The organism is Streptomyces sp. NPDC026538, from assembly GCF_055567535.1.
Genome location: NZ_JBVHQG010000014.1, coordinates 1 through 230686, shown reverse-complemented (window position 1 = coordinate 230686; position 230686 = coordinate 1). Strand labels below are relative to the sequence as shown.

At 71.2% G+C, this 230686-nt stretch carries 189 protein-coding genes, 3 tRNA genes, 2 pseudogenes and 1 riboswitch (1 of these 195 cut by a window edge); of the genes and pseudogenes, 75 read left to right on the top strand and 119 right to left on the bottom strand.

Annotation, left to right across the window (positions count from 1 at the left end):
• Both ACZ4N4_RS40595 and ACZ4N4_RS40590 read left to right on the top strand, forming a co-directional pair.
• Positions 1-342 carry the final stretch of an RNA polymerase sigma factor SigF gene (locus ACZ4N4_RS40595; RefSeq protein ID WP_467598547.1) on the top strand. 552 nt of this gene lie to the left of the window's left edge, so 342 of the gene's 894 nt are visible here — the last part of the coding sequence; its start codon lies beyond the left edge, outside the window; its stop codon occupies positions 340-342.
• 240 nt (positions 343-582) lie between these two features.
• Positions 583-2085 carry a ricin-type beta-trefoil lectin domain protein gene (locus ACZ4N4_RS40590; RefSeq protein WP_467598544.1) on the top strand — a complete coding sequence of 501 codons (1503 nt, stop codon included), beginning with the start codon at positions 583-585 and terminating at the stop codon, positions 2083-2085.
• A 1-nt stretch (position 2086) separates the two neighbouring features.
• Here the strand turns inward: ACZ4N4_RS40590 and hutI are convergent, their stop codons facing one another.
• From hutI to hutU, 4 genes are all read right to left on the bottom strand, one after another.
• Complete coding sequence (gene hutI, locus ACZ4N4_RS40585; RefSeq protein WP_467598541.1) at positions 2087-3265, bottom strand: imidazolonepropionase; 1179 nt, start codon at positions 3263-3265, stop codon at positions 2087-2089.
• 47 nt (positions 3266-3312) lie between these two features.
• The gene (locus tag ACZ4N4_RS40580; protein WP_467598660.1) at positions 3313-4659 is read right to left on the bottom strand and encodes a formimidoylglutamate deiminase; all 1347 of its coding nucleotides are present in this window, start codon (positions 4657-4659) and stop codon (positions 3313-3315) included.
• The gene (locus ACZ4N4_RS40575) at positions 4650-5852 is read right to left on the bottom strand and encodes an allantoate amidohydrolase (protein WP_467598538.1); all 1203 of its coding nucleotides are present in this window, start codon (positions 5850-5852) and stop codon (positions 4650-4652) included. Before ACZ4N4_RS40575 ends, ACZ4N4_RS40580 begins: the two co-directional genes overlap by 10 nt.
• Before the next feature lie 233 nt (positions 5853-6085).
• Positions 6086-7750, bottom strand: coding sequence for a urocanate hydratase (gene hutU, locus ACZ4N4_RS40570; RefSeq protein ID WP_467598536.1), 1665 nt, complete (start codon positions 7748-7750; stop codon positions 6086-6088).
• 137 nt (positions 7751-7887) lie between these two features.
• Between hutU and ACZ4N4_RS40565 the strand changes: the two genes are divergently transcribed.
• From ACZ4N4_RS40565 to ACZ4N4_RS40545, 5 genes are all read left to right on the top strand, one after another.
• Positions 7888-9345, top strand: a complete 1458-nt coding sequence (locus ACZ4N4_RS40565) for a type III PLP-dependent enzyme domain-containing protein (RefSeq protein ID WP_467598533.1) — start codon at positions 7888-7890, stop codon at positions 9343-9345.
• Positions 9346-9516: 171 nt separating this feature from the next.
• A complete protein-coding gene (locus ACZ4N4_RS40560) occupies positions 9517-9906 on the top strand; it encodes a hypothetical protein (RefSeq protein WP_360495101.1) in 390 nt (129 codons plus the stop codon).
• The gene (locus ACZ4N4_RS40555; protein ID WP_467598530.1) at positions 9903-10694 is read left to right on the top strand and encodes a transcriptional regulator; all 792 of its coding nucleotides are present in this window, start codon (positions 9903-9905) and stop codon (positions 10692-10694) included. Before ACZ4N4_RS40560 ends, ACZ4N4_RS40555 begins: the two co-directional genes overlap by 4 nt.
• Before the next feature lie 31 nt (positions 10695-10725).
• The gene (locus tag ACZ4N4_RS40550; RefSeq protein WP_467598527.1) at positions 10726-11232 is read left to right on the top strand and encodes a roadblock/LC7 domain-containing protein; all 507 of its coding nucleotides are present in this window, start codon (positions 10726-10728) and stop codon (positions 11230-11232) included.
• Between the two features lie 21 nt (positions 11233-11253).
• Positions 11254-11628: a roadblock/LC7 domain-containing protein gene (locus tag ACZ4N4_RS40545; RefSeq protein WP_360495092.1), complete on the top strand. Its 375-nt coding sequence runs from the start codon at positions 11254-11256 to the stop codon at positions 11626-11628.
• Between the two features lie 15 nt (positions 11629-11643).
• On the opposite strand, the gene ACZ4N4_RS40540 is transcribed toward ACZ4N4_RS40545, so the two are convergent.
• The 3 genes from ACZ4N4_RS40540 to ACZ4N4_RS40530 form a co-directional block, all read right to left on the bottom strand.
• A complete protein-coding gene (locus ACZ4N4_RS40540) occupies positions 11644-12246 on the bottom strand; it encodes a hypothetical protein (RefSeq protein WP_453564668.1) in 603 nt (200 codons plus the stop codon).
• Positions 12247-12429: 183 nt separating this feature from the next.
• A complete protein-coding gene (locus tag ACZ4N4_RS40535; RefSeq protein ID WP_453564670.1) occupies positions 12430-13272 on the bottom strand; it encodes a MurR/RpiR family transcriptional regulator in 843 nt (280 codons plus the stop codon).
• Positions 13269-14777 carry an aromatic amino acid ammonia-lyase gene (locus ACZ4N4_RS40530; RefSeq protein WP_467598658.1) on the bottom strand — a complete coding sequence of 503 codons (1509 nt, stop codon included), beginning with the start codon at positions 14775-14777 and terminating at the stop codon, positions 13269-13271. Before ACZ4N4_RS40530 ends, ACZ4N4_RS40535 begins: the two co-directional genes overlap by 4 nt.
• 141 nt (positions 14778-14918) lie before the next feature.
• Here ACZ4N4_RS40530 and ACZ4N4_RS40525 point away from each other — a divergent pair, with 141 nt between their 5' ends.
• The 6 genes from ACZ4N4_RS40525 (at position 14919) to ACZ4N4_RS40500 (ending at position 19505) form a co-directional block, all read left to right on the top strand.
• Entirely contained in the window at positions 14919-15953 is a 1035-nt protein-coding gene (locus ACZ4N4_RS40525) for an ABC transporter ATP-binding protein (protein ID WP_467598522.1), read from the top strand.
• Entirely contained in the window at positions 15950-16591 is a 642-nt protein-coding gene (locus ACZ4N4_RS40520; RefSeq protein ID WP_467598519.1) for an ABC transporter permease, read from the top strand. The genes ACZ4N4_RS40525 and ACZ4N4_RS40520 overlap by 4 nt, the downstream gene beginning before the upstream one ends.
• Position 16592: 1 nt before the next feature.
• The gene (locus ACZ4N4_RS40515; RefSeq protein ID WP_467598516.1) at positions 16593-17255 is read left to right on the top strand and encodes an ABC transporter permease; all 663 of its coding nucleotides are present in this window, start codon (positions 16593-16595) and stop codon (positions 17253-17255) included.
• A 9-nt stretch (positions 17256-17264) separates the two neighbouring features.
• Positions 17265-18194 (top strand): ABC transporter substrate-binding protein, encoded by a 930-nt coding sequence (locus tag ACZ4N4_RS40510; protein ID WP_467598513.1) that lies wholly within the window; start codon positions 17265-17267, stop codon positions 18192-18194.
• 147 nt (positions 18195-18341) lie between these two features.
• Positions 18342-19028 (top strand): carbonic anhydrase, encoded by a 687-nt coding sequence (locus tag ACZ4N4_RS40505; protein ID WP_467598510.1) that lies wholly within the window; start codon positions 18342-18344, stop codon positions 19026-19028.
• A gap of 72 nt (positions 19029-19100) precedes the next feature.
• Positions 19101-19505, top strand: coding sequence for a hypothetical protein (locus ACZ4N4_RS40500; protein WP_467598507.1), 405 nt, complete (start codon positions 19101-19103; stop codon positions 19503-19505).
• 16 nt (positions 19506-19521) lie between these two features.
• On the opposite strand, the gene ACZ4N4_RS40495 is transcribed toward ACZ4N4_RS40500, so the two are convergent.
• On the bottom strand, positions 19522-20283 hold the full coding sequence (locus ACZ4N4_RS40495) for an SDR family oxidoreductase (protein ID WP_467598504.1): 762 nt from the start codon (positions 20281-20283) through the stop codon (positions 19522-19524).
• A gap of 147 nt (positions 20284-20430) precedes the next feature.
• Between ACZ4N4_RS40495 and ACZ4N4_RS40490 the strand changes: the two genes are divergently transcribed.
• Positions 20431-21282, top strand: coding sequence for a helix-turn-helix transcriptional regulator (locus ACZ4N4_RS40490; protein ID WP_467598502.1), 852 nt, complete (start codon positions 20431-20433; stop codon positions 21280-21282).
• 352 nt (positions 21283-21634) lie between these two features.
• Here the strand turns inward: ACZ4N4_RS40490 and ACZ4N4_RS40485 are convergent, their stop codons facing one another.
• Positions 21635-23026: a cystathionine beta-synthase gene (locus ACZ4N4_RS40485; protein WP_450765611.1), complete on the bottom strand. Its 1392-nt coding sequence runs from the start codon at positions 23024-23026 to the stop codon at positions 21635-21637.
• Between the two features lie 150 nt (positions 23027-23176).
• Here ACZ4N4_RS40485 and ACZ4N4_RS40480 point away from each other — a divergent pair, with 150 nt between their 5' ends.
• The 3 genes from ACZ4N4_RS40480 (at position 23177) to ACZ4N4_RS40470 (ending at position 26826) form a co-directional block, all read left to right on the top strand.
• Positions 23177-24235 carry an SGNH/GDSL hydrolase family protein gene (locus ACZ4N4_RS40480; protein ID WP_467598499.1) on the top strand — a complete coding sequence of 353 codons (1059 nt, stop codon included), beginning with the start codon at positions 23177-23179 and terminating at the stop codon, positions 24233-24235.
• A gap of 258 nt (positions 24236-24493) precedes the next feature.
• A complete protein-coding gene (locus ACZ4N4_RS40475) occupies positions 24494-25714 on the top strand; it encodes an acetyl-CoA C-acetyltransferase (protein ID WP_453564690.1) in 1221 nt (406 codons plus the stop codon).
• A 317-nt stretch (positions 25715-26031) separates the two neighbouring features.
• A complete protein-coding gene (locus ACZ4N4_RS40470; protein ID WP_467598495.1) occupies positions 26032-26826 on the top strand; it encodes a hypothetical protein in 795 nt (264 codons plus the stop codon).
• Positions 26827-26990: 164 nt separating this feature from the next.
• On the opposite strand, the gene ACZ4N4_RS40465 is transcribed toward ACZ4N4_RS40470, so the two are convergent.
• Positions 26991-27302, bottom strand: a complete 312-nt coding sequence (locus tag ACZ4N4_RS40465; protein ID WP_453564695.1) for a hypothetical protein — start codon at positions 27300-27302, stop codon at positions 26991-26993.
• A 118-nt stretch (positions 27303-27420) separates the two neighbouring features.
• Here ACZ4N4_RS40465 and ACZ4N4_RS40460 point away from each other — a divergent pair, with 118 nt between their 5' ends.
• On the top strand, positions 27421-27651 hold the full coding sequence (locus ACZ4N4_RS40460; RefSeq protein ID WP_351706537.1) for a DUF4287 domain-containing protein: 231 nt from the start codon (positions 27421-27423) through the stop codon (positions 27649-27651).
• Between the two features lie 72 nt (positions 27652-27723).
• Here ACZ4N4_RS40460 and ACZ4N4_RS40455 read toward each other — a convergent pair whose 3' ends face one another.
• The 6 genes from ACZ4N4_RS40455 to ACZ4N4_RS40430 form a co-directional block, all read right to left on the bottom strand.
• Complete coding sequence (locus ACZ4N4_RS40455) at positions 27724-28584, bottom strand: Bax inhibitor-1/YccA family protein (RefSeq protein ID WP_365802263.1); 861 nt, start codon at positions 28582-28584, stop codon at positions 27724-27726.
• A gap of 195 nt (positions 28585-28779) precedes the next feature.
• The gene (locus ACZ4N4_RS40450; protein WP_467598490.1) at positions 28780-29958 is read right to left on the bottom strand and encodes a 4-hydroxybenzoate 3-monooxygenase; all 1179 of its coding nucleotides are present in this window, start codon (positions 29956-29958) and stop codon (positions 28780-28782) included.
• Positions 29959-30193: 235 nt separating this feature from the next.
• A complete protein-coding gene (locus ACZ4N4_RS40445; RefSeq protein WP_453564703.1) occupies positions 30194-30868 on the bottom strand; it encodes a hypothetical protein in 675 nt (224 codons plus the stop codon).
• Between the two features lie 115 nt (positions 30869-30983).
• Positions 30984-32900: a zinc metalloprotease gene (locus tag ACZ4N4_RS40440; RefSeq protein WP_467598487.1), complete on the bottom strand. Its 1917-nt coding sequence runs from the start codon at positions 32898-32900 to the stop codon at positions 30984-30986.
• Positions 32901-33004: 104 nt separating this feature from the next.
• Entirely contained in the window at positions 33005-33223 is a 219-nt protein-coding gene (locus ACZ4N4_RS40435; RefSeq protein WP_453564708.1) for a hypothetical protein, read from the bottom strand.
• Positions 33224-33292: 69 nt separating this feature from the next.
• Positions 33293-33508: a hypothetical protein gene (locus tag ACZ4N4_RS40430; protein ID WP_207921928.1), complete on the bottom strand. Its 216-nt coding sequence runs from the start codon at positions 33506-33508 to the stop codon at positions 33293-33295.
• A gap of 227 nt (positions 33509-33735) precedes the next feature.
• Between ACZ4N4_RS40430 and ACZ4N4_RS40425 the strand changes: the two genes are divergently transcribed.
• The 3 genes from ACZ4N4_RS40425 (at position 33736) to ACZ4N4_RS40415 (ending at position 37844) form a co-directional block, all read left to right on the top strand.
• Positions 33736-34134, top strand: coding sequence for a helix-turn-helix transcriptional regulator (locus tag ACZ4N4_RS40425; RefSeq protein ID WP_450765595.1), 399 nt, complete (start codon positions 33736-33738; stop codon positions 34132-34134).
• Positions 34135-34297: 163 nt separating this feature from the next.
• Positions 34298-34549 carry a hypothetical protein gene (locus ACZ4N4_RS40420; protein ID WP_453564711.1) on the top strand — a complete coding sequence of 84 codons (252 nt, stop codon included), beginning with the start codon at positions 34298-34300 and terminating at the stop codon, positions 34547-34549.
• A 139-nt stretch (positions 34550-34688) separates the two neighbouring features.
• Positions 34689-37844 (top strand): amidohydrolase family protein, encoded by a 3156-nt coding sequence (locus tag ACZ4N4_RS40415; RefSeq protein ID WP_467598482.1) that lies wholly within the window; start codon positions 34689-34691, stop codon positions 37842-37844.
• 154 nt (positions 37845-37998) lie between these two features.
• Here the strand turns inward: ACZ4N4_RS40415 and ACZ4N4_RS40410 are convergent, their stop codons facing one another.
• Genes ACZ4N4_RS40410 through ACZ4N4_RS40395 form a run of 4 tightly spaced genes read right to left on the bottom strand, consistent with a single transcriptional unit; the run spans position 37999 to position 48329 of the window.
• The gene (locus ACZ4N4_RS40410; protein ID WP_467598479.1) at positions 37999-39570 is read right to left on the bottom strand and encodes a fatty acid--CoA ligase; all 1572 of its coding nucleotides are present in this window, start codon (positions 39568-39570) and stop codon (positions 37999-38001) included.
• Between the two features lie 23 nt (positions 39571-39593).
• Complete coding sequence (locus ACZ4N4_RS40405) at positions 39594-41426, bottom strand: polyketide synthase (protein WP_467598476.1); 1833 nt, start codon at positions 41424-41426, stop codon at positions 39594-39596.
• 16 nt (positions 41427-41442) lie between these two features.
• Positions 41443-47928 (bottom strand): type I polyketide synthase, encoded by a 6486-nt coding sequence (locus tag ACZ4N4_RS40400; RefSeq protein WP_467598473.1) that lies wholly within the window; start codon positions 47926-47928, stop codon positions 41443-41445.
• Positions 47925-48329, bottom strand: a complete 405-nt coding sequence (locus ACZ4N4_RS40395) for an acyl carrier protein (RefSeq protein ID WP_467598470.1) — start codon at positions 48327-48329, stop codon at positions 47925-47927. Before ACZ4N4_RS40395 ends, ACZ4N4_RS40400 begins: the two co-directional genes overlap by 4 nt.
• Positions 48330-48472: 143 nt before the next feature.
• Between ACZ4N4_RS40395 and paaI the strand changes: the two genes are divergently transcribed.
• Positions 48473-48835: a hydroxyphenylacetyl-CoA thioesterase PaaI gene (paaI, locus tag ACZ4N4_RS40390; protein ID WP_467598655.1), complete on the top strand. Its 363-nt coding sequence runs from the start codon at positions 48473-48475 to the stop codon at positions 48833-48835.
• Positions 48836-48840: 5 nt separating this feature from the next.
• Here paaI and ACZ4N4_RS40385 read toward each other — a convergent pair whose 3' ends face one another.
• From ACZ4N4_RS40385 to ACZ4N4_RS40350, 8 genes are all read right to left on the bottom strand, one after another.
• The gene (locus ACZ4N4_RS40385) at positions 48841-49446 is read right to left on the bottom strand and encodes a TIGR03086 family metal-binding protein (protein ID WP_453564728.1); all 606 of its coding nucleotides are present in this window, start codon (positions 49444-49446) and stop codon (positions 48841-48843) included.
• Positions 49447-49448: 2 nt separating this feature from the next.
• The gene (locus ACZ4N4_RS40380; RefSeq protein ID WP_453564730.1) at positions 49449-50849 is read right to left on the bottom strand and encodes a KamA family radical SAM protein; all 1401 of its coding nucleotides are present in this window, start codon (positions 50847-50849) and stop codon (positions 49449-49451) included.
• A gap of 1 nt (position 50850) precedes the next feature.
• A complete protein-coding gene (locus ACZ4N4_RS40375; RefSeq protein ID WP_453564732.1) occupies positions 50851-52284 on the bottom strand; it encodes a lyase family protein in 1434 nt (477 codons plus the stop codon).
• 2 nt (positions 52285-52286) lie between these two features.
• On the bottom strand, positions 52287-54269 hold the full coding sequence (locus ACZ4N4_RS40370) for an FAD/NAD(P)-binding protein (RefSeq protein ID WP_467598466.1): 1983 nt from the start codon (positions 54267-54269) through the stop codon (positions 52287-52289).
• A gap of 60 nt (positions 54270-54329) precedes the next feature.
• On the bottom strand, positions 54330-56060 hold the full coding sequence (locus tag ACZ4N4_RS40365; RefSeq protein WP_467598464.1) for a class I adenylate-forming enzyme family protein: 1731 nt from the start codon (positions 56058-56060) through the stop codon (positions 54330-54332).
• Positions 56057-57409 (bottom strand): flavin monoamine oxidase family protein, encoded by a 1353-nt coding sequence (locus tag ACZ4N4_RS40360; protein ID WP_467598461.1) that lies wholly within the window; start codon positions 57407-57409, stop codon positions 56057-56059. The genes ACZ4N4_RS40365 and ACZ4N4_RS40360 overlap by 4 nt, the downstream gene beginning before the upstream one ends.
• Positions 57406-57627, bottom strand: coding sequence for an acyl carrier protein (locus tag ACZ4N4_RS40355; protein WP_453564740.1), 222 nt, complete (start codon positions 57625-57627; stop codon positions 57406-57408). Before ACZ4N4_RS40355 ends, ACZ4N4_RS40360 begins: the two co-directional genes overlap by 4 nt.
• A 331-nt stretch (positions 57628-57958) precedes the next feature.
• Entirely contained in the window at positions 57959-59464 is a 1506-nt protein-coding gene (locus ACZ4N4_RS40350) for an amino acid adenylation domain-containing protein (protein ID WP_467598458.1), read from the bottom strand.
• 330 nt (positions 59465-59794) lie between these two features.
• Here ACZ4N4_RS40350 and ACZ4N4_RS40345 point away from each other — a divergent pair, with 330 nt between their 5' ends.
• Positions 59795-60217 carry an acyl-CoA thioesterase gene (locus ACZ4N4_RS40345; protein ID WP_453564745.1) on the top strand — a complete coding sequence of 141 codons (423 nt, stop codon included), beginning with the start codon at positions 59795-59797 and terminating at the stop codon, positions 60215-60217.
• A gap of 31 nt (positions 60218-60248) precedes the next feature.
• Here ACZ4N4_RS40345 and ACZ4N4_RS40340 read toward each other — a convergent pair whose 3' ends face one another.
• From ACZ4N4_RS40340 to ACZ4N4_RS40290, 11 genes are all read right to left on the bottom strand, one after another.
• On the bottom strand, positions 60249-60572 hold the full coding sequence (locus tag ACZ4N4_RS40340; protein WP_467598455.1) for a chorismate mutase family protein: 324 nt from the start codon (positions 60570-60572) through the stop codon (positions 60249-60251).
• A gap of 158 nt (positions 60573-60730) precedes the next feature.
• Complete coding sequence (locus ACZ4N4_RS40335) at positions 60731-62014, bottom strand: ATP-grasp domain-containing protein (protein WP_467598452.1); 1284 nt, start codon at positions 62012-62014, stop codon at positions 60731-60733.
• Positions 62015-62034: 20 nt separating this feature from the next.
• On the bottom strand, positions 62035-63303 hold the full coding sequence (locus ACZ4N4_RS40330) for an ATP-grasp domain-containing protein (protein WP_467598449.1): 1269 nt from the start codon (positions 63301-63303) through the stop codon (positions 62035-62037).
• Positions 63304-63348: 45 nt separating this feature from the next.
• Positions 63349-64617, bottom strand: a complete 1269-nt coding sequence (locus tag ACZ4N4_RS40325) for an MFS transporter (RefSeq protein WP_453564753.1) — start codon at positions 64615-64617, stop codon at positions 63349-63351.
• A 57-nt stretch (positions 64618-64674) separates the two neighbouring features.
• Entirely contained in the window at positions 64675-65922 is a 1248-nt protein-coding gene (locus ACZ4N4_RS40320; protein WP_467598446.1) for an aminotransferase class I/II-fold pyridoxal phosphate-dependent enzyme, read from the bottom strand.
• Positions 65919-66863 (bottom strand): prephenate dehydrogenase/arogenate dehydrogenase family protein, encoded by a 945-nt coding sequence (locus tag ACZ4N4_RS40315; RefSeq protein ID WP_467598444.1) that lies wholly within the window; start codon positions 66861-66863, stop codon positions 65919-65921. The genes ACZ4N4_RS40320 and ACZ4N4_RS40315 overlap by 4 nt, the downstream gene beginning before the upstream one ends.
• Entirely contained in the window at positions 66860-68932 is a 2073-nt protein-coding gene (pabB, locus tag ACZ4N4_RS40310) for an aminodeoxychorismate synthase component I (protein WP_467598441.1), read from the bottom strand. The genes ACZ4N4_RS40315 and pabB overlap by 4 nt, the downstream gene beginning before the upstream one ends.
• A complete protein-coding gene (locus ACZ4N4_RS40305) occupies positions 68929-70176 on the bottom strand; it encodes a HemK family protein methyltransferase (protein ID WP_467598438.1) in 1248 nt (415 codons plus the stop codon). Before ACZ4N4_RS40305 ends, pabB begins: the two co-directional genes overlap by 4 nt.
• A 29-nt stretch (positions 70177-70205) precedes the next feature.
• On the bottom strand, positions 70206-71660 hold the full coding sequence (locus ACZ4N4_RS40300) for an NAD(P)/FAD-dependent oxidoreductase (protein ID WP_467598435.1): 1455 nt from the start codon (positions 71658-71660) through the stop codon (positions 70206-70208).
• A 275-nt stretch (positions 71661-71935) separates the two neighbouring features.
• Entirely contained in the window at positions 71936-72958 is a 1023-nt protein-coding gene (locus ACZ4N4_RS40295) for an ArsR/SmtB family transcription factor (protein ID WP_467598432.1), read from the bottom strand.
• 597 nt (positions 72959-73555) lie between these two features.
• Positions 73556-73638 (bottom strand) — tRNA-Leu (locus ACZ4N4_RS40290).
• Positions 73639-74185: 547 nt separating this feature from the next.
• On the opposite strand from ACZ4N4_RS40290, the gene ACZ4N4_RS40285 reads away from it, so the two are divergent.
• Both ACZ4N4_RS40285 and ACZ4N4_RS40280 read left to right on the top strand, forming a co-directional pair.
• The gene (locus ACZ4N4_RS40285) at positions 74186-74959 is read left to right on the top strand and encodes an ABC transporter ATP-binding protein (RefSeq protein WP_467598429.1); all 774 of its coding nucleotides are present in this window, start codon (positions 74186-74188) and stop codon (positions 74957-74959) included.
• On the top strand, positions 74959-77487 hold the full coding sequence (locus tag ACZ4N4_RS40280; RefSeq protein ID WP_467598426.1) for an ABC transporter permease: 2529 nt from the start codon (positions 74959-74961) through the stop codon (positions 77485-77487). Before ACZ4N4_RS40285 ends, ACZ4N4_RS40280 begins: the two co-directional genes overlap by 1 nt.
• Before the next feature lie 61 nt (positions 77488-77548).
• Here ACZ4N4_RS40280 and ACZ4N4_RS40275 read toward each other — a convergent pair whose 3' ends face one another.
• The 18 genes from ACZ4N4_RS40275 to ACZ4N4_RS40190 all read right to left on the bottom strand — a co-directional run bounded on the left by ACZ4N4_RS40275 (position 77549) and on the right by ACZ4N4_RS40190 (position 103238).
• Positions 77549-78838, bottom strand: a complete 1290-nt coding sequence (locus ACZ4N4_RS40275) for a class I SAM-dependent methyltransferase (protein WP_453564773.1) — start codon at positions 78836-78838, stop codon at positions 77549-77551.
• A 268-nt stretch (positions 78839-79106) separates the two neighbouring features.
• On the bottom strand, positions 79107-80486 hold the full coding sequence (locus ACZ4N4_RS40270) for an NAD(P)/FAD-dependent oxidoreductase (RefSeq protein WP_467598423.1): 1380 nt from the start codon (positions 80484-80486) through the stop codon (positions 79107-79109).
• Between the two features lie 475 nt (positions 80487-80961).
• A complete protein-coding gene (locus ACZ4N4_RS40265) occupies positions 80962-81903 on the bottom strand; it encodes a Ppx/GppA phosphatase family protein (protein ID WP_467598420.1) in 942 nt (313 codons plus the stop codon).
• Between the two features lie 145 nt (positions 81904-82048).
• Positions 82049-82567, bottom strand: a complete 519-nt coding sequence (locus ACZ4N4_RS40260) for a DUF501 domain-containing protein (protein WP_453564780.1) — start codon at positions 82565-82567, stop codon at positions 82049-82051.
• Positions 82568-82596: 29 nt separating this feature from the next.
• Positions 82597-83073: an FtsB family cell division protein gene (locus ACZ4N4_RS40255; protein ID WP_467598417.1), complete on the bottom strand. Its 477-nt coding sequence runs from the start codon at positions 83071-83073 to the stop codon at positions 82597-82599.
• Positions 83074-83208: 135 nt separating this feature from the next.
• Entirely contained in the window at positions 83209-84495 is a 1287-nt protein-coding gene (eno, locus tag ACZ4N4_RS40250) for a phosphopyruvate hydratase (RefSeq protein WP_450765575.1), read from the bottom strand.
• 531 nt (positions 84496-85026) lie between these two features.
• Positions 85027-85728 (bottom strand): transglycosylase family protein, encoded by a 702-nt coding sequence (locus ACZ4N4_RS40245; protein ID WP_467598414.1) that lies wholly within the window; start codon positions 85726-85728, stop codon positions 85027-85029.
• Positions 85729-85731: 3 nt separating this feature from the next.
• Positions 85732-85903: riboswitch (cyclic di-AMP (ydaO/yuaA leader) on the bottom strand.
• Positions 85904-86102: 199 nt separating this feature from the next.
• Positions 86103-87119, bottom strand: coding sequence for a transglycosylase family protein (locus ACZ4N4_RS40240; RefSeq protein ID WP_467598411.1), 1017 nt, complete (start codon positions 87117-87119; stop codon positions 86103-86105).
• Between the two features lie 454 nt (positions 87120-87573).
• Positions 87574-89013 carry a cytochrome P450 family protein gene (locus tag ACZ4N4_RS40235; RefSeq protein ID WP_467598408.1) on the bottom strand — a complete coding sequence of 480 codons (1440 nt, stop codon included), beginning with the start codon at positions 89011-89013 and terminating at the stop codon, positions 87574-87576.
• Positions 89014-89241: 228 nt separating this feature from the next.
• Positions 89242-90237: a nucleoside triphosphate pyrophosphohydrolase gene (locus tag ACZ4N4_RS40230; protein ID WP_467598405.1), complete on the bottom strand. Its 996-nt coding sequence runs from the start codon at positions 90235-90237 to the stop codon at positions 89242-89244.
• Between the two features lie 173 nt (positions 90238-90410).
• Positions 90411-91058, bottom strand: coding sequence for a SurA N-terminal domain-containing protein (locus tag ACZ4N4_RS40225; RefSeq protein WP_453564799.1), 648 nt, complete (start codon positions 91056-91058; stop codon positions 90411-90413).
• 230 nt (positions 91059-91288) lie between these two features.
• On the bottom strand, positions 91289-92116 hold the full coding sequence (locus tag ACZ4N4_RS40220) for a glycoside hydrolase domain-containing protein (protein WP_450765565.1): 828 nt from the start codon (positions 92114-92116) through the stop codon (positions 91289-91291).
• A gap of 83 nt (positions 92117-92199) precedes the next feature.
• A complete protein-coding gene (locus tag ACZ4N4_RS40215) occupies positions 92200-93687 on the bottom strand; it encodes a protein kinase domain-containing protein (protein ID WP_467598652.1) in 1488 nt (495 codons plus the stop codon).
• Between the two features lie 38 nt (positions 93688-93725).
• Complete coding sequence (locus ACZ4N4_RS40210; protein ID WP_467598401.1) at positions 93726-94361, bottom strand: hypothetical protein; 636 nt, start codon at positions 94359-94361, stop codon at positions 93726-93728.
• A gap of 439 nt (positions 94362-94800) precedes the next feature.
• Entirely contained in the window at positions 94801-95517 is a 717-nt protein-coding gene (locus ACZ4N4_RS40205) for an HNH endonuclease family protein (protein ID WP_467598398.1), read from the bottom strand.
• A 493-nt stretch (positions 95518-96010) separates the two neighbouring features.
• A complete protein-coding gene (gene mfd / locus ACZ4N4_RS40200) occupies positions 96011-99544 on the bottom strand; it encodes a transcription-repair coupling factor (protein ID WP_453564806.1) in 3534 nt (1177 codons plus the stop codon).
• A gap of 329 nt (positions 99545-99873) precedes the next feature.
• Positions 99874-102453 (bottom strand): ABC transporter permease, encoded by a 2580-nt coding sequence (locus ACZ4N4_RS40195; protein WP_467598395.1) that lies wholly within the window; start codon positions 102451-102453, stop codon positions 99874-99876.
• Entirely contained in the window at positions 102450-103238 is a 789-nt protein-coding gene (locus ACZ4N4_RS40190; protein ID WP_360489974.1) for an ABC transporter ATP-binding protein, read from the bottom strand. Before ACZ4N4_RS40190 ends, ACZ4N4_RS40195 begins: the two co-directional genes overlap by 4 nt.
• Before the next feature lie 446 nt (positions 103239-103684).
• On the opposite strand from ACZ4N4_RS40190, the gene ACZ4N4_RS40185 reads away from it, so the two are divergent.
• The 3 genes from ACZ4N4_RS40185 to ACZ4N4_RS40175 all read left to right on the top strand — a co-directional run bounded on the left by ACZ4N4_RS40185 (position 103685) and on the right by ACZ4N4_RS40175 (position 107423).
• Positions 103685-105178 carry an MFS transporter gene (locus ACZ4N4_RS40185; protein ID WP_467598391.1) on the top strand — a complete coding sequence of 498 codons (1494 nt, stop codon included), beginning with the start codon at positions 103685-103687 and terminating at the stop codon, positions 105176-105178.
• A gap of 227 nt (positions 105179-105405) precedes the next feature.
• Positions 105406-105816, top strand: a complete 411-nt coding sequence (locus tag ACZ4N4_RS40180; RefSeq protein ID WP_467598388.1) for a DUF485 domain-containing protein — start codon at positions 105406-105408, stop codon at positions 105814-105816.
• Positions 105813-107423, top strand: coding sequence for a sodium/solute symporter (locus ACZ4N4_RS40175; protein ID WP_467598385.1), 1611 nt, complete (start codon positions 105813-105815; stop codon positions 107421-107423). Before ACZ4N4_RS40180 ends, ACZ4N4_RS40175 begins: the two co-directional genes overlap by 4 nt.
• 48 nt (positions 107424-107471) lie before the next feature.
• Here ACZ4N4_RS40175 and ACZ4N4_RS40170 read toward each other — a convergent pair whose 3' ends face one another.
• The 3 genes from ACZ4N4_RS40170 to ACZ4N4_RS40160 form a co-directional block, all read right to left on the bottom strand.
• Entirely contained in the window at positions 107472-108359 is an 888-nt protein-coding gene (locus ACZ4N4_RS40170) for a coiled-coil domain-containing protein (protein WP_453564818.1), read from the bottom strand.
• A 297-nt stretch (positions 108360-108656) separates the two neighbouring features.
• A complete protein-coding gene (locus tag ACZ4N4_RS40165) occupies positions 108657-111719 on the bottom strand; it encodes an SUKH-4 family immunity protein (RefSeq protein ID WP_467598382.1) in 3063 nt (1020 codons plus the stop codon).
• A gap of 8 nt (positions 111720-111727) precedes the next feature.
• Complete coding sequence (locus ACZ4N4_RS40160) at positions 111728-112744, bottom strand: SMI1/KNR4 family protein (RefSeq protein ID WP_453564823.1); 1017 nt, start codon at positions 112742-112744, stop codon at positions 111728-111730.
• A 298-nt stretch (positions 112745-113042) separates the two neighbouring features.
• On the opposite strand from ACZ4N4_RS40160, the gene ACZ4N4_RS40155 reads away from it, so the two are divergent.
• Together ACZ4N4_RS40155 and ACZ4N4_RS40150 are read left to right on the top strand one after the other, a co-directional pair.
• Positions 113043-113582: a YwqJ-related putative deaminase gene (locus ACZ4N4_RS40155; protein ID WP_467598379.1), complete on the top strand. Its 540-nt coding sequence runs from the start codon at positions 113043-113045 to the stop codon at positions 113580-113582.
• 129 nt (positions 113583-113711) lie between these two features.
• Complete coding sequence (locus ACZ4N4_RS40150; RefSeq protein ID WP_450765541.1) at positions 113712-114209, top strand: SUKH-3 domain-containing protein; 498 nt, start codon at positions 113712-113714, stop codon at positions 114207-114209.
• A gap of 155 nt (positions 114210-114364) precedes the next feature.
• Here ACZ4N4_RS40150 and ACZ4N4_RS40145 read toward each other — a convergent pair whose 3' ends face one another.
• On the bottom strand, positions 114365-115678 hold the full coding sequence (locus ACZ4N4_RS40145) for a sensor histidine kinase (protein ID WP_467598376.1): 1314 nt from the start codon (positions 115676-115678) through the stop codon (positions 114365-114367).
• A 166-nt stretch (positions 115679-115844) separates the two neighbouring features.
• Here ACZ4N4_RS40145 and ACZ4N4_RS40140 point away from each other — a divergent pair, with 166 nt between their 5' ends.
• The 7 genes from ACZ4N4_RS40140 (at position 115845) to ACZ4N4_RS40110 (ending at position 121176) form a co-directional block, all read left to right on the top strand.
• The gene (locus tag ACZ4N4_RS40140; protein WP_467598373.1) at positions 115845-116315 is read left to right on the top strand and encodes a hypothetical protein; all 471 of its coding nucleotides are present in this window, start codon (positions 115845-115847) and stop codon (positions 116313-116315) included.
• A gap of 22 nt (positions 116316-116337) precedes the next feature.
• A tRNA-Gln gene (locus tag ACZ4N4_RS40135) sits at positions 116338-116412 on the top strand.
• 119 nt (positions 116413-116531) lie between these two features.
• Positions 116532-117980 (top strand): bifunctional UDP-N-acetylglucosamine diphosphorylase/glucosamine-1-phosphate N-acetyltransferase GlmU, encoded by a 1449-nt coding sequence (glmU, locus tag ACZ4N4_RS40130; protein ID WP_453564833.1) that lies wholly within the window; start codon positions 116532-116534, stop codon positions 117978-117980.
• 144 nt (positions 117981-118124) lie between these two features.
• Positions 118125-119105 (top strand): ribose-phosphate diphosphokinase, encoded by a 981-nt coding sequence (locus tag ACZ4N4_RS40125; protein WP_351710648.1) that lies wholly within the window; start codon positions 118125-118127, stop codon positions 119103-119105.
• Positions 119106-119341: 236 nt separating this feature from the next.
• Positions 119342-119941 (top strand): 50S ribosomal protein L25/general stress protein Ctc, encoded by a 600-nt coding sequence (locus ACZ4N4_RS40120; RefSeq protein WP_467598369.1) that lies wholly within the window; start codon positions 119342-119344, stop codon positions 119939-119941.
• 74 nt (positions 119942-120015) lie between these two features.
• Positions 120016-120624 carry an aminoacyl-tRNA hydrolase gene (pth, locus tag ACZ4N4_RS40115; protein WP_450765531.1) on the top strand — a complete coding sequence of 203 codons (609 nt, stop codon included), beginning with the start codon at positions 120016-120018 and terminating at the stop codon, positions 120622-120624.
• Positions 120625-120666: 42 nt separating this feature from the next.
• On the top strand, positions 120667-121176 hold the full coding sequence (locus ACZ4N4_RS40110) for a hypothetical protein (RefSeq protein WP_467598366.1): 510 nt from the start codon (positions 120667-120669) through the stop codon (positions 121174-121176).
• A 150-nt stretch (positions 121177-121326) separates the two neighbouring features.
• On the opposite strand, the gene ppc is transcribed toward ACZ4N4_RS40110, so the two are convergent.
• Positions 121327-124059 carry a phosphoenolpyruvate carboxylase gene (gene ppc, locus ACZ4N4_RS40105; protein ID WP_453564839.1) on the bottom strand — a complete coding sequence of 911 codons (2733 nt, stop codon included), beginning with the start codon at positions 124057-124059 and terminating at the stop codon, positions 121327-121329.
• 308 nt (positions 124060-124367) lie between these two features.
• Between ppc and ACZ4N4_RS40100 the strand changes: the two genes are divergently transcribed.
• Both ACZ4N4_RS40100 and ACZ4N4_RS40095 read left to right on the top strand, forming a co-directional pair.
• A complete protein-coding gene (locus ACZ4N4_RS40100) occupies positions 124368-125378 on the top strand; it encodes an acyl-CoA desaturase (protein ID WP_467598363.1) in 1011 nt (336 codons plus the stop codon).
• Positions 125375-126049, top strand: a complete 675-nt coding sequence (locus tag ACZ4N4_RS40095; RefSeq protein ID WP_360489942.1) for a TetR/AcrR family transcriptional regulator — start codon at positions 125375-125377, stop codon at positions 126047-126049. Before ACZ4N4_RS40100 ends, ACZ4N4_RS40095 begins: the two co-directional genes overlap by 4 nt.
• Before the next feature lie 60 nt (positions 126050-126109).
• On the opposite strand, the gene ACZ4N4_RS40090 is transcribed toward ACZ4N4_RS40095, so the two are convergent.
• Complete coding sequence (locus ACZ4N4_RS40090; protein ID WP_453564845.1) at positions 126110-126472, bottom strand: VOC family protein; 363 nt, start codon at positions 126470-126472, stop codon at positions 126110-126112.
• Positions 126472-127287 (bottom strand): trans-aconitate 2-methyltransferase, encoded by an 816-nt coding sequence (locus ACZ4N4_RS40085; RefSeq protein ID WP_467598360.1) that lies wholly within the window; start codon positions 127285-127287, stop codon positions 126472-126474. Before ACZ4N4_RS40085 ends, ACZ4N4_RS40090 begins: the two co-directional genes overlap by 1 nt.
• 89 nt (positions 127288-127376) lie before the next feature.
• Between ACZ4N4_RS40085 and tamR the strand changes: the two genes are divergently transcribed.
• Complete coding sequence (gene tamR / locus ACZ4N4_RS40080; RefSeq protein WP_467598357.1) at positions 127377-127874, top strand: MarR family transcriptional regulator TamR; 498 nt, start codon at positions 127377-127379, stop codon at positions 127872-127874.
• Here tamR and ACZ4N4_RS40075 read toward each other — a convergent pair.
• Positions 127833-128600 carry a LuxR C-terminal-related transcriptional regulator gene (locus ACZ4N4_RS40075; RefSeq protein ID WP_450765515.1) on the bottom strand — a complete coding sequence of 256 codons (768 nt, stop codon included), beginning with the start codon at positions 128598-128600 and terminating at the stop codon, positions 127833-127835. The genes tamR and ACZ4N4_RS40075 overlap by 42 nt on opposite strands.
• Positions 128601-128871: 271 nt before the next feature.
• Between ACZ4N4_RS40075 and ACZ4N4_RS40070 the strand changes: the two genes are divergently transcribed.
• Positions 128872-129318: a GNAT family N-acetyltransferase gene (locus ACZ4N4_RS40070; RefSeq protein WP_453564850.1), complete on the top strand. Its 447-nt coding sequence runs from the start codon at positions 128872-128874 to the stop codon at positions 129316-129318.
• A 3-nt stretch (positions 129319-129321) separates the two neighbouring features.
• On the opposite strand, the gene galK is transcribed toward ACZ4N4_RS40070, so the two are convergent.
• The 3 genes from galK to galT are packed head-to-tail and all read right to left on the bottom strand — an operon-like array spanning position 129322 to position 132496.
• Complete coding sequence (gene galK / locus ACZ4N4_RS40065) at positions 129322-130476, bottom strand: galactokinase (protein WP_453564853.1); 1155 nt, start codon at positions 130474-130476, stop codon at positions 129322-129324.
• A complete protein-coding gene (gene galE / locus ACZ4N4_RS40060; RefSeq protein WP_453564856.1) occupies positions 130476-131438 on the bottom strand; it encodes a UDP-glucose 4-epimerase GalE in 963 nt (320 codons plus the stop codon). Before galE ends, galK begins: the two co-directional genes overlap by 1 nt.
• Complete coding sequence (gene galT / locus ACZ4N4_RS40055; RefSeq protein ID WP_467598352.1) at positions 131438-132496, bottom strand: galactose-1-phosphate uridylyltransferase; 1059 nt, start codon at positions 132494-132496, stop codon at positions 131438-131440. Before galT ends, galE begins: the two co-directional genes overlap by 1 nt.
• A 136-nt stretch (positions 132497-132632) precedes the next feature.
• On the opposite strand from galT, the gene ACZ4N4_RS40050 reads away from it, so the two are divergent.
• Both ACZ4N4_RS40050 and ACZ4N4_RS40045 read left to right on the top strand, forming a co-directional pair.
• Positions 132633-134345 carry a sodium:solute symporter family protein gene (locus ACZ4N4_RS40050; protein WP_467598350.1) on the top strand — a complete coding sequence of 571 codons (1713 nt, stop codon included), beginning with the start codon at positions 132633-132635 and terminating at the stop codon, positions 134343-134345.
• A gap of 27 nt (positions 134346-134372) precedes the next feature.
• The gene (locus ACZ4N4_RS40045; protein ID WP_453564865.1) at positions 134373-134699 is read left to right on the top strand and encodes a hypothetical protein; all 327 of its coding nucleotides are present in this window, start codon (positions 134373-134375) and stop codon (positions 134697-134699) included.
• Positions 134700-134899: 200 nt separating this feature from the next.
• Here ACZ4N4_RS40045 and ACZ4N4_RS40040 read toward each other — a convergent pair whose 3' ends face one another.
• From ACZ4N4_RS40040 to rsmI, 10 genes are all read right to left on the bottom strand, one after another.
• The gene (locus tag ACZ4N4_RS40040; RefSeq protein WP_467598347.1) at positions 134900-135607 is read right to left on the bottom strand and encodes a helix-turn-helix transcriptional regulator; all 708 of its coding nucleotides are present in this window, start codon (positions 135605-135607) and stop codon (positions 134900-134902) included.
• Positions 135608-135900: 293 nt separating this feature from the next.
• On the bottom strand, positions 135901-137652 hold the full coding sequence (locus ACZ4N4_RS40035; protein WP_467598344.1) for an outer membrane protein assembly factor BamB family protein: 1752 nt from the start codon (positions 137650-137652) through the stop codon (positions 135901-135903).
• Between the two features lie 74 nt (positions 137653-137726).
• Positions 137727-139511 carry an outer membrane protein assembly factor BamB family protein gene (locus ACZ4N4_RS40030; RefSeq protein WP_467598341.1) on the bottom strand — a complete coding sequence of 595 codons (1785 nt, stop codon included), beginning with the start codon at positions 139509-139511 and terminating at the stop codon, positions 137727-137729.
• Between the two features lie 517 nt (positions 139512-140028).
• A complete protein-coding gene (locus ACZ4N4_RS40025; protein WP_453564876.1) occupies positions 140029-141831 on the bottom strand; it encodes an ABC-F family ATP-binding cassette domain-containing protein in 1803 nt (600 codons plus the stop codon).
• Positions 141832-142199: 368 nt separating this feature from the next.
• Positions 142200-143129, bottom strand: coding sequence for a 4-(cytidine 5'-diphospho)-2-C-methyl-D-erythritol kinase (locus tag ACZ4N4_RS40020; protein ID WP_467598338.1), 930 nt, complete (start codon positions 143127-143129; stop codon positions 142200-142202).
• On the bottom strand, positions 143126-144055 hold the full coding sequence (gene rsmA / locus ACZ4N4_RS40015) for a 16S rRNA (adenine(1518)-N(6)/adenine(1519)-N(6))-dimethyltransferase RsmA (protein WP_467598335.1): 930 nt from the start codon (positions 144053-144055) through the stop codon (positions 143126-143128). The genes ACZ4N4_RS40020 and rsmA overlap by 4 nt, the downstream gene beginning before the upstream one ends.
• 38 nt (positions 144056-144093) lie before the next feature.
• The gene (locus ACZ4N4_RS40010; protein WP_467598332.1) at positions 144094-145578 is read right to left on the bottom strand and encodes a ubiquitin-like domain-containing protein; all 1485 of its coding nucleotides are present in this window, start codon (positions 145576-145578) and stop codon (positions 144094-144096) included.
• A 157-nt stretch (positions 145579-145735) separates the two neighbouring features.
• Positions 145736-146638, bottom strand: coding sequence for a TatD family hydrolase (locus ACZ4N4_RS40005; protein ID WP_467598329.1), 903 nt, complete (start codon positions 146636-146638; stop codon positions 145736-145738).
• 47 nt (positions 146639-146685) lie between these two features.
• A complete protein-coding gene (locus tag ACZ4N4_RS40000) occupies positions 146686-147123 on the bottom strand; it encodes a hypothetical protein (protein ID WP_467598326.1) in 438 nt (145 codons plus the stop codon).
• Positions 147124-147577: 454 nt separating this feature from the next.
• Positions 147578-148426 (bottom strand): 16S rRNA (cytidine(1402)-2'-O)-methyltransferase, encoded by an 849-nt coding sequence (gene rsmI, locus ACZ4N4_RS39995; RefSeq protein ID WP_450765487.1) that lies wholly within the window; start codon positions 148424-148426, stop codon positions 147578-147580.
• Positions 148427-148552: 126 nt separating this feature from the next.
• Here rsmI and ACZ4N4_RS39990 point away from each other — a divergent pair, with 126 nt between their 5' ends.
• The 3 genes from ACZ4N4_RS39990 (at position 148553) to ACZ4N4_RS39980 (ending at position 153871) form a co-directional block, all read left to right on the top strand.
• Positions 148553-150343, top strand: coding sequence for a dolichyl-phosphate-mannose--protein mannosyltransferase (locus ACZ4N4_RS39990; protein ID WP_467598323.1), 1791 nt, complete (start codon positions 148553-148555; stop codon positions 150341-150343).
• A 143-nt stretch (positions 150344-150486) separates the two neighbouring features.
• A complete protein-coding gene (locus ACZ4N4_RS39985; protein WP_467598320.1) occupies positions 150487-152103 on the top strand; it encodes a penicillin-binding transpeptidase domain-containing protein in 1617 nt (538 codons plus the stop codon).
• Between the two features lie 103 nt (positions 152104-152206).
• The gene (locus ACZ4N4_RS39980) at positions 152207-153871 is read left to right on the top strand and encodes a penicillin-binding transpeptidase domain-containing protein (RefSeq protein ID WP_467598317.1); all 1665 of its coding nucleotides are present in this window, start codon (positions 152207-152209) and stop codon (positions 153869-153871) included.
• A gap of 6 nt (positions 153872-153877) precedes the next feature.
• On the opposite strand, the gene ACZ4N4_RS39975 is transcribed toward ACZ4N4_RS39980, so the two are convergent.
• A complete protein-coding gene (locus ACZ4N4_RS39975) occupies positions 153878-154225 on the bottom strand; it encodes an SsgA family sporulation/cell division regulator (RefSeq protein ID WP_467598315.1) in 348 nt (115 codons plus the stop codon).
• Positions 154226-154436: 211 nt separating this feature from the next.
• Between ACZ4N4_RS39975 and ACZ4N4_RS39970 the strand changes: the two genes are divergently transcribed.
• From ACZ4N4_RS39970 to ACZ4N4_RS39945, 6 genes are all read left to right on the top strand, one after another.
• Positions 154437-155486: an energy-coupling factor ABC transporter permease gene (locus tag ACZ4N4_RS39970; protein WP_467598312.1), complete on the top strand. Its 1050-nt coding sequence runs from the start codon at positions 154437-154439 to the stop codon at positions 155484-155486.
• 1 nt (position 155487) lies between these two features.
• A complete protein-coding gene (gene cbiQ, locus ACZ4N4_RS39965) occupies positions 155488-156249 on the top strand; it encodes a cobalt ECF transporter T component CbiQ (protein ID WP_467598309.1) in 762 nt (253 codons plus the stop codon).
• Positions 156237-157004: an energy-coupling factor ABC transporter ATP-binding protein gene (locus ACZ4N4_RS39960; protein ID WP_453564906.1), complete on the top strand. Its 768-nt coding sequence runs from the start codon at positions 156237-156239 to the stop codon at positions 157002-157004. Before cbiQ ends, ACZ4N4_RS39960 begins: the two co-directional genes overlap by 13 nt.
• A gap of 53 nt (positions 157005-157057) precedes the next feature.
• A complete protein-coding gene (locus ACZ4N4_RS39955; protein WP_467598306.1) occupies positions 157058-157519 on the top strand; it encodes a MarR family winged helix-turn-helix transcriptional regulator in 462 nt (153 codons plus the stop codon).
• 234 nt (positions 157520-157753) lie between these two features.
• Positions 157754-158158, top strand: a complete 405-nt coding sequence (locus ACZ4N4_RS39950; RefSeq protein ID WP_393842790.1) for an organic hydroperoxide resistance protein — start codon at positions 157754-157756, stop codon at positions 158156-158158.
• 148 nt (positions 158159-158306) lie between these two features.
• Positions 158307-159476 (top strand): serine hydrolase domain-containing protein, encoded by a 1170-nt coding sequence (locus ACZ4N4_RS39945; protein ID WP_467598303.1) that lies wholly within the window; start codon positions 158307-158309, stop codon positions 159474-159476.
• Between the two features lie 211 nt (positions 159477-159687).
• On the opposite strand, the gene ACZ4N4_RS39940 is transcribed toward ACZ4N4_RS39945, so the two are convergent.
• From ACZ4N4_RS39940 to ACZ4N4_RS39910, 7 genes are all read right to left on the bottom strand, one after another.
• Positions 159688-159963 carry a DUF1876 domain-containing protein gene (locus tag ACZ4N4_RS39940; protein WP_450765465.1) on the bottom strand — a complete coding sequence of 92 codons (276 nt, stop codon included), beginning with the start codon at positions 159961-159963 and terminating at the stop codon, positions 159688-159690.
• A gap of 90 nt (positions 159964-160053) precedes the next feature.
• Positions 160054-160935, bottom strand: a complete 882-nt coding sequence (locus tag ACZ4N4_RS39935; RefSeq protein ID WP_467598300.1) for an NAD(P)-dependent oxidoreductase — start codon at positions 160933-160935, stop codon at positions 160054-160056.
• A 141-nt stretch (positions 160936-161076) separates the two neighbouring features.
• Positions 161077-163830, bottom strand: a complete 2754-nt coding sequence (locus ACZ4N4_RS39930) for a bifunctional YncE family protein/alkaline phosphatase family protein (protein ID WP_467598297.1) — start codon at positions 163828-163830, stop codon at positions 161077-161079.
• 13 nt (positions 163831-163843) lie between these two features.
• A complete protein-coding gene (locus ACZ4N4_RS39925) occupies positions 163844-165193 on the bottom strand; it encodes an ABC transporter permease (protein ID WP_467598294.1) in 1350 nt (449 codons plus the stop codon).
• Entirely contained in the window at positions 165190-166131 is a 942-nt protein-coding gene (locus ACZ4N4_RS39920; protein ID WP_467598291.1) for an ABC transporter ATP-binding protein, read from the bottom strand. The genes ACZ4N4_RS39925 and ACZ4N4_RS39920 overlap by 4 nt, the downstream gene beginning before the upstream one ends.
• Positions 166132-166256: 125 nt before the next feature.
• Positions 166257-166394: a hypothetical protein gene (locus ACZ4N4_RS39915; protein ID WP_467598668.1), complete on the bottom strand. Its 138-nt coding sequence runs from the start codon at positions 166392-166394 to the stop codon at positions 166257-166259.
• A 1286-nt stretch (positions 166395-167680) separates the two neighbouring features.
• A protein-coding gene (locus ACZ4N4_RS39910; RefSeq protein ID WP_211294726.1) for an IS5 family transposase occupies positions 167681-168489 on the bottom strand; the annotation gives its coding sequence in 2 pieces (ribosomal slippage) (positions 167681-168139 and positions 168142-168489; 807 coding nt in all).
• A 110-nt stretch (positions 168490-168599) separates the two neighbouring features.
• On the opposite strand from ACZ4N4_RS39910, the gene ACZ4N4_RS39905 reads away from it, so the two are divergent.
• Positions 168600-168908 (top strand): hypothetical protein, encoded by a 309-nt coding sequence (locus tag ACZ4N4_RS39905; protein WP_467598288.1) that lies wholly within the window; start codon positions 168600-168602, stop codon positions 168906-168908.
• Positions 168909-169431: 523 nt separating this feature from the next.
• Here ACZ4N4_RS39905 and ACZ4N4_RS39900 read toward each other — a convergent pair.
• From ACZ4N4_RS39900 to ACZ4N4_RS39890, 3 genes are all read right to left on the bottom strand, one after another.
• Positions 169432-170196, bottom strand: a complete 765-nt coding sequence (locus ACZ4N4_RS39900; RefSeq protein WP_467598285.1) for a DnaB-like helicase N-terminal domain-containing protein — start codon at positions 170194-170196, stop codon at positions 169432-169434.
• 863 nt (positions 170197-171059) lie between these two features.
• Positions 171060-171875, bottom strand: a complete 816-nt coding sequence (locus ACZ4N4_RS39895; RefSeq protein WP_467598282.1) for a S1 RNA-binding domain-containing protein — start codon at positions 171873-171875, stop codon at positions 171060-171062.
• A 213-nt stretch (positions 171876-172088) separates the two neighbouring features.
• Positions 172089-172295 (bottom strand): hypothetical protein, encoded by a 207-nt coding sequence (locus tag ACZ4N4_RS39890; protein WP_467598665.1) that lies wholly within the window; start codon positions 172293-172295, stop codon positions 172089-172091.
• A 139-nt stretch (positions 172296-172434) separates the two neighbouring features.
• Between ACZ4N4_RS39890 and ACZ4N4_RS39885 the strand changes: the two genes are divergently transcribed.
• From ACZ4N4_RS39885 to ACZ4N4_RS39875, 3 genes are all read left to right on the top strand, one after another.
• Entirely contained in the window at positions 172435-173709 is a 1275-nt protein-coding gene (locus tag ACZ4N4_RS39885) for a transcriptional regulator (RefSeq protein WP_467598280.1), read from the top strand.
• A 927-nt stretch (positions 173710-174636) separates the two neighbouring features.
• Positions 174637-175362: a DUF4839 domain-containing protein gene (locus tag ACZ4N4_RS39880; RefSeq protein WP_467598277.1), complete on the top strand. Its 726-nt coding sequence runs from the start codon at positions 174637-174639 to the stop codon at positions 175360-175362.
• A 314-nt stretch (positions 175363-175676) separates the two neighbouring features.
• Entirely contained in the window at positions 175677-176474 is a 798-nt protein-coding gene (locus ACZ4N4_RS39875; RefSeq protein ID WP_467598274.1) for a hypothetical protein, read from the top strand.
• 286 nt (positions 176475-176760) lie between these two features.
• On the opposite strand, the gene ACZ4N4_RS39870 is transcribed toward ACZ4N4_RS39875, so the two are convergent.
• The 4 genes from ACZ4N4_RS39870 to ACZ4N4_RS39855 all read right to left on the bottom strand — a co-directional run bounded on the left by ACZ4N4_RS39870 (position 176761) and on the right by ACZ4N4_RS39855 (position 181373).
• Entirely contained in the window at positions 176761-177504 is a 744-nt protein-coding gene (locus tag ACZ4N4_RS39870) for an EamA family transporter (protein ID WP_467598271.1), read from the bottom strand.
• A complete protein-coding gene (locus ACZ4N4_RS39865) occupies positions 177501-178016 on the bottom strand; it encodes a YbaK/EbsC family protein (RefSeq protein ID WP_467598269.1) in 516 nt (171 codons plus the stop codon). Before ACZ4N4_RS39865 ends, ACZ4N4_RS39870 begins: the two co-directional genes overlap by 4 nt.
• Positions 178017-178405: 389 nt before the next feature.
• A complete protein-coding gene (locus ACZ4N4_RS39860; protein WP_467598266.1) occupies positions 178406-180640 on the bottom strand; it encodes an MMPL family transporter in 2235 nt (744 codons plus the stop codon).
• Between the two features lie 124 nt (positions 180641-180764).
• Positions 180765-181373 (bottom strand): TetR/AcrR family transcriptional regulator, encoded by a 609-nt coding sequence (locus ACZ4N4_RS39855; protein WP_450765451.1) that lies wholly within the window; start codon positions 181371-181373, stop codon positions 180765-180767.
• A 188-nt stretch (positions 181374-181561) separates the two neighbouring features.
• Here ACZ4N4_RS39855 and ACZ4N4_RS39850 point away from each other — a divergent pair, with 188 nt between their 5' ends.
• Positions 181562-184900, top strand: coding sequence for a S41 family peptidase (locus tag ACZ4N4_RS39850; RefSeq protein ID WP_467598262.1), 3339 nt, complete (start codon positions 181562-181564; stop codon positions 184898-184900).
• Positions 184901-185055: 155 nt separating this feature from the next.
• On the opposite strand, the gene ACZ4N4_RS39845 is transcribed toward ACZ4N4_RS39850, so the two are convergent.
• The 4 genes from ACZ4N4_RS39845 to ACZ4N4_RS39830 form a co-directional block, all read right to left on the bottom strand.
• A complete protein-coding gene (locus tag ACZ4N4_RS39845; RefSeq protein ID WP_467598259.1) occupies positions 185056-185334 on the bottom strand; it encodes a hypothetical protein in 279 nt (92 codons plus the stop codon).
• 88 nt (positions 185335-185422) lie between these two features.
• Entirely contained in the window at positions 185423-186307 is an 885-nt protein-coding gene (locus ACZ4N4_RS39840; protein ID WP_467598256.1) for an SDR family oxidoreductase, read from the bottom strand.
• Complete coding sequence (locus ACZ4N4_RS39835; RefSeq protein WP_467598253.1) at positions 186304-187260, bottom strand: alpha/beta fold hydrolase; 957 nt, start codon at positions 187258-187260, stop codon at positions 186304-186306. Before ACZ4N4_RS39835 ends, ACZ4N4_RS39840 begins: the two co-directional genes overlap by 4 nt.
• The gene (locus ACZ4N4_RS39830) at positions 187257-188786 is read right to left on the bottom strand and encodes a flavin-containing monooxygenase (RefSeq protein ID WP_467598250.1); all 1530 of its coding nucleotides are present in this window, start codon (positions 188784-188786) and stop codon (positions 187257-187259) included. Before ACZ4N4_RS39830 ends, ACZ4N4_RS39835 begins: the two co-directional genes overlap by 4 nt.
• Before the next feature lie 176 nt (positions 188787-188962).
• On the opposite strand from ACZ4N4_RS39830, the gene ACZ4N4_RS39825 reads away from it, so the two are divergent.
• Positions 188963-189592 (top strand): MerR family transcriptional regulator, encoded by a 630-nt coding sequence (locus tag ACZ4N4_RS39825; protein ID WP_467598649.1) that lies wholly within the window; start codon positions 188963-188965, stop codon positions 189590-189592.
• 347 nt (positions 189593-189939) lie between these two features.
• On the opposite strand, the gene ACZ4N4_RS39820 is transcribed toward ACZ4N4_RS39825, so the two are convergent.
• A complete protein-coding gene (locus ACZ4N4_RS39820) occupies positions 189940-190764 on the bottom strand; it encodes an exodeoxyribonuclease III (protein ID WP_467598247.1) in 825 nt (274 codons plus the stop codon).
• 57 nt (positions 190765-190821) lie between these two features.
• Here ACZ4N4_RS39820 and ACZ4N4_RS39815 point away from each other — a divergent pair, with 57 nt between their 5' ends.
• A complete protein-coding gene (locus ACZ4N4_RS39815; protein WP_450765437.1) occupies positions 190822-191310 on the top strand; it encodes a GNAT family N-acetyltransferase in 489 nt (162 codons plus the stop codon).
• Positions 191311-191431: 121 nt separating this feature from the next.
• Here the strand turns inward: ACZ4N4_RS39815 and ACZ4N4_RS39810 are convergent.
• The 7 genes from ACZ4N4_RS39810 to galU all read right to left on the bottom strand — a co-directional run bounded on the left by ACZ4N4_RS39810 (position 191432) and on the right by galU (position 197142).
• Positions 191432-191505, bottom strand: a tRNA-Ala gene (locus tag ACZ4N4_RS39810).
• 103 nt (positions 191506-191608) lie between these two features.
• Positions 191609-192838 (bottom strand): divisome protein SepX/GlpR, encoded by a 1230-nt coding sequence (sepX, locus tag ACZ4N4_RS39805; RefSeq protein ID WP_467598243.1) that lies wholly within the window; start codon positions 192836-192838, stop codon positions 191609-191611.
• 184 nt (positions 192839-193022) lie between these two features.
• Positions 193023-193694 (bottom strand): GNAT family N-acetyltransferase, encoded by a 672-nt coding sequence (locus tag ACZ4N4_RS39800; RefSeq protein WP_453564949.1) that lies wholly within the window; start codon positions 193692-193694, stop codon positions 193023-193025.
• A gap of 20 nt (positions 193695-193714) precedes the next feature.
• A complete protein-coding gene (locus ACZ4N4_RS39795; RefSeq protein WP_467598239.1) occupies positions 193715-194251 on the bottom strand; it encodes a MogA/MoaB family molybdenum cofactor biosynthesis protein in 537 nt (178 codons plus the stop codon).
• The gene (gene moaC / locus ACZ4N4_RS39790; protein WP_450765430.1) at positions 194248-194760 is read right to left on the bottom strand and encodes a cyclic pyranopterin monophosphate synthase MoaC; all 513 of its coding nucleotides are present in this window, start codon (positions 194758-194760) and stop codon (positions 194248-194250) included. The genes ACZ4N4_RS39795 and moaC overlap by 4 nt, the downstream gene beginning before the upstream one ends.
• 127 nt (positions 194761-194887) lie before the next feature.
• A complete protein-coding gene (gene glp / locus ACZ4N4_RS39785; RefSeq protein WP_450765428.1) occupies positions 194888-196210 on the bottom strand; it encodes a molybdotransferase-like divisome protein Glp in 1323 nt (440 codons plus the stop codon).
• Positions 196207-197142, bottom strand: a complete 936-nt coding sequence (gene galU, locus ACZ4N4_RS39780) for a UTP--glucose-1-phosphate uridylyltransferase GalU (protein WP_453564953.1) — start codon at positions 197140-197142, stop codon at positions 196207-196209. The genes glp and galU overlap by 4 nt, the downstream gene beginning before the upstream one ends.
• A gap of 79 nt (positions 197143-197221) precedes the next feature.
• Between galU and ACZ4N4_RS39775 the strand changes: the two genes are divergently transcribed.
• On the top strand, positions 197222-197857 hold the full coding sequence (locus ACZ4N4_RS39775) for a 5-formyltetrahydrofolate cyclo-ligase (RefSeq protein WP_467598234.1): 636 nt from the start codon (positions 197222-197224) through the stop codon (positions 197855-197857).
• A 97-nt stretch (positions 197858-197954) separates the two neighbouring features.
• Here the strand turns inward: ACZ4N4_RS39775 and ACZ4N4_RS39770 are convergent, their stop codons facing one another.
• On the bottom strand, positions 197955-200714 hold the full coding sequence (locus ACZ4N4_RS39770) for a penicillin acylase family protein (RefSeq protein ID WP_467598231.1): 2760 nt from the start codon (positions 200712-200714) through the stop codon (positions 197955-197957).
• A 175-nt stretch (positions 200715-200889) separates the two neighbouring features.
• Here ACZ4N4_RS39770 and ACZ4N4_RS39765 point away from each other — a divergent pair, with 175 nt between their 5' ends.
• From ACZ4N4_RS39765 to mscL, 6 genes are all read left to right on the top strand, one after another.
• Positions 200890-202506: a potassium/proton antiporter gene (locus ACZ4N4_RS39765; protein ID WP_467598229.1), complete on the top strand. Its 1617-nt coding sequence runs from the start codon at positions 200890-200892 to the stop codon at positions 202504-202506.
• A 345-nt stretch (positions 202507-202851) separates the two neighbouring features.
• Positions 202852-204144 (top strand): MFS transporter, encoded by a 1293-nt coding sequence (locus ACZ4N4_RS39760; protein WP_467598226.1) that lies wholly within the window; start codon positions 202852-202854, stop codon positions 204142-204144.
• Positions 204145-204211: 67 nt separating this feature from the next.
• The gene (locus ACZ4N4_RS39755) at positions 204212-204529 is read left to right on the top strand and encodes an FmdB family zinc ribbon protein (RefSeq protein ID WP_450765416.1); all 318 of its coding nucleotides are present in this window, start codon (positions 204212-204214) and stop codon (positions 204527-204529) included.
• Positions 204530-204631: 102 nt separating this feature from the next.
• Positions 204632-205465 carry an S-methyl-5'-thioadenosine phosphorylase gene (locus ACZ4N4_RS39750; RefSeq protein WP_467598223.1) on the top strand — a complete coding sequence of 278 codons (834 nt, stop codon included), beginning with the start codon at positions 204632-204634 and terminating at the stop codon, positions 205463-205465.
• A gap of 177 nt (positions 205466-205642) precedes the next feature.
• Entirely contained in the window at positions 205643-206218 is a 576-nt protein-coding gene (locus ACZ4N4_RS39745) for a hypothetical protein (RefSeq protein ID WP_467598220.1), read from the top strand.
• A 138-nt stretch (positions 206219-206356) separates the two neighbouring features.
• Complete coding sequence (gene mscL / locus ACZ4N4_RS39740) at positions 206357-206833, top strand: large conductance mechanosensitive channel protein MscL (protein WP_453564969.1); 477 nt, start codon at positions 206357-206359, stop codon at positions 206831-206833.
• A 76-nt stretch (positions 206834-206909) separates the two neighbouring features.
• Here mscL and ACZ4N4_RS39735 read toward each other — a convergent pair whose 3' ends face one another.
• Complete coding sequence (locus ACZ4N4_RS39735; RefSeq protein ID WP_453564972.1) at positions 206910-207089, bottom strand: hypothetical protein; 180 nt, start codon at positions 207087-207089, stop codon at positions 206910-206912.
• Positions 207090-207586: 497 nt separating this feature from the next.
• On the opposite strand from ACZ4N4_RS39735, the gene ACZ4N4_RS39730 reads away from it, so the two are divergent.
• The 4 genes from ACZ4N4_RS39730 (at position 207587) to ACZ4N4_RS39715 (ending at position 212183) form a co-directional block, all read left to right on the top strand.
• Complete coding sequence (locus ACZ4N4_RS39730) at positions 207587-208825, top strand: low temperature requirement protein A (protein WP_467598216.1); 1239 nt, start codon at positions 207587-207589, stop codon at positions 208823-208825.
• Between the two features lie 39 nt (positions 208826-208864).
• Positions 208865-209890, top strand: a complete 1026-nt coding sequence (locus tag ACZ4N4_RS39725; protein WP_467598213.1) for a P1 family peptidase — start codon at positions 208865-208867, stop codon at positions 209888-209890.
• A 165-nt stretch (positions 209891-210055) separates the two neighbouring features.
• Complete coding sequence (locus tag ACZ4N4_RS39720) at positions 210056-211279, top strand: L,D-transpeptidase (protein WP_467598211.1); 1224 nt, start codon at positions 210056-210058, stop codon at positions 211277-211279.
• Between the two features lie 157 nt (positions 211280-211436).
• Positions 211437-212183, top strand: coding sequence for a DUF6227 family protein (locus ACZ4N4_RS39715; protein ID WP_467598208.1), 747 nt, complete (start codon positions 211437-211439; stop codon positions 212181-212183).
• A gap of 25 nt (positions 212184-212208) precedes the next feature.
• Here ACZ4N4_RS39715 and ACZ4N4_RS39710 read toward each other — a convergent pair whose 3' ends face one another.
• The 5 genes from ACZ4N4_RS39710 to ACZ4N4_RS39690 form a co-directional block, all read right to left on the bottom strand.
• Positions 212209-212460 (bottom strand): hypothetical protein, encoded by a 252-nt coding sequence (locus tag ACZ4N4_RS39710; RefSeq protein WP_360489816.1) that lies wholly within the window; start codon positions 212458-212460, stop codon positions 212209-212211.
• A gap of 109 nt (positions 212461-212569) precedes the next feature.
• Complete coding sequence (locus ACZ4N4_RS39705) at positions 212570-214714, bottom strand: PTS fructose transporter subunit IIABC (protein WP_467598205.1); 2145 nt, start codon at positions 214712-214714, stop codon at positions 212570-212572.
• Positions 214715-214964: 250 nt separating this feature from the next.
• The gene (gene pfkB / locus ACZ4N4_RS39700; RefSeq protein WP_453565580.1) at positions 214965-215912 is read right to left on the bottom strand and encodes a 1-phosphofructokinase; all 948 of its coding nucleotides are present in this window, start codon (positions 215910-215912) and stop codon (positions 214965-214967) included.
• Positions 215913-215959: 47 nt separating this feature from the next.
• Entirely contained in the window at positions 215960-216721 is a 762-nt protein-coding gene (locus ACZ4N4_RS39695; protein WP_351739087.1) for a DeoR/GlpR family DNA-binding transcription regulator, read from the bottom strand.
• A 277-nt stretch (positions 216722-216998) separates the two neighbouring features.
• The gene (locus ACZ4N4_RS39690) at positions 216999-218600 is read right to left on the bottom strand and encodes an MFS transporter (protein ID WP_467598202.1); all 1602 of its coding nucleotides are present in this window, start codon (positions 218598-218600) and stop codon (positions 216999-217001) included.
• Positions 218601-218662: 62 nt separating this feature from the next.
• Between ACZ4N4_RS39690 and ACZ4N4_RS39685 the strand changes: the two genes are divergently transcribed.
• A complete protein-coding gene (locus ACZ4N4_RS39685; RefSeq protein ID WP_467598199.1) occupies positions 218663-219631 on the top strand; it encodes a helix-turn-helix transcriptional regulator in 969 nt (322 codons plus the stop codon).
• Between the two features lie 190 nt (positions 219632-219821).
• Here ACZ4N4_RS39685 and ACZ4N4_RS39680 read toward each other — a convergent pair whose 3' ends face one another.
• On the bottom strand, positions 219822-220418 hold the full coding sequence (locus ACZ4N4_RS39680) for a TetR/AcrR family transcriptional regulator (RefSeq protein ID WP_467598645.1): 597 nt from the start codon (positions 220416-220418) through the stop codon (positions 219822-219824).
• Positions 220419-221160: 742 nt separating this feature from the next.
• A complete protein-coding gene (locus tag ACZ4N4_RS39675; RefSeq protein ID WP_450765391.1) occupies positions 221161-222162 on the bottom strand; it encodes a sigma-70 family RNA polymerase sigma factor in 1002 nt (333 codons plus the stop codon).
• A 236-nt stretch (positions 222163-222398) separates the two neighbouring features.
• Between ACZ4N4_RS39675 and ACZ4N4_RS39670 the strand changes: the two genes are divergently transcribed.
• Complete coding sequence (locus tag ACZ4N4_RS39670) at positions 222399-222917, top strand: GNAT family N-acetyltransferase (RefSeq protein WP_453564992.1); 519 nt, start codon at positions 222399-222401, stop codon at positions 222915-222917.
• A 137-nt stretch (positions 222918-223054) separates the two neighbouring features.
• Here ACZ4N4_RS39670 and ACZ4N4_RS39665 read toward each other — a convergent pair whose 3' ends face one another.
• On the bottom strand, positions 223055-223867 hold the full coding sequence (locus tag ACZ4N4_RS39665) for a dioxygenase family protein (RefSeq protein ID WP_450765388.1): 813 nt from the start codon (positions 223865-223867) through the stop codon (positions 223055-223057).
• Positions 223868-223991: 124 nt separating this feature from the next.
• Here ACZ4N4_RS39665 and ACZ4N4_RS39660 point away from each other — a divergent pair, with 124 nt between their 5' ends.
• Positions 223992-224504, top strand: a complete 513-nt coding sequence (locus tag ACZ4N4_RS39660; protein WP_467598195.1) for a MarR family winged helix-turn-helix transcriptional regulator — start codon at positions 223992-223994, stop codon at positions 224502-224504.
• 57 nt (positions 224505-224561) lie between these two features.
• On the opposite strand, the gene ACZ4N4_RS39655 is transcribed toward ACZ4N4_RS39660, so the two are convergent.
• Together ACZ4N4_RS39655 and ACZ4N4_RS39650 are read right to left on the bottom strand one after the other, a co-directional pair.
• Positions 224562-226100, bottom strand: coding sequence for an MFS transporter (locus ACZ4N4_RS39655; RefSeq protein WP_453564996.1), 1539 nt, complete (start codon positions 226098-226100; stop codon positions 224562-224564).
• Positions 226101-226324: 224 nt separating this feature from the next.
• Positions 226325-226975 carry a TetR/AcrR family transcriptional regulator gene (locus ACZ4N4_RS39650; protein ID WP_467598192.1) on the bottom strand — a complete coding sequence of 217 codons (651 nt, stop codon included), beginning with the start codon at positions 226973-226975 and terminating at the stop codon, positions 226325-226327.
• A gap of 493 nt (positions 226976-227468) precedes the next feature.
• Here ACZ4N4_RS39650 and ACZ4N4_RS39645 point away from each other — a divergent pair, with 493 nt between their 5' ends.
• The gene (locus ACZ4N4_RS39645) at positions 227469-228695 is read left to right on the top strand and encodes a M6 family metalloprotease domain-containing protein (RefSeq protein ID WP_467598189.1); all 1227 of its coding nucleotides are present in this window, start codon (positions 227469-227471) and stop codon (positions 228693-228695) included.
• A gap of 143 nt (positions 228696-228838) precedes the next feature.
• A complete protein-coding gene (locus tag ACZ4N4_RS39640; protein WP_467598186.1) occupies positions 228839-230413 on the top strand; it encodes an IclR family transcriptional regulator domain-containing protein in 1575 nt (524 codons plus the stop codon).
• A gap of 75 nt (positions 230414-230488) precedes the next feature.
• Here ACZ4N4_RS39640 and ACZ4N4_RS39635 read toward each other — a convergent pair.
• Positions 230489-230613, bottom strand: a pseudogene (locus tag ACZ4N4_RS39635) (3-dehydroquinate synthase); the annotation flags it as partial.
• Positions 230593-230679, bottom strand: a pseudogene (locus ACZ4N4_RS39630) (shikimate kinase); the annotation flags it as partial. The pseudogenes ACZ4N4_RS39635 and ACZ4N4_RS39630, both read right to left, overlap by 21 nt.
• Positions 230680-230686 lie beyond the last annotated feature (7 nt).

The window sequence follows — 230686 nt, the reverse complement described above, 5'->3', positions numbered from 1 at the left end:
GGCCTCTCGAACGAGGAGGTCGTCGAGGGCATGGCCGCCTCCAACGCCTATACGGCCTCCTCCCTGGACGCACAGCCGGACGAGGACGAGTCCGAGGGCGCCCTGGCGGACCGCATCGGCTACGAGGACCACGGTCTCGAAGGCGTCGAGTACATCGAGTCCCTGAAGCCGCTGATCGCCGAACTCCCGTCCAGGGACCGGAAGATCCTCTCGCTGCGCTTCGTCGCCGGCCTGACCCAGTCGGAGATCGGCGAGGAACTGGGCATCTCGCAGATGCACGTGTCCCGGCTGCTGTCCCGCACGCTGGTGCGGCTGCGGAAGGCACTGACGCTCGACGAGTGACCGCAGCGGTGACCGGGGTCGTCGTACGGCTGCGGGCGCGTGGGGACCGGTCGTCCCACGCGCCCGCAGCCGTATGCCGGACACGCGGCCCCTCCCTGTGCTGCCCCTGTGCCCCCTGGAGGGGCGATTCCCGGCCGCCTCTTTTCGCCAAAGGCCTCCCTCGCGCCCCACGCACACCCCAAACTGGCCGGTACGTCAGCAAGGACAGGCCCATGGCAGGCCGGCGCGAAGGGGTGCACCATGTTCCAGGACAACCCACCCCCGGACGCACGCCTGACCGAACTCCTGCGCACGCCCGCCGCCACCGCCTACCCGGCCCTCCAGGAACTGCGCGCCCGCCACCACCCCGCGGTCCTCGGCTACGCCCGGCTCTGCACGGCCGGCGACGCGGCGGCCCGCCGGCTCGCCGCGCAGACCTTCACCACCGTCGCCCGGGACATCGCGCGCGGTGCCGAACCGGTCGTCCCCCTGCGCCACCACCTGCTCCTGCTGACCGCGCGCCTGGCCGCCGAGTGGTCGCACGACGAACGCTCCGCCGCCCTGGACCCCACCCTCCTCCTGATCCTCAACTCGACGGGCGCACCCGAGCCGCCCGCCCCACCGCTGCTCGCGGCGTTCCAGTCCCTGCCGTCCCGCACCCAGGGCCTGCTCTGGTACGGCGTACTGGACCAGGAACCCCCGGCCCGGACCGCCACCCACCTCGGCCTGACCCCCGAGGACGTCCGGTACGACACCCCGCCCGCGCTCCAGTCGCTGGCACAGGCCTGTCTGCGCAGCCGCCTGGCCGCATCCGACGACCCGCGCTGTGCGGACTTCCGCCGGCTGATCGAGGAGTCGGTACGCCCGGACAACCCCCGGCACAGCGCCGACCTGCACGCGCACATGGCCCACTGCCCGCACTGCACGGCCGCGTTCGAGGACCTGACCGCGCTCCGGGACGACCCGCGCACGGCCCTGGCAGAGGGCCTGCTGCCCTGGGGCGGAACGGGGTACGTACGGCGGGAGACCCCGGCCGAGGCGGCCGCCGAGCCTGGCCCGGCGCGCGGACGCCGGTCCCCGTCCCGCCGCGTCCTGCTGACCTCCACGGCGCTGGGCGTGGCCCTCGTACCGCTGCTGCTGGTGCTCCTGAACCGCCCGGCCGGGCACACCCGGACCCCGGCGGCCGCGACCCCGGCACCGCCCGTCACCCCCCAGGTGACCGTGACGGCGACGGCGACCGTCGCCCCGTCGTCCTCCCCCACGAAGCCGTCGCACAGCCCGACCCCGACACACTCCGCGTCGCCCGCCCCGGCCCCGACGCACTCCGCGTCGCCGACCCCGTCGCCCGCCCCGAAGCCGCCGGGCGCCGGCTACGCCCAGGTCGTGAACGCCGCCACCGGCCGCTGCCTCGACGTCAGGGACGGCGACTTCGACAACGGCACCGACGTGGTCACGGCCGCCTGCTCCGGCTCCGCCACCCAGCGCTGGCGGGTCGACGCGGACCGGGGCGTGCTGCAGTCCGCCGCGGACCCCGACTTCTGCCTGGACAGCCGGGGTTCGGTCGACAAGGGCGTCGGCATCTGGGAGTGCTCGTCGGTGGACGGCGACCACGGCGCCAACCTGCGCTTCACGGTCGTCTCCGACGGCGAGATCCGCCCGGAGATCGCCATCGAGACGGCCCTCACCCCGAACGGCGACGACCAGCTCTCCCTGGACCCGGTGGACGACGGTACGGCCCAGCTCTGGCGGGCCGGGGCGAGCTGACTCAGCCGACGGCCCGGACGCCCCTGCGCCACACCCCGGCGACCAGCGGGACGCCCGGCCGGTAGGCCAGATGGACGTGGCTGGGGGCGTCCAGCAGGGTCAGGTCGGCGTAGGCGCCCGGGGTGAGCCGGCCGATGTCGTCCCTGCGCAGGGCCTTCGCGCCGCCCGCCGTCGCCGACCACACCGCCTCGTCGGGGGTCATCCGCATGTCCCGGACGGCCAGGGCGATGCAGAAGGGGACGGAGGAGGTGAAGGAGGAGCCCGGGTTGCAGTCCGTGGACAGGGCCACGGTCACGCCCGCCTCGAGGAGCCGGCGGGCGTCCGGCCACTCGGCGCGGGTGGAGAACTCGGCGCCCGGCAGGAGGGTGGCGACCGTCGCGCTGTTCGCGAGCGCGTCCACGTCGGCGTCCGTGAGGTGGGTGCAGTGGTCGGCGCTCGCCGCGTCGAGTTCCACGGCCAGCTGGACACCGGGGCCGTAGGAGAGCTGGTTGGCGTGGATGCGCGGGGTCAGGCCCTTGGCCTTGCCCGCGGTGAGGATCGCGCGGGCCTGGTCGCCGTCGAAGGCGCCCTTCTCGCAGAAGACGTCGACCCAGCGGGCGTACGGGGCACAGGCGTCGAGCATCTCGCCGGTGACCAGGGAGACGTAGGCGGCCGGATCGTCGGCGTAGTCGGGGGAGACGATGTGGGCACCGAGGTAGGTCACCTCGTCGGTGTGGGCGGCGGCGATACGCAGGGCCCGGGCCTCGTCCTCGACCGTCAGGCCGTAGCCCGACTTCGTCTCGAAGGTGGTGGTGCCCTGGCGGAGGGCCTCGGCGAGGTAGTGCGTGAGGTTCGCCTCCAGCTCCGCGTCGGTCGCGGCGCGGGTGGCGGCGACGGTGGTGCGGATGCCGCCCGCGGTGTACGACCGGCCGGACATCCGGGCGTTGAACTCCTGGGTGCGGTCGCCCGCGAAGACCAGGTGGGAGTGGGAGTCCACGAAGCCCGGCAGCACCGCCCGGCCGCCCGCGTCGACGCGGTTGTCAGTGGCGGGTGCTTTGCTGGATTCACCGGTCCACACGACCCGGTCGCCGTCGATGACGACGGCCGCGTCCTGGATCAGACCGAGAGGGGAGTTGTCACCGAGGGAGGGGTCGTTGGTGACCAGCGTGGCGATGTTGGTGATGACGGTGCTGCTGCTCATGGTGTCCTCGTGGGTGGTCGTCAGGCGCGGGGTGCTTCGACGGCCCGTCAGGCGCGAAGGGCTTCCACGGCCCGTGCGAGGGCCTGTGGCACATCGGGGACGAGGGCGTGCGCACCGTCTCGTACGACGTGCCGTCCGCCCACGACCGTGTGCCGTACGTCCGCTGCCGTCGCGGCGAATACGGCCGTCTCGGCGCCCAGCCGGGGCAGCGGCCCCGCCGTTCTGACCGAGTCCAGCGCGATCGTCGTCAGGTCGGCGAGCATGCCGGTCTCGATGGTGCCGGCGTCCTCCCAGCCGAGCGCGGCGTGGCCGTCGGCGGAGGCGGCGCGCAGCAGGGCGGCGGCCGTCCAGTGGCCCCGGGTGCGGGTGCGCAGCCGCTCGTTCAGCTCCATCGCGCGCGCCTCCTCGAGCAGGTCGATGACGGCGTGGCTGTCGGAGCCGAGGGAGAGCGGCGAGCCCGCCCGCTGGAGGGCGACGGCCGGTCCGATGCCGTCGGCCAGGTCCCGCTCGGTGGTCGGGCACATGCAGGTGCCCGTGCCGGTGCCGCCTAGCAGGGCGATGTCCTCGTCCGTGAGGTGGGTGTTGTGGACGCCCGTGGTGCGCGGGCCGAGGACACCGTGGTCGGCCAGCAGGCGGGTGGGGGTGCAGCCGTGGGCGGCCAGGCAGGCGTCGTTCTCCGCCGTCTGCTCGGACAGGTGCACATGGAGCGGGGCCCGCCGCTCCTCGGCCCAGCGGGCCACGGTCGCCAACTGGCCGGCGGGCACGGCCCGTACGGAGTGGACGGCCGCGCCGATCCGCGCGTGATCCCGTTCCTTGAGAACTGAACAGCGTTCGGCCCAGGCCTCCGCGCTGCCGTCGGAGAAGCGCTTCTGGTGGGCGTTGGGCGGCTCCCCGAAGCCTGCGGAGAGGTAGGCGGTGTCGAGGAGGGTGATGCGGACACCGGCGTCGGCGGCGGCCGCGATCAGCGCCTCGCCCATGGCGTTGGGGTCGGCGTACGGGGTGCCGCCGGGGGCGTGGTGGACGTAGTGGAACTCTCCGACGCAGGCGATGCCCGCGAGCGCCATCTCGGCGTACACCGCGCGGGCGAGCGCGTGATACGTCTCCGGGGTCAGCCGGTCGGCGAAGGAGTACATCAGCTCGCGCCAGGTCCAGAAGGTCCCGGAGCCTACCTGGACCGTGCCGCGCAGGGCGCGGTGGAAGGCGTGCGAGTGGGCGTTGGCCAGGCCGGGGAGGGTGAGACCGCGCAGGATCTCGGCCCCGGGCGGCGGGGTGGGGGTCTCCGTGCGGACGGCGGTGATCCGGCCGTCCGCCACCTCCACGGCGACACCGGGCTCGACGTACGTGTCCAGCCAGGCGTGCTCCAACCAGTACGTCGTCCGTGTCGTCACCCGCAGGCCAGCCCTTCCAGTACGTCGGCGAGCGCGCTCACCCCGGCCACGCAGTCGTCCTCGGCCGCGAACTCGGCCGGGGAGTGCGAGACACCGGTGGGGTTGCGCACGAACAGCATGGCGGTCGGGATGCTCCCGGAGAGGATCCCGGCGTCGTGTCCGGCCCCGGTGCCCAGGACGGGCACGGTGAGACCGGTGTCCCGGCCGAGGATGCGGCCGAGTTCGTCCCGCAGGGCGTGGTCGAACTCGACGACCGGGGTGAAGGACTCCCGGACCACGTCCAGGTCGATGCCGTGCGCCTGCGCGTACTCCCGGGCCGCCTTCTCGATTCCGCCGACGACGGTGTCGAGGGTGGCCTGGTCGGCGGCGCGCGAGTCGAGCCAGCCGCGCACCAGGGAGGGGATGGCGTTGACGCCGTTCGGCTCGACGGCGATCTTGCCGAAGGTGGCGACCGCGCCGGCGAGTTCGGCCTCGCGGCGGGCGGCGAGCACGGTCTCGGCGTACGACAGCATGGGGTCGCGGCGGTCGGCCAGCCGGGTCGTGCCGGCGTGGTTGGCCTCACCCCGGAAGTCGAACCGCCAGCGGCCGTGCGGCCAGATGGCACTGGCGACGCCGACCCGGTCACCGGACAGATCCAGCGCCCGGCCCTGTTCGACGTGCAGCTCGACGAAGGCACCGATACGGGCGAGCCGCTCGGGGTCGGCGCCGATGGCGTCGGGGTCGTAGCCGGCGGCCTCCATGGCCCGGGGCAGGGTGACCCCGTCCCCGTCGGTCAGCCGGTGCGCCTGCTCGACGGTGAGCTGCCCGGCGGTGAGCCGTGACCCGACGCAGGCGAGCCCGAACCGGGCACCCTCCTCGTCACCGAAGTTGACGAGGGCGAGGGGCCTGGTGAACTCCGCTCCCCTGCGGCGCAGTTCGTCGAGCGCGGCGAAGGAGGACACGACACCGAGGGGGCCGTCGAAGGCCCCGCCGTCCGGGACGGAGTCCAGATGCGACCCGGTGACGACGGCGTCCCCGGCGGCGGGGTCGCCGAGCCAGGCCCACTGGTTCCCGTTCCGGTCGACCTCGTACGTCAGCCCACGGCCCTCGGCCTGCTCCTTGAACCAGGCGCGGCACTCGGCATCGGCCCCGGTCCAGGCGAAGCGCCGGTAACCGCGGGACTCGGGGTGGCGGCCGACGGGAAGCAGTTCCCGCCACATCTCGTGGAAGGAGCCGCCTCCGCCGACCGGCCGCCCGGGCTGCGCCGGTACGGCCTGGGCCGCTCCAGGCCCTGCCGCTCCAGGCTGTGGGCAGTCGTTCCGCAGGGCGATGGGGGTCCCCCCGCTCGAACGAAGTTGAGAATGGGGGAGGGTGGGCACAGCCGCACCCGCGCTCGGCGACGAGGCTTCGGCCCCCACCGGAGCGCTGCCGCCACGTCCACCCTCATGAGGATTCACGCGTCGTCGCCCTCACGCATCGGCACTCGCACGCCCCGCTCGTCGGCGACCGACTCCGCGATGTCGTACCCGGCGTCCACGTGCCGGATGACACCCATGCCGGGGTCGTTGGTCAGTACCCGGCGGATCTTCTCGCCGGCGAGCTTCGTACCGTCGGCCACCGTCACCTGCCCCGCGTGGATGGACCGCCCCATCCCCACCCCGCCGCCGTGGTGGATGGAGACCCAGGACGCGCCCGACGCCACGTTCACCATGGCGTTCAGCAGCGGCCAGTCGGCGATCGCGTCGGACCCGTCCAGCATGGCCTCCGTCTCGCGGTAGGGCGAGGCGACGGAGCCGCAGTCGAGGTGGTCGCGGCCGATCGCCAGCGGAGCCGCCAGCTCGCCGCTCGCCACCATGTCGTTGAACCGCTCGCCGGCCTTGTCCCGCTCGCCGTAGCCGAGCCAGCAGATGCGCGCCGGCAGGCCCTGGAAGTGGACCCGCTCACCGGCCAGCTTGATCCAGCGGTGCAGGGACTCGTTCTCCGGGAACAGGTCGAGGATCGCCTTGTCGGTCTTGGCGATGTCGGAGGCCTCCCCGGACAGGGCCGCCCACCGGAAGGGGCCCTTGCCCTCGGAGAAGAGGGGGCGGATGTAGGCGGGGACGAAGCCGGGGAAGGCGAACGCCCGCTCGTAGCCCGCCAGCTGCGCCTCGCCGCGGATGGAGTTGCCGTAGTCGAAGACCTCGGCACCGGCGTCCATGAAGCCGACCATGGCCTCGACGTGCTTGGCCATCGACTCCCGGGCGCGGGTCGTGAAGCCCGCCGGGTCCTTGGCCGCCGCGTCCGCCATGTCCTCGAAGGCAACGCCCACCGGCAGGTAGGCCAGCGGGTCGTGCGCCGAGGTCTGGTCGGTGACGATGTCGATGGGCCCGTTCATCGCGAGCAGCTGCGGGACCAGTTCGGCCGCGTTGCCGAGGACGCCGACGGAGAGCGGGCGGCGGGCGTCGCGGGCCTCGGTGGCCAGCTGGAGCGCGTGGTCGAGCGAGTCGGCCTTCACGTCCAGGTACCGGTGCTCGATGCGGCGCTCGATGGCGCGCGGGTCGACGTCGATGCAGATCGCGACGCCGTCGTTCATGGTGACGGCGAGCGGCTGGGCGCCGCCCATGCCGCCGAGGCCGGCGGTGAGGGTGATGGTCCCGGCGAGGGTGCCGTTGAACTTCTTCGCGGCGACGGCGGCGAAGGTCTCGTAGGTGCCCTGGAGGATGCCCTGGGTGCCGATGTAGATCCAGGATCCTGCGGTCATCTGGCCGTACATGGTCAGGCCGAGCGCCTCCAGGCGGCGGAACTCCTCCCAGTTGGCCCAGTCGCCGACCAGGTTGGAGTTGGCGATGAGGACACGCGGGGCCCACTCGTGGGTCTGCATGACGCCGACCGGGCGGCCGGACTGGACCAGCATGGTCTCGTCCTGCTTGAGGGTGCGCAGGGTGCGGACCATGGCGTCGAAGGAGCGCCAGTCGCGGGCGGCCTTGCCGGTGCCGCCGTAGACGACGAGCTTGTCGGGGTGCTCGGCGACCTCGGGGTCGAGGTTGTTCTGCAGCATCCGCAGGGCGGCTTCCTGCTGCCATCCCAGGGCGCTCAGTTCCGTACCGCGCGGGGCTCGTACGGGGCGGGGTCCTGACATGGGCTGCCTCCTAGCGAATGACGGCCAGTGAAGTGTTCCTGCGGTTATTCGGTTATTCACATCCTGGCCCGCTGAATAGAACTAGTCAATACATCGGTCCGCCCGCGCGACCGCGTTCTGGATGTTTGGCTGGACTTATGGGCCTTAACGGTGCGGACGACGACATGTCGGGGGACGACGTGGCGGACGGCAGGACGGGCAGCGAAGCGGGCAGGGAAGTCTGCGTGGACGACAGTGAGCGGGTGGTGCGGCGGGACGACGCCGTGCGGGCGGCGGTGGAGCAGGGACTGCTGGGGCCGGACGCGCCGATCGTAGGCCTGCTGGACGTGACCGGCATCCGCGCCTCGGCGGCGGCGCTGCGCCGGGCGTTCGAGGCGGTCGCGGCGCCCGGCACCCCGACACTGCACGCCTTCGCGGTGAAGGCGAACCCGCTGGTGCCGGTGGTGCGGCTGCTGGCCGGGGAGGGCATCGGCGCCGAGGTGGCGAGCGCGGGCGAGCTGGCCCTGGCGCGGGCGGCCGGGGTACCGGTGGAGCGGACGGTGTTCGACGCGCCCGCCAAGACCGAGGCGGAACTGCGCGAGGCGCTGGCGCTGGGCGTCGCCGTGAACGCGGACAACCCGCAGGAGCTGACCAGGATCGACGCCCTGGTGACCGGCGGCGCACCCGCCGGCGACCTCCCCCGCTCACCCCTCGGGATCCGGGTGAACCCGCAGATCGGGGCCGGGAGCATCGGCGCCACCTCCACCGCCACGGCGACCTCGAAGTTCGGGGTGGGGCTGCGGGACGAGGGGGCGCGCGAGTGGGTCGCGCGGGCGTTCGCCGAGCGGCCGTGGCTGACGCGGCTGCACGCGCACATCGGTTCGCAGGGGATCTCGCTGTCGCTGCTGGCGCGGGGCGTGGCGGAGACCTACGCGCTGGCCGAGGAGATCAACGCGCGGATCGGGCGGCGGCAGATCGACACCCTCGACATCGGCGGCGGACTGCCGGTCAACCTCGCGTCGGAGGCCACGGAGCCGACGTACGCGCAGTACGCGCGGCTGCTCGCGGAGGCGGTGCCGGGGCTGTTCGACGGGCGGTACGGGCTGGTGACGGAGTTCGGGCGGTCGCTGCTGGCCCGGCACGGCACGGTGGTGGCCCGGGTGGAGTACGCCAAGAGCTCCGGCGGACGGCGGATCGCGGTGACGCACGCGGGCGTACAGGTGGCGGCCCGGACGGTGTACGTGCCGGGGACGTGGCCGCTCAGGATCGCCGGGTACGACGGCAAGGGGCGGCCCAAGGAGGGGCCGCCGGTGGTGCAGGACGTGGCGGGGCCGGCCTGCTTCTCGGGCGATCTGCTCGCCGAGGGGCGCGCGCTGCCGGCGCTGGAGCAGGGGGACTACGCGGCCGCGCTGGACACCGGCGCGTACTACTTCGGCAGCCACTACTCCTACAACTCCCTTGTCCGGCCCGGGGTTTACGGCTTCGCTCCGAACGGCTCCGGAGGCGTGGCGTTCGCCGTCGTACGGCGGCCGCAGACGGTCGCGGAGATCGTGGCCGATTCCGGAGGGGCGCACGCTGACGCGCTCACCACCCTGCACGCAACCGGAAGCCGTTGAGAGACCCGGGACAGAGGGATCAACTGGTGCGAAAAGCAGCTCAGTTGACCAACACTAGCCTGCCGTAAGCATGTTCCACTGGAAAATGCCAAACGCATCCCTCCCGTCGCACACGTTGCGTAGTGTCTGCGTCACTCAACCGGAGAGCCAGGCGGTGGGAGGGGAGCCACGGTGCCCGGAATCGACGAGTGCTTACTGGAAGCGATGCGACTGCCCGGTGCCCGGGGGGCCGCGTTGGTCGACTGGACGAGCGGACTGGCCCTGGGCACGGTCGGGGAGGCGCCCGGCGGTGACCACGAGACCACCGCCGCGGAGGCCGCCGAACTGGCCCGGCTGGCCGCCGAGCACGGGGCGTTCAGCACGGAGGACGACACCGAGGTGAACCCTCCGGTGGAGGACCTGATCGTCAGCAACCGGGACAGCTACCACCTGCTGCGGTTCGTGGTCACGTCCTTCGACGCCACGGTGTTCCTGCATCTGTGGCTGGCCCGCGAGGACGGCAATCTCGCCCTCGCCCGGATCCGGCTCGGCGAGATGGCCGAGCGGCTGGTGCTGGGATGACCGTGGTCGACATACCTCCGCCGCTGCCGGTCCGGGACCGGGCTGCCCCGTACGACGGGGCGGCCGGCGCGCTCTCACCGATGCTGATACGTCTCGCCGAGGAGCGGGCCACCGGTGTCCTGGTCCGCGAGCACGGCACCCTGCACCTGGCCGAGGGCCGCGTGGTGCACGCCGAGAGCCCGCTCGCCCCTGGCCTCGACGTGCTCCTCACGGCCCACGGCACGCTCGACGCGGCGGTCTGGCCCTGGACCGACGACATACCCGCCGCGGTGCACCGGCTGCTCGACGCCGGTCTGCTGCCGAAGGGGGCCCTGGAACTGTGCCGCCTCGGCGCGCTGTACGACGCCGGGTTCTTCGCGCTCGCGCCGAGCAGCACCCCGGGCCGGTTCCGGTACGGCACCCCGGCCGCCGTCGGCCCGTTCCCGGCGGTCCCCGTCGCCGCTCTGGAGCGGGAGACCGTGCGCCGCCGCGAGCTGCTGTACCGGATCTGGCCCGACCCGTCGACGGACGGCGCCCCGCTGATCCGTGCCGATCCGGTCGCGGCACCGCCGGTCACCCAGCGCCAGCGGGCGGTCCTGGGCCGGGTGGACGGCGTCCGCACGGCCCAGGAGATCGCGCGGGAGCTGGGCCGGCCGGCCTTCCACACGCTGGTGGACATACGGCGGCTGGCGGCGGCCGGGCTCCTCGCCCCGAGGAGCAGCACGGCCGCACCGCCCCGGCTCCCCCCGGTCACCGACCCCGACATCGCGCTGCTGAAGAGGCTCAGGGATGCGCTGGAGGCCCTTTGAACGGCACCGCCCCGCCGAGAGGAGACAGCTGATGGCGGCAGAACCCGGCAGCTCCGGCAGAGAGGCCGTCCTCGACGAACTGCGCCGGTTACGCACCCGGATGCCCCAGCTCACCGGCGCCCTCGCGGCCGGCGTCGACGGCCTGGTCGTCGCGCACGACTGCCCGGGCGTAGACCCGGAGGGCCTCGCCGCCCTCACCGCGGCCGAACTCGGCGTCGCCGTGCGGGTCTCCGACGCCACCGGCAAGGGCGAGCTCAGGGAGCTGCTGGTACGCGGCGAGGACGGCTATGTCGCCACCTACGCGGCCGGCCGCAGCGCCGTGCTCACCCTGCTCGCCGAGGACCGGGTGAACGTCGGCCGGCTCCACCTGGAGGGCCGCCGGGCCGCCGCCCGGATCGGCGAGCTGGTCGACACCGCCGAGGCCGCCGCCAAGGCCCTGCGCCCCGCCCGCAGCACAGCAGCCACACGGACCAGAACCACGCGCACGCCACGTACCAGCACCACTACCGACGCGCGCACCGCAGCAACCGACAGTTGAGTTGAAAGGAAACAGAGAGTCATGGCGAACACCGAAACCGCGCTGAAAGAGGCCCTCACCTCCATCGAGGGTGCCACCGGCGTCGCGCTCGTCGACTACACCACCGGCATGGCGCTGGGCACGATGGGCGGCAGCAAGACCTTCGACCTCAACGTGGCCGCCGCCGGCAACACGGACGTGATCCGGGCCAAGATGCGCACCATGGAGCACCTGGGGCTCAAGGGCGAGATCGAGGACATCCTGATCACCCTCTCCTCCCAGTACCACCTGATCCGGCTGCTCAAGGGCCGGGGCGGCAACGGCCTCTTCCTCTACCTGGTGCTGGACATCTCCCGGTCCAACCTGGCGATGGCCCGGCACCAGCTGAGGAAGATCGAGGAGGACCTGGAGGTCTGACCCCCGGTCCCGGAGTCACACCAGCGCCGCGGTGCGGCGGCGGGCCCCGCCCGGGGCCGCGTCGCCCGCCGCGATGCCGGTACCGCGGTACGCCTTGACGGCCTTGCCGGCCGGGCGTCCGCCGCGCCCGTCGAGCCAGTCGACGCGCAGCCACACCAGTTGCTCCTCGGCCCGCTCCCGGCGGCCCAGCCAGGCCGCCTTCAGCCGCAGCCCGGTGCCGGTCCCGGCGAGCAGCATGCCGCCGGCGGCCGGCACCGCGAAGGCGCTGCCGAGCGCGACGGCCCAGGCCAGCAGCAGCCACCAGCGGTGCCCGCGGCGCCAGTTCCGCACGGTCACCGCCCGGTCCTGGAGTACGTCGTGCTTGCCGGCCCGGGCGGCTCCGCGCAGCAGTGCGGTGTACCGCTTGCGGCGGGTGAGCGCCACGACGGCGGCGCCGACGATGAACAGCGCGGCCCCGGCGATGACGCCGATCCGGCGTCCGGTGATCCCCTCGGGCAGCACGCCGATCCCGGCCGCGAACACCCCGAACCACCACAGCGGGGCGGCCCCGGCCCGTACGACCACGGCCACCCGGGCCAAACCCTGCCCGCCCCGTGTCCCTCGTACCGCACGCGCCATGTCCGCAGCCTCCTCGCCCGTATCGGCCCAGTCAGTCCGTAGGGCGGGACGCTAGCCAGTCAACGTGAGACGAGTCTTAAAGCCGTCCGGTCGACGACCCGGTCGTTCGACGAGCCGCCCGCTCCACAAGCCGCCCGCGCGACGAACCGGTCGCTCGACAAGCCGCCTGTCCGACCAGGCGGGCTATTCGACGAACAACCCCCGGGTCGCCGCCCGCGCGTCGAACTCCTCCAGGCGGGCCTGCGCGTCCGGCAGGTCGTCGGCCATGGCCTCCAGGAGCACCCGGCCCAGCAGCATCGGCGCGCACGCCGTGTCGAAGGCGAGCCCGGTGCCGACGGCGGCCGGCAGCAGCAGGTCGGAAACCTTGGCCACGGGCGCGAAGGCGGAGTCGGCGACGGTCACGACGGTCAGCCCGGCCGTCTTCGCATAGCCGAGGGTGTCCACGACCTCGCGCGGATGCCGGGGCAGCGCGAAGCACAGCAGCGCCGTCGCGCCCGCCCGGACGGCGGCGTCGATTCGGTCGTGGATCATCGTGCCGCCCTCGTTGAGCAGCCGGACGTCCGGGTGCACCTTGGCGGCGAAGTAGGCGAAGCCGTAGGCCTGCGAGGCGGCGGCGCGCAGCCCGAGGACCGGCAGCGGCCGGGACGCGGCCAGCATCCGGCCGGCCTGCTGCACCGGGCGCGGGTCGGCGAGCACCTCGGCGAGGTGCCGCAGGTTCTCGATCTCGGCCTCGACGGCCTGCTGGTACTCGTTGTACGACCCGTTGCCCGCCGCCTGTTCGGCGGGCACCACCTCGCGCAGGTGCTTGCGCAGCGCCGGGTAGCCGTCGAAGCCCAGGGCGACCGCGAACCGGGTCACGGACGGCTGGCTGACCCCGGCCAGTTCGGCCAGCTCCACGCTGGACAGGAAGGGCACGTCGGCGGCGCGCCGCACCATGCTGTGCGCGATGCGCCGCTGGGTCGGCGTGAGCCGGTGCCCCTCGAAGAGCGCCTGCAACCGTGTCGCAGGGCTGTCGGTCACGTTCATGACGTGCTCCCCCTCCAGATGTCCGTGAACCGGTCGAGCAGCCCGGCCGCCGCCGTGACGTCGTCCGTGAGCGGCCGGTCGGCCGGGTCCGCCTCAAGGACCGCCTCGGCGAGCTCCAGCGCCAGCCCCACCCCCAGCCCGGGTTCGGGCCGGAGCTCGCGCTGGCGCAGCGCCCGTACGGCGGCGACGAGTTCGCAGCCGACCACCAGACGGTACGCACGACAGGCGCGCAGCGTTTGACGGGCGGCGAGCGAGGCGAAACTGGCCTGCTCCTCGACGCCTCGGGAGAGTACAGCGTGCCCGAGGGAGGCGGGCGCGGAGAAGGCGCGCAGATCGCCGAGGGCGGCGCCGGCGGCGTACTCCAGGATCATCACGCCGGAGGAGGCGGGCTCCGGGTCGGCGAGGAAGGGGCGCAGGCGGGTGAAGGCGGGCTCGTTGAGGGAGGAGAGCCGGGAGGTGGACAGGCGCGCGACCTGGGTGACGGCGAGCCGGAAGTGGTCGAGCGCGAGGGCGAGTTGGGCCTGGTAGAAGCCGCCGTGGTGGTAGGCCGCGAGGTCCTCGGACGAGATGAGGGGGTTCTCGGCGGCCGCGTTGATCTCGATCGCGAGGACCTGTTCCAGGGCATCGGCGGCGTCATGGGCCGGGCCGTGGATCTGGGGCAGGCAGCGGAAGCCGTAGGGGTCCTGGATACGGCCCAGCGGCGGGGTGGGCCGGTCGGCGGCGCCGATCAACTCCCGCATCCGGCGGGCGACTTCGACACTGCCCCGGTGCGGGCGCGCCGCGTGCACCGGGGCCGCGTAGGCCTCGTGCGAGCCGTCGACGGCGAGCAGCGAGAGGGCCGCCACCACCTGGGTGGCCTCGATCAGCCCGCGCAACTCGTGCAGGGCGAGCGCCGACTGGCCGAGGGTGAGGGCGTTGCTGCTGATCAGGGCGAGGGCGTCGTTGTTGTCCAGCGGCTGGGGAGCCGGGGCCCGCTCGCCCCGCCAGGGGTGTTCCCCGGCCAGCGCCAGCCCCACCTGGGCCAGCGCGGCGATGTCCCCGGTACCGACCGAGCCGAACTCGTTGACGACCGGGTAGGCCCCCGCCTCCAGCGCCTCGCACAGGGCGGTGACGACGCTCGGCCGCAGTCCCGCGCCGCCCGCCAGCAGCTGGTTGGCCCGCACCGCGAGCATCGCGCGCACCTGCCGGGCGGGCAGTTCCTCGCCGATCGCCCCGGCGTGGCTGCGCAGCAGCCGCAGTCCGTGTCCGGCGGCGGCCTCGGTGGGCACGTCCTCGTTCCGGTTGGCGCCGACGCCGGTCGAACGGCCGTAGACGCGGCCGGTCGCGGCGATCTGCCGGGCGGCGTTCCAGGACTCCTCCGCACGGCGCATCCCGTCCGTGCCGGGCACCGGCCGGGCGGCGCCGTCGGCGAGTCGTACGACATCCTCGACGCCCATTCCGATGCCGTCGAGGATCACCAGGCCGGAATGTTCTGTTCCGGGTGCGTCCACGATGCGAGACGACAACACGCCCAAACTCCCCTCAATCCGGACACCCGATCTTGCGTTTCGGTCATCCGTTACCTCGGATTAACGCCAGACCGTTGACAAGCTATTCATCTACGAAGAACTCTGCATGACGTTATACAGCCGGGCAAGGGACATCTCATGATCCAGTTCGACGCGGTCCACAAGCGCTTCCCCAACGGCACGACAGCAGTCCACGATCTCGCCCTGGAGATGCCGGAGGGCGGGGTGACCGTCCTGGTCGGCTCCTCCGGCTGCGGCAAGACCACCACCCTGCGGATGATCAACCGGATGGTCGACCCGACCTCCGGCACCATCCGGGTCGGCGGCAGGGACATCCTCGAACAGGACGCGGCCGAACTGCGCCGCTCCATCGGGTACGTCATCCAGCAGGCCGGGCTCTTCCCGCACCGCACGGTGCTCGACAACATCGCCACCGTGCCGCTGCTGCTCGGCTGGAACCGGAAGAAGGCCCGCGCCCGCGCCGCCGAACTCCTTCAGACCGTGGGCCTCGCCGCCGACTCCGGCAAGCGGTACCCGCACCAGCTCTCCGGCGGCCAGCAGCAGCGCGTCGGCGTCGCCCGCGCCCTCGCCGCCGACCCGCCGGTGCTGCTGATGGACGAGCCGTTCGGCGCGGTCGACCCGGTGGTCCGCGCCCAGCTGCAGGACGAACTGCTCCGGCTCCAGAAGGAGTTGAACAAGACCATCGTCTTCGTCACGCACGACATCGACGAGGCGGTCCGGCTCGGCGACCGGATCGCCGTCTTCCGCACCGGCGGCCATCTCGTCCAGTGCGCGCCGCCCGCCGAGCTGCTGGCCCGCCCTGCTGACGACTTCGTCGCCGACTTCCTGGGCGCGGAAAGGGGACTGAAGCTGCTGTCCCTCAAGACCCTCGCCGACGTCCCGCAGGGTCCGGCGCCCCAGGGCGACTGGACCCTCGCGCTCGATCCGGCGGGCAAGCCCCTGCACTGGCGGTCCGAGGACGCCGAACTCCCGCTGCGCCCCCTCAAGGACGGCGACTCCCTGCTGGCGGCGCTCGACGAGTCGATCGCCTCCCCCACCGGGCTCGTGGCCAGGGTCGACGCGGACGGCGTCCTCACCGGCGTCTCGTCCCGCGACGACATCCACGCGCACGCCGGCCAGGCGCACACCGAGGCCCGGGTGGTGGCGGCATGACCATCGACTGGTCGTGGATAGGCGACCACACCGACGACCTCACCAGCCTCACGTTCTCCCATCTCCAGGCGGCGATGACCGCGGTCCTCCTCGGCCTGCTGATCTCGCTCCCGCTCGCGGTCCTCGCCCACCGGGTCCGCCCGCTGCGCGGCTTCCTGCTCGGCATGTCCAACGTGCTCTTCACGATCCCCTCGATCGCGATCTTCGTCCTGCTGCTGCCGGTCAGCGGCCTGACCCGCACCACCACGGTCATCGGCCTCACCGTCTACACGCTGGTCGTGCTGTTGCGGAACACCGTCGAGGGCCTGGACTCGGTCCCCGCGAAGACCAAGGAGGCGGCCAAGGCGATGGGCACCCGCCCGCTGCGGACCCTCCTCACGGTCGAGTTCCCGCTGGCCCTCCCGGTGATCATGGCGGGCGTCCGGATCGCCACGGTCATGTCCATCTCGCTGGTGAGCGTCGCCACCTACATCGGCGACGGCGGCCTCGGCCAGCTCTTCACCGACGGCTTCCAGCGCGACTTCCCGACCCCGGTGATCGCGGGCGTGGTGCTCACGATCCTGCTCGCGGTGGTCGCCGACGCCCTGCTGGTGGCCCTCCAGTACGTCCTCACCCCGTGGCGAAGGAGGCGAGCCTGAGATGTTCGAGCTGTTCAAGAACCTAGGCACCTGGCTGACCAGCGGCTCCCAGTGGGCCGGCCCGGACGGCATCGGCCATCGGCTCGCCGAGCACCTCCAGTACTCGCTCCTCGCGACCCTGATCGCGGCCGCGATCGGCCTCCCGGTCGGCCTGCTGATCGGTCACACCGGCAAGGGCGCGTTCGTCGCCATCAACCTGGCGTCCTTCGGCCGCGCGCTGCCCACCGTCGGCCTGGTCGTCCTGGTCTTCCTGGCCGGCGGCCTGTCGATGCTGCCGGTGTACGTGGCGCTGGTCGCCCTCGCCGTACCGGCGATCGTCACCAACACCTACGCCGGGATGACGGCCGTCGACCCGGACGTCCGCGATGCCGCCCGCGGCCAGGGCATGCGCGGCCACCAGGTCCTCTTCCACGTCGAGCTGCCGCTGGCACTTCCGCTGATCATGACGGGCCTGCGCCTCGCGCTCATCCAGGTCGTGGCCACGGCGACCATCGCCGCCTACGTCTCCTTCGGCGGCCTCGGCCGCTACGTCTTCGACGGACTCGCCCAGCGCGACCTCGTCCAGGTGCTCGGCGGCGCGGTCCTGGTCGCCGTCGTCGCCATCGCCCTCGACCTGCTCCTCAGCAGCCTCCAGCGCTTCCTCTTCCGCCACCGCACTGCCTAGGGACCCTCGATGAACCGACGTACGCTCCTCGGCGGCCTCCTCGCGGCGGCCTCCGTCCCCGCCCTCTCCGCCTGCTCCAGCGGTATCACCTCCCTGAACGAGAGCAGCGGTTCGGCCGCCGGCGGCGGCTCCAGCAAGAGCGGGATCACCATCGGCACCGCCAACTTCACCGAGAACCAGGTGCTCGGCTACCTCTACGCGGCCGCCCTCAAGGCCGCCGGCGTGAAGGTGAAGGTCCGCCCCAACCTCGGCACCCGGGAGATCGTGATCCCCGCGCTCAAGGCCGGCGACATCGACCTGCTGCCCGAGTACCAGGGCGCCCTTCTCAACTACCTGGCCCCGAAGGACACCTCGGCGGACCCGGGCACCATGCAGAACGCGCTGGCCATCGCCCTGCCCAGCGGCCTCCAGGTGCTCCCCTACGGGCAGGCGGCCGACTCCGACTGCTTCGTCGTCACCCGGGCGACCGCGCAGAAGTACGGCCTGACCTCGCTGGCCGACCTGGCCAAGCAGAACGGCAGGCTGGTCATCGGCGCGGCGCCCGAGGTGAAGAAGCGGCGGGTGGGCGCGGTCGGACTGCAGGACGTGTACGGCGTCCAGTTCAAGGAGTTCAAGTCGCTGGACTCGGACGGACCGCTGGTCAAGGGCGCCCTGAAGAAGGGCGACGTGGACGTGGCGAACCTCTTCACCACCGACACCGACATCGTCGCCAACGACTGGGTGGTGCTGACCGACCCGAAGAACCTGATCCCCAGCCAGCACATCGTCCCGCTGATCGCCGACCGCAAGGCCGACTCCACGGTCCGCAAGGCCCTCGCCCGGCTCGGCAACCTCCTCACCACCGAACAGCTCACCCAGCTCAACAGCCAGGTGGACAACGACAAGAAGGACCCGGAGGACGTGGCGGACGCCTACGCCGAGCAGCACGGGCTGACCTGATCACGAAGCCGTATCGCAAGATCGATGACCTGACGACGGAAGTACCAAATGTCCGCAAACAGGCACGCGGAGTGACCGCGCGTGTGCTTACGGTGAGGAGGTGTCAACAGCACCGCACCGGAACTCTGTGAACTCTGAGGAAGCGTCATGGCCTCGAACCGCAGGGCCTTTCTGACCGCCACCGCCACCGCGACCGCCGTCGGCGCCCTGACCGTCGCCCCCACCCCGGCGACGACCGGCACCGGCCGACCGCACTCCCCGGCGCCCGCCACCGCCGGCGCCGCACTGGACGAACTCCTCGCCGGCAACCGGCGGTACGCGGCCGGCCGGCCGCGCCACCCGCACGACATCGCCGGCCACCACCGGCTGCCGGCCGGCGGGCAGCACCCGTTCGCCGTCGTCCTCGGCTGCGTCGACTCCCGGGTCGTCCCCGAACTGGTCTTCGACCAGGGGCTCGGCGACCTGCTGTGCATAAGGACGGCCGGTCAGGTGCTGGACGAGGCCGTGCTCGGCTCGATCCAGTACGGCGTGGAGGAACTGCGCGTCCCGCTGGTCGTGGTGCTCGGCCACGAGCGCTGCGGGGCCGTCGCCGCCACCCTCGGCCGGCTGCGCACCGGCGCGCCCGTCCCCGGCCACCTGGAACTGCTCGTCGAGGAGATCTCCCCGGCCGCCCGCCGCACCAGGGCGCTGCCCGGCGACTGGGCCGAGCACACCATGCGGGCGCACACCGCCTGGGTGCGGGACGCGATCCGGGCGGACCCCGCTTTCGGCGGGGCATCGGTGGTGGCGGCCCGGTTCGACCTGGACAGCGGGCTGGTGTCGCTGCTGCCCTGAGGGCGGGCCCCCGGAGAATTGCGGGGGCTTACCCCAGTGCGGCGGGCGTCCCGGCTCCCTACCGTGGGCTCCATGACGGACGCGCATGACACCGACCTGAAGAAGGAACTCGACGCCACCCTGCACGCCCGCAGGGAACTGGGGCCCGAGTACGAGTCGGAGCTGGCCGACTCCTTCATGGAGAAGATCGACCAGCGCATCGACGGCGCCGTGGAGCGCCGGCTGCGCAGGACCCTGGCCGAGCAGCAGCTCCAGGCGGCCCGGAGCACGCGGCGCGGCAAGGGCACCGACTCCTGGGGAGAGCGGTTCGGTTTCGCGATCGTCTCGCTGGTGCTGGCGGTCCCGCTGTCGGCGCTCGGCGGCACGTTCGGCGGCACGACCGGCCTGATCGCCACCTGGCTCGGCATCGTCGGCGTGAACATGGCCCAGGCGGTCCGCGTCAACCCGGGCATGTTCCACCGCTCCGACCGCGACTGACCCGCGACCCCGCAGATCACACCTGCCGGGTCGGCAGCACCATGACCTGGCGCAGGTTGACGTGGCGGGGCCGGCTCGTCACATAGCCCACCAGGTCGGCGACGTCCTCGGCGGCCAGCGAGCCCATTCCCTCGAGCATGCCGCCCAGTTGCTCCCGCAGTTCGGCCGACCCGATGTGGTCGGCCAGTTCGGTCTCCGTCAACCCCGGCTCGACATTGGTGACCCGCACGTCACGCGGCCCGAACTCGGTGCGCAGCAGCTGCGAGAGGTGGGTGACGGCGGCCTTGGTGGCGCCGTACACCGCGTAGGTGGGGAAGACGGCGTGCGCGCCGATGGACGACACGTTGACGAGATCGGCGGTACGGCCCTGCGCCGCGGCTTCCACCAGGTCCCCGGTGAAGGCCCGCAGCACCCGCAGCACACCGGTCACATTGGTGTCGATCATGCGCTGCCACTCGTCGAGCCGGCCGTCGTCGATCGGGTGGGGCAGCATCACACCGGCGTTGTTGACGACGAGGTCGACGGTCCCGAAGGCCTCGTGCACGGCGTCCGCCGCCGCCTGTACGGACGCGTCGTCGGTGACGTCCGCGGTGACGGCGAGGGCCTGACCGCCGTTCGCCCGGATCTTCGCCACGACCGTCTCCAGCCGGTCCGCGCGCCGGGCCAGCAGGGCCACCCGGGCGCCCGACTCGGCGAGCCGCAGGGCGACGGCCGCCCCGATCCCGCTGGCGGCTCCGGTGACGACGGCGGTACGGCCGGACAGGTTGTCGTACGACATGAGGTACTCCCTGGGCAAGTGCCGCCGGGCCGGTCCCGGTGGCGTGTCTCCACCCTCGCCGGGTCCGGGCGCCCTACCCAGGGATGCGTTTTTCCTGGGTCTGGCAGAACCAGGCTGGAAGACCACCGCTCCCCTACGATCGAACCCATGGACGGGGACCTCGGAGACTTTCTGCGCTCGCGCCGCGCCCGGATCCGGCCCGAGGAGGTGGGGCTGCCCTCGCACGGACGGCGCCGGGTGCCGGGCCTGCGCCGCGAGGAAGTGGCACAGCTGGCGGGTGTGAGCGTCGACTACTACATCCGGCTGGAACAGGGCAGAGGGCCTGGGGGGCCGTCCCGGACGAAGTCGGGGGGAGTTTCCGACGCGGTGCTGGACGCGATCGCCCGCGTCCTGCGTCTGGACGAGACCGAACACGCCTACCTGCGGACGGTGGCCCGCCCCCTCCGCACGGGCACCGCGCGCCCGGCCGGCCCGCGCGTGCGCCCCGGTGTGCAGCTGCTGCTCGACGGCATGGACCGGACGGCCGCTTTCGTGCTGGGCCGCCGGATGGACGTGCTCGCCTGGAACGCCCTCGGCGACGCGGTGAATGGCTTCAGCGCGCTGGCTCCGGCCGAGCGCAACATGCCGCGCCAGGTCTTCCTGGACCCGGCGGCCGAGGACTTCTACCCCGACTGGGCCGCCGTCGCGGCCCAGACCGTCGCGAACCTGCGCATCGCCGCGGGCCGCCACCCCGACGACCCCCGCATGGCCGCGCTGATCGGCGAACTGTCCCTGAAGAGCGCGGACTTCCGGCGACTGTGGGCGGACCACGAGGTCAAGGAGTGCGCGTACGGCGTGAAGCGCATCCAGCACCCGGTGGCCGGACTACTCACCCTCCCCTACGAGACCCTCACGGTTCCGACGGACCCGGACCAGACCCTCGTCGCGTACACCCCGGAACCGGGTTCGGAGACGGCGGAGCGGCTTGCGCTGCTGGGGAGCTGGGCGACGACCGGCTGAGCCGGGACGCGCCGGGACGCGCCGGGAAAAAGTAATGCGCGGGGACCGCCGCACCCCCGTTACCGGGGGGCGGGACGACGGCGGTCCCCGCGAGGGACATGGACCGGGTCAGGGCCGGGTCTCACGTCCAAGCGTCCATGGAGGTCCGGGAGCCGCTCCGGAGGTCCTTGGACGTTCGGTGTCGGCCGAGGCGGGGAGCCGCTCCCGCCCTGCCGACACCCACTAATGTGCCGGACCCGTGTTAAGCGTGTGCTGCGTGGACGTGACACGCTCGTACCACTTCCGCGAAGTCCACCGCTTGGACAGAGGGCAGCAAGTTCCCCGGTGTCACGGCCGGTTCACCGGACGTTCGCTAGTGCTTGCCGCCCTTGGCGAGAAACGCCAGCAGGTCCTGCCGGCTGACGACGCCCTTGGGCTTGCCCTCGACGAGGACGATCGCCGCGTCCGCCGCGCCCAGCACCGACATCAGGTCGCCGACCGGCTCACCGGAGCCGACCTGCGGGAGCGGCGCGCTCATGTGCTTCTCCAGCGGGTCCTGCAGGGAGGCCCGCTTGCTGAACAGCGCGTCGAGCAGCTCGCGTTCGACGACCGAGCCGACGACCTCGGCGGCCATCACGTCCGGGTGCCCGGCGCCCGGCTTGACGACCGGCATCTGCGAGACGCCATACTCGCGCAGCACCTCGATGGCCTCCCCGACGGTCTCCTCCGGGTGCATGTGGACGAGGGAGGGGATGGAGCCGCCGGCCTTGTCGCTCAGCACGTCGGCGACGCGGGCGCTGGGGCCCTCGTCCTCCAGGAAGCCGTAGTCGGCCATCCACTCGTCGTTGAAGATCTTGCTGAGGTAGCCGCGACCGCTGTCCGGCAGCAGGACGACGACGACGTCGTCCGGGCCGAGCCGCTCGGCCACCCGCAGCGCGGCCACGACCGCCATGCCGCAGGAGCCGCCGACCAGGAGGCCCTCCTCCTTGGCCAGCCGCCGGGTCATCTGGAAGGAGTCCTTGTCGGACACCGCGACGATCTCGTCGGCGACGGTCCGGTCGTAGGCGGTCGGCCAGAAGTCCTCACCGACGCCCTCGACGAGGTACGGCCGCCCGGACCCGCCGGAGTACACGGAGCCCTCCGGGTCCGCGCCGATCACCTGGACCCGCCCGTCGCTGGCGTCCTTCAGGTAGCGGCCGGTGCCGGAGATGGTGCCGCCGGTGCCCACGCCCGCCACGAAATGGGTGATCTTCCCCTCCGTCTGCTCCCACAGCTCGGGGCCGGTCGAGTGATAGTGCGAAAGGGGGTTGTTCGGGTTGGAGTACTGGTCCGGCTTCCAGGCGCCGGGGGTCTCCCGGACGAGCCGGTCGGAGACGTTGTAGTACGAGTCAGGGTGCTCGGGGTCGACGGCGGTGGGGCAGACGACCACCTCGGCGCCGTACGCCCGCAGCACGTTGATCTTGTCGGTGCTGACCTTGTCGGGGCACACGAAGATGCACTTGTACCCCTTCTGCTGGGCCACGATCGCCAGCCCCACCCCGGTGTTTCCGCTGGTCGGCTCGACGATGGTGCCGCCGGGCTGGAGCTCCCCGCTCTTCTCGGCGGCCTCGATCATCCGCAGGGCGATGCGGTCCTTCACGGAACCGCCCGGGTTGAAGTACTCGACCTTGGCGAGCACGGTGGCCTGGATGCCCTGGGTGACGCTGTTGAGCCTCAGCAGCGGGGTGTTGCCGACGAGGCTGATCATCGAGTCGTGGAATCGCACCGTTGTCTCCGGTTGCTTTCAAAAGAAGTGGTCCTGGTGGTGCCGCCAGCCTAAGGCCCGCTCCACAGGTTCACTCACCGTTGAGATTGGCGGACGGCCGGTACGGGGCAAGGAGTGGATGTACGGGCAACGAGGAGGTGGCGGCTACGTATGTCGAGCATGTCTAGGGCACGGGTGGCCCGGCGGATCGCGGCCGGGGCGGCGTACGGCGGAGGCGGGATCGGGCTGGTCGGCGCGGCCGCGGTGGGCCTGGTGCTGGCCGAGGTCCGGATGGCCAGGACCCGGGTGGGCAACGGCACCAGCGGCGGCCGGGTACCGGCGGCGGACGGCCGCTACGGCGACGCGTACGGCACCGGTGAGCCCCCGCTGCGCCTGACGATGCTCGGCGACTCCACGGCGGCGGGGCAGGGTGTGCACCGGGCCGCGCAGACGCCGGGCGCGCTGCTGGCGTCGGGCCTCGCGGCAGTGGCCGAACGCCCGGTCGAGTTCACCAACGTGGCCCTGCCCGGCGCCCAGTCCGACGACCTGGACCGCCAGGTGGCGCTGGTCCTGGGCTCGGCCTCGCTGGCCCCCGACGTCTGCGTGATCATGATCGGCGCCAACGACGTCACCCGCCGCATGCCGCCGACCCGCTCGGTGCGTCATCTCTCGGCGGCGGTACGACGGCTGCGGACCGCGGGCGCGGAGGTGGTGGTCGGCACCTGTCCCGACCTGGGCACGATCGAGCCGGTACGACAGCCGTTGCGCTGGCTGGCCCGGCGGGCGTCGCGCCAGCTGGCGGCGGCCCAGACGATCGGCACGGTGGAGCAGGGCGGCCGCACGGTGTCGCTGGGCGACCTGCTGGGCCCCGAGTTCGCCGCGAACCCCCGCGAGCTCTTCGGCCCCGACAACTACCACCCCTCGGCGGAGGGCTACGCCACGGCGGCGATGGCGGTGCTCCCCACGGTCTGCGCGGCCCTCGGCCTGTGGCCGGCGGAGGAGGAGCGCCCCGACGTCACCCGCCGCGAGGGTTTCCTCCCGGTCGCCCGTGCGGCGGCGGAGGCCGCGGCGGAGCCCGGCACGGAGGTCACGGCGGCGATGCCGACGGGGCCGCGGGGACCGTGGGCCCTGCTGAAACGCCGTCGGCGCCACCAGGTCGACGAGCCGCCCACCCTCCCGACCGACCCGGATTCCGAGGAGGCGAGGTCGAGGGCCGCCAGAACCGACTAGGACAGTCCGACGGCGAGTTGAGCGTGGGGAGCGCGGGGATCTGTCACGAGCCTCCGCATGAAGCGCCCCGCAAGGGGCGCGGGGAACTGCGCGAACGGCCACGGCGGCGCCGCGGACGAAGACCGGCACGCCGGCACGAAAAAGCAAGCGCTTAGAAAGTGCGGCAAGTGTCACACCCCAGCACCGGTGACCGATGACATACGTGCGGGTAACTTCCCAAGCAGCCCTGCCAATCCCCCGCGTCACTGGAGCCGTGAGATGCCCGAAGCCGTCATCGTCTCGACCGCCCGTTCCCCGATCGGCCGTGCCGTCAAGGGCTCCCTGAAGGACCTGCGCCCCGACGACCTCACCGCGACGATCATCCAGGCCGCCCTCGCCAAGGTCCCCGAGCTGGACCCCAGGGACATCGACGACCTGATGCTCGGCTGCGGCCTCCCCGGCGGCGAGCAGGGCTACAACCTCGGCCGGATCGTCGCCGTGCAGATGGGCATGGACCACCTCCCCGGCTGCACGATCACCCGTTACTGTTCCTCGTCCCTCCAGACCAGCCGCATGGCGCTGCACGCCATCAAGGCCGGCGAGGGCGACGTGTTCATCTCTGCCGGTGTCGAGACGGTCTCCCGGTTCGTCAAGGGCAGCTCCGACGGCCTCCCGGACACCACCAACCCGATCTTCGCCGAGGCCCAGGCCCGTACCGCCGCCACCGCCGAGTCCACCGGCTCCACCTGGCACGACCCGCGCGAGGACGGCCTGGTCCCCGACCCGTACATCGCGATGGGCCAGACCGCCGAGAACCTGGCCCGCGTCAAGGGCGTCACCCGCCAGGACATGGACGAGTTCGGCGTCCGCTCCCAGAACCTCGCCGAGGAAGCCATCAAGAACGGCTTCTGGGAGCGCGAGATCACCCCGGTGACCCTCCCCGACGGCACGGTCGTCAGCAAGGACGACGGCCCGCGCGCCGGCGTCACCATGGAGGGCGTGGCCGGCCTGAAGCCGGTCTTCCGCCCCGACGGCCTGGTCACGGCCGGCAACTGCTGCCCGCTGAACGACGGCGCCGCCGCCGTGATCATCATGTCCGACACCAAGGCCCGCGAGCTCGGCCTGACCCCGCTCGCCCGGATCGTCTCGACCGGCGTCACCGGCCTCTCCCCGGAGATCATGGGCCTCGGCCCGGTGGAGGCCTCGCAGCAGGCCCTGCGCCGCGCCGGCCTGACCGTCGACGACATCGACCTGTTCGAGATCAACGAGGCGTTCGCCGCCCAGGTGATCCCCTCCTACCGCGACCTGAACATCCCGCTGGAGAAGCTGAACGTGAACGGCGGCGCCATCGCCGTCGGCCACCCCTTCGGTATGACCGGCGCCCGGATCACCGGCACGCTCATCAACTCCCTCCAGTTCCACGACAAGCAGTTCGGCCTGGAGACGATGTGCGTCGGCGGCGGCCAGGGTATGGCGATGGTCATCGAGCGCCTGAGCTGAGCCACCGCGGGCCCTCCGGGTGAACCCCGAGTGAACCCCTGCGTGATCCCTGAGTGACCGTCACGGGACCCACCGTGACGCCACGGCCCGGTGTTCGAGAAAACTCCGAACACCGGGCCGATTTGTGATCCAATCTCCCCCAGGATGTGACCTATCTCCCTCTGCGGGTATATCGCCGCAGGTCAGCTGGGTCGCCCCAGTAAACCCGAGGGTCAAAGTCCTGTCCCTTTCGTGACGTTACGCACTGACAGCTTGATAGTCCGCCCTTCAAGCTGATGTAGGAAGTCGGGGGTCGACTTTGAACCGGGAGTACGTCAGTGAGCGCCATGCCGATCGCCTTGCTGCTCACCACGGCCGCCACGGGCGCCGTGGGCGTCGCTGTCCTGCGCAGTGTTCTGAAGCTGCGCCGTCAGGTCGCCGAGCTGCACACCCAGCTTGCCCAGAACCAGGCCGCCGCGATGCGCGCGCTGCTGCCGGCCGCCCGCAGCCATGCGGACGCCGAGCAGATACGGGCCGCCGTGGCCGAGGCGCTGGCCGAGGAGCGGGAGCGGGAGCTGGCCGAGGCGCGGGCCTTCTGGGCCGCGCAGGAGGTGCGTGACGCCTCCGACGCGCCTTCGCTGCTGGGCCTGGCGGACGGTGAGCCGTTCCTGCCCCGGCACAGCGACTTCGTGGGTCTGGAGCCGGTCGCCGAGCAGGGGACGGAGGCCGACGACTTCGCCGGGGGCGCCGCCACCGAGTCGCCGGAACTGGCCGCGGCCCGCCGCCGGCACCCGTCCCACCCGGATTTCGTGCCCGTGCAGTCGCCGGTGGTGAACGACCATGAGCGCACGGTCGCGACGCTGGAGCAGCTGGCCGAGTCCCAGGTCGAGCTCTCCGACGTGCGCCCCGGGCCGCTGGGGACGCTGGACGTCTATGTCTTCGCCGACGGCACGACGCTGTGCATGACGCCGGGGCACCGGGAGACGGCGGAACGGCTGGCCGCGGCGCTGAGCGCGGGCGAGACGCCGTACCTGCTGGGCGGGTCCGGGATCTCCGGCGCCTACACGCTGACGTTCGCGTGCGGCGAGGAGAACGTGTACATCCTGGCGGACCGGGTCATAGCGTCGCTGTGAGCCGTTGAGGGTGCGTGGTCGGGTGCCGGTGAGCGGGGGTTGCTCGCACAGTTCGCAGCGCCCCTGAAAGCAAAGAAGGGGCGCCGCAGTGCGCCCCTTCAGGGGCGCGGGGAACTGCGCGACCAGCCAGATCGCACCCGCACCCGACCATGCACCCCCGGCCCTCACACCCCCGCCCTCTTCTGGGCCTCCTCCACCAGGCGCACCGCGTCCCCCACCTCGGCGTCGCTCCTCAGCACCACCGCCAAGTCGTTCCCGGCCACCGTGATTTGGTCGGCGACCGCGAACATCCCCGCGTCCGGCATCTCCCGGGCCTCGCCGCCCGGCTCCTCGACGTCCTGCGCCCAGTCGGCCAACTGCCTGGCCAGCGCAAGCGCCTCCGCGGCCGCCCCCCTCTGCAGCCGACTCTGCGGCGCAGCCCTCAACTTGTCGGCGAAATGCTCCACGGCACGGGTAAGAGGCGTCGTATCAACCACGCCGTGAGCGTAACGCCTGACGTCGGCTGTCCTGTCCTGACTGTTGCCAACACGCCAACACTCAGGCACGGTGACGTGAAGGACCGGCTACAACCCCCTTTGCGCACCGGAGGCGCCGATGTCCCAAGTCTTCTCCGAGGAGACCCATCGCAACATGCTCGCCCGCATCCCCCACTGCACCGGTCGTGAAGTGTCCGACTGGCTGCGTACCGTGGCCGAAGGCCCGTCCCTCTTCCGCTTCGAGGAGAAGGTCAGCTGGCTCCGCCACGAGCACAACCTCGCGTACGGCCACGCGAAGGCGTTGATCCACGAGTACGACCTGAGGAGGGCCGCGCGCAAACTTCTCTAGGCGCGCACAGACGAGGAAGGGCCCCGGGGAGTCCCCGGGGCCCTTCTCGGTTCGCTTGCCTCTGTACGGGCGCTAGTCGTTGCTGCTGAAGATCGCCACCAGGCGCAGCATCTCGACGTAGATCCACACCAGGGTCAGGGTGAGGCCGAACGCGGCCAGCCAGGCCTCGTTCTTCGGGGCGCCGTACGCGATACCGTCCTCGATCTGCTTGAAGTCGAGGGTCAGGAAGAACGCGCCGAGCAGGATCGCGATGATGCCGACGATCGCACCGAGCGGACCGAAGCTGCGCAGTCCGCCGTTCTCGGCGACGCCGAACGCGACCAGCAGCAGGTTGACCGCCATCACCAGCACGAAGGCGATGGCGATGGCCATGCCGACGCGGGCGTAGCGGGCGGTGACGCGGATCCAGCCGGCCTTGTAGACCAGCAGGGTCGCGGCCGTGACCGCCATGGTGCCGAGCACCGCCTGGAACGGGGCGCCGCTCCACTGGCTGTTGTACATCTCGCTGATCACGCCGAGGAAGACGCCCTCGAAGGCGGCGTATCCCAGGATCAACGCGGGCACCGGGGTGCGCTTGAAGCTCTGGATCAGGGCCAGGACCATCGCCACGATCGCGGAGCCGAAGGCCAGGCCGTAGCTGGTGCTGGAGACCGGCAGCAGGGCCCAGGCGAGGGCCGCGCCGACGGCGACCGTGCCCAGCGTCATCGCCGAGCGCAGGACCACGTCGTCCATGGTCATCCGGCCGGTGGTGGCCGGGGCCTGCGGCGGGGCGCCCTGCTGGACGTCCTGCTGGGCGTAGGGGTTGTTCGCGTACGGGTTCTGCGCGTAGGGGTTCCCCTGTGCGTACCCGGCCTGCGGCGCGGTGTTGAAGCCCGCGTAGCCGTTGTCGCGGCTGAACCCCCGTCGCGAGAAGACCGGGTTACTGCTCCTCATTTCGCTCCTCCATGGCCACGGTGCGCGGCCTTGGCGTCAAGAGTAATGGATTGGCAAAAGAACGACCCTCGTACTTGGGGAGGATCTTTCCCTCGTGGTGCTGCGCAACACGCTACGCGGACCCCTCATTCCCGGCCATGGAGGGCTTCATTCCATGACCGGGTCGCTACACGGCCGGAACCGGCCGGAGATGCCTCAGGCGTCCAGCGGGAAGCCCGTGTACGCCTCCGCCAGGTCGGTCTCGGCCGCCCGGCAGGAGGCGATCCGGCCGAGCCGGGCTAGCTGGAGCCGGGCGTCGAAGGGGGTGTCCCCGGGGCCGCGGTGCAGCAGGGCCGTCATGTCGTACGAGAACCGCTCGGCCTGCCAGACCCGGCGCAGGCAGGTCGCCGAGTAGGTCTCCAGGAGCTCGGGCGAGCCCGTCTCCTTTTCGTGGGCGAGGGCGCGGGCGAGGGTGACGACGTCACCGACGGCGAGGTTCAGCCCCTTGGCACCGGTCGGCGGCACGATGTGGGCGGCGTCCCCGGCGAGGAAGACCCGGCCGTGCCGCATGGGCTCGTGGACGTACGACCGCATGGGTGTGACCGACTTCTGGGTGATCGGCCCGCGCGCGAGGCGCCAGTCGTCGTCGGTCTCCAGGCGCCGTTCCAGCTCGTCCCAGATCGCCTCGTCGGTCCAGTCCTCGGCGTCCGTGTCGGCCGGGACCTGGAGGTAGAGGCGGGAGACGGACGGGGAGCGCATCGACAGGAGGGCGAAGCCGCGGTCGTGGCGGGCGTAGACCAGTTCGTCGTGGGATGGGGCGACATCGGCGAGAATGCCCAGCCAGGCGTAGGGGTAGGTGCGCTCGAAGACCCGGGAGAGGGACTCGGGGAACGCGTCGCGGGCCACCCCCCAGAAGCCGTCGCAGCCGACGACGTACGTGCACTCCAGCACGTCCTCGCGCCCCTCGTGCCGGAACCGCACCCGCGGCCGCGCGCTGTCGGCGCCCTCCACGGCCAGCGCCTCCGCCTCGAAGAGCAGCGGGCCGCCCTCCTTGAGCTGGAGGGCGATGAGGTCCTTGCAGACCTCGGTCTGGGCGTAGACCGTCACGGACCGCCCGCCGGTGAGCCCGGGGAAGTCCACGCGGTGGCGCTGTCCGGCGAACCGCAGCTCGATGCCGTCGTGGCGCAGGCCCTCGCGGTCCATCCGCTCCCCGGCGCCGGCCGCGCGCAGCACGTCCACCGTGCCCTGCTCCAGGATCCCGGCGCGCTGGCGGTGTTCCACGTAGCCGCGGTCGCGGCCCTCCAGGACGACCGAGTCGATGCCGGCGTTGTGCAGCAGCCGGGCGAGCAGGAGCCCGGCGGGTCCGGCTCCGATGATGCCGACGGTGGTGCGCATCGGTCGTTCCTTCCGTGGACGGGGCGTCGTCGCCCGTTGCGGAGACTGCGGCGTTCACCTGGTTCGCCTGTTCGTCTGGTGAAATTTCCTTCACCTGGTTTACCCGAGTCTCCGTCCGCGCCTACCCCCTGTCAATGGACGCGCCCGAGCTCCGGCGGCGCGCGCGGCCGGCCGCCCGGTCCGCCGGAGGCGGTGGTGGGCCGGGCGGCCGGTGCGCGGAGCGGTGGGGCGTGGGTCAGCGGCCCGGCCAGCCGTCCAGGTGGCGGTGCAGGGTGACATCGGTGCGCGGGTCGCCCTTCGGGGCGTTCGCGACCGCGTCGTGCAGGACGGTGGTGACCTCGGCGGCCAGCCCGTCGGCCTGCGTGCGCAGCTCGTCGGCGGGCAGCGTGGAGCGGCTCAGCTCGTCGAGCCGGCGGTGGATGTCGGCGAGCTTGCCCCGCGCGGTGGCGTCGAGCAGCAGCGGGTTGGGCGTGGCGACCACGAACTGGTAGGCGCCGGCCAGGGTCTGGCAGCCCGTGCACTCCTTGTTGGCGGCGTCGCTGAGGTTCACCGCGTTCAGCCGCGTGTGCTCCCCGGCGACCGTGACGATCTGGAAGGACAGCGCGACCGAACGGCAGTGGTCGTCCGCCGAGCAGCCGGCCGAGACGGCGTTGGCCTGGTTGCGTACGGCGGCGGCGTTGACCTTGCCGAACTGACGGACCGTGAACGAGTCCCGGACCTGGGTGTGGTGGCCGCGGTCGGCGTGGCTGAAGACGTGGTCGGAGGCGACCGCGGCGTGCGGCACGGCGGTGGCCGCCTGTGCGGGCAGGGCGGTGGCCGCGCCGGCGACCCCGGCGGCGAACAGGCCGATCCGGACGGCCCGCCGGGTGAGCGGACCTGAGGTGGTGCGTGGTTTTCGGTGACTGCTCATGGATGCTCCTGTGCTTCTGCGGTAGGTGGTTCGGTGGCCGTGCGCCGGCCGGCCGCGTGGTGGTGGCCGGCGGACCGGCCCGCGCGGTGGCCGTACGACGGCCCGGGGCCGCTCGTCAGGACGTGGCCGGGGCCGGGGAGCTGGGCGGGTCGCTGGCCGGCGGCGGGGACGGGCTGGGCGGCGGGGACACCGGGACGCTCTCCGACGGCGTGGGCGACGGCTCGGGCTCCGTCGTGCCGGGCCCGTCGGACGGCGAGGGCACCGGATCGGCGACCGTTCCCCCGCTGGACGGCACCGGCGACCTGGAGCCACCGTCGCCGGGACCGCCGGGTACCGAGGCGGACGGCGACGCCGAGGCGGACGCCTGGCGCGAGGACTCCGTCGGCGAGGGCCCGGCGCCCGCCCCGGCCGAGGCGGCCGGGGCACCGGCCGCCGGGTCCGACGGGCTGCCGGATCCCGTCGGGCGGTCCGGGGTCGTGGCCTGCCGGGCCGGCGGTGCCTCGGTCGGCACCCCCGGCTGCAGGATCGGCGCGATCGGCGGCTGCTTGGGCAGCGGCTTCGGCGTCACCCCGGAGACCCAGGCGTAGCTGAGACCGGTGAGCCCGGCGAGGGCGAGGGCGCAGACCGCGAGCCTGAGCCCCGGCCGGCCCGCCGTGGTGCGTTTCGCGGCCCGGATGATCCGCCCGCCGATCTTCACGGACAGATAGACGACACCGGCCATCGGGCACAGCAGCATCACGCTGCCGATGGTTCCGACCAGCCCCTCGACGATCTTCCCGTCCACGAACGCCGAGCCGGTGCCGACGAGCTGCTCGGTCAGGGAGCGGGTCATGGTGGTGAGGATCCGCGGCAGGTTCCACAGCGCGTACCCGAGTTCGCCGATGATCAGCGGGACCATCGTCAGCACCCAGGTGGCGACGATGGCGCGCGCCGACTTCTTGAGCCCGGCGACCTCCTCGCGGGCCTTGTCCCCCCGCGGCCCCGGCACCAGGGCCAGCAGGATCGGCTTGATCTTGCCGTACAGGTCCGGGACCCCGGCCAGGTCGCCGAGGATGTAGTAGCCGTCCAGCCGTACGGCCGGCATCAGCTGTTCCAGGATCTCGAAGTGCCCGAGGTAGACCGTGGCCAGGAAGAACTGCGCCCCGGTGGCGAAGTAGGCGCCGGCCATGGCCAGCATGAAGACGATGTTGAAGTAGACGCCGCCGAGGTCGGTGCGGAGCCGGCCGGCCCGGCCGATCCGGTAGACGTCGGTGACGTCGGTGTACATCGAGGGCCAGATGAGGAAGAGCCCGCACCCGATACAGCCGGGGCGGGCTCCGCCGTACCTGCACGCGGAGGCGTGGCCGAACTCGTGGAAGACGAGGGAGGCCACGGTGAGCGCGAAGACGACGAGGATCAGGACGGGCTGGTCGAGCACCTCCAGGACGGGTTCTATCGCCCCGAAGAACCCGAACAGCCAGACGTCCATGCCGACCACCGCGGCCAGCACCAGTGCCACCACCACCGGTCGGTGCAGCCAGGCCAGCGAACGGGCGATCTTCGCCGTACGCCGCTCGTCGAAGATCACCCGGTGGCCCTTGAGGGCGAGCAGCAGGTCGGAGCGCGGGGCGTCGACCTCGTCGTCCTCCTGGCCCTCCGGGACCGTCACTCCCAGCGGTTCGAGCTTCTTCTCGACGAGGTAGCGGATGTTCTCCCCGCTGACCTCGCGGCCGAAGCGGGCGCTGACCCGGTGGGCGATGGCCTCGGCATCGCGGACGCCGTCGACCGACGACGCCACCAGGTACAGCAGCCGGGACAACTGCACGACCTGCCCGTCCCCCCGACGGGCGATGTACTTGGGCTCGGTGAATCCCGACCCCTGGTACTCGCCGTGCAACCGCAGTCCCGCGCTCAGCCTCGGGATCGGCGACGGTGGGTCGACCACCGGCAGGTTGCCCGTCGCGACCTGCTCGTAGGTGACCGGCCAGCCGCCGGGTCCGGGCACCGGGCCCGTGTCGTACAGTGCGGCGGTCCCGTCTCCGAGCACCGTCATGTGTGGTCTCCCCCCGGATCCCGCATGCAGTTCCCCCCTTGGCGCCGGTCCGACGCCGGCCGCGAGCGCCACCGCCGGGGCGACGGCGGTGGCGCTCCCGGGGACTACTGGGTGACGCTGATCGTCTGCGCGGCCTGCGAGCTGGCGGACGACCACGAGGAGTGGTCGTTCAGGGCGGCGGACTGGTTGGACGCGTCGATGTTGGCGATGTGCTTGGTGACGTTGACGGTCTTGCCGAAGCTGAACTTCAGGCGGCCGAGGGCCTCACGGCCCGGCAGCAGCTCGGCGGACTCGTTCTCCAGCTCGTTCATGTCCATGCTCATGACGGATGTCCTTTCGTTTCGTGTGCGATGAGGTCGAGGTGGGCGCCGGCGCCGTGCGCCGGCGCGGTGTTACTGGGTGACGCTGATGGTCTGGGCGGCGCCGGAGTCGGCCACCGACCACGACGAGTGGTCGTTCAGGGCGGCGGACTCGTTGTGGGCGCTGATGTTCGCGACGTGCTTGGTGACGTTGACCGTCTTGCCGAAGCCGAACTTCAGCCGGCCCAGGGCCTCACGACCCGGCAGCAGCTCCGCGGACTCGGCCTCGAGCTCATGGGCGTCCATCATGATCGCTTCCCCCTCAGGGATAGACATTTCCGATCGGACCGAGTCAGGTTCCCCCCGGACTCTGTCCAATCTGGTCGGACGAGCTGTCCAACGAGATTGGACACTAGGGCCTCGGAGACCCCTCGCGCAACCCGTTCGGGAAATCACCCTCTCGGCCGATCGCGGTGGCGACCGTAGAATCGGCGCGACATGGCGGACTCCGCAGGCGGCGAGCAGGAAGTGACTCAGTGGCCAACGCACTGCAGCAGTTGATCCGTGAGCACCTCGACCGCAAGGGCTGGTCCTACGGTGACGTGGCGCGGCGCGGTGGTGTCCCCCGCTCCACGGTCCACCACCTGGCCACCACCGAGCGGGTGGTCCGCATGCCCCAGACGGCGACCCTGGAGGGCCTGGCCAAGGGCCTGGAGCTCCCGCTGGAGAGCGTGCGCCGGGCCGCCGCCGAGGCGTGCGGGATCCACGTGTACGACACCTCGCCGGACGCCGGCGCGACCGGCGGCGCCGCCGACCCCGAGGTCGCGCTGCTCATCGCGAGCGTCCAGAAGCTGTCGGCGGACGACCGCCGCCATGTCACCGCGCTGGTCGAGTCCCTGCTGGACCGTTCCTCCGGGCCCGCCAAGGAGAAGTGACCGCCACCGGACGGCTCCTCGAACGCTCTCGGACGGTCTTTCGCCAAGTCGGAAAAAGAATCCGACTCCGCACGAAACCGTGAAGATCCAGGACTAGTCTCTCGTTCTGCCCGGGACGCGAGAGCCGCACGACCACGGGCTCTCAGGGGGAAATGTGTTGTTCGTGCACGGCGGAACCGCGACGGCCGTGGTCCGGGGACCCGACGGCGAGTCGGTCGTCCTGCTGTCCGGGGAACTGCCCGAGGTGCTCACCGACGCCTCGGTCACCGAGCTCCTGGACCTGGCCGCCGCCATCCTGGACGCCGGTGAACTCGCCCTCTTCGAGGAATGCCTGCACGCATTGCGCAGCAACGGCATGCGGGCGGGCCGCCGCATCGAGGTCGACGGCGCGGTCCTGACCGTCTACGAGGGGTGAGCCGACCCGGTGTCCGGGCAATGCCGCCATTCGGTTTTCCGGTCGTGTCGAACCCGTCCACGGATTCGGGATAATCACCCCTCGGTCGCAACGCCCCCGGTATAAGGTTCTGGCGCCGAATCACGACAGGGGGAACTCCGTGACATCGAACAGCTGGGATCCGAATTCCTCACACCAGGAGAAAACCGGACGGATTTCACGGCGCACGTTACTGAGAAGCGGCGGTGTCGCGGGACTCGGGGTATTCATACCGGTCGCCGGAAACGCGGACCCCGCCGCCGCCGCGCCCGCACCTCACGTCGTCGCCCGCGAAAGCGCCAATCTCGCCGTCTCTCTCTCACCCGACGGCCGCACCATCGCCCTCGACGCGCTCAACGCGATCTGGCTGCTCCCCGCGGCCGGCGGCACGGCCCGCCGGCTCACCGAGGACGGGCTGGACGCCACCCAGCCGCACTGGGCGCCCGATGGGCAGACCCTGGTGTTCCAGTCGTTCCGCAAAGGGGCCTACGACCTGTGGCGGATCGGCGCCGACGGATCGGGACTGCGGCGGCTGACCGACGGGGCGGGGTACGACCAGGAGCCGAAGTTCTCGCCGGACGGCCGGCTGGTGGCCTTCGCCTCCGACCGCGGCAACGCCGGGCGCATCTGGCTGCTGGACACCGGGACCGGTGGTCTGCGCCCGCTGACGCAGGGCGACCGCAACGTCTCCATGCCCGCCTGGTCACCCGACGGAAGGCGGGTGGCCTACATCGCCGACGGCGGGGTGGTCGAGGCCGTCGACATCCTCTCGGGAGCGGTCGAGACCCTGGTCACCGGGCCCGCGGACGCGGCCCTGTACGCGCCGTCGTTCAGCCCCGACGGACGGCACGTGACCCATGTGCGGGTGACCGGGCCGCGCGCCGACCTCATGCTGGACGACCGGGCCCTGACCGACGGGGAGGACGTGTTCCCGCTGGCAGCCTGCTGGCTCAGCGCCGACGAACTCCTCTACACCGCCGACGGACACATCCGCCGCCGCACCCTGGACGGCACGCGGACCGACATTCCGTTCCGCGCCGAGGTGAGCCTCGCGCGGCCGGCCCCGTACCGGCGCCGCAGCCCGGACATCACCTCCACCCGCCCGCAGGACGTCCTCGGCGTCGCCGACCCGGTGCTGTCACCCGACGGGCACGACATCGCCTTCCGGGCGCTCAACGCCCTGTGGCTGCTGCGCGACGGCGAGCGGCCGCGACGGATCGTGGGCGACGGTTACTGGAACGCCTCCCCCGACTGGTCTCCCGACGGCCGTTCCCTGGTCTACGTGAGCGACCGCGCCGGTACCGCGAACCTCTGGCGCCACGACCTCGCCGCCGGTACCCGCGAGCGGCTCACCGACCTGCCGAACGCCCAGCTCTCGCCGCGCTGGTCACCCGACGGAACCCGGATCGCGTACCAGGACGAAGGCGGCGCCACCTGGGTGCTGACCCTCGCCGACGGCTCGGTGACCAAGGTGGTGGGCGAGCTCTACCAGCCCGGTCCCCCCGCCTGGTCGCCGGACGGCAGGCTGATCGCGCTGGCCGCGGTCGCCCCGTACTCCCGCCGCAGCAGCAACGGACACAACCAGCTCCTCACCGTCGACCTGGACACCCACGAGGTGCGCTACCAGGCCCCCGCGCCGGGGCGCTCCCTGTCCACCCGCAGCGGCGACGGCCCGCTGTGGACGCCGGACGGCCGGCATCTGGTCGTGGGTATGGAGAGCCTCGCCTGGCGGGTACCGGTGGATGCCGACGGGCGGATCACGGGCGAGCCCGAGCCGCTGACCGACGAGACCACGGACTCCTTGTCGATCGACGCCCGCGGCACCACCTTGCTGTACCTGTCCGACGGGCGGCTGCGCGCCCACGGCCTCGACGGCTCCGGCACGCGCACCGTCCCCACGCGGCTGACCTGGAGCCGCCGCCCCGCCCCCGCGGGGCGCACCGTCGTACGGGCCGGGGCCCTGTGGGACGGCACCGGCGGCGAGCTCCGTCACGACGTGGACATCGCCGTCGAGGACGGACGGATCACCGAGGTGGCGCGCCGCGGCACCGTCCGTGGCGGCCGGACCGTCGACGCGTCCGCGCTGACCGTCCTGCCCGGACTGATCGACACCCACAACCACTGGCACTGGCGCGGCCCCCAGTGGGGCGACCGGCAGGGCCGGGCCTGGCTGGCGTACGGCGTGACCACCAGCCGGACCCCGGGGGACCCCGCGTACCAGATGGTGGAGAACCGGGAGGCGCTGGCGGCGGGTGCCCGGGTGGGGCCGCGGTACTTCGGTTCCGGAGAGGGGTTCGAGGGGACCCGCGGCCGGCACCGGGTGATGCGTCCGGTCTTCTCGCGCGCCCAGCTCGACCGCGACCTGCAGCGGGCCTTCGCGCTCCGCTACGACCTGCTGAAGTCGTACATCCGGCTGCCGCTCGACCTGGAACGCGAGGTGGTGGAGCGCGGCCACGCGGCCGGTGTGCCGGTCACCTCGCACTACCTCTACCCGGCGGCCCGCACGGGTCTGGACGGGATGGAGCACACCGGCGGAGGTAACCGGCTCGGCTACTCGCGCACGCTGAGCTTCGCCGCCGGCCGGACCTTCCAGGACTCCGTGGACCTGCTCGCCGCGAGCGGCATGTGGATCTCCACGACCACGCTGTTCGCGACGGAACTGCTCGCCGACGACCGGTCGCTGGTCGAGGACGAACGCACCCGGATCCTGTTCCCGGACTGGGAGTACGAGCGGCTGCGGCAGAAGGCCGACAGCGCCGGATCGGGCCCGGACGCCGAGCTCAACCATGCCTGGACGGTGGGCGACTGCGACATGCTGCTGCGGGTGCACCGGGCCGGCGGGCTGGTCGTGGCGGGCACGGACGCGGCGCTGGACGACATCGGCATCAGCATCCACCAGAACCTCCGGGCCCTGGTCAAGTACGGGTTCGCGCCCTGGGAGGCGCTCATCACCGCGACCGGGAACGCCGCCCGCTGCCTGGGCCTGGCCGACCGGCTGGGCGCCGTCGCCCCCGGTCTGCTCGCCGACCTGGTGTTCGTGGCGGGCGATCCGCTGCGCGACATCGCCGCCGCCGCGGCCGTACGGCAGGTGATGTCCGGGGGCAGGATGCACACCGTGCCGGAGCTGCTGGAACCGTTCCGCAGGCCCGCGGCGGCCACGGAGACCGTCGCGCACCCCCACCACGTGCGGACCGCGGCGGCCTCCGCCCTGCGCGACGCGGACCACTACTGGCACGAGGCCGAGTGGCGGCACCAGGGGTGCTGCCGTCAGCGGTGACCCCTGCCGTCACCAAGGGTCCGGGCGGGGTTCACCCCGCCCGGACTCCTGAAGAGCACGCCTTGTTCTCTGCCCGTGATTCCCGGCCCGTGGTTATCTGCCAGTGATTCCCCTGCCCGTGGTTTCTCTGCCTGTGATTCCCTGCCGCGCCGAATCAGTTGACCTGACGCTCCCGGCCCGCCCAGAACCGCTCGCGTAATTCCCTTCGAAGGATTTTTCCGCTGGGATTCCGGGGCACCCGCTCGATGAATTCGTAGCCGCTCGGGGATTTGAAATCGGCGATGTGATCCCGGAGGAAGAGTTTCAGTTCCCGTGGTTTCACCGTTGTTCCGGAGCGCAGGACGACGAAAGCGCGCACGGCCTCGCCCCAGCGTTCGTCCGGTACGCCGATCACCGCCGCCTCGGCCACCGCCGGATGGCCGCACAGGGCGTTCTCCACCTCGGCCGGATAGACGTTCTCACCGGCCACGATGACGGTGTCCTTGATGCGGTCGCAGATGTGCACGTAACCGTCCTGGTCGAGGTAGCCGGCGTCGCCGGTGCGCAGCCAGCCGTCGACGAGGCTCTCGCCGGTCGCCTCCTTCAGGCCCCAGTACTCCAGCATCACCGCGGGCGTGCGCAGCCGGATCTCCCCGACCTCGCCGGTCGCCAGGGCGGTGCCGTCCTCGCCGGTCACCGCCACCTCGACACCGGGGTAGGGCCGGCCCGCCGCGCGCAGTCGGGGGCTGCCCGGCACATGGTCCGCGGGCGGCAGACACAGCGCGGTGTTGCCGCTCTCGGTGAGCCCGTACAACTGCGCCAGATCGCAGCGCAGGGTCTCGATGCACTGCAGCAGCAGCGTCTCGGAGATCGGGGAGCCGCCGTAGGTGACCTTGCGCAGGGAGACGAAGTCCTGCGGGCCGACGCCGGGCTCGGCCAGCATCATCTGCAGCATCGCGGGCACGGCGAGGGTCGTGGTGACACCGAGCTCGCGGACCAGCCGTACGGCGTCGTGGGCGGAGAACATCCGCATGGCCACGTTCTTCACGCCGGCGTTGAAGCCCTGCATGGCCCACCAGATGCCGGCGACGTGGAAGCCGGGGATGCTGATGAGGCTGACGTCCCCCGGGTGCCAGTCGATCCAGTCGAGGCCGTGTTCGGCCAGCAGGTCACGGATGGCGAAGAAGCTGCGGTGGGCGAGGACGACACCTTTCGGCAGGCCTGTCGTGCCGCTGGTGTAGAGCTGGACCACCGGGTCGTCGGGGGCAGCCTCGACCGCGAGGTCGTCCTGCGGGAACTCCGCCCGCCACTCCTGGAAGCCGAGGCCGCTGCCCTGGCATCCGTCCACGCCCACCACCACGGGCCGGGACGGCAGCCGCGCACGGGACCGCTCGGCCACGTCGGTGTACTCCCGCTCCGCAAAGATCAGTTCGGCCTCGGAGTCGCCCAGGATGTGGTCGACCTCGCCCGGGGTGAGACGCCAGTTGACCGGGACGAGAACGGCGCCCGTCTTGGCGCAGGCGAAGAAGATCTCGTAGTAGTGCTCCGACTCCTTGCCGAGGTAGGCGACGCGCGAGCCCCGGCCGATCCCCGCGGCGGCCAGGGCGCGGGCCGAGCGGTTGCTGTCGCGGTGCAGCCGCTCGTAGGTGACCTCCCGGCCCTCGCACACCAGGGCCACCTGCTGGGGCTGCCGCGCCGCGTGGAACGCCACGGTGTCGACGGCGGTCCGGAGATTCGGATAGTGCATTCGGGCGTCCAATCCGTAGACGGTCAGGTCCAGTCGTGGTGGTCGGGCCAGAAGCGCCGGCCGGTCAGCGCGGGCCCCGGCAGCCTCAGCAGCGGGGGGCGCGGACCGTCCTCGGGCCACAGCGCCGGGAGGTCGGGCGGGCCCCCCGCGATGTGCCGTTGCGCGAGCCGGGACAGCAGCAGGGTGCGTTCCGTGCCGTCCGGGGGTGTCGGCGCGGCGGTCCGGGCCCCGTCCGCCACCCGGGCCAGTTCCCGCAGCAGACCGGCCCGGTCGTGCACCACCGACGCGTACCGCACCGCCAGATGGTCCCGTGCCTCGGCGAGCGTGCGGCTGACCGCGGCCGGGCTCCAGTCCGTGCTCTCGCGCAGGCGGTGGAGCATCCGCCGGGCCGTGGCCGCGAGGGCCAGGTCGTTGTGGCCGGACAGCAGAAGCAGCCACGGCCCGGGGAAGTCCGGTTCCCCGGCGTCGCGCTCGGGAGCACTCTCCAGGACGACATGCGCGTTGGTCCCGCAGAAGCCGAAGCCGCTCACCCCGGCGCGCCGGACGTCCTGGGCGGGCCAGGGCAGGGGCGCGGCGGCGAGTCTCAGCCCGGTGCGGCGCCAGGGGATGTCAGGGTCCAGGTCGTCCGCGCCGGGCTGCGGCGGCAGTTCGGCGTGTGCGAGGGCGAGCGCCGTCTTCATCAGCCCCGGGCCGCCGGAGGCGGTTTCCAGATAGCCGATGTTCGCCTTGACGGACCCGATGTGCAGCGGCGGCGCGTCCGGGGAGAACCGCTCGTAGGCCTCGGCGATCGACTCGGCCTCGATCTGACCGCCCAGTCGGGAGCCGTTCGCCTGGGCCTCGACGTACTGCACGTCGGCGGGTGACACCCCGGCGTCGCGCAGCGCGCGTTCGATCACCGCCTTCTGGCCGCGGGCCGAGGCGACGGACATGCTCGGCCGGTCGCCCTGCGCGTGCACCGCGCTGCCCCGCACCAGCGCGTACGGCAGACGGCCCGCGGAGACGGTGTCGGCGTACCGCTCGAGGACGACGACGCCGCATCCCTCTGCGCGCACATGCCCGTCGGCCCGGCGGGTGAAGGGCCGGCTGCGGCCGCTGGGCGACAGCATGCCGGCCCGGTCGAGGATGCCTGTGCTGAACGGCGACAGCAGCAGGTTGGCGATGCCCACCAGCGCGATGTCGCACTCCCGCCGTCGCAGGGCCTGTACGGCCAGGTGCACCGCGGTCAGCATCGACGAGGAGGCCGTGTCGACGGTGATCGCCGGACCGGCCACCCCCAGTGCCAGGGCGATCCGGCCGGAGAAGGCGCTGGGGGAACTGCCGGTGCTCATGTGCGGGGACAGCGCGCCGTCCGGGAGCCCGCCGCGCAGCCAGGCGTACGGGTACTCCACCGGCCCGGCGCCGGCGAAGACGCCGACGCTCGAGCGGCGCAGCCGCTCCCGGGAGAGGCCCGCGTCCGCCAGGGCCTGCACGGTGACCTCCAGCAGCAGCCGCTGCTGCGGGTCCATGTGCAGCGCTTCCTGCTCCGGAATGCCGAAGTAGGAGGCGTCGAACAGGTCCACGTCCGCCAGGTACGCGCCCTGGCGCAGCCGGTCGGCCAGTGGCGCCAGGTCGGGTGCGGCGAGGTTCCAGCGCGGCCGGCCAAGGCTGTCGGACGGCACACCGGCGGCCTCGGTCGCCAGCACCCGCCCCTCGCGCAGGGCGGTCCCCAGGGACCGGGCGTCGTCCAGGCCGCCGGGGAGGCGGCAGCCCATGCCGACGACGGCGATCCCCTGGGACTGCTCCTGGCGCTGCCGGGCGAGCATCACCATGAGCTGCTTCTTGGACAGCGATTCCAGATAGTCGATGTAGCTCGTCACGTTCCCTCGCACCGTCCTACAGCAGGCTCTCGCGCAGTGCGGCCAGTTCCTCGTCCGCCTCCGCCTCGGACAGGTCCTCCACGTCGCCGGCCCCGCCCGGCGTCTGTTCCTCGGCCGGCTCCGGCGTGTCCGGAACGAGCCGGCCGTCGATGAAGGCCGCCAGGGGCCGTACGGCCGGGTGGTCGAAGAGGGTGGAGGCGGGCAACGGGATGCGGAACACCGCCTCCAGGGCGTTCTTCAACTCGACCGAGGCGAGGGAGTCCAGGCCGAGGCTCACGAACGGGGTGTCGGGATCGACGTCCTGTGGGCCGTCGTACCGCAGCACCTCCGCGACCTTGGCGCGCAGCAGCTCCCGCAGCGCGGCCTCGCGCTCCGGTTTCGGCCGGGACAGCACGGCGTCCAGGTCGACCTCGGGCGCACGCGTGCCACGGTCGCCCGACAGCAGGTCCTTGAACAACGCGTTGGCGAACGGCTGGGAGGCGGTGTACGCGTCCCAGTCGAACGCTCCGACGACCGCCTGGGCGTGCGGCCGGGCGAGCGCCGTGAACAGGGCGCGCAGCGCGGCGCCGGGCTTCACGAACTTCAGTCCCCGGTCCTCGATCCCCTTGATCTGCTGGGCGGTGAGCGAGGCGGCCATGCCGATCTCCGCCCACGGCCCCCAGTTGACGCTCAGGCCCGGCAGTCCGGCGGCGGCCCGCCGCTGCATGAGGACGTCCATGTAGGCGTTGCCCGCGGCGTAGTTGGCCTGCCCGGCGGCGCCCAGGACGGCGGCGATCGAGGAGTAGCCGACGAAGAAGCGCACCGAGGGCACGGCGGCGGCCGCCCGGTGCAGCAGCCATGTCCCGTACACCTTGGCCCGCAGGACGCTCTCCATGCTGTCCCAGGTCTGGCCCGTCAGCGGTGCGTCGGCGAGGACGCCCGCCGCGTGCACGATGCCGCCGAGCGGGGCGGCCCCGTCGGTGAGGGCGCCGATGATGCGCTCGACGTCGGCGGGGTCGGCGATGTCGCCGTGATGGACGCTGACCTCGGTCTCGTCGCCGAGTTCGGCGGAGAGCTCGATCAGCTCGGGCAGCGTCAGCTGTCGGCGGCTGACGAGGGCCAGTCGGCGGGCGCCCTGCTGTACCAGCTTGCGGGCGGTGGCCAGGCCGAGCGCGCCGAGACCGCCGGTGATCAGATAGGTCTCCCCGGCGCTGATACGGACCGGTTCGGCCGGCCGCTCGTGCTCGTCGCGGAAGGCGATGACGATCTTGCCGAGGTTGGCCCCCCGGCTGAGCGCCCCGAACGCCTCCTCGATCTCGTCGAGCGCGTACCCGACGGTCGGCAGGGCGCCGAGCCGGCCGGCCTCGACATGGTCGGCCACCGTGCGCAGGATGTCCTGGTTGAGCTGGTCGAGTTCGTGCGGCGGCAGCTCGCTGAGGTCGAAGTTGTGGTGGTCGACGTCGGGGCGTTCGGCGCGCATCCGCTCGGCGGACCAGATGCCGATCTTGCCGAGTTCGACGAACCTGCCGCCGTGCCCGAGGGCGCGCAGCCCGGCCGGGATGTAGTCCTTGTTGAGGCTGTTGAGGACGATGTCGACGCCCTCGCCGCCGGTGGCCTCGAGCACCTCGTCGGCGAAGTCGAGGGTGCGCGAGTTCATGATGTGGCGCACACCCTGGGAGCGCAGCAGCGGCCACTTACGGGGGCTCGCGGTGGCGTACACCTCGGCGCCGGCGAGCTGTGCGAGCTGCACGGCCGCCTGTCCGACACCGCCCGCCGCGGCGTGGATCAGCACCCGGTCGCCGGCCTTGATCTTCGCGAGGTGGTGCAGGGCGTGGTAGGCGGTGACGTAGGCGGCGGGCAGCCCGGCGGCCTCGGTGAAGGTGAGGCCGGCGGGCTTGCGCACCACGACGGTGGACGGCACCGTGACCCGGCGCCGCATGCAGCCGATCCGGCTGAGGACGACCTCGTCGCCGGGCCGGAAGTCGGCGTCGGGCCCGGCGGCGACGACCGTGCCGGCGGCCTCGAAGCCGAGCGGCAGCGGCTCGTGCGGCAGCCCGTTGTCGAGGGCGTACTGGCGCAGCATCCCGAGGGCGTTGAGGACGTCCTTGAAGTTCAGGCCCGCGGCGTGGACCTGGACGGTGACCTCGTTCCCGGCCGGCTCGCGGTCCTCGACCGGCACCGGGCGGACCGCGGAGAACTGCCCGTACTCGGTGACGGTCAGTTCGAAGTTGCCGTCCGTGTCCACGGCGGTGACCGGGGCGTCGGGCAGCAGGCGCTTGACGTGGCGGATGCCGCCCCGGTAGGCGATCTGGAAGTCGCCGCCGGTGCCGTCACCGGCCAGCACCTCGTCGACCAGCGGCTGCGGGTCCGGGCCCGCCAGGTCGAGCAGGGTGGCGCGCAGCGCCGGGTACTCGTTGAGGAGTACGGCCCCGAAGCCCCACAGCGACGCGGCGGCCAGGGGGTCCGGCTCCAGGGAGCCGGTGCGGTCGCCCGGCAGCCACTGGGCCCGCTCGGTCACCAGCAGCACGCGCAGGTCACGGCCGGAGCCGAGACGTCCGGCGGCGTCCGTCAGAGTGAGCAGGTCGCGGTAGTTGCGCTCGGTCTCGGCGCGCAGCCGCTCCTCCCCGTGGGCGGCGGGCTCCGGGGTCCAGAACCAGCACAGGTCGGTGACCGCGGGGTGCTCGTCGAGCATCCGGACCGCGGTGGCCGAGTCCGGGGCGTGCAGCAGGGTCACGCCCGACTCGGCCAGCCGCTGCGTCGCCGCGGTGAGCGCGGCCGGGTCGTGGTGGACGGCCAGGACCTCGCGGCCCTGCTCGGTGGTGCCGGCCGGGGGCAGCGAGCGCTTGAGCCAGCGTGGCCGCAGGAGCATCCGCTCGGCGGGGTCGGCGGGCGCGCCGGCGACCCGCTTGAGCCGTACCCCCTCGACGGCGAAGACCGGGCGGGTGCCTTCCAGGGCCGCGATGTCGGCGGTGAGTTCGCCCGCCGTCTCGTCGAGCGTCACCTGGATGAGGATGCGCAGGTCCGCCTTGGGCCGCTTGAAAAGTGCGACGCGGTCGAAGCCGACGGGCAGATAGGTGCCGTCGAGGTCCACGGCCGCGCCGAGGGTCTGCATGGCGCAGTCCAGCAGCGAGGCCCGCAACTGCTCGGGGGCCGGGGTCTCCAGGCCGCGGAGCTCGCCGACCGCGAAGCCGTCCGGGTAGCGGTCGACCCCGAGGACGCGCCGGAACTCGGGCCCGTAGGGCAGGCCGAGGTCGGCGTAGTGCTCGTACAGGTCCTCGCCGCGGTGCCGTACCTGGCGGGTGCCGGGCCGCTCGGCCGTGGCACCCAGCCGCTGGATCACGGTGTCCGGTCCGGCGCCGGGCCGGCCGTCGGGCGCGGGGTCCAGGGTCGCGGTGGCGTGGACGCGTTCGATGACGCCGTCCCGGCCGTCGACGCGGCTGACGATCTCGACCGCGGCCGGGCCGTCAGCGGGGTCCCTGCCGGGTTCGGTGCGCAGCCGGGTGCGGACCTCGACCGGCTCGCCCTCCTTGAGGAACAGCGGTTCCAGAATGCGTACGTCCCGTACCGGGCGGGTGGTCTCACCGTGGACCGCGTCCTGGAGGGCGAGGACGATCTCGACGTAGCCCGCTCCCGGGAAGACGGCCTGCTCCATGACGACGTGGTCGGCCAGGTACGCCGGGGCAGCCGGGTCCAGGTGCGTGGCGAACTCCCGCTCTCCGGTGGCGCGCTGGTCGGCGGTGGACACCTCCCGGCCCAGCAGCGGGTGGTGCGCGGGGCCGGTGCCCGGGGTGGTCAGGGCGGCGCGGGGGCGCTCGCCGGGAAGGCGGTAGCGCTTCTTGGCGAACACATAGCCCGGCAGCGGTACGAGTCGGCCGCCGCTCTCCTGGTGGTAGCCGGTCCAGGAGACGTCGAGACCCGCCTCGTAGGCCCGGGCCAGGGCGGTGCGGATGGTGCCGGCACCGGTGTCGGACCGGGCGGCGCTGTTCAGCCACAGGTGCGTGGCCGGGTCACCGGTCTGCCGGCCCATGCCGGTGAGCGCGGAGGAGGGCCCCACCTCGATGAAGACGTGCCTCCCGCGGGCCTGCACACAGGTCATGCCGGCCGCGAAGTCGACGGGTTCGGCGATGTGCCGTACCCAGTAGTCCGGGGTGCCGACCTGGTCGAGGGTGGCGACCTGCCCCGTGAGGTTGGACACGAAGCTCAGCCGCGGCTCGTGGAAGGCGATGCCGGCGATCGCCTCCCGGAAGGCGTCGAAGACCTCGGTCATGAGCGGGGAGTGGAAGGCGTGCGAGACCGGCAGGGCCTTGGTGCGCACGCCCCGCTCCGCCAGCTTCGCGGTGATCGCGGCGAGGGAGTCCCGGCCCCCCGAGACGACGCACTGCTGCGGGGAGTTGACCGCGCCGAAGCTGACGTCGGCGTGGCCCTCCAGCAGGGGCGCCACCTCCCCGGCCGGGGCGAGGACGGCGGTCATGCCGCCGGGGGTCCGGACGGACTGCATCAGCCGGGCCCGTACGGCGACCAGCCGGACCGCGTCCTGGAGCGTGAACAGGCCCGCGAGCGCGGCCGCGGTGATCTCGCCGACGCTGTGGCCGAGGAGGACCGAGGGCCGTACGCCCCAGGACATCCAGAGCCTGGCGGTCGCGTACTCCAGGCTGAACAGCGCGGGCTGGGTGTAGAGGGTCTGGTCGATCGCCTCGGCGCTGTCCGGCGCCTCACCGAACATGATCTCCTTGACGGAGCGGCCGAGCCGGTCGGCGAAGAGGCGGTCGCACTCGTCGAGGTGGCCGCGGAAGACCGGGTAGCGGTCGTACAGGGCGCGCCCCATGCCGACGTACTGCGAGCCCTGGCCGGTGAACAGGAACGCCACCTGCGCGTCACGGAATCCGCTGTCCGTTGTGGGCGTGCTGTCCGTGGTGTCCCTGGTGTCCTCGTCGCCGCGTTCCAGGTATCGGGCGAGCAGCCCGTCCAGGTCGTCACGGGAGGAGACCGGGGCCGCGAGCCGGGCGCCGAGGTGGGTACGGCCGACGTTGGTGCTGTAGCAGAGGTCCGGCACGGCGAGGTCCGGATGGGCGGCGAGGAACGCGCGGTGGCTCTCGGCCTGCGCCCGCAGCGCGGGGCGGTCCTTGGCGGAGAGGGTGAAGACGTCGCGGCCGTCGGCCGGCGCGGCGGGGCGCTCGGGCGCGGGCGGCGCCTGTTCCAGGACGACCGAGGCGATGGTGCCCGCGAAGCCGAAGGAGTTGACCAGCGCCCGCCGGGGACCCTCCGCCTCCCAGGGGTGCGGTCCCCCGGTCGGCACGGTCACCCGGTAGCGGTCCCACGGGATGTGGCGGGACGGCGTCTCGAAGTTGATGTGCGGGTAGATCGCCCCCTCCAGCAGCTGGCACACCACCTTGGCGACACCGCCGACGCCCGCAGCGGCCTCCATGTGGCCGATGTTCGTCTTCACCGAGCCGACGACGAGCGGGGAGCCCTCGTCACGCGAGTCGGCGAACACGCTGTTGATCGAGCCCAGTTCGATGGGGTCGCCGAGGGATGTGCCGGTGCCGTGGGCCTCGACGTACTGGATGTCGCCCGGTCCGAGCGCCGCGCTCTCCAGCGCGGCCCTCATCAGCGCGATCTGCGCCGTGCCGTTCGGGACGGTCAGACCGCCGCTCTCGCCGTCCTGCCGGACCGCTGAGCCGCGTACCAGCGCCAGGACGGTGTCACCGTCGCGGCGGGCGTCCGTCAGGCGCTTGAGGACAAGCATGCCGCAGCCCTCGCTGCGGGCGTAGCCGTCGGCCGAGTCGTCGAAGGTCTTGCACCTGCCGTCCGGCGAGAGCATGTTGGCGCGCGAGTACACGACGTGGTTGCGCGGGTGGTGGTTGACGTTCACACCGCCCGCCAGGGCGAAGTCGCACTCCCGGCGGCGCAGCCCCTGCACCGCCAGGTGCAGGGCCACCAGCGACGACGAGCAGGCCGTGTCGACGCTCATGCAGGGACCGCGCCACCCCAGGAAGTACGACAGGCGTCCGGCCGCGGCGCTGTGCGCCGTGCCGGCGGCGACGTGCGGATCCAGTTCCGCGAGGTCCAGCGCCTCGATCTCGATCGCGAAGTCCATCTGGCCGACTCCGAGGTACACCCCGCCGTTGCCGCCGCGCAGTGTGTCGGGGTCGATGTGCGCGGACTCCAGCGCACGCCATGCCGACTCCAGGGCCCAGCGGTGCTGCGGATCGATGAACTCGGCTTCCTTGGGGGAAATGTTGAAGAACTTCGGGTCGAATTCGTCGAATCCGGCGACGAATCCACCACCGGCCGCCAGTGGACGTTTTCCAGCCGATTCCTCGGCGGCCTGAAGGGCGGCCAGATCCCACCGATCGGAGGGTACGGGTCCCGTTCCCGCGCGCCCGTCGCGGAGGAACTCGGAGAATTGGTCGAGGGTTTCGTTGCCACCCGGTAAACGGATGCCCATGCCGACGACGGCTATGGGCTCGTACTTCTCCAGGAGCAGCTCTTTGACCAGGGTGTCGGTGCGGGTGTCGGTCACAGGTACAGCTCCTTGAGCATGTCGTCTACCAGGTCCTTCGTGGACGGGCCCGCCTGCTCGCCGGCCGCCGGGGCGGCCGGCCCGGCGGCCGCGGCCGCGAAGAACTCGGGGATGACCTCGGCGACCAGAAAGTCGACCAGGTGCCCCACCGTCGGATGGTTGAAGAGATGGGCGGAGTCGATCGGGCGGCCGATCCCGCTTTCCAGACGCTGTCTGATGTCCGTGGCGCCCAGCGAGTTCAGACCGAGCTCGAAATAGCTCTGGTCATGGGGCAATACGTCCGTCTCGTCCATCATGAGTTCGCGTTTGAACTCCCGCACGACGAACGACTCGAGCAGTGCCCTGCGCTCGGACGGCGGGATTTCTCTCAATTCCTGCAGCCATGGTCCGGACGATGTCATGCTGCTCCTCGACGCCAGCAGATAAGGGGAATTCGATGACGGGGACGGAGACGACCGGCACGCGGACGGCCGGGACGGCCGACGCGGAACTCGCCGCGCGGCAGCGGGCCGAGGAGCTGTACGCCACGGACCGGACGTGTCAGATGCTGGGCATCGCCCTGCAGGACGCCGGTCCGGGCCGGGCGACCGTGCGCATGCGGGTCACCGAGACCATGGTCAACGGCCACGGAACGGCCCATGGGGGCTTTCTGTTCCTGCTGGCCGACGCGGCCTTCGCCTTCGCCTGCAACACCCACGGCCCGGCGACCGTGGCGCAGGGCGCCCAGGTCACCTTCCTGCGCCCGGCCGAACCCGGCGACGAGCTGACCGCCGAGGCGGTCGAGCGGAGCAGGTTCGGCCGCGGCGGTGTGTACGACGTCACCGTGCGCCGCCCGGACGGCACGGTCATGGCGGAGTTCCGGGGCCAGAGCCACATGCTGGGCCGACCGGTCCGGCAGCCGGACTGAGCACGTCACTTCGGCGACCACGCCGGGTCACGGCCGAGGACCGCGAGCAGGCGGTCCTCGGCGCTCTCCCGCCCGGTCAGGGTGAGCGGCGGCCGGAACGCCGCGCCCGGGCGCTCCCGTCCGGGTCCGTCGGGCACCTCCGTGCGGGCCACCTCGGCCGCGGCGTCGAGGAGGTCGGCGTCGTACGCCGCCGGGATCCCCAGGGACGCGGCCACGTCCCAGCCGTGCACCACGTAGTCCAGGAAGTGGAAGCTGATGGCGCGGGCGGCGGGGAAGCGCACCTTCGGGTGGATCTCCGGCAGCCAGAACTCACGCGCCGGCACGCCGTCGGCGGCGAACGCGTCGAGGACCGTCACGACGGCGTCGGCGTAGGCCCGCCCCGGGTCCGGCAGCGGCTTCTCCTCCCACACCGACGCGTCGGAGGTCTCGCCCCCGGCGGCCGCGGCGAACCCCAGGTGCTGCGCCGTCATATGGGCCAGCAGCCGGCGCAGCGTCCAGCCCGCGCAGGGCGTCGGGACGTCCCACTGGTCGCTCCGGACCTCCGCGACGATCTCCGCGCTGCGCACCACCGCACGACGGTCGAGGTCGCGGATGTTCTCCTGGATGGTCATCGTCAGCCTTCTTTCCTGTGTCCGTTCTCGCGCCACCAGAGCCGCCCCGGCTCGTTCAGAGTGAAGATCGGGTCGTAGAACGGGTAGCGGCGCGTGAGCGCGTCCGGGTCGTCGAGTTCGATCCCGGTGCGGTAGTTCTTGGTCCAGTGGGAGATACCCAGCTCCCGGTCGTAGTCGGCGAGTTGGTTCACCCAGCGCTTGCCGACGTACGGCACGTCGCAGACGATCCGCGGAGTGGCGTAGCCCGGCAGGTAGCCCATGATCCGGTGCTGCAGTTCCTGGGCCTCCCAGACCGCGACCCGCCAGTGCTCGGCGTTGGGGATCATGTCGCACATGTAGAAGTAGTAGGGGAGGATGTTCGCCTCGCCCTGCAGGGCCATGCTCAGATCGAGCAGCGCCTTGGGCGTGGTGTTGACGCCGCGCATCAGCACGCCCTGGTTGCGGATGTCCCGGACACCGACGTCCAGGGCCGTCCGGGCCGCCTCGGCCACCAGCGGGGTGACCGACTGGACATGGTTGACGTGGGTGTGCACGGCGAGGTTGACCGACCGTCGGGCGGCCGTACGGGCCACCCGCTCCAGGCCCTCGACCACCTGCCGCTGCAGCCAGTGCTGGGGCAGTCCGGCCAGGGCCTTCGTGGCCAGCCGGATGTCCCGCACGCTCTCCAGGTCCAGCAGGCGCATCAGGAACGACTCCAGGCGCGGCCAGGGGACGTTGGCCACGTCCCCGCCCGAGACGACGACGTCGCGGACCCCCGGCGTGCGCTTGAGGTAGTCGACGATCTGGTCCTGGCGGTCGGCCGGTGTCAGGGTGAGCTTGAGTTTGTCCACCTGCGGGGTGGAACCGCCCACCAGGTCCATGCGGGTGCAGTGGCCGCAGTACTGGGGGCAGGTGGAGACCAGTTCGGCGAGGACCTTGGTCGGATAGCGGTGCGTCAGGCCCTCCACCACCCACATCTCGGTCTCGTGCAGCGAGTCCCGCTCGGCGTAGGGATGACTGGGCCACTCGGGGTCGCGGTCGCTCGCCACCGGCAGCATGTAGCGGCGGACCGGGTCGGCGAGGAAGGTCTCGGTGAACACCACCGGTTCGGCCGGCGCGTGCGGCGCCATGGTGTTGAGCATGTGCGGTGTCAGCAGCATGGACATCGTGGCGAAGCGCCGACGGTCCTCCTCCAGGTCCTCGTAGAACCGGTCCTGGAGCAACGGGCCCATCACGGCGCGCAGTTGCCGGGGGTTCTTCACACAGTGGGCACGCTGCCACTGGGCGTCGCGCCACTGCTCAGGGGTGATGTCGCGCCAGCCCGGCAGACGCCGCCAGTCGGGCTCGACAAGGATGGTGCGCTCGTATTCGTACGGCTGCTGGGCCTCCAGTACGCCCGGCGCCGTGTCCCTCAGGGCTTCCATCTCAATCCTCAGCGTTCGACGTGGGCCGGTTGCGGTGGCGGTGGAGCACGCGCTCCACCACCTCCTCGGCCGCCCCTAGGTAGTTGGCGGGGTCGAGCAAATGGGCGAGCTTGGTGCCGTCGGGGAGTTCGGCAGCCAGGTGGGGTGCCGCCGCCAGGACCTCCGCGAACGGGCGGCCGGTGGTGACGGCCTCGCGCGCGACGTCGGCCAGCAGCCGTTTCGCGGCCGCCTTGCCGAGCAGCGGCGCCAGCACCGCGTTCAGGCGCTCCGAGACGACGGCGCCGCCGGTCAGGTCCAGATTGCGGAGCATGCGGGCGGGGAAGACCGCGAGCCCCTCGGCGAGTCGGGCCGCGGTACGGGCGGCGCCCGTGGCCAGCCGCAGCGCCTCGCGCAGCGGCTGCCACTCCGACTGCCAGCCGCCCGGGGAGCGTTCGTCCTCGGCGAGCAGACTCTGCCCGAGGACCAGGGCGTGGGCGGGGGCCTGCCGGGCCGCGGACACGATCATCGTGGCGAGCACGGGGTTGCGCTTCTGCGGCATCGCGGAGGACGCGCCGCTGCCCTCGGCCCCCGGTTCCGCCACTTCGTCCACCTCGGTACGGGTCATCCCCAGGACGTCGGTCGCGAACTTGCCGAGGCCGCCGGTGACGGCGACCACGGCCCAGCCGAGGTCGGCGAGCGGAGTGCGCACGGTGTGCCAGGGCGCCTCGGGTGCCCGCAGGTCCAGCTCCGCGGCGAACTCGGTGGTCAGCGCGGCCGCGTGACCCGTCGGGTCGACGCCGGCCAGGCGCGCGTACTCGCAGTACGCGGAGAGGGTCCCGGCGGCGCCGCCGAGTTGGGCGGGCAGGGCCGCACGCACCTGGCGGACCCGGTCGCTGGCGTCCAGTACCAGGGTGAGCCAGCCGGCCGCCTTGAGCCCGAAGGTGACCGGGACCGCGTGCTGGGTGAGCGTGCGGCCGGCCATGGGCGTCGTGGCGTGGGCGGCGGCCAGTCGCGCCAGCGCGTCGGCCGTCCGGCCCAGGTCGGCGTCGATCCGGGTCAGGGCCCGGGCCGCGAGCAGCATGGCGGCGGAGTCCAGGACGTCCTGGCTGGTGCCGCCGCGGTGCACGAACTCGGCGGCCGCCGGGTCCGGTCCTGCGACGGCGTCCGTGAGGGTACGCACGAGTTCGACGACCGGGTTGGCCGAGCCCCGGGCACGGCGGGCGAGCCGGGCGACGTCGACGGGCCGGGACCGCACGGCGGTCTCGATCGGGGCGAGGGCCCACTCGGGCACCACCCCGAGCCGCGCCTGGGCCCGTGCGAGCGCCACCTCCACGTCGAGCATGGCCGCCACCCACGCCTCGTCGGACAGCTCCTCCCCGCCGCCGGCCCACACCGGGGACAGCACACCGGCGTCGCGGCTGAGGGCGTCTTCGCCGGGCAGGTACTCCGGGTCCATCGTCAGTCTCCTTCCACGGTGGCGACGGGCCGGGCGAGGCGGGTCCCCGCGCCCGCCGCCAGGCAGGCCCGGGCGATGGCGTCCGCGTCGCCGAGGATGACCGAGTCCGAGCCCGGCCTGATGCCCGCCGCGGTGGCCCAGTGCACCGACTCGGTCGGGATTCCGAAGGCGAAGCGGCGCGGGTGCACGGCCCCGGATGCCGCCACCAGCCGGTACGGCTTCTGGGTGACTGTCAGCCCGCCCGTGCGGTGGCGGCGCCGCGCGGGGCCGGCGATCGCGTAGGGGCGCGCGGCCCCCTGCTCCACGAGGTCCCGCAGCAGCGGATCCCGGGTGGTGCGCACGTCGAACTGCGGCAGGCGTGCCTCGACGAGCGTCGACACCTCGCGCTCGGAGCCGGGGACCCGGGGGGAGCTCACGACGAAGGCCTTGCCCTCGGGCGACGGGCTCACCGTCATGCCGGGGCCGACCACGTGCAGGACGCCGGCCTCGATGAGCGCGGCCATCTCCTCGATGCGCCCGAGCGGCGGACCGATGGAGACGTAGGCGTTGAGCGGCGTGTACCAGGACTCCAGCTCGTCGCGGTAGGACGCGCCGGTGATGCCGGAGTGGTCGACGACGAGCCGCACCTCGTTGCGCAGGTCGCGCATCACGTCCAGGGCGGCCTTGAGGGGCCCCCGGAGGTTGCCGCGGTGCGCCTCCCGGACGTCCTGGCGCAGATGGCCGAGCAGCCAGTCGTGGAAGTCCGCCGGGTCGGTGAACTCCCGGTCTCCGTACGGACGCGAGATGCGGTCCCAGTGCCAGCGCAGGGCGTCGGCCACACCGAAGCGCCGGAGCAGCGGCCCCTCGCCCTGCGGGCCGGCCGCGCCGCCGCCGGCGTCCGGGCCGACGGCCGCGCGGTACTCGCCGAGGAAGACGTCCGCGTCGTACCGGCCGCGCTCCTGTGCTATCAGCGCGTGGTAGTAGACGGCCCGGACCTCCAGGTCGACCAGCGGCCACACATCCCGGCCGAACTCGACCGGCTCGCCCGCATCGCGCCGCGCCCGCAGCCGCCTGATGACGTGCTCCGTCAGGAACAGCGGGTGGTGCCGCCCGGTGGCTCCCTTCTGGTTCTCGCCACGGGCGTGGTACGGCACTCCCCGCCGGGAGCCGGCGATCAGCACGGGTTCGTCGCCGGACGGCTGGTAGCGCAGCGTCCCGTGCTCGCGGGCGAAGGAGCCGCCGCGTCCGGTGGTGAGCAGGGCCATGTGGTCGAAGAAGTTCAGCCCCATACCCCGTAGGGCGACCCGTTCCCCCGGGGCTATCCGCTCCAGTGCGGCCTCGGCCGGGTTGCCGGGCGGGATGTATCCGAGGCCGTGCTCCGCGGCGAAGGCGTCCAGTTCCCGCTCCTGCCCGGTCAGCGGCATGTCGACGTGGCCCAGGGCCAGGACGACGGCGTCCAGGCCGGTCAGCCGGGTGCCGTTGTCCAGCGCGACGGTCTGCGTTCCGCCGGGTTCGTCGCGGACCGCGACGGCCTGCGCGCCGTGCGGTTCGATCGCTATGTGTTCGGGGACGGTGCGCACCAGCCGGTCGAACACCCAGCCGAGATAGCGCCCGTACAGGGCCCGGGACGGGTACGAGTCCGGGCCGAGCCGTCCGGCCTCCTCGTACACGTGCGGCGGGTAGGGAACGAACGGCTCCAGCCGCTCGAGCAGTTTCGCCCACTCGTACAGGCTCGGGCCCCGCGAGATGGGACCCTCGCAGGTCACGCTCTCGTCGGTGAACATCGTCACCTGTGAGGCGACCGTGTTCATCAGCAGCATCGGGGGCTGGTTCACCCGCCAGACACGACTGCCCAGACGCAGGTACGGATCGACGAGGTGCAGCACCGCCCGCTGTCCGGTGACCGTCGCGTTGGCGCAGACGCGCTCCACGACGGACAGACCTCGCGGCCCGGCACCGATCACACACAGGGTTGTGCCGTCGCTCTCCAGCATGCGGGAGTTCATCCTTCGCTCGATGTGACGACTTCGGACAGATCGGGACCGGGCCTGCGACGGTCCGGGACCTCAGCCCTCGCCAAAGGCGCGGCCGGGGTCGGTGAGGAGGGTCGCCCAGCGGGTCCGCAGCTCACGCTTGAGGGACTTGCCGGTGACCCCGGTGGGGTAGTCGGCGAGGTCGCGCGCGACGATCACCGCGGCGAGCTGCGTCAGCCCGGCCGCGCCGAGTGCCTTGCCGGTCCGCTCGCGCAGTTCGCCGGCGGAGGGCTCCGCCACCCCGGGCTGGAGGCGTACCACGGCGATCGGCAGGTGTCCCCGGCCGTCCGCCGCCGGCACTCCGACGACGGCGCAGTCCAGGACCACGTCGGCGCAGTCGGCGAGCAGCACCTCCTCGATGGGGAGGCTGTACACGGGGCCGTCCTCGGTGTCGATGACGTCCACGGTCCGGTCGAGGTGGTAGAAGTTGCCGTCCTCGTCCTTGCGGGCGACGTCGCCGGTCAGCCAGTACCCGTCGAGCTCGAAGCTGCGGGTCAGGGCGGGGTCGTTCCAGTAACCGGGGGTGCGCGAGGGCGTCTTGACGGCCAGCAGACCGACCGTGCCGACGGGCACCTCCGCGCCCTCGGCGTCCAGGACCGCGGCCGCGGTGACGACCTCGGTGGGCTTGCCGACGCAGCGGTCGTTGCGCGCCGACTCCGGCGTGGTGACCTGCCCGAAGAGGGCCATGCCCATCTCGGACGAGCCGAGTCCGTCGATGAACTGCGAGCCGGGCAGGGGCTCTTCGCTGCTGTGGTCGCGGGGCAGCAGCCACGGCTTGATCAGGCCCGCGGGGCGCTCGCCGAGCTGCACCAGCCGCCTGATGTGCCCGTAGTGCGCGCCGTCGCCGGTGTTGAACCAGCTGTGCACCTTGGCGGCGCCCCTAACCGGCAGCTCGCCCGTCGCCAGCTCGACGAAGGTGCGCGGGAAGGAGGCGACCATGGTCGGCAGGAAGGCCTCCATGACCGGTTCCACAACCACCCTGCGCCAGTCGCCCATGACGACGGTGGGCAGCCCGAGGAGGGTGGCGGTCAGGAAGTAGCTGAGCCCGCCCGCGTGGGTGTGCGGCATGAGGGACATCAGCCGGTCCTCGGGCTGGGCCGGGAACCGCTCCATGCGCGGCTGCTTGCCCTCCCAGAACTGCCGGTGGGCGAGCATCGTCGACTTCGGTGTGCCGGTCGTGCCGGACGAGTGGATGAGCGCGACCACCTCGTCGGCGTCGTGCTGGTACGGGTACGCGTCCGGCAGCGCGCCGTGCTCCGGGTCGTACGCGCGGATCTCGGCGTTCGGCACGATGAACCGCGGCCGGCGCCGGTTGCCGTCGGCGCGGTACGCCGCGACCAGCCGGGTCGGGTCGTCGGCCACCAGGCCGACCGCGCCGACGTGGTCGATGTAGCGGACGGCGGTGCGCTCCGGCATGGCGTTGTTGATCATTGCCGGGATCGCGCCGAGGGCGGTCAGCGCCAGGTAGTGGAGCAGCGGTTCGAGGCCCTCGGCGACGAACACCGCCACGGGCTCGCCCGGCTTGACGCCGTTGGCCCAGTACCAGCGGGCGTACCGGTCACGCAGGGCAGCGAGGTCGGTGAGGCTGTGGCCGCGCAGGACGACCTGGCCCCGGTGGTCCGTGGAGTGGCTGTACGCGTACGGGACGGTGTTGTGGGGGTTGGCCTCCAGCGCCTTCTGGAGGAAGTTGCCGGCGCCCAGGGTGGGGTCGGTCATGAACTGCTGCCGTACGGACAGCGGCGCGACGGGGCTGAGGTCGGTCACAGTGCGCTCCCTGCGGTGAGGTGGTCGGCGGCGGCCTCGGCGGCGGCCCGGTGGCCGGAGCGGATGGCGCCCTCCATCAGCCCGAAGAACTCGGTGCTGGTCTCCGTGCCGGCCCAGTGGACGCGGCCGTGCGGGCGGGTCAGCCGGGGCCCCTGGGCGATCCAGTCGCCGGGACCGAACAGGGCCGCGTAGCAGCCGCGGCTGTAGGGCTCGTCCAGCCAGTTGGTGACGTGGAAGCCGATGGGCTCGGGCAGCCCGGGGAAGAGGCGGGCCGCCTGGGCGACGGCGGCGGCACGCTGCTCGGCCGGCGGCAGCGCCGCGTACCGCTTGGCCTCCTCGCCGGTGACGAAGCCGGTGAGGACGCCCACACCGCCGGGGGCGGAGTCGTCGACGGTGGACAGCAGCGGTCCGTCCGAACTGACCGACCACCCGGACAGACCCATGTCCCGCCACAGCGGCGAGGGGTGGACGAGGTGGACCTTCACCGCGCAGCCGGGTGCCGTGCGGTCGCTGGAACGCGGCGCGGGCAGGCCCGGACGGAAGTCGATCCGGTCGGCGAGGACCGGCGGTACGGCGATGATCACGGCGTCGCCGCGGTACTCGCCCTCCGCGGTCCCCACCGTGACGCCGTCGTCGTCCTGCTCCACGGCCAGCACCGGTTCGGCGAGCCGGACGCGGTCACCGAGCCGGGCGGCCAGTGCCTCGCACAGCCGGTGGGCGCCGCCGTCGATCCGGGACTCCTGGGCGCCGCCGGCGAAGGCGTTGAGATAACGCAGACCGCCTCCGGAGCGCAGGTAGAACGCCATGTGCAGAACGGAGACGTCCGCGGGGGCGGCCGCCATCATCTCGCCGAGGAACAGCGGGAAGAACAGCCGGGCATCGGGGTGGCGGAGGTTCTCCTCGGCCCACTCGGCGGCCGTGATCGCGTCCAGTCGCTCCGCGTCCGGGGTCAGCCAGGGCGCGTCGACGCGTATCGTGCGCGTCACCTCGTCCAGCAGGTCGAACAGCTCGCCCAGCGCGACCCCGCTCAGCGGCGGGAAGCGGCCGGGCACGCTCTGCGCGTCCGGAGTGCCGGCGTCCGGGGTCAGGGCGAACCGGCTGGCGCCGTCCATGGTGGTCGGCACGGCCTTCAGGTCCGTCTCGGCCATCAGCGCCAGCAGTTCGGTGTGGCGCTCGCCCAGGTAGGCGGCGCCCGCGTCGGCCCAGCTGCCCTCCGCCACCTCGATGCCGTGCATCCGGCCGCCGACGCGGTCGCGCGCCTCCAGCACCTGGACTTCCTCGCCCTGTGCGGCGAGGTCGTTCGCGGCGGTGAGGCCCGCCAGGCCCGCGCCGACGACGAGGACCCTCATCGGGCCGCGCCCGCGATCTTCTTGGCCAGCGCGCCCGGGGTGGGTGCGTCGAGGAGGTCCTCGAACGACAGCTCCACGCCGTGCGTCCGGGCGACGGCGCTCAGGACGCGCGTCCCGAGCAGGGAGTCCCCGCCCAGCAGGAAGAAGTCGGAGTCCGCGGAGATGCTGTCCGTCTCCAGCACGCGTTGGAAGATCCCGACTATGTCGTCAGAGCTCATCGACTGTCCTCTTCTGTATGCCGTTGGTGCGTGGGGGCAGTTGGCGCATCGGTGCCTTGGTGCATGGGGCCGTGGGTGCATGGGCCGTGGGTGCATCGATGCCGTTGCTGCTTGGGGCCGTTGGTGCGTGAGGCCGGTGCTGCATGAGGCCGTTGGATCGGGCCGGTGCTGCATGAGGCCGTTCGTGCAGCGGTGCCGTTGGGGGCGTGGGCGGGCCCGGTGCCGTGCTGCCGGGCGTGGTCCGGGACGGGGCGCGTGGCCCTCGTCGGCGCCCTGCTTCGTGCGTGGGCACCGCCGGCCGCCGTTGCCGCCGGCCGGTGCGGTATGTCGCTCAGCCCCGGGAGCGCGGCGGCGCGGCCGCGGGAGCGTGGCGGTGGTGGGTCGCGGCGCGGTCGACCTTGCCGCTGGCGGTGTAGAGGAGCTCGGGAACGACGGTGACCCGGTGCGGTATGAGGTGGTCCGGCACGGTCTCGCGCAGATACGCCAGGACGTCACGGACCAGGGTGTCGGCCGCGTCGTCGTACTCGGCCACGAGATAGGCGGCCATGATGGTCCGGCCCGCGCTGTGCGCACCCACGACGGCGGCGGTGCCGACCGACGGGTAGGCGGTCAGGTGCGCCTCGACCTCCGCGGGGTCCACGCGGATTCCGCGCACCTTGATCTCCGCGTCGAGCCGCCCCTCGTGGACGAGGAGGCCGTCGGGCCGCCGGCCGACCCGGTCGCCCGTGCGGAACCAGCGCTCGGGTTCGTCCGGGCCCCCGCGGGTGACGAAGCGCTCGGCGGTGACCTCCGGCAGGTTGCGGTAGCCGAGGGCCAACGCGGGTCCGGAGATCCGGAGTTCGCCGTCGTCGCCGATGTCGTCGCGCACATGCGGCAGCGGGGCGCCGATGGGCACCCGGCCGCCCTCTCCCCACCAGGCGCCGTCGCCCGGGGCCTGCGGGCCGTGCAGGTCGGCGGCATGGGTGATCAGGGTGGTCTCGGTGCAGCCGTAGGTGTTGATCAGCCGGATGTGTTCGGTGCCGAGGGCGCGCCAGTCCGCGAGGCGGGCCGGACTGACGGCCTCGCCGCCGATGACGACGGTCCGCACGGAGTCGGGCAGTGCCGCCCCGTCCTCCGCGAGGTACCGGACGAGTTCGTGCCAGAACGCGGTGGGCAGGTCGAGCATGGTGATGCGCTCGGCGGCCACGGCCTTGAGCAGCCGGGGCAGCGAGCCGGTGTAGGCCTCGTCGTGGAAGACCAGGGTCGCGCCGCTGGTGAGGGTGGGGAGGATCTCCTCGAAGCAGGTGTCCCAGTTGAGGGACGCGAACTGCAGGACACGGTCGGTGGGCGCGAGGCCGAAGAGGCCGCGCAGTGAGCCGACCGAGGCGTCGATGGCGCGCCGCGGGGTGAGGACCGGCTTGGGCGCGCCGGTGGAGCCGGAGGTGAAGAGGATGTACGCCGGCCGTTCGGGGTCGGCCGGGCCCGGGTCGGCGGCCGGACCGTCGTCGGCCCGCGGGCCCGGATCGGCGGCCAGGACGCGCAGGACGCCCTGCGTGCCCTCGGGCACCGAGGCCCCGGGCCGCGCCGCTATCACGGTCGTGCAGCCGGCGGCCTCCATCAGGGCCCGCCGACGGGCGGCGGGGAAGGCCGGATCGACGGGGCAGTAGGTGCCGCCGGCGGCGAGCACGCCCAGCATGGCGATGACGGTGGCCGGCGACCGGTCGGTCAGGACGCCGACGACCCCGGGCGACGGGCCGAGCCGCGCCGCCGTCGCACGGACGTGGAGCAGCAGCTGCGCGTAGCTCAGTTCGTGCCCGTTGTGGGAGATCGCCGGCTCGTCGGGACGTTGATGGGACATCCTTGTCAGGATGCCGATTAAGTCCGTCATCGGATTCGCTTTCATTAGGCATCATGACGGCTATTCTGGAGGGCCGAGAATTCGTGAATTCAATTCTCGTCTCAGCCGGGTTCGACGTCGACGCTAACACCGCCGCACCCCTCGGAGTCAACCGAAATAATGGTGTGAGCCAGCTCACACAGGAAACTCTTACCGAAGAGATCCGATTTTCGTGAACGGAATACTTCATTCCTTCGGCATTCAGTGTCTCCCCAGGCAACCGACGCATGGTTGCACGGAGATCGCGCATGGGGTATGAAGTGGAGAAATACCCGAAGGAGGGCGTCGAGTATGGCAGAGCCGTTTCAGGTGCGCATCGTCGTGCGAGGGTACGAACTCGACACGCAAGGGCACCTCAACCAGGCCATCTACCTGCAGTATTGCGAGCACGCGCGATGGGAGAGCCTACGCGCCGCGGGCATTTCCCAGGACAAGTTGCTGTCCACCCGAATTGGCCCCGCCGTGCTGGAGAACACCATGCGGTTCCGGAGTGAACTGCGCGGTGGGGATGAGGTCGACGTCACCTGTAAGTGGGTGTGGGGCGACGGCAAGATTTTCCACGTCGAGCAGCAGATAATCCGGGCCGACGGCGTAGTGGCGGCCGAACTGTCCAGCGTCGCCGGCCTCATCGACCTGGACCGGAGAAAGCTGATCGACAATCCGGCCGACCATTTCTTCAAACTGGCAGAACACCCTGAATTCATGGGGTTCTGACCGCCGCTTCACACTGCGGTGCGGGCGCCCGTCAGGAGACTTCAGCCGCTTGTTGCGGCGGGTCTCCGCGGGCGCTTTCCGTTGTCCGGACGGATGGATTCTCTTTCCGTGGTGGGCCCCCGTTCGTTTCGTTCGTCCCGGGCCGCCGCGGGGCGGCCCGGGACAGGGCCAGCACAGCCCGCCCGATGTCGGTGCCCTTGGTTCCGAGCGGTTCGGTGTACCGGCGCAGCGCCTGGTTCTCCCACGCCAGCTCCGACTGCGGCAGCCCCGCCGTGCGCCGCAGTGCGTGGTAGTGCCGGGCTAGTGCGGCCCGGCGCAGCACCATCGCGACGATCTGCCCGTCGAGGTTCTCCAACAGGCCGCGTATGTCGCTCCCGTCCCCGCGCGCCGGTGCGGCGGGAGCGTCACCCCCGTCCGCGCGCGCCGGTCCGTCCGCTTCCGCGTCCGGCGGGACGGCACGTGGCCGGCACGTACCGCGCGGTGCCGACTGACGCCTGGACTCCACCGATGCGCTCACAGCAGATCGGGCTCCTCGACAGCGACCCGGGTGACGAACTCCAGGCGTCCGATGGCCTCCTGGGCCAGTGCGAGCGCCTTGTCCGGGGCGTCGGCGCCGGCCCGGGCCTGGGCCAGCCGTGAGTCGGAACTGCGCAGGCCGTGCAGCCGGTCCCCGGCCCGGCCCAGCACCTCGACCCGTACGCCGTCCGGGTGCGGCCCGTCCGCACCGGCGACCTCGACGAGGACCCCCGTGGCGGGCGCGCCGGCGAACCAGATCGCCTCGCTGCGCCGGCCGCGCCGGGAGCCGGCCAGCGCGGCGCGCAGTTCGAGGAGCACCCGCTCGCCCATGCACTGGCGCAGCTGGTACTCGACCAGGTCCACGCCGGTGGCGTCGGTGACCATGTTCCAGATCTCGTCGCCACCGACCCGCAGGTGGGTCTCGATGATCCGGGGGCCCTGTCCGGTGAGCACCACCTCGGTGTGGGTCGGACCGAACTCCACCCCCAGCGCGTCGAGTGCCCGGGCCAGGTGTGCGCTGATCTCCTCCTCCTGCCCGGCGTCGAGCGGCGCGGGCATCACATGACCGAGCTCCACCAGGCTGGCCGGGTCCGAGTACTTGCGGGTGAAGGCGACGACCACGTGCTCACCGCCTTCCGAGAAGGCCTCCACGCTGTACTGGGTTCCAGGGAGAAAGGCCTCCACGACGACCTCGGAAGCCGCCCCCGCTTCATCGGCTCCCGCTGTCTCCTCCTCTCCCCGGGCCCGTGCGAACGCGGCCTGCGCCTCCTCGGCCGAGCGGATCACCGACACTCCCGTACTGGCCGTGCCCCGGCGGGGCTTGACCACACACGGGTAGCCGTGCTCGGCGGCGAAGGCGCGCAGCGCGTCCGCGTCGGGCACCTCGGCGGCGGGGATCGACTCCACGCCGGCCTCGGCCAGCCGCCGTCGCATGGCGAACTTGTCGAAGACCAGCCGGACGGTCTCCGGCGCGTGCGTGGCGATGCCCAGCGCCCGGCCCGCGTCGCCCGCCGCCTCCTGGCACTGGTCGCCGAAGGTCGCGATGCGCGTCACCGGCTGCACGGCGTGGACGGCGCGGGCCAGCTCGATCCACTCCTCGACGGGCGCGTCGGCCCGGACGGCGACGATCCGGGCGTGCCCCTCGGCCTCCTCCACCTTGGCCAGGTGTTCGAGCCGGCACAGCACACTCGTGGTGTACGTGCGGCCCAGTCTCTTTCCACGGGCGCGGATGCGGCCGGGGATGTCATATCCGTTACCGAAGATCAGGATGTGTTCTGACATGGTGCTACTTCTTCCGATTGTCAGTCTGGGTTCGGCTCGGTCGTCACGGTGATCTTTCCGGCGAGCTGCTGGGCGAGCGCCAGGGCCGCCCCGGTGTCGGGGCCGGTGACCAGGACCTGGCCGACCCGGTCCCAACTCGCCCGCAGCGGGCGTACGGTGCCGCCCACGTCGACGGTGACGTCCAGCCCGACGACACCCTCGTGCGCCCGTGCCTCCTCGACGCCCTCGATGCCGGTGACCCGGCCCGGCTGAGCGGTGAGGAAACAGGTCGCGGCGGCGGCGTGGGCCTTCGGGGGCGTCTCGATCGCGGGCAGTGCCCCGGCGGCCCAGCCGACGGTGTACGCCTCGATGTCGACGCCGTACGCCGCCTCGACCAGCTCCATGATCCGGTCGCCGCCGGGCCGCCCGTGCGACTCGATCACGCGGGGACCGCGGGAGGTCAGCTTCACCTCGGTGTGCGCGGGACCGTGGCGCAGCTCCACGGCGTCGAGGAAGGCGGTGACACAGTCTCGTACGGCCTGCTCGTCGGCGGCCGGCAGGCGGGCCGGCAGGGCGTGCCCGGCCTCGACGAAGCCGGCGACGGTGCTCTTCTCGGTGACCGCGAGCAGGATGTGCCGGCCGTCGAAGCTGAGCGACTCGACGCTGTACTCCGGCCCGTCCAGGTACTCCTCCATCAGGAAGCGCCCCACCGGGAAGTACGCGGCGAAGGGGTGCCCGGTGCTGCCGCGCAGGGCGGTGATCGCCTGCCAGGCGTCCTCGATCGCGTCCGGCGTCTCGACCAGACGCACCCCGAAGCTGGCGGCCGCGTCCACCGGCTTGACGATGAAGGGATGGCCGTGCCGGGCCCCGAACCTCTCCAGCGCGGCCCGGTCCTCGGCCACGGCGGCGGCGACCGCGCCGGGCCGGCCGGCCAGGTGCCCCCGCATCTCCGCCTTGTCGCGCAGCAGCCGGGTGCACCGGTGGCTGTTACCGCGCAGGCCCAGCGTGTCGCAGATGAGGCCGACGGGCTCCACACCGGGTTCGGTGATGGTCGCCACGCCCGAGAACCCGAAGACCTGGTGCGCGGCCGTCACCAAGGGCCGCAGGACGGACCAGTCGGTGTAGTCGACCAGCAGGGCCGCGCGGACCAGGTCGGCGTACTCGGGCCGGTACTCGTCGGGACGCTGGACGTTGACGACGTCCAGCCCGAGCTGCCGGGCCTTGCGGACGGTCTCCACCCGCCCGCCGATGAGCAGCACCGTGCGGCTGCCGCCGCCCGCCGCCGCGGTCGTGTCCGCGTCCGAGCCCATGCGTCCGTCTCCCTTCCTTTCAGTGCCTGGTCAGTCAGTCGGTGGTCAGTCCCTGGTCAGTTGGTGCTCGGCCGCGTCGGCGGTGTCCGGTACGGCCTCCCCCTGGCCGGCCAGGGTGCGCTCCCCCCATCGCACGACCGGCACCATCGCCAGGCCCGCCGCGACGAAGAGGGCGCCGAGCAGGATCCAGCCGGGCGCGCCCCAGTAGACGAGGAGCCCGGTCAGCGCGAGCGGGCCCACGATCTCGGCCACCGTCAGACCCGACCCGAAGAACGCCTGGTACTGGCCGTGCTTGCCGTCCGGGGCGAGCCCGAAGCTGATCTCCCAGCTGCCGGCCATCTGCATCATCTCGCCCACCGTCTGCACCGCCGCGGCGGCGACCAGCAGCAGCACCGCCGACCAGGCGGAGTCACCGCTGCCGGAGAAGGCGAAGACGACGCAGCCCGCGCCGAGCAGCAGCCCGCCGCGCACCACGTACCGCGCCCCGCTCGCCAGGTCGGTCACCCCGCGCGCCACGCGCACCTGGAGAACCACGACGGCGAGCGTGTTGAGCACGAACATCACCGACAGCACCCACTTCGGGGCCTCGGTGTGCCCGACGATCCACAGCGGCAGCGCCACGTCGATCAGCGGCACGTGCAGCACGAGGACCAGGTTGAGGAGGCTGACGGCGACGTAGGGCCGGTCCCGGAACACCGTCTTCGTCCGCTCGCCGTCGGCGGGTGCCGGGGCGGGGGCGATGGGCGGCACCCGCCACAGCACCGCGGCGGCCACGGCGAAGGCCACGGAGTTGAGCGCGAACGCCGCGAGATAGGCCCCACGCGTGTCGAAGAGCAGCACCACGCCGCCGAGCGCGGCACCCAGGGAGAGCCCGGCGTTGTAGCTGGCCTGGAGGATGGCACGGACCTTGGTGAGGTTCTCCTTGGGCACCACCCCGGCGAGCAGAGCCTGCTGGGCCGCCGAGCCACTGCGCTGCCCCACCGCGTACAGGCACGCGGAGAGCACGAACAGCGGGAAGGAGCGCACGACCAGGTACGAACCGACGGCCACCGCCGCGCACAGGAAGAAGAACACCGCCGTCCCCCGCGCCCCGCGGCGGTCGGCCAGATGTCCCAGCGGCACGCTCAGTGCCAGCGCCACCGTCCAGGCGATGGTCAGCCCGAGGCCCAGCTGGGCCGCGGACAAGCCGACGACCTGGGTGAAGAACAGCGCCGCCGTCACGTAGTACGCGCCGTCACCGGTCCTGCTGATCAACTGGGCCAGGGCGAGCGTACGCGCCGGTCCGGCCGGAGGGACCAGGTTCTTCGTGTTCATGTGACTCCTTGGGCGGGCCCGCCGGGTCGTGGGCTCACCGTTGCAGTGGGGGGACGGTCATGAGGCGATCGGGCCGAGCGCCTCCACAGCTGCTGTCAGCTGGGAGGTCTCGTGGAGCGCGGAGAGCGCGAAGCGTATGAGCCCGGTGCCCTTCGCGACGGTCGGGAAGAAGGCGGGCAGCACCAGGACGCCGGCCGAGCGCAGCCGCCTCACGGCCTCGAACGCCGCCTGCTCGGTGGCGAAATGGGCGCCGCGGACGGGCGAACGCTGCCCGGCGCTGACGAGCCGGCCGTCGGTCAGCTCGTCGAACAGAGCGGCGTTCCCCCACAGCCGCTCCTGCAACCGGGCCACCTCGCCGCTCAGGTGCAGCCTGGCCGCGGCCACGTCCGCCGCGAGCAGCGGCAGCATGATGGAGTGCCCGAAGACCAGCGGGTTGGCGAACTTGCGCAGCACCCGCACATCCTCCTCGCCGGGCAGCACGACGAAACCGCCCGCGCCGCCGAAGGCCTTGGACAGCGAGCCGACCAGCACCACGTTGCCGGGCAGCCCGTCGGTGAAGGCCTCGTAGGCGTAACCGGCGCCGTAGGGGCCGTCGATGGAGATGCCGTGCGCGTCGTCGACGTACAGCAGCCCGCCGGCCTCCCCCAGCGACCGGGCCAGGGAGTCGACGTCGATCAGGCCGCCCATCGAGCCGACGCCGTCGACCAGCGCGATGGGGGTGCGGCGCTGCTCCCGCGCATCGGCCAGCCGGGCCTTCAGGGTCAGCGGGTCGGCCAGGTCGAACCGGTGCACGGGGCCGATCTGCTCCAGGACCCCGCGCAGCACCTGCATCGAGGCGTGGGCGGTCTTCTCCATCAGGAACACCGGGCCGTCGCCCGTGACGGGATAGCCGGGGAGCGTGCCGTTGCCCAGCAGCGGCAGCACACCGAGGTGGACGTTGCTGACGGAGGTGAAGGGCACCACCGGCCGGCCGCCGTAGATCTCGCTCAGCAGTTCCTCGAGCTCCCCCAGATAGACCGGGCGCATCCGGTTGCGCGAGGAGGAGAAGTGCACGCCGAACCGGCCCAGCGCGTCCTGCGCGGCCGCGACCAGATCCGGGTGTTCCTCCAGGCCCAGGTAGGAGCAGGAGACGAACTCGACGGCGCGGCTGCCGTCCGCGAGCTCGACCTCCTTGCCGGCGCGCCCGCTGATGACATGCCCGGTGAGCCCCTCGTCGAAGGCGCGGTCCAGTGAGTCGGTGGTCTTGTCGATACGGGCGGCGACCCAGTTGGCGGGCCTGGTGGTGCTCAGCTCATCGGTGATCACGCGTTCTCCTCGTGGTCGGCGGGGGAGGCTGCGGGCAGTTGCGCGAACAGCCCGGCGCACACGTCCCCGAAGTGCGCGAGCCGGTCGCCGAACACACCGGACAGCTGGTGCAGATGACGCTCGAAGTCCCGCTCCTCGCCGTCGCGGGCGAGGTCGCGCAGCCGGTCCACGCCGTGGGCGAGCGCCTCGCGGGCGCTTCCGGCGTACGGGTTGGCGGACTGGATGTCCCAGTAGACCTCCGGGGTGCCGGAGGCGACCCGGGCGAGCAGCGCCAGCAGGGTGGTGTGCGGCGGGGGCGCGACGGCGGCCAGTTCCGCGATGTCCGCGCCGAGCTCGGCCAGGGCGTGACCGAACGCGAGCACGGTGGCATGGGTGAGGGCCTGGGACACGGCGGCCAGCCGGTCGTGGCGCTCGGCGTCCATCCGTACGACGCGTGCGCCGCCGTCGGCGACCAGGCCGAGCAGGTCCTCGACGAGCGGCCCGTCGCGCAGGACGACCGCGGCCACCGGGCGCCCGGGCAGGCCGAGCGCCGGGGCGAACATCGGGTTCAGGCCCACCGCCTGATGCTCCGGCAGACGGGCCGTGACCGCGTCGGCGATCCGGGACTTCACCGACAGCGTGTCCGCGAGCAGCGCGCGCCGCGGCAGGACGCCGGCCAGGGCGCCCACCGCGTCCAGCGCCACCGGTTCGGGCACCGCGAGCACGAGCAGGTCGCAGGCGGCCAGTTCGGCGCGCAGCGTGTCGTCCGGCGCCGTGATGTCGCCCTTGAGCAGGCGGACGCCTGGCCGGGCGGTGCCGGGCGCCTCCGGATCGGCGGCACAGACGTCGAGACCGGCGTCGGCGAGCACTTCGGTGAACAGGCGCCCCACCGCGCCGGATCCGCCGGCCACGACGCAGCGCCGGATCCCGGGCACGGCCGGTGCGAGCGGGTGCGCGGTCATGCGGCCCCCGCCCGGCCGCCGGGAGCGCTGCCGGCGATCGCCGCCGTCATCGTCCGGGACTTCACCAGCGTCTCCTCGTACTCCTCGGCCGGGTCGGAGAGGGCTATCACGGCCCCGCCGACGCCGAAGGAGGCTCCCTCCGGGGAAGCCACGATGGTCCGGATGACGATGCTGAGATCGGCGGCACCGCTCAGCGAGAACCAGCCGAGCGCGCCCGAGTAGACGCCGCGCGGGCCCGCCTCCAGCCGGTCGATGATCTCCAGGGTGCGCAGCTTGGGCGCCCCGGTCATCGACCCGCCGGGGAAGCAGGCCCGCACACAGTCCACCGCGGACGTGCCCGGGCGCAGCGTGCCGCGCACGGTGCTGACGAGCTGGTGCACGGGCGGGTACGTCTCGACGTCGAAGAGCTTGGGCACGTGGACGGAGCCGACCTCGCACACGGTGTTGAGGTCGTTGCGCAGCAGGTCCACGATCATCAGGTTCTCGGCGCGGTCCTTCGCGCTGGCGCGCAGATCCTCCGCCAGCGCGGCGTCCTCCTCCGGCGTGGCGCCGCGCGGCCGGGTCCCCTTGATCGGCTTGGACTCGGCGATCCCGTCGACGCCGATGGACAGGAAACGCTCCGGCGACGCGCTGAGCACCGCCACACCCGGCAGGTCCAGCAGGGCTCCGTACGGGACGGGGCTGAGGTCGCGCATCAGCCGGTAGGTGTCCAGCGGGTCGAGCACCGTGGAGGTGGTGACCATGTTGGTGAGGCAGATCTCGTACGACTCGCCGTTGCGGATCTCCTCCAGGCACTCGTCGATCCGCGCCAGGTAGTCCTCCCGGCCGTGTCGCGGCACCAGGGACGCCGCGGCCAGGGGGAACGCGTCGACCAGGGGTCGCCGCTGCCGCCGGACCTCTGCGGGCAGCACGTCGAGCCGGCCCGCGGTGCTGTCCAGCCACTTGAGGGCGTCCGGGTCGTCCGGCGCCGTGCCCAGACACAGCAGGTACGTGGTCTGCTCGGCGTGGTCGACGACGATCGCGCGGTCCGCGAAGAGCAGCGCGGCGTCGGACGTGGGCGACGTGTGCGCGGCCGTGGCCCCGGTCTCGGCCTTGAGTTCGTAGCCGAGGTAGCCGACGTAGCCGAGGTTGAAGGCGAACGGCAGCGAGTCGTCGGCCGGCAGGGCGCGTCGGCGCAGCTCTCCGTCCAGGTAGTCGAAGAACCCCTGTGCCAGTTCCTCGTCCGGCCGGCCGGCGCGCTCCACCCGCACGGTCCGGGTGGCGACCCGGTAGGTGACGTACTCCGCGAGCGGACCCGTGCCGTCCCCCAACACGGAGAAGCGGGCGTTGCCGTCCGCGTGGGAACCGCTGTCCAGCCAGAAGCTGTGCCGCTTGCCGGCGAACAGCTCCGCGTAGGCGGTCACGGTGTCGGGCGCGCCGGCCAGCCGGCGCACCAGCAGGTGGTACGGCGACGGGGGTGCCGCGGCGGCGACCCGCTCGCGGCGGCTCCGGGTCAGGTCGCGGAAGTTGCCGAGGAGTTCGCGCCCGTACTCGGTGGAGATGGACTCGGGGTGGAACTGCACGCCCCACACCGGTTCGGTGCGGTGGCGCAGCCCCATCAGAACGCCGTCCTCGGTCCAGGCGAGGCCCTCCAGTTCGTCGGAGAGCGCGGTGACGGCCAGCGAGTGGTAGCGCACCACGGAGAAGGGCGACGGGAGCCCCGCGAAGATGTCCGCCCCTTCGTGGCGCACCGGAGAGACCCGGCCGTGCATCGGCTCGGGCGCGTGCTCGACCGTACCGCCGAACAGTTCGGCGATGCCCTGGTGGCCGAGGCAGACGCCGAGCACGGGCAGTCCGGCTTCGCGGATCGCGCGGGCGCTCACGCCGAAGTCCCGCTCGCGGCCCGGGCGTCCGGGCCCCGGCGAGACGACGATGTTGTCGTAGTCGCCCAGGTGCAGGGCGGACCAGTCGACGTCGTTGCGCACCACGGTCGGCGGCTGCCCGTTCACCTCGCCGAGCAGCTGGTAGAGGTTGTAGGTGAAGGAGTCGTAGTTGTCGATGAGGAGCGTGCGCACCGGGCGAGTGGTCATGATCCGTCACCCGTGGCCGGCTTCCGCGCGGCGGTCTCCCCGCCGATGACGAGGTCCTCCACCCGGCACGTCTCCTCGATGATCAGGTCGTAGAGGCGGCGCAGGAACGTCTGGTCGACACCGTGCTCGGCGCCGTAGTGGGCCGCGCGTTCCTGGACGATGCCGATCCGGTGCGGCTGCATCATCGGCACCGCGTGCTCGCGCTTGTGCTCCGCGATCTGTACACAGCACTCGATACGGGCTCGGAGGGTGTCCAGCAACCGGACGTCGATCTGGTCGAGTTCGGCGCGCAGTCCCGCCAGTCCGGCCTCGGCGGCCGAGGTCGTCGTCATGCTCCTGCTCCCATCGTCTGCCGTGCGGTACGTCGTCGTGGAACGGGGGCGGTCCTCCTGGTCACGGTGGCTCTCGGTGCCCGCGAACGCACCGGTGCGGGCCAGCAGCCCCGGCACCACGCCGGCCTGCGCGTCCCCGTGCTCGATCGCCAGGCCGCCGCCGTCCCGGAGCAGCCGCGCCGCGCAGTCGACGACGGCCCGGATGACGTCGAGTCCGTCGGCACCGGCGAAGACGGCCTGGCGGGGGTGGTGCTCGCCCCACTCCGGCAGCAGCTCCGTACCCACGGGCACGTACGGCGGGTTGGCGAGCACCAGGTCCACCCGGCCGTCGAACACGGCGAGCAGTTCCGGGTCCGTGACATCCCCCGCGTGCACGGCGACCGGGGTGTCGCCGGCCGCCGCCCGCGCCGCGGCGTTGCGTCGCGCGCAGGCGAGTGCGGCCGGGTCCAGGTCGACGGCGTGCACCTGGGCGTCGGGCCGGGCGTGCGCGAAGGCCAGGGCGAGCGCCCCCGAGCCCGTGCACAGGTCGACCACCACGGGCGCCCGCTTCTCGCGCACCGCCGACAGGCCCCATGCCAGCAGGAGTTCGGTGGGGAACCGCGGTACGAACACGTCCTCGGTGACCGCGACTTCGATGCCGCCGAGCCGGGCCCGCCCGGTGAGATGACCGAGCGGGATCCGGGCGGCCCGGCGCGCCACGAGGGCCCGCAGTTGCGCCGCGGCGGGCGCGGACACCGGCTGCCCGGCCGGGTTCGGGGAGCCGCCCGGAAGGCCCAGCACATGGGCCGCCAGGGCCTCCGCGTCCTCGCGCGGGCTCCACACCCGGGCCTCGGTGAGCGTGCGCTCCGCTTCCCGGAGCAGGACGTCGAGGTGTTCGTCCTCGACGTGGTGTGCGAGTGACTGGTCGGCCACTGTCCGTCGGTCCTTTCCCCGTGGTCGTGTCAACTGGCGGCGGCTGCGTGGCTGACCGCGTAGTAGTCGCGCAGTGCCTGGGCGATGGAGGGGTGGATGCGCGAGGAGGCGAGCAGCTCCGGCGGCGGGGTGAAGGCCGGGTCGAACTCGTCGGCGATCCGGGTGTAGGCCACCCGCAGGTAGTGCTCGATGGTGAACGGCCACTCGACGGGCACGGTCCAGTTGGACTCGTAGCCGGTGGCCAGCATGTGGGTGACGGTGGCCTCCACGATCTCCTCGCGGCTGAGCGGCTGGATCGGCGACCGGACCGGGCGGAACAGGTCCAGCTCGATGCCGGGCTCCTCGCCGAGCAGGAGGGCGGTCATCTCCCGGGCGAGCAGGGGGGAGAGCGTGAGTCCGTCGCGGTAGGTGCCGGTCATCATCCACAGGCCGGCGAGCTCCGTCTCGCCGAGCAGCGGCATGCCGTCCAGCGCGACGGGCCGGTTGCCGACCTGGATCGCCGACACCCCGCTCTCGCCGAGGTTGCGGCGCACCTGCCGGTTGCCGCAGTTGAGCAGGAAGAGCACGTCGGAGATGAGCGGGGTCTCGCGCGGCTCGGGCGAGATGATGTTGGTGGCGCCGACATAGACGTGTCCGGCGCCGCGCGGGACGACGTGCAGCCCGCACGCGAAGGCGCGGTTGGGTGTGCGGATGACGCTGCGCGGAGCCGTGCCGTCCTCGGTGTCGACCAGGGCCGAGACACCGTAGCCGCTGATCAGCCGGGGAATACGGGCCGCCTGGTCGGGGACCGTGTCCAGTACGGCCTGCGACGCGGACCCGGCGGCCAGCACCAGCTGCTCGGTGGCCAGCACGGTCCCGGAGTCCAGCTCGACACCGCGCACCCGGCCGTCGGCGTGGTCGACCCGCACCGCCTGCTCCGGGATCAGCGTGCCGCCGGCGGCGAGGAACGCCTCCTCCAGCTGCGCCAGCAGCGCGTGGGCGTTCACGGCGTGCTCGTTGGGCAGGAACATCGCCTGCAGGGGACGTGCGGTGGGCTCGGCGTCGAGCCACTCGATGTCCTCCGGGTCGATGTCCTCGAACTTCTCGCCGTACTCGATGAGGGTGTTGCGGATCGCCTTGAAGTTCTGCGTGTCGATGTCGGGCACGCCGACGGTGTTCAGCATGACGACGGTGCCGTCGGCGGTCAGCAGGTCGGTGCCGTCCGAGTCGGCCGACAGGCCGGCCAGCCACTCGGGCCACAGCTTGCTGGCCTGGTAGGCCCAGTCGAGTTTGGTGCGGCCGTAGTCACTCTTGAGCAGGGTGGTCGTGACCTCACCGAAGGTGCCGAGCATCGCGCCCGCGGCCGAGGAAGCCGCCTTGGGACGGTGCGGGCGGCCGAGTACGGCCACGCTGAGGTTGCGACGGGCCAGAGTGAGGCCGAGGGACAGGCCGAGTGAGCCGTTGCCGACCACCACTACGTCGTGAAGGCGATTGTCCTCGGACATGGTTGCGGGCACCAGAATGTTCCCTTCGGGTCGGTCCGGGAGGATGACATGGATGAAGACGTGGAAGTCGGGCGAGAGACGGGCTCACGGCGGCCGGCCTCTCGGCCGTCCGTCTCTCACCCCGTGGACGGCCAAGGGCCCGCGTTCGTCTCGGTCAACGTCGCACTGTGAGCCAAACACACCCGCGAGGACGCCCCAACGCTTTTAGCCCCCGCTAAAACCGAGCCGGGGCACACGTCCTCGACGGTTCGGGCGGCCGGTCTCGCGACCCCCGGTCAGGCCGAGAGGCGTCCGCCACCGGGCGCCACGGCGCCCCGCACGAGCGCCTCGCCCGTCTCGGTGAGCGAGTGGATGACGCGGCGGCCGTGGCGTCGGCTCGTCACCAGGTCGCAGTCGCGCAACACGGCGACGTGCTGGCTGATGGCGCCGGGGGTGACGTTGATCGCCGCGGCGAGATCGCCGGTGGAGGCGGGCACCAGCAGGGCCTCCAGCACCGCGGAGCGGACGCCGCCCAGCAGCGCGGCCAGCGGGCTCGGCTGGTCCGTGGCGTAGCGGTGCCACAGCTCCTCGACGCCCGGCCTGGGGTAGACGATCATCGACTGCTGCGGCGGTGTCATGGTGAGCACCTCCGGCCCGCAGAACACGCTCGGTACGAGCACGATGCCCCGGCCGCCCAGGTCCTTCTGGTAGTCGTAGGCGCTGCGCACGGTCAGCTCCTGGTCCCTCCAGGCGATCCGGGGGTGGAGGGAGGAGAACACGGGGGCCGCCCCGGAACTCTCGATCACCTGCATGCGGGAGCGGATGTCGGACTGGAGTCCGCCGTGCAGCCGCCGCCAGTGCGGCTCCAGCGCGAGGTCCCAGTACGTCTGAAGCTGTTCGGTGATCCGGGCGATGGCCTGCGCCGGCTGAGCCAGCATCTGCCGGTGCAGCGGCGCGGCCTCCTGCCGCCAGGTCACGGGCGTGCCGGGGTCGGCGGCCATCCAGGACACCTCGGCGACGAAGTGTTCACTCGGGGTCTCTCGCACCAACTCCAGCTCTTCGGTGATCCTCCGCGGCCCGGAGCCGTCCGGCGGTGGGGTGAGGAAGTCCGGGACGTATCCGGTGGGCGGGATCAACGCGCGTAGCGGCAGAAGATCCAGCGTCCTCAGCTTCGCGCGGACGTCGTCGACCCACGGCTGGTGCCGCCTTCTGCGTTCCGCCGAGGCCAGCATGCGGATGCTGTAGACGGCCTCCCCCAGCGGAGAGGGCGAGAATCGAACCCTTGCGATGTCGTCCACGGTCGCCGAGAAGCGGATCATGTTTCCCCCATGTCCCCGTCAGTGCCGCTCCGGTGGGTGACGGAGCGACGCATAGAGACGATAGGTCCCCGTGCTGAGAGCCGTGGCTCTGCCGTGGCGGGATTTCAACTGGTGCGATCCCGCACGGAAGCACGCGATCCCAGACCCACCGAAACGATGGCCGCGCGCGGGCCGCTCCGGGCAGTTGGCCGGAACCATGAAGGTCGGCCGGGGACGGGACGGAACTTTGACGCGATTCCGGCGCGTCGCGTGCGGGAGCGGCTGCCGGGCTGTCCGACGAGGAGGAGCGACTGCGCGACGGCGTGGCGGTTCGGCCTTCGGGGAACCGGCGTCCGCCTCGGAGGTCCGGTTGGTCATGTGACGTCGCAGAGGGGGTGGAAGGCGGTCGCGTTCGGCGCGGGCTCGGCGCCCGGCGGCGGTCTCGGCCGCGTCGGCGTGCTCCACGGGGAAGCGGTGCCGCCCGCCGTCGATCGAATCCCGGGCAACCGGCCTCCGGGCGTTCGTCGGTGGGGTCGAAGCGCTACCGTCTGTCGCGACTCGCACGAGGGACGGCGCCAACCGACCTTATCGGCAGATCCGACGCAATGGCAGCGAAAGTGCCCGGAACCGGACTTGAACCGGTACGCCCGCGAGGGGCAGCGAGGTTTAAGCTCGCCGTGTCTGCATTCCACCATCCGGGCAGGCCATGGGCTCCGCAACGAGATTCCGAGCCTATCGGGAGGCGTCCCCCGAACAGCGGACGGACGACCCGATGTTGTCTTATTTTATTGACGTCTGAGGGTGCATCAGCCCCCGGAACGAGCCATCCGCACTTGCCAGTAGCGTTACGCGCGGTGGGTGCACGCGTACGGGGAATGACGGAATTTCACCGTCCGAACAAGGGGGCTCCACCTGTTCTGGACAGATGGGAGCGACTGGTTCCGGATCTGGTCCGGTTCGGTTCGGTTCGTTCCGGTTCGGTTCGGTCGGTCAGTCGGTCCGGTCCGGTCCGCTCAGTCGGTCGCTCTTTCGGTCGAGTCGCTCTTTCGGTCGAGTCGCTCTTTCGGTCGGGCCGCTCTTTCGGTCGGCCTAGGGGTCCGCCGTCATCCCCAGGTATGACTCGGCGCGCTTCGGTCCCCCCTCGGTCGCCCCCCGGAACCGGAACTGCGGCTGACTACACGGGCCGCCGCGGCCGGGACGATGGTCACGTCCCCATGAACGCCGTCGTCCCGACAGGAGCACCTTTCCGTGTCCACCACACCCATCGCCGACCGGCGGACCACCTCCGTGGCCGCTCGCGCCACGGAGCTGTCGAAGATCTACGGGCAGGGTGAGACGCAGGTCGTCGCCCTGGACCGGGTCACCGTCGAGTTCCGGCAGGCCGAGTTCACCGCGATCATGGGGCCGTCGGGCTCCGGCAAGTCCACGCTGATGCACTGCGTGGCGGGCCTCGACACCTTCTCCTCCGGCTCCGTGCGGATCGGTGACACCGAACTCGGCACCCTGAAGGACAAGCAGCTCACCAAGTTGCGCCGGGACAAGATCGGGTTCATCTTCCAGGCGTTCAACCTGCTGCCGACGCTGACCGCGCTGGAGAACATCACGCTCCCGATGGACATCGCGGGCCGCAAGCCGGACCGGCAGTGGCTCGACAGCGTCATCCAGATGGTCGGCCTCAAGGACCGGCTCAGCCACCGGCCCGCGCAGCTCTCCGGCGGCCAGCAGCAGCGCGTCGCCGTCGCCCGCGCCCTCGCCTCCCGGCCGGAGATCATCTTCGGTGACGAGCCGACCGGAAACCTGGACTCCCGCTCCGGCGCCGAGGTGCTGGGCTTCCTGCGCAACTCCGTGCGGGAGCTGGGCCAGACGGTCGTCATGGTCACCCACGACCCGGTGGCGGCGGCGTACGCGGACCGCGTCGTCTTCCTCGCCGACGGCCGGATCGTCGACGAGATGTACCGCCCGACGGCCGAAGGCGTCCTCGACTTCATGAAGCAATTCGACGCGAAGGGCCGGACCAGCTGATGTTCCGCACCGCCCTGCGCAACGTCCTCGCGCACAAGGCCCGGCTGCTGATGACCGTGCTCGCCGTCATGCTCGGCGTCGCGTTCGTCTCCGGCACCCTGGTCTTCACCAACACCATCTCGGACGCCTACCAGAACAGCTCCGCCAAGGGCTTCGACGGCGTCGACGTGGCCGTGCAGGCCAAGTACCAGGATTCCAAGGGCGATCAGGTCGGCAAGACCCCCGACCTCACCCAGGCGCTGCTCGACAGGGCCGCGAAGGTCCCCGGGGCCGCCTCCGCCACCGGCGTCGTCTCCGGCTTCACCGCGATCGCCGACAAGGACGGCAAGCTGATCGGCGGCGGCTGGCAGTCCGAGGGCGGCAACTACTGGGGCACCAAGGACGCCCGCTACCCGCTGGTCGGCGGCCACGCGCCGAGCGGTGCGAACGAGGTGCTGATCGACTCCAAGACCGCCGAGCGGGCCGGCTACCAGGTCGGCGACACCGTGCGCATCTCGGTGAACGGCCCGGTCCTCACGCCCACCGTCGCCGGCATCTTCACCACCGACGACGGCAATGTCACGGCCGGCGGCAGCCTCGCCCTGTTCGACACGGCGACCGCGCAGCGGCTGTTCGGCACGAAGGGCGCGTACGACGAGATCGACGTGACCGCGAAGTCCGGCACCGGCCAGGCCGCCCTCAAGGCGCAGCTGGACCGGGCGCTGCCGAAGAAGCTCGTGGAGACCACCACCGGCCAGCAGCTCGCCGACGACCAGGCGAAGTCCATCGCCGCCGGCATGAGCGGCCTGCGCCAGGGCCTGCTGGTCTTCGCCGGCATCGCCCTGTTCGTCGGCACGTTCATCATCGCCAACACCTTCACCATGCTGGTCGCCCAGCGCACCAAGGAGCTGGCGCTGCTGCGCGCGGTGGGCGCCTCCCGCCGCCAGGTCACCCGCTCGGTGCTGATCGAGGCGTTCGTGGTCGGCGCGGTGGCCGGGGTCGCCGGTCTGGTCGCCGGTATCGGCATCGGCGCCGGACTGCGCGCGCTGATGGGCTCGTTCGGCGCGACCGTCCCGGACGGCCCGCTGGTCGTCAGCCCCGGCACGGTGGCCGCCGCCCTCGCCGTCGGCGTCGTCATCACGATGCTGGCCGCCTGGCTGCCCGGCCGCCGGGCCGCGAAGATCCCGCCGGTCGCCGCGATGAGCGCGCTGCACTCGGCGCCGACCACCAAGTCGCTGGTGCTGCGCAACACGATCGGCGCGCTGTTCTCGGCGGCCGGCGTGACGGTGATCCTGGCGGCGACCACGATGAACGGCTCCGACGGCCAGGCGCCGATGGGCCTGGGCGCGGTCCTCCTGATCATCGGCGTCTTCGTCCTCACCCCGCTCCTGTCCCGTCCGCTGATCGCGGCCGCCGCCCCGCTGCTGCGCGGGTTCGGGGTCGCCGGGAAGCTGGCCCGGCAGAACTCGGTGCGCAACCCGCGCCGTACCGCCGCGACCGCCTCGGCACTGATGATCGGCCTGACCCTGATCACCGGCATGACGGTGATGGCGGGCAGCCTGCAGAAGTCGATCGACAAGATGGCGAGTTCGGCGATCCGCGCGGACTACGTCGTCTCGATGGCCAACGGAAACGCGCTCTCCCCCGACGTGGCGACGAAGCTCGCGACCGCCGACGGGGTGACCGCCAGCAGCCCGCTGCGTGACGCGGCCTCCCGGATCGACGGCGGCACCGAGATCCTCAAGGGCGTCAACGGCTCCGCGATCGGCAAGCTGACCGACCTCACGGTCGACAGCGGCTCGTTCGAGGTCGGCGGCTCGGACGTGGTCGTGGACGACGACACGGCGAAGTCGCACGGCTGGAAGGCGGGTTCGGCCTTCACCGTGCACTACGAGGACGGCAAGGCGCAGAAACTGACGGTCGCCGGGGTCTACCAGGGCAACGAGGTGATCAACGGGATCATGCTCGACAACACCACCCTCACCCCGCACCAGACCGACCCCGCCGACATGCAGGTCATGGTCAAGACGGCGGACGGGGCGTCGGACGCGGCCAAGGACCGGCTGGACAAGGTCCTCGGCCACAACCCGGCGATCAAGGTCCAGGACAAGCAGGACCTGTCCGACTCCATCGCCCAGGCCTTCACGCTGGTCCTGAACATGGTCTACGGCCTGCTCGCGATGGCGGTGATCGTCGCGGTCCTCGGTGTCATCAACACCCTGGCCATGTCGGTCTTCGAACGGCAGCAGGAGATCGGCATGCTCCGCGCGATCGGCCTGGACCGCAAGGCGGTCAAGCGGATGGTCCGGCTGGAGTCCCTGGTCATCTCGCTCTTCGGCGGGGTGCTGGGCCTCGGCCTGGGGGTGTTCTTCGGCTGGGCGGCCGGTCAGCTGGTCGGCGCGAGGATGCCGACGTACGAACTGGTCCTGCCGTGGTCCAGGATGGCGCTCTTCCTGGTCCTGGCCGGCCTGGTCGGCGTCCTGGCGGCCCTGTGGCCGGCCCGGCGCGCGGCGCGGCTGAACATGCTGTCGGCGATCAAGTCCGAGTAACGGCAGGTACGGCGAAGGGGCCCCACACACGTGGTGTGGGGCCCCTTTCCCGTCTCTCGTCCTACCGGTTCCAGGTACGGGCGCGCAGCGGCAGCCCCGACACCCCCGACTCGGGGGTCCTGACGGCCAGCACCTGGTTGACGCCGATCCGGTTGCGTTCGAAGGCGAGGGCCGATGCGGCCATGTACAGCCGCCAGACGCGGGCCCGGCCGGGGCTGGTGAGCCGTACCGCCCGGCCCCAGTCGGCCTCCAGGTTGACCACCCAGCGGCGCAGGGTGCGGGCGTAGTGCTCGCGGATCGACTCCACGTCCCGCACCTCGAACCCGGCCCGTTCCAGCTGGGTGACGGTGGTGCCGACCGGGGCGAGCTCCCCGTCCGGGAAGACGTAGGCGTCGATGAACCGGTCGACGTGGTAGGCCGCCTCGTCGCGCTGCGGGCGCCGTGCGATCTGGTGGTTGAGCAGCCGCCCGCCCGGCTTCAGCAGCGCGTACAGATCGGTCGCGTACGCCAGGTACTTCTCCGCTCCGACGTGCTCGGCCATCCCGATCGACGAGATCGCGTCGTACGGCCCGTCCCGGACGTCCCGGTAGTCCTGGACCCTGATCTCCACCCGGTCCGTCAGACCCTCGTCCGCGACCCGTTTACGGGCGTACGCGGCCTGCTCCTGGGAGAGGGTGACCCCGACGACGCTCACACCGTGCTCGCGGGCCGCGTGGATCGCCATCGAGCCCCAGCCGCAGCCGACGTCGAGCAGTCGCTGACCGGGCCTCAGGCCGAGCTTGCTGCAGACGAGTTCCAGCTTGTCGCGCTGGGCGGTCTCCAGGGTGCCGTCGTCCTCCCAGTACGCGCAGGAGTAGACCATCGACGGCCCGAGGACGATCTCGTAGAAGTCGTTCCCCACGTCGTAGTGGTGGCTGATGGCCTGCTTGTCACTGCGACGGGTGTGCAGATGGCGGCGTCTGCGCACCTCCTCACGGGGTGGGGCCGGCGGGACGGGCGGTCCGGCGAGCTTCAGCAGCTCCCGCACGGCCGCCCGCACCTCGGGGTCGCGCAGGGCCTGGGCGAGGGTACGGCTGTCCTCCCCGCGCTCCCAGATCAGTCCGGACATCACCGCCAGGGCGCTGTACAGGTCGCCCTCGATGTCCAGGTCGCCGGCGACCCAGGCCCGGGCCAGGCCCAGTTCACCCGGTTTGAACAGCATGTAACGCAGGGCACGGCGGTTGCGGATCACGATCGCCGGAGCGTCCGGCGGTCCGGCCTGTGATCCGTCCCAGGCCCGCAGCCGTACCGGGAGCGGAACTCCCAGCACCTGCTCGGCAACACTCCTCAGCCGCGACGCGGCGTCGGCCATGGCGTACACCTCCAAGACGACGATCCCGGATGCCGGTTACCACGTAAACACCGTGAGGTCAGCATCGCAGTCCCGCAAAGGAGTTACGACTGGGCAAAACAGCTGTAGCGGCCACGTAGTTACGGACGGGCCCGGGAACGCCGAAGGACCTCCCGCACCACGGATGGCGGGAGGTCCTTCGGGTGGTGTCGCGGGAGATCCTCGAGGTGGTCCGACGGCCGAGGCCGGCGGACCGGGACCCGGGAGGCCTTGGCCCAGCAGGCTTCGGCTAGGAGGCCTTGGCCTTCTCCTCGGCCTTCGGGGCGGCGACCGGAGCCGGCTTGGCGGCCTCGTAGAACTCCTCGCGGGGGTTCTCCATGGCGCCCAGGGACACGACCTCGCGCTTGAGGAACATGCCGAGCGTCCAGTCGGCGAAGATGCGGATCTTGCGGTTCCAGGTCGGCATCGCCAGACCGTGGTAGCCACGGTGCATGTACCAGGCGAGACGGCCCTTGACCTTGATCTTCGTCTTGCCCAGGACGATCATCGCGACGCCCTTGTGCAGACCCAGACCGGCGACCGCGCCCTTGTTGGCGTGGCTGTACTCCTTCTGCGGGAAGCCCCGCATACCGGAGACCACGTTGTCGCCGAGGACCTTGGCCTGACGGAGCGCGTGCTGCGCGTTCGGCGGGCACCAGGCGTTCTCGACACCGGCCTTGCGGGCGGCGACGTCCGGCACCTGGGCGTTGTCGCCCGCGGCCCAGATGTAGTCGGTGCCCTGCACCTGGAGGGTGGGGGCGGTGTCCACGTGGCCGCGCGGGCCGAGCGGCAGACCGAAGCGGGCGAGCGCCGGGTTCGGCTTGACGCCGGCGGTCCACACGATCGTGTTGGAGTCGACCTCCAGGCCGTTCTTCAGCACGACGTGGCCGTCGACGCAGGAGTCCATCGAGGTGGAGAGGTAGATCTCCACACCGCGGCTCTCCAGGTGCTCCTTGCCGTACAGGCCGAGCTTGGGGCCGACCTCGGGAAGGATCTTGTCGGCTGCGTCGACGAGAACGAAGCGCATGTCCTCACGGGACACGTTCTTGTAGTACTTCGCCGCGTCCCGGGCCATGTCCTCGACCTCGCCGATGGTCTCCGCGCCCGCGAAGCCGCCGCCGATGAAGACGAAGGTGAGCGCCTTGCGGCGGATCTCCTCGTTGGTCGTGGAGTCGGCCTTGTCCAGCTGCTCCAGGACGTGGTTGCGCAGGCCGATGGACTCCTCGATGCCCTTCATGCCGATGCCCTGTTCGGCGAGGCCGGGGATCGGGAAGGTGCGGGAGACCGCGCCGAGTGCGATGACCAGGTAGTCGAAGGGCAGCTCGTACGCCTCGCCCACGAGGGGGGCGATCGTGGCGACCTTGCGGTCCTGGTCGATGGTGGTGACCCGGCCGGTGAGGACCTCCGCCTTCGGCAGCACGCGTCGCAACGGGACGACGACATGCCGAGGGGAGATGCTGCCGGCGGCGGCTTCGGGGAGGAAGGGCTGGTAGGTCATGTACGACCGGGGGTCGACGACCGTGACGGTCGCCTCGCCGTAGCGCATCTTCTTGAGAATGCGCCGAGCTGCGTACAGGCCTACGTACCCACCGCCTACTACGAGGATCCTGGGACGCTCCGTGGTGCTCATGGCATCGAGTATCCACCCGCCTCAGGGGGGCCGCTCGTGCGCCCCTTCACAAGGTTCCACGGGGGTCGTGCTACACTCCGCCGCCCACGTGACACAGGTCATGGTCGACAGTGAGAACCCACTTCCGATACGACCCGTTGTCAATGCCGTGTGAGCTGCTCCTCCAGGCTTCCGTGGGCACCGCGGGGGCACCGGATATCACCCGCACGAGCACCTCCGCGAACACCCCCGGAACGCTCTCCTGAGCACGTGCCCGGGGCTGTTGAGCCCCCGAACGGGCCAACGGGCCCCCTTGGACCCCTCACCTGCACCGAATTCCTTGTGAAGAACTTCACGAAGTTTTCCGAGGGGGTGTCGTGGCACGGCGTGTCACGGGCCGTCCGGGCCGCTCACCCGCCACCCCGCACGCTCATCCGAGGAGGTCGGGAGGGTCGGGCCGGGCGTCCGGAGAGGGCCGGCGAGGCGGCCGGGCGGGTCAGGCGATGGACCAGGCGATGCCGTCCAGGATGTCGTGCTCGCTCACCACGACCTCGGCCGCGCCCACCCGCTCCATGATCGACAGCAGTACGAGGGCGCCGGCGCCGATGACGTCGACGCGCCCGGGGTGCATGGAGGGGATCGCGGCGCGCTCGGCGTGGCTGGAGTCCAGCAGCCGCTCGGTGATCTCCCGCACCCGGGCGTAGGGGATGCGGGAGTGGTGGATGGCGGCGGAGTCGTACTCCGGCAGGTCCTGGTGGATGGCGGAGAGGGTGGTGACCGACCCGGCCAGGCCGACCAGGGTGTGCGCCTCACGCAGCGGCACGGTTTGCTCCGCGAGGTCGAGGGCGCGCTCGATGTCGGCCCGCATGGCGGCGATCTCCGGCTCGGCCGGCGGGTCGCTGACCTGTCCCCCGTGCACCAGGTGCCGCTCGGTCATCCGCACACAGCCGACGTCCACGGACCGCGCGGCCCGCACCCGCTCGTCCCCGACGACGAACTCGGTGGAGCCGCCGCCGATGTCCACGACGAGGAAGGGCTTGGTGAGGTCGTCGCGGCCCGTCAGCTCCTTCGTCGCACCCGTGAAGGAGAACTCGGCCTCCTGGTCACCGCTGATGACCTCCGGCTCGACGCCGAGGATGTCCAGCACCCCGCGCACGAACTCGTCCCGGTTCTCGGCGTCCCGGGAGGCCGAGGTGGCCACGAACCGCAGCCGCTGCGCCCCGTACTCCTTGATGACGGCCGCGTACTCCCGGCAGGCGGCGAAGGTCCGCTCGAGCGCCTCCGGAGCGAGCCGCCCGGTCCGGTCGACCCCCTGCCCGAGCCGCACGATCACCATCCGCCGGTCCAGGTCGACGAGCTCCCCGGTCTCCGGGTCCGCGTCGGCGACGAGCAGCCGGATGGAGTTGGTACCGCAATCGATGGCGGCGACGCGGGTCATGGCTGGGTGTTCCTCACTCTGTACGTGACCTGGTGACGGACCGAGTCGGCTGGGGGGGGTGGGCGAAGGCCTCGGGGGGGTGGGCGAAGGCCTCGGGGGGGTGGGCGAAGGCCTCGGGGCCAGGAAGCGGGGCCTCCTGGGGGCGTCACTCGCCGGTGACCACGCAGGCGCCCTTGGCCCACCACTCGGGCAGCATGGCGATCGCCTCGTCGCCGAGCGGGTTCACGCCCGGCCCCGCCGCCAGCGAGTGCGCCACCAGCACGTGGAGGCACTTCACCCGGTCCGGCATCCCGCCGGCGCTCGGGAACCCCGTCAGCTCCTCGATCTCGTCCCGGCGCCGGACGTAGTCCTCGTGCGCGGCCCGGTACGCCGCCGCCAGCTCCGGATCGCTCTCCAGCCGCGCCGTCATCTCCTTCATCACGCCGTTGGCCTCCAGGGTGCCGATGGCGGACGCGGCCTTGGGGCACGTGAGGTAGTACAGCGTCGGGAACGGCGTGCCGTCCGGCAGCCGCGGCGCGGTCTCCACGACGTCCGGCTGCCCGCACGGGCACCGGTGCGCGATCGCCCGCAGCCCGCGCGGCGGCCGCCCGAGCTGCTGCTTGAAGGCCTCGACGTCGGCGTCGGTCGGCTCGGTGCGCGGGGTGGAGGGCGGAGGCGTTTGCATGACTGTGTTCTGTGTGGCTTTCTGTCGGTTCACTGGTCGGACGCGTCGGACTTGTCGACGCCGTCCCAGACGTTCGCGTACCAGGGGCGGTCGGCCGCGCCGAGGTAGGCGTGCGCCTGCCTGGCGGCAGCGGGGTCGATCACGATGTACCCCGTCTCCCCCGGCATCACGTAGTGCAGCCGCTGCCGGATCTGCTGCTCGGCGTACGCGTCGTCCTGCCACCGGGCCTTGACGTCCCGCAGCTGCTCGACCCGCTGCCGGGCCCGCTCCTGCTGGCGTTCCTGGTCGGCGATCTCGGCACGCTGGGAGACGTACTGCCGCATCGGATAGGCGAGCGCGACGATCATCGTGCACAGCACGATCGCGAGCAGCGCGGCGCGGCCGGTCAGCCGGGAGCGGCGGGCCTGCCGCTTGGTCTGGGAGCGGTAGACCCGGGCCGCCGTCTGCTCGCCGAGCAGCTTCAGCCTGGTCGCGGTGGAGAACCGGTCCCGGTCCTTCACGGCCATGTCCCCGCCTCCCGTTCACACGCGCGTACGTCCCCGCACACGGTACGGGACCGGTACGGGGACGTACGTACGACTGGCGCAGCCTTGACCCTTAACGGGTCAGCGACCCGTGACGGGTCAGCGACCCCTGACGGGTCAGCCCTTGAAGCGCGGGAACGCGCTGCGGCCGGCGTACACCGCGGCGTCGTCGAGGATCTCCTCGATGCGCAGCAGCTGGTTGTACTTGGCGACGCGCTCGGAGCGGGCCGGGGCGCCGGTCTTGATCTGGCCGCAGTTGGTGGCGACGGCGAGGTCGGCGATGGTGACGTCCTCGGTCTCACCGGAGCGGTGGGACATCATGCACTTGAAGCCGTTGCGCTGGGCCAGCTCGACGGCGTCCAGGGTCTCGGTGAGCGAGCCGATCTGGTTCACCTTGACGAGCAGGGCGTTGGCGGCGCCGTCCTCGATGCCGCGGGCCAGGCGCTCCGGGTTGGTGACGAAGAGGTCGTCGCCGACGATCTGGACCTTGTCACCGAGCTTGTCGGTGAGGACCTTCCAGCCGGCCCAGTCGTCCTCGAACAGCGGGTCCTCGATGGAGACCAGCGGGTAGGAGGCGACGAGCTCCTCGTAGTACTCGGTCATCTCGGCGGCCGAGCGGGACTTGCCCTCGAACTCGTACTTGCCGTCCTTGTAGAACTCGGACGCGGCAACGTCGAGCGCGAGCGCGATCTGCTCGCCCGGGACGTAGCCGGCCTGCTTGACGGCCTCGAGGATGAGGTCGAGCGCGGCGCGGTTGGACTCCAGGTTCGGGGCGAAGCCGCCCTCGTCGCCGAGGCCGGTGGACAGGCCCTTGCTCTTCAGGACCTTCTTCAGGGTGTGGTAGACCTCGGCACCCCAGCGCAGCGCCTCGGAGAAGGACTCCGCGCCGATCGGGGCGATCATGAACTCCTGGATGTCCACGTTGGAGTCCGCGTGCGAGCCGCCGTTGAGGATGTTCATCATCGGCACCGGCAGCAGGTGCGCGTTGGGGCCGCCCAGGTAGCGGAACAGCGGCAGGTCGCTGGCCTCGGAGGCGGCGTGGGCGACGGCGAGGGAGACGCCGAGGATGGCGTTGGCGCCGAGCGAGCCCTTGTTGTCGGTGGCGTCCAGGTCGAACATCGCCTGGTCGATCAGGCGCTGCTCGGTGGCGTCGTAGCCGACCAGCTCCGGGCCGATCTGCTCGATCACGGCGAGGACGGCCTTCTCGACACCCTTGCCGAGGTAGCGGTTGGGGTCGCCGTCACGGAGCTCGATGGCCTCGAAGGCGCCGGTGGAGGCGCCGGACGGGACGGCGGCACGACCCGTGCTGCCGTCGTCGAGGCCGACCTCGACCTCGACCGTGGGGTTGCCTCGGGAGTCCAGGATTTCCCGGGCTACGACGACGTCGATGGACGGCACGAGCATCTCCTTCTTGGGATGTGACGCTGGTTGTGCGGGCGCACGCGGGCCTTGTCGGCCCTTGCTCAGCCTTGCGACTAGAGCCTAACCGCCCCGGGCCCGACAATCGGCCGACCGACCGGCCCGTGGACACACAGACGGTACTCATTGTTCATGTGCGGAACAAAGGGGGGTCCGATGAAGAACGGAAGAAGAGCGGGTCAAGAGGAAGACCGCGGGAGGACGGCGCGCGGACGGCGAGGACCGCGCCACGTGGACGGCGAGGACCGCGCGGGGGCTCGCGAGGGACGGCGAGGAGCGCGCGAGGACCGCGCGAGGACGGCGCGGACGGCGCGGAGCTCGCGAGGGACGGCGCGGACGGCGCCGAGCTCGCGCGGGACGGCAAAGAGAAACCCCGCCCCGGTGCGTACGGGGGAGAACGCACCGGAACGGGGGCTCGTGGGGGACGGGGGTGACCCTCACGCGGTCTCCACTATGGGGACCACGGCTGTGCGGGCGCTGTGATTCAGCTGGCGCCCTCGTATTACTTCGGGCGCCTTACTTCAGGTGCAGCTGCTGGCCCGGGTAGATGAAGTCGGCGTCGTCGACGATGTCCTTGTTCAGCTTGAACAGCGCCTGCCAGCCGCCCTTGACCTTGTGCTTCTCGGCGATGGAGCTGAGCGTGTCGCCCTTGACGACCTTGTACTCGCCGTCGCCCTTCTTGACCTTCTTGCCGGTCGGGGTGGTGACGGTCTTCTTGGCGGCCGGACGCTCGGCGGAGCGGGAGGCGGCCTGGGTGTCGGTCGTACGGCTGCTCGTGCCGCTGTTCGCCGAGTTGGAGGAGGAAGAGGACGACGAGGAGGAGCTGGTGCTGCCGCCGGAGTAGGCGGCGCCGGACAGGCCCGTGCCGCAGACCGGCCAGGCGCCCTTGCCCTGCGCGGCGAGGACCTTCTCGGCGATCTCGATCTGCTGCGCCTTGGTGGCCTGGTTGGCCTGCGCGGCGTACTGCGTGCCGCCGTACGCGGCCCAGGTGGAGGCGGAGAACTGCAGACCGCCGTAGTAGCCGTTGCCGGTGTTGATGGCCCAGTTGCCGCCGGACTCGCACTGGGCGACGGTGTCCCACTCGGAGGCGGTGGCGGCGGAGGCGGTGCCGGAGGCCATCAGCGGAGCGGCGATGGCGACACCGGTGACGCCGGCGAGCGCGGCGGCACGGGTGGCCCTGGACGGACGACGGTGCTTGCCCTTGCCGGAAAACAGCATGAAGGATCCCCTCACCGACGCCTGCGAGGTGAGCTGTCGGGTTCGGGCCGGTTGAGTTGCCCGGCCGCGCACCTCACGGTGCGCGGCTTCACCCCGAGCCGGACACGGCAGTCTCAACTACCGGTCCCGGCACTTACCTTGGGTCCCCCGCTCCTGCCTACGGCGCTTGACGCGACGACTGTTCCCGGGCAGCCGCTGGCAGGACTCGGCGTTGCGACGGCCGGGGCTCGTGGTGACGAGCGGCCTTGACCGTAAACAGACGATCAGGTGAATTTCAAAGATGATCAGGGCTTCTGAGACTCATCCCACACTTTCACCAAACCGGACATTTAACTTCGAAGTAGGGCGGCCGGAAGGTCCAACTCCCGCTACTTTTAGTCCGTTTCGCTGCTGAGTTTCAGGGTCTGACCGGGGGCGATGTCGTTCGGGTCGGCACCGATGTCCGCCTTGTTCGCGACATAGAGCGCATGCCATCCGCCGTCGAGGTCAAGGGAGTCGGCGATGGAGGCGAGGGTGTCGCCGTCCCGGACGGTGTAGGTGCCGGCGTCCCGGGAGGCGTGACGGCCGGAAGAAGTCACACTCTGACCGCTTGTCACGCTTTCGTCCGCCGAGCCGCCGCGATGCTTGCCGCCGCTGCTGACGGCCCCCGTGTCGACCAGATCCCAGGAACTGCCCGTCTGCCACGAATTGTCCGAGTCATCGGCTTCGGGCACGACGGGATTCTCGCCCGCCTTCGAGGCACTGGACCCCTTGGATCCCGACTTGTCCGCCTTCGTGGAGTCGGCAGGGGTGCCCTTGCCGGAGTCGTCACTCGCACTCGGGGACGGGGTGACGGAGCCGGAGTCCGTGGCGCCCGAGGCATCCGACGAGGAGTCGGACGAGCCGGAATTCGATGAACCGGAGGAATCCGAAGAACCAGATGAAGAGGATGAATCCGACAGCCCGGAGGACGAGTCGGAGGAGCCGGACGAGTCGTCCGATCCACCGAGGCCGGTGTCGACGTTCACCGAGGCGTCGTCCGAGGAGAGCCCGGCGATCAGGGCGCAGGTCCGCCAGGGCTTGGTGCCCTGGTCGGCGAGGATCTTCTCGGCGACGGAGATCTGCTGCGAACGGCTCGCCTGGTCCGGCGTGGCGGCGTACTCCTGGCCGCCGTACTCGTCCCAGTCGTCCTGGGACATCTGCAGGCCGCCGTAGTAGCCGGTGCCGGCGTCCATGCTCCAGGAGCCGCCGCTCTCGCACTCGGCCACCCTGTCCCAGGTGTTGCCGTCGGCCGCGTTGGCGCTCGCCGCACCCAGGAGCGGGATGGCGATGGCCGAGCCGGTCACGCCGGCCGCGACGAGGAGAGCCGGAGCCTGACGGGGGCGACGGTGACGACCGTTCCCGGAGAGCATGCGGAAACCTTTCGAGCGACAGCGGTGACCGGCGCGGCGGGTCCCGCCGGGGCGCCGCACTTGATGGGTGAACGTATAGGCAGACGATCACTTGTCACAAGTTAATGCCGCGTAGATCACGTGAAGATCACAGAGTTGAACGCTGGTCATCTTTACGGGTGGAGGGCCTGGTGGAGGGCCAAGTGGGGGGTGGCGGGTGGGGTGGTGGGTGGGTTGGCGGGTGGGTTGGCGGGTGGGTTGGTGTGGGCCGCCAGTGGGGGATGGTCGGGGCCTGGTGGGGCGCCGGTCGGGCCTGATGGAGGACCGGCGGGGGCTTGGCGGGGCGCCGGCGGCAGGGGCCGGGTGGGCGCCTGCCTGTGGGGGGGCTTGGCAGCGCGCTGGCGGGGGCCAGGTGGACGCCTGCGGGGGCTTGGCAGGGCGTCCGCCGGGGGGCCAGGTGGACGCCTGCGGGGGCTCATCGACCGTCGGGGGTGAACTTCACGGGGAGCGTGCGCAGTCCGCGCATGATGAGGCCGCCGCGCCAGCGCAACTCACTCTCCGGCGCCGCGAGTCGCAGGTCCGGGAGGCGGGTGAGCAGGGTCGCGAGCGCGCTCTGCCCTTCCAGGCGGGCGAGCGGAGCGCCCAGGCAGTAGTGGATGCCGTGGCCGTACCCGAGGTGCTGGTTGTCCCGCCGTGCCAGGTCGAGCGTGTCCGGCTCGGCGAACCGCTCCGGGTCCCGGTCCGCGGCGGCGAGTACGACGAGGACCGGGTCTCCGGCCGCGATGCGCTGCCCGCCGATGCCGAGCGGCTCGGTGGCGAACCGCCAGGTGGCGAGCTCCACCGGCCCGTCGTAGCGCAGGAGTTCCTCCACCCCGGTCTCCAGCAGTCCGCGCTCGCCGGCGGCCAGGGAGTCCTGCAGGCGGCGGCGTTGTTCCGGGTGGGTGAGCAGTGCGTACGTGCCGTTCCCGATGAGGTTGACCGTCGTCTCGAAGCCGGCGAACAGCAGGATGAAGGCCATGGCGGCGGCCTCGTTCTCGGTGAGGTGCTCGCCGTGGTCGGAGGCGCGGATGAGCCCGGAGATGAGGTCCTCGCCGGGGGCCGGCTCGGCGGACAGCGCCTCCCGCTTCCGGTGGATCAGTTCGGCCAGATATCCGCGCATCTTCTTCACGGACCGAGCGACCCCGCCCCGCGGCCCACCGCCGTGTCGGATCATCATGCCGGCCCAGTCCCGGAAGTCGTCCTGGTCCTCTCGCGGGACGCCCAGCAGGTCGCAGATGGCGTAGATGGGCAGCGGGAAGGCGAACTCATGGATGAGGTCGGCCTCGCCCCGGTCCGCGAACCCGTCGATGAGCCGGTCGGTCAGCTCCTGCACGCGGGGCGCGAACTCCGCCACCCGGCGCGGCGTGAACGCCTTGCTGACCAGCCGGCGCAGCCGGGTGTGGTCCGGCGGGTCGATGTTCAGCAGGTGCGTCATCAGCTCGGCCTTGCGCTCACCGGGGATCCCGGTCTTCCCCTTGGCGTGCGCGGGCTCGTCGTGGTGCGCCGGATTCTTGGACAGCCGGGGGTCGGCGAGGGCCTGCCTGGCGTCGGCGTACCGGGTGACCAACCATGCCTCGACCCCGCTGGGGAGCCGGGTCGGGTGCACGGGCGCATGCTCCCGGAGCCAGGCGTAGGCGGGGTACGGATCGGCGGCGAACTCCCAGCTGAAGAGTTCGGGGACGGTGGTGCCGTCCGGGGTGGCGGTGCCGTCGGCGCCGCCAGTGCCGTCAGGAGCGCCGGTCCCGTGAGGAGCGGTGGTGCCCTCAGGAGCGGTGGTGGCGTCGGGAGCGGTGGTGCCCTCAGGAGCGGTGGTGCCGTCGGGGACTGTGGTGCCGTCGGGGTCTGTGGTGCCGTCGGGGGCGGGCTGGTCGGTCACCTCTAGACGGTATCCGGCGCCGGAGGGCCCTCGAGCCCGCCATTGTCGATCTTGACGGCGACGCGTGCCCACTCCCCATATCCGCGAAAGTGGATCTTCCGCTTCTCCTGGGGCAATCGCAGGGGAGCCGCCACCAGCCAGTCCAACTCCTGCTCCACGGACGCCCCCACGCATCGAAGCCCCACCCGTACCTGCAACGGTACCCGTGGCTGATCCCCAGGGCAGTCCCTACGCGTCCACCCCTTCCGCAACCCGTACCGCGTCCCGGTACGCCCGGGCCGCCGCCCGTAGGGCCGACTCCGGGTCGGTTCCCTCCGCCTCGGCCCGGGCCGCGAGTGCGAGCAGCTCGTACCCGATGCCCTGCGCCTGCGGCAGCGGCACCTCCAGCCCCGCCGACCGCACCCGGGAAGCGAGCTTCGACGCCAGCGCGAGACCGGGCTGGGCGAGGGGTATCCCGTCCGTCACCGACTCGCGCCGCTTCTCGATCGCCTTCGTGCGCAGCCAGTGCTCCTTGACCTCCTCCGGTGTCGAGGCGGTCTCGTCGCCGAAGACGTGCGGGTGGCGGTGGATGAGTTTCGCGACGATGCCCCCGGCCACGTCGTCGACCGAGAAGGGGGCGTCCGGGTCCTCCTCGGCGATGCGCGCGTGGAAGACGACCTGGAGGAGCACGTCGCCCAGTTCCTCGCGCAGTTCGTCGCGGTCGCCGGCCTCGATCGCCTCGACGAGTTCGTACGCCTCCTCGATGGCGTACTTCGCCAGTCCCTCATGGGTCTTCTGCGACGACCAGGGGCACTCCACGCGGATGCGATCCATGACCTGGACGAGGTCGAGGAGGCGGGCGCCGGGCAGGTCGTAGGAGGCGGGGAGCAGCTCCAGCTGGGGCATCGACACGCGGCCGGAGCCGGCCAGGCGAGCCAGGCCGTCGGTGAGGGCCGGCTCGCCCTCGCCCGTCGCCACGACCACCACCGTCCGACCGCCGGCGCAGGCGTCGACCAGCTCCTGGGCGGTGGGGGCGGCCTCGTCCACGGTCGTCCCGGCCTCCCGCAGATAGGGCAGCTGCGGGTGCGCGCCGTCCGCGCACAGCACACGGTCCGCCGAGCGCAGCGCCTGCCAGGCGGGCCAGGACAGCAGGCCGGGGGCGACCCGGTGGCTGGTGGTGAGCAGGACGACCCGGCCGGGGTCGGGGACGGTGGGAACGGGAGCTTCCGAGCTGGTGGTGTTCACGATCCGAACGTAACGCACCCGCGCCGCCGGCCTCGGGCGTTGTCCACAGGACGGGGATGATCAAGTGATCGTACGACCGCTGACCTCACACCCGCCTGCCTCCACCCGCCGGCCCCCGACCCGCGTGCTTCCACCCGCCGGTCTCCTCCGCCGGCCCGCCCTTCCGGCCTGCCCTACGCCGTCACGGGTGTCCCCGATGACGTGACCTCACGTACCCACGGCGTCTTGGCGTCCACCCGGCTGCTCTTCTGGACGTCCCAGGCGCCGTAGCGCGGGTTGAGGTCGACGTGGAGCTCCTGGGACGCCTTGGACAGGGCCTTCCAGAAGGCGGGCTGGGTGGTGTCGGTGCCGAGGAGCTGGGCGAGTTTCTGTGCCTCCAGCTGGAGGCGGAGGTTGTCGTCCAGGCGCTTGGGGGCGATGCCGTACTTCTGGAGCCAGGCGTTCTGGAGCGCCTTGGAGCCGCCGGCCTGCTGTTCGAGGCCGGTGCGCATCTGCTGGATCTCCTTGCGGCTGACGCCGATGCCCGCGTCCTGGGCGGCCCGGTGCAGTACCTGGTCGAGGACCATGTTGTGCAGCGTGTCCCGGGTGAGGCTGCTGGTGGCGGCGAGAACCTGCTGGTACTGCTGCTGGTCAGGCACCGCGGCCCGCTGCGCCTGGCGCACCTCGTTCACCCGGGTCTCCAGCTGGGCGACGGAAATGCGCTGGCCGCCGACGACGGCCGCCGCGCCCGGGTGCGCGTCGCTTCCGCAGGCGGTGAGGAAGGGGGCCGCGGTGGCGATCGCGGCGGACAGGACGAGCGCGGTGCGACGGCGGCGGTGCAAGGATGCCTCCCGAGGAGATTGTGCGACGGTGCACAAAGTCTTGCGGTGATCGATGGTAGGCAGTGGGCAAGCTCTGGCCAACCCATTCGACCAACGATTCACACGCGCATCCGGCACCGCCGCGCCACCCTCCGCAAGGGTTTGCGGGTCGGTTCGCGGGATTCGCCGGGCGGTCCGGTCCTCGGCCCGCCCTTGCTCCGGGCTCAGCCCAGCCCGCGCCCAGCCTCCGCTCAGCCCGTGATCGCCACCGGGGCGTCCCAGGCGTCACGGTCCACGGTGATCGTGTAACCGCCCCGCGTCTCCTTGCTGTTCACCATGTACTGGTGCGCCCGGCTGTGCGCGGTGAACTGGGTCGCGCCGAACGGCCAGTCCGCCGTGGTGGTGTTGTTCTTGTCCCACAGCGCGTACCAGAGGTTGCCCGGCAGGTCCGTCTTGTCCTTGGCGTTCGCGATCGCCTTGGCGCTGGAGCTGGTGAAGCCGTAGAAGCCCGCGCGGTAGGTCTTCGCGTGCAGCTGCTTGTCGAAGGCGCGCACATAGGTGAGCACGGCGTTGTTGCACGCCGTGTTCGTCGTGTCGTACGCCTCCATGTCGAGGTAGATCGGGCTGCCCGCCTTCATACCGAGGGCGGCGGCCTTGGCGACCGCGTCGGTGGCGTCGCTGGTGCCGAGGGAGGCGGCGTTGGCGGTGGTCATCTTCTCCGGGTTGGAGCCGCTCTGGCAGGACGGCTGGGCGCCGACGTAGAGCGGGATGAGCTTCCAGCCCACCGCGGAGACGGACTTGACCCAGGAGGCGGTGAGGTTGGGCTGGGCGCAGCCGCGGTTCTTGCCGCCGACGTAGACGGCGGCGGCGCCGTAGAGGCCGCCGTGCCAGGCCTTCATCGCGGCCAGCGAGGGCGCGGTGCAGGTGTCGAAGGCGCGGCCGGTGTACGTCTTCTGGGCGGGCCAGGTGGTGGCCGCCATGGAGGTCTGCGCGGCGATCCCGGCGCCGGCGACGACCGCGGTGCCCGCGACGCCCCAGGTGATGTATCTGCGCTTCTTCGACTGCCGATGGCTGGACATGCCGGAACCCCACCCCTGTTGTCTGTATCTGTGCTGTGCGAAAAGCCGTACGAGAAGTAGGTGCAGTATGAACCGCGCGGGAACTAGCCGCGCACCTGCCCCAGCCACTGCAGCGTCCGCCGGACCTCTCCCGCCATCGGATGACCGGGCCCGTGCAGCCGTTCCACGTCGAACAGCAGCCGGGTGAGCGTGTCCTGGCCTGCCGGGCGGTCGCCGAGCGCCAGCAGCAGGTGCCCGATCCGGCGGCGCACGTCGTGCGCGAGCTGCGGATCACCGGCCACGTACTGGTTCTCGTAGTACGGCAGCAGCGCGCGGTACTCGGCGAGCGCCGCGGCCGGTTCGCCGAGCTGTTCCAGGCACTGGGCGGTCTCGTAGCGGAAACGCAAGGACTGCGGGTCGGCCTGGCCGGCCTCGGCGGCGCGTTCGTCGGCGAGCCGGCGCAGTTCGGGCAGTGCGCGCCGGTACTGGCCGTCGTCCATCAGGGTGGCCGCGTACTGCTTGCGCAGCGTGCGGACGACCGTGGAGCGCTCACCGTGCTGGTCGGCGGCGACCGGCAGGATCGCACCCAGGATGTCGACGGCCTGGGTGATGCGCCCCTCCCCGAGCAGCCGCTTGACCTCGTCGACGGCGGTGACGACATCGGGTCTTCCGGGCACGGCGGCCACCGGGGCGGCGGGCTGGGGCGCGGGCAACCGCGCGCGGTCCGGCCAGGGGGCGTGCGGGCGCAGGAAGGGGCGGGTGGGGTCCAGGGGCGCCCCGGTGTGCATGCCGCGCGCGGGCAGGAGCGGGACGAGGTTCTCGTACACCTCCTGCGCCGAGGCGGGCCGGTGCTGCGGGTCCTTGGCGAGCAGCCGCAGCACCAGCGCCTCCAGCGGCTCGGGCACCTCGGGGCGGAGCCGGCGTACCGGCACCGGCTGCTCGTACAGATGGCGGTGCAGCACGCCGAGCGAGGTGGAGCCGGCGAACGGCACCTCACCGCTGAGCAGTTCGTGCAGCAGCACCCCGAGCGCGTACAGGTCCGTGTACGGGCCGACGGCGCCGCCCATCGCCTGCTCGGGCGCCATGTAGGCGGGCGAGCCGATGGGGGTGCCGGTGTGGGTGAGGCGGGTGCTGTCGGTTTCCATCACGGAGGCGATACCGAGGTCCAGGACGGTGATGGTGCCGTCCTGCTTGACCATCAGGTTGCGCGGCTTGAGGTCGCGGTGGACGATCGGCACGGCGTGCACGGCGCTCAGCACGGCGCATAGTTGCGCGGCCACCGCGACCGCCCACGGCCAGGGGTACGGATCGTGCTCCGCGAGGTGGCCGGCGAGGTCGGTGCCGTCCACGTACTGCATGACGAGGAACAGTTCCTCGCCCTCGGTGCCCGCGTCGTGCACGGTGACCAGGCCGGGGTGGTCGACCTGCGCGGTCACCCGGCACTCCCGCAGGAACCGGCGGCGCAGTTCGTCGGCGTCCGCGCCCGCCACCTTGTCGGGGCGCAGCAGCTTCACTCCCACCCGCCGGTCGAGCCGCTGGTCGTACGCCGTCCAGACCTGGCCCATGCCGCCCTGCCCGATGAGCGTGGACAGCTGGTAGCGGTCGGCGACGACTCTCCCTGTCGCCACGGTCACCTTCCGCCCTCGTCGCGGCCGTCGTGCTTGCGCAGATAGTCGCTGAGCTCGTCGAGCTCGGCACGCACCTGCTCGATCCGCACGGGCGCCGGACGCTGGGGCGGCGCGGGTATCGGGGGCTGGGACAGCGGCGGCCCGGCGACCGGGGGCACGGTGTGCGGGGGCGGGGTGTGCGGGGGCGGGGTGTGCGGGGGCTGCGCGCCCAGGGGCGTCGTCGTCGTGGTGTACGGGGACGCGGGGGGCGGGTAGCCGTACGTATGCGCCGTGGTCTGCGCCGCGTACGCCTCGCGCTGCCGCTGGAAGTGGCGTACGTCGGCGGCCAGGTAGTAGACGACCGTGGCCAGGAGCGTGCCGAACAGCAGCGTGATCCCCAGGTAGCCGCCGACCGTGTGCACGTCGTCGCCGGGTTCGGTGGCCAGCAGCACGATGCTGAGGATGTCGGCCGCGGCGACCGCCACCAGCAGGCCGTAGTCCGCCGATCTACGGGTCACCACGGCCAGCCGCAGCATCATCGCCCAGGCCAGGAAGCCGACGCTGAACACCCCCATCGCCACGAACACCACGCGCAACAGGACCAGTACCGCGTCGTGCGGCGGCCGCTGCACCGGCTGCGCATGGCCCTGGCCTTGCATGATCGCTCCTGTATTGCCTGAAAAGGGCGTACGTGCCCGCCCGGTGCGTCCGCTGACGGACCGCACCGGTCGTGCGTTGGTCGGATCGAGCATATGGCCCGACACCGACGTGCGGTCCGGGTTGTATCGAACCGTTGTGTGGCGATCGCCGGGACGCGACCACCCACACCCCGGCGCGGACCGCTGAAGGGGGGCGCGCGGACGGGTGGCGCACGCGGGAGCGGGGCGTGCGCCCGAGGGGCGGACGCGCGCCGAGGGAGCGCGCCAAGGGGTGTGCGATGTCAGTGCGGTGGGGGCGTGCACACGGTTGGTCCGGCGTGCACGGCGCGTCCGCGCGCACCCTGGTTCACAGCGAACCGGGGCGCGCGCCGGACGCCTCGAAGCCGACCGCGGCGCCGAAAGGTTTCCGTCGTCGGGACCCGTTGTGCGGGCCGTCGCGTCAGCGGGCCTTGAACCGGGACGGGGCCTTGGTCGGGTTGCCGCCCGCGGGAAGCTTCTGGCCGGGGCAGGTGGCGAGGACCTTCTTCATCGCGGCCTTCTCCGCGGCGGTGGCCCACAGCCCGTACTTCTTCTTCACGGCCACCTGAGCTGCGACATAGGTGCAGCGGTAGGCCTTCTCGGGCGGCAGCCAGGTGGCCGTGTCGCCGTCGCCCTTGCCGCGGTTGGCGCTCGCGTCGACGGCCAGCAGGTTGAGCGGGTCGTTGGCCAAAGCTATGCGCTTGCTGGCGTCCCAGTACTTGGCGCCCGTCTGCCAGGCGTCCGAGAGGGCGACGAGGTGGTCGATGTCGACCAGACTGCGGCCGCGCTTGTAGGTGACGTCCTTGCCGGAGTAGGGGTCCGGGTCCAGCACGCCGGAGGAGACCTTGCAGTCGCCGTCGGTGAACTTCACCTCCTTGAGGTCCCGCTTGAGTATGTCGTCCCTGGTGTCACAGGAGTTGGAGTCGGTGTCCGCCCAGGCGGAGCCGAACTTCTCCCGGGTGTAACCGGTCTTCGGCGCCCGGCCCTTGACGGTCAGCGCGTCGGCGGCGGTCAGCGCCGCTCCCCCGCCGCCCGCGCCCTGGGCTCCCGGGCTCCCCTTGTCCTGCAGGTCCTTGCAGCCGGCCACGGCGAAGATCATGACGACAGCGATGACCGCCCCGCCCCTCAGACGCGTCACGTGCGCCCCCCTCTTCCATCCCTCTTTCCGCCTCCACGCGGGCGGATCTCTCCTGGCTCACGGTAGCCGCCGCACGGTTCACGTCGAATGGCGCCTAAAAGGGTGAATAGCGAACAACTCCCCCTTATCGGAACCTCTTTGACGCACCGGGAGAAGCCCGGGCGGTACGCCTTCGCGCCCGCTCACACCACGCCACGGTCGCACGCCGTAACGCACGCCTTGCCGGTTCGCGGCGCGCCAAACCGCCGGGGCCGAGCGCGGGATCGGCGGGCCGAAGGTCGCCGTGACGGTCGCGTCGTCGACGAGGTCCGGTGTGCAGGGGTTGTCAAGGAAGGCACGGGGCGCCTGGCAGGCGCCGGTGCGTCAACGACGGGGAGTGGGCGCGGGCGGTGTCGAGGAACCGGCAAAAGCCGGGACTCGGCCGTCCGCACCCCCGGACCGACGGTCCTGCGCCCCCCGGACCGACGGTCCCCCGACCCCGACCCCGGCCGCCCTACGACCCCAGCACCGACGCCAGGAACTCACCGACCCAGCCCAGCAACTCCCGTCCGACGAGCGGCTTTCCGCCCACCTTCGCGGTCTTCGGGCGGGGCACCAGCACCTGGCGGACGGCCGGCTTGATGACGGTCCCCGGGTACAGACGCTTGAGCCGCAGCTCCTGCGACTCGCGCAACTCGACCGGAGCGAAGCGGATGTTGGTGCCCTGGAGGACGATCTCACCGACTCCGCACGCGCGGGCGAGCATCCGCAGCCCGGCGACCAGGAGCAGGTTCTCCACCGGTTCGGGCAACTTGCCGTAGCGGTCGGTGAGTTCCTCACGGACCGCCCTGATGTCCTCCTCGGAGTTGGCGGAGGCGATGGACCGGTAGGCCTGGAGGCGCAGCCGCTCGCCGGGCGCGTAGTCGTGCGGGACGTGCGCGTCGACGGGCAGCTCGATCTTGACCTCCAGCGGCGGCTCCTCCTCGATCTCCCCGGTCTCCAGCTGTCGCCGGTAGTCGGCGACGGCCTCGCCGACCATGCGGACGTACAGGTCGAAGCCGACGCCCGCGATGTGGCCGGACTGCTCGCCGCCGAGCAGGTTGCCGGCGCCGCGGATCTCGAGGTCCTTCATCGCCACGTACATGCCGGCGCCCATCTCGGTGTGCTGGGCGATGGTGGCGAGCCGTTCGTGCGCGGTCTCGGTGAGCGGCTTCTCCGGCGGGTACAGGAAGTACGCGTATCCGCGCTCACGCCCTCGGCCGACCCGGCCGCGCAGCTGGTGCAGCTGGGAGAGGCCGAAGGTGTCGCCGCGTTCAACGATCAGGGTGTTGGCGTTGGAGATGTCGATGCCGGACTCGACGATCGTCGTGGAGACGAGGACGTCGAACTTCTTCTCCCAGAAGTCGACGACGACCTGTTCGAGGGCCGATTCCGACATCTGGCCGTGGGCGGTGGCGATCCGCGCCTCGGGGACGATCTCGCGGAGGCGGGAGGCCGCGCGGTCGATGGACTCGACCCGGTTGTGGATGTAGAAGACCTGGCCCTCGCGCAGCAGTTCGCGGCGGATGGCGGCGCCGATCTGCTTCTCCTCGTAGGGGCCGACGAAGGTGAGCACCGGGTGCCGTTCCTCCGGCGGGGTGGTGATCGTGGACATCTCGCGGATGCCGGTGACCGCCATCTCCAGGGTGCGCGGGATCGGGGTCGCGGACATGGTCAGCACGTCCACGTTGGCGCGCAGCTTCTTCAGCTGCTCCTTGTGCTCGACGCCGAAGCGCTGCTCCTCGTCGACGATGACCAGACCGAGGTCCTTGAACTTGGTCTCCGAGGAGAACAGCCGGTGGGTGCCGATGACAACGTCGACCGCGCCCTCCCTGAGCCCCTCCAGAGTCGTCTTCGCCTCGGTGTCGGTCTGGAAGCGGGAGAGCGCCTTCACGCTCACCGGGAACTGCGAGTACCGCTCGGAGAACGTGCCGAAGTGCTGCTGCACCAGCAGGGTGGTGGGGACGAGGACGGCGACCTGCTTGCCGTCCTGGACGGCCTTGAAGGCGGCCCGGACCGCGATCTCGGTCTTGCCGTAGCCGACGTCGCCGCAGATCAGGCGGTCCATGGGGACCGACTTCTCCATGTCCTCCTTGACCTCGGCGATGGTGGTGAGCTGGTCGGGGGTCTCCGCGTACGGGAAGGCGTCCTCCAGCTCGCGCTGCCAGGGCGAGTCGCCGGCGAAGGAATGGCCGGGGGCTGCCATGCGCGCGCTGTAGAGCTTGATCAGGTCGGCGGCGATCTCCTTGACGGCCTTCTTGGCGCGTGCCTTGGTCTTCGTCCAGTCCGCGCCGCCCAGGCGGTGCAGGGTGGGCGACTCGCCGCCGACGTACTTGGTGATCTGCTCCAGCTGGTCGGTGGGGATGTACAGCCGGTCGCCGGGCTGGCCGCGCTTGGCGGGCGCGTACTCGACGACCAGGTACTCACGGGTGGCGCCCTGGACGGTGCGCTGCACCATCTCGATGTAGCGGCCGACGCCGTGCTGCTCGTGGACGATGTAGTCGCCCGCCTCCAGGGTGAGCGGGTCGATCGTCTTGCGGCGCCGGGCCGGCATCCGGGCGCCGTCCTTGCCGGCCGCCTTCTGGCCGGACAGGTCGGTCTCGGTGAGGACGGCGAGTCTGAGCGCCGGGTCGACGAAGCCGTAGTCGATCGAGCCGCAGGACACATGCACGACCGAGGGGCTCAGCTCGCCCAGGTCGACGTCGAGGCGGGCCGCGATGCCCTCGCCGCCGAGCACCTCGACGGTGCGGGAGGCGGGGCCGTGGCCCTCGGTCACGTACACCGTGCGCCAGCCGTCGGCGAGCCAGCCCTTGGTGTCGGCGAGGGCCTTGGCGGTGTCGCCGCGGTAGGTCTCCGTGGCGTGCATGCCGAGCTTGAGGGTGTCGGCGGACAGCTCTTCGTCGGCGGCGAACGGCGACACCGACCACCACATCATGTCCCGCTCGCGCGCCCGGTCGCGGACGTCCGCGATCGACCACAGGGAGGCCGCGCCGACGTCGATGGGCGCCTCGCCGCCGCCCGCGGTGGCCGCCCAGGAGGCCTGCAGGAACTCCTGGCTCGTGGCCACCAGGTCGGCGGCACGCGTGCGGACCCGCTCCGGATCGCACACGACGGCCATCGCGCCCTTGGGCAGCACGTCGAGCAGCAGCTCCATGTCGTCGACCAGGACGGGGGCGAGGGACTCCATGCCCTCGACCGCGATCCCCTCGGCGATCTTGTTCAGCAGTTCGCCCAGCTCCGGGTGCTGTTCGGCGAGGGCACGCGCGCGGGCGCGGACGTCGTCGGTCAGCAGCAGCTCGCGGCAGGGCGGCGCCCACAGTCCGTGCTCGGCGACCTCCAGGGAGCGCTGGTCGGCGACCTTGAAGTAGCGGATCTCCTCGACGTCGTCGCCCCAGAACTCGACGCGCAGGGGGTGTTCCTCGGTGGGCGGGAACACGTCCAGGATGCCGCCGCGCACGGCGAACTCGCCGCGTTTCTCGACGAGCTCCACGCGCGCGTAGGCGGCGGCAGCGAGGGCTTCCACGACGTCGTTCAGATCGGCGCTCTGCCCGCTGCGCAGTGCCACCGGCTCCAGGTCACCGAGGCCCTTGACCTGCGGCTGGAGCACGGACCGTACGGGCGAGACGACGACGGAGACCGGGCCGGTCTCGGGGTCGTCGGGTCTCGGGTGGGCGAGGCGGCGCAGCACGGCCAGGCGGCGGCCGACGGTGTCGCTGCGGGGGCTCAGCCGCTCGTGCGGGAGCGTCTCCCAGGAGGGGTACTCCACGACGCCCTCGGACGGCAGCAGGGTGCGCAGGGCGGCGGCCAGGTCCTCGGCCTCGCGGCCGGTGGCGGTGACCGCGAGCACGGGCCGGCCGGCCTCACGGGCCAGGGCGGCGATCGCGAGGGGGCGGGCCGCAGGGGGGCCGACCAGGTCGACGTGCATGCGGTTGCCGTCCGCGGCCGCCTTGATCGCTTCCGCGAGTGCGGCGTCCTTGACGACGGCGTCGAGCAGACCGTGCAGGCTCATTCAGGCGGCTTTCGTCCGGGGGTGGGCAACGCGAAGTGCCCGGCGCGGGCTGCGACCGGGGGGTCTCCAGCGTACGTCGCCGCGTGGGCGTGCGCCGGGGCTGTGGACAACCGCCTGTGGACGACCTGTACGGCGTTCCGCGCGCCCAGGGGTCTCGCACGGGACACGAGCGCCCGGCGCCGGAGAGTCCTGGGAACTCTCCGGCGCCGGGCCTTCCCCCGCAACCCCCGTATGCGGTGGTCTCTCAGTCGGTCCTACGGGTTCTGTCGCTCCCGTCGGTCCCGTCGGTTCTGTCGCTGCCGTCGGTCCCGTCGGTTCTGTCGCTCCCGTCAGTCCGTCGCGATCGCCTTCAGGACGTTCATGCGGCCCGCCCGGAAGGCCGGGATCAGCGCGGCGAACAGGCCCACGAAGGCCGAGCCGATGAAGACCCCGGTGATCGTCGGCCAGGGGATCTCCAGGACCTTCAGGCCCTGCAGGGCGAGCAGCTTCTGGGCGGTCGCGCCCCAGCCCATGCCCAGCCCCAGGCCCAGCAGGGCACCGAAGAGGGCGATGACCACGGACTCCATGCGGATCATCCGGCGCAGCTGCCGCCGCGACAGACCGATCGCCCGCATCAGGCCGATCTCCCTGGTCCGCTCGACCACCGACAGTGCCAGGGTGTTCACGACACCGAGGACCGCGACGATGATCGCGAGTGCGAGAAGCCCGTAGATCAGGTTCAGCAGCTGGCCGATCTGGTCCTTCAGCGCCTGCTTGTAGTCGGTCTGGTCGCGCACGGTGTACTGCGGGTAGTCGTGCAGCGCGCTCTTGAGCGACTTGTACGCGCTGTCCTGCCGGCCGTCCTTGGCGGTGGCGAAGACCAACTGGTCGAGCGGCATCCGGTCGGCCGGCACGTACTTGGCGAGCGTGGCGATGGACGTGTACTTGGCGCCCGCGTCGATGACGACGTCACTGCTGGTGATCGCGCGGACGGTCAGGTGGGCCGTACGCCCCTCCTTGAACCGGACGGTGATCTTCGAGCCGAGGTGGATGTCGTGTGCCTTGGCGAACTTCTCGTGCACGGACATCGAGTCGGGAAGGTAGGCGTCCTTGAGGTCACCGGCGACGGTCTTGGTCCGCAGGTCGGTCGCGTACGTCGGGTCGGCGGCCGTGATGTCGGTGTCCTTGAGCGTCTTGCCGTCGGGGGTGGTGTAGTCGGCCGAGGTGACCCGGTACTCGGTGACCCGCGCGAGCCCCGGCGTGTCCTTCACCGCCTTGACGGCCTGCGGGGTGATCCGCTGACCGCTGTCGGACTGGATGATGAAGTCCGTGCCGACGGTCTTGTCGAGCTGGTCGCTGGCGGAGGCCACCATGGAGGAGCCGACCACCGAGAGGCAGGCGACCAGCGCGAGCCCGATCATCAGGGCGGCGCCCGTCGCACCGGTACGGCGCGGGTTGCGCAGCGCGTTGCGTTCGGCCATGCGCCCCACGGGGCCGAACATCCGCAACAGGACGGCGCCCAGGACCCGTACGACGGCGCCGGCGAGCAGCGGGCCGATGACGACGAACCCGACCAGCGAGAGCACGATGCCGATGCCCAGCCAGGCGGCGCCCTGCGACGCCTTGTCGGCTTCCGCGGCCAGGTAGAGGCCGAAGCCGCCGCCGGCGGTCAGCAGGAGGCCCAGCAGGGCGCGTACGACGCCTGCCCTGGCGTCGGCGGGGGCTCCCGCGTCGCGCAGCGCGGCCATCGGGGAGACCTTGCCGGCCCGCCGCGCGGGCAGGTAGGCGGCGAGGACGGTGACGACGACACCGAGGACCAGGCCGAGCACCGGGGTCGTCCAGGCCACCGTCAGATCGCTGGTCGACAGGTGCATGCCTATCGAGCCCATGAGCTTCATCAGCCCGACCGCGATGCCGACGCCCGCGCCGACCCCGAGGACCGAGCCGACCACGCCGAGCAGGAGCGCCTCGACGAGCACGGACCGGTTGACCTGCCCGCGGCTGGAGCCGATGGCCCGCATCAGGCCGATCTCGCGGGTGCGCTGGGCGACCAGCATCGAGAAGGTGTTGATGATCAGGAAGATGCCGACCAGGAAGGCGATCCCGGCGAAGCCGAGCATCGCGTACCTCATGACGTTCATGAAGCCCTCGACGTCCTTCTGGTTCGCGTCGGCGGTCTCCTTGGCGGTCTGCACCTGGTAGCCGGCGCCGAGTTCGCCGGTCACGTTCTTCTTCAGCTGCGCGTCGGTGACACCGGAGGCGGCCGTCACGTTGACGTTCGTGAAGACGCCGCTCTGCCCGACGAGCGTGCGCTGCGCGGTCTTCGTGTCCATGTAGAAGATCGCGGCACCGGGGTTGGTGACGGTGAAGTCGGCGATGCCGGAGATCTTCGCGATGTGTGTGCCGACCGCGCTGATCACGCCGATCTCGTCGCCGAGTCCGAGGTGGTGCTTGTCGGCGGTGTCGGCGTCCACCATGATCTGGCCGGAGTTCTCCGGCGCCGCACCGGAGGTGATCTTCATGGTGCGGGCGTCGTTGGAGTTCCAGCTGCCGACGATGGTCGGTGCCCCGCTGGACGGCGACAGGCTGTCCTTCTTGGCGTCGACGACGGTCACGGACGTCGAGAAGACCGTCCCCTCGGCCGCCTTGACGCCGTCCGCCGCACGCACCTTGCGGACCACCGAGGCCGGCATGACCGGCGGCTTGCCGTTGTCCGAGGTCGTCTCGCCGGTGTCGGAGGCGCCCTTGGCGCTGACCGTCACATCGGACGAGGTCGCCGCGAACAGCTTGTCGAACGTCGTGTTCATCGTGTCGGTGAACACGAGCGTGCCGCACACGAACGCCACCGACAGCAGCACGGCGACGGCCGACAGGGCCATGCGTCCCTTGTGCGCGAAGAAGTTGCGCATCGAGGTCTTCATGACGGTCATGACGTACGCCCCCGCGCGTCGAAGTCCTTCATGCGGTCCAGGACGGTGTCCGCGGTCGGCTTGAACATCTCGTCCACGATCCGGCCGTCGGCGAGGTAGAGCACACGGTCCGCATAGGAGGCGGCCACCGGGTCGTGCGTGACCATCACGATCGTCTGCCCCAGGTCGTCGACGGAACTGCGCAGGAAGCCGAGGACCTCCGCGCCCGCGCGGGAGTCGAGGTTTCCGGTCGGCTCGTCACCGAAGATGATCTCGGGGCGCGCGGCGAGGGCGCGCGCCACGGCCACGCGCTGCTGCTGACCACCCGAGAGCTGCGTGGGACGGTGCTTGAGCCGGTCCGCGAGCCCCACGGTGTCGACCACGCGCCCCAGCCACTCCCTGTCGGGCTTGCGCCCGGCGATGTCCATGGGGAGCGTGATGTTCTCCAGCGCGTTCAGCGTCGGCAGCAGGTTGAACGCCTGGAAGATGAACCCGATGCGGTCCCGGCGCAGCTTCGTGAGCTTTTTGTCCTTCAGCCCGGTGATCTCGGTCTCGTCCAGGTAGATCTGACCGCTCGTCACGGTGTCGAGTCCGGCGAGGCAGTGCATCAGGGTGGACTTGCCGGACCCCGAGGGGCCCATGATCGCGGTGAACTGCCCCCGCGAGATGTCCACGTCGACGTGGTCGAGAGCGACGACCCGGGTCTCTCCGGACCCGTACGCCTTGACGACCTGCCGCGCCCGCGCGGCAACGGCCGTACGCCCTCCAGTACCCCCGTGCCTGGGAATGGTCACAGCCGATGTCACGGTATGTCTCCTAAGTCGGTCAGCGAACGGACGGCTCTGTGCCGCGTCCTGCTGCGAAGCGTTTGGTACGCCGATGAGTCTCGCGGTGCGCGGGGTTGCTCCGCGCTGGTGCGAAGCCCCGTCTTTCCCGGGGGAAAACCCCACCCCCGCCGGTTCGGTCAACCGCCCCCCGGCGACGTAAAGCCAGGTTAAGGACGACAGTGGTGCCGTCTCCTCCTCCGGCGGTACGAACCCTCCCCGAGCCTTGGTACGGAGAACCCCCTAGGGGAAGTCCACCGCCGGGTGGAGTCCTTCTCCGGGTCCGGCTCCACCCCCCGGCGCGCTCAGCCTCCTCCCTCTCCTCGCGTGAGGGTCAAGTGGATGCGCACTCCCGCCAGGTCGGGGCGGATGGGAAGCTGTCGCACGCGACATAGATGCAAGGGGAACGCATGGGGAGGAGATCCGGCGTGGAGAACACGAGACCCGCGATACGCGCGGCCGGGCGCGATGCCGGGACGGGCCGGCGGGGGGCCGTGGTGGCCGCCCTGATGCTCGCGATGGCGCTGGCGGCGCTCGACTCCACCGTCGTCTCCACCGCCGTACCGCAGATCGTCGGCGACCTCGGCGGGTTCTCCGTCTTCTCCTGGCTGTTCTCCGGCTATCTGCTGGCCGTGACCGTGACGCTGCCGGTGTACGGCAAGCTCTCCGACACCTTCGGCCGCAAGCCGGTGCTGGTCGCGGGGGCCGTGGTGTTCCTGCTGGGGTCGCTGCTGTGCGCGGCCGCATGGAACATGGCCGCGCTGATCGCGTTCCGGATCGTGCAGGGCCTCGGCGGGGGCGCACTGCAGGGCACCGTGCAGACCCTGGCGGCCGACCTGTACCCGCTCAAGGAACGTCCCAAGATCCAGTCCAAGCTGTCCACGGTGTGGGCGGTCTCCGCGGTCGCCGGGCCGGGGCTCGGTGGGGTGCTGGCCACGTACGCGGACTGGCGGTGGATCTTCCTCGTCAACCTGCCGATCGGCGCGGCGGCACTCTGGCTGATAGTGCGTCATCTGCACGAGCCGGAGCGCGCGCCGCGCACGCCCCCGCGGGTGGACTGGGCGGGCGCGCTGGCGGTCTTCGCGTGCGGGGGCGTGCTGCTGACGGCGCTCGTGCAGGGCGGGGTGGCGTGGGCATGGTGGTCCGCGCCGTCGTGCGCGCTGTTCACCACCGGGCTCGCGCTCGTGGGGCTCGTGATGTGGATCGAGCGCCGGGCCGCGGAACCGATCATCCCGGGCTGGGTGTGGCGCCGCCGTACGATCGCGGCCGTCAACCTCGCGCTCGGCGCGCTGGGACTGCTGATGGTCGCGCCGACGGTGTTCCTGCCCACCTATGCGCAGTCGGTCCTCGGCCTCACGCCGGTGGCCGCCGGATTCGTGCTGTCGGTGTGGACGCTGAGCTGGCCGATCTCGGCGGCGTTCAGCCAGCACGTGTACCGGCGCATCGGCTTCCGCGACACCGCGCTGCTCGGCATCGGCGCGGCCGCGCTGATCCTGTTCGCCTTCCCCTTCCTGCCCTACCCCGGCGCCGCCTGGCAGCCGACCCTGCTCATGCTCGTACTGGGCGGCGCGCTCGGCCTGTTCCAGCTCCCGCTGATCGTCGGCGTGCAGTCGACGGTGGGCTGGGAGGAGCGGGGCACGACGACCGCGTCGGTGCTCTTCTGCCGGCAGACCGGACAGACGATCGGCGCCTCGGTGTTCGGCGCGATCGCCAACGGCGTGCTCGCGGCCCACCTGGGCGGCGCCGGCGACCTCGACTCCGTCACGCGCGCGCTGGACGACGGCACCGCCCCCGAGTCCACCCGCCACGCGATCGCGAACGCGGTCCACGCGGTGTACCTCGGGGCGGCGTGCGCGGCCGCAGTGGCGTTCCTCGTCCTGCTGTTCGTGGCACCGCGACGCTTCCCGGTCCTCACGGACTGACACCTGACCCTGCGTCAACACGCTCCCCGAGAACGGCTCCCGCCCCTCGGTTAACGCGGGTAACACCCAAGGTCAGGCACCCTCTCGGCCAGTAAGCGCATACCGGTCGCCCAGTTGGCGAAAAACACCGCGAGCCCCGGCTACTTGCGAGTAGGGTGCGTGACCCCGCTCCCCCCCTCTCCCTGCGGTCCGCCGCCACGGACCCGAGCCACGCAAGGAGCACCGGGATGTCCCAGGACCCTTCCCCGCGCGATCCGTCGTACCTCACCTACCCCTGGCAGCCGCTGCCGCCGGAGCCGCCGGCACCCCGTCATCTGCCGCACCGGGAGCCGGTCGGCCACCACAGCGACCTGCGGGTGCTGCGCGGCGCCTACCGCCTCCAGCGGCGCACCGCGACCCTCACCGCACTCGGCTACTTCACCCTGTTCCTGATGCTGTCCGCGTTCGCCCCGCGCATGATGACGAGCACGGTCGCCGACGGCGTACCCGCCGGCCTGCTCCTCGCCCTTCTCCAACTGCCCGTCACCTGGCTGGCGATCGCCCTGTACGAGCACACCGCGCGCCGCCACGTCGACCCGCTCGCGGATCGCATCCGCAGAACGGCCGAACTGGACGCCAGGCGAGGAGCCGTACGGTGACCGGCTTCAGCGACTCCGCGCAGTCCATGTCCCTGGTCGCCTTCACCGCCGTCGCCACCCTCACCCTCCTGCTGTGCGTGCTGACCGGCCCGGACCGCGACGACCTCGACGCGTTCTACACCGGCTACGGCTCCCTCTCCCCGTTGCGCAACGGCCTCGCCATCGCCGGCGACTACATCTCCGCGGCCACCGTCCTCGGCACCGGCGGCGTGATCGCCCTGTGCGGCTACGACGGTGTCGTCCTCGCCCTCAGCACCGCGCTGTCGCTGATGCTGCTGATGTTCCTGCTGGCCGAACCACTGCGCAACGCGGGGAGGTTCACCATGGGCGACGCGCTGGCCCGCCGGATGCCCGGCCGGAGCGTACGGATCACGGCCTGCGCGGTGACCATCGCCGCCCTGCTGCCGCTGATGCTGGTCCAACTCGCCGGCGCCGGCCAACTGATGGCGTTCCTCCTCGGCTTCTCCGACGAGTCCGTGCAGACCTGCTGCGTCATCGGCCTCGGCGCGCTGATGATCAGCTACGCGGCCATCGGCGGCATGAAGGGCACCGCCCTCATCCAGATCCTGAAGATCGTGATGCTGCTCGGTTCCGGCACCGTGGTCGCCCTGCTGATCCTGCACCGCTTCGACTGGGACCCCGGCGCCCTGCTCGCCGCGGCGGCACGGGGCAGCGGCGCCGGCACCGCCTACCTGCACTCCGGCCTGCAGTTCGCCGCAGGCCCCAACCCTCGCCTGGACATGATCAGTTCAGAACTGACCATCGTCCTCGGCGGCGCCTGCCTGCCGCACATCACCATGCGCATGTATACCGCCGCCGGCGCCCGCCAGGTCCGCCGCTCCATGTCCTGGGCCGTGTCGAGCGTCGCCCTGTTCGTCCTGATCATCAGCATCGTCGGCTTCGGCGCCACCGCCCTGGTCGGCCGTACCGCCATCACCGCCGCCGACCCGCAGGGCAACACCGCCTACCTGCTGGGCTCGCGCGCGGCGTTCGGAACCGACGTGTCGACGGCCGGCACCCTGCTCTTCACCACCGTCACCACGGCGATCTTCCTCACCCTGCTCGCCTCCGTCGCCGGCATGATCCTCGCCTGCGCCAACTCCCTCGCCCACGACGTCCTCGCGACCCGCGCCCAGGAGACACCGGCCCGGCGCGAGATGAAACTCGCCCGCGTCTGCGCGCTCGCCATAGGGGTCCCCACGATCCTGCTGGCGACCCTGGTCCAGCACCACAGCCTGCAGCCCCTGGCCACCCTCTCCTTCTGCCTGGGCGCCTCCGCCCTCGCCCCCGCCCTGGTCTACGGCCTCTTCTGGCGCCGCTACACCCGCACCGGCCTGATGTGCACCCTCCTCGGCGGCACCCTCACCGTGCTCCTTTTGATGCCGGGCACGAACCTGGTCTCCGGCTCGCCGGGCGCCGCCTTCCCGCACGCCGACTTCAACTGGTTCCCCTTCACCACCACCGGCATCGTCTCCATCCCGGCCGGCTTCCTCCTGGGATGGCTGGGGACGGTCGTCTCCGGCCGGCGCGGGGCGGCGGAACAGCGCAGGCAGTACGAGGCGGTGGAGGGCTGGATCCTCGCGGGCGCCGGGCGCCGGGGGGCTTGAACGGAGCGGAGGTGGTGAGCTGGGGGCACGCGAGCGGGGAGCAGGGCGCTATTCGGCCGTCGCGCGCCCCGTCAGGGTCATGAGGCTGTCACGCATGTGATCCATGTGCGCCTGCACGTCGTCCCAGATCTCCCCGTGCTCACGCAGCACCCGCTCGGTCTCCCGCGCGATGCGCTCCTCCCGGACTCGCGCCTCCGCGAGGATCTCCTCGGCACGCACCCGGGCCGCCTCCTGGGAACGGTGCTGCCACTCCTCCGCCTCGCCGAGGGCACGCTTCGCCTCGGACAGGGCGGCCTCGGCTCGGGCGATGCGGTCGGCCATCTGCACATCGGCCTCGGCGGCCCGCGCGGCCTCCTCGTCCTCCGCCTCGATCCAGCGCTCGGCGTGCTCCTTGGCCTGCTCGGCGAGCATCCCGGTGGTGCGCTGCCGTACCTCGCGCAACGCCGCGACGGCCTCGCCGCGCGCCTCCTTCACCTCCAGCCGGGCGCCGATACGGATCTCGTCGGCCTCGGCGCGCGCGGCGAGAAGGAGTTGGCGAGCGCGTTCCTCGGCGTCCGCGCGGAGCGCGTCCGCCTCTTCCCGCGCCGCACAGCGCTCGTTCTCGGCGCACTCCTCCGCCTGCACGACCCCGTCGATCAGAGCGCGCCGGGCGTTGCCGCGCAGCGCCGACGCCTCGTCCACCACGAGCCGGAAAATACGCTGCGCGCGGTCTCCCAGCGACTCGTAGGTCTGGGGCGGGAGCTGCTCGACGACGGCACGCACCCGCGCGGACTCCGCCTCCATGTCCTTGGCGAGCACGGTGAGCCGCGCGGCACGCTCCCACGCCGCGTCCCGGTCCTGCGAGAGTGCCGCCAGGAACGTGTCGACCTGTTCGGGGCGGTAACCACGCCCGCGGACGGTCACGAAGTCGTACGGCGGCATCGATGCGTTGCTCACCTTGGAACCCCTCTCCGCCGGACCCGCACGAAATGATGATTTCGCGCACATCTTGATGGATAGGGCGTAAGTGTTCATAACGCGACACTCCGCAGACATGTCACGGCCGGAGCGCCGCGCATCGCATCCAGGCCCGCGAGAGCACCAGGAGGCGTGAGCCCTCAGCCGCGCGCCCCGCGGTACCGGCTCGGCACCACCGCCCCGACCCGATCCCGGGCAGAGACGTGCGCGCATACGTGGGGGCCGGTCCGGTTCACTCGACCGGACCGGCCCCCACCGGCTGTGCCTACCGCCGCCCTACAACAAGCCGTCCCACATCTGCTCCAGCAGCACCGACCACCAGCTCTCCGGCGAACCGAGCGCCGCCGGGTCCAGGGAGGCCAGCTGGGCCTGGAAGTCGACGGTCCAGCGGCCCGCCTGCTCCTGGTTCAGGCCGAACCGGAGCCGCCACATCCGGCCCAGCAGCGCCAGACACCGCGCGAACTCCGGCAGCCCGGTGTTGACGAACTGCGGCGCCACCGACGCCCCGCCCGGCCCTGCCTCCACCGGCACGGCCACGATGTTCGCGGTGCCGTACTGCACACAGATCGCCTTGCCGAAGTCGGTACCCATCACGAGGTACGACCCCGCGTCCGGCGCCGGCTGCACCCCGCGCTCCTGCGCCAGCTCGGCCAGCGTCGGCACCGGACGGCCCGGCTGGGCCTGCGCCCAGAAGAACGGCCCCATGTCCAGCGGAAGTCCGGCCGCGACCAGCGTGTGCGCCACGATCGGCGGCACCCCCTGCCGCGACACCGCCGCCTGCTCGAACCGGAACACGCCCGGCCCGAACGCCGCCCCCAGCTCCTGCGCGATCGCCTCCGGCGGGATAGGCGGCGCCGCCTGCACCGGCGGCAACGGCGCCCGCACCGGCGCGGGCCGCGCGGGACCCGCCGCCACCTGGTGCAGCTCGCCCTGGTGCGCCAGCAACTCCCGCATTCCCTGCTGCCGGCTCGCGTGATCCGTCCCGTACGGCGCGATGCTCGCGAGCCGCGCCTGCGGCCACTGCTCCCGGATCATCCGCGCGCAGTAGGCACCGGGCAGCTCGCACGGCTCCAACTCCGTGTGCAGCTCCAGCACCTGGTCCGGCGGCACGTTCATCGCCCGCAGCTCGTGGTAGATCTGCCACTCCGGGTGCGGCGTCCCCGGCGCCGAACGCCGGATCAGCTGCTGCTCCGAACCGTCCTGCGCGCGGTAGCGCAGCACCGCCTGGTAGCCGGGGCCCACGGTCGGCTGGCCCTGCTGCGGGTAGCCGTACGCCGGCGGCTGCTGCCCCGGCACGGCCTGGCCGGGCGGCGGCATCGCGCCGGCCGGCATCGGCGGCGGCATCTGCGGGGCACCCGGGGGCATACCGGGGGCGCCCGGTGCCGCGGGTACGCCGGGGGCGGGCGGGGGCGGCGGTGCGCCAGGGGCGCCCACGGGGGGCCCGGCCAGCACGGTCTCCGCGTGGTGAACCGCCCCCTGCGCACCACCGGCAGAGGCCTGCGCACCCCGCGCGGGAGGCATGCCTGGGGCGCCAGGGGGCTGCGGTGCGCCAGGGGCGCCCGAGGCTTGCGGTGCGCCCGGCGCGAAAGGTGCACCCGGGGCGTACGGCGGCGGCTGTGCGCCGGGCGCGTGGGGTACACCCGGGGCGCCCGGGACTCCAGGAGCGCCGGGCGGGTTCGGGATGCCCGGGGCGCCAGGGGCCTGAGGCGCGCCCCCGCCCCTCGCGTTCGGGTCGGCCAGCATCGTGGCCGAACGATGGACGTCCCCGGGGGGCGTGCCACCCGGAGTGCCCGGCGTACCGGGCGGGTTGGGGGCGCCCGGCGGAGTCTGCGCGCCCGGCGCCTGAGCCGGACCTCCAGGCCCCTCGGGACCCAGCGCCGACACCATCTGCGTCGGCACATACCCGCCCGCCGACGCACCCGGCGCACCCGGCGCGGGCGGCTGAGGCGCGCCCCCGGGGCGCGCGCCCGGCGTTCCAGGGGCGCCCGGCGGCGGAGGCGGCGCACCGGCCGCGCCGCGCGCCTTGCGCGGAGGAGGTGCGGCCCGGCTCGTCGCGGCATCCGCTATGTCACTGGCGTTCGGCGCCAGCGGACGGCTCGGAGCGGCTGGACCCGCCGGAGGCTGCGGCGCGCCCGGAGCACCGTCCGGCCCCTGCGGGTAGCCGTAACCCGGGGCGGCGGGGCTCTGCGGATAGCCGTAAGAGGGCGCGGGCGGAGCCGGGGGCGCCTGCGGATTGACCGGCACGCCCGGCGCGGGCGCGCCCGAAGCCGCGGCGGGCCCCTGCGGATAGCCGTACGTCGGGGCGCCCGGCGGAGGCGGCGGAGGCGTGCTGCCCTGCGGCGCCCCGGGCGCGGCGGCCACACCGTGCGCCCCGGGTGCACCCGGTACCCCCGGCGCACCAGCAGCTCCACGCGCCCCCGACACACCACCCTGCCCGCCGTGCACACCCTGCGCGCCCTGCGCTCCCGGCGCGCTCGCATCGTCGAGCGCCGGAGACACCGCCGTGCGCGGCAGCTGGCTGCCCCCCGACATCAGCGCCGTCTCGGCGTCTCCCAGCGCACCGTTGTCGGAGCCGCTCAGCGGCGGCGCGAACACCGTCGCGGGCAGCGGAACAGAACGGTCCTCACCGGCATCGGCGTTCGTGTCGGTGCCCGCCCAAGGAGTAGCGCCGGCAGGCACGTTGGGCACGCCCGGCGCACCGGGTGCACCCTGCGCCCCCACAACCGCCCCGGCGCCCGCGCCCGCGCCGCCCCCGGCCGCCGGCCAAGAAGCCCCACCACCGGCACCCGCCGGCACTCCCGCCTGCGTCTCCGCAAGCCCACCGGAACCCACACCGGGCCCCATGCCGGAACCCGCCCCGGACCCCACACCAGAGCCCGCCCCCGGGCCCGCACCGGACCCCCCGGCCGCACCCTCGGCCGCACCCTCGGCCGACGGCCCGTCACCTCCCGCTCGCCGATCCGGGATCCCCAGCTTGTCCGCCGCTTCCTGGAGCCACTCCGGGGGGCTCAACAGGAACGAGGTCTGGTTCAGGTCGACCCGCGCCGCAGGCGCCGGTACCGCGTCGGCGACCTCCGCCTCACGGCCGTACTCCTCCTCGTACCGGCGGATCACCTCGCCCACCGGCAGCGCCGGCCACAGCGTCGCGTCGCCGGTGTCGCGGGCGATGACCAGCCGCTGCCCACCCGCATCCGAACGCGGGCCCTCGGCACGGTCCTCGCCCCACACCACGAACCCGAGGCCGAACTCCCGTACCCGAACCTCACGGTGCTGGTACGCCGGCACGTCGCCGTTGATCCACTCCTCCGCGCGCTCCTGCGCCTGCGCGAACGTCACCATGCCGAAACTCACTCCCCCGAGCCAACAGAGACGGCACGGGCGAAACCGCCGTCCACCATCAGGTTCGCCACCGTCTCCAGCTCCGGCGGGGAACCCGCCAGCCGGGACAGGAACACGTCGAAGTCCTCACCGCAGGGCAGCAGCAGCCGTTCCACCCGCTCGGCCGGCGGCCACGACGGATCCACGTCGCGCACGTCGTCGTACGCGCAGAACCACACCGAACCGAGCCGGTCGCCCTTCACCTTCACCGCCAGCAGACCGCCCTGCACGAAACACACACCCAGGTAGTCCTTGGTCAGATGGTCGCGCAGGCACTTGTTGACGTACACGAGGTCGTTGACCGCCGCCTCGTCGCGGACCGTGAAGAACGGCTGGTCCAGCAGCAGACCGAGTTCGGCGTCCAGCGCCGTGCCCACCGGAGCGCATCCGCCCGCCGCCTTCAGAAAGGAGCGGTACGCACCGGGCAACCGGTAGCCCAGGTCCTCCTCGACGCCCTGCACCTGCGACTCCGACACCGCCACGCCCGACTTGGGCAGCCCGACATGGGCCGGGCGGGTCTCCTGCAACGGCCGCGTGCCCCGCTTGCCCTGGTCCACCCGGGCCGTCGCCACCCCGCCGTGGTGCCGCAGCAACGCCTTCACCTCGACCGGGACCAGCTCCAGCCGCCGCGACCCGGCCACGTGATGCCACGTCCAGCCGTGCGGCGTCGCCACCGCCGGCACCGTGTCCCACAGTTCATGACCCGCGGCGGACAGCACCGCGTTCGCCGACACGTAGTCCGTCAGCCGCAACTCGTCGACGCCGAAACCCTCCGGCGGGTCCGCGATCTCCGCCGCCGCGCGCGCGTACGGCGAGAAATCGGGGTAGCCATGCTCGTCGACACGTACCCCTCTCGGGTGACGTGCCGCCCGGACCGGATCCGGGAAATGCACGACCTGCCCGGCGTAGGCCGAGTTCGGCGGCACGGCTTGTCCCCCGGCCTGGCGGCTGGGCGGTGCCCCCATCCCGAGCCGACCTGTCGTCATGACGGTTGCCCCCTGCGGCACTCTGTACGAACCGAAACCACACCCCAAAGGCGCACCCCGGCCCGTATCCGGCTGTCTCTCCCACGTCCCAGACGCGTCGACCGCGCCCATCGCGGTGCCGACAGCCTATGCGGTACGCGAACCCCGGTCACCGGGCCTCCGCTTCCGTGACCAGCCGTCACCCCGCCGTGACAGCCTGCCCAAACCCGGGCGTGTCGCAGCGCCCCAGCTACCGCACCCGCCACGGGATTTGGCAGTCTGTGACTTTCGGGGGGATGCCCGGGAGGGGAAGACGATCATGAACGTCACACAGACGGGACCGCACACCGCGATGCCCGGCGCCGGTCACGGCGCCACCACCGGCGACCCCCGCGTCGGCTGGAGCAGCACCGAAATACCTCCCGCGCCCACCCTCCGGCACCGCCGCGACGGCATCCTGCCCACCGTCGCGGCCGCCCTCTCCGTCCGCGGCGCCACCCTCACCGGCACCGCGGCCCGCGGCGACCAGCCGCCTCCGCTGCACCCGCTGGTCCAGGAGTTCCTCGACACCCTGCCCAGCGGACAACGCGACCGTTCCACCGGGCGCTGCGCCGAGGCCATCCTCATCTCACGGCACATCGCCTCCGCCGACAGCGCCCGCAGCAAACGCGCGGTCCGCAAACCCATGACCAACGGTGAGGCCCGCAAAGCCCTCAAGCAGGCCAAGCTCACCGCCCGCCGCATACGCGAGGACGGCGACCCCCTGCACGGCAGCTTCGCCGCCCCCTGCCGGGCCTGCGCCGCACTCAGCGCCCACTTCGGCGTCCGCATCGTCGACCCCACCGCCACCGACGACTGACGCACCCCCCACCCGCACAGCACCCAACACCCCGCACCAAACACCACACGCCACCCGTAGCACCCGCACCCGCACCCGCACCCGCACCCGCACCCGCACCCGCACCCGCACCAAACGAACGAAGGGCAGATGCACCCCGACCGCACCTCCACCACGCGCTTCTCGGTGCCCGTCGACGCGGCTCTGCGCGCCGCCGGCTGGCAACCCGGACGCTGGGACATAAAACAGGCCGAGGTCTGGGCCGACGCCCTCCGCGAGCACACCTCACCCGCCGGACACCGGCACGCCGTCTTCCCCGCCGCCGTGGAGGCCTGGGCCGAATTCGGCGGCCTGCACATCAACCCCACCGGGCCCGGCCGCCAGATCGCCCCCGCCACCCTCCACCTCGACCCCCTGCACGGCCTCCACCTCGCCCGCACCCTCGGCGACCTCGGCCGCGCCCTCGACACCGAGGTCTGCCCCCTGGGCGAGGAGACCGAGACCCGCTCCCTGCTCGCCATCGACACCGAGGGCCGCGTCTACACCCTCGACCACACCGGCGACTGGTACGTAGGCCCCGACATCGACCACGGCCTCACCGCCCTCATCGCAGGCGTCGAACCCCAACGCCTCACCACCCACACCTGACCGGCGCCCACGCCCCGAAACCACTCACTCACCTACGCACGCACGCACCACCGAAACCACTCACTCACCCACGCGCGCACCACCCACCGCAACCACTCACCACCCACGACACCCACCCGCAACGCCCGTCCACGGCCCCCACCCACCACACCCGCTCACGCCGCCGGAATCACCGCCGACACCCGAAAACCTCCCGCGTCCGTCGGCCCCGACACGAACACCCCGCCCAGCCCCAGCACGCGCTCGCGCATCCCCACCAGACCGTTCCCGCCCGACGGCAGGCGCGCCGACGCCGCCGACGCCGGCTCCGGCGGCGGCTCGTTCTCCACCTGCATCGCGATCTCCGCCACCCGATGCGCCAGCCGCACATGGGTCTTGGCGCCCGCCGCGTGCTTGTGGACGTTCGTCAACGCCTCCTGCACCACTCGGTACGCCGTCTGCTCGACCGCGACCGCATACGACCGCACGTCCCCCTCCACCGACAGATCGACCACCATCCCGGCCGCCGCCGACTGCCCGATCAGTTCCTCCAGCTCCGACAGGTACGGCCCCTCCTCCTCGGCCACCCGCGAGGCCGCCACCGCGGCGGCCACCCCCACCGCGGCCAACGGCAACGACGCGGACGCCGACGCCGTACGACGCCGGTCGCCGTCCCCGGAGCGCAGCACCCCGAGCATCTCCCGCAGCTCCGTCAACGCCTGGCGCCCCATGTCGCCGACCAGCGCCGCGTTCTTCACCGCCTTCTCCGGGTCCTTCCGCGCCACCGCCTGCAAGGCCGCCGCGTGCACCACCATCAGGCTCACCCGATGCGCGACGACGTCATGCATCTCCCGCGCGATCCGGGTCCGTTCCTCGCCCCTCGCCCACTCCGCACGCTCCTCCGCGCGCTCCGCGAGCAGCTGAAGCTCCCGCTCCAGGCTGTCCGCGCGCTCCCGCAGGCTCTCCATCAGCCGCCGCCGCGCACCCACGTACAGGCCCAGCAGCACCGGGGGCGCGGTCAGTCCCAGCGAGGTCGCCAGCGACGCGAAGGGGACGAACCAGTCCCCCATCGTCAGATCCCCGCGCGCCATGCTCTGCCGGACCCGCACGAACGTCACGATCAGGGTGCCCAGGAACGTCATTCCGGACAGTGCCACGATGATCCGTCGCGGCACCTCCGCCGCGGCGAGGGTGTAGAGGCCGACGATGCCCATCAGGAAGCCCATCTGGGCCGGCGTGATCGCGATCGACACGAGCACGACGGCGATCGGCCATTTCCTGCGCAGCAGCAGCACCGAACCGGCCAGCAGACCGAACACGATCCCGGCCGACGCCGGAACACCCGCGTCCCGGGCGAAGGGAATCCCCTCGGCGCCGCACTCCAGCGCCGACACCAGCGCCAGACCGCCGTCCAGCACCGCACTACGCCACCGCGACCACCACCACGGCCCTGCCAAGGCCGTCGTGCGGTCTGCCCCCGTCGTGGTCATGCGTCCAGCCTACGGGCGCGGGGGTGGGCTTTTCCGGTGAGTTTCGTCTACTGGCCTACACCACCCTCCGTAACCGAACAACACCGAAACCCGCCTGTATCCCTCGAACTGCTGAACCATGACCGTTCAGCCTCGGAATCGACCATTCCGCCCGGACGGTATGCCCATGGCACATTCAGACAGCAAGTACCGGGACTTCGAGGGGCTCCGGAAGCAGGCGGTGGCGCTGCGGCGGTCCGGACTAAGGCGGCGCCAGATCCGCGACCGGCTGCACGTCGACAACAACGACATCCTCAACCGCCTCCTGGAGGGCGAGCCGCCCCCGGAACGGACGAAGCGCCCGAACGCCAAGGACGACCTGCGGGGCAGGGCGCGAGAGCTACGGCTCCAGGGCTGGACGTACGACCGGATCCAGGTGGAGCCGGGGTGCTCGAAGAGTTCGATCTCGTCGTGGGTACGGGACCTGCCGAGGCCGGAGCGCGAACGCACGCCCGAGGAGTCCTCGGCGCGCGAGAACACCTCGGAGGCGTATCGAGGTTGCCTGACCGTCTACGCGCTCAAGAGCGCGGACTTGTATCGTCGCGTGGAAGGCGCCTGGTACGGCATAGTAGGAGGCGCCGTTCAACCGCCTGACTAAATGTCCGGTTTGGTTGACATATTCCCCCGTGGTGTAATTGGCAGCACTGTGGCTTTTGGTGCCATCTGTCCGGGTTCGAGTCCTGGCGGGGGAGCCACACTCATCCGGGCCCTGACCGTCGACAGCCCCGTCAGGGCCCACTCTCATGTCCCCCATGAAACGCCCCGGTATCCTGCGGATGTCACCCCCACCATCCAAAAGCCGAAGGGCAACTCCGTGAGCGCCATTCGCCCGGCAGCCGTCGTCGTTCTCGCAGCGGGTGAGGGCACCCGTATGAAGTCGGCCACACCCAAGGTCCTGCACGAGATCTGTGGCCGTTCCCTGGTGGGCCATGTGCTCGCCGCCTCCCGCGAGTTGAAGCCCGAGAACCTCGTCGTCGTCGTCGGGCACGCGCGTGAGCAGGTCGGCGCGCATCTCGGTGCGGTCGACCCCGCCGCCCGTACGGCCGTGCAGGAACAGCAGAACGGCACCGGGCACGCGGTACGGATGGCACTGGAGGAGCTGGGCGGCGCGGTCCAGGGGACCGTCGTGGTCGTCTGCGGGGACACCCCGCTGCTCACCGGTGCGACCCTCGCCCGGCTCACCGAGACGCACCACGGCGACGGCAACGCCGTGACCGTGCTGACGGCCGAGGTCCCGGACGCGACCGGTTACGGCCGGATCGTGCGTGACGGCGCGTCCGGCGCGGTGACGGCCATCGTCGAGCACAAGGACGCCTCCGACGCGCAGCGGGCGATCCGGGAGATCAACTCGGGTGTGTTCGCGTTCGACGGGCAGCTGCTCGCGGACGCGCTGGGCAAGGTGCGCACGGACAACAGCCAGGGCGAGGAGTACCTGACGGACGTGCTGGGGATCCTGCGCGAGGCCGGGCACCGGGTCGGGGCCTCGGTGGCCGCCGACCACCGCGAGATCGCCGGGATCAACAACCGGGTGCAGCTGGCGGAGGCCCGCCGGATCCTCAACGACCGGCTGCTGGAGCGGGCGATGCTGGCCGGCGTGACCGTCGTGGACCCGGCGACCACGTGGGTCGACGTGACGGTCACCTTCGAGCAGGATGCCGTCGTCCACCCGGGGACGCAGCTGCAGGGGTCCACGCACGTCGGTGAGGGTGCCGAGGTCGGGCCGAACAGCCGGCTGAAGGACACCCGGGTCGGCGCGGGGGCGCGGGTCGACAACACGGTGGCCGATTCCGCCCATGTCGGTGCGAACGCGTCCGTGGGACCGTATGCCTATCTGCGGGCGGGGACGCGGCTGGGGGCCAAGGGCAAGATCGGCACCTATGTGGAGACCAAGAACGCCTCGATCGGGGAGGGGACGAAGATTCCGCATCTCTCCTATGTCGGCGACGCGTCGATCGGCGAGTACTCGAACATCGGTGCGGCGAGCGTGTTCGTGAACTACGACGGCGAGAGCAAGCACCACACCACCGTCGGGTCGCACTGCAAGACGGGTTCGGACAACATGTTTGTGGCGCCTGTCACGGTCGGGGACGGTGCGTACACCGCTGCCGGGTCCGTGATCACGAAGGACGTACCGCCCGGTTCGCTGGCCGTGGCCCGTGGCCAGCAGCGGAATATCGAGGGTTGGGTGGCCCGGAAGCGTCCGGGAAGTGCGGCGGCGAAGGCCGCCGAGGCGGCCTCCCGGCAGGGCACGAACGAGGACTGACCGGAAACAGGTGCGCCGAAGACGTCGTACCGTGATAAGTGCACACCCGCACCTAACCAGCTGATTCGGCCTCTCGCGCCCAGCCGAGGGGTCGCTGGCAGCCAGCAGGCTGTACGGCTGAGACACCTCTGAGGAGACAGTGCTGTGACCGGGTTCAAGACGACCGGCGAGAAGAAGATGATGTTCTTCTCCGGCCGCGCCCACCCCGAGCTTGCCGAGGAGGTCGCCCACCAGCTGGGTGTCGGGGTTGTCCCGACGAAGGCCTTCGACTTCGCGAACGGCGAGATCTACGTCCGCTACCAGGAGTCGGCGCGCGGTGCCGACTGCTTCGTGATCCAGAGCCACACGGCTCCGATCAACCAGTGGATCATGGAGCAGCTGATCATGATCGACGCGCTGAAGCGCGCGTCGGCTCGTTCCATCACGGTGATCGTGCCGTTCTACGGTTACGCCCGGCAGGACAAGAAGCACCGGGGCCGTGAACCGATCTCGGCGCGGCTGATCGCCGATCTGATGAAGACGGCGGGTGCGGACCGGATCCTGACCGTGGACCTGCACACGGACCAGATCCAGGGGTTCTTCGACGGGCCGGTGGACCATCTGTTCGCGCTTCCGCTGCTGGCGGACTACGTGGGCGCGAAGGTGGACAAGGGCAAGCTGACGATCGTGTCCCCGGACGCCGGCCGGGTCCGGGTCGCGGACCGCTGGTGCGACCGGCTCGGTGCGCCGCTGGCCATCGTGCACAAGCGCCGTGACAAGGACGTGGCGAACCAGGTGACCGTCCACGAGGTCGTGGGTGAGGTCAAGGGCCGGGTCTGTGTCCTGGTCGACGACATGATCGACACGGGTGGCACGATCTGTGCCGCGGCGGACGCGTTGTTCGCGCACGGTGCCGAGGACGTGATCGTGACGGCGACGCACGGTGTGCTGTCGGGTCCGGCGGCGGACCGGCTGAAGAACTCGCGGGTGAGCGAGTTCGTGCTGACGAACACGCTGCCGACGCCGGGCGAGCTGAGCCGGGACCTGGACAAGATCACGGTGCTGTCGATCGCGCCGACGATCGCGAGCGCGGTGCGCGAGGTGTTCGAGGACGGTTCGGTGACGAGCCTCTTCGACGAGCAGTGAGCGGCGCTTCGTAACGACCGTGCAGTGAGGTTTCTGCACCGGCCGCGCCGGCTGCCGGTGAAGATCCTTTTGGGTACGGCCTCCACTCCGAGTAGACTGCCCCAGTTGCTCGGCGAGGGAGGCCGTACCTGTTTTCGTACAGGTGTCGGCGCTCCGTTATCGACGCGCTCTTCGTAGCAGGCCGTTCGTGGCCGGGTGACCACGTCCGTTCCTAATCTCTACGAGGAGTGATCACCATGTCCGAGGTGAAGATCGCCGCCGAGTCGCGCACCGAGTTCGGCAAGGGCGCCGCCCGCCGTATCCGCCGCGACAGCAAGGTCCCCGGTGTCCTGTACGGCCACGGTTCGGACCCGATCCACCTGACCCTCCCGGGCCACGAGCTGCTGCTCGCGCTGCGTACCCCGAACGTCCTGATCTCCCTGGACATCGACGGCAAGTCCAACGAGCTGGCGATCCCGAAGTCCGTGGTGCGCGACCCGATCAAGGGCTTCCTGGAGCACGTCGACCTGCTGCTGGTCAAGCGCGGCGAGAAGGTCAACGTCGACATCCCGGTGCACACCGAGGGCGAGCTGGCCCCGGGCGGCAACCTGCTGGAGCACGTGCTGAACGCGCTGCCGGTCGAGGCCGAGGCCACCCACATCCCCGAGTCCGTCTCCGTCTCCGTCGAGGGCCTGGAGGCCGGCGCCTCCATCCTCGCCAAGGACATCACCCTGCCGTCCGGCGTGACCCTGGCCGTCGAGGACGACGCGGTCGTCCTTCAGGTCCTGGCCGCGCAGGCCGAGGAAGCCGCCGAGGGCGAAGAGGGCGAGTCGGGCGAGGAAGTCGCCGAGGCCTGATCCTCACCTTCGTTTCATCGTTCGTCAGCCGCTGCTCCCTCCCGGGAGCGGCGGCTGGCGCGTATCAAGGAGACATGGACGTGACCACCCCCGCAGCCGCCAACGCCCCCTGGCTGATCGTCGGCCTCGGCAACCCCGGACCGGAGTACGCGATGAACCGGCACAACGTCGGTTTCATGGTCGCGGACCTGCTCGCCGGGCGGATCGGGGGGAAGTTCAAGCGGGCCGGCAAGGCGCAGGCGCAGGTCGTGGAGGGGCGGCTCGGGGCGCCGGGTCCGGCGAGCCGGCGGGTGATCCTGGCCAAGCCGATGTCGTACATGAACCTTTCCGGCGGCCCGGTCAACGCGCTGCGTGACTTCTACAAGGTGCCGGTGGCGAACATCGTCGCGGTCCACGACGAACTGGACATCGACTACGGCGTCCTGCGGATCAAGCTCGGCGGCGGCGACAACGGCCACAACGGGCTGAAGTCGATGACGAAGGCGATGGGTGCCGACTACCACCGGGTGCGGTTCGGGATCGGGCGCCCGCCGGGCCGTATGCAGGTCGCGGACTTCGTGCTGAAGGACTTCTCCTCGGCCGAGCGCAAGGAACTGGACTACTGCGTGGACCGGGCGGCCGACGCCGTGGAGGCGCTGGTCACCGAGGGACTGGAGCGGGCGCAAAGCTCGTACAACTCCTGACTTGTCCCCCACCGCAGTTGACCGGCCGTAGGGACATGGCCAATGATCCCGGCCATGCCTGCTGCCTCGGTCACCTCCTCCCGTACGCCCCCGGTCGCCGCGCTGCGGTTCGGCCGGGTCGTGTCGATGGGCGCGGTCGCCGTGCTGATCCTGGTCGGCGGTGTGTGGGGCTCCTGGGGTACGGCGCAGCACGTGATGCTGACGAAGGGCAAGGAGCGGGGCACGATCGAGGTGACCACGTGCGGTGCGGACACCTGCACGGGCCCGTTCACCCCGGTCTCGTCCGGCGCCTCCGCGCGCTCCCGGGTGGTCATCGACAAGTCGGTGGCGGTGCGCAAGGGGCAGACCTACGACGTGATCGTGAAGCCCGGTACCGACGACGTGGTCCGGTCCGGCCCCGCCGGGGTCCTGCTCGCCTGGGTACCGCTCGGCGGCGCGCTGCTGCTGGCGTCGGTGGTGGTGGCCGGAGGGCTGCGGCTGACCCGGATGGCATGGGGACTGGGCGGTTTCGGGATCGCGCTGCTGACGGCGGCTTTCTTCGCCTTGCAGTGAGCCTGTAGAGCTGCAAGCACGGGCAGGCACATACGTCTGCAGGCACATACGGCTCGAGCACACACGGCTCGAGCACACACGGCCTGAGCACACACGGCTGTGCCCCCGGGTGTACGACCCCGGGGGCACAGCCGTGTGCGGTGGTGCAGGTCAGCCCGTGTTGCGCAGGCCGGCCGCCACGCCGTTGACGGTGAGGAGCAGGGCGCGGGCGAGCAGCGGGTCGGGTTCGGCGCCCGCGGCGGCCGCGTCGCGCTGGCGCTTGAGGAGCGTGACCTGGAGGTAGGAGATCGGGTCCAGGTAGGCGTCACGGATGCCGAAGGTCTGCTTGAGCACCGGGGTGGCGTCCAGCAGTTCGCTCTCGCCGGTGATCTTGAGGACCTCGGCGACGGTCAGCTCGTGCTCGGCCCGGATGGTGTCGAAGACGTGCTTCAGCTCGTCGGGGACGAGGGTGTCGACGTAGTGCTGGGCGATCCGCAGGTCGGTCTTGGCCAGGGTCATCTCGACGTTGGAGACGAAGTTGCGGAAGAAGTGCCACTGTTCGTGCATCTCGGCGAGGACGGTGTCCAGGCCCGCCTCGCGCAGCGCCTTCAGCCCGGAGCCGACGCCGAACCAGCCGGGGACGATCTGCCGGGACTGGGTCCAGCCGAACACCCAGGGGATGGCCCGCAGACCGTCCAGGCCGGCGCCGGAGTCCGGGCGCCGGGAGGGGCGGGAGCCCAGGTGCAGGTCGGCGAGCTGGTCGACGGGGGTGGCGGCGAAGAAGTACGCGGGCAGGTCGGGGTCCTCGACCAGACGCCGGTAGGCGCCGTGGGCCGCGTCGGAGACCACGTCCATGGCGGCGTCCCAGCGGGCCAGGGCCTCCCCGGACTGGCGGGGGGCGGTGTGCAGCGCGGAGGCCTGCAGGGTCGCCGCGACCGTCAGCTCCAGGTTCTCCCGGGCCAGGGAGGGGATCAGGTACTTGTCGGAGATGACCTCGCCCTGCTCGGTGACCTTGATCTCGCCCTCCAGGGTGCCCCAGGGCTGGGCGAGGATCGCGTCGTGGGAGGGGCCGCCGCCGCGGCCGACGGTGCCGCCCCGGCCGTGGAAGAGCCGCAGGCGTACGCCGTAGCGGTGGGCGACGTCGCGCAGCCGGCGCTGGGCGCGGTGGATCTCCCACTGGCTGGTGGTGATGCCGCCGAACTTGGAGGAGTCGGAGTAGCCGAGCATGACCTCCTGAACGTCTCCGCGCAGCGCGACCAGGCGCCGGTAGGAGGGGTCGGAGAGCATGTCCTCCAGGATGGTGTCGGCGGCCTTGAGCTCGTCGGTGGTCTCCAGGAGGGGGACGATGCCGACCTTGGCCCAGCCTGCGTGCAGGTCCATCAGCCCGGCCTCACGGGCCAGGACGGCGGCGGCGAAGACGTCGTCGGCGCCCTGGCACATGGAGATGATGTACGACTCGACGACCTCGGGTCCGAAGACCTCCAGGGCCTTCTTCACGGTCTGGAAGACCCCGAGGGTCTTCTCGCCGGCCGCGTCCACCGGCGCCGGGGTGGGCGCGAGCGGCCGGCGCGAGCGGAGCTCCTTGGCGAGGAGCTTGGCGCGGTACTCGCGGGGCATGTCGGCGTAGCGCCAGGACTCCTCGCCGAGCCGGTCGAAGAGCTGGCCGAGGGCGTGGTGGTGGGCGTCGGCGTGTTCGCGGACGTCCATGGTGGCGAGCTGGAGGCCGAACGCGGCCAGGGTGCGGATCGTACGGGCGAGGCGGCCGTCGGCGAACAGACCGCCGCGGTGTTCGCGCAGGGAGGCCTGGACGAGCCGCAGGTCGCCGAGGAGTTCGGCGGTGCCGAGGTAGTCACGGCCGGGCTGGTGCGGGGTGTCGGTGGCGAGGCGCTGCTTGGTGTTGACCAGCTTCTGCCGGATGCAGGTGGCCTTGAGCCGGTAGGGCTCCTCGGCGTTGAGGCGCTTGTAGCGGGGGCTGATCTCGGGCAGCAGCTCCAGGTCGGCGCGGAGCGACTCCAGCAGTTCCTCCGTCGCGCCCGTGTAGCGGATGGAGTTGGAGAGGAAGCCGCGGAGTTCGTCGATCATCTCCAGGGCGTCGTTGATGCCGTGCTCGTGCTGGAGGATGAGGACGTCCCAGGTCACCTGCGGGGTGACGTTGGGGTTGCCGTCGCGGTCGCCACCGATCCAGGTGCCGAAGGTGAGCGGGCGGGTGTCGTCGGGGAGCTTGACGCCGACCCGCTCCAGCTCCGCGGTCAGGTCCTCCAGGACGTCGCCCACCGCGTCGGCGTGCAGTTCGTCCAGGTAGTAGATGGCGTTGCGGGCCTCGTCGGCCGGCTCGGGGCGTACGACGCGCAGTTCGTCGGTCTGCCAGACCAGGTCGATGTTCTCGGCGAGGCGGATGTCGGTACGGCGGCGGTCCGACTCGATGACCGGAGTGTCCAGGAGCGCCGCGATACGCCGGAGCTTGTTCAGGACCGAGCGGCGCGCGGCCTCGGTGGGGTGGGCCGTGAAAACCGGGCGGACGTTGAGGTTCTGGACGGTCTGACGCAGGTGGTCGGCGTCGGCGTCCTTGAGCCGGTCGGCGGTGCGGGCGAGCAGGCCGCCCTCGGCGGCGCGGCGGGTGCGCAGTTCGCGGCCGCGGTGCACCTGCTCGGTGACGTTGGCCAGGTGGAAGTAGGTGGAGAAGGCACGGACCAGCTTGGCGGCGGTCTCCAGTTCGATGCCGCGCAGCAGTTCGGCGGCGGCCTCGCCGTCCTCGCGGGTGAGACGGCGGACCTTCTCGACGAGGTCCAGCAGCTCGGGGCCCTCCTGCCGGACGAGGGTCTCGCCGAGAAGGTCACCCAGCCGGCGGATGTCGGCGCGCAGCTCACTGCTGGTCGTGGTGGTCTGGTCGTCGGCACTGCTCACAGGTGCGGCTCCTTGCAGTGTTGAAGCTCGTCTGGAGGGGACCCGTCCGTCGACCGGGCGGCAGGCGGGGCCTGTCCGCATACGGGCCGGACATCCGGGAAGGAAACAGAGCGGACCGCGCTGTCCGACCGACTCCAAGGATAGGTGTCCATGAGGACGCGCAGGCTATGGGGCTCTTGCCGTGAGACGCCTCGCTGCCATACTTACGTCGCCGTAGGTTACGGAACCGTAGGGAAGAACCCTTATCGTCCCGTCCCGTCGCCGCGGATCGGCACCTGTCTCAACCCTCGACCCCCCAGGGGACGCGCATGACCTCGTCTAGTTCCGATGTGATCGACGACGCCCACAAGCCGGCCGACGCTTCGGCTACGTCCGCCACGCTGGGCGGCGAGAAGAAGGGGTCGATCGAGCAGATCGCCCTGCTGCTGTTCATCGTCGTGCCGTTCCTCGCGCTGCTGGCGGCGGTGCCGCTGGCATGGGGCTGGGGCGTGAGCTGGCTCGATCTGGGCCTGATGGTGTTCTTCTACTATCTGGGCTGCCATGGCGTGACGATCGGTTTCCACCGTTACTTCACCCATGGCTCCTTCAAGGCGAAGCGGCCGCTCAGGATCGCGCTGGCGATCGCGGGTTCGATGGCGGTGGAGGGGCCTCTGGTGCGCTGGGTGGCCGACCACCGCAAGCACCACAAGTTCTCCGACGCGGAGGGCGACCCGCACTCGCCGTGGCGGTTCGGCGAGACCATGCCGGCGCTGATGAAGGGCCTGTGGTGGGCGCACATCGGCTGGCTGTTCGACGAGGAGCAGACCCCGCAGGAGAAGTACGCACCGGACCTGATCAAGGATCCGGCGATCAGGGCGGTCTCCCGCCAGTTCATCCTCTGGACGGCGCTCTCGGTGGGGCTGCCGCCGCTGATCGGCGGTCTGGTGACCATGTCCTGGTGGGGCGCGTTCACCGCGTTCTTCTGGGGTTCACTCGTCCGGGTGGCGCTGCTGCACCATGTGACCTGGTCGATCAACTCGATCTGCCACGCCGTGGGAAAGCGGCCGTTCAAGTCGCGGGACCGTTCGGGCAACGTGTGGTGGCTGGCGGTCCTGTCCTGTGGCGAGTCCTGGCACAACCTGCACCACGCCGACCCGACCTCGGCCCGGCACGGGGTGGAGCGCGGGCAGCTGGACTCGTCGGCGCGGATCATCCGCTGGTGCGAGCAGCTGGGCTGGGCGTACGACGTGCGGTGGCCGTCACGCTCACGTATCGATTCGCGCCGTAACAGCGGGGAAGGCGGCTCCCGGCGAGGGGCGAAGAGCGTCGAGGCGGCATGATTGATGCCGTGGCGACCGACTCCAGCACTCCCAGTCCCGAAAAGCCGCGGCGGGCACGTCGCACCCGGATGACCGGTGCGGAGCGCCGCCAGCAGCTGTTGGAGATCGGTCGCACCCTCTTCGCCGCGAAGGGTTTCGAGGGCACCTCGGTGGAGGAGATCGCGGCGAAGGCCGGGGTCTCCAAGCCGGTGGTGTACGAGCACTTCGGCGGCAAGGAGGGCCTGTACGCGGTGGTGGTCGACCGGGAGATGCGCCGGTTGCTGGACATGGTGACCGGCTCCCTCACCGCCGGCCATCCGCGTGAGCTGTGCGAGCAGGCCGCGTTCGCCCTGCTCGACTACATCGAGGAGTACACGGACGGGTTCCGGATCCTGGTGCGGGACTCGCCCATCCCGCAGTCCACGGGTTCCTTCGCGTCCCTCATCTCGGACATCGCCACCCAGGTGGAGGACATCCTGGGGCGCGAGTTCAAGTCGCGCGGCTTCGACCCCAAGCTGGCGCCGCTGTACGCGCAGGCGCTGGTGGGCATGGTGGCGCTGACCGGTCAGTGGTGGCTGGACGTGCGCCGCCCGAAGAAGGCGGAGGTCGCCGCCCACCTGGTCAACCTGGCCTGGCACGGCCTGGACGGGCTGGAGCCGAAGCCGCGGCTGATAGGGCACCGCAAGGCGTGAGACCGCCCGCCGGCCGGCCGTCGTCGCCCGCCGGGCGACCGTGCCGGGGCGGACGGCGGCTCAGCGGACCGGTTCCAGGAACTCCAGGCGGTTGCCGACGGGGTCCTCACAGAAGAACCGGCGGTGGCCGGGGAGGTTCCCGTCCCAGGCGACGGGTGTGCCGTGGGCGGTGAGCCGGGCCGCGTATGCGTCGATGCCCGTCACCCGCAGGCCGGGGTGGGCCTGCCGGGCCGGCCGGAAGGCCTGCTCGATCCCCACGTGCAGGTGGATCTCGCCGGCCCGGAACCAGCAGCCGCCGCGCGCCGCGAGCACCGGCGGTTTGGGGACCTCGGTCATGCCGAGGGTGTCCACGTAGAACGTCCGCAGCCGGTCCTCGGAGCCGGGCGGGGCGGCGAGCTGGACGTGGTCGAGGGCGGCGAGCATCAGTTCCCCTCCTTGTGGGCGACGGCGAAGATCCGCCGGAACGGGAACGGGGTGCCGTGCGGGCCGGCCGGGTAGGCCTCGCGCAGTGCGGTCCGGTACTCGGCGAGGAAGGCGTCACGGGCCCCGGGATCGTCGGCGAGGGCGGTGAGGACCGGGCGCAGTCCGGTGCCCTTCACCCAGTCGAGGACCGGGTCCTCGCCGGTGAGCAGGTGGATGTACGTCGTCTCCCAGACGTCGGCGGCGCAGCCGAGCCCGGTCAGCCGCTCCAGGTAGGCCTCGGGGGTGAGGACGGCGTCGTCGTGGCGGAGGGCCTCGGCGAGGCGGCCCCGCCAGCGGGGGGACTCGGCGAGGGTGCGCATCAGCCGGTGGCTGGGGGCGGTGAAGTTGCCGGGGACCTGGAAGGCGAAGGTGCCGCCGGGGGCGAGGCCGACGATCCACTCGGCGAACCGTTCGGCGTGCCCGGGGACCCACTGGAACGTGGCGTTGCTGACGATCAGGTCGTACGGCCGCTCGGGCGCCCAGGTGCGGACGTCGGCGTGGGAGAAGTCCAGGCGGCCGCCGCCGGCCGTGCGGCCCTCGTACTCCACGAGTGCCTTGTCGAGCATCTCGGGCGAGTTGTCGTAGCCGGTGATGCGGGCGGTGGGCCAGCGTTCGGCGAGCAGGGCGGTCATGTTGCCGGGGCCGCAGCCGAGGTCGGCGACGGCCGGGGGTTCGCCGGGGAGCGCGGGGATCCGGGCGAGGAGGTCGGTGAAGGGGCGGGCGCGGTGGCCGGCGTGCCGGAGGTACTGGGCGGGGTCCCAGGCGGAAGTCGTCATGGCTCCCACCTTCCCCGCCCTGATATCTTGATGTCAAGAAGCTCGACATCAAGAGACTTCATGTCGACAGAACCACTACACTGATCGCCATGGAGGACGAGGTCGATCGGCTGGTGGCTGCGTGGCGCCGGGAGCGCCCGGACCTCGACGTGGAACCGCTTGAGGTGCTCAGCCGGGTGAGCCGACTGGCCCGGCACCTGGACCGGGCACGTCGGCTGGCCTTCGCGGAGCACAGCCTGGAACCCTGGGAGTTCGACGTGCTGACCGCGCTGAGGCGTGCGGGGACGCCGTACCAGCTCTCCCCCGGGCAGCTGCTGACCCAGACCCTGGTCACCTCGGGGACGATGACCAACCGGATCGACCGGCTGGCCAAGAAGGGCCTGGTGGAGCGGTTGCCGGACCCGAGCGACCGGCGGGGCGTGCTGGTGCGGCTGACCGAGGAGGGCCAGGACCGCGCGGACCAGGCCCTGGCCGGACTCCTCGACCAGGAACGGGCGATCCTCGCCGAACTCTCCCGCACTCAGCGCACCGAACTGGCCGGCCTGCTACGCCAGTTGACCGCCCCGTTCGACAACATCCCCGGCTAGGTCGGCCGGACCGACCCCGGCGCGGCGGGCGAGGGCGACGGCGGCCAGGGTGGAGTGGACGCCCAGCTTGCCGAGCACGTTCTGCATGTGGGTGCGGACGGTGTGCGGGGACAGGAACAGGCGCTCGGCGACCGCCTTGCGCCCCAGGCCCGCCACCATGCACCGGAGCACTTCCCGCTCTCTCGGCGTGAGGGACTCCACGAGCCGCTCGCTCTCGGTGCGGTGCTTGCGCGCGGCCGTCAGCTCCCGCAGGACCCCGGTCAGCAGGGCGGGCGGCAGATGGGTCTCGTCGCGCAGCACTCCCCGGATGACGTTCAGCAGCCGGGACAGCGAGCAGTCCTTGGCGACCCAGCCACAGGCGCCGGCCTGCAGGGCCAGGGCCGCGCGCCGCGGGTCGTCCTTCTCGGCGAGTACGACGACACGGACGGCGGGGTGGGCCGAGCGGACCCCGGTGACCAGCGATATCCCGTCGACCAGGCCCTCCTCGTTGCCCTCCTGGACCGGTACCGCCGGGCGGCCGCCGGGCAGTTGGCCGCCCAGATCGGCGTCGACGAGCAGCACGTCGTAGCGGCGGCCCTCGGCGACCGCGCGCTCCAGGCAGCGCAGCGCCGCCGGACCGCTGCCGGCCGCGGACACGTCGACGTCGGGCTCGGCGGCCAGTGCCGCGGCGAGCGACTCGGCGAAGATACGGTGGTCGTCGACGACCAGAACTCGGATACGAACCATGAAACCCCCTTCCCAAGCTCTTCACGAGCAGGGGATACCCCAAGATGCTCAGAACGACGGGTCACACGGACACGACACCCGCGGGAGGACCGAACCGCACGGCCGCCGCCGTGCCTGAACTGCTACCCCCACCGCGGGTGTCGTACCCGACTTGTCTCGCCCCCTGATCAGCACCGGCCCCCACCGGTGCTGCTCCTCAGGGTACGGAAGGGGGGCGGGAGCGGAAGGCAATTTGCAGAACTGCCCGACCGACGCGTTTATGGTGTGCCGCATGTTTCGTATTGAGGCGGAAGTCGACAAAGAACGGCGGGAACTGCTCCGCACCCGGCTGCTGGACACCAACACCGCGGCCTCCCCGGTCCTCGCGGCCCTGCGCGGCACCCCCGGCGAACGCCAAGTGCCGCTGCACGTCTGGGCGATGGACGAAGAATCGGGCGGACTGGCGGGCGGTCTGGTGGGGCACACCTGGGCGACCTGGCTGCACGTCACCTATCTGTGGGTGGACGCGGGCCGTCGCGGCGCGGGTCTGGGCGCCCGGCTGCTCGCCGAGGCGGAGCGCATCGCCGGGCAGGACCGCGCCTGCACCGCCGCGCGCCTGGAGACCTGGGACTTCCAGGCGCCGGACTTCTACCGGAAGCAGGGTTACGTCGTGGTGTGCGTGGTCCCCGACTATCCGCCGGGGATCACGGAGTACACCCTGACCAAGCGGCTGGGCTGAGCCTCAGCTCTCCCGGCGGGCGCCCGCCGACGGCACCGCCTCGAACGTACGGGGCGCCTTGAAACCGGCCGCCGCGAACGCCTCTTCGACCGCCTTGGTGATCGTGTCGACGTCGGACGCCTCCGCGAGGACGATCGCCGAGCCGCCGAAACCGCCGCCGGTCATCCGGGCGCCCAGGGCGCCGGTGGCGAGGGCGGTGTCCACGACCAGGTCCAGCTCCGGGCAGGAGATCCGGAAGTCGTCGCGCAGCGAGGCGTGGCCCTCGGTGAGAACCGGGCCGATGGCGCGGGTGTCGCCGGCCTCCAGCAGGGCGACGACGCGTTCCACCCGGTGGTCCTCGGTGACGACGTGCCGGACCAGGCGCCGTACCTCCTCCTCATCGCCCAGCCGGTCGAGCGCCGCCTCGAGGTCGTCGTAGGCGATGTCCCGCAGCGCGTCCACGCCCAGCAGGGCCGCGCCCTTCTCGCAGCCGGCCCGGCGCTTGCCGTACTCGCCGCCGCTGTGCGCGTGCTTGACCTGCGTGTCGACCACCAGCAGGCGCATGCCCTCGGCCGCGAGGTCGAAGGGGATCTGCTTCTGTGCGAGGTCCCTGGTGTCCAGGAACAGGGCGTGGCCGTGCTCGCAGCAGGCGGACGCCGTCTGGTCCATGATGCCGGTCGGCGCCCCGACGTAGACGTTCTCCGCGCGCTGGCACAGGCGGGCCAGCTGCCAGCGGGCCAGGCCCAGGCCGTGCAGGTCGTTGAGGGCGAGGGCGATCACCACCTCCAGGGCCGCGGAGGAGGACAGGCCGGCGCCGGTCGGGACCGTGGAGGCCAGGTGGACGTCGGCGCCGGTGACCGGGTGGCCGGCCTCGCGCAGCGCCCAGACCACGCCCGCCGGGTACGCCGTCCACTCGTGGTCGGTGCCTGGTTCCAGGGCGTCCAGGGAGAGTTCGACGACTCCGCCCTCGATGTCGGCGGAGTGCAGGCGCAGCACGCCGTCGGTGCGGCGGGAGACCGCGGCCGTCGTCACGTGCGGCAGCGCGAACGGCATCACGAAGCCGTCGTTGTAGTCGGTGTGCTCACCGATCAGGTTGACCCGGCCCGGTGCCGACCAGACCCCTTCGGGCGCGGTTCCGTAGAGCTCCGTGAAACCGTCCCGGACCTGCTGTGCCCCCACTACTGCTCCCTCGAGACGTGCTGTGCGAACTCCCAGGCGTCCGCGACGATTCCCGCGAGGTCCGCGCGGGTCGGGTTCCAGCCCAGCTTCTCGCGGGCGGTGGCCGCGGAGGCGACCAGGACGGCCGGGTCGCCGCCCCGGCGCGGGGCCACGACCTCGGGGATCGGATGGCCGGTGACCTGGCGGACGGTCTCGATGACCTCGCGTACCGAGAAGCCCTCGCCGTTGCCGAGGTTGCAGATCAGGTGCTCGCCGGGCCGGGCGGCCGTCAGGGCCAGCAGGTGGGCGTCGGCCAGGTCGGCGACGTGGATGTAGTCGCGGACGCAGGTGCCGTCGGGCGTCGGGTAGTCGTCGCCGAAGACCGAGACGGCCTCCCGCCTGCCCTGGGCGACCTGGAGGACCAGCGGGATCAGGTGCGACTCGGGGTCGTGGCGCTCGCCCTGCGCGCCGTAGGCGCCGGCCACGTTGAAGTAGCGCAGGGAGACCGCGCCCAGGCCGTGCGCGGCGGCCTCGCCGGTGATCATGTGGTCGACGGCGAGCTTGGTCGCGCCGTACGGGTTGGTCGGCTTCGTCGGGGCGGTCTCGACGATCGGGACCTGCTCCGGCTCGCCGTAGGTGGCCGCCGTGGAGGAGAAGACGAGCTTGCGGACGCCGGCCTCGCGCATCGCGCCGAGCAGCGCCATGGTGCCGCCGACGTTGTTCTCCCAGTACTTCTCGGGCTTCACGACCGACTCGCCGACCTGGGAGAACGCGGCGAAGTGCAGCACCGCGTCATAGGAGGAGTCGAGCCACTTGGCGGCGTCGCGGATGTCGCCCTCGACGAAGGCCGCGCCCGCCGGGACGCCCTCCCGGAAGCCCGTGGAGAGGTTGTCGAGGACGGTGACCTCGTGGCCCGCCTCCAGCAGGTGCTGGGCAACCACGCTGCCGACGTAACCCGCCCCGCCCGTCACCAGGTACTTCATCAACTCGCTACCTCTCGCAGTCGCTCGGCCGCGCGCTCCGGCGGCACGTCGTTGATGAACACGTTCATGCCGGATTCGGAACCCGCGAGAAACTTCAGCTTGCCGGACGTTCGGCGGATGGTGAAAAGCTCCAGGTGCAGCGCGAAGTCGTCGCGCGTGACCCCCTCGAACTCCTCCAGCGTCCCGAACGGCGCCTGGTGCCAGGCGGCGATGTAGGGCGTGGGAGGTTCACCCTCACCGAAGATACGGTCGAAGCGCCTCAAGAGTTCCAGATAAACCTGGGGGAACTCTGAGCGTGCCGCCTCGTCGAGACCGAGCAGGTCGGGGACACGGCGCTTCGGGTACAGGTGGACCTCGTAGGGCCAGTGTGCCGCGTACGGCACGAAGGCGGCCCAGTGTTCACCCTCAAGGACGACGCGTTCGTCGGCGAGTTCACGCGCCAGGACGGCGTCGAAGAGGTTCTCCCCGCCGGCCGCCTCCTTGTGGGTCGCGAGTGAACGCAGCATCAGCGCGGTGCGGGGGGTGGTGAAGGGGTAGGCGTAGATCTGGCCGTGCGGGTGACCGAGCGTCACGCCGATCTCCTCGCCGCGGTTCTCGAAGCAGAACACCTGCTGGACGGAGGGGAGATGCGACAGTTCCGAGGTCCGGTCGGTCCACGCGTCCAGGACCAGGCGGGCCTGCTCCTCGGTGAGGCTCGCGAAGGACGCGTCGTGGTCCGAGGTGAAGCAGACCACCTCACAGCGCCCGGAGTCGCCGGCCAGCGAGGGGAAACGGTTCTCGAAGACCACCACGTCGTACGAGGAGTCCGGGATCTCGCTCAGCCGGTCGCCCTCGGTCGGGCAGAGCGGGCACTGGTCGGCCGGCGGGTGGTAGGTGCGGCCCTGCCGGTGCGAGGCGATGGCGACCTGGTCGCCGAGCAGCGGGTCACGGCGGATCTCGGAGGTGGTGTGCGTCCGCTCCAGCGGCCGGCGGTCCACCGCGTCCCGCACGGTGTCGTCCCGCAGGTCGTAGTAGATGAGCTCGCGACCGTCGGCCAGCCGGGTCGAGGTCTTCTTCACTGCGGACTCCCGAAAATCGAGCGTTGTTCGAGTCAGCCAACCATCAAACAGAACCGAACACACCAAAACACAACTCACCAGGTGAGTCAACATCGCAATCAATCAAGGTGAGACAACAAAAGTGTTGAATTACTGGGTGCAAAACCCCACCAATGCCCCTGCATCCCCCACATACCTCGCGACATCCCTGGCGGCGGAGCTACGGCTCCCCACCAACGGCCTCGACTACGCGATCCTCGCCATCTACTTCGTGGTGGTCCTGGGCATCGGCTTCGCGGCCCGCCGCTCGGTGAAGACGAGCCTCGACTTCTTCCTCTCCGGGCGCTCACTGCCCGCGTGGATCACCGGGCTCGCCTTCATCTCGGCGAACCTGGCCGCCACCGAGATCCTCGGCATGGCCGCCAACAGCGCGCAGTACGGCGCGTACACCGTGCACTGGTACTGGATCGGCGCCATTCCGGCCATGGTCTTCCTCGGCCTGGTGATGATGCCCTTCTACTACGGCAGCAAGGTCCGCTCGGTCCCCGAGATGCTGCTGCTGCGCTTCGACAGAGCCGCACACCTGCTGAGTTCGATCCTGTTCGCCTTCGCCGCCATCCTCATCGCGGGCGTCAACCTGTACGCCCTCGCGATCGTCGTGCAGGCGCTGCTGGGCTGGCCGCAGTGGGTGGCGATCGTGGTGGCCGGCGCGTTCGTACTGGCGTACATCACCCTCGGCGGCCTCTCCTCGGCCATCTACAACGAGGTGCTCCAGTTCTTCGTGATCCTGGCCGCCCTCATCCCGCTGTCCGTGCTCGGCCTGAAGAAGGTCGGCGGCTGGGACGGCCTGGTCGGCAAGCTCGACGCCACCCACGGCCACAACTTCACCACCGCCTGGGGCGGCACCGGCATCGGCAGCGTCAACCCGCTCGGCGCGAACTGGCTGACCATCGTCCTCGGCCTCGGCTTCGTCCTCTCCTTCGGCTACTGGACGACCAACTTCGCCGAGGTCCAGCGCGCCCTGTCGGCGAAGAACCTCTCCGCCGCCCAGCGCACCCCGCTGATCGCCGCGTACCCGAAGATCTTCATCGTCTTCCTGGTGATGATCCCCGGCCTGGTCGCCGCCGCGCTGGTGCCGAACATCGGCACGTCCGGCTCCGGCCTCCAGTACAACGACGCGATCCCCTACCTGATGTCCCAGCTGCTGCCCAACGGCGTCCTCGGCATCGCGGTCACCGGCCTGCTCGCGGCCTTCATGGCCGGCATGGCCGCCAACGTGTCGTCCTTCAACACCGTGTTCACGACGGACATCTGGGCGAAGTACGTGGTCAGGGGCCGCGAGGACGCGTACTACGTGCGCTTCGGACGCCTCATCACCGCGATCGGCGTGGCCGCGTCCGTCGGGACGGCGTTCCTGGCGTCGTCGTTCTCGAACATCATGAGCTACCTGCAGACGCTGTTCTCCTTCTTCAACGTGCCGATGTTCGTCGTCTTCATCGTCGGCATGTTCTGGAAGCGCGCCTCGGCGAAATCCGGCTTCTGGGGACTGCTCGCGGGGACGGTGACCGCGATGGTCAACTACTTCGTCCTCTACAAGAAGGACATCATCAGCATCCCCACGGACCAGGGCGCCAACTTCGTCTCCGCGATCGCCGGCTTCGTCGCCGGCGCGGTGGTGATGGTGATCGTGTCCCTGTTCACCGCGCCCAAGCCGGAGGCGGAGCTCGCGGGCCTGGTCTACGGCACGCGCTCCCCCGGCATGACCGAGGCGCCCGCGCCCGGCGACGAGGCCTGGTACCGGCGGCCGGCGCTGCTGGGCTGGGGCGCGGTGGTCCTCGCCGCCCTCTGCTACGTCCCGTTCTCGTTCTGAGCCCGGCCCCGGGAGAATGGAGAGACCATGACCGACGACTCCGGGCACTCCGGATTCCACTACTCCGAGCAGGACGTCCACCGGGAAGTCTCCGAGCTGGAGAGCAGGTCCACGACCGCCGCGCGCATCTTCGACCTGCGGCGGATCATCGGCGGACTGTTCGTGCTGTACGGGATCATCGTCACGATCACCGGGATCACGGACTCGCAGGCCGAGATCGACAAGGCACAGGGGATCAACATCAACCTGTGGACCGGGATCGGAATGTTGTTGCTGGGGGTGTTCTTCCTGGTGTGGTTGTGGGTTCGGCCCACTCCGCCTCCGGTGCCGCCCGTGGAGGAGGCCGAGGAGTAGGCAGGGTTGTGCTTCGGCCGCGGGGCGCGGGGGCTGGTCGCGCAGGTCCCCGCGGGCGTGCGGGGTTGGTCGCGCGGGGCGTGCGGACCGGTCACGCGGGGCGTGCGGACCGGTCACGCGGGGCGTGCGGGCTGGTAGCGGGGCGTGGGGGCTGGTAGCGCAGGTCCCCGCGCCCCTGGGCAGGCGGGTGCAGCTGTCGGCTACATGTCCGGCCCCGTCATGTCCGGCCCGGTGGAATTCTTCAGTGGGCCGGCCCTGTCCAGCAGGCCCGTCCGGGCCGCCAGGGCCGCCGCCTCGAGCCTCGACCCCACCCCCAGCTTCATCAGCACCCGCTGGACGTGAGTGCGGGCCGTGCTCGGGGCGATGCCCATGCCCGCGGCGATCAGGCGGGTGTCCTCGCCGTCGGCCACCCGGACCAGGACCTCGACCTCCCTCGGGGTGAGCATCTGGAGCAGGCGCTGGCCCTCGTCGTCGGGCTGGGCGGCGGGGTTGAGCAGTTCCCCGAACGCGCCCTGGAGCAGCGCGGGCGCCACGGCAGCCTCACCGGCCCGCGCCTTCATGATCGCCCGCTCGACGCCCTCTATCCGCTCGTCGTGCCGTACGTATCCGGAGGCACCCGCGGCGAAGGCCGCCGCGATGCCCCGCGGCGACGGCACCGGGCCGAGGACGAGCACCGCGACCTGCGGCCGCTCCCGCTTGATCTTCACCACCGGGTCGAAGATCCCCGGCTCGGCCGGTGTCGCCGTACCCAGCAGGCACACCTCGGGCGCGCGTGTGATCACCAGCTCCGCCGCGCCCGCCGCCGGTGCCGCCGCCGCGAGCACCCGGTGACCGCGCAGTTTCAGCGCCGAGGCCAGCGCCTCGGCGAGCAGCCGGTGGTCGTCGACCACCATGAGCCGCACTCCCATAGAGCAACCCCCCAGTCCCCCCAATGGATGCCCCACTATGGATGCCCACTGGTCCGCGTGGACAGAGGGCCCCCCGGCACCTCGTCCTTCATGCCCCCGGAAGCTACACGCTTGTTCGACGTTGCGCTGCCCCTACTGATGAGAAGTGCCCCGGATCGGAGGAATCTCTGGCTTCTCTCGTATTCGCGGGTGAAGAGCGGGTGTGGTGCGGTACGCGCCCGGTCCCGCCCCTGAGCAGGGACGGGACCGGAATCGCGGGCCGGGTGATACGGGCGTCCGCGCTTGACGAGCCGTCAGCCGCTCGTACCGAACGCGGTGACCAGGTACTCCTTGCCCGACACCGACGAACCGGCGGCGTGGGCGTACACCGCGGACAGGTACAGGTGCCCCTGGGAGTAGAGGACCTCCGCGTACGCCGGGGACATCGCGGTCTCCACGGCCCTGTCCGCCGCGGTCGCCGGGTTCTCCAGCAGCTTTGTCTCCTTGAACGAACCGCCGTCGATACTGACCACCTGACCGCCCTTGTCGTACGGCGGACTCTTGTACGCGATCACGTTCGGACCGTCCATGCGCAGCGGTGTGATCGTGTAGTTGTCGCCGGCGTCGGCTCGCTGGCCGGTCTGCTTGCCGGTCGCCAGGTCGAAGGCGACGATCTCGTTGGTCTTCGCGAGCTCCCCGCTGCCGTCGTGCTCCTCGGTCGCCAGGTACAGCCGGTCGTTGCCGACCACCACTCCCTGGCACTTCTCCACCTGGTAGATGCCGTCGCAGCGGGCCGCGTAGGAACTGCCCGGCGTGGAGATACGGGTGCGCAGCCGCCCGGTCGCGTTGTCGACGGAGAAGACGTCCGAGAAGCCACTGCCGTCGCCCGCGCTGTCGTTGACGTCGGCGGCCACCACCAGCGGGTCGGTCGACACGATGCTCGCGTAGGGGATGCCCGAGGTCATCTCGTACTCGGAGATCACCTTGCCGGAGACCGGGTCGATGGTCTGGATGTGCAGCTGCGCGGTGTCGCCGCTGCCGCACCTGCGGACCGCGACCAGTTTGGCGCCGCCGCCGTAGCCCGCGTCGTAGCAGGTGTCGGTGGGCTTCGGCTGCCAGCGGACCCTGCCGGAAGCGAGGTCGAAGGCGGCGCCGCCGCTGGTGCCGCCGACCGCGACCGTCTGCCCGGCGACGGTCACGTTGTTGAAGTTGACCGGCACGTCACCGGACTTGATCGTCTTCGTCCACAGCTTCTTGCCGGCGTCGAGGTCGATCGCGGCGACCTGGGTGCAGCCCGCCGTGGAGCCCTTGGGCGGCATCTTCGGCTGGAAGACGACGGCCGTCCTGCCGTCCGCACCGACGTGCCCGGTGGCGTAGCAGACCGGGCCGGGCAGCGGGACCGTCCACAACTCGGCGCCCGAGTCGGGGTCGTAGCCGACGATCCGGGCGACGCCGGTCTTCGCGTACACCTTGTCGGTCAGCCAGGAACCGGCGGTGACCGTGGTGTCGTTCGCCGTGGGCAGCGGGACCTGGAAGAGGACCCTGGAGGCCGGGTTCGCGGGCACCTTCTCGCTGCCGCCGCCTCCGCCCTTGCCGCCGCCGGTGCCGCCGTTGGTGGAGCCGGTGGTGTCGTCCTTCTTGCCGTCGGCCCCCGAGGACTTGGAATACCAGATGCCACCGCCGACGATCAGCGCGATCACGACGACCGCGGCGACGATGATGAACAGCGTGGCGTTGTTCCTGCCGGAGGCGGGGGCAGGGGTGAGGCCGCCCGGCTGGCCCGGCTGGCCGCCCGGATAGCCGTAACCGGGCTGCTGGGCGTAGGGGTTGGCGGGGGTGGGAGGCTGCTGGGTGTACGGGTTCGGGGGCTGGGCGGGGTAGCCGTAGCCGGGCTGCGGTGGCTGGTGCGGGTAGCCGTAGCCGGGCTGCGGGGCCGGGGGCTGCTGCGGGTAGCCGTAGCCCGGCTGGGGGGCCGGGGGTACGGGCGGCTGCGGCGGCCCGGCGGGGGCGCCGTAACCGGGCTGCTGCGGGGGCTGGTTGGGCGGTGGCGGAGGCGGCTGGGTCATGACGGTGTACCTCTGGGGACGGCGCGGAAGACGGCTGGAGCGGTGCGGGGCGGGGCGGGACGCAACGGGCCCGCTCAGTTACCGAAGGCCATCATCAGCTTCTCCTTCGCGTCGTCGCTGCCGGTCAGCCGCGTGGAGGAGAGATAGAAGCGCCCGTCGACCCAGTCGACCGCGCCGTCGTAGAAGCCGTCCTCGATGCCGGCGGTGTGCTGCGGGTTCTGCAGCAGCCTGGTGGTGGTGTGGGCGGAGCCGGCGGTGGGGATCGACACGACCTGGCCGCCCGAGTCGTACGACGGCCTCACGTAGGCGACGAGTTTGCCGCCCTCGACCTTGACCGGGTACATCGACTCGTCCGCCGGGGACTTCGTGCGCCACTTCGCCTTGCCGTCGGCGAGGCTGATCGCGACGATCTCGTTGGCGCCGCCGTTCGTGTCCGTCGGCAGGTAGAGGGTGTTCGCGTCGACGGCGACGCCCTGGCAGCCCTGGAGGTCACGGGAGAGGAGCGCCCAGCCGCACTCGGGGGCGAACTTCTCGTCGACCTTCACCTCGGACCGGAACGTGCCCTTGGCGTCCAGGGTCGAGATGTTCCAGGCCTTCTTCTGCTCGTTGGTCATGTAGACCACGAGCGGGTCGACGGAGTACGTCCGCTGGACCGACCAGCCCTTCTTGACGGGCTGGGTCCACCTGACCCTGCCGGTGGCCGGCTCCAGTTCCGAGATCTCGTCATGCTCGTTGCCGCCGCCGACCCCGCAGGAGGCCACCTCGACCAGCCGGTTCGTGCCGCCCGCGAACGCCGTCGGGAAGCAGGACGCGCCGTACTTCTTCTTGTCGTACAGCTTGTCGCCGCTGCCGAGGTCGTACGCCGTGCCCGACTGGGAGCGGCCCACCATCAGCGTCTTTCCGCTGATCGTCAGCTCGATGCTGAGCGCGGAGTCGAACAGGCCGCCGTCGGCGACGGTCGCGGTCCAGCCCTTGCGGCCCGTGTCGAGATCGATCTCCTGCAGCTGGTTGCACTTGGCCCGGTCGCTGGTGCCGTTCATGTACGCCACGACGACCTTGTCGTCGGCCGACCGGTCCGGGGTGACCGCGCAGATCTTCTGCGGGAACGTGATCGGGGCCCAGGCCGGATCGCCGTTGCCCACCTTGTAGGCGAAGACCTGCTTGTACGCCGCCTTCACCGCGGTCCTGCCGGTGATCCACATGCCGGGTGCGTCGGCACCGGACGCGGGGGCGTCGGGTGCCGACTTGTACCAGAGCACCTTGGCCTCGCCGGACTTGCGGCCCTCGTTGAGGTTCTCCGGGTCCGCACCGCCGTCGCCACTGCCGTCACCCGGGTCGACCGGGGTGTCGGTGCCCGAGGCCTTGGGGTCGTCGGACTGCTGGGCGACCGGCTTCTTGCCGTCGTTTCCGCCGCTGGTCACCGCGTACACGGTGCCGCCGACGACCAGCAGCCCGGCCACGGCCGCCGCGACGACCAGCCCGGGCTTCCCCTTGAACGGTCCGCCGCCCCCGCCCCCGGGCGGCGGAGTGACGCCGGGTGCGCCCGGGTACTGCGGCGGGTAGCCGTAACCGGGCTGGGGTGGCTGCCCGTACGGCCCCGCCTGCTGCGGCGGGCCGTAAGGGCCGGGCTGCTGCGGCTGGCCGTAGGGACCGGGCTGCGCATACGGTCCCGGCTGCTGTGGATAGCCGTATCCCGGCTGGGGCGGCTGGGCAGGAGGCGGGGGCGTGCCCTGGGGTGCCCCGAAGCCGCCCTGAGCGGGCAGCTGTTGCGGGGCGCCGAAGCCACCACCCGCTGCCGGCTGGTCCTGCGGTGCGCCGAATCCGCCCTGCTGCGGCGGCTGATTGGGTGGCTGAGTCATCAGCGATCTTCCCCCGTTACTGATTTTTAGCCACGCCCCGAGGCTCCCGACGGGCCTCAGGCCGTTCTCAGACTGCTCTCAGACGGACCTTTCTATCACCCGGGACCGACAGGCCACGGGCCCTCGTCAGCCCCTGTGCCCAAGGAAGAACCGCCCCGTGATGCGGCCGTTACGCGCCTTCACGCTCCCTTCACCGGGCGCACGCAAGGGGGTTGCGCGCGGGGGTGCGACGGGCGGGGGTGGCGCGGGGGTGGGTGGTGCGCGCCGTGGGGTGGCGCGCGTGCGCGGCCGGTTCACGCCGGTGGGTGGGGGTGGGCGCGCCACCACGGGTCGCACGCCCACCGGAACGGCGCGCACGCCGAGTTGCACGCCCACCGGAACGGCGCGCACGCCGAGTTGCACGCCCACCGGCACCGAGCGCACGCCGAGTCACGCGCCGCGCACACGCCGAACTACGCGCCGCCCGGCACCGCGCGCGGCCGAGTTACGCGCCGCCCGCTGCCGCGCGCACGCCGTGCTACGCGTCCTCCGCCAGCTCCAGCCAGCGCATTTCCAGTTCCTCGCGCTCCCCGGCCAAGTCGCGCAGCTGGGCGTCGAGTTCGGCGACCTTGGCGAAGTCCGTGGCGTTCGCGGCGATCTGGTCGTGCAGCTTGGTCTCCTTCTCGGAGACGCGGTCCAGCTGACGTTCGATCTTCTGGAGCTCCTTCTTGGCGGCGCGCTGGTCGGCGGCGCTCCGCTCGGCCGTGGGGGCCTTGGGCGCCACGACCGTGGCGGCGGCCGCCTCCTCCATGCGCTGCCGTCGTTCCAGGTACTCGTCGATGCCGCGCGGCAGCATCCGCAGGGTGGCGTCGCCGAGGAGGGCGAAGACACGGTCGGTGGTCCGCTCGACGAAGAACCGGTCGTGGGAGATGACGATCATCGAGCCGGGCCAGCCGTCGAGGACGTCCTCCAGCTGGGTGAGGGTCTCGATGTCGAGGTCGTTGGTCGGTTCGTCGAGGAAGAGGACGTTCGGCTCGTCCATGAGCAGGCGCAGCAGCTGGAGGCGGCGGCGCTCACCGCCGGAGAGGTCGCCGACCGGCGTCCACTGCTTCTCCTTGTTGAAGCCGAACGTCTCGCACAGCTGCCCGGCGGTCATCTCGCGCCCCTTGCCGAGATCGACGCGCTCGCGCACCTGCTGTACGGCTTCCAGCACCCGGGTGCTCGGGTCGAGTTCGGCGACCTCCTGGGAGAGGTAGGCGAGCTTGACGGTCCGGCCGACGGCGATCCGGCCGGCCGCCGGCTGGTCCTCGCCCTCGGTACGCGCGGCCTCGGCCATGGCGCGCAGCAGCGAGGTCTTGCCGGCGCCGTTGACGCCGACCAGGCCGATGCGGTCGCCGGGCCCGAGCTGCCAGGTGACGTGCTTGAGCAGCACCTTGGGCCCGGCCTGGACGGTCACGTCCTCCAGGTCGAACACGGTCTTGCCGAGCCGGGAGGAGGCGAACTTCATCAGCTCGGAGGTGTCGCGCGGCGGCGGCACGTCGGCGATCAGCTCGTTGGCGGCCTCGACCCGGAAGCGGGGCTTGGAGGTACGGGCGGGGGCGCCCCGGCGCAGCCAGGCCAGCTCCTTGCGGACGAGGTTCTGCCGCTTGGTCTCCTCGGTGGCCGCGATCCGCTCGCGTTCCGCGCGGGCGAAGACGTAGTCGGAGTAGCCGCCCTCGTACTCGTAGACGTCGCCGCGCTGCACGTCCCACATGCGGGTGCAGACCTGGTCGAGGAACCAGCGGTCGTGGGTGACGCAGACCAGCGCCGAGCGGCGCTCCCGCAGGTGCTTGGCCAGCCAGGCGATGCCCTCGACGTCGAGGTGGTTGGTGGGCTCGTCGAGGACGAGCAGGTCCTGCTCCTCGATGAGCAGCTTGGCGAGCGCGATCCGGCGCCGTTCACCGCCGGACAGCGGCCCGATGACGGTGTCCAGGCCCTTGGGGAACCCAGGCAGGTCCAGGCCGCCGAAGAGGCCGGTGAGGACGTCCCGGACCTTGGCGTTGCCCGCCCACTCGTGGTCGGCCATGTCGCCGATGACCTCGTGCCGGACGGTGGCCGCCGGGTCGAGGGAGTCGTGCTGGGTGAGGACGCCGAGGCGCAGTCCGCCGGAGTGCGTGACGCGCCCGGTGTCGGCATCCTCCAGCTTGGCGAGCATCCGGATGAGGGTGGTCTTGCCGTCGCCGTTGCGGCCCACCACGCCGATGCGGTCGCCCTCCGACACGCCGAGCGAGACGCCGTCCAGCAGGGCACGGGTGCCGTAGACCTTGCTGACGTTCTCGACATTGACCAGGTTGACGGCCATTTCACTCCTGCGCAGGGGGACGGTCAGCCTCCCAGCGTAATGCGCGCCGGGAGGCCGTCCCGCCGCGAGCTGTTTTCCGCCCGCCTGAGCGCGTACCTCGTCGAGGAGGGCATACCCTCCGGCCCGGGCAGCCGGTCCGCAGCCGGTCGCGGTGGCCGGAGCCAGCCGTGACGACCTTGGTGACGCCGTGACCGGGCTGACGAAGGTGACCTTCGCCCGCGGGTCCCGGCCCTTGGAGCGGCCGATCACCTTGATCAGCCGGTTCGGGGAGGCCTCGGGCGGCCGCCGTTTCGCCCCGTTGCCGTCGGCGCCCGGCGGCGGGCTCGGGGCGCTTACAAGGGGGCATGCGCCCCGCTCGTGCTCCGGCGTCACACCCCGGTGTGCGCGCTGATGTCGTGCGCCGTGGTGATCACCCGCGCGCCCGGCGCGGGCGCTGTCGCCGTGCGCACCGTGCGGCAGGTGCCGGAGGCGAGGAGCGCCTCGGACACCTTCTGCGCCGACGCGGTGTCGCGGACCAGGAACGCCGTGGTGGGTCCGGAGCCGGAGACCAGCGCCGCGAGGGCACCGGCCGTGCGCCCCGTGTCGAGCGTCTGCGCGAGCTCCGGGAAGAGGGAGAGCGCGGCGGGCTGGAGGTCGTTGGAGACGGCGGCGGCGAGCGCGTCCGGGTCGCCCTTGGCGAGCGCGTCCAGGAGCTCGTGGGAGGCGACGGGCTCGGGGATGTCGAGGCCCTCGGCGAGCCGGTCGAACTCGCGGAAGACGGCCGGCGTGGACAGCCCGCGATCGGCCATCGCGAACACCCAGTGGAAGGTGCCGCCGACCTCCAGGGCGGTGAGCCGTTCGCCGCGCCCGGTGCCGAGGGCGGCGCCGCCGACCAGGCTGAAGGGCACGTCGCTGCCCAGATCGGCGCAGATGGCGAGGAGTTCGGCGCGCGAGGCGCCCGCGCGCCAGAGCTCGTTGCAGGCGAGCAGCGCCCCCGCCCCGTCCGCGCTCCCCCCGGCCATGCCGCCGGCGACCGGGATGTCCTTGGCGATGTGGATGTGCACGGCCGGGTCGATGCCCCGGCGCTCGGCGAGCGCGAGCGCGGCGCGCGCGGCGAGGTTGGTGCGGTCCAGCGGCACCTGGTCGGCGTCCGTGCCCTCGCAGGTGACGCGCAGTTCGTCGGCCGGCGTGACCGTGACCTCGTCGTACAGGCCGACGGCGAGGAAGACGTTGGCCAGGTCGTGGAAGCCGTCGGGGCGGGCGGCACCCACCGCGAGCTGGACGTTGACCTTGGCGGGAACGCGTACCGTGACGCTCACTTGCCGGACTCCTCTGTCGGGGACGCGGACCGCGCCGCGTCGGCCGTCTGATGCTGTGCCCCCTGCGGGGACGCGGCCTCGGCGATCCGCGCGAACTCCTCCACCGTCAGCGACTCCCCGCGCGCCTGCGGCGAGACCCCGGCGGCCACGAGCGCCGCCTCGGCGGCCGCCGCGGACCCGGCCCAGCCGGCGAGCGCAGCCCGCAGGGTCTTGCGCCGCTGTGCGAACGCCGCGTCGACGACCGCGAAGACCTCGCGCTTGGACGCCGTCGTCTTCAGCGGCTCCGCGCGCCGGACCAGGGAGACGAGCCCGCTGTCCACGTTCGGGGCGGGCCAGAAGACGTTGCGACCGATGGATCCGGCGCGCTTCACCTCGGCGTACCAGTTGGCCTTGACGGACGGCACGCCGTAGACCTTCGAGCCGGGTGCTGCGGCGAGCCGGTCGGCGACCTCGGCCTGCACCATCACCAGCGTCCGCTCGATGCTCGGGAAGGTGTCGAGCATGTGGAGGAGGACGGGGACGGCGACGTTGTAGGGGAGGTTCGCGACGAGCGCGGTGGGCGGGGGCCCGGGCAGTTCGGTGACGTGCATCGCGTCGGAGTGGACCAGCGCGAACCGGTCCGCGCGCGCCGGCATGCGCGCTGTGATCGTCGCGGGGAGGGCGCCCGCCAGGACGTCGTCGATCTCCACGGCGGTCACTCGGTCGGCGGCCTCCAGGAGCGCGAGGGTGAGGGACCCGAGTCCCGGGCCGACCTCGACGACGACGTCGTCCGGGCGGACCTCGGCGGTGCGGACGATACGGCGGACCGTGTTGGCGTCGATCACGAAGTTCTGGCCGCGCTGCTTGGTGGGGCGTACACCGAGCGCGGCCGCGAGTTCACGGATGTCGGCCGGGCCGAGGAGGGCGTCGGGGAGGGGGCTGCTCACGGGACAAGGGTACGGGCCGCCGGGATCCCGCCCGCCGGTCACCCGTGCAGCCGTGCCCCGCAGTGCGGCCAGGGCGTGGAGCCGCGTTTCGTGTAGAGCTTCTTCGCACGGAACGTCTGCTCCTCGGCCGACGCGTCCTGCGGGCGCCCGCTGCCGCCGAGGCTGTGCCAGGTGTGGGTGTCGAACTGGTACAGCCCGCCGTACGTCCCGGAGGGGTCCACCGCGCCCGGGCGGCCGCCGGACTCGCAGGCGGCGAGACCGTGCCAGTTCAGGCCGTCGGCGCCCTTCACGGAGTCCGGGTGCGGCTTGGTGCCGACCTTCACGAGCTGCGGGCGCGGCTCGCGGACCACCTCGGACCGCTCGCGACGCGGCTTCTGCCGGACCCCGTTGACGGTCCGCAGGTAGTAGGTGATCCGGCGCAGCCCGGGCCGCCCGGCCCGCTCGACCACCTCGGTGCCCTTGAACACCGTCGGGTCCGACCTGCGCCGCACCTCGAAGGGGATGGTCTCCTCTCGCACCTCCTTGCCGTCCGTGACTCGCAGCACGGTCACCGTCTGCCCGTCACGCGGGAATCCGGCCTGCGGCACGGAGGTGGTGTCCTGGCCGTGCAGGGTGACCCCGGCCTCCTCGACGGCCTCGCGGACGGTCGCGGCGTTGGTGCGGATGGTGCGGGTCCGGCCGTCCGCCAGGATCGTGACCGTGCGCTCCGTGCGTACGTCGAGCGCGAGCCCGGCGCGACCGATGCTCTGGGAGCGCGAGGCCGACAGGTACGCGCCCTCGGCCCGCACCCCCATCTGGTTGAGCGCCCCGTCGACGGTGCGCGCCGTCGTCCACACCTCGCGCTGCTGGCCGTCCAGCGTGAGCCGCACGGGGCGGCCGTAGCGCACCGCGACCTCGTCCCCGCTGGCCAGCTCCGCACCGGGGGCGGGCGCCACCACGTCGTGCGTCCCCACCCGTACGCCTTCGTCGGCGAGCAGTTCGGTCACGTCGTCCGCGAACGTGTGCAGGACGCGCGGCCGGCCGTCGACGGTCAGCTCGATCGCCTTGTCCTTGGCGAGGAACGCGGTGGTGCCGCCGGCGAGGAAGGCGACGACCAGCGCCTGCGGCAGCAGGCGGCGCACGGCGGAATCCGAGCGCTGGATGTACCGCGCCTTACGCCGGCGCGCGGCACGTCGACCCGCCCCGGCGCGCACTACCGGCGCGGGAGCCCCGCTCTCCGGCACGCGCCCGCCCTGACGCGGACGCACCGGCTCCCCGGGCTCACCCGGCTCGCTCACATACGCCTGCGCCTGCCCTGCCGGAACGGCCCGGCCTCCTGCCTCGGCCAAAATCTCGTACGCCGGCCGGTACGTGTCACCCCCGTACGCGGCCACGCCGTATCCCTGCGTCACGGCGTCGTGCACGCCGGGCACCGCGGGCGCGTCGTACGCACCTTGCTCCCCGTACGCGCCGCCCCCGCCGTGCGCCCCCGGCGCACCGTAGGGGTCGTACGCCTCAAACGTCTCGTACTGCGATGTGCTCACGCCGACACGCTCCAGAGAGCCAGAGGGGTCCGGATCGGGCCCCCAGAACCTAGCGGAGCGTTGGTCACTCTCCAAAGCGGCACGACTACGCACGGTCGCGACCGGGCCCAAGCTGTGCCCGCGCGAGCGTTATACGTCAGTTATGATCGGTACACCCTCAGTAGCCGAAGGCGCGGGCCGTGTTCGCGCCCAGGGCCGTCGCCAGCGCGTCCTCGTCGATGCCCCGTACGGCGGCCATCGCGCGCACCGTGACCGGAATGAGATACGGGGCGTTGGGCCGTCCGCGGTACGGCGCCGGGGTCAGGAAGGGCGCGTCGGTCTCCACGAGGACCAGCTCCAGCGGAGCCACGGCGAGCGCGTCCCGGAGGTTCTGGGCGTTCTTGAAGGTGACGTTGCCGGCGAAGGACATGAAGTAGCCCTCGCGGGCGCACACCTCCGCCATCTCGGCATCCCCGGAGTAGCAGTGGAACACCGTCCGCTCGGGGGCGCCCTCCTCCTTGAGGACGCGCAGTACGTCCGCGTGGGCGTCCCGGTCGTGGATGACGAGGGCCTTGCCGTGCCTCTTGGCGATCTCGATGTGGGCGCGGAACGAGCGCTCCTGGGCCGCCTTGCCGTCGGGCCCGGTGCGGAAGTAGTCGAGGCCGGTCTCGCCGACCCCCTTCACCTGTGGCAGCCCGGCCAGCCGGTCGATCTCGGCGAGCGCCTCGTCCAGGGCCGCGTCCCCGCCGGCCGTGCGGGTGCCCTGCCGGGACCAGCCGTCGGGGTCGCCGTGGACGATGCGCGGGGCCTCGTTCGGGTGCAGGGCGACCGTCGCGTGGACGTTCGCGTGCGCGGCCGCCGTCTCGGCCGCCCACCGGGAGCCCTTGAGGTCGCAGCCGACCTGGACGACCGTGGTCACGCCCACCGAGGCGGCCTTCGCGAGACCCCCCTCGACCGTGCCGGACTGCATGTCGAGGTGGGTGTGGGAGTCGGCGACCGGTACCCGGAGGGGTTCCGGGAGCGGCGGTGCCGCGTTCTTGTCGGCCGCGGCCGAGGCGTTCGCGGAGGCGTTCGAAGGCATGCCCCGATCCTACGAAAGGGGCACGCCCCGCCGGACCCGCGCCCGGCTCAGCTCGCCTTGCGCTGGAACGGATGCAGGAGATCGGACAGGTGCCAGTGGTGGGACGCCTTGGCCTGCGCGGAGGCCTCCGTCGCCGCCGCGGGTCCGGTCCCGGTGTCCTCGGCCACCTCGGCCCCGCCGCTCTGCACCGGTCGCCGGGACGACTGCTGGGCCGCGCTGTGCACCGACGAGACCTGCCCCGCGCGCATGATCCGCAGGACATGGCCGTCGCAGTTCTGACACGAGGGCCGGCTCAGCGGGGACGGGACGACCTGGCCGTTCGCCACATACATGACGAACTCGTGGTTCTCCGCGTCCGTGTGGTGCTCTATCTCGTACGACTGCTCCCAGCCGTGCCCGCATCGCATGCAGGCGAAGGAATACGACTCGCGAACGACGGCTGTGGCCGCACCACGGAGGCCGGTCTGCCCTGCGATCTCACTCATGCCAGCTCCTCTTGTCCGCTGGACAAGCACCTCCGACCGCTGGGATTCCCCCCGGAATCCCATGGAGGTGAGGGACGGGTACGTCCCTGCTGACCAGTGGACGCCTTCACCGGCGCGAATGCGACGGGCCTGTCGAGTGTTGGATGCGATTTGGAGTCTGCTTGCCAAATCGGCCTTGTCGGGTAGGGCTGGGCTTTGCGTTTCCCGCCCTTGCTTTACCGTCCCGTGGGGCGCGCGCTCAGAGGAGGCGCGCCCCGCTCAGAGGACACATCACCGCAGGTCAGAGGCGCATACTCAGAGGAAGAGCGACGCGCTCAAGGATCAAGGGGTGCCCCCTCGCCGGCTCCGGGTCCCGGGGCGCCCCGTCAGGGGCGCGCGGAACTGCCCGGCCGGCCCCCGGCGACCCGCACTCCACTGCACAGGAGCAACCACGACGGCGCTGCCGAAACCGGCCTCACCCGTCGGCGCGCTTCGCCGCCACCACCGCGTCGAACACGACCCGCTTGGGAATCCCCGCCTCGACCGCCACCGCGGCGATCGCCTCCTTGCGGCGCTCGCCGGCCTCCTCGCGGACCCGCACCCGCCGGACGAGTTCCGCCGCGTCGAGTTCCTCGGGCCCGCGCTCGGGGGCGCCCTCGACGACGACGGTGATCTCGCCGCGCACCCCGTCGGCGGCCCACACCGCGAGTTCGGCCAGCGGACCGCGCCGTACCTCCTCGTACGTCTTGGTCAGCTCACGGCAGACGGCGGCCCGCCGCTCGGCACCGAAGACCTCGGCCATGGCGGCGAGGGTGTCGTCGAGGCGGTGCGGTGCCTCGAAGTAGACGAGGGTGCGACGCTCCTCGGCGACCTCCTGGAGCCGGGAGCGGCGTTCGCCGGCCTTGCGCGGCAGGAACCCCTCGAAGCAGAACCGGTCGACGGGCAGCCCGGACAGCGCGAGCGCGGTGAGCACGGCGGACGGCCCCGGGACGGCGGTGACGCGGATCTCCTTCTCCACGGCGGCCGCGACCAGCCGGTAGCCCGGGTCGGAGACGGAGGGCATCCCGGCGTCGGTGACGAGCAGCACGCGCGCGCCGCCGACGAGTTCCTCGACCAGCTCGGGCGTGCGGGCGGCCTCGTTGCCCTCGAAGTACGACACCACGCGCCCCTTGGGTGTCACACCCAGCGCCTGCGTGAGCCACCGCAGCCGCCGGGTGTCCTCGGCCGCGATCACATCGGCGCCGGTCAGCTCGGCCGCGAGCCGGGGCGGCGCGTCCGCGACGTCGCCGATGGGGGTGCCTGCGAGGACAAGGGTTCCAGTCACGCCCCCATCCTCGCAGCCGCCACCGACAGCGCCGTCCCCGGCAACCGCGGCCGCCGATCGCAAAGGAACCCACCTCTAAGCCCCATTGCACGGGACTCACACAGAACGGTTCCCTACGATGGCGCGGTGACCAGTACCGCGTCCTCCACGGACACCCGGCAGGGCCAGGCAGCGCTCGACGAGCGGTCGACGTGGCAGCAGCGGCTGCGCCGATTCGGCTACACGGCGAGCCCGGCGCACACGGCGCACACCACCGGCGGCGGAAGCGCCGCGGGCGCCGGCGCGGGCGCCGATGTCGTCGACCGCCTGGTCCCGCCGTACACCGAGCCCAGCTCCCGGCTGTGGCTCGGCCTGGGCGTGCCCCCGGTGCTCGCCGAGCGGATCACGCGGTGGTCGGCCTGGGGCGGCCCGCTCCTGGTGACGCTGGTGGCGGGCCTGCTGCGGTTCTGGAACCTGGGAAGCCCGAAGGCGGTGATATTCGACGAGACGTACTACGCGAAGGACGCGTGGGCGCTCGTCCACCGCGGTTTCGAGGTCAACTGGGACAAGAACGCCAACGATCTGATCCTGCATGCGAACGGCCATGTCACGGTCCCGGCGGACGCTGCGTACGTGGTGCACCCGCCGGTCGGCAAGTACGTCATCGGGCTCGGGGAGCTGATCTTCGGCTTCGACCCGTTCGGCTGGCGCTTCATGACGGCGCTGCTGGGCACGCTGAGCGTGCTGCTGTTGTGCCGGATCGGGCGCCGGATGTTCCGTTCCACCTTCCTGGGCTGCCTGGCGGGCGGCCTGATGGCGGTGGACGGGCTGCACTTCGTGATGAGCCGCACCTCGCTGCTCGACGGCGTGCTGATGTTCTTCGTGCTGGCGGCCTTCGGCTGCCTGGTCATCGACCGGGACAGGTCACGGGAGAGACTCGCGGCCGCGCTGCCGCCCGACGCGGACGGCCGGATCCGCCCCGACGCGCGCGTGGCCGACGCTTTCCGCTTCGGCTGGCGTCCCTGGCGCTGGGCGGCGGGTGTGCTGCTGGGCCTCGCGATCGGCACCAAGTGGAACGGCCTCTACATCATGGTCGCGTTCGGCCTGATGGCGGTGTTGTGGGACGTCGGCGCCCGCAAGGTGGCCGGCGCCCGGCATCCGTACAAGGCGGTCCTGAAGTACGACACGGGGATCACGTTCCTGGCGACGGTCCCGGTGGCGACCGCCGTCTACCTGACGTCCTGGATCGGCTGGATCCTGTCCCCGACCGACGGCAGCGGCGGCTACTTCCGCAACTGGGCGGCCACCGACGGCAAGGGCGGCGACTGGACGTTCCTGCCGGACTGGCTGCGCAGCCTGTGGCACTACGAGCACGAGGTGTACCTCTTCCACGTCGGCCTGTCGTCGCCGCACACCTACATGTCCAACCCGTGGTCCTGGCTGGTGCTGGGCCGCCCGGTTTCGTACTTCTACGAGTCGCCCTCCCCCGGCGCGGACGGCTGCCCGTCAAACGCCGGACAGAAGTGCGCGCGCGAGGTGCTGGCGATCGGCACGCCGCTGCTGTGGTGGGCGGCCTGCTTCGCGATCCTGTACATCCTGTGGCGGTGGGCGTTCCGTCGTGACTGGCGGGCCGGCGCCATCGCCTGCGGCATCGCGGCCGGTTACCTGCCCTGGTTCATGTACCAGGAGCGCACGATCTTCCTCTTCTACGCCGTCGTCTTCGTGCCGTTCCTGTGTCTGGCGGTGGCGATGATGATCGGCGCGATCATCGGCCCGCCGGGCTCCAGCGACACCCGCCGCCTGGTCGGTGCGTCCGGAGCCGGCGTACTCGTCCTGCTGATCGCCTGGAACTTCATCTATTTCTGGCCGCTGTACACGGGCACGGCGATTCCCATCGATTCCTGGCGTTCACGTATGTGGCTGGATACCTGGGTATGAGCCACATCCCTGATTTCTGTTCAGACAACAATTAGTCAACATCTGACACAGGGCCCTCACATCCGCCTAGAGTGCGCACCAGAGCCAGCTTTTGAACGCGTTCACAAAATGCGGCAAAAGCTCACGGGGAGGGGATTCGCACCATGCGCAAGGGGGTCAAGGCGGCCATAATCGGCGGCGTCTGCACCGTGATGGTGGGCGGAGCCGGATACGGCGCCTACAACGTGCTGTCGGCGGTGCGCGGCGACGGCGGCGGCACGCCGGCCGTACGGACCGGACCGCCCACCGCGGACGAGATCAGGGACACCACGGGCAAGTTCTTCGCGGCCTGGGAGAAGGGCCAGTCGGTGACCGCGGCGTCGTACACGAACGACTCCGCCGACGCCGAACCGGTGCTCACCTCCTTCAGCGCCACCGCGCACATCAAGGACGTGCACATCACGCCCGGCAAGGCGACCGGAGCCACCGTGCCGTTCAACGTGAAGGGGACGGTGTCCTACGACGGGAAGTCGAAGACGCTCACCTACCGGAGCACGCTGCGGGTCGTGCGCGGCGAGACCACGCACCGCGCGCTCGTCGACTGGCAGCCGTCCGTGGTCCATCCGCAGCTCAGACGCGGCGACACACTGGCCACCGGCGAGGCGGCGAGCCCGCCGATCGAGGCCGTCGACCGCAACGGCACGGTCCTCAGCAAGGACAAGTACCCGTCCCTGGGCCCGATCCTGGACGAGCTGCGCAGCCGCTACGGCGACAAGGCGGGCGGCACACCGGGCGTGGAACTGGTGATCCAGCACGCGTCCCAGGAGTCCGCCGACACCACGCTGCTGACCCTCGCGGCGGGCAGGGCGGGCAGGCTGCGCACGACGCTCGACGCGCGCGTGCAGGCCGCCGCCGAGACCGCGGTGACGAAGTACGCCGAGTCGTCGGTGGTGGCCGTCAAGCCCAGCACCGGCGAGGTGCTCGCGGTCGCCAACCACCGTGAGGACGGCTTCAACGCGGCCTTCCTCGGCGAACTGGCACCCGGCTCCACCATGAAGATCATCAGCGCGGCCACCCTCATCGACACCGGGATCACCACGATGAACGGCCCGGCGCCCTGCCCGTCGACCGCGACCTGGCAGAGCCAGACCTTCAGCAACCTCAAGGGACTGCAGCCGGACCTGAAGGCCACCCTCTCGGACAGCTTCGCGCGATCCTGCAACACGGCGTTCGTGAAGTACGCGGACTCCGTCCAGGTCGACTCGCTCACCAAGGAGGCCGAGGACCGCTTCGGGCTCGGGCGCAACGACTGGAAGGTCGGCATCCCGAGCTTCGACGGCCGTGTCCCCGCCTCCGGCGGCCCGGACACCGCGGCCAACCTCATCGGCCAGGGCCAGGTGCAGATGAGCCCGCTGAACATGGCGTCGGTGACGGCGACCGCGATGACGGGAGCCTTCCGGCAGCCGGTGCTCGTTTCCCAGAAGCTGGACGGCCGTGAAGTGGCCACCGCGAAGGGCCTGTCGGCGAACACGGTCGGCCAGTTGCGCTCCATGATGAACCGCACCGCGACCAGCGGCACCGCGGCCGGGGTGATGAGCGGGCTGCACGGCAGCATCGGCGCCAAGACGGGTTCGGCGGAGGTCGACGGACAGTCCAAGTCGAACAGCTGGTTCGCCGGCTACCGCGACGACGTCGCGGCCGCGGCCATGACCCAGGACGGCGGCCACGGCATCGACGCGGCCGGTCCGATTGTCGCGAGTGTGCTACGGATCGGTGGCTGAAGTCACTCCCACAGGGCGGGACTCTAGGCTGTTGCAGTCGTTGGGGAGCGTGAGGGCTACGGGGCGGCGGGGGCCCTGGGGAAGTGCGCGGAGGAACTGGACTGTGGGCAAGAGAAGGCGCGTCGTCGAACGACGGAAGAAGAGACCCGCCGTCATCGGCGGGATGATCGCCGTCGTGGTCGGCGGCGCCGGCTTCGGCCTCTACGCGCTGTACGGCGGCGGAGCGGCCGACGCGGCGTCGAAGGCGGCCGCCAAGCCCGTCAAGACCGGGCCGTTGTCGGCGACCGAGGTGCAGACGACGGCGCGGACCTTCCTGGCGTCCTGGCAGCAGGGCAAGGTCACGCGGGCCGCCGCCGTCACGGACGACGCCCAGGCCTGCGTCAGGCTGCTCACCGGCTACGCCAAGGACGCCCACGTCAAGGACGTCACGCTCACCGAGGGTGCGCGCACCGGCGCCAAGGTCCCGTTCTCGGTGAAGGCGACGGTGTCGTACAAGGGCGTCAGCAAGCCCCTGTCGTACGACTCCTCGTTCAGCGTGGTGCGGCGCACCAGCGACGGCAAGCCGGTGGTCGACTGGCACGCCGCGGTCGTCCACCCGGACCTCGCGGACGGCGACACCCTGGCCACCGGCGAGTCCGGCACGCCGCCCATCAAGGCGCTGGACCGCGACGGCGGGGAGATCACCACCGCCAAGTACCCGTCGCTGGGCACGGTCCTGGACGGGCTGCGCGAGAAGTTCGGCAAGAAGGCCGGCGGCAAGGCGGGCGTCGAACTGCGCGTGGTGCGCGGCAAGGCGTCCCAGAAGGCGAAGCTGTCCGACAAGACCCTCCTGGAGCTCAGCAAGGGCACGCCGGGCACGGTGAAGACGACGCTCAGCCCGACCCTCCAGGCGGCCGCCGAGAAGCAGGTCACCACGCAGAAGAACGCCTCGGTCGTCGTCATGCGTCCGTCGACCGGCGAGATCTACGCCGTGGCCAACTCCAGCCACGGCTTCAACGTGGCCTTCCAGGGCTCGCTGGCCCCCGGCTCCACGATGAAGATCGTCACCTCGACGATGCTGTTCGAGAAGGGCCTCATCACCCCGGACGCCTCCCACCCCTGCCCCAAGACGTACAAGCTGGCCGGTTGGACGTTCCACAACGACGACGACTCCGAGATCAAGAAGGGCACGTTCAAGCTGGCCTTCGGGGCATCCTGCAACAACGCCTTCATCAACTTCGCGCCCAAGCTGTCCAACAGCGACCTGACGACCGAGGCACAGCAGGTCTACGGCCTCGGCATGAACAACTGGGCCATCGGCGTCCCGACCTTCGACGGCTCGGTGCCGGTGCAGAGCGGCGCGCAGATGGGCGCCTCGCTGATCGGGCAGGGCGGGGTGCGGATGAACCCGCTGAACATGGCGTCGGTGGCGTCCACGGTCGAATCGGGCGTCTTCCACCAGCCCTACCTGGTCTCCCCCTCGGTCGACACCCGGACCGTCGCCAAGGCCTCGCGCACGATGTCCGCGAAGACGCAGTCCGAGCTGAAGGAGGTCATGCAGTACACGGCGGCGTACGGCACGGCCGCCAAGGCGATGGCCGGTCTCGGCCCGGACTACGGCGCCAAGACGGGTTCGGCGGAGGTCGACGGGCAGAAGAAGCCGAACGGCTGGTTCACGGCGTACAAGGGCGATCTGGTGGGCGCGGGCGTGGTCCAGGCCGGCGGCCACGGCGGCGACACGGCCGGGCCGATCGTGGCGGCGCTGCTGAAGCTGGGGTCGTCGCTGTAGGCGGCGCTAGCCGGCCACAGGGGTGCTCATGTAGGTGCGCCTGAGGAAGCGCAGCAGCGCCTTGGACTCGAACTGCACCACCGCCGTGCCGTGGTCGGAGTGGAACTCCACCACGGCCTGCACCCGCCCCAGCGGCCACACCCGTACGTCACCGCTCTCCGCCGGTGACCTGAGCCCCTGTTCAAGCAGCGCGCGTGAGAACGTCCACTCGTCCGTCCCGGGCAGGCCGACGCGCACCGATCGCGGATCGGCATCGGGGTCGTAGCGCAGGACGACGGGCACCGCACCCGGGTCCTCCCGCGCGTCCTCGTCCGTGACGATGTGGGCTCGCGCATACTGCTCGACTACAGACATCGGACTGCCCTTTACGCTCCGTTACCTTTGCGAAAGCTGTGCATCCGCTTCTTCTCTAAATGTCGCACATTTTCCGGATTGTGCTTGCGGAGGCCGTGACATCTCATGCGGTTCTTCGGTGCACCTCGACATGCTTCGGCCGACCTCGGTGTGCGATACACGACTCTCTCGCTCTTGCAAAAGCTTCGCAACAACACCTTAAAATCGAACGGTGCATGTACCTGACGGATTCATCGACGCCCCCACTTCTGCGGTCACCGCGGTGGTCGCGGCCGGTGCCCTCGCCGTGAGCCTGCGCGGCGCCCGCCGTGAACTGGACGAGCGCACGGCACCACTCGCCGGCCTGGTGGCGGCGTTCATCTTCGCCGTACAGATGCTCAACTTCCCCGTCGCGGCCGGAACAAGCGGGCATCTCCTGGGCGGAGCGCTGGCCGCGATACTCGTCGGCCCTTATACGGGCGTCCTGTGCGTCTCCGTGGTGCTGCTGATGCAGGGCATCCTGTTCGCGGACGGCGGCCTGACCGCGCTCGGCGTCAACATCACCGACATGGCGATCGTGACGACCGTCGTCGCGTACGCCGTCTTCCGGGGGCTGCTGACGGTCCTGCCGCGCAGCCGGCGTTCGGTGACCGCCGCCTCCTTCGTCGCCGCCCTGCTCTCCGTCCCGGCCGCCTCCGTCGCCTTCACGTTGCTGTACGCGATCGGCGGCACCACCGATGTCTCCATCGGCAAGGTGGCCACGGCCATGATCGGTGTGCACGTCCTCATCGGCATCGGCGAGGCCGCGATCACCGCGCTCACGGTCGGCGCCGTCATCGCGGTGCGCCCGGACCTGGTGTACGGGGCGCGCGAGCTGCGGCAGGGGCTGAAGTTGCGCGTGAACGGCGTGCTGGTGGACGCGTCCCCGTCGCGCCCGGCGCCCACGGCGCCCGTGACGGCGCGCACCTCGCGGCGCGCGCTGTGGATCACCGGGCTCGCCACCTCCCTGGTCCTCGCCGGCGTCGTCAGCTTCTACGCCTCCGCCGACCCGGACGGTCTGGAGAAGGTCGCCCACGACAAGGGCATCGACGGGAAAGCGCAGAAGCACGCGGCCGCCGACTCCCCGCTCGCCGACTACGGCGTCAAGGACGTCTCCGACGCCCGTCTCTCCGGCGGTCTCGCGGGCGTCATCGGCGTCGGCGTGACCGTCGTCGCAGGCAGCACGGTGTTCTGGGCGGTACGCAGGCGCCGGGGCGCGGAAGCGCCGTCCGAGGCACTCTGACATGGGCGCCGGACACGCTCACAGGCTCTATCGGCACGCGCACTCCCCCGTGCACGCGCTCCCCCCGCACACCAAGCTGGCCGCCGCCTTCGCCTTCGTGGTCGTCGTGGTCTCCACACCGCGCACGGCCATGTGGGCGTTCGCCCTGTACGCCGTGCTCCTCGCGGGCGTCGCGCAACACGCGCGCGTGCCCGCTTCCTTCGTCCTGCGCCGACTGCTGATCGAGGTGCCGTTCGTCGCCTTCGCGGTGCTGATGCCGTTCGTGGCGGAGGGCGAACGGGTCGACGTGCTCGGCCTCTCGCTCAGCGTGAACGGCCTGTGGGGCGCCTGGAACGTACTCGCCAAGGGCACCCTCGGCGTCGCCGCCTCGGTGCTCCTGGCGGCCACCACGGAACTTCGCGAACTGCTCCTCGGGCTCCAGAGGCTGAGACTCCCGCCGCTGCTCGTCCAGATCGCCTCCTTCATGATCCGCTACGGCGATGTCATCACCGACGAGATGCGCCGGATGCGGATCGCGCGGGAGTCGCGCGGCTTCGAGGCGCGGGGCGTGCGCCACTGGGGCGTGCTCGCGAAGTCCGCCGGCGCGCTGTTCATCCGCTCCTACGAGCGCGGGGAGCGCGTCCACCTGGCCATGGTGAGCCGCGGTTACGCCGGCTCGATGCCGGTCATCGACGAGGTGACCGCGTCCCGGGCGCAGTGGTCCCACGCCCTCGCACTGCCCTTGTCCGCTCTTGTCGTCTGCGTGTTGGGATGGGCCCTGTGACTGCTTCCCTGGAGGTCTCCGGCCTCGCCTTCGCCTACCCCGACGGGCACCAGGCCCTGTTCGGCGTCGACTTCACCGTCGCGCGCGGCGAGCGGGTCGCGCTGCTCGGGCCGAACGGCGCCGGCAAGACCACCCTCGTCCTGCACCTCAACGGCATCCTGAGCGGCGGCACCGGCACGGTCACGGTGGCCGGACTGCCGGTCGGCAAGCGGCACATGGCGGAGATCCGGCGCCGGGTCGGCATCGTGTTCCAGGACCCCGACGACCAGCTGTTCATGCCGACGGTCCGGGAGGACGTGGCGTTCGGACCGGCGGCGGCCGGCCTGAAGGGCGCCGAACTCGACGCACGCGTGCGGACCGCCCTGGAACGGGTCGGCATGGCCGGCTTCGCCGAACGCCCGCCGCACCACCTCTCCTTCGGCCAGCGCCGCCGGGTCGCCGTCGCCACCGTCCTCGCCATGGAACCGGAGATCCTCGTCCTCGACGAGCCCTCCTCCAACCTCGACCCGGCCTCCCGCCGCGAACTCGCCGACATCCTGCGCTCCCTGGACGTCACGGTCCTCATGGTCACCCACGACCTGCCCTACGCCCTGGAGCTGTGCCCGCGCTCCCTGATCCTCAGCGACGGCACGATCGCCGCCGACGGCCCCACCGGTGAACTCCTCTCCGACGACGCCCTGATGCGCGCCCACCGGCTGGAACTGCCGTTCGGCTTCGACCCGCGCGCGGCGACGGCGGGACGCGGCGGCGCCTGACGCGATTCCCTGACGACCGTCCCGCGCGTCCTCGCGTCCGTGACAATGGGCGGGTGACGCATCAAGAGGACACGGGGCCGCCACGGCTGGACGACCAGCTGTGCTTCGCGCTGTACGCCGCGCAGCGTGCCGTGACCGCCGCCTACCGCCCGCTCCTCGACGACCTCGGGCTCACCTACCCGCAGTACCTCGTGCTGCTCGTCCTGTGGGAGCGGGGCGAGACCACGGTGAAGGAACTGGCCGGCGCGCTCCGCCTCGACTACGGCACGGTGTCGCCGCTGCTGAAGCGGCTGGAGGCGGCGGGTCTGGTGCGCAGGGAGCGCGCGGAGCGGGACGAGCGCTCGGTGCTCGTCGCGTGCACCGAGCGTGCGGAGGAACTGCGGGAGCGCGCGGCGCGCGTACCCGGCGTCCTGCTCACGACGACGGGACTCGACGGCGCGGACGTCGTGCGGTTGCGCGAGGAGTTGCGGGCGCTCGCGGATCGCGCGAACGGCGCGGCCGCACGCCCAAGGTAGCGCTGCCCGCGCCCGGCGCGCACCCCAACATCGCGCGCCCCGCCCCCACCCTCATCACCCCGCCCCGCTGTTACCCACGGTTTCCACCCCCTGGCGATCCAGAGGCTTCCTACCGGTCGGTACCTTGTGCACGATGTACTTGCACACCATCGTGTTGCCCATCATCGTTTCCACCCTGGGGGAGGTCCCGCCGTGACCGAAGGCGCCACCGTCGACACCCGTCCGACGAAGATCATGTATGTCGCCGAGGCGACCGCACACGGTGGCCGGGACGGGTATGTGACCAGCCAGGACGGCCAGATCGACCTCAAGGTCGCGATGCCTCCGGAGCTGGGCGGCGACGGCAACGGCACCAACCCGGAGCAGTTGTTCGCGGCGGGCTACAGCTCCTGCTTCCACAACGCGCTGATCCTGGTCGGCAACCGCTCGGGCTACGACCTGACCGGCTCCACGGTCGCCGCGAAGGTCGGCATCGGCCCCAACAAGCGGCGCGGCTACGGTCTCGCCGTCGCGCTCAGCGTCTCGCTCCCGGTCCTGGACGCGGACATCGCGGCGAAGCTGGTGGACGCCGCCCACGAGGTGTGTCCGTACTCCAACGCGACCCGCGACAACATCGACGTGACGATCGTGCTCGGCTGACCGCACGCCCCTCCCGCTCAGGCACACCCCTGAGGCACACCTCACTGAGGCACAGCTCACGCCCGTGCCGCCCCGGTACCGAGGAATCGCGGGCCCCGCGGGTGCGTTGCCTCCAAGGGTGCAGGCGATCAGGAAGGATGTGGCGGGCGTGGACGTGAACGGCACTGTGGCCGAGGGCTTCGAGCCGGTCAGGGACGCGTTCGCGAAGAACTTCGAACTGCTCGGGGACCGGGGCGCGGCGGTCGCCGTGTACCGGGACGGGCACCGGGTCGTCGACCTGTGGGGCGGCGCCCGGGACTTCGACGGGGACGCCGGCGAGGCGCCCTGGGAGCACGGCACCGCCCAGATCGTGCGCTCGGCGACCAAGGGCGTCGCCGCCGCCGTACTGCTGCTTCTGCGGCAGCGCGGGGAGCTGGACCTGGACGCCCCGGTGGGTGACCTCTGGCCGGAGTTCAAGGCGGCCGGCAAGGAGCGGACGCTGGTGCGGCACCTGCTCGCGCACCGCGCGGGCGTACCGGCGCTGGACCGGCCGCTCACTCCGGAGGAGGCCGCCGACCCCGATCTGGGCGCGGCCGCGGTCGCGGCGCAGGCGCCGGTGTGGGAGCCGGGCACCGATCACGGCTATCACGCGCAGACGTACAGCTGGCTCACCGGTGAGCTGGTGCGGCGGGTGACCGGGCGGGGCGTCGGCGAGTGGATCGCGGACGAGATCGCCGGACCGGTCGGTGCCGAGCTGTGGCTCGGGTTGCCGGAGGCGGAGCACGCGCGCGTGGGGCGTGTCGGGCCCGTCGAGGCACCGGAGACCGCCGGCGCGCTGCGGACCCGGCCCAAGCGGGCCGTCTCCGAGGCGTACGCCGACCCCGGGTCGCTGACCCGCCGGGCGTTCGGCGCGATCAGCCCGCTCCCGGACGAGAACGACCCCGGCTACCGCGCGGCCGCCCTGCCCGCTTCCAACGGCATCGCCACCGCCGACGGCCTGGCCCGCTTCTACGCCTCCCTCGTCGGCGAGGTCGACGGCGGCAAGCGGCTGTTCGCGCCGGAGACCGTGGAGCTGGCCCGCGCCGAGCAGTCGGCGGGGCCGGACCGGGTGCTGGTCGTCTCCACCCGCTTCGGGCTCGGCTACATGCTGCACGGCAGCGCGTCCCCGCTGCTCTCCCCCACGTCCTTCGGCCACCCGGGCCGGGGCGGCGCACTAGGCTTCGCGGACCCCGAGTCGGGCATCGCCTTCGGCTATGTCACCAACGGCTTCCGCAAGAGCGTGACGGCGGACCCGCGGGCGCAGGCGCTGGTGCGGGCGGTGCGCACGGCGCTGGCGTAACCGGCGCCGCACACACACCCCGGCGCCCGCGTACGCGCCACAACACACACGCCCGCGCTTCAGCGCTATGCGCGCCGGGCGTGCACGCTCTGCACGCCCGGCGCGCGCGAACACCACACGCCCCGGGCACGCGAACCCCACGCGCCCCCGCGCGGGCACGGCCTCACACGCCCCGCGCAAGCACGCCCGCACCCCGCGCGCCCGCGCTTCCTCACACGTTGATCGGATGCGAGTGCCGCCCGGAGTCCGCGTCGATCTCGCCGTGCGCCTTGCTCAGCAACTGCATGGCCAGTTCGTTCATGGCGCGGGCTCCCGCGATCTCCTCCCCGACTCTGGGCTGGTTGCTGTCGGACTCATGACGGCTGGCGTGGCCGTGCGCGCGTACCTCGGTGCCGTCGGGCAGACGCACCATGGCGACCGCGCGCGTGTGCGTGTCGTCCTCCAGGAACTCCAGCTCTACGTGCCATCCCACAGCGGTTTGCATCATGGGGATCACCTCCGCAATCGCTGCTTCCAGGGTGCTCCCTCGGGGCCCCGCGCGTCACGTCGGCACCGGACGGCACCCCCGGCGCGCCGGTCACTTGCCGTCGAAGCTCGCGAAGTACGCGGCGGCCATGTCCTCGTCGGCGTGCCCCTGGGCGGCGGCGCGAGCGAAGCGTTCGGCGGCCGCCTCGGCGACATCGAGGCGCACGCCGTGGCTCGCGCCGGCGGCGACGATCAGCCGGGCGTCCTTCCCTGCCGTGTCCACCGCGAAGGACGGCGGGGTCAGTCCGCCGTCGATGATCAGCCCGGCCTTGGCCCGCAGATAGCCCATGTCGAGCGGGCCGCCCGCGATCAGGTCGAAGAAGCTGTGCGGGTCGACGTCGAGGCTCTGGGCGAGGGCCACCACCTCGCCGGTCGCCGCCGTCACCGCGAGGACCCAGCTGTTGGCGACGAGCTTGAGCCGGGTCGCGGCGGCCGAGGACCCGTCGTCGCCGGTCCACAGCGTGCGGGCGCCGACGGCGTCGAAGACCGGCGTGACCGTCTCCCGGCCCTGTTCGGGCCCTGCGGCCAGGACGGTGAGCTGTCCTGCCTCGGCGGGCTGGCGGGTGCCGAGGACCGGGGCGTCGTAGAAGACCAGGCCGTGCTCGCGGGCGAAGGCGGCCAGTTCGGGGATCTGGTCGAGTCCGGCGGTGGTGGACTGAGCCCAGACGACACCGGGGCGCAGCGCGTCGGCGGCCTCCCGCATGGTCTCCAGTGCGGTGGCGCCGTCGTAGAGCATGGTCAGGACGACGTCGGCGCCCTCGACGGCCTCGGCCGGGGTGTCGGTGACCTGGGCTCCGTCGGCGGCGAGGGGTTCGGCCTTGGCGCGGGTGCGGTTCCAGGCGCGTACGGTGAACCCGGCCTTCAGGAGGTTGCGGGCCATCGCGGCGCCCATGATGCCGGTGCCCAGCGCGGCCACGGTCGGCTTGTCGGTCATGACATCTCCCTGTCTTCGTACGTTCCGCAGGCCAGCCTGGCGCACGCCGGCGCGCTTCGCGCGCGACGTCTACCCGTTCCGGGACAGAAGACACAAGGGACCCCGGCGCCGGCCGGGGTCCCTTGACGTGAGCGGGCCGGGTCAGCCGTCGTTCTCCGACGACGGCAGGTAGGCGCCCGGAACGTCGTTCGGCGTGTAGATCTTCTTGTCACCCGGGTACGGCTTGGTCCAGTTGTGGGTCTGGTACCAGGTGTAACGGTTCATCTGGGTGGGGTTGGCGTAGTCCGGCACGGCGTTCGGGCCGGTCAGCCGCTGGTGCGAGGCCCAGCTCCGCCACTGTGCCGCGACCGTCTTCTCGGCGGCCGGTACGGAGACGGTCGTGGGCGCGGCGGCCGCGTCGGGGTCCTGGGCTGCCGGGGTGTCCGGGCCGCAGGACGGCTGGGGTTTCACGCCGAGAGTCAGGGAGGTCCGGTTGGGGACCGCCGTGAACGGCGTGTCGTCCGCCTTCCGGGTGAACGCCCCGTACATGGGGGTGGCCGCGCTGTCGAGCTGGTTCATCGGGTGGATCCCGAGGATCTGCTCGATCGTGCGGACCATGGTGATCTGCGAGTAGTAGTGGTCGTCGACCGTGCCGTGCTGGGCGTACGGGCTGATGACCTGGACCGGGGCGCGGTGGCCGTCGACGTGGTCGAGGCCGGCCTGGGAGTCGTCCTCGACGACGAAGATCGCCGAGTCCTTCCAGTACTTGCTGTGGGTGATCTGGTCGACCATCCTGCCGACCGCGAGGTCGTTGTCGGCGACCTCGGCGGCCGCGTTGGCCGGGCCGCCGGTGTGGTCGTTGGAGAACCAGAACATGTTCAGGTTCGCGGGGCCGTTCTTCTCGAAGTCCTGCTTCCAGATCTGCTCTTTGTAGATGTCAGGGACGTTGAGGTCGAACAGCGGGAAGCCCTGCACGGACACGTCGTTGAGGGAGGGGATCGCCGAGCCCGTCTTGATGGGGTAGGCGGTCTGCGCTCCGGTCGCGGCCATGTTCTTGCTGTCGCAGTACAGGTTCTGCCAGTTCGCGCCGGACGGCTTGGTCTCCAGCGACTGGAACTCGCCGAAGTCCTTGACGGACTTCCCGGCCGCCTGCGCGCCGGTCCAGATGAACCCGGTCTTCTGGTGGCCGAGGACGTCGTTCTCGGTGTCGTAGCTGCGCGTGTACTCGCCGGCCGACGACTCGGTGTACTCCGGGTTGTCGGACTGCATCAGCCAGTTGTGGCCCTCGGCGGAGTTGGTGCCGATGTCGTAGAAGTTGTCGTACAGCCCGAACTGCTGGGCCAGCGCGTGCTGGTTCGGCGTCACGTTCTCGCCGAACTGCGTGAGCGAGGAGTTGCCGTTGCCCTGCGGGAGGTCGCCGAAGACCTGGTCGTAGGTACGGTTCTCCTTGACGAGCAGGAAGACGTGCTTGATCGTCGAGGGGTCGCCGATGCGCTTGGGGACCGGGACGGCCTTCTTGTTGCCGTTGCCCTTGGTGGTCTTGACCGAGTTGGACGTCCAGCCGTTCTGCTTGAACACCTTCGCCGTCTCGGACCTGACGACCTGGTCGCTCGGCAGCGTGAACTGGGTGAGGCTCGACGTGGTGTCGTGCGTGTTGTGGCCGGCCGCGTCGGGGCGCAGGGCGTCGACACCACGGGTGTTGGCGACGACGACCTTATTGCCGAGGGCGGTGATCCCCGACGGGAAGTAGTCCGTCGGGAGCAGGCCGACGTAGCGGGCCGGCATCTGCGGGGAGGTGTAGCGGTAGACGGCGACCGCGTTGGCGCGGCCGAGCGTCACCAGCAGCCGACCGTCGTCGGTGAGCGTCACCGCGTTGGGCTCGTAGCCGACCGACGCCTCGGGCCACGGCTGGGTGGCGATGGTCTGGACGACCTTGTCCTTGCGGGTGTCGATGACCGACACGTTGTTGTCGGCGGTGTTGGTGACGAACACCGTGCCCTTGCTCGCGTACACGGCGGTGGGGTGCAGTCCGACGTCGATGGTGCCGACGGCGGCGGACGGGTCCGCGGTGTCGATGACGCTGACGGTGCCGGTGGTGGATGCGCCGGTCTTCGGATTGGCGACCACGTCGGTGCCGTAGGAGTTGATGGTGGTGTCGCCGGCCTTGGCCGGGCGCCCGCCCTCGTTGCTGACGTAGAGCTTGCCGCCGACCAGGGCGAGACCGCGCGGGGCGTTGCCGACGGCCCATGTCTGCTTGATCGTGCCGGTCGCCGCGTCGATCGCGACCACCTTGTTCTGGCCGTTGACCGCGGAGTACACGGTGGAGCCGTCCGCCGAGAACACCGCCGCGCCCACCAGCGCCTGCTTGGAGCCGTCGGCCGCTATCGGGACGGCCGTCGGGGCCGCGAGGGTGCCGTCGGCGTTGACGGTGAACCTGGTGTAGCCGTTCGCCTGGCCCAGCCACAGCTGCGTGCCGTCGGGCGAGTAGGTCGGGCCCTCCTGGCCGACCGCGCCGCTGCTGATGCGCAGGTCGTCCGCCGCGTTGGTGCCGATCTTCTGCTTCACCTGCCCGGTGGCCAGGTCCATGATCACCAGGGACGCGTCACCGTCGGCTACCGAGGCCGCGAGGTGGGTGCCGTCCGGGCTGACCGCCGACGACATGATCTTGCCGTCGTTGATGACGGTACGGCTGCCGTAGGGGTTGATGTACTGGTCGGCGGAGACCACCTGGCCGTTGGCCGTGGTCTGGCCGACCTGCTGGGTGCCGAACTGGTACGTCGAGGCGACCGCGGTGCCCGTGACACCGAGGGCGACGGCGATGCCCGTCGTCACCAGCAGGGTCCGGCGGCCGAAGTGTCTGCCGAAGATGTTGAACTGTTTGTTCTCGTTGATCCGACGCTGGCGGGTTACCTGCACGGAACTGTTCCCTTCAGTGGGTGTCGAGCAGTTCGACGTTGCCGTCGAACTGCCAGAGCGGATTCGGGGCGTCGCCGGTCGCGGTCCGCACCAGGAAGTAGCCGTTGACTTCCTTGGGACCGTCGCCGTCCGCCACGAACCGCCCGTCCGAGGTGATGTCGAGCTGGTAGACCGCCGTCCCCGTCACCGAGACGCCGGGGAGGTGCCAGCTCACCACGCAACGCCAGTCGTTCCCCGCGCCCTCCTGGGCGGCCTGGCCGTCACTCTTGGTACACGCCGCCGTGGCCCCCAACTGTTTTTCGGTGACGGCGGGTCGATGGAGTTCCTGCGTCTGCAGGCGGTAGAGGTGCGCGAAGACCGTGGCGAGGGACTTCTGCACCTTGTCCTGTGCGATGCCGGAGCCCGTCGAGGGGGTGGCCACGGCGACCGCCCCGACGGTGACGGCGGTCAACGCGGCCAGCGGCAGCACGCCGAGGGCGAACGCGCGGCGCCCGGAGCCGTCGTAGGCGGGGTTGGTGAAGTCCCGTCGTATGAACAGCACGTAGGCCAAGGCGGTCGCGAGCACCGCCCACACCAGGCTGACCGCGACGGCGGTCAGGAGCGGGGCGAGCTGGGCCGGGCTGGTGAACAGGCCGTTCCAGGAGATGAAGGCGTAGGTGGGCAGGGCGAGGCGCACGGCGACGGGCAGCGGCAGCATCTGGGCGACCGACATCGCGAGCGCGACGATCGGGGGCAGCAGCAGCCCCATCGGAGAGCGCCCGAGGGCGACCGAACCGAGGAGCCCGATCGCGGCGAGCGCAAGGGTCGGGGCGAGAGCCGCGACCCAGGAGAGCAGGACCCGGCCGGCCGCGTCCCCGGGCGTCAGCAGATGCCCGTCCAGTCCCACCAGGGGCTGGTTGCCGACCGCCGCCAGTCCGCCGACCGCGCTGGAGACGGTCAGCCCGGCCACCAGCAGCAGGATGACGGTGAGGCTGGCCAGTGACTTCGCCACGAAGATCCGCGCGGGCGAGCGGACCGCCACCAGCAGGTGACGCCACGTACCGAGCCGGTCCTCGGAGGCGAACACGTCACCGGCGACCACCGAGGTCAGCAGCGGCAGCGCCCAGGTGCCCGCGAAACCGAGCATCACCAGCGGTCCGGCCCAGCCCGTGGCGTGCATCCAGCGGCCGAAGAGCGTGTCGGAGGGGAGCGTGCTCTGCCCGCTCACCCCGGCGACGAAGAGCGCCGGCGCGATCCAGCAGGCGAGCATCAGCAGCCGGATCCGCCACTGCGAGACGAGCTTGACGAGTTCGAAGCGGTAGCCGCGCGACACCGGGACACGGCGGGCGGAAGCAACGCTGCTTTCGACTGTGGCCGCGGTCATCGACCGGCCTCCTGCTGCTCGGTGAGGGCGAGGAACGCGGCTTCGAGGGGCGATACGACGGGAGCGAGTTCGCGCACCGCGACGTCCGACCGCACGACCTTCGCGACGAGTTCGTCGAGGGCGGGCACCAGTGCGCGTACGACGAGCACGTCGGCGTCCTGCCGTATGCCGCTGTCGTCGACGACCCGGATGCCGGCCGTGTCGGCGGCGAGCCTGCGCGCGGTCTCGGGGTCGGAGGTGCGCAGCCGGTAGTCGAGTTCGCGGTTCTCGGCGGCCAGCTTGTTCAGCGGGCCGGAGAAGACCACGCGTCCGGTGGCGAGGATGGTGACCTCGGAGCACAGTGCCTCCAGGTCGTCCATCCGGTGGCTGGAGAGCACCACGCCCGTTCCGGCGGCGGCGAGCCGGGTGAGGACCCGGTGCACATGTCTCTTGCCGGCCGGGTCGAGGCCGTTGGACGGTTCGTCGAGCACGAGCAGCCGGGGCCGGGTGAGCAGGGCGGCAGCGAGCCCGAGCCGCTGGCGCATGCCGAGGGAAAAGCCGCGGGTCCTGTCGTCGGCGACATCGGTGAGCCCGACCTCGCCGAGCACGCCGTCGATGCCCGCCGTCCCCGCGTCCAGGCCGCGGAGCGCGGCCAGCGCGGCGAGGTTCTGCCGGGCGGTCAGCGAGGGGTAGAGACCGGGCGCGTCCACGAAGCCGGCGACACCGTCGGGAGCGGCGAGCGCCCGCTCGACCGGCGTCCCCAGGATCTCCAGCCGGCCGCCGTCGGCGACGGCCAGCCCCAGCAGCAGGCCGAGCAGTGTCGTCTTGCCGGCGCCGTTCGGTCCGACCAGACCGTGGATCTGACCTTGCGTCACATCCAGGTCCACGCCATCGAGTGCGACGACATCGCCGAAGCACTTGCTGATCCCGCGGGCCCGGACTGCGTGGAGTGTGTCCATGAGTCCCGTGCGTCCCTTCATTCGCAATCCGCAGGGACCTTACGGAGACCACACAGCCCGGATACAGGCGCTCAGCTGAACGTTCGAAGAACGGTTCGTCAAGGCAACGACAATATCGCCGCCCGTCAACCGGCGTGCAGCATCAGCCCGATGCCGACGACCAGGAGGCCGGCCGCCGCGATCCTGGGCGTCCCGAACGCCGTGTGGAGCGGCAGCTTCCTCCCGGCTCTCATGTGCGCCGTGCTGCCGGCGTGCGTCTTCATCTGTGTGATCTGCCCCGCTGTGTGGAGCCGTGACGCGAGCCGGAGGCGGGCTGCTCTGGCTGTGCTTGACCGCCTGCTGGGGCAAGACGAAGTCAAGAAGCCGGACCGCCGTCGCGACCGATGAAAGGGCTCACGAAGTGCAGGTCGCACGATCGCGTAGATCCTAATGGCGAGCTCGGACCCACTCCACCTCTGAGTGGATGTGCGGCGAGCCTCCATATCTCGGCAGGGGCGTGTTGGGCGCAGAGTGCGGGGGTGGCTGCCCAGAACTCAAAACGCCGACAGCCGTAAGCGCAGCAGCCACTTCGTCCTTACTCGCCCCCACGAGGGCCTCAATCACCCGATCGAGTGCCTCGCTCACGTCAGTGCGTATGACCGCTCGAAGATGGCGCCTGACCTGCGTTCTTGACCGTCAGCGGCCGCAACTTCTTGCCGCTGTTGCTTACTTGTGGCCAAGTATCCATCTGCGGGCACGGTCAGAACGGCAACAGCTCAAGCTTGTCGCCGAGAAAGTGACAGCCGGCGTCGCTCTCGGTCAACGTGCAGCTCCAGGTTCTCCGTGGCCGCCATCGACAAGACACTCGGCCATGAGACACCGCCCAGCGTCTTACCTCGCCATTAGGAACGCAGCCCCGCGGGGCCGGGCATGCGCGGTGAGCGGAGCGAGCCGCCTTGTAGTCGAGGGACAGGGCCTTCCTCTTGTCCGTGTGGCTGGCCAGGCCCTTGGCGCTCGCTCGTCTCCCAGAATCCTTACTGCGCGAGGAGAATCCCGGGACCACCTTGAGCGCACGAGGGAGAATCAGCGTACGTCGCAACTGCTTCAGACCACCCGATCGGAGGGCTCATGCGCTACTTCCCGCCGCCCAGCTGGCCTCCAGCAAACGATTGGCCGCCACCTGTAGACGATTGGACGCCACCCGATGGATGGGAGCCGAGGTTTCGAGGGCTCCACATCTCCCCCGACGGTGACGGCTATTACCTCGCAGCACCCCTCCCGGAGGACTCGCGACGTAAGTCCCTGGAGCCAACGCCAGACGAAGACGAGGCCGTCCATCTCCGCCGGGTGACCAGGATGCTGGGCATGTGGGCCAGAGACGTGCAACGCGCCGCTCACAGCTATTACCAGGCAGCCATGAAGGCGGCATGGACTGACCGCGCGATCGAGTACATGGAGGACTGGTCGCCAGATCAACACGACCTGTCGCTTGCTCTCGAAGACGTCTGGGTCCGTGGCTACTACTTGATCATGGGCCTGTATCAGATGGAACAATGGCTAAGACGCCATTTCATTTGGTCAGTCTGCGGTGACATATGAGGGTTGCGGCGATGGCGGTGAAGGCGAGGAAGTGTTCCGGCTTGCGTTCGTAGCGGCGGTGCAGGCGTCGGCAGCCGGACAGCCAGGACACGGTCCGCTCCACGACCCAGCGGTGTCGGCCCAGGTGCCGAGATGACTCGATGCCTTTGCGGGCCAGGCGATGCCGAATGCCACGGGAAGCGAGCCATCGGCGCAGGTGGCGGTAGTCATAGCCCTTGTCACCGTGCAGCTTCCCGGGGCGCCTGCGCCGTGGGCCACGACGGGAGCGAATGGGCGGGATGCCACGGACCAGGGGGATGAGGGCCTGGCTGTCGTGGAGGTTGGCGGCGGAGATGCCGATCGACAGGGGCAGTCCCTGGCGGTCGACGATGAGGTGGATTTTCGATCCCTTCTTGCCGCGGTCGGTCGGATTCGGTCCCGTCAGCTGCCCCCTTTGAGGGCCCGGACGCTGACGGAGTCGATCGCGCACCGCGACCAGTCCAGCTCGCCCCGGGCGCCGAGTTCGTCCAGGACCAGGCGGTGGAGTTTGGCCCACACCCTGGCCTCGGTCCACTCGGTGAACCGCCGAAAGGCGGTGACCCCGGACAGGCCGAAGCCTGGCGGGAGTTGATTCCAGGTGCAGCCCGAGGTGGCCACGAAGATGATCGCCGCCAGCACCTCGCGGTCCCCGCGCCGACGATGTCCTCCGCCTTGCGGTCGGACCGGCGCCGGCGGCACCACCCGCTGAAACAACGTCCACAGCTCTTCCGGCGCCATCCGCTCGACAAGCGCAGCAGTCATCACCCCAGACTGCCGCAAGATCACGCCAACTGAAATGGCGTCTAAGCGCCTACCGGAAGCTCACCCAGGCACCCAGTGAAAGCGATGACGCGCATAACGAGAATGATCAAGTGATACGTGTGCTGCGCAATACAATTGAGCACCTTAGCGATGCACGTCTGACTGGGGCAACAGCACGTCGGGATCCCACGAATGCCAAGCGGAAGAATCCCAGCATCGATAAGCTTCCCGGCAGCGCACTCTTCCTTGGCTTCACTCCGGGCTACCACGAATACGCGTTCGGCCTAGTCAACCTCAAAATTGCCTTTGAGAAGGCAAGTAAATATGCAATGGTTGATACATCCCGAGAAGAGCTGGATTCCGAGCCGAGTGTTATCGATTTCGAAAACATGCTCTACGGCTACGATGATGAGTCCTGAAGAACGCCCCATAAACTCCCATGGGCCGCGAAACAACGGCCCGCTACACGGAAGGGCGCCCCGAGCAAACTCATTCTCAGCCCGCGATCCGGTTTACCTTAGTCACTTTGCACGTCACCTTCTGCGTGACCTGGTCCGAACCACCGGCCAAATTCTTCACCGTCTGGCCGGCTGCAACGGTCAGGGACAGAGCCGCGCCCTCCGAAACTCGCGTCCCATTCGGGGTGTCGAACTCGACCGTGACGCCATACGTCGGTGCTTTCGAAGTGTGGTTGCGAATCTACACTCCAGCCGAAGGCAGTCGGGTCGACAGTGCATGACGTGATCTTCGCGTCGACCGACGGCGAATGGCTGGGGCTCTTGCTCGTCCCGACCGCGACCGCCACCACGATCACGACGATGGCGACCACGGCCACCAGAGCTCCGAGGCACCCCCACAAGCACGCACGGCGGCGTACGCAGCCAAGGACCGCGGCGACTCCCGGGGGACGACGATGCCTGCCGCGCTCCCATGCCGCAGGAGTCAGGTCGATGCATCCTTTTCGCCCTGCCGACGCATCCAGCCCGGATGTAGTTCTGTGACTCGGTCGTACGCTCTCCGCGCTCTCTCGGGGTCTGAGGGGCGTTCGAACACCGCGGTGAGCAGCTCTTCCCGAGCCTTGGCGTCGGTCTGGACCTTGCGCGCGTTCAGGACGCCGAACTCCGGGAGACTCATCCCAGCCTCATAGGCGCCCTTGATGGCAACCTTCACGCAATCGAACAAATATTCCTCGCCACCGCAGAATTCAAGCTTTCCCCGACTCTCAAGCTCCGCAGCTACTTGAGGTACACCCACGGGTCTTCCCGCCTTGTGGAGATCGACGATCACCTCATAGATGAGCCGGTTTCGGTTGATGAACGCACCGGGAAGGAACGTGGACGCAACACCGTCGGATCCGGACTCGCGTTCGCGCGTGGGCGGTCGTTCTGGATCTAGGGGTGTCAAGATCGCAGTTGCAGCATGTGCTGCGTCCCAGAGGGCCTTGAAGCGGTTGACCTCCGACTCAGCCGCGAGGCGTGGTCGAGCCAGCTGAGCTAGTTGTTCGACAACCAACTCGACCACGCCCCACGTCGGCAGGTTGGGCTTGATGAAGGCGTGATGGATGTTCGTGTGACTCACGACCTTACCCACGGCCAAGTAGAGCTTGCGGGCTGAGGGGTACCCCGCCTTGCCATGCAGCGTGTGGAGCTCATGGTTGAAGGTGCGGAGCGGCCCCTCAGGAAGCTTCGGCCGTAGCCACTGCGCCACGCATTTTCCCCCGTCGTCTCCACCTATGTGACCTGTCCATGATGTCACCTAGCGTCATGTTGTGTCAGCAGCTGTAAAAGATCACGGTGGGCTGTCAGAAATCGTCAACCGAGACAGACCGCAGCTGACGCTGACTCCAAGTCGCCTACTTGGAGAGGTAAATGAATCTGATCAGCACGCGCACTCTTCTGCTCATGCTTGCCGGAGGCTTCACGGTCTACTTGGTCTTGAACCACGTGGCTTTGGGAGCGGCTCTCGGCGTGGCCGTTGCGGTCGTCACCCTCCTACATGAGCTTTTGGAGAGGTAGCCCCGAGGTTCCTCCGCTGAACCCGTCCGGGCACTGGGGGAGTTGCCTCAAGCAGTTCTGCCGATGGTCAGTCGCACGCAGGACTCGCGCGGTTCCCGGCCCGTTATTGGGGGGCCAAAGGGACAGGTGTGGGGCCCGTTCTCGGACCTTGGAGGCCCAAGTACGCCTCAGCGCGTTCTCGGGCCTCCACCGGAAGCGAGCTGCCAACCAAGCGGCCTCAGAGGCCCGGAAGGCCCTTCAGACCCACTCCAACCTCAGAGTCGATCTGCGACGGACCTCCATGGCCCGGCAACGGCGTTCGGCGAGACATTGACGGCTCAGCGGGGCATGCTTTCGAAGCGCCGACCGTTGGAAGGGCAGCCGCCACCTCGTCCTCACTGGCGCCCACCGGCGCCTCTTTCACCCGATGCAGGGACTCACTCACATCAGTGCTCGTGACCATCGGAAGCGGGCGCCTGACCGGCATTTTTCACCGTCAGCGGCAGCAACTTCTCACCGGTCGAGCCTACTTGTACCCAGATATCCATCTGGAGGCACGGTCCGAGCCGAAACCGCTCAAGCTTGTCGCCGAGAGAGCGACAGCCGGCGTCGCTCGCGGTCAAGGTCCGTGACGACAACCGTCAACTGATCGCCGACCTGTACGACATCCTCCGGCGCCGCCACAGGCGCCGAGTTCAGCTCGGACAGATGCACCAGGCCCTCGATGCCTTCGGCGACCTGTACGAAGACGCCGAACGGGACCAGTTTCGTCACCCGGCCGCTCAGCCTTTGTCCCACCACGATGCCGTCGACGAACACGAGGAAGGGGTCCCGCTGCATCGCCCGCAGGGACAGCCGAGCCTCCCCGTTCCATGTGTCGAACTGCAAGAACTCACACGACACCCGCTGCCCGACCTCAACGACATCGGACGCCGCCTCGAAACGACGCCAGGACAGCTCGGGATAAGTGATGAAGCCGACGCCGGGATACACCGGATGCTCGGGACCATCATCCAGTGCCACGAAGACGCCGAACCGCTCGATCGCCGCCACCGTGCCGGACAGGAGCTCACCACGACGAAGCCGCTTGAGGAACGCCCAGAGCTCCGGGTTCTCCGTGGCCGCCATCGACAGCCGTACCCGGCCCGCGTCGAGATCCACCGCGATCACCTCGCCGGCGACCCTCTGCCCGACCACAGCAACGTCGGAGAAGCGCCGACGCCACGAACCGTCCAACGGCCCCACCGTCCCGAGCGGCCGGTCGGTGGAGCCGTCCAGGAGCACCGACATCTCGGACCGAGCGACCGCTGCGACCGTCCCACGGCAGACGTCACCGACACGGATCGCCGTCAGAAACCGCCGGACGTCGTGTCCAGCCGACGTATCCCCCATGCCGCCAAGGCTCTCACGGAGAGGTCGCTAAACCCACTCCACCTCGGACTGAATGGCTGCACTACTCCCCGGCGCGGGCAAGGCGTACGGGAGGGGGCCAACGGCGCGTGCGGACGCGGACGCCGAGCACCCGCCGTGACCATCAGCGCAGCCACCTCCTCCTCACTCACCTCTGCCAGCGCCTCAACCACCCGTTCGAGTGCCTCGCCCACCTCAGTGCGTGTGACCGCTCGAAGACGGCGCCTGACCAGCGTTCTTGACCGTCAGCGGCAGCAACTTCTTGCCGCTGTTACTTACTTGTGGCCAAGTATTCATCTGCGGGCAGATGGCGCAGTCAAAGACCGACAAGCAGGCGACGGTCATCAAAATGTCGGGCGGCCACGTGGTAAAGGTCTGTGGACAAGGCTTGACGTGGGTCATCAAGCCGTGCTCACAACCCTCTACCGTCGTCGGCCGCCAGTCACCTGGTGCCTCGTAGGACTGTCTGAGCCACGCGGCGCCCGGCGTGTCGGGCCGGCCAGGAGGGTAGAGCTCCATCCGGAAGTGCTGTCAGCCGGGGGTGTATGTGGACGCGCAATGGTGGCTGGGCTTGTTCGGCGCGCTGATAGCCCTCGGCGGGTTGTATTACGCGTGGCGTGCACTCGACCAGGCCGTCGTCGGAGAGTCTCGAGCATCCTTCGTCAGGGACCGAACAGACCTCCGACAACGGTTCGGCCAGCTGTGTGAGGTGGCCGCCGACATGCATGTCCTCGCCCGCCCTTCACTGGAGCGGATTGGCGGTACTTCCTTGCTGTGGGAGGAGAGCATGCGTCCTCCGGCCCCTGTTCCACTGGCAGCGGTAACGTTGGAATGGCAGGACACACCGCCACCCGTCAACCTGCCATTACTCCGGGCGGCACGGCGCTGCCTGCCGAAGGAGTCCAAAGCGAACCGTTACGAGCGCTACTCCTCGGCCATGGGAGTTCTGGCACGTCCCGCCCTCTTCGAAGATCGCCCGTCTTTTCGTCTTGTGCAGACCGACTGGTCTCAGCCGGGAAGGCCTCGTTTGGTCTTTGGCAGCGGTCAGTACTTCGATCTCATCGATCAGAACGAGGCTGTGGCTCACGAACTTGCCGTGGCCACGAGACATGCCCCCGAAGAGAGGCCGCCCTGGCGAGCGGTTCCCATGCGCAGGCTCCTGGCCGACGATCCGCTTTCGCTCGCTGAACGAGTCGTACTCCCCGCCGTCGGCACGCTGACTCTACGTCGTACACCCGATGGCCAGGGCACATTCTTCCTTCTCTACCGAGGGGCCGGGCAAGTGGCCACAGGAGAAGGAACCTACGGGCCCCTACCCGCCGGTATGGTTCAGCCAGCGTCCTTCTCGCCCCTGGCACACCGTCAGGACCTGGATCTCTGGCGAACCATCATGCGCGAATACAACGAGGAGTTGCTCGGGGCACCGGAGGCAAGAGGAGACTCAGGCGCAGAAGTGGACTACGACCAGCCTCCGTACAGCTTGCTCAACGCTGCCCTGGCAGACGGCTCGTTGCGTGTGTGGTGCCTGGGCATGGCGTTGGAGCCTTTGAATCTTGCCGTATGCCTTCTGACCGTGGCGGTATTCGAAGCGGACGCATTCGACACGATCTTCGCTGAGGCGGTCGAGCGCAACGAAGAAGGCATAGTGGTCAGCGGGCCACGTTCCAACGGCACCATCACAGGTCTGCCGCTCGACGCCACCAGCGTCGGTGATCTTCCTTCGAGTCGTATGTCGTCTCCTGCTGCCGGTCTGCTCCAACTGGCATTGCAGCACAAGGACGTTCTGCTGTCGGACCCTGATCGCTACCAGGCCTGAGAGGTCTATGAACGTGGCTTGACATGGACCATCCAGCCGTGTTCACAGACGCTTACCGGTGACCGAGACGCTCCAAGCATGCTTGGCTGACGGCTCCATGGGAGGGGTACCGATGACCGATGTACCACAGACACACGAAGACGTCGTTGCTAAGGCGGTCGAGGCACTGGGCGGTACCTGGGACACACAGCGAGCCGTAACCACACTGCGTGACTCAGGGCATGAGCCGGCCGACCTGCGGGCCGCGGAAAAGGAAGCGCGGCGGGTTCTTCGCCGACTTGCCTCGAAGGGCGTGCTGGTGAAGATCGATCCCGTCCGGGCCATCTACAGATCAGCCGTCGAGGGCGGAGTACCAACGGCCAGAAACTCTGACCGTCCGTGACGAGTCCTCACGGCACCGTGCTCCCGGGCCGAGGCCGAAGCAGTGCCAACCAGCACCAGTCTCCGGTCAGTACGATGGCGCGCGACCGCCGGCGCCAACCTGGTGCCCCTGGTCTGTGCGGGCACACGCTTCGAGAACGGCATCCTGGTTAAACGGTGCGCGGTAGCCGCATGAAAGATCCGCGGTACTTGAAGAGCTGACCGACCGTGATCGAACCGGCGGGACGCCGAAGCTCGAGGCAAGCTCGGCGAGGTCACCTAGGAAGATCGCCTGAGCGGTCTCGCGGATGCCGGTGATAGCCCATCAGGGCGAGGCACGGGTCGCACCCGGTGGGGTGGCAAGTGCGGGATCGACGGTGCCCGGCGCCACGACCATCACACAGTAGCGTTCGACCCGGCGAGCCGGCTGGCCTCTGTCCGAGCGCTCCGTGGTCCGGATCGAGCAGTGGGCCGAGGGCGACCTCGGCAAGGCCGAGTTCCGCGCTGAGTCCCTTATGCTCGCGAAGCAGTTGGTATGAATAGCTCATTCTGGGGGCGTGGAGCCGTATGACCGACGAGATCAGGTACGAGTACAAGACCGTGCGGACAGTTCGCGGAACCGGCGGCTTGGTGATCTCTAAGATGCAGAAGGACGGCTGGGAGCTCGTGGAAGAGACCCAGGGCCCGCTTCGCTCCACCCTCAACTTCCGTCGTCCGAAAAAGCCGCTGCCGTGGCTCCTGATCGGCACTGCGGCCGCCGTCCTCGTGATCCTGGCCATCGTCATCGGCGTTGCCTCTGCACTCAGCGGCGGAGGCGAGAAGAAGGATGAGTCAGACAAGTCGACAGCCGTTGCGAGCGAGAAGCCTTCCGTTACCCCGAGTCCTGCTGCGGCCGAATCGGCTGCAGCTGAGGTGATCACGCCTCAGAACAACCCGAAATTCGCGGCACTGCTGAAGGCGGACTCATGCGACGGCGCCAACCGGGACTTCGCGACCAGACACAGAGGCGAGACGGTTGCGTTCAACGGTTCAATCGTGAACATGGCGCACCACGGTGACTACGGTACCCGCTACGACTTCCTCCTGGGCCCAGGCGACAAGGGACCGAACACGACGGTCGGCCCCGCCTTCAAGTACGAAGACGTCAACATCTTTGACCTGAAACTGACCGGCAAGAAGATCCCCGACACCGTCGGCGCGGGCGACAAGTTCCGTTTCGTCGCCAAAGTGGGCGAGTTCAACGCGGAACAGTGCATCTTCCTCCTCGACCCGATCTCCACGGAGGTCCGGTAGTCAGATGGGGCGCAGCATCATCAGCCGCAGCCCGCAGCACCCGCCGATCCACAAGTGGTGGCTGGTCCTGGCTGGTTGCAGTCCGGATGCAGTACCGTCTCGGCTTGGCTCACGGATCCAGTGCCTAGCGACGCGAGGCCATCCGACCTGGAACATCAAGTGCGCTGCAGGGGCTGTGAACGCGGCTTGACATGAGTCATCAACCGCGTTGACAGACCCTTGCTCGTCGCCGTCACCGAGGGCCGGAGGCGTGCGGACGGGCCTTGCCATGCTGCCCGGTAGCTGCCTCGGACCGTGCGTTAGCCTCTCGATCCATGTCTGACCTGCCGGATCACTCCAGTGCGACCATCGACGCGATAGTCGATCACGTCGGCCGCTCGACGCTTCCCTTCCAGCGAGCTCACCGGGAGGAACAACACGCGACGGCCTTCTGGTTCAACGACCTCGTGGAGACGACCTCCGAAGGCGAGGTCATCCGGCAGTACCTCGTGACCGCGAGTGAACCGGCACGAGTCGAGTTGGCCGAGTTCACCCTGCGCCCTGCACTGTGCGCACCCATGATGAGCGCCGAGAAGCTGATGATGCTCGACTTCGCGGAGGGGTGGACTCATCTCGGCGACCTGGGGGTGGCGGTCATGCCCTCCACCGGGCTGCACGCGCACGGCGCCCGCAAGGGCTGGCACTGGACGACCGACGAGATCACCGACGGCATCGCGGCCACGGAACAGGACATCGCCGGCCTCGGTGCGTCGCCGATCCCGGCCTATCTGCTGGGACACGTCAACGACGGGGACGGTTCCCGGGAGCAGGCTGTCGTGGTCGGCCGGATCACACGCTCAGGCGACGGCGGTATCCGGTGGATCGGAGACCTGCCACAAGGGTGCGTGGGCGCACCGGTATTCATTGGCGCACCCCTCGGCGAGGACAGTTTCAAGCTGGTCTGCGTCGGAGTGGCACTCCCCGCCGACGACCATCACACCATTGCCCCCTTCGACCGCATCCGCGCCGCCTTGAGGGCCTTCCCGCCGGGCAGCACGTCAGCCCCTGATGCTGCCGGAACCGGTCCTCGGGCAGCCGGGCGGAAGCAGCGCTGGTGGCGGCGACGCAGCTGACGCCGCACAGCACGCCGGGCCACGACCAGCCCTGAACACTTCGCCGGAGGGAAAGGGTTGTGAACACGGCTTGACCTGGCTCAAGTCGTCCTTCCTGCGGTTGCCTGCCGCTCGGGAGAGGAATGACGGCCTGAGCCAGGTCATGCGGTCGCGCTTCCGTTGTGGCTTGTGGTACTTCCAGCAAGGCATTGACTCCAGCGGTTGAGGCGCCATCGCTCGGGGCGCATGCCACAGGACATGCGGGATGACCTCATCCAGGCCTCTGACCAGCGAAGTTATTACCGCCTCAGCGAGAGTTGACTGATGACTCGCGCAGCGCGGCGACCGGCGCGAGTTCGGCGCGCGTCTGCGCCCACAGGACCAGTCCGTAGGCGACGACGGACAGCAGAGCGCCCAGCAGTCCCAGCGCTGCGAACGGGCGTGCCGCGGTGAGCAGTTCGCCGCGTCTGCGAACGAGGGCGTACGCCGGGATGGCCAGGCCCTGGAGGGCCATCAGCCAGGCGATGTAGCCGACCGGGGAACCCGAGGCGCGCACTCCCAGGCCGTCGAGGACGGTGTACGCGGCGATCGACAGGCCGGTGGCGAGGGCGGCCCCGATCGCCGCCCAGTCGGGCCTGCGGCCGCGCAGCCCCCACAGCGCGATCCCAAAGAGCCCGGCGCAGGACACGGCGATCCCCGCGGTCGCCAGGGCGTTGGGGACCTCGTGCACGAACACGGCGGCGAACAGCGTGACCATCAGCGGTGCGGTGCCGCGCGCGAGCGGATAGGCCTGTCCGAAGTCGCCGAGTCGGAAGGAGAGCATCAGCAGCGCGAAGTAGGCGACATGAACGACCGCGGAGGCGATCAGATACGGCCGTGCGCCGGCCGCCGGGACCGCCGCGAACGGCATCAGCAGCAACCCGATCAGCACGCCTCCGGCGGCGATCAGCGAGGAGCCGACGAGTTTGTCGGTGATCCGGTGGGCGATGGCGTTCCAAGTGGCGTGCGTGACCGCAGCGCACAGGACGGCCGTGGTGACCAGCGGGCTCACACGGAGGGCTCGCGCACGTCCACGACGGCGGCGCCGGCGTGCCCGACCAGGGCGGCGGGCGCGATCGGGAAGACGGCATGGGGGTTGCCGGCGGCGGCCCACACCACGTCATGCCGCAGCAGCGCCCGGTCGGCGAGCACGCGCGTGCGCGTACGGTGCCCGAACGGCGGCACACCGCCGATGGCGTACCCGGTCGTCTCCCGTACGACGTCGGCCTTGGCCCGGGTGACTTTCTGGGCGCCGAGTTCCTTGCGCACCAGCTCCACGTCGACGCGGGAGGCGCCGTCCATCAGCACCAGCACCGGCACCCCGTCGGCGGCGAAGATCAGCGACTTGCAGATCTCGCTCAGCTCGCACCCGATCGCCGCGGCGGCCTCGGCGGCGGTACGGGTCGCGTCCGGGAACCGCCGGATCCGGGAGGTAAGTTCCCCCAGCCCCAGTTCGTCCAGGGCGGCGGCGAAACGAGGATGGGCTCCGAAGCCCGCGGCGTCGGCGTCGGCTGTCGTCGTCATGGAGTGCACGCTAACCAGGCGGACGAAGTGACGGCGAATGGTTAACGCATGATCCGTGCCGGTCACGGGGTACGACCACGCGGGGAGGGAACCTCATGGAGATCACGGTCAGACCCACCCGCGCGGACGAGGCGGAAGCACTGACCGAGCCGGCGCCGCGGTCGAACCGGGTTCACCCGCCTCACCGTCGACGCGGACCCCACCACCGGGCCCTTCCGCCGGGCGATGGGCGCCGTGCCGATCGGCAGCGTCGCGTCGGGCTCCATTTACGGCCGGACGCTGCCCCAGCGGGCGCTCGCCCTCTCCGACCAGTTCACCGAGTACGGGAAGGCCGGTGAGGGCGCCCCGTCCCCACGGACCCTCACCGGCGGTCTTTCACGAGCCGTGTGTCAGGCGCGTACCAGCTCGCGGTCCTCGTCGTCCTTGCCGGAGTCGTCGCCGGCGTTCCTGTCCGACAGGGCGCGCAGGCCCTCGCCCTCGACGTCGACGTTGGGCAGCACGCGGTCCAGCCACTTCGGCAGCCACCAGGCGCGCTTGCCGAGCAGGGCGAGCACGGCCGGGACGATGGCCATGCGGACGATGAACGCGTCGAAGAAGACGGCGATCGCGAGGCCGAAGCCGATCATCTTGATCATGGACTCGCTGGAGCCGATGAAGCCGGAGAAGACGGCCATCATGATGACGGCGGCGGCCGTGACGACCCGTGCGCCGTGCTTGAAGCCGGTGACGACGGCCTGGCTCGGCTTCTCGCCGTGGACGTACGCCTCCCGCATCCGGGTCACGAGGAACACCTCGTAGTCCATGGCGAGGCCGAAGACGACGCCCACCATGAAGATCGGCATCATCGACATGACCGGGCCGGTCTCCTCGACGCCGAGCAGGCCGGACAGCCAACCCCACTGGAAGACCGCGACCACCGCACCCAGGGCCGCCATCACGCTGAGCAGGAAGCCGAGGGCGGCCTTCAGCGGGACGAGGATCGAGCGGAAGACCACGATCAGCAGGAGGAAGGCGAGGCCGACGACCAGGACCAGGTAGGGGATCAGGGCGTCGTTGAGCTTCTGCGAGACGTCGATGTTCATCGCCGTCGAGCCGGTGACCAGGACCTTGGCGTCCGTGTCGGTGGTGATCTCGGTGCCCTGGTCGCGGATCGCGTGGACCAGGTCCTCGGTGGTGGTCGAGGACGGCTTGGAGTTCGGGATGACGGTGATGGTCGCGGTGTCGCCGGTCTTGTTGGGGGCGGCCGGGGTCACCGTGACGACGTCCTTGAGGCCCTTGATCTCACTGTCGACCTTGTTGAACGCGGCCTTCGGGTGGGCGCTGTCCTTGGCGTCGACGACGACCATGAGCGGGCCGTTGAAGCCGGGGCCGAAGCCGTCGGAGAGCAGGTCGTAGGCGCGGCGCTGGGTGGTCGAGGTGGGCTGGGAGCCGTCGTCGCCGAGGCCGAGCTGCAGGGAGGTCGCGGGGACCGCCGCCGCGCCGAGGCCGACGACACCGAGCAGCAGGACGGCGACCGGCCGCCGTACGACGAAGCTCGCCCAGCGGGTGCCCATGTTGGGCTTGTCGGCGTGCTTCTTCTTCGCACGGCCGCCGCCGAGCAGCTTGCTCTTCTCACCGGCGGGCTTGATCTTGCGGCCCGCGAAGCCGAGCAGCGCCGGGATGAGGGTGAGGGCGATCAGGACGGCGATGGCGACCGTGCCCGCGGCGGCCACGCCCATCTTGGTGAGCATCGGGATGTTGACGACGGACAGTCCGACCAGGGCGATCACGACCGTCAGACCGGCGAAGACGACCGCCGATCCCGCCGTGCCGACCGCGCGGCCGGCGGCTTCCTCGCGTTCGCGGCCCTCGGCGAGTTCCGCGCGGTAGCGGGAGACGATGAACAGGGCGTAGTCGATGCCGACCGCGAGGCCGATCATCGTGGCCAGTGTGGAGGTGGTGGAGCCCAGGTCGAGGGCGCTGGCCAGGGCTGTGATCGTGGAGACGCCGATGCCGACGCCGATGATCGCGGTGAGCAGCGGGAAGCCGGCCGCGAGCAGCGAGCCGAAGGTGATGACCAGGACGACCGCGGCGATCGCGATGCCGATGACCTCGCTGGAGCCGGTCTCGGGCGTGGCGCTCAGCGCGTCGCCGCCGATCTCCACGGTCAGCCCGGCATCCCGCGCGTCCTGCGCGGCCGCCTTCAGGGCGTCCCGTGAGGAGTCCTCCAGCTCCATGCCGGAGACCTTGTACCTGACCGAGGCGTACGCGATCCTGCCGTCCTTGCTGACGGCCTTGCCCTGGTAGGGGTCGGTGACCGAGTCGACCTCGGAGCCGCCGGACAGTTCCTTGACGGTCTTCTTGACGGTCGCCTTGTTGAGCTTGTCCGTCATCTTCTCGCCGGCGGGCGCCTTGAAGACCACGCGCGCGGTGGCGCCGTCGGAGCTGGTGCCCGGGAAGCGCTGGTCCAGCAGGTCGAAGGCCTTCTGAGCCTCGGTTCCGGGGATGGAGAAGGATGTGTTGCCGGCGGCGGGGGCACTGGCCGCGCCGACTCCGGCGAGGGTCAGCAGCGCCACCCATATGAGGGCGACGAAGTGCCGTCGCCTGAAGGCGAGCCGGCCCAGTTTGTAGAGGAACGTGGCCACGAGGGCGTACTCCCGGTCAGGTCGTGGGGTATTCAGGGCAGGGGTGATCAACCCGGTGGGTGGCAGGGTTGATCGGCCCGACGACGTGAGCGAAGGCGTCAGGTGGGCCGGCTGTGGGGAGGGGTCAGCCGGTGGTGGGCGCGCCGAGTGCGGGGAGCACCACGGCGTCGATGTACGACAGGATGAAGGCCTGGTCGGGCGGCTGCTCGTCGATCAGGGAACGGGCGGCGAACCCGCCGATCATCATGTGCATCAGGAAGTCGATCGCCGGGTTGTCCGCACGGACCTCACCCCGGTCGATGGCACGCCGCAGCACCTGGTTGAAGTCGGCCATCTCGGGCCCGATCAGATGCTCCTTGAACGCTTCCAGGAGGTCCGGGTTGCCGTGGACCGCCATGGCGAGACCTCGCATCAGCGCGGAGTTCTGCTCCATCTCGCAGTCGTCCGAGCGCAGGGTGAGGGCGTGCAGATCACCCCGGAGCGAGCCGGTGTCGATCTTGCCGAGGCCCGCGCCCCCGGGCTTGTTGTGCCGTACCGCCTTGGCCACCAGTTCGGCCTTGCCGCCCCACTGGCGGTAGAGGGTGGCCTTGCTGGACTTGGTACGGGCGGCGACGGCGTCCATGGTGAGGGCGTCGTAGCCGACCTCACGGAGCAGGTCGAGCACGGCCTCGTACAGCTCGGTCTCACGCTCGGGCGTGATCCGACTGCGACGCGCCGTTGCGACCTCAGCCATGCCACTCACCCTTCCCTGTTCCCTCGGCACCTGGGTGCGTACATCCTGCACCTCGCTGCGTACATATTGAAGATACCCCGGGATCTAGAGAAACGAAACCGTTTCGTACGTGTGCTCTCTCACGTGCATCCGCCACGCGCGCGTGCCCACGAGTTGCTGGCCCCCTGTACCCGGAAAAGCATGGGGAGGTGAGCTATCTGCGCCTGCCGCATCTCCACGGTGACCTGTTGTGCTTCGTGGCCGAGGACGACCTCTGGCTGACCTCGCTGAACGCCCCGGGCCGCGCCTGGCGGCTCACCGTCGACCGCACCAAGATCGGCCATCCGCGCTTCTCGCCGGACGGCCGCCGGGTCGCCTACACGAGCTGGCGCAGTCTGGTGCCCGAGATCCACCTGGCCGACGTGGACGGCGGCCCGGGACGGCAGCTGACGTACTGGGGCAGCGCCGACACCCAGGTGTGCGGCTGGACGCCGGAGGGCGACATCCTCGCGGTGGCCTCGCAGGGGCAGCCGTTCTCCTATTTCACATGGGCCTACAAGGTGTCCCCCGACGGCGACCCGGGCCGCAAGCTGCCCTGGGGGCCGGTCTCCGACATCCAGGTCGCCGACGTGGGGGGCGAGCGCAGGGCCCTGCTGCTCACCGGCACCCCGCCGCACGAACCGGCCGGCTGGAAGCGCTACCGCGGCGGCGCCATGGGCCGGCTCTGGCTGCACGGGCAGCGGCTGCTCGCCGGGATCGGCGGCCATCTGGACTCCCCGATGTTCGTCGCCGGCCGGATCGCCTTCCTCTCCGACCACGAGGGCGTCGGCAACCTCTACTCCTGCGCCTACGACGGCTCCGACCTGCGCCGGCACACCGACCACGACGCCTTCTACGCCCGGAACGCCGCCAGCGACGGCACCCGGGTGGTGTACCAGTGCGCCGGCGACCTGTGGCTCGTCGACGACCTCGCCCCGGACTCGGCGCCGCGCAGGCTGGACGTGCGGCTGTCCGGGCCGCGCGCCGGGCGCCGCCCCTACCAGGTTCCGGCCGCCCAGCACGTCGACGGCGTCTCCGTGGACGAGACGGGCCGGGCCAGCGCCGTCGTCGTACGCGGCAGCCTGTACTGGCTCACCCACCGCGACGGCCCGGCCCGCACCATCGCCGACACTCCGGGAGTACGGGTGCGGCTCCCGGAGATGCTCGGCTCGACCGGGCAGATCGCGTACGTCACGGACGCCGGCGGCGAGGACGCGGTCGAGATCGCCCACCTGCCCCGGGCGAGCGGCGACCGCCCACCTCGCCGGCTGGCCTCCGGGAAGCTGGGCCGGGTCCTGGAACTGGTCTCCGACCCGCTGGGCGAACGGCTTGCGGTCGCGGCGCACGACGGGCGGCTGCTGTTGATCGACGTGTCCGAGGATGTTGAGGGCGACGGGGCGCCTGTTGATTCCATTGACGGTATTGACCACGTTGACGACGCTGCCCCCGCCGGTAGTGATCCTGTTGACGGCGCGGGCTCCGACGGCATGGTCACCGAGTTGATCCAGTCGATCAATGGTCCGGTCCGTGATCTGGCCTTCTCACCGGACGGGTCATGGTTGACCTGGTCGCATCCAGGCGTCGGCCGTTCGCTGCGGCAGATCAAGATGGCCCGGATCAGCGACCGGCTCATCATCGACGTCACCAACGGCCGCTTCGAGGACGAGAACCCGGTCTTCACCCGCGACGGCCGCTATCTCGCGTTCCTGTCCTGGCGCGGCTTCGACCCGGTGTACGACGTGCACACCGGCGACCTGTCCTTCCCGCTCGGCTGCCGCCCCTACCTGGTCCCGCTCTCCTCGGCGACCCCCTCGCCCTTCGCCCTCAGCCCCGACGGCCGCCCGGCGGCGGGCGGTCTGGACCCCGTCGAGGACGAGGAGCCCGGCGAGGGCGGCACGGTCACGGTCGAGGTGGAGGGACTGGAGAACCGGGTGACCCCGTTCCCGGTCGCCGCCTCCAAGTACTCGGCGCTGTATCCGGTCGCGGGCGGCGGTCTGGTCTGGCTGCGCTGGCCGATCTCGGGCGCTTTGGGCGAGACCTTCGTCAATCCCGCCGACACCAGCGGCCGGCCGACCCTGGAGTACTTCAACATCACCAAGGCGAAGAAGTCCGAACTCGTCGACCACCTGGACTGGTTCACGGTCAGCGGGGACGGCAGCCGCCTGGTCGTGGTCGACGAGGGCGAGCTGCGGGCCGTGCCGTCGACCGAGTCCGGCGACGCCGACTCGACCGTCTGGATCGACCTGCGCCGCATCCTGCACCAGGTCGACCCGCCCGCCGAGTGGCGGCAGGCGTACTCCGAGGCCGGCCGCCTCATCCGCGACTACTTCTGGGACCCAGGGATGTGCGGCATCGACTGGGACGGGGTGCTCGACCAGTACCGCCCGCTGGTCGAACGGGTCGCCTCCCCCGACGAGTTCGCCGACCTCCTGCGCGAGGTCCTCGGCGAACTGGGCACCTCGCACGCCTATGTCACCCCCGCCCGCCGCAACGAGGGCCCGCCGCACTACCAGCGTTTCCAGGGCCTGCTCGGCACCGACTTCGTTCGCCGGGACGGCCGCTGGACGGTCAAGCGGATCCTGCCCGGCGACTCCTCCGACTCCAAGGCGCGCTCCCCGCTCGCGGGCACGGGGATCCGGGAGGGCGCGGTGCTCACCCATGTCGACGGCAGGCCGGTGGATCCGGTGACCGGCCCGTACCCGCTGCTCGCGGGAGCGGGCGGTACGACGGTGGAGCTGACGTTCGTGCCGGGCGAGGGCGAGCCGGGGCCGGCGCGCCGGGTCGCCGTCCTCCCGCTGATCAACGAGCGGCCGCTGCGTTACCAGGACTGGGTGGCCAAACGCCGAGCCGTCGTTCGGGAGTCGAGCGGCGGCCGATGCGGCTACCTGCACATCCCGGACATGGGCGGCTCGGGCTGGGCCCAGTTCAACCGCGATCTGCGCCTGGAGGTCTCACGCCCCGCGCTCATCGTCGACGTGCGCGGCAACGCGGGCGGCCACATCAGCGAACTCGTCGTCGAGAAACTCACCCGGACCATCCTCGGCTGGGACCTGACCAGGGACGCGCAGCCGGTGTCGTACGCCTCCAACGCCCCGCGCGGCCCGATCGTCGCCCTCACCGACGAGGCCACCTCCTCCGACGGCGACATGATCACGGCCGCGATCAAACTGCTGCGGCTCGGCCCGGTCGTCGGCCAGCGCACCTGGGGCGGGGTCGTCGGCATGACCGGGCGGCATCGCCTGGGCGACGGCACGGTGATCACGGTGCCGATGAACGCGGCCTGGTTCGAGGAGTACGGCTGGTCCGTCGAGAACCACGGCGTCGCCCCCGACGTGGAGGTCCTGCGCACCCCGATGGACTGGGCGGAGGGCCGCCACGTGGAGATGGACTACGCGATCCAACTGGCCCTGGACCTCCTGACCGACCACCCGGCGGCGATCCCCCCGGACCACAGCGACGTACCGGACAGATCCCGCCCGAAACTGCCCCCGAGGCCGACGGCCCCTTGAGACGCCGGGAACCGTCCCAGCCCAGGGGGCGCGGGGAACTGCGTGAGCACCTCTACGGACCCGCACACGCCCCCGACCCCCCGGGCGCCCGAAAACGCAGGGCGCCCTCCGGATCGGAGGGCGCCCCACGTCATTCGGCCGAGCCGGTGCAACGACTAGGCGTCGTAGTCCTGGTCGAACCGGTCCTGCATCTCCTGCTCGGTGTCGTCGATGTTCTGACGACCGCGCTCAGGCATCTGCCGGCCACGCTCCTGCGTCGCCTGGCGGCCACGCTCCTGCGTCGCCTGCTGGCCACGCTGCGGGGCCTGGCCACCCTGGTGGGCCTGCTGGCCACGCTGCGGGGCCTGCTGGCCACCCTGGTGGGCCTGCTGGCCCTCGTGCATCTTCTGCTTGGCCTGACCCTGCGTCTTGCCGGCCTTGTCCTTCATACCCATGTGGGTTCACTCCCGTGGAGGGTGAGGGGATCGGCCCTCGGTGGGGCCTCGACCAGATTCACACGGGCGGACAACGCACGCATTTCGATCAGTGACGGTGCGTAGTGCGCGCCTCCTCGTCAGCCGCCCCACCTGCGCCGACGAGCCCGGTGCGCATGCCCTGCAAGCGGGGCGCGAACCGCTTCATCTCGCGCTGTCCGACCGTCCCGATCAGCGCCGGCAGGTACCCGCGCACGCCCTGCATCCCACGCAGCCACCGCTGCCCGTACACGTGCGCCGAGCGCCGCTCGATCCCGGCCACGATCCGGTCCACCGCCGGGCCCAGCGGATACGTCTTGTTCGCCGGCCACGGCAGCCGCTGCCGCAACTCCCGCATCACCTCGTCCTGGTCGGCGCCCCGCACCATGTCGGTGTCCGTCCAGGACAGGTACCCGACCCCGACGCGCACCCCCTGGTGGCCGACCTCGGCGCGCAGACTGTGCGCGTACGCCTCCACGCCCGCCTTGGACGCGCAGTACGCCGTCATCATCGGCGCCGGCGTGATCGCGGCCAGCGACGCTATCTGCAGCAGATAGCCCCGGCTCTCCGTGAGCACCGGCAGGAACGCGCGTGCCGTCACCGCCGAGCCGATCAGGTTGACCTCGATCACCCGCCGCCAGGCCTCGGGATCCGACTCGGCGAACGGACCGCCGTTCGCCACCCCGGCGTTGGCCACCACGATGTCGGCCTTCCCGAACCGCTCCTTGACCTCCCGCGCCACCCGGCTCATCGCCTCATGGTCGGTGACGTCGGCGTACCAGTACGCGCTGTCGGTGTGCAGCCGCCCGGAGACCTCCTTGAGCGCCTCCTCCTCCAGCCCGACCAGCGCGACCTTCGCCCCGCGCGCGGAGAGCTTGCGGGCGAGCAACTCGCCGACCCCGCGCGCCGCTCCGGTGACGACGGCGACCTGTCCTTCGAGACCGACCCTGCTCATGAGCCCTCCTTGATCCGCTCGGGCGCCTCGGCGCCGACTCGGCCGGGGGTGGCTGTCACATACGCGGTGACCAGTTCCCGGATCTTTCCGTTGACCAGTTCCGGCGCCTCGACCGGAGTCATGTGCCCCATGCCGGGCAGCTCGGTGAGACCGAGGGAGTGCGGCAGCGCCGCGGCCAGCGCGCGGGCGTGCACAGGGGGCGTGAGCCGGTCGGACGCGCCGCTGATGACCGCCGTGGGCGCGCGCAACTCCCGTACGCCGTCCTCGAGGTCGAGGTGCGCGAGGACGAGCGCCCAGGCGTGGCGCACAGCGCGCGGGCAGGCGTGAACGATCCGCGCGCACGCCTCCACCATGTGCGGGTCGGAACCGGCGCCCATGGTGGCGTACTTGAGGATGCTCCGGGCGGCGGGCGTGACCGGTCCGAGCGGGGCGCGCGATGCCAGGACGTGCGCCGTGAGCCAGGTGCGTACAGCCCCGGCGCGCAACGGTATGACGCGCGCCTCCGCCACCAGTCGTGAACTGCCCGTGCTGCACAGCAGGACCGCGCCGGCGTGTTCACGGAAGCGCGGGCGCGCGGAGGCCGCCATGACGCTCATGCCGCCCATGGAATGCCCGACGATCACGGCCCGCTCCCCGCGCGCGAGCGTGTGCGCGAGCACCGCTTCGAGGTCGTCCGCCAGCGCCTGGGTGGTGCACGCGGGGCTCGCGGGACTGCGCCCGTGCCCTCTCTGGTCGTATGCGATGACCCGGTGGTCGATGGCCAGTTCCCGTGTCTGCGCCGCCCAGAAGGCGGTCGAGCAGGTCCAGCCGTGGGCGAGGACGACGGGGGGCGCGTCCTCGGGGCCGTGCACCTCGACGTGCAGGCGCGCGCCGTCGGCGGAGACGACGGTGAGTTCACGCGCGGGCGCGGGCGGGGCGTACGGCCCGGTGGTCACATGGGTGAGCCGGCTCACGCGCCCACCTCCACACCGGACTTGGCGCCGTGCGCGCCGTCCTCGTCGCCGGCCAGGGGCGCGCGGACCACCTCGTACTCCGCGAGATCCACCCGCTGGGTCGCGCGCCGGAACTCCGTCGTCGTGCCGGGCCAGATGGTGGTGTTGCGGCCGCTCGCGTCCAGGTACCAGCTGGTGCAGCCGCCGGTGTTCCACACGGTGCGCTTCATGCGTTCCTGGACCTTGTGGTTCCAGGCGGCCACGGCGGCGGGGCGCGCGTCGAGGGCCGCACGCCCCCCGAGGACACGGAGCTGGCGCAGGTAGTCGGCCATGTAGTTCAGCTGGGACTCGATCATGAGGATCATGGAGGAGTTCCCGAGGCCGGTGTTGGGCCCGATGATCGTCATCCAGTTGGGGAACCCGGCCGCGGCGGCACCGCGCAGCGCCTCCATGCCGCCCTTCCAGGCCTCCGCGAGGGTGCGCCCGTCGGCGCCGACGACGCGCTCGGCGATGGGCATGTCGGTGACGTGGAAACCGGTGCCGAAGATGATCGCGTCGACCTCGGCACTGCTGCCGTCGGCGGCCACCACCGTCGATCCGCGGATCTCGCCGAGCCCGCTCGCCACCACGTCCACGTTGGGCTGCGCCAGCGCCGGATAGTAGGTGCTGGACAGCAGGATCCGCTTGCAGCCGATGCGGTAGTCCGGGGTGAGCCTGGCGCGCAGCGCGGGGTCCTTGATGGCGCGGGCCATGTTGCGCTTGGCGAGGCTCTCGATCAGGCCGAGTTCGTCGGGGCGCTTGGTGAACGCCTGGACCTGGAGTTCCCGGATGCCCCACAGGAACCCGCGCCGGGCCTGGGTGGTGAAGGGCAGCGTGCGGTGCACCCGGCGTTCGGCGGCGCTGATGGCGCGGTCCACGCGGGGCATCACCCACGGGGGCGTGCGCTGGAAGAGGGTGAGTTTCGCGACCTCGGGCTGGATGGCGGGCACGATCTGGATCGCGGAGGCGCCGGTGCCGACCATGACGACCCGCTTGCCGCGCAGGTCGTAGTCGTGGTCCCAGCGGGCCGAGTGGAAGACCTTGCCGGGGAAGGAGTCCAGCCCCGGGATCTCGGGGATCTTCGGGTCGGACAGCGGCCCGGTGGCGGAGACGACGACGTCGGCTGAGAGCGAACCGGAGGCCGTCTCGATGTCCCAGCGCAGCTTCTCCGGGTCCCAGGCCATCCGCTTGACCTCGGCGTCGAAACGGAGGTGGGGCCGCAGCCCGAACACATCGGCGACGTGCTCCAGATAGGCGCGGATGTGTTCCTGGCCGGAGAAGGTGCGCGGCCAGTCGGGGTTGGGTGCGAAGGAGAAAGAGTACAGGTGGGACGGCACGTCGCAGGCGCACCCGGGGTAACTGTTGTCCCGCCAGGTGCCGCCGACGCTGCCGGCCCGTTCCAGGACGACGAAGTCGGTGATCCCCTCCCGGCGCAACCGCACGGCCGCGCCCAGTCCGCCGAACCCGGACCCGATCACCGCCACCCGTACCTGCTCGTGCTGGGCCATCCGGAGCCTCCACACATCGACCATGATTACGCCAGTGAACGCTGGCACGATTGGACTGTAGAGCAGCTCCGTACTGATGGGTAGAGCCCGGACGGACGAAAGTTACCGGCGGTACAACATAGGCTTCGCATGTGGCAGACGACGGCGGACAGGGCGGCGAGGCGCGCGAGTACCGCATGGAGGAACTGGCGGGCCTGGCCGGCATCACCGTGCGCACGCTGCGCTTCTACCGCGAGCGCAAGCTGATCCCGCCGCCTCGCCGCGAGGGCCGTATCGCCTGGTACGACGACCATCACCTGGCCCGGCTGCGCACGATCTCGGCGCTCCTGGAGCGCGGCCACACCCTGAACGGCATCGCGGAGCTCGCCGAAGCCCTCGACCAGGGCCGCGATGTCGCCGACCTTCTGGGCATCGAGCCGACGGAGGAGGAGCCGGTCCGTCTCACCCCCGAGGAACTCGCCGCCCGCTTCGAGGGCCAGGTCACCACGGAGAACCTCGCCACGGCGCTGGACCTCGGCTACCTCGGCACCGACGGCGACGACATCGTCCACATCAGCCGCCGCCTGCTGGACGCCTCGGAGGCCCTGGTCCGCGAGGGTTTCCCGCTCGCGGAGGTCCTGGCCGCCGGCCGGAGCGTCCGCGAACACGCCGACGCCCTCGCCGAACTCTTCGCCGAACTCGTCCTGCGGCACGGCCCCCGGGAGGACATGGAGCGCCTGCGCCCCCTGGCCCGGAGCGTGGTGGAGGCGGAGGTTTCGCTGGCCCTGGACCGCCGGATGAGCAAGCGGGACCAGCCCTTCTCGTAAGGTGGACGGCCACAGCGTTGCGTCACGGGCGTCCACCGGAATCGGTCGAAGTCCCGTCCGTGCCGACGCCCGCCCGTCGAGCGCCCTTGAGGTCGGGCGCGACGTGCACGTGGCACGAAGTCTGTCCCGCCCCGGCCGCAATGCGCTCCGACTGGCTCGAGGCGTACACAGTCGACCGCTTCCAGGAGGCCACGTCGACGGAGGGGCCAGTCCCTCGCGAGCTTCTACTTGGAAGCGTCGTGCACGTCACTGTCGCCAAGGGCCGCAGCGGTGGCAGTCCCGCCCGGTGCCTCGGAGCGGACATCATCGCGCTTGACCTTCGCGCTCGGCGAGAACACCGGTCCACGTCACATCTCGAAGACCACCGTCACCGGAGCGTGATCCGACCATCGCTCCTCATGGCTGGCCGCCCGCTCCACGACCGCCTTGACGGCACGGGCGGCCAGCCCGGGGGTCGCGACGGCGAGGTCGATGCGCCAGCCCGAATCGTTGTCGAAGGCCCGCCCCCGGTAAGACCACCAGGTGTACGGCCCCTCGGCCTCCGGATGCAGTGCGCGTACGACGTCGACGTAGCCGCCGTCGGCCGGGTCCAGGACGCGGGTCAGCCACTCCCGTTCCTCCGGCAGGAATCCGGAGTTCTTGGTGTTGCCGCGCCAGTTCTTCAGGTCGGCCTGCTGGTGGGCGATGTTCCAGTCGCCGCATACGACGACCTCGCGCCCGTCGGCGGCGGCCCGCTCGCGCAGTTCCTTCAGGTGGGCGAGGAACGCGGCCATGAACCGGTACTTCTCGTCCTGCCGCTCGGTGCCGACCTCCCCGGAGGGGAGATAGAGGGAGGCGACGGTGACGCCGGGCAGGTCGGCCTCGACATACCGCCCGCTCGCGTCGAACTCGTCCGAGCCGAAGCCAACGCGCACACTGTCCGGCTCGCGCCGGGTGTAGAGAGAGACTCCCGCGCGCCCCTTGGCGGACGCGGGGGCGTGCACGACGTGCCATCCGCCGGGCGCGCGCACCCCCTCCGGGAGCTGCTGCGGCTCCGCGCGCACCTCCTGCAGGCAGAGCACGTCCGCGGAGGTCTCCGCGAGCCACTCCACGAAGCCCTTCTTCGCGGCGGCCCGCAGCCCGTTCACATTCACCGAGGTCACAGTCAGCACCAGGGCACGATACCGGCACACTGGACGGAGTCCCGATGTCCACCGCGCTTTCGCCTGCACGAATATACGATGCCTCACATGAATATACGTTCCGTTGCCTTCGATCACCCCGACGCCGTCAAGCTCAACGACGAGGTCCAGGCCGAGTACCACGTGCGGTACGGCGACGGGGGCGACGCCACGGCCCTCGACACGGCCGACTTCGCGCCGCCGAACGGCGTCTACCTGATCGCGTACGACGAGTCCGACCGCCCCGTGGCCACCGGTGGCTGGCGCAGCCAGGACGAGAACGGCGAGGGCAACGAGGACGGCGACGCCGAACTCAAGCGCATGTTCGTCGTCGAGGAGATGCGCGGCCGGGGCCTGGCCCGCCGCATGCTCGCGGCCCTGGAGGACGACGCCCGCGCGGCCGGCCGCCTCCGCATGGTCCTGGAGACCGGCACCAAGCAGCCGGAGGCCATTGCCCTGTACACCTCCAGCGGTTACGAGCCGTGTGTGAAGTTCGGCTACTACCGCCACTACGAGTCGAGCCGCTGCTACGCGAAGCCCCTGCGGGCGGACTTGTAATACGCGTCACATCCGACCGCCCCAACTCGCCTTCCGGTACCCACTGGGTCGCGGGTCGGGGCACCCCGGAAACGACAGAAATCCCGGCGATCGGAATGATCGCCGGGATCTCATCGTGCAGTGGACCTGTGGGGATTTGAACCCCAGACCCCCTCGATGCGAACGAGGTGCGCTACCAGACTGCGCCACAGGCCCTTGCAACGAGTGAAACTCTAGCATCCCCGTCGGGGTGCTTGGAAATCCGTTCCCTGACTGGTCAGGGACGGAGTCCCGGGAGGCGCCTCGCGCCTTCCCCGGGTCACTCGTTGGCCGCGCGCGGGCGCTCGCCGTCCTCGTACTGGTCGAACAGCGGCGTGCGGACGCGCTCGCGTGCCCGGCGCGCGGAGGCCGCGCGGCGCGCGTCGGTCCGGCCGTCCGCCGGCTTGTCGTCGGCGGCGGACTCCGCCGCCTCCGCCTCGCTCTCCGGCGCGACCGGCTTGGTCTCCTGCTCCGGCGCGACGGAGCTGGACCGCGCCGAACTCCAGGCGTCGGGCGCCCCCAGATCCACATCGGACGTGGCGCGGGGCGCGACCGGCGCGGTCACGTACGTCGGCAGTGGCACCGGCACCGGGTCCCAGCTGTCTCCGTGCCCGGGCCGCCGCTGCCGCTCACGCTGCTGGTCGACCCACTCGGCGTGATCGGTCTGTTCGACGAGAGCGCGCCGGTCAGCGGCGAGCGCGGACAGGCCGGGGTCGGTCTCGGCCCCTGGTCCCTCGTCCGGTTCGTCCGTGACCGCGCCATGGTCGAGGGGCGCACGCCGCCGCGGCTGGCGCTCCCGCAACCGCTGTGCGGCGACCTCGGCCTGACGCCGGTCCATGTGGTAGGCGAAGCGCCGGCGCTCCTGCGCGCGCAGATAGGCGATGTAGGCGCTGAGCATGACGGCGGGTACGCCCGGGGCCCACAGGAACGCCAACCCCCCGACGGCTGCGACGATCGCGCCCAGCGTGAACGCGACGAAGAGCAACACGGTGGTGCGTCGGCGGCGCGCGAGCGCCTTCGTACGCCGGGCGCGCGCCGCGGCCGTCTGCGCCGAGGACGCGCGCCGCGCAGCCGGAACTCGCTTGCGCTCGGAGGCTGATGCCGGGGCGGGCGTGGCGCCTGCCTGACGGGCCGCTGCGGACGGGGACTTGGCCGCCTGCGCGACCGCCTGGTCGCGCGCCGGTTCCTGGCGCCCGGGTGCCTCCGGCTCCGCCTCGGCCCGGACCTGACGACGGGTCGGAGGCATGGCGAAGGCCCGGACGTCCACCGAGTCGGTGACGGCGTCCGGATCACCGGCGTCCTGCTCCCCCTCAGGGGCGGAGCGCGCCCGCAGGTCCTTGGCGTATCGGCGCTCCATCCCCGCCCGTCCGGACAGCAGCCGGATGGCGGTGCTGAAGCGTTCCGTCGGACGGGCCTCGTTCAGCTCGTCCTGCCTACGGAGCCACATCGGCACCAAGTAGGCGGCCCAGGCCCCGACAATGACTGCGTAGATGAGGCCGCTGCTGCTCACGCCTCACACGGTAGAGGGGTTTGCGTGGGGCCATCTGCCAATTGCGTCGGTGTGTCGCACGATCTGGCTGATATTTCGAACTTTTTTTGTGACCGATGCGATCAGACGGCCACCGGAGCCGCGAATTCAATGCCCTGAGACGGTCATCAGTCGATCAATTTCGAACACGTATTCCATTTTCAGGCTAGCTGGGATTCCCTGGAGTGTTCTGCGGATTCCAGGGCACGTTCGGAGTGCCCGTCGTGCCCGGTGCCTTCGGCGACCCGCTCTGGGAGCGTTCCCTCCGCCAGCGGCCGAGCAACCCTTCGGGCACCTCTTCCGCGGTGAGGGCGAAGACGAGGTGGTCGCGCCAGGCTCCGTCGATGTGGAGATAACGCGGCCGCAGGCCCTCCTCGCGGAATCCGAGTTTCTCCACGACCCGGCGGCTGGGCCGGTTCTCGGGGCGAATGCAGACCTCGATGCGGTGCAGACCGACCGTGCGGAAACAGTGGTCCACCACGAGCGCGACGGCCGTCGGCATCACCCCGCGGCCGGCCACCGACCGGTCCACCCAGTAGCCGACGTGTCCCGAGCACATCGACCCCCAGGTGATCCCGGCGACCGTCAACTGCCCGACCAGGCGACCCTGGTACTCGATGACGAAGGGCAGCATGCGGCCCGCGTTCGCCTCCGAGCGCAGATGCCGGACCATCTGCCGGTAGGTCGGCCGGTGCGCGATCGGACCGCTGGGCGTGGGCGGCGGGATGGTCGCCTCCCAGGGGCGCAGCCAGTCGCGGTTGCGCCGGTTGACCTCGCGCCAGGCCCGCTGGTCGCGCACCCTTATGGGCCGGAGGACGACATCGCCGTCCACCAGCACGACGGGCCAGGATGGGCTGTTCAGCTCGCACCCCCGGTGCTGGGTCTGGGGTGGTCGCCGCCTCGGATCTGGTCGACGGCGTGCGCCAGCAGCGGTTCCAGGACGGCCAGGCCGTCCCGTACCCCGCCGGTGGACCCCGGAAGGTTGACGATCAGTGTCCGGCCCGCCACCCCGGCCAGACCACGGGAGAGCGCGGCGGTGGGCACCTTCTCCCATCCGAACGCGCGGACGGCCTCCGCGATGCCCGGTACCTCGTGGTCGATCACCGCGCGGGTCGCCTCGGGGGTCCGGTCGGTGGGCGAGATGCCGGTGCCTCCGGTGGTGACGACGACGTCGTACCCGGCTTCGACGGCCGCGCGCAGGGCGGCCGTCACGGGATCCCCGTCGGGCACGACCCGCGGGCCGTCCACGGCGAATCCGAAGCCCTCCAGGCCCGCCGCGACCAGCGGTCCGCCCTTGTCCTCGTAGACACCGGCGGCGGCGCGGTTGGAGGCGGTCACCACCAGCGCACGGTACGGCGCGCGCGGCGCACCACCGGCGGACGGCCCGGCGCTCACGCCCGGCTCCAGTCGCCCGACTTGCCGCCCGTCTTCTCCTCCACGCGTACGTCCGTGATGACAGCTCCCTTGTCGACCGCCTTGACCATGTCGATCACGGTGAGTGCGGCGACGGATACCGCGGTGAGGGCCTCCATCTCGACGCCCGTGCGGTCCGTCGTCTTCACGGTGGCCCGGATCTCCACGGCGTCCTCCGCGACCGACAGATCCAGTTTCACACCGGAGACCGACAAGGGGTGGCACAGCGGGATCAGGTCCGGGGTGCGTTTGGCGCCCATGATGCCCGCGATGCGCGCGGTGGCGAGGGCGTCGCCCTTGGGGACGCCCTCTCCGCGCAGCAACTCGATCACGCGGGGCGAGACGAGGACGCGTCCGCTGGCGCGGGCGGTACGCGCGGTCACGTCCTTGCCGGACACGTCGACCATGCGGGCGGCGCCCGCGTCGTCGATGTGCGTCAGGCGGTCTGGCGCAGGGCGTCCGGGGGTCTCCCCCCGGGAAGGCTCAGTCATGCTGTGTGGCGCTCCCGGTCCGGGCCCGTCGCGGTGCGGCGCTCGGGCCTGCTGTGCGCGACACGGTACCGCCAAGCCGGCGCGGAGGACCGGGCAGGACCGCCCGGCGGACGGGTACGCGCGCGCATCATCCGAGCAGGACGACCTCGACCTCGCTGCCGGGCTCGACGGACTCCACGTCCTCGGGTACGACGATCAGCGCGTCGGCGTGCGCCAGGGCGGCGACCAGATGCGAACCGGCGCCGCCCACGACGGTCACCTCGCCGTCGGCGTACGCCCCGCGCAGGAACTGCCTGCGCCCCTTGGGCGAGCCGAGCGCCCGGTCCGCCCTGAGGATGGCCTTGGTACGGGGCCGGTGCACGTCCGGGAGGCCCATCAGGGTGCGGATGGCCGGTCGGACGAACAGCTCGAAGGAGACGTACGACGACACGGGGTTGCCGGGCAGGGCCAGCAGGGGCGTGTGGTCGGGGCCGATGGAGCCGAAGCCCTGGGGCTTGCCGGGCTGCATGGCGAGCTTGCGGAAGTCGATGCCGCCGCCCGCCTCGTCCGCGTCACCGACGTGCGCCAGCGCCTCCTTGACGACGTCGTACGCCCCCACGCTCACGCCGCCGGTGGTGACCATCAGGTCGGCTCTGACGAGCTGGTCCTCGATGGTGGCACGCAGGGTGTCGGCGTCGTCGACGACCGCGCCCACCCGGTAGGCGATGGCACCCGCGTCCCGGGCCGCGGCGGTGAGGGCGAAGCTGTTGGAGTCGTAGATCTGGCCGCTGCCGAGTTCCTCGTCGGGCTGGACGAGCTCGCTGCCGGTGGACAGGACCACCACACGGGGGCGCGGGCGTACGCGTACCGAGCCGCGGCCGATCGCGGCGAGCAGCGCGATCTGCGGCGGGCCCAGCACGGTGCCCGCCTCCAGGGCGCGGTCGCCGGCCCGCACGTCGCTTCCCTTGGCGCGCACGTGCGCGCGTGCCTCGGCCGGCCGGTGCACGCGCACGTGCCCCTCGGCGCCCTCGGGCGCGAGGCGGCGCGCCACCATGCCCTCGACCGGCCCCTCGCCGAGTCCGCCGTCGGTCCACTCCACGGGGACGACAGCCTCGGCGCCGGGCGGCAGCGGGGCACCGGTCATGATCCGGGCGGCCTGACCGGGGCCGACCGGGGTGAGCTCCGCGGCGCCCGCCGCCACGTCCCCGACGACCTCCAGGACGGCCGGGAACTCCTCGCTCGCGCCCGCCACATCCGCGACCCGTACCGCGTACCCGTCCATGGAGCTGTTGTCGAACGGCGGCAGTGACACCGGCACCATGACGTCGTCGACCAGGACGCAGCCCTGGGCGTCGAGGAGTTGCAGCTCGATGACTTCCAGGGGGCGGACGGTGGTGAGGATGTCCTCCAGGTGCTCGTCCACCGACCACAGGTGGTTCTGGCCGGCGGGGCGGGTCGCGGCGCTGCTCAACTCTGCTGCATCTCCTCGGCTACGTAACTGCGAAGCCAGGTCCGGAAGTCCGGGCCCAGGTCTTCACGTTCGCACGCGAGCCTGACAATGGCACGCAGATAGTCGCCGCGGTCGCCGGTGTCATAGCGGCGGCCCTTGAAGACGACGCCGTGCACGGGGCCGCCGACCTTGCCCGCGGCGGTAGCCGCTGACGAATACGTCTGGGCGAGCTGCTGCAGGGCGTCGGTGAGTTGGATCTCGCCGCCGCGGCCGGGCTCGGTGCGCCGCAGTATGTCGAAGACGTGCGGGTCGAGGACGTAGCGGCCGATGATGGCGTAGTTCGACGGGGCGTCCGCCGGGTCCGGCTTCTCCACCAGGCCGGTCACCCTGACCACGTCGCCGTCGACCGTGGTCTCCACTTCGGCGCAGCCGTAGAGATGGATCTGCTCCGGGTCCACCTCCATGAGCGCGATCACGCTGCCGCCATGCTGCTCCTGTACCTCGATCATGCGCTGGAGCAGCGGGTCGCGCGGGTCGATCAGGTCGTCGCCGAGCAGGACGGCGAAGGGCTCGTGGCCCACGTGCGGGGCCGCGCAGAGCACGGCGTGGCCGAGGCCCTTGGGGTCGCCCTGGCGCACGTAGTGCATCGTGGCCAGGTCGCTGGACTCCTGGACCTTGGCGAGCCGGCTGGCGTCGCCCTTCTTCTGAAGCGCCGATTCCAGCTCGTAGTTGCGGTCGAAGTGGTCTTCCAGGGGACGCTTGTTGCGTCCGGTGATCATGAGGACGTCGTCGAGCCCCGCCGACACGGCCTCCTCGACCACGTACTGGATCGCCGGCTTGTCGACGACCGGCAGCATCTCCTTGGGAGTGGCCTTGGTGGCCGGCAGGAACCGGGTGCCGAGGCCCGCAGCGGGGATGACAGCCTTGCTGATCCTGGGGTGCGACTGAGTCATGTCCGCAACCTTATCCGGTGCCTTTGCGAAGAATCTGAGGCTCCGGTTAATTGGCACTCATATGAGCAGATTAGAAGGGATGCGGGGACGACCTGTGCAGCACGGTGAACCCGGGGGCGAGACTGACAAGCGAAAGTTGCGGCGAGAATTCCTGGGGGTGAGGAACAGGTTGACGACAGACGTCGTCAGGGAGTCGGCCGACGCGCTGGCCGAGCACGCTCTGGAACTGCCCGAGCTGGCGCGTGCGCGCACGGTGGCGGCGTACGTCTCCGTCGGGAGCGAGCCCGGCACCCTCGCGCTGCTCGACGCGCTGCTCGCGCGGGGCGTGCGCGTCCTGCTCCCCGCGCTCCTGCCGGACAACGACCTGGACTGGGGCGCGTACGCCGGGGAGGGCTCCCTCACGCGCGTCCAACACGGCGGGAAGATGGCGCTCTTCGAACCCGCCGGTGAACTCCTCGGCCCGGACGCCGTGCTCGCCGCCGACGTCGTACTGCTGCCGGGGCTCGCGGTCGACGCACGCGGGATGCGGATGGGGCGCGGTGGAGGGTCGTACGACCGCGTGCTGGCGCGTCTGGAGCACGCGGGCGCGCGCCCGGCGCTCGTGGTGCTTCTGTACGACACGGAGGTCGTCGAGCGCGTGCCCACGGAGGCGCACGACCGGCCGGTGCAAGCGGTGGTGACGCCGTCGGGCGCACGCCGGTTCGCGGGCTCCTGAGGTAGCCGGCGCGCGGGACGACGGCAGGCGCCGGTGCGTGAGACGGCCCTCCACGCGTGCGTGGAGGGCCGTTTCCGGCGGCGTGCGGTCAGGCAGCTCAGGGCTTCAGGACGAGCGTGTCGCCGGTGCTCTTGTCGACCGCCTTGTCCGAGAACGACCACGGGAGCAGTTCGCCGTCGGCCCACTTGCCGGTCTGGTCGGTGTAATGGGCGCTGAAGGCGTGGCCGGAGGCTCCGGTGAGGTTGATCCACTTGGATTTGTCGAGATCGTCGAGGTTGACGACCATCCGCATGGAGGGGACCCAGACGACGCCGTAGCCACCTGCGGCGTTCCAGCCGGTCGCGTTGACCGTGGCCTCGCCGCCGCTGAGCTTCCAGGGGCCGCGGTTGAGGACGTACTGGACGATGGCCGGGCCCTCGGTGCCCAGGGTCTGGTTCTTCAGGAACAGACGGTGCAGCCGGCCCCAGCTCCAGGTGTCGATGTCCTTGCCGAGCTTGGCGGTGAGCTCCCAGCGGGCGTCGATCATGGCGCGGGCGAACAGCTCGTTCATGTTGTCGGCCTTGGGGCGGGTACCGGACGCGGGCGTCTTCCACCAGTCGCTGTTCGGCTTGTCCATGAGGGTGCGGACCACCTCGAACCAGCGGTCGCCACCGTCCGGCTGGGCCTGGTCGGCGTCGCGCTCGCCGCACTCGCGGACCTTGGAGTCCTCGTCGACCGGACCGGTGCTGTCGGCCTTCTCGACCCACAGGCACTGGCCCTTGACCCGCAGTTCCTTGGGCAGTTTGTTGCCGAAGGCGAGCTTGAGGATGTTGCGCCAGACCGAGTTGAAGTAGGCGGCGGCCGCGGAGTCGGCGTCCTGGGTGTAGTCCCAGCCTTCGAGGAGCTTCTGCGCCTCGCGGACGTCCTTGTCGTCGAGGTTGATCTTCAGCAGCTTGGGCACCAGCAGCTTGGCGATCTCACTGCTGTTGTCCAGCTGCATCTGGCGCATGTCGTCGGTGGAGATCTTGCCACCGTCCTTGATCTTCGACTCGATCAGGTCGGTGATGCGCTGGCTGCGGGTGCCGTAGCCCCAGTCCGTGGTGAGCGTGTAGGGGTACTTGTCCTTGTCGACCACGGCCTGGTTGGCGGTGACGATGTAGCCGCGCTCCGGGTCGTACTCGTAGGGCAGTTCGTCCTGCTTGATGTACCCGGTCCACGCGTACTTGGAGTCCCAGCCGGGAGCCGGGATGGAGCCGTCGTCGGCCGACGAACGCGTGGGGATCTTGCCGGGCAGCGTGTAGCCGATGTGGTTCTTGGTGTCGGCGTAGATCAGGTTCTGCGAGGGCACGTCGAACTGGGCGGCCGCGGCACGGAAGCTGCTCCAGTCGGACGCCTTGTCGAGGGCGAAGACGGCGTCCATGGTGGTGCCCGGTTGGAGGGCGGTCCACTTCAGCGCGACGCCGTAGCCGTCGCCTCGGTCGGGTGCGGCGGTGTCGACGGAGGCCTTCTTGCCGACCTGGACGAGTTCGTCGTCGCGGTCGGACAGCAGGGGCATCCCGTCGGCGGTCTGGCGGACGACGATCTTCTTCGACGTGCCGCCGGCGACCTTGATGGTCTCCTCGCGGGTGGTGAAGGGCTTGGTCTTCCTGTCGTACAGGTAACCGTCGCCGGAGAGCTTCTCCAGGTAGAGGTCGGTGACGTCGACACCGGAGTTGGTCATGCCCCAGGCGATGTCGGCGTTGTGGCCGATGATCACACCGGGCATGCCGGCGAAGGTGTAGCCGGTGACGTCGTACTGGCACTTGCTGGAGACCGTCGTGCAGTGCAGGCCCATCTGGTACCAGACGGACGGCAGCGAGGCCGACAGGTGCGGGTCGTTGGCGAGCAGTGGCTTGCCGGTGATGGTGTACTTGCCCGCGACGACCCAGGAGTTGGAGCCGATGCCCTGGCCGTTCACACCGACGGCCGTGGGGACGTCGCCCAGGACGTTGTAGAGGCCCGCCAGCTGGCTTGTGAGCGCCGAACCGGTGGCCGACGAGGTGGAGGAGCCACTCGTGTCCGTCGAGGTTCCGGAGCCGCTTGCGGAGCCGCTCTGCTCGAACGTCTCGGTGAGCCCTTCGTACTGGCCCTCCTGGACGATCGGCTTGTTGCGGCTGTACGGGTACTCCGGGTAGAGGTCCTTGATCTGCTGCGGGCCGAGGCGGCTGGCCATCAGGGCCCGGTCGATCTCGTCCTTCATGTTGCCGCGCAGGTCCCAGGCCATCGCCTTCAGCCAGGAGACCGAGTCGACGGGCGTCCACTGCTCGGGCTTGTAGTCGTTGATGAAGCCGAGAGCCGCGTACTCCAGGGAGATGTCCTTGCCGTCCTTGCCGGCGAGGTAGGCGTTGACTCCCTTGGAGTAGGCCTGGAGGTACTTCTTCGTCGAGTCCGACAGCTTGGTGTCGTACTCCTCCTTCGCGACCCGGTCCCAGCCCAGGGTGCGCAGGAACTCGTCGTCCTTCACCTGGCCCTTGCCGAACATCTCGGACAGGCGCCCGGAGGTCATGTGGCGGCGCACGTCCATCTCGTAGAACCGGTCCTGCGCCTGGACGTAGCCCTGCGCCATGAACAGGTCCGCGTCGGACGAGGCGTAGATCTGCGGGATTCCGTAGCCGTCCCGCTTCACGGTCACGGGTCCGGAGAGGCCCTTGAGCGTGAGCGAACCCTTGGTCTGCGGGAAGGACGCGCGGACCGTGCTGATCGACCAGTACGCCCCGTAGGCGATGCCCCCGACGATGGCGAGGACGAGCACCAGAACGATCAGGCGGGCTTTGCGCCCCTTCTTCCTGCCGGACTTGCCAGGCTTGTCACCCGATGTGGCGGTGGTGTTGGGGGGCATCGCTGTCCTTGCTGTCCTAACGCGAGCGGCAGGCGGTCCTGGAGTGCTGGAGCAACCATAGGCGCAGGGCCTCACGCGCCTTGACGCGGAGTCGGGAACCGGCGGGCACGGCCGGTCGATCTTGCCTCGCGCAACGTCAAGAAAGCGTCAAGAGTTAGGTAAGGTAACGAAGTACTTGGGTGCGGAGCGCCGCAGCCTCGGGTCCTGTGTACGTGAGCTTTCGCGTCGCCCGCGCGCGAGCCGACGAAGGGAATCGCCACTGACTGTCCAGCACCTCAACCAGCTCCTGCTCGTCTGCTCCCTGGTCCTGCTCGTCGCCGTCGCGGCGGTCCGGATCTCCTCGCGCAGCGGGCTCCCCAGCCTGCTCGTGTACCTGGGGATCGGCGTCCTCATGGGCCAGGACGGCATCGGCGACATCCACTTCGACAACGCCGAACTGACCCAGGTCATCGGATACGCGGCCCTGGTCGTGATCCTGGCCGAGGGCGGTCTCGGCACGAAGTGGAAGGCGGTCGAACCGGTCCTGGCGTCCGCGTCCGTGCTGGCCCTGGTCGGGGTCGGGGTGAGTGTCGGGGTCACCGCGGCGGGCGCGCACTATCTGGTCGGGCTGGAGTGGCGGCAGGCGCTCATCATCGGAGCGGTGGTCTCCTCGACGGACGCGGCGGCGGTGTTCTCCGTGCTCCGGCGCATTCCCCTCCCCGCGCGCGTGACGGGCACGCTGGAGGCCGAGTCCGGCTTCAACGACGCCCCGGTGGTCATCCTGGTCGTCGCCTTCTCCACCGCGGGCCCGGTCGAGCACTGGTACGTCCTGCTGGGCGAGATAGCCCTGGAGCTGGCCATCGGTGCGGCCATGGGCCTCGCGGTCGGCTGGCTCGGCTCCTGGGGCCTCAAGCATGTGGCACTGCCCGCCTCCGGCCTCTACCCGATCGCCGTGATGGCCATCGCGGTCACGGCGTACGCCGCCGGCGCACTGGCGCACGGCAGCGGCTTCCTCGCCGTGTACCTCGCCTCCATGGTGCTCGGCAACGCCAGGCTGCCGCACTGGCCCGCCACGCGCGGCTTCGCCGAGGGACTCGGCTGGATCGCCCAGATCGGCATGTTCGTCCTGCTCGGCCTGCTGGTCACCCCGCACGAACTCGGCGACGACATCTGGCCGGCCCTGATCATCGGGCTCGCGCTCACCATGGTGGCCCGGCCCCTGAGCGTGATCGTCAGCCTCGCGCCGTTCCGTGTGCCGTGGCGGGAGCAGACCCTGATGTCCTGGGCCGGCCTGCGCGGCGCCGTCCCCATCATCCTGGCGACGATCCCCATGGTGAACGGCGTCGACACCAGCCACCGGATCTTCAACATCGTCTTCGTCCTGGTCGTCGTCTACACCCTCGTCCAGGGGCCGACGCTGCCCTGGCTGGCCCGCAAGCTGCGGCTCGGCGACTACCCGGAGGCGGCCGACCTCGGCATCGAGTCCGCGCCCCTGGAGCGGCTGCGCGGGCACCTGCTGTCCGTCTCGATCCCGGAGGGCTCGCGGATGCACGGCGTAGAGGTCAACGAGCTGCGGCTGCCCGCCGGGGCCGCCGTCACCCTGGTCGTCCGCGAAGGAAAATCGTTTGTTCCGCTGCCCACGACGGTGCTGCGGCGCGGGGACGAACTCCTCGTGGTCGCCACCGACCCGGTACGCGACGCCGCGGAGCGCCGGCTGCGCGCGGTCGGGCACGGAGGCAAGCTGGCGAGCTGGCTGGGCACGAACGGAACGGCGAGCGCGGGGGCGGGGCCGGGGTCGCCCTCCGGGCGGTGAGCGCGGGCCCACTGGGCGGTCTGGGCCGCCGGGGGCGCGGGACGGCCGCGGCCGCGGGCGCGCGAGGCGCGTGTTAAGGGTGCGTTTCGGGCGGTTCACACCCCGCCCAATCCCAGGTGAACGCCCCCTATGGTGCCCGTTTTCACAGGTGTGCGGCGTGTGGAGCCCTGTACGATGAAAGCACCCTGATCGAACCAACTCTGCCTGACGCAGAGCTGGCGCGACCGTATGGCGGCCGGATCGCTCTTCGCAGTGGACACCGGTATCTACCGCAGTTCCGCGCAAGAGGACAGCTCTCGGCGCCCCCGCACGGGCGCGCTACCAGGCGGCAGAAAGGCACGGGCCGTGGAATCCACGGTCACCACCGAGCCGTCGGAGAACTCGGCGACGCCGCCCCGCCCGGGATACGGACAGCTGCTGCGCACCCGCGGCGCCTGGACGTTCCTGCTCCCCGGTTTCGCGGCGCGCCAGCCGTTCGCGATGCTCACCATCTCGATCGTGCTGCTCGTGCAGCACACCACCGGCTCGTACGGCGCCGCGGGCGCCGCCGCCGCGGTCACCGGTGTCTCCATGGCGCTGTTCGCGCCCTACAGCGGGCGCCTCGCCGACCGCTACGGGCAGCGCGCGGTGCTGATCCCCGGAGTGCTGGTCCACACGCTGTCGGGGCTCGCCTTCACGGCGCTCGCGCTGGCGCACGCGCCCTTGTGGGCGCTGTTCGTGGCGGCCGTGCCGACCGGGGCCTCGGTGCCGCAGGTCGGCCCCATGGTGCGCGCCCGCTGGGGCGTGAAGCTCCAGGACTCACCCCTCATGTCCACCGCGGCCGCCTTCGAGTCCGTCACGGACGAGCTCACCTTCGTCTTCGGCCCGCTGCTCGCGACCGCCCTGTGCACCGCCGTGGCCCCGGCCACCGGCCTGGTCACGGAGGCCGCGCTGACCTTGGTCGGCGGTCTCCTCTTCGCCGCGCAGAACAGCACCCAGCCGCGGGTGGCCGCCACCGGCCACGCGCGCGTGCAGCATGTCTCCGCGCTCCGCGTCCCCGGCGTGCGGGTGCTGGTCGTCGCCTTCCTCGGCATCGGATCGGTCTTCGGCGGCATGCAGGTCTCGCTCGCCGCGTTCACCGAGTCGATCGGTGAGCCCGGCCTGAACGGCGTCCTGTACGGCACGTTCGCCGCGGGCAACATGCTCTCGGGCATCGTCTGCGGCGCGATCGTCTGGAAGGCCGCCCCGCACCGGCGCCTGGTCGTCGGTTACGCGGCGCTGGCGCTGACCGCGTCGGCGCTGTGGACCTCCCATTCCGCGCTCGTCCTGGCGGGCCTCGGTCTGCTGGTCGGCATGTGCATCGCGCCCGCGCTGATCACCGGCTACACGTTGGTCGAGGGCCTGGTCCCCGCCGGCGCCCGCACAGAGGCGTTCACCTGGCTGACCGGCGCGGTGGCGCTCGGCCAGGCGGCCGCGGTCACGGTCGCCGGACAACTGGAGGACCGCCTGTGGGGCGGCGCCGGATTCCTGGTGCCGATGGCGGGCACGGTGCTCGCCCTGGTGACCCTTCTGGCGCTGCGCTCGCGGCTCGTCACCCGGCCCCGGAACCGTACGGTCGCACGTGGCGTCGGTCACCGCGTGCCGGTGACGGTGGACTGATCCTCGGGAATACGTCACTATGGACCGTCGTTAGCACTCAATGAGTGAGAGTGCCAGGAGGAAGACAGTGCCGACCTACCAGTACCAGTGCACCGAGTGCGGCGAGGGCCTCGAGGCGGTGCAGAAGTTCACCGACGACGCCCTGACCGAGTGCCCCAACTGCGGTGGCCGCCTGAAGAAGGTGTTCTCCGCCGTCGGCATTGTCTTCAAGGGCTCGGGTTTCTACCGCAACGACAGCCGCGGCTCCTCGTCGAGCAGCAGCCCCGCGTCGAAGCCGTCGAGTTCCGGCTCGTCGAGCACGTCGTCCGACTCGAAGTCGTCGTCCTCGACGTCATCCTCGGGCTCGACGTCCTCCTCGGGCTCCGCCAGCAGCTCCGCCGCCTGAGGCTCCTTCTCCCGGACCCCGCCATCTCGTGTGACGGCGGGGTCCGAGGTGTTCCCGGGCACCGGGTCCGGCGTGCCGCGACGGCCAGCTAGTGTGCTGGGCATGGTGAACGCAGAGATCGGCGTAATCGGCGGCTCCGGCTTCTACTCCTTCCTCGAGGACGTGACCGAGGTCCAGGTCGACACGCCCTACGGGCCTCCCAGCGACTCCCTTTTCCTCGGCGAGATCGCCGGCCGCCGGGTCGCCTTCCTGCCCCGTCACGGACGCGGCCACCATCTGCCGCCGCACCGCATCAACTACCGGGCCAACCTCTGGGCGCTGCGCTCCGTCGGCGTGCGCCAGGTACTGGGCCCGTGCGCGGTGGGCGGTCTGCGCCCCGAGTACGGGCCGGGCACGCTCCTCGTGCCGGACCAGATGGTGGACCGTACGAAGTCCCGGGCGCAGTCGTACTTCGACGGGCTGCCGCTGCCCGACGGCACCGTGCCGAACGTGGTGCACGTGTCCCTGGCCGACCCCTACTGCCCCACCGGGCGGGCCGCGGCGCTCAAGGCGGCTCGCGGCCGGAACTGGGAGCCGGTGGACCGGGGCACGCTGGTCGTGATCGAGGGGCCGCGCTTCTCGACCCGCGCCGAGTCGCTGTGGCACCAGGCGCAGGGCTGGTCCGTGGTGGGCATGACCGGTCATCCGGAGGCGGCGCTCGCCCGCGAACTGGAGCTCTGCTACACGTCGTTGACGCTGGTCACCGACCTGGACGCGGGCGCCGAGACCGGTGAGGGCGTCTCGCACGACGAGGTACTGCGGGTGTTCGCGGCGAACGTGGACCGGCTGCGGGGCGTACTGTTCGACGCGGTGGCGGCCCTGCCGGAGAACACGGCACGGGACTGCCTGTGCACGAACGCGCTCGGCGGGATGGACCCGGGATTCCCGCTGCCGTAGCACGGGCGCCGGAGCGGTCATCGTGCGGCCGCGCCGCTGTGGAAAACGGGCGGAACTCCTCGTTCGGGTGGCGGAGTTGTCCACAACCCGTGGGTAGCCCACGGGCTCCGACGCGTTTCGGCGCGAGGCCTCATCGTGGCCTCGCAAGCCGATTCCTCGTCGCAGGTGGTGATCCACATGTCCGTTCCCCCACCCTCCTCCCCCGTCTTCCCCCCTCCCCTGCGCGTCCCGCGCCCGCTGGGCACGGACGCCCCCGCCACCTGCGAGGTCCCGCAATTCGACCCGGTGCGGGTACGCGGCGGGAGCCACCTGCTGGGGCGGCTGCTGCGGCACCGCAGGCGGGCCCTCGCGGCCGGCCTCGCGGTCACGGCGGCGGCGCTCGTCGCGGCCGGGCCCCGCGCCGCCACGGATCCCCTGCACGCCGAGCGGACCCGGAAGCATCCGGTCACCCAGCCGGTACGGCGGCACGCCCCGCCCGTGGACATGGTGACGGCGCCGGTGCGGATCGCCGACGCCGCCACGGTCCGCCTGCTGCGCTCCGGCGACCGGGTGGACGTCATCGCCGCCGGGGATCCCGCGACGGGCGGGGAGGCCCGGGTGATCGCGCGTGGGGTGCGTGTGAAGGAGCTGCCGGAGCCGGTCGAGGGGGCCTCGGAAAGCGGGGCGCTGGTGGTGCTCTCGGTTCCGCGCACCGCCGCGGCACGGCTGGTCGGCGCGAGCGCCACGGCACGGCTGGCGGTGACGTTGTGCTGAACAGCCTGGGGAAGTTTCTTGGCCGAATCCTGTCAAGTCGCTCGTTCGAGCGGCCGGATTGGGCCAGATGGCCGCATGGTGGCGTAGGTTGCGGAGCGTTTTGTTCCACACCCTGTGCATGCGAGGAGAGTCCCCGAGGTGAGCGAGAAGCAGGATCCGGGCATATGGCAGGGCTTCAAGGCCTTCCTGATGCGTGGAAACGTCGTCGATCTGGCAGTAGCGGTGGTCATCGGCGCCGCCTTCACGAACATCGTCAACTCGGTGGTGAAGGGGATCATCAACCCGCTGGTCGGGTCGATCGGCACGAAGAACCTCGACAGCTACAGCTCGTGCCTGAAGGACCCGTGCGCGTTGAACCCGGACGGCTCGGTGAAGAGCGGCATCCGGATCATGTGGGGCTCCGTCCTGGGAGCCACGCTGAGCTTCGTGATCACCGCGGCGGTCGTGTACTTCCTGATGGTCCTGCCGATGGCGAAGTACCTGGCCCGAATAGAGGCCCGCAGGAGGGCGAGGGGGGGCACGCGCGAGGTCGTCGAGGTGACCGAGCTGGAGGTGCTGCAGCAGATCCGCGACGCCCTGGTCGCGCAGCGCGGGTCCGGGCTCAACGAGCGCTAGCGACACTGCCTCGGGCGGCCCTGGCGACCGCGCGGGCCGCCCGGCGGTGGTGGGGCCGGGCGACGGCGCGGACGGTTCAGAGGTGGTGGGGCGGCTTCTCGTCGAGGAAGCGCTTGAGGTCGGCCGCGGAGTCCCGGTCCGGCCGCTCGCCCCAGCCGCCGTCCGTGTCGTCCGAGGACTGCCGGTCCAGCGGATCGTCGAAGATCAGCGCGGCCTTCGGGTCGCGCGGCTCGGGCTCGGGGGCGGCGGTGCTCATGCCTCAAGAGTACGGTCCGTACGGTCCCGGCCCGGCCGAGGTGTCCGGCGGCCCGGGACCTGCCACCCGGCCCGACCGGTACGCGGCCGCGCACGAGGCCACGGATGCCGTGGCCACCGCGGATTCCGTGGCCGCGGTCGAGCCCGCTGACTCCGAGTTCTTCGCGGGCCCGGATCTGCTCACCGGATTCCGTGCGTTCCTGGACGAGCAGTTCAGCCGGCCGTTCGATCGCGACGAGCAGGCCCCGGACGCTGGCACAACGACGGTCCACGAGCCGTACCGCGACACCACCGCGGAGACCGTCCCGGCGCTAGCCCGCGTCGCGCGCCCGGGCGTCAGCGTCACCCATGACCGCGTCCACACCGTCCACACCGTTCGTCCGGCGGTCCGGCCGGGACTGCACCTGCGCCCTTCTCGCCCTGCCCATCGCCCTCCCCCCTCTCCGCTCGTGAACACGCTCACAAGCTTTCGGTGTCCTTTTCTGCTGTGCTGGACGCATGACGTCGAGTTCCGCTCCGGCGCCCGCTTCCCAGGGCGCGCCCCAGCACCTCCGGCCGCTGCGCCGGCTCACCGCGCGCGGGCGCGACGAAGCCCACCGCGTCGCCTCCCCGCTCGAGCTCTTCTTCGACCTGTGTTTCGTGGTGGCCATCGCAGGGGCGGGTGGGGAGCTGGTGCACGCCGTCGCGGAGGGCCGTCCCGGCCTGGGCATCCTGAACTACGCGATGCTGTTCTTCGCCATCTGGTGGGCCTGGATGAACTTCACCTGGTTCTCCTCGGCGTACGACAACGACGACGCGCTCTACCGGGTCGTCACCCTGATCCAGATCGCCGGCGTGCTGGTGCTGGCGGCCGGCATCTCGCGGGGCTTCGCGGACCACGAGTACATGGCGGTCTGGCTGGGCTACGTGATCATGCGGCTGGCGATGGCCGCGCAGTGGCTGAGAGCCGCACGATCGGCCGAGGGGGCGGAGAGAGCAATGGCCCTCCGGTACGCGGGCGGCGTGCTGCTGTGCCAGGTCGGCTGGACGGGCCTGGTGCTGCTGCCGGAGCAGGCGCGCGCCTGGGTGTTCCTGGTGATGGCGGTCGTCGAGATGTGTGTGCCGCTGTACGCGGAGAAGGCCCATGCGACCTCGTGGCATCCGCACCACATCGCCGAGCGGTACGGGCTGTTCACGATCATCGTGCTCGGGGAGACGATCGCGGCGGCGACCGTCGCCGTGAAGTCGGCCGTGGCCGAGCATGACGCGCTGGGCGAGCTGCTGCCGATCGCCGCGGGCGGTCTGCTGATCGTCTTCTCCGCGTGGTGGATCTACTTCGTGGTGCCGATTCACGGCCATCTGCGCTCCAACAGGCAGTCGTTCCTTTGGGGTTACGGCCACTACCTGATCTTCGCGTCGGCGGCCTCGATCGGCGCGGGCCTGGAGGTGGCCGTGGAGCAGGCGGTCGGCACTGCGCACATCTCGACGCCGGCCGCCTCCGCGGCCGTGACCCTGCCGACGGCGCTGTACCTGCTGACCGTGTGGGCGCTGCACTCGCGGTACTTCAAGGTCGGCATCGCCCAGCAGCTGGTGCTGCCGGTGACGGCGCTGCTGGTGATCTGCTGCACCTTCCTGGGCGACCGGGCGGTGCCGGCGGCGGGCCTGGTGTCCGCGCTGGCGGTGGCGACCGGGACGGCCCTGACGGCGCGCGCGGCCAGTCGTGAGCGCCCGGCGGACGCCACCGCGGGCGCCTCCTGACGCTCCGGGTCCAGGGCGGTCTGGGCCAGACTGGCCGTCATGACAGTTGACGCATTGACGGACGTGGCCGGGCTGCGGGTGGGACACGCGTCGCGCAGCGGCGACGGCTGGCTCACCGGCACCACGGTGGTCCTCGCTCCCGAGGGCGGCGCGGTCGCCGCGGTGGACGTGCGCGGCGGCGGTCCGGGCACCAAGGAGACGGACGCGCTCGACCCGCGCAACCTGGTGCAGCGAGTGGAGGCGATCGTGCTCACGGGCGGCAGCGCCTACGGGCTCGACGCGGCGTCCGGGGTGATGGCCTGGCTTGAGGAGCGCGGGCGTGGGGTGCGGGTGGGGGCGGATCCGGCGCACGTGGTGCCGGTCGTGCCCGCCGCCTGCGTCTTCGACCTGGGGCGGGGCGGGGACTTCCGGGCCCGGCCGGACGCGGCCATGGGGCGCGCGGCGGTCGAGGAGGCCGCGGCGAGCGCGCCCGGGGCGCCGGTGCCGGAGGGGTGCGTGGGCGCCGGCACGGGCGCCGTGGCCGGGGCGCTGAAGGGCGGGGTGGGCAGCGCGAGCGCGGTGCTGGAGTCGGGGATCACGGTGGCCGCGCTGGTGGTGGCCAATGCCGCCGGCGCGGTGATGGATCCCGAAACGGGCGTGTTGTACGGGGAGTTGCTCCAGGGGCGCGTGGAGTACCCAGAGGAGCGGGTGCACGAGGCCGCGCGCCGGCGGCTCGCCGAGGCCGCAGCCGGCAACGGGCTCCCGCCGCTCAACACCACGTTGGCGGTGGTGGCGACCGACGCCGACCTCTCCAAGGCGCAGGCACAGAAGCTGGCCGGCACGGCGCACGACGGGATCGCGCGCGCGGTGCGGCCGGTGCATCTGCTGCACGACGGGGACACGGTGTTCGCGCTGGCGACGGGTGCGCGTCCGCTCGACGCGAGCCCGCTCGCGCTCAACGAGATCCTCGCGGCCGGCGCGGATCTGGTGACGCGCGCCGTCGTGCGCGCCGTGCGCGCCGCCGAGTCCGTGGCCGGGCCGGGCGGAGTGTGGCCGTCGTACGGGGAGTTGTACGGGGTGCGATGACGGCGGCGGGGGCGCGCCCCCATTGTCGCGCGCCCTCACCGATTGTCCCGGTTCTGTCACGTGATGGCGTTCGCGGCCGCCCGGGGGAACCCGAACCCGCGTCGGTGCCCTCTCTCTCCACGCACTGGAGCGGATCACGCACATCACAAGAACTTGGAGCAGCCCGTGACAACGCCGGACATTGCAGCGCGGCGCGCACTGGGGGCCTGTGCCGCCCTGATGGTCGGCGCCCTCACCCTGACCGCCTGCGGCGGCAACGCCAGCGCCAAGAGCGACGACAGCGGGGGCGGGCAGGACAGCGCCGCCAAGACGTCGACCGCGAAGATCGTCATCTCGGCGAAGGACGGTTCGACCGGCGCGTCCATCAACACGACCGGCGTGCAGGTCAGCGACGGCAAGCTGACCGTCGTGAAGATGACCGTGGCAGGGTCGGGGCAGTCCGTGGACGGCACCCTCTCGGCGGACGGCAGCACCTGGAAGCCGAAGGAGCAGCTGGAGCGCGGCACGAAGTACGAGATATCGGCGACCGCGAAGGACCCCAAGGGGCTCACGGCGGCGGCCAACTCCATCTTCACCACCGTCAATTCGACGAACAGCTACATCGGGACGTACACGCCGGACAACGGGACGACGGTCGGCGTGGGGATGCCGGTCTCGTTCAACTTCGACAAGGTCATCAGCGACAAGAAGGCCGTGCAGTCGCACATCACGGTCACGTCCAGCAGCGGCCAGCAGGTGGTGGGGCACTGGTTCGGCTCGCAGCGGCTGGACTTCCGGCCGCAGGACTACTGGAAGGCCGGCTCCAAGGTCACGATGAAGATCGACCTGGACGGGGTCGAGGGTGCGAACGGCGTCTACGGGGTGCAGAAGAAGACGGTGACCTTCACCGTCGGGCGTTCGCAGGTCTCCACGGTCGACGCGAACACGCAGACCATGACGGTGGTCCGGGACGGCAAGACGCTCAAGTCGGTGCCGGTGTCGACGGGCAGCCCGGAGCACACGACGTACAACGGTCAGATGGTGATCTCCGAGAAGTTCACCCAGACCCGGATGAACAGCCAGACGGTCGGCCTGGGCGGGGAGTACGACATCCCGGACGTGCCGCACGCGATGCGGCTGACGCAGTCGGGGACGTTCATCCACGGCAACTACTGGTACAACAAGGGCAACCCGCCGTTCGGGCGCGAGGGCACCAGCCACGGCTGTGTGGGGCTCGCGGACGTGCAGGGCGCGCAGGGTGACACGACGGCCAAGTGGTTCTACGACAACTCCCTCATCGGGGACGTCGTGATCGTGAAGAACTCCCCCGACAAGACCGTGCAGCCGGACAACGGGCTCAACGGGTGGAACCTGTCGTGGAACGAGTGGACTGCCGGAAGCGCCGTCTGACCGGCTGGTTTTGACAGATCACCGGGCCGCGCGGGAACTTTTCGCGCGGCCCGCGTGTTTTCCCGGCGTACGTTTTCTCGGTTCCCGGACATGATGTCCGATCGAGGGGCTACGGTATGCACCCACAAGGTGACATGCAGCAACGCCGGGAGAAACCTTGAGCGTTCCGTACGAGACGGCAGCGTACGAACCAGCCGAGTCGCCCGAGTCTCCGGAGGAGCATCTCGCGCGGCTCCTCGGCCGTGCCCTGAACTCCTTCGAACTGCCCGACGAGGCGGTAAGGCAGCTGGACTGCGCGCTGGCGCACGACAGTTCGCTGCACTCCGCACACCACAGCGCGGGCCTGCACCGGGAGACCTACCGGCACACCTGGCTGCTCGCCGACGGCTCGGCGGTCACTCTGTGGGAGCTCGTGCACAACACCGCGCCGGGCAGCGCCCCGCAGGCCGAGGTGTACGTCGACGAGGAGGAGCTGCGGGCCGCGACGGCGCGGCTGCCGTTGCCGCCGGACGCGCCGGACTTCGAACTGCCGGTGCTGATGACGCTGGCGGCGGTCCCCGGACCCCGGCACGTGTACGTACCGGACGACTCCGCGGACCACGCGCGCCGGCTTCTGCGCCGTGCGGAGAACCCCGACCGGCCGGATACGGAGACGGCCGAGATGCTGGCGACGGCGTTCGCGCACCAGATCACCCAGGCGTTCGGACGACCGGGGCGGGCGGGCCGGACCGGACTGAGCTTCTCGCTCTACGAGCACGCGTTCCTGCTGAGCGACGGCCGGGAGCTGTCCCTGTGGGAGGTCGAGCACACCGCGACGCCGGACGGCCGGCACATGTGCGAGGTGTACCCGTCGGAGGACGCGGCCCGGGAGGCCATGGAGCGACGGGCGGCGCGGCGGCCCTGAGCCCGGCGCACCCACCAAGCGTTCCTCAGCGGCCGCCGAGTCGGCGTACCAGGCCGGCGAAGGCGTCCTGTTCGGCCGGGGTGAGTTCGACGGACTCGCGTGGCGGGCCGGCCTGGAGCTGGTGCGGGTGGCCGGGGAGGAAGCGGCCCGGGTGCCAGGCGGTGGCCTCGCGGCGGGTGTGACGCAGCACGCGCATCAGGACGACCACCCAGGCGACGGTCGCCAGAGCGAGGGCGGTCACTCCGATCAGCTGGAGGGGCGCGACGTGCTCAGACATGCGCCCCAGTACACACCACGGTCCGGGACTTTGGCCCCGGACCGTGACGTATCTCGCAGGTGCCGTGAACAACTCACAGCGAATCAAAGGGACAAGAGGGTGCGGGTGATCAGGCCGCGACGGGCTGCTTGGTCTCCTTCGTGGTGGCGGCCGGGCCGGCCGCGGAGCCGCCCGCCGGGGTCTGCGGGGCCGGCTTGCGCAGGCCCTTGAGAACGACGACCAGGGCCGTGGTGACACAGACACCGGCGGCGATGGCGATCAGGTACAGGAACGGGTTGCCGATCAGCGGGACCACGAAGATGCCGCCGTGCGGGGCGCGCAGGGTGGCGCCGAAGGCCATCGACAGGGCGCCGGTGATCGCTCCGCCGACCATCGAGGAGGGGATGACGCGCAGCGGGTCGGCGGCCGCGAAGGGGATCGCGCCCTCGGAGATGAAGGACGCGCCCAGGACCCAGGCGGCCTTGCCGTTCTCGCGTTCGGTCTCGGTGAAGAGCTTGCCGCGCACGGTGGTGGCCAGGGCCATCGCCAGCGGCGGGACCATGCCGGCCGCCATGACCGCCGCCATGATCTTCATCGCGGAGTCGCTGGGGTTGGAGACCGCGATACCCGCCGTGGCGAAGGTGTACGCGACCTTGTTGACCGGGCCGCCGAGGTCGAAGCACATCATCAGGCCGAGCAGGGCGCCCAGCAGGACGGCGTTGGAGCCGCTGAGGCCGTTCAGCCAGTCGGTCATGCCCTTCTGGGCGGAGGCGATGGGCTTGCCGATGACGACGAACATCAGGAACCCGACGATCGCGGAGGAGATCAGCGGGATCACCACCACCGGCATGATCCCGCGGACCGCCGCCGGGATCTTCACCTTCTGGATCGCCAGCACCACACCGCCGGCGAGCAGACCGGCGACGAGGCCGCCGAGGAAGCCCGCGTTGATGGTGGACGCGATCATGCCGCCGACGAAGCCGGGCACCAGACCCGGCCGGTCCGCCATGCCGTAGGCGATGTAGCCGGCCAGTACCGGGACCAGGAAGCCGAAGGCCACCGCGCCGATCTGGAAGAGCAGGGCGGCCCAGCTGTCGCTCTGGGTCCACACGAAGTGGGTCATGACCGAGGGCGCGGACTTGATCTCGTAGCCGCCTATCGCGAAGCCGAGGGCGATCAGGAGACCGCCGGCCGCGACGAACGGAACCATGTAACTCACGCCGGACATCAGCCACTTGCGCAGCTTGGTGCCGTAGCCCTCGGACTCGTCTCCGGCCCGCTCGACCGGGGTGGGCGCCGATCCGGAGGTGACCTCTCCGCGTTCGGCCCTGGCGCGCACCTCGCCGATCAGCTCGGCGGGGCGGTTGATGCCCGCCTTCACGCCGACGTCGACGGTCGGCTTGCCGGCGAAGCGGTCCTTGTCACGCACCGGCACGTCGTGCGCGAAGATCACGCCGTCGGCCTTCGCGATGACCTCGGGGGCGAGCCGGGTGAAGCCGGCCGAGCCCTGGGTCTCGACGACGAGTTCGACGCCCGCCTCGCGGCCAGCGTTCTCCAGGGACTCGGCCGCCATGTAGGTGTGGGCGATACCCGTGGGGCAGGAGGTGACGGCGACGATACGGAAGGGGCGCCCGGCAGTCGTATCCGCGCCGGAGCCCGGGGTGGGCGCCTGCGCCGTGTTTGCCGCTGCGGCGCCGGCGGAGGCCGCCGCCGGCGTCGCAGCGGTGCTCTGGGAGGCGCTCACGGCGCCCTCAGCGGCGCTCGCGGTGCCCTTCGTGCCCGCGCCGGCGCCCGTGTCACCAGCGCCCGCGGCCTCCGCGCCCTTCGTGGGTGCCTTGTCCCCCCGGATCAGCGCCGCAGCCGTCTCCGCGTCGGCCGCCGACCGCAGCGCGTCGGTGAACTCGCTGTTCATCAGCTGGCGGGCCAGTGAGGAGAGGATCGTGAGGTGGGCGTCGTCGGCGCCGGCGGGGGCCGCGATCAGGAAGACGAGGTCGGCGGGGCCGTCCGCCGCGCCGAAGTCGATGCCGGCGGCGCTGCGCCCGAAGGCGAGCGTCGGCTCGGTGACGTGGGCGCTGCGGCAGTGCGGGATGCCGATGCCGCCGTCGAGGCCGGTCGGCATCTGGGCCTCGCGGGCGGCCACGTCGGCGAGGAAGCCCTCCAGGTCGGTCACCCGGCCCAGGGCCACCATGCGCTCGGCGAGGGCGCGCGCCGCCGCTTCTTTGGTGTCGGCGGACAGGTCGAGATCGACCAGGTCCGCGGTGATCATGTCGCTCATCGCGGGCTCCTATGCACGCGTATCGCCCGGGGTGTGGGGTGGGCGGTTTCGGGGACGGGGGTGCCGTGGGGGGCGGGGTGGGAGGAGGGGCCGGGGAAGCCCCGCCTCCCGGGGACGCCGGGGCGGCTCAGGGTGCCCCGTCGGCCCGTCGGCGCGGCGAGTAAAGAGGAGGAACCTCGCCGCTCGTGGGCCGGTTGTCGGCGGGCGGCGCCGGGGAGGAGCGCGGCCGCGTGCAGGGTCGTACGAGCGTTCATGACACCGGCTCCGTAAGTTCGCGGTCGACGGGGACGCGGTCGGTGACGGTCACCGCCGTGGGGTGCAGGTCGGCGGGGGTGGGCATCACGCTGCCGGGCAGCTGGACGGCGGCGGCGCCGTGGGCGACGGCGGAGGCGAGGGCCTTGGGGCCGCTGCCGCCGGCGATGAGGAATCCGGCGAGGGAGGAGTCGCCGGCGCCGACGTTGCTGCGGACGGTGTCCACGCGGGCGCTCGCGAACCAGGCGCCGGCGTCCTCCACGAGGAGCTGGCCGTCGGCGCCCAGGCTCGCGAGCACGGCGCGTGCGCCCATGCCGCGCAACTCCTCGGCCGCCTTCAGTGCGTCGCCCACCGTCGCCAGGGGGCGCCCGACGACCTCCGCGAGCTCCTCGGCGTTCGGCTTCACCACGTCCGGGCACTCGCGCAGCGCTTCCAGCAGCGCACGCCCCGAAGTGTCCAGCGCGATGCGTGCGCCCCCGGCATGCGCCCGGGCGACCACATCGGCGTACCAGGACGGCGCGAGCCCCCGCGGCAGGCTCCCGCAGCACGCGATCCAGTCCGCGTCACGGGATTGCTCGCGCACCGTCTCCAGGAGCAGCTCCTGCTCGGCCCGCGAGAGTTCCGGACCCGGCGCGTTGATCTTGGTGAGCACCCCGTCGGACTCCGCGAGAGCGATGTTCGAGCGGGTGGCGCCGGCGACCGGGACCGGCGCGACCTCGATGCCCTGCGCGTCGAGCAGGTCGGCGACGAGCGCGCCGGGCGCACCACCGAGGGGCAGCACGGCGACCGTGCGCCGGCCGGCGGCCGCGACGGCGCGGGAGACGTTCACGCCCTTGCCGCCGGGGTCCATGCGTTCGCCGGTGGCGCGGATGACCTCGCCCCGCTCCAGGGAGGGCACCTCGTAGGTGCGGTCGAGGGAGGGGTTGGGGGTGACGGTGAGGATCATGGCCGTACCGGTCGTGCCGTTCGTCGCGTTCACGCTGTCCGTGGTGCTCATGCTCGTACTACTTCCGTGCCGCCGCGCTCGATGGCGGCGGCGTCCTCGGGGCTCAGCCCGCTGTCGGTGATCAGCAGGTCCACGTCGCTCAGGTCGCCGAAGCGGGCGAAGTGCTCCTGGCCGTGCTTGGCGGAGTCGGCGAGCAGGACCACCCGGCGGGCCGCGGCGACGGCCGCCCGCTTGACCGCGGCCTCGGCGAGGTCGGGGGTGGTCAGGCCCTGGTCGGCGGAGAAGCCGTTGGCCGCGACGAAGAGGACGTCCGCCCGGATCTCGCTGTACGCGCGGAGCGCCCAGGCGTCCACGGCGGCGCGCGTGCGGTGCCGTACGCGCCCCCCGACCAGGTGGAGCTGGATGCCCGGGTGGTCGGCGAGGCGGGCCGCGATCGGCAGGCTGTGCGTGACGACGGTGAGGGACGCCTCCAGCGGGATGGCCCCGGCGAGGCGGGCGACCGTCGTGCCGGCGTCGAGGATCAGGGTGCCCTCGGTCGGCAGTTCCGAGACGGCGGCCTTGGCGATGCGGTCCTTCTCGTCGGCCGAGGTGGACTCGCGTTCGGCGAGGTCCGGCTCGAAGTCGAGGCGGCCGGCCGGGATGGCACCGCCGTGCACCCGGCGGACCAGGCCGGCGCGGTCGAGGGCCTTCAGGTCGCGTCGGATCGTTTCCGCGGTGACCTGGAACTCCTCGGCGAGCGACACGACGTCCACCCGGCCGCCGTCACGGGCGAGCCGGAGGATCTCCTGCTGCCGCTCCGGTGCGTACATGCCCTGCGCCTCCGCTCCAAGATACGTCGGACTGGTCCGGCTCGTGTCCGACTGCGTCTGACTCGTGCCCGAACTTGTGGTTTCGCTGGAGGCTACGCCCGGATTTCCGGAAAGTAAACAGGTTCGGGCTTCAACCGGGCATGTTCGGACTTCCGTGCCGTCCGGAGAGGCGGGAGAGGAGCGCGGAAGACTTCTTGGCGTATGCGGAAGGGCCCGGCACCAAGAGGTGCCGGGCCCTTCCTCGGGGGCGCGCTCAGGGCGCGCTCGGGAGGCGTGTTCAGGGGACGAGCGCGGGCTCGTCCTCCGGTTGCGCCGGGAGGGCCTCCTCCGTGCCGCCGCCCTCCACGTGCTGCGCCGGGCGCTTCGGCAGGGCGGACATCAGCAGGAACATCACGGCCATGACGGCGGCCACCCAGAGCAGCGCGTGCTGGAAGGCGTTCACGAAGGCCGGGCCGACCTGGTCCGGGGTCAGGCGGTCGTCGATGACGCCGAAGAAGACGACCGAGACCAGCCCGAGGCCGAGCGCGTTGCCCATCTGCTGGACGGTGTTGATCAGACCGGAGGCGGAACCGGCGTGCTCGCGCGGCACCTCCGACAGCACCGCGTCGGTCAGCGGGGCGACGATCAGACCCATGCCCGCACCCATCACGACCAGCGGCAGGGCCATCTGCCAGGAGGCGATGGCGAGGCCGTAGCGATCGGACTCCCAGATGTAGAGCAGGACGCCCAGGCCCATGACCAGAGCGCCCGCCTGCAGCACCTTGCGACCGAAGCGCGGGACCAGTTTCTGCACGGACAGGCCGGCCGCCACGGAGACGGCGATCGAGAACGGCACCCCGGTCAGACCCGCGCGCAACGGGCTCCAGCCGAGGCCGTCCTGCATGTACAGCGTCCAGACCAGGAAGAAGATGCCGAGCGCGACACCGAAGACGGTCTGCACGGCGATGCCGGCGGCGAAGCTCTTCACCTTGAACAGGGACGGTTCGATGAGCGGGGAACCGTCCCGGGCCGCCTTGCGGCGTTCGTACCCCACCAGCGCGCCGAAGACGACGAGCGCCCCCGCCATCGACGCGTACCCCCACAGCGGCCAGCCCAGCTCGCGGCCGCGGGTCAGCGGGTAGAGCAGCATCAGCAGGCCGAGGGTGACCAGGGCGACGCCGACGAGGTCGAGCTTCAGGGCGTGCGGTGCCCTGGATTCGCTGATGTAACGGCGACCGAGGAGCAGGGCCGCGATGCCGACCGGGAGGTTGATGAGGAAGATCGGGCGCCATTCGAGGCCGAGGACGTTCCACTCCGTCAGAAGGGCGCCGAGCAGCGGGCCGGAGACCGCGCCCAGCCCGACGATCGCGCCGAACAGGCCGAACACCTTGCCGCGCTCATGCGCCGGGAAGGTGGCGTGCACGATGGAGAGGACCTGCGGGACCATCATCGCGGCCATGCCGCCCTGCAGGATGCGGGCGGCGACCAGCATCTCCGGGTTGGCGGCGAAGCCGCACAGGGCCGAGGCGAGGGTGAAGCCGCCGACCCCGAGGAGGAAGATCCGTTTGCGGCCGTGAATGTCACCGAGGCGGCCTCCGGTGATCAGGCCGGCCGCGAAGGCGAGGGCGTAGCCGGCGGTTATCCACTGGATCTGACTGAAGGAGGCGTGGGCGGTCCGCTGGATGGAGGGGATGGCGATGTTGACGATCGTGACGTCGACCAGGTCCATGAAGGCGGCGGTCATGACGATGGCCAGGGCCAGCCAGCGGTGCGGTGCGCCGGGGGTGGCCGACGTTTCGAGTGCCGTCGGGGTCGCTGTGGCGGGTTGCCTGCGGGTTCGTCGTGGTTGAGTGCGCAGTTCCCCGCGCCCCTTTGCGGCGTTGTCGTCAACGGAAGTCATGTCGACAACGTAGGTCGCGAGTAGGTCAGATCCTGTCCTAGTTGTAAGGCATCCTCTGGTGCATGACGACAGACACTCCGGCTCGACTGCTCCAGCTGCTGTCTCTGCTCCAGACGCCCCGTGAGTGGCCCGGCGGTGAACTCGCCGACCGGCTCCGGGTGTCCCGGCGCACCGTGCGGCGGGACATCGACCGGCTGCGGGAGCTGGGGTATCCGGTGGAGGCCAGCAAGGGGGCCGACGGCGGGTACCGGCTGGTCGCCGGGAAGGCGATGCCGCCGTTGCTCCTCGACGACGAGGAGGCGGTGGCCATCGCGGTCGGGCTGCGCGCCGGAGCGGGGCATGCCCTGGAGGGGGTGGACGAGGCGTCCGTACGGGCGCTGGCGAAGCTGGAGCAGGTGCTGCCGGCCCGGCTGCGGCACCGGGTGGCCACGCTTCAGGCCGCGACCACGCCGCTGACCAGTGGGGACGGGGCGAGTATCGCGCCGGAGACGCTGACCGTGATGGCGTCGGCGGTCGCGGGGCGGGAGCGGTTGCGGTTCGCCTACCGGGCGGCGGACGGAAGCGAGACGCGGCGGCAGGCCGAGCCGTACCGGCTGGTGTCGACCGGGCGGCGTTGGTACCTCGTGGCGTACGACGTCGATCGTGACGACTGGCGGACGTTCCGGGTCGACCGGGTGAGCGAGCCGTTCGCGACCGGGGCGCGGTTCGCTCCGCGGGAGTTGCCGACGGGGAGTGCGGCGGAGTATCTGCGCCGGTCGATCCAACGGCAGCAGGAGACGTACGAGTTCGTGGTCGCGTTCGCCGGGGCGGCGGCGGAGGTGGGGGCCCGGGTGCCGGGATGGCTGGGGACGCCGGTGGACGAAGGGGGCGGATGGTGCGTGGTGCGAGGGACCACCGGGGATCCGCAGGAGTGGCTGGCGGTGCGGCTGGTGATGGCGGGGTACGAGTTCGTGGTGCGGGAGCCAAGGGAACTCGTGGAGTGTGCGAGGGAGCTGGGAGGTCGGTTGGCGCGGGCCGGTGGGGGCGCGTGAGCGCGCGGCCACGCGCCACCCAGGCCCTTTGGGCACCCGAAGCCCTACAGGCGCCGGAGCACCAACAGGCACCGCAGCACCTACAGGCCGACGGCCCTTCAGACGTAGGTGACCCTTCAGGCACTGGGTCGGCGCGTTTGCCTGTGGCCGGCTTGAGCAGCCGCACGGCCGGCTCGAGAAGCCGTATCCGCTACGTCTGCTCTCCCCAGGCGAACCCGCGCAGATCCGCCAGGTTCCGCAGCGCGAGCGCCGCCGGTCCCTCCGCGTCCGACGGGGACGCCGTGCCCGCCGCCCAGGACTCGACCGCCACTCGGACCGCCGCACCGGCCACCGCCGAGGCGAAACGGAGGTGCGGCGTGGGGGCAACGTTGTCGGATGCGGTGTCAGGTGCGGTGCGCTCCGCCAGGATCGTCGCCAGGAGGTCTTCCGAGGACTGGCACACCTCCGCCCACACCTTGCGCAGGGCCGGACTGGTGTCGGCGAGGTGGATCAGGGTGCGCACCCATTCCCAGGACGCCGCGGAGACACCGGCGCCGGGGGTCAGGGTGTGGTGGACGGCGTGTTCGAGTGCCTCGGGGACCGAGAGGGCCGCGGGGGCCGACCGTACGGCCTCCGCCCAGCGCTGGGCGCCCGCCGCGTAGAGCGGGGCGACCGCCTCCTCCTTCGTGGCGAAGTAGCGGTAGAACGTGCGGGGCGCGATGCCGGCGGCGTGTGCGATGTCCTCGGCGCGGGTGGCTCGCAGGCCCTGCCGTACGAAGAGGCCCGCGGCCGCCCGGGCGATCTCCATCCGGGTCTCCGCCTTGCGCCGCTCCGTCAGGGAGACACCGGGAGGATCCTGGCGGGAGGTGTTGCCGGTGGTGCTGGGGGTGCTCACCTCGGCAGGCTATGCCGCTGTGGCAGAATCTGCCATCCGGTGGTTCACCCCGTGGTTCAGGTACGGGGTGAGCCACCGTTCCAGGATGCCGGGAAGAGACAGAACCCGGCACACGCGCGGCGCCGTGGCGGGGCGCGGAGCCGGGCGGCCGCGGAACAGCCGACAAGTGCTCGCCGGGTGCTCGCCGAACAATGGAGCCGGGCTCCGGCGCCCGGGGGGTGGGGCGCCGGAGCCCGGCTCTGCGGAAGTCCCGGCGCCGGGGGGATCGGTGCGTCGGGACGTGGCTCACTGAGGGATCGTCATACGTCGTCGTCGGAAGCCGTCGTCACAGGCCGTGGTCAGGGATCGTCGCGGGCTGCCCCGCGAAAAGCCCGTTGTTCCCATGAGCCGACCGCCCTTCTGAGCCGGCCGCCCGGCCGGGGCCCTCAACTCCCCGGCCCGGATTGGTTGTTCCCTACACGCGGAGCCTTGAAGCGGCGGTACCGCGCCATGTTTGCGCCGTCTTTCGCCACCCGGCGCACGCGCTCGGCGTGAACGGCTCCACGCGCGCCCCCAGGCCCGCGAGCCCGCACACACTCGGGAGCCCCCGCGGTCCCGCGAACCGCGGGGGCTCCCGCAGACGCGGGAGCCCCATGCGCCCGCGGACACAACTCCCTTACGCCGCCGGCTCGAACCCCGTGCTGCGGGCGAGCTTCTTCAGCTCCAGCAGTGCGTGCTTCTCGATCTGGCGGATGCGCTCACGGGTCAGTCCGTGCTCCTTGCCGACCTCGGTCAGCGTGCGCTCGCGGCCGTCATCGATGCCGTACCGCATCTTGATGATGGAGGCCGTGCGCTGGTCCAGGCGGCCGATCAGGTCGTCCAGTTCCTCGCTGCGCAGCAGGGTCAGGACCGACTGCTCGGGGCTCACCGCCGACGTGTCCTCAAGGAGGTCGCCGAACTGCGTCTCACCCTCGTCGTCCACCGACATGTTCAGGGACACCGGGTCACGGGCCCAGTCGAGGACGTCGATGACGCGCTCGGCGTTGGAGCCGAGCTCGGCGGCGATCTCGGCGGGCTCCGGGTCGCGGCCGTGCTCCCGGTTGAACTCGCGCTGGACGCGGCGGATCCGGCCCAGCTCCTCCACCAGGTGGACGGGGAGCCGGATGGTCCGGGACTGGTCGGCGATGGAACGGGTGATCGCCTGGCGGATCCACCAGGTGGCGTACGTGGAGAACTTGAAGCCCTTGCGGTAGTCGAACTTCTCCACGGCACGCACCAGGCCGGCGTTGCCCTCCTGGACCAGGTCCAGCAGGGGCAGGCCACTGCGCGGGTAGCGTCGGGCGACGGCCACGACCAGGCGGAGGTTGGAGCGGATGAAGACGTCCTTCGCCCGCTCGCCGGCGGCGACGAGCGCCTCCAGCTCTTCGCGGGTGGCGTCCGACCCGGACTCCTCCTCGCCGTCGAGGACCTGCCGCGCGAACACACCCGCCTCAATGGTCTGGGACAGCTCGACTTCCTTGGCGGCGTCGAGGAGCGGTGTGCGCGCGATCTCGTCGAGATACATGCCGACCAGATCGCGGTCGGCGATCTCGCCGCCATGGACGCGGCGAACACTGCTTGCCGAGTCGGCCGTCTCGCCGGTGGCGGACTGACGACGGGCGACGGCACGGGTTGCCATGCGGTGCTCCCTTGCGATGGTGGGCGGGCGGGGTGGTCCTATCCGGTTCTTCTCGGTCTTCCGATGCTCGGCGCTCGGCCGGCGGCGCTGCGGAGTCCGCTTCTGGAACTCCCGGCGTTCTGGTCTTGTGCCCGGCATCCGAAGGAAACAACGACTGGAATCCGGACAGAATTCCCATGCCGCCCCCCGATTTTTCTGATCATGCAGTACCCTGTCGGACCGACCGAGGGGGCGTGATGTCGCCAGGACGTACAGAGGTGCAGGTCAGGCCGGGAGTCGAGGGAGACCTCGAAGCTCTCACGAACCTCTACAACCACTACGTACGTGAGACGTCCATCACATTCGACACGGTGGCCTTCACGCCGGAAGAGCGTCGTGCATGGCTGCTCTCCCACCCGGAAGACGGCCCGTACCGCCTGATGGTTGCCACGTCGGCGGACTCACAGGAGATTCTCGGGTACGCCACATCCAGCCCTTACCGTGCGAAACCCGCCTACGGGACCTCGGTGGAGACCACGGTCTACGTCGCCCCGGACGCCGGCGGACGCGGCATCGGCACGCTCCTCTACAAGACCCTCTTCGAGGCACTCGCCGGCGAGGACCTGCACCGCGCATACGCGGGCATCGCGCAGCCGAACGAGGCGTCCACCCGGCTGCACGAGCGCTTCGGCTTCCGGTACGTCGGCACGTACCGCGAGGTGGGCCGCAAGTTCGATCGCTACTGGGACGTGGCCTGGTACGAACGCCCGCTCTAGCCGAGGGCCTGCTCCGGCCAGGGCCCGCTCCCGCCGAGCGCCCGCCCCGATCGGGGGCCCGCTCCAATCGATGCCCGCTCCCGCCGAGCGCCCGCTCCAACCAAGGGCCAGTTTCAGCCGACCTCCCCCGCCGCCGCTCAGCCGAACTGCACCGACCGCTTGGCCATCCCCATCCAGAACCCGTCGATCACCGACTTCTGCGCGTCCAGCTCGCCGCCGGCCTCCGCCGCACCCATGGTGACGAAGAGCGGGGCGAAGTGCTCGGTGCGCGGGTGGGCGTAACGGCCGGCCGGTGCCTTGTCGAGGAAGTCCAGCAGGGCGTCCCAGTCACGGTGCTCCAGGGCCCGGTGTCCCCACTCGTCGAACTCCGAGGACCAGGACGGCACCCCGGCGCCGGTGTGGCGCAGGGCGGCCAGGTTGTGGGTGAAGAAGCCGGAGCCGACGATCAGCACGCCCTCGTCGCGCAGCGGGGCGAGCCGCCGGCCGATCTCCATCAGCCGGACCGGGTCGAGGGTGGGCATGGAAATCTGCAGGACAGGGATGTCCGCGGCCGGGAACATCTCCACCAGGGGCACGTAGGCGCCGTGGTCGAGCCCGCGGTCCGGGATGTCCTGCACGGGGGTGCCGGGGGCGCGCAGCAGCTTGCGTACGGACTCGGCGAGCGCGGGTGCGCCGGGGGCCGCGTACCGCACCTGGTAGTAGTGCTCGGGGAAGCCCCAGAAGTCGTAGACGAGGGGGACGGTCTGGACGGCACCGAGGGCGAGGGGTGCCTCCTCCCAGTGAGCGGAGACCATCAGGATCGCCTTGGGGCGGGGCAGACCGGCGCTCCAGGCGGCCAGTTCGCCGGGCCAGACCGGGTCGTCGGCGAGCGGCGGCGCGCCGTGGCTCAGGTAGAGGGCGGGCATGCGCCCCTCGGAAGCGGCGGGTCGCTCCTGTGCGGCGGCGGTCATGACGGCGGCTCCCTCCACGGACGGGAACCCCCAGGGCCCCATGTTTTAACTCTCAAGCTTTCCGTGAAACACCATACGCCCCACTTGTTTAACCTTCAAGGAGAGGCCTCGTACAGTGGGATCCATGAATACGGCACCCACCTCCGCGACCGCCGCCGGCCGCTGGCTCAGCGACGAAGAACAGCGCGTCTGGCGCTCGTATCTGCACGCCACGACCCTGCTGGAGGACCATCTGGACCGTCAGCTCCAGCGGGACGCGGGGATGCCGCACATCTACTACGGCCTGCTGGTCGGGCTCGCCGAGGCGCCCGGGCGGCGGCTGCGGATGACCGAGCTGGCCATGGGGGCGAAGATCACCCGGTCCCGGCTCTCGCACGCCGTCGCGCGCCTGGAGAAGAACGGCTGGGTGCGCCGGGAGGACTGCCCCTCCGACAAGCGGGGCCAGTTCGCCGTCCTGACCGACGAGGGCTCCGAGGTGCTGCGCCGTACCGCGCCGGGCCATGTGGCCGCCGTACGGCAGGCGCTGTTCGAGCGGCTGACCCCCGAACAGCAGCAGACCCTCGGCGAGATCATGCAGATCGTCGCCGAGGGCCTGCAGCCCAACGAAGCGGGCGCGGACCTGCCCTGGCTCCGCTGAGGAGCTCAGGACAGGCCCGCGTGCGGGTACCCGGTCGGCCGGTGGTGGCTCAGAGGCTCAGTGGGCGACCACCGGGATCGCCACCTCGTCCTCCGCGCCCTCGCCCGAGGCCACCGTCGTGGTGTCCGGCTTGCCGGCGTTGACGAAGGTCACCACGACCACCGCGGCCAGCACCAGCATGCCGACGGCGACCCAGATCGCGTTGGCGTAGCCGTGCACGGCGCCCTCCATCTGGACCAGCTGCTGCTGCGACTTGGAGGTCGCGGTGGCGATGTGGTCCTTGATGTACGACGTCGTCGCGGACGCGGCGATCGTGTTCAGCAGGGCGGTGCCGATCGCGCCGCCCACCTGCTGCGAGGTGTTGACCATCGCGGAGGCGACACCGGCGTCACGGGGTTCGACGCCGAGCGTGGCCAGGGACATGGCCGGCATGAACGCCGTACCCATGCCGAGACCGAGCAGCAGCATCGCCGGCAGGATCGTCGAGGCGTACGACGAGCCGATCTCCATCTGGGTCATCACCAGCATGCCGGCCGCGGCGACCAGGAAGCCGGGGCCCATCAGCGCCCGGGCCGGGACCCGGGTCATCAGACGGGTGCCGATCTGGGTGGAGCCGACCATCATGCCCGCGATCATCGGCAGGAACGCGAAGCCGGTCTTGATCGGCGAGAAGCCCTTGATGACCTGGAGGTAGTAGGTCAGGAAGAGGAACGTGCCGAACATCGCGATGATCGCGATACCGAGGGAGAGGTAGATACCGCCGCGGTTGCGGTCGAGGACCACGCGCAGCGGCAGCAACGGGGCCTTGACCCGGGTCTCGGTGACGACGAACGCGACCAGCAGCACCACGGAGGCGACGAACAGGCCGATGGTGGTGGCGTCGCCCCAGCCGTCGGACTCGGCGCGGGTGAAGCCGTAGACCAGGGAGACCAGGCCGAGGGTGGACAGGAGCACGCCGGGGATGTCGAGCGGGTTGCGGTTGCGGCCGCCCTCCGGCTCGCGGATGACGAAGTACGCGCCGAGCGCCGCGACGATGGCGAACGGGATGTTGACGAAGAACGTCCAGCGCCAGTCCAGGTACTCGGTGAGCACACCGCCGAGGATGAAGCCGACGGCGCCGCCGCCACCGGCGATCGCGCCGTAGATACCGAACGCCTTGGCACGCTCCTTGGCGTCCGTGAACATCACGGCGAGCAGGGAGAGCGCGGCCGGCGCGAGCATGGCGCCGAAGGCACCCTGGAGGGCGCGGGCGCCGAACATCATCGCGCCGCTGGTCGCCGCGCCGCCGAGCGCGGAGGCGGCGGCGAAGCCGGTCAGGCCTATGACGAAGGCCCGCTTACGGCCCCACAGGTCGGCGATCCGGCCGCCGAAGAGGAGCAGACCGCCGAAGGCGAGGGCGTAGGCCGTGACGACCCACTGCCGGTTGCCGTCGGAGATGCCCAGGTCGGTCTGGGCGGAGGGCAGCGCGATGTTCACGATGGTGGCGTCGAGGACGACCATCAGCTGGGCGAGCGCGATGAAGACCAGCGCTTTCCAGCGGTTGGCGTCACCGGACTGCGCCGGTGCGCCGGGAGCCTTGGCGGCTGTTTCGGACATGGGGGTACCCACTTCTTGACTTCGTGAATGCGTGACGGAAAGTCGGTGCTTCGTTACGGACGGTCGACGACACAGGCCCGAGGGCCGGCGTTCGTGACGGAAAAAGGGATCGGTGGAGCGCAGACGGTGGTCGGTGCGGAACAAGGGGTGCGCGCCATGAAGGACCGGCGCTCGGTCCGAAACTGATCGGCCCCCCGTGGGACGGTGCGGTCGCTCTCGGTCGTTCAGGCCTGGCGGAGGTCCTCCATGGTCACGGCCGTACCCGGCAGGGCGGAACGGGCCGGGGCCCGCAGTCCGTCCAGGAACAGCTGCAGATGACGGTGGACGAAGCGGTCGCCGACCAGGCAGTCGGTGCCGAACGGGGGCCGGCTGAGCTGAGCCACGGCGATCATCACGTCGCCGACACCCACGTCCGGGCGGAGCTGCCCGGCCGCCTTGGCGCGGTCCATGAGCTGCTCGATGAGCCGCTCACAGCGCTCGCGCGCCGCTTCCAGGTCGGGATGGTTCTTGTCGAAGGTGCTGGAGACCATCGGGCACAGCGCGCTGACCCGCTCGTCGGCGGAGGCGTGCACGAACCTCTCCAGCGCCCCGAAGGCGTCCCCGGTCTCCGCGAGCGCGAGCTCGGCCGCTTCCGACGTCCGGTCCATCACGGAGCAGACGACCTCACGGACGAGTGCGTCGCGGTCGGGGAAGTTGCGGTACACCGTGGCGTTGCCGACGCCGGCCCGGCGGGCGATCTCGTCGAGCGGCACATCTGGGCCGTACTCGGTGAACATCTCGCGGGCGGCGATGACGATCCGCTCCCGGTTGCGCAGGGCGTCGGCGCGGGGCCGGGGCGCCTTGCGCACGGTGGGGGTGGCGGTCGCGGTCTGCACGGCGCACTCCTTGTCTGGTGGTCTGGGTGATGCTCTGGGCTTCCACGATCCGGGGATCCGTTCCCCGTTTCGCTCGGACACAGGTCTAAACGGGGAGAGGGTCCCCGGTTATTTCCACACCCTCTCCTCATTTCATGTGACCTGAGTCACATCTTCTGGGCCGGGGAATCGCACGATCGGCCTCTCCAGCGCGCGCCCGCCGCCCCGCCGACACAGGGTGATCGAGAGGGTGCAGCCGGAAACCGGCGGCTGCCGTGGCGCGAAAGGTCCATGCATGCAGCCGCAGCCCAGCCGCCCGATACCCGCGCACCGTGACACCCCACGCGCCCCGCGCACGCCACACACCACGCACACGCCACACACCGCGCATAGCGCGCACACCACGCACACCGCGCATAGCGCACACACCCCGCGCTCCCCGCGCACGTCACGCTCCCCGCGCACGCCCCCGAGCCGCGCGATACGCCACCGCCGTGCGGTCTCCCTCGCCGCCGTGACCGTGCTGATACTCGCGGTCAGCACCTCGGCGGGCACCGGACACCTCACGGCGGCGCCCACGCCGGCCGGCGCCGGCCCGATCGCGCTGGCCCGCTCCTCGGTCTACGGCCCCTGCCTGATCAGCGGGGCCCACGAGGTCCAGATGACCGAGGGCGTCCCCACCCCGGGCGGCTACTCCCGCTCCACCGGCACCGTGCACGCCCTGACCCTGATGGTCGACTTCTCCGACGCGCCCGGCCAGGGCAACGCGCTCGACCGCTACCGCGAGTTCTTCCCGCAGACCCAGGACTGGTTCCGCACCGCCTCCTACGGCAAGCTCGACTACCAGCCGGCGGCCCCCGTCGACCACTGGCTGCGGATGCCCAAGCCGTTCGCCGCGTACGGCATAGAGCGCGGTGCCCCCTTCGACCCCGGCTACCGGCAGCTGGTCCAGGACATCGTGGCCGCCGCCGACCCGGAGGTGGACTTCCGGTCGTACGACCTCCTGAACGTGCTGGTCACCCCGAACGCCGGCCCCTCCGCCCTGGACACCGTGCTGTCGGTGACCTTCGCCGGCAACTCCGACGCCCCGGTCGCCGACGGCGTCCCGGTCGCCAACGCCTCCTTCGTCTACTCCCGCCAGGACGACGGCTCCGGCTCCTACACGCAGACCGGCTACCGGGTCCTCCCCCACGAGAACGGCCACGTCTTCGGCCTGCCCGACCTCTACACCCAGGAGGGCGGGGGCGCGGTCGGGCACTGGGACATCATGAGCGAGGACTGGGGCGCCGACAACGACCTCCTCGCCTGGCACAAGTGGAAGCTCGGCTGGCTCGACGCCGACCAGGTCAGCTGCGCGGCCGCCGGTGGCAGCACCGACTACACGCTGACCCCGCTCTCCCGGGCCGGTGGCCACAAACTGGTCTTCGTCCCCGTCGACGCCCGCACCGGTTACGCCCTGGAGGTCCGCACCAAGGGCGGCAACGACGAGGAGGTCTGCCGTCCCGGCGTCCTCATCTACAAGGTCGACGCGAACATCGACACCGGCCGCGGACCGATCAAGGTGTACGACGCCCACGGCGACACCGGCGGCTGCACCCGCAGCCCCAACGTCCAGGCGGAACTCTCCGACGCCCCGTTCGGCCCGGGCGAGACCTTCAAGGACCCGAAGCACGGGATCGAGGTGCGGGTGGCGGACGTGGACGCGGAAGGGAACTACCGCGTACAAGTGACGCGGCGCTAGCCGGCCCGGCCGGGGTTTACGGTGGGCGTGCCCTGATCACCGTGCCGGAGGTCACCGGCGTGTCCTGATCGCCGTGCCGGAGATCGTGGGTGTGCCCTGATCACCGTGCCGGAGATCGCGGAAGCCGCCGTACCGGAGAGTCGATGACCACCCCCCTGTCCCCCGCCGTGCCACCGCACGATCCGCCGGCCGAGGCGGTCGCCCCGCTCGTCCGGGGGGTGGCCGTGCTGGCGGCACTGACCGAGGCGGGCGGGACGCTGAGCGCGAGCGCGCTGGAACGGCGTACGGGCCTCGCCCGTTCCACCGTCGACCGGATCACCTCGACCCTCGCCCGCACCGGATACGTCCGTCAGTACGGCCGGGACGCGGTACTCACCCCGCGCGTGATGGAACTCGGCAACGCCTACCTGGCCGCCCTCCGCCTGCCCGCCCTCCTCGACGGGCACGCCGACGCCCTCGCCGACGAGCTGGACGAGTCCGTCTCGCTCGCGGTCGCCGACGGGGACGGCATCCGCTTCATCCACCAGGCGACCCGCCGCCGCGCGATGTCCGTCAGCTTCCGCATCGGCGACCTGCTGCCGGCCGAACGCACCGCCCCCGGCCCGCTGTTCGCGGCGCAGTGGACGGAGCCGGAGTGGACGGCCTGGCGGGCCCGGCGCGCGGCGGACCCGGCCGACGCGGGTTTCCCGGCCGTACCGCCCCGCGGCACCACCGCCGACGACTTCGCGGCGCGGGCGGACCGGGCCCGTCGGGACGGCTGGGCCCTGGACGACCAGCTGATCGAACCGGGACTGGTCGCGGTGTCCGTCCCGGTGCGCCACCCGGCCACCGGCGGGGTGGCCTGCGTGGCGAGCGTCGTCAGCCACACCAGCCGCCACACGGCGGCGGAGCTGCGCACCGCGCTCCTGCCCCGCCTGCGTACGGCGGTGACCGCGATGGAGCGGGAACTGCGCGAGGCCGCGCCGCCTCGGCCGGGCCCGCCGCCCTCCGGCCTGGCCGGCTGGACCACGGCGTCCAAGCACGAGCTGGGCCGCGACTTCGTGGAGTCCCTGGCCCGCGGCCTGACGATCCTCACGGCGTTCGGCGAGGGCCGCTCGGCCCTGACCCTGACGGATGTGGCGAAGGCGACGGGGCTGGCCCGGGCCACGGCCCGCCGGGCCCTGCTCACCTACGAGTACCTGGGCCTGGTGACCGCGCGGGACCGCATTTTCACCCTCACCCCCCGGGTGCTGTCGCTCGGCTACCCGCCGCTGTCCCGCACCACCCTCGCCCGCCTGGCGGCTCCCCACCTCCGCACCCTCACGGACCGGCTGCAGGAGCCGACGGCCCTGGCCGTACCGGTCCCGGGGGCGGACCCGGCGGAGATCCAGTACATCGCGGTGGCGACCGCGAGCCGCGTCCTGACCGTGGACATCACGGTCGGCACTCGCCTCCCGGCGGCCCGCACCTCCCTCGGCCGGGCCCTCCTCGACCCCGACGGGCCACCGGGATACGCCCTCGCCGACGAGGAACTGGAGTCGGGCCTGCGCTCGATCGCGGTGCCGGTACGGGACCGGACCGGCCGCCCGGTCGCCGCCCTGAACGTGGCCACGCACGCGGCCCGCCGCTCCCTGGAGGAGTGCGTGACGGACGTCCTGCCGCACCTGCGCACCACGGCGGACCACATCCAGACCGACCTGCGCATCGCCTCCCGCTTCACCCGCGTCCCGCTCTCCTGAACCAGGAACGCCGCCGCATCGCGAAAGCCCCCGCGCCCCGGGCCCGGCCGAGCGCGTTCCGGCATCAGGCGACGGCTCGTAGCCCTGCCCGGCCAGGTCGGCGCGGAGCACGTCACCGTTCTCGGCGAGCGCCTCGGGGTGGATCACCGCGACCCGCCGGCCCTCTCACCGGTCAACCCGCCGAGCCGCCCGGCGAGCAGTTCCCCGACCGTGGACTTGCCCACGCCCATCGGGCCGACCAGCACCACCAGCGGTGCGCCGCTCACCGGATCG

Excerpts from the sequence above, each read along its gene's own strand:
- ACZ4N4_RS40140 (WP_467598373.1), top strand. The coding sequence starts at position 115,845 with ATGGCACATTCAGACAGCAAGTACCGGGACTTCGAGGGGCTCCGGAAG.
- hutI (WP_467598541.1), bottom strand. The coding sequence starts at position 3,265 with ATGAGCAGCAGCACCGTCATCACCAACATCGCCACGCTGGTCACCAAC.
- ACZ4N4_RS40335 (WP_467598452.1), bottom strand. The coding sequence starts at position 62,014 with ATGTCAGAACACATCCTGATCTTCGGTAACGGATATGACATCCCCGGC.
- ACZ4N4_RS39880 (WP_467598277.1), top strand. The coding sequence starts at position 174,637 with ATGACCGACGAGATCAGGTACGAGTACAAGACCGTGCGGACAGTTCGC.
- ACZ4N4_RS40255 (WP_467598417.1), bottom strand. The coding sequence starts at position 83,073 with ATGGCCGTGAAGGACCGGGACCGGTTCTCCACCGCGACCAGGCTGAAG.
- ACZ4N4_RS40575 (WP_467598538.1), bottom strand. The coding sequence starts at position 5,852 with ATGTGGCGGGAACTGCTTCCCGTCGGCCGCCACCCCGAGTCCCGCGGT.
- ACZ4N4_RS40510 (WP_467598513.1), top strand. The coding sequence starts at position 17,265 with ATGAACCGACGTACGCTCCTCGGCGGCCTCCTCGCGGCGGCCTCCGTC.
- ACZ4N4_RS39830 (WP_467598250.1), bottom strand. The coding sequence starts at position 188,786 with ATGGCCCAGCACGAGCAGGTACGGGTGGCGGTGATCGGGTCCGGGTTC.
- ACZ4N4_RS40030 (WP_467598341.1), bottom strand. The coding sequence starts at position 139,511 with ATGACTCAGCCACCCAATCAGCCGCCGCAGCAGGGCGGATTCGGCGCA.
- ACZ4N4_RS39730 (WP_467598216.1), top strand. The coding sequence starts at position 207,587 with ATGACGTCGAGTTCCGCTCCGGCGCCCGCTTCCCAGGGCGCGCCCCAG.
- pth (WP_450765531.1), top strand. The coding sequence starts at position 120,016 with ATGGACGTGACCACCCCCGCAGCCGCCAACGCCCCCTGGCTGATCGTC.
- ACZ4N4_RS39855 (WP_450765451.1), bottom strand. The coding sequence starts at position 181,373 with ATGGCTGAGGTCGCAACGGCGCGTCGCAGTCGGATCACGCCCGAGCGT.
- ACZ4N4_RS39825 (WP_467598649.1), top strand. The coding sequence starts at position 188,963 with ATGGAGGAACTGGCGGGCCTGGCCGGCATCACCGTGCGCACGCTGCGC.
- ACZ4N4_RS39940 (WP_450765465.1), bottom strand. The coding sequence starts at position 159,963 with ATGATGCAAACCGCTGTGGGATGGCACGTAGAGCTGGAGTTCCTGGAG.
- ACZ4N4_RS39655 (WP_453564996.1), bottom strand. The coding sequence starts at position 226,100 with ATGTCCGAAACAGCCGCCAAGGCTCCCGGCGCACCGGCGCAGTCCGGT.
- ACZ4N4_RS39670 (WP_453564992.1), top strand. The coding sequence starts at position 222,399 with ATGTCGCCAGGACGTACAGAGGTGCAGGTCAGGCCGGGAGTCGAGGGA.
- ACZ4N4_RS40370 (WP_467598466.1), bottom strand. The coding sequence starts at position 54,269 with ATGAACTCCCGCATGCTGGAGAGCGACGGCACAACCCTGTGTGTGATC.
- ACZ4N4_RS40160 (WP_453564823.1), bottom strand. The coding sequence starts at position 112,744 with ATGACGACAGGTCGGCTCGGGATGGGGGCACCGCCCAGCCGCCAGGCC.
- ACZ4N4_RS40245 (WP_467598414.1), bottom strand. The coding sequence starts at position 85,728 with ATGCTGTTTTCCGGCAAGGGCAAGCACCGTCGTCCGTCCAGGGCCACC.
- ACZ4N4_RS39925 (WP_467598294.1), bottom strand. The coding sequence starts at position 165,193 with ATGACCGCGGCCACAGTCGAAAGCAGCGTTGCTTCCGCCCGCCGTGTC.
- ACZ4N4_RS40270 (WP_467598423.1), bottom strand. The coding sequence starts at position 80,486 with ATGAGCACCACGGAGCGTCCCAGGATCCTCGTAGTAGGCGGTGGGTAC.
- mfd (WP_453564806.1), bottom strand. The coding sequence starts at position 99,544 with ATGAGCCTGCACGGTCTGCTCGACGCCGTCGTCAAGGACGCCGCACTC.
- ACZ4N4_RS40325 (WP_453564753.1), bottom strand. The coding sequence starts at position 64,617 with ATGAACACGAAGAACCTGGTCCCTCCGGCCGGACCGGCGCGTACGCTC.
- ACZ4N4_RS40475 (WP_453564690.1), top strand. The coding sequence starts at position 24,494 with ATGCCCGAAGCCGTCATCGTCTCGACCGCCCGTTCCCCGATCGGCCGT.
- ACZ4N4_RS39815 (WP_450765437.1), top strand. The coding sequence starts at position 190,822 with ATGAATATACGTTCCGTTGCCTTCGATCACCCCGACGCCGTCAAGCTC.
- ACZ4N4_RS40395 (WP_467598470.1), bottom strand. The coding sequence starts at position 48,329 with ATGACATCGTCCGGACCATGGCTGCAGGAATTGAGAGAAATCCCGCCG.
- ACZ4N4_RS40000 (WP_467598326.1), bottom strand. The coding sequence starts at position 147,123 with ATGAGTGAGATCGCAGGGCAGACCGGCCTCCGTGGTGCGGCCACAGCC.
- ACZ4N4_RS39705 (WP_467598205.1), bottom strand. The coding sequence starts at position 214,714 with ATGAGCGACATGATCACCGCGGACCTGGTCGATCTCGACCTGTCCGCC.
- ACZ4N4_RS40095 (WP_360489942.1), top strand. The coding sequence starts at position 125,375 with ATGATTGATGCCGTGGCGACCGACTCCAGCACTCCCAGTCCCGAAAAG.
- ACZ4N4_RS40445 (WP_453564703.1), bottom strand. The coding sequence starts at position 30,868 with ATGAGCAGTCACCGAAAACCACGCACCACCTCAGGTCCGCTCACCCGG.
- ACZ4N4_RS39895 (WP_467598282.1), bottom strand. The coding sequence starts at position 171,875 with ATGGGGGATACGTCGGCTGGACACGACGTCCGGCGGTTTCTGACGGCG.
- ACZ4N4_RS40590 (WP_467598544.1), top strand. The coding sequence starts at position 583 with ATGTTCCAGGACAACCCACCCCCGGACGCACGCCTGACCGAACTCCTG.
- ACZ4N4_RS40085 (WP_467598360.1), bottom strand. The coding sequence starts at position 127,287 with ATGACGACTTCCGCCTGGGACCCCGCCCAGTACCTCCGGCACGCCGGC.
- ACZ4N4_RS40180 (WP_467598388.1), top strand. The coding sequence starts at position 105,406 with ATGTCCCAGGACCCTTCCCCGCGCGATCCGTCGTACCTCACCTACCCC.
- ACZ4N4_RS40295 (WP_467598432.1), bottom strand. The coding sequence starts at position 72,958 with ATGATCCGCTTCTCGGCGACCGTGGACGACATCGCAAGGGTTCGATTC.
- ACZ4N4_RS39640 (WP_467598186.1), top strand. The coding sequence starts at position 228,839 with ATGACCACCCCCCTGTCCCCCGCCGTGCCACCGCACGATCCGCCGGCC.
- ACZ4N4_RS39735 (WP_453564972.1), bottom strand. The coding sequence starts at position 207,089 with ATGAGCACCGCCGCCCCCGAGCCCGAGCCGCGCGACCCGAAGGCCGCG.
- ACZ4N4_RS40195 (WP_467598395.1), bottom strand. The coding sequence starts at position 102,453 with ATGACCGTCATGAAGACCTCGATGCGCAACTTCTTCGCGCACAAGGGA.
- ACZ4N4_RS39775 (WP_467598234.1), top strand. The coding sequence starts at position 197,222 with ATGCGGGGACGACCTGTGCAGCACGGTGAACCCGGGGGCGAGACTGAC.
- ACZ4N4_RS40410 (WP_467598479.1), bottom strand. The coding sequence starts at position 39,570 with ATGCACTATCCGAATCTCCGGACCGCCGTCGACACCGTGGCGTTCCAC.
- ACZ4N4_RS40040 (WP_467598347.1), bottom strand. The coding sequence starts at position 135,607 with ATGGGAGTGCGGCTCATGGTGGTCGACGACCACCGGCTGCTCGCCGAG.
- ACZ4N4_RS39840 (WP_467598256.1), bottom strand. The coding sequence starts at position 186,307 with ATGAGCAGGGTCGGTCTCGAAGGACAGGTCGCCGTCGTCACCGGAGCG.
- moaC (WP_450765430.1), bottom strand. The coding sequence starts at position 194,760 with ATGACTGAGCCTTCCCGGGGGGAGACCCCCGGACGCCCTGCGCCAGAC.
- ACZ4N4_RS40480 (WP_467598499.1), top strand. The coding sequence starts at position 23,177 with ATGTCGAGCATGTCTAGGGCACGGGTGGCCCGGCGGATCGCGGCCGGG.
- ACZ4N4_RS39960 (WP_453564906.1), top strand. The coding sequence starts at position 156,237 with ATGGGCCCTGTGACTGCTTCCCTGGAGGTCTCCGGCCTCGCCTTCGCC.
- ACZ4N4_RS40345 (WP_453564745.1), top strand. The coding sequence starts at position 59,795 with ATGGCAGAGCCGTTTCAGGTGCGCATCGTCGTGCGAGGGTACGAACTC.
- ACZ4N4_RS40260 (WP_453564780.1), bottom strand. The coding sequence starts at position 82,567 with ATGCAAACGCCTCCGCCCTCCACCCCGCGCACCGAGCCGACCGACGCC.
- ACZ4N4_RS39665 (WP_450765388.1), bottom strand. The coding sequence starts at position 223,867 with ATGACCGCCGCCGCACAGGAGCGACCCGCCGCTTCCGAGGGGCGCATG.
- ACZ4N4_RS40265 (WP_467598420.1), bottom strand. The coding sequence starts at position 81,903 with ATGACCCGCGTCGCCGCCATCGATTGCGGTACCAACTCCATCCGGCTG.
- ACZ4N4_RS40440 (WP_467598487.1), bottom strand. The coding sequence starts at position 32,900 with ATGACGGTGCTCGGAGACGGGACCGCCGCACTGTACGACACGGGCCCG.
- ACZ4N4_RS40145 (WP_467598376.1), bottom strand. The coding sequence starts at position 115,678 with ATGACCACGACGGGGGCAGACCGCACGACGGCCTTGGCAGGGCCGTGG.
- ACZ4N4_RS40505 (WP_467598510.1), top strand. The coding sequence starts at position 18,342 with ATGGCCTCGAACCGCAGGGCCTTTCTGACCGCCACCGCCACCGCGACC.
- ACZ4N4_RS40535 (WP_453564670.1), bottom strand. The coding sequence starts at position 13,272 with ATGAACGTGACCGACAGCCCTGCGACACGGTTGCAGGCGCTCTTCGAG.
- ACZ4N4_RS40045 (WP_453564865.1), top strand. The coding sequence starts at position 134,373 with ATGACCGACGACTCCGGGCACTCCGGATTCCACTACTCCGAGCAGGAC.
- ACZ4N4_RS40435 (WP_453564708.1), bottom strand. The coding sequence starts at position 33,223 with ATGAGCATGGACATGAACGAGCTGGAGAACGAGTCCGCCGAGCTGCTG.
- ACZ4N4_RS40540 (WP_453564668.1), bottom strand. The coding sequence starts at position 12,246 with ATGGCGCGTGCGGTACGAGGGACACGGGGCGGGCAGGGTTTGGCCCGG.
- ACZ4N4_RS40280 (WP_467598426.1), top strand. The coding sequence starts at position 74,959 with ATGTTCCGCACCGCCCTGCGCAACGTCCTCGCGCACAAGGCCCGGCTG.
- ACZ4N4_RS39875 (WP_467598274.1), top strand. The coding sequence starts at position 175,677 with ATGTCTGACCTGCCGGATCACTCCAGTGCGACCATCGACGCGATAGTC.
- ACZ4N4_RS40430 (WP_207921928.1), bottom strand. The coding sequence starts at position 33,508 with ATGATGGACGCCCATGAGCTCGAGGCCGAGTCCGCGGAGCTGCTGCCG.
- ACZ4N4_RS40525 (WP_467598522.1), top strand. The coding sequence starts at position 14,919 with ATGATCCAGTTCGACGCGGTCCACAAGCGCTTCCCCAACGGCACGACA.
- ACZ4N4_RS40005 (WP_467598329.1), bottom strand. The coding sequence starts at position 146,638 with ATGCCTTCGAACGCCTCCGCGAACGCCTCGGCCGCGGCCGACAAGAAC.
- ACZ4N4_RS40220 (WP_450765565.1), bottom strand. The coding sequence starts at position 92,116 with ATGTCCAGCCATCGGCAGTCGAAGAAGCGCAGATACATCACCTGGGGC.
- ACZ4N4_RS40455 (WP_365802263.1), bottom strand. The coding sequence starts at position 28,584 with ATGAGGAGCAGTAACCCGGTCTTCTCGCGACGGGGGTTCAGCCGCGAC.
- ACZ4N4_RS39890 (WP_467598665.1), bottom strand. The coding sequence starts at position 172,295 with ATGACCCACGTCAAGCCTTGTCCACAGACCTTTACCACGTGGCCGCCC.
- ACZ4N4_RS40500 (WP_467598507.1), top strand. The coding sequence starts at position 19,101 with ATGACGGACGCGCATGACACCGACCTGAAGAAGGAACTCGACGCCACC.
- ACZ4N4_RS40555 (WP_467598530.1), top strand. The coding sequence starts at position 9,903 with ATGACCGTGGTCGACATACCTCCGCCGCTGCCGGTCCGGGACCGGGCT.
- eno (WP_450765575.1), bottom strand. The coding sequence starts at position 84,495 with ATGCTCGTGCCGTCCATCGACGTCGTCGTAGCCCGGGAAATCCTGGAC.
- ACZ4N4_RS40150 (WP_450765541.1), top strand. The coding sequence starts at position 113,712 with ATGCACCCCGACCGCACCTCCACCACGCGCTTCTCGGTGCCCGTCGAC.
- ACZ4N4_RS39975 (WP_467598315.1), bottom strand. The coding sequence starts at position 154,225 with ATGTCTGTAGTCGAGCAGTATGCGCGAGCCCACATCGTCACGGACGAG.
- ACZ4N4_RS40460 (WP_351706537.1), top strand. The coding sequence starts at position 27,421 with ATGTCCCAAGTCTTCTCCGAGGAGACCCATCGCAACATGCTCGCCCGC.
- ACZ4N4_RS39845 (WP_467598259.1), bottom strand. The coding sequence starts at position 185,334 with ATGGGTATGAAGGACAAGGCCGGCAAGACGCAGGGTCAGGCCAAGCAG.
- ACZ4N4_RS40450 (WP_467598490.1), bottom strand. The coding sequence starts at position 29,958 with ATGCGCACCACCGTCGGCATCATCGGAGCCGGACCCGCCGGGCTCCTG.
- ACZ4N4_RS39985 (WP_467598320.1), top strand. The coding sequence starts at position 150,487 with ATGCGCAAGGGGGTCAAGGCGGCCATAATCGGCGGCGTCTGCACCGTG.
- ACZ4N4_RS39920 (WP_467598291.1), bottom strand. The coding sequence starts at position 166,131 with ATGGACACACTCCACGCAGTCCGGGCCCGCGGGATCAGCAAGTGCTTC.
- ACZ4N4_RS40120 (WP_467598369.1), top strand. The coding sequence starts at position 119,342 with ATGTCCGAGGTGAAGATCGCCGCCGAGTCGCGCACCGAGTTCGGCAAG.
- ACZ4N4_RS40385 (WP_453564728.1), bottom strand. The coding sequence starts at position 49,446 with ATGACCATCCAGGAGAACATCCGCGACCTCGACCGTCGTGCGGTGGTG.
- cbiQ (WP_467598309.1), top strand. The coding sequence starts at position 155,488 with ATGGGCGCCGGACACGCTCACAGGCTCTATCGGCACGCGCACTCCCCC.
- ACZ4N4_RS40090 (WP_453564845.1), bottom strand. The coding sequence starts at position 126,472 with ATGCTCGCCGCCCTCGACCACGTCCAGCTCGCCGCCCCGCCCGGCTCC.
- ACZ4N4_RS40315 (WP_467598444.1), bottom strand. The coding sequence starts at position 66,863 with ATGACCGCGCACCCGCTCGCACCGGCCGTGCCCGGGATCCGGCGCTGC.
- ACZ4N4_RS40380 (WP_453564730.1), bottom strand. The coding sequence starts at position 50,849 with ATGGAAGCCCTGAGGGACACGGCGCCGGGCGTACTGGAGGCCCAGCAG.
- ACZ4N4_RS39770 (WP_467598231.1), bottom strand. The coding sequence starts at position 200,714 with ATGCCCCCCAACACCACCGCCACATCGGGTGACAAGCCTGGCAAGTCC.
- galU (WP_453564953.1), bottom strand. The coding sequence starts at position 197,142 with ATGACTCAGTCGCACCCCAGGATCAGCAAGGCTGTCATCCCCGCTGCG.
- ACZ4N4_RS39915 (WP_467598668.1), bottom strand. The coding sequence starts at position 166,394 with ATGAAGACGCACGCCGGCAGCACGGCGCACATGAGAGCCGGGAGGAAG.
- ACZ4N4_RS40110 (WP_467598366.1), top strand. The coding sequence starts at position 120,667 with ATGATCCCGGCCATGCCTGCTGCCTCGGTCACCTCCTCCCGTACGCCC.
- ACZ4N4_RS39680 (WP_467598645.1), bottom strand. The coding sequence starts at position 220,418 with ATGGAGATCGCCCGGGCGGCCGCGGGCCTCTTCGTACGGCAGGGCCTG.
- ACZ4N4_RS40350 (WP_467598458.1), bottom strand. The coding sequence starts at position 59,464 with ATGTCCCATCAACGTCCCGACGAGCCGGCGATCTCCCACAACGGGCAC.
- ACZ4N4_RS40375 (WP_453564732.1), bottom strand. The coding sequence starts at position 52,284 with ATGGACCCGGAGTACCTGCCCGGCGAAGACGCCCTCAGCCGCGACGCC.
- ACZ4N4_RS40075 (WP_450765515.1), bottom strand. The coding sequence starts at position 128,600 with ATGGTTCGTATCCGAGTTCTGGTCGTCGACGACCACCGTATCTTCGCC.
- hutU (WP_467598536.1), bottom strand. The coding sequence starts at position 7,750 with ATGTCAGGACCCCGCCCCGTACGAGCCCCGCGCGGTACGGAACTGAGC.
- pfkB (WP_453565580.1), bottom strand. The coding sequence starts at position 215,912 with ATGATCCTCACCGTCACCCCCAACCCCTCCCTCGACCGCACCTACGAG.
- tamR (WP_467598357.1), top strand. The coding sequence starts at position 127,377 with ATGGAGGACGAGGTCGATCGGCTGGTGGCTGCGTGGCGCCGGGAGCGC.
- ACZ4N4_RS40240 (WP_467598411.1), bottom strand. The coding sequence starts at position 87,119 with ATGCTCTCCGGGAACGGTCGTCACCGTCGCCCCCGTCAGGCTCCGGCT.
- ACZ4N4_RS39725 (WP_467598213.1), top strand. The coding sequence starts at position 208,865 with ATGACAGTTGACGCATTGACGGACGTGGCCGGGCTGCGGGTGGGACAC.
- ACZ4N4_RS40165 (WP_467598382.1), bottom strand. The coding sequence starts at position 111,719 with ATGGTGACGTTCGCGCAGGCGCAGGAGCGCGCGGAGGAGTGGATCAAC.
- ACZ4N4_RS40360 (WP_467598461.1), bottom strand. The coding sequence starts at position 57,409 with ATGAGGGTCCTCGTCGTCGGCGCGGGCCTGGCGGGCCTCACCGCCGCG.
- ACZ4N4_RS40300 (WP_467598435.1), bottom strand. The coding sequence starts at position 71,660 with ATGTCCGAGGACAATCGCCTTCACGACGTAGTGGTGGTCGGCAACGGC.
- ACZ4N4_RS39865 (WP_467598269.1), bottom strand. The coding sequence starts at position 178,016 with ATGACGACGACAGCCGACGCCGACGCCGCGGGCTTCGGAGCCCATCCT.
- ACZ4N4_RS39750 (WP_467598223.1), top strand. The coding sequence starts at position 204,632 with ATGGTGAACGCAGAGATCGGCGTAATCGGCGGCTCCGGCTTCTACTCC.
- ACZ4N4_RS39685 (WP_467598199.1), top strand. The coding sequence starts at position 218,663 with ATGACGACAGACACTCCGGCTCGACTGCTCCAGCTGCTGTCTCTGCTC.
- ACZ4N4_RS40550 (WP_467598527.1), top strand. The coding sequence starts at position 10,726 with ATGGCGGCAGAACCCGGCAGCTCCGGCAGAGAGGCCGTCCTCGACGAA.
- ACZ4N4_RS39710 (WP_360489816.1), bottom strand. The coding sequence starts at position 212,460 with ATGTCTGAGCACGTCGCGCCCCTCCAGCTGATCGGAGTGACCGCCCTC.
- paaI (WP_467598655.1), top strand. The coding sequence starts at position 48,473 with ATGCTGGGCATCGCCCTGCAGGACGCCGGTCCGGGCCGGGCGACCGTG.
- ACZ4N4_RS40275 (WP_453564773.1), bottom strand. The coding sequence starts at position 78,838 with ATGGCCGACGCCGCGTCGCGGCTGAGGAGTGTTGCCGAGCAGGTGCTG.
- ACZ4N4_RS39660 (WP_467598195.1), top strand. The coding sequence starts at position 223,992 with ATGAATACGGCACCCACCTCCGCGACCGCCGCCGGCCGCTGGCTCAGC.
- ACZ4N4_RS40070 (WP_453564850.1), top strand. The coding sequence starts at position 128,872 with ATGTTTCGTATTGAGGCGGAAGTCGACAAAGAACGGCGGGAACTGCTC.
- ACZ4N4_RS40520 (WP_467598519.1), top strand. The coding sequence starts at position 15,950 with ATGACCATCGACTGGTCGTGGATAGGCGACCACACCGACGACCTCACC.
- ACZ4N4_RS40490 (WP_467598502.1), top strand. The coding sequence starts at position 20,431 with ATGGACGGGGACCTCGGAGACTTTCTGCGCTCGCGCCGCGCCCGGATC.
- ACZ4N4_RS40210 (WP_467598401.1), bottom strand. The coding sequence starts at position 94,361 with ATGCAAGGCCAGGGCCATGCGCAGCCGGTGCAGCGGCCGCCGCACGAC.
- galE (WP_453564856.1), bottom strand. The coding sequence starts at position 131,438 with ATGAAGTACCTGGTGACGGGCGGGGCGGGTTACGTCGGCAGCGTGGTT.
- ACZ4N4_RS40035 (WP_467598344.1), bottom strand. The coding sequence starts at position 137,652 with ATGACCCAGCCGCCTCCGCCACCGCCCAACCAGCCCCCGCAGCAGCCC.
- ACZ4N4_RS39675 (WP_450765391.1), bottom strand. The coding sequence starts at position 222,162 with ATGGCAACCCGTGCCGTCGCCCGTCGTCAGTCCGCCACCGGCGAGACG.
- ACZ4N4_RS40025 (WP_453564876.1), bottom strand. The coding sequence starts at position 141,831 with ATGGCCGTCAACCTGGTCAATGTCGAGAACGTCAGCAAGGTCTACGGC.
- ACZ4N4_RS40545 (WP_360495092.1), top strand. The coding sequence starts at position 11,254 with ATGGCGAACACCGAAACCGCGCTGAAAGAGGCCCTCACCTCCATCGAG.
- ACZ4N4_RS39745 (WP_467598220.1), top strand. The coding sequence starts at position 205,643 with ATGTCCGTTCCCCCACCCTCCTCCCCCGTCTTCCCCCCTCCCCTGCGC.
- ACZ4N4_RS40495 (WP_467598504.1), bottom strand. The coding sequence starts at position 20,283 with ATGTCGTACGACAACCTGTCCGGCCGTACCGCCGTCGTCACCGGAGCC.
- ACZ4N4_RS39950 (WP_393842790.1), top strand. The coding sequence starts at position 157,754 with ATGTATGTCGCCGAGGCGACCGCACACGGTGGCCGGGACGGGTATGTG.
- ACZ4N4_RS40330 (WP_467598449.1), bottom strand. The coding sequence starts at position 63,303 with ATGGGCTCGGACGCGGACACGACCGCGGCGGCGGGCGGCGGCAGCCGC.
- ACZ4N4_RS40565 (WP_467598533.1), top strand. The coding sequence starts at position 7,888 with ATGGGCCTTAACGGTGCGGACGACGACATGTCGGGGGACGACGTGGCG.
- ACZ4N4_RS40515 (WP_467598516.1), top strand. The coding sequence starts at position 16,593 with ATGTTCGAGCTGTTCAAGAACCTAGGCACCTGGCTGACCAGCGGCTCC.
- ACZ4N4_RS39690 (WP_467598202.1), bottom strand. The coding sequence starts at position 218,600 with ATGACTTCCGTTGACGACAACGCCGCAAAGGGGCGCGGGGAACTGCGC.
- pabB (WP_467598441.1), bottom strand. The coding sequence starts at position 68,932 with ATGACCACTCGCCCGGTGCGCACGCTCCTCATCGACAACTACGACTCC.
- ACZ4N4_RS40155 (WP_467598379.1), top strand. The coding sequence starts at position 113,043 with ATGAACGTCACACAGACGGGACCGCACACCGCGATGCCCGGCGCCGGT.
- ACZ4N4_RS40355 (WP_453564740.1), bottom strand. The coding sequence starts at position 57,627 with ATGAGCTCTGACGACATAGTCGGGATCTTCCAACGCGTGCTGGAGACG.
- ACZ4N4_RS40100 (WP_467598363.1), top strand. The coding sequence starts at position 124,368 with ATGACCTCGTCTAGTTCCGATGTGATCGACGACGCCCACAAGCCGGCC.
- ACZ4N4_RS39695 (WP_351739087.1), bottom strand. The coding sequence starts at position 216,721 with ATGTACGCACCGGAGCGGCAGCAGGAGATCCTCCGGCTCGCCCGTGAC.
- ACZ4N4_RS39935 (WP_467598300.1), bottom strand. The coding sequence starts at position 160,935 with ATGACCGACAAGCCGACCGTGGCCGCGCTGGGCACCGGCATCATGGGC.